The organism is Alcanivorax sp. 97CO-5 (assembly GCF_000524665.1).
Taxonomy (GTDB): domain Bacteria; phylum Pseudomonadota; class Gammaproteobacteria; order Pseudomonadales; family Alcanivoracaceae; genus Alcanivorax; species Alcanivorax borkumensis.
This window is the reverse complement of record NZ_KI965898.1, coordinates 57,672-288,357: the sequence shown is the minus strand read 5'-3', so window position 1 is coordinate 288,357 and position 230,686 is coordinate 57,672. Positions and strand designations below refer to the sequence as shown.

Here is a 230,686-nt window from a genome sequence, read left to right as displayed (position 1 = left end):
GCCCGGCTCAAAAAGCCCAGTCCAGTTCTGGTCCGGCCCTTTACCGTTGATCAGCCCTGTAAAACCCTGCAAGTCCTCGACATCCGCTTTCATCATCCGCATGCCACCCCAGGCCATACGGTCCCGAACGGTGTTCATCAGGCCGTTCTCGGACACGTCAGAGAAAAACTCTCCGACAGTCTGCTGCTCGCGGTTGTAGTAGTCCGGCATCATCTTCAGGTTACGCATGATGCGATCACCGGAGTGCGGGTGCTTATCGGTTAGCTGAACTACGTATTCGCGATCGTAGCGGAACGGTTCACGTCCCTCGGGTTCGATAACGATGGAACCGTAGGCGCCATCCGGCTCCTGAAAACCGGAGTGGCTGTGAAACCAATAAGTACCAGCCTGCTGGATGGGAAATTCGTAGGTGAAGGTTTCACCCGGCTTGATGCCTGGAAAACTGATACCAGGCACACCGTCCTGATCAAAAGGAAGGATCAGGCCGTGCCAGTGAATGGAAGTCATCTCATCAAGGTTGTTGGTCACGTTGATCTTGACGTTTTCGCCTTCCTTGAAGCGCATCACCGGCCCGGGAGATGCACCGTTATAACCGATGCCGTTTTTCACGAAATCGCCGGTGTCAATTTCGACCCGATCAACCGTGAGATTATATTCGCCAGCCATGACCGATGCAGACATCAGCAGGCTTAACAACACTGAACCTAATCGGCTGTTCATACTTTTTGCTCCAAATCGCTCTTCACTAAGAACCCTCAAAATAAATACCTACAAGCCCACTGGATCAACGCCCCATTAGTGAACTCAGTTACTGGACCTTGACGTCACCGTACATCCCTGCCTGGTAATGACCCGGCACGTTGCAGGCGAACTCGATATTGCTGTTATCGGAAAACTTCCAAATAACTTCCTGCCTCTGGCCCGGTTCCAGCAGGACGCTGTTAGGGTCGTCGTGTTTCATGGACTGGCCGTTCCCCATGTCCATTTCCATCATGTCGTGGTTGAGCTTTCCGCCCTGGATGACGCCATGTTCGACCATCATCATCATTTCCTCCTGATGCCCCTCATGCATCTCAGGTGTGCCGATGTTGAACTCGTGAACGAGGTTCCCCTTGTTCTCCACCACGAACCGCACCGTTTCCCCGGGGCTTACGATGATTGATTCCGGTTCATAGTAATTGTCGTACATTTCGACTGTTATGGTTCGGCTGGCCTCTGAGGCTTTGCCGGGCTCACCACTCGCAGCGCCGTGATCATGTCCTCCACCATGGGTTCCAGCGGCAAAGGTGGTCGCCGACAATAAGATAGTTGCGGCAGCAACGAGGAATTTTGATACGGTCATATATCTTCTCCTTTGAACAGCTTTGGCCCTGAGGGCCGGGTTGGCCCTGAGGGCCGGGTTGTCTCACTCAAAACTTGAGCAATATCCAGAAGCGGTTGCTACCATCGCTCAGCAACCTGAATCCAGGCTGAAAATCGGAATTATTTTTTGTTCTGGCACAATTCAGCTTGGGCAGCGACACTGACGGACTCTGATGCTCAATTTAGAAAGGCAGTTCAGGAATGAGATTACTTCTGGTGGAAGATGACTACCTGCTGACAAATGGGCTAAGCGCCCAACTGGAAAAGGCCGGTTTCAGCGTGGATACCGCCCGTACAGCGCGGGAAGCCCGGCACCTCGGGCAGCAGGAAAGTTACCGCGCCGGTATTCTTGACCTGGGCCTGCCCGACGGCAACGGCCTGGACGTACTGAAACAGTGGCGGACGCATAAGGTCAGTTTCCCGGTGTTGATCCTGACCGCCAGGGGAGACTGGCAGGACAAGGTCAATGGCTTGAAGGCCGGCGCCGATGATTACCTCGCGAAGCCTTTCCAGACCGAAGAGCTGATTGCCCGACTTCACGCCATCGTCCGGCGAAGCGAAGGCAGAATAATGGATACCCTGACAGCGGGCCGGTTCGAGCTGGACGAAAATCGCCAGACGTTAAGGGCCGGTGACGAGACCGAACATAGCCTGACCGGTACGGAGTTCCGTTTGCTCCGATGTCTGATGAGTCGTCCCGGGCAGGTTTTCTCGAAAGAACAGCTTCTCGACCAGCTATACAGCATCGACGACATACCCAGCGAGAACGTGATCGAAGCGTATGTGCGGCGGCTCAGGAAGCTGGTGGGACCGGACACCATCAAGACTCGACGTGGTCAAGGGTACCTGTTCGATGCCGATAGCCGCTAGACCTCGCTCAGTCAGGGGGATGCTCCTGATTCTGCTACTTCCGGCCGGTATTGGTCTGATGGCACTGGCTTGGATCATCCATGGGGCCTTGCTGGAGAGGATGACCATGGACTTAGTAGAACGCCGCTTGAAAGATGAGGTAGCTTTTCTGGAACACCAGATCCGCCAATCCGGTGGCCAGATTGATACACTCCAGACCGGCGACTATTTTCAGGAAGTGCTCCTCCACGCCTTCGCCATCGCCATCGCTTCTCCGTCTGGGCAGTCCATCTCACCGGAGACCTGGACTCCGATTCTGAGACCGTTGCTCACCTCCGGGCAGGAGGGAGCCGTGAGAGCCAGGGATGCTGAGGTACCATCTGCGCCTTCCCAAATGCTTGGGTATCGCCGTGCCTTCACGGTCGACGGAAACCCCTTCGTGATCATTGTTGCCGAGGATATGGAGGCGCTTCATCGGAGCCAGGCCAAACTCCATATCTGGACTGCCGTCGTCTCGGTTTTACTGGTCATTCTGATGATCGGGAGCATATGGCTGGGAATCACTCTGGCCCTGCGGTCAATAGCGGGCCTTCAGATGAACCTGAAAAAACTTCAGTCAGGCGAGCTCTCCCGTATTAACGCAGACGGCCCGGAGGAGTTCCGGCCCCTCGTCCGGCAACTCAATCGACTGCTGGATTCACTGGATGACCGGCTGGAACGCTCCCGTGACGCACTTGCCAACCTTTCCCACAGCGTGAAAACCCCCATAGCGGCTGTCAGACAGATCCTGGAAGACACCAGTCGCCCGCTCGATGAGAAGCTGAGATGGGAAATGGCGGCGCGCCTCGACGACATAGATGCTCAGCTTGAGGCCGAAATGCGGCGAAGCCGGTTTGCGGGTCCACAGGTCGGCCAAAGTGTATGTCCGATCAAACAGGCCCGGGATCTGCTGTGGATGCTTGGCCGCCTCTACCCCGATAAATCTTTTGAATTGTCAACGGATCTGCCTGAAAACCATCGCTGGCCTGTCGAGGAGCATGATCTGAACGAAATCCTTGGCAACTTGCTGGATAACGCAGGCAAATGGTCATCCCGCTGGGTGGAGCTCACGCTGAGTGAAGATCAAGAGCAGTTAAAAATTATCATCAGCGACGACGGAGCGGGCGTATCAGAAACAGCCCACTCACAATTGGGCAAGCGAGGATTGAGGCTGGACGAGCAAACACCCGGTCATGGATTGGGGCTGGCTATTGTCCACGCAATAGTTGAGCGTTATCAGGGACAGGTTCATTACACGTCCAGTAAGGTAGGAGGCCTTACTGCAGTTGTTGTAATCCCTGGTTCTGATCGATTCGGCGACCGGTCAGACAACTGACACCTTCACCCTCCATTCTCTATGCTTCAAGTCAAATTCATCAATAGTTGGGATGATGATTTGGAGTCTCGTCCAGCCTGTTCAATCTCGACCGCTCTATAATGAGCTTTTCCTGAAGGATACTGAATCTACACCCACTAACACTACTTGCTCTACTTGCAACCCAAAACAGCAAACCGATGCTTTTGATCATGAATTTTACACTCCCCCCCCCCTTTCACTGCATGCCAGAGCCCGCCTTGTGCGGGCTTTTTCATGCCGTTTTGGAGTTTCTATGGATATTCGAGCGAGCTGGGCCTGTACCACGTACAGGGCTACGTTAAGCCTGAGGAGATTATCAGTACGGCGGCCACCATTTTGTATGGCTGAAAGGTGTCTAGCAAACCGGTGGCGATTCAGTTGATCTTACCTTTGCATGAGAGTGAGACAGACCGGCATCTCATCGGATTATCTGGTTGATGCTTCACCTACTGCTGGTGCATGTTTCCTTCGCTAATTCCAGCAAGAACCCCACACGCCTCAACTTCCCGGTCATCGTTGCAACTCGCTCTCAGTGAAACGAGTTGTTTCTCAAGCGCTTGCAGAGCGGTTATCTGCGACCGCACATGAGAGATGTGATCATCGAGCAAGGCGTTGACGGCGGTACAAGGCTGATGAGGGTCGTCCTGATAGCTCTGTAGTTCGTGAATCTCAGCCAGTGACAGGCCCAGGATTCTGCAGCGACGGATGAAGGCCAGCCCCTCACCATGCTTCTCGGTATAGACACGGTAACCGTTGTCCTGCCGATCAGGCGGCGGCAACAAGCCCTGCTGTTCATAGAAGCGGATCGTCTGTGTTTCGACCCCTACCAACTGCGCCAACTGACCAATGCGCATCAGCCTCCTCCCCAACGGATTCTTTACTCTATTGACCTTATAGTAGCTTTATAGTTTTAAATGGTACCACAACATTGTTCAAGTGGAGTCGTATCATGAGCAAATCCTGTGGTGGCGCCTGTGGCGGTGATGCAACGTCCGCAGCGGATACCGATATACAGGCCTCCTCCGAGGCGCCAGGGAGATGGGTCAGTGTTTATGCCGTGCCGAAGATGGACTGTCCATCAGAAGAACGAATGATTCGCCTAGCCCTGAACGGCTTTGAGGAGATTCGGGCGCTGTCCTTCGACTTGTCGAACCGCCGGCTGAAGGTCGTGCATGACGGCGAGGTCGAGCCCGTCACCTCGAAACTGAAGACCTTGGGGCTAGGCGCCTCGCTTCAGGAAACCGTCGCTGCAAATCCGGAGACCATCAAGGCCGCCGAGTTTTCGGCAGCTTCTGCTAAGCAAGAATCCGGGACCCTGCGCTGGTTGCTCGGCATCAATGCACTTCTGTTCGTGGTGGAAATGACTGCCGGTCTGATCGCCCAGTCCACCGGCCTGATTGGAGAATCCCTGGACAATTTTGCCGATGCGGCGGTGTACGGGCTTGCCCTTTATGCGGTTGGACATAGCGTGAAAATGCAGGTACGTGCCGCGCATCTTGCTGGTGTACTGCAACTGATCTTGGCTGTGGGCGTGCTCGTAGAGGTGGTGAGACGCTTTGTATTCGGTAGTGAGCCTGAATCGCTGGTGATGATGGCTATCGCATTCGTCGCATTGATTGCCAATACCAGTTGTCTGCTGCTCATATCCAAACATCGGGAAGGCGGGGCGCACATGAAGGCAAGCTGGATATTCTCGGCCAACGACGTGGTGATCAACCTGGGGGTCATCACCGCCGGCGCCCTGGTCGCGTGGACCGGGTCCAATTATCCGGATCTGATTATCGGCACCATATCGGGAGTCATTGTACTTAACGGGGCCAGGCGTATTCTGGCGTTGAAGGGTTAAATAATTGCTCATTATTGGCAACAAGCACTCGTCGTATGCCCTGTTTTCCATATCGAGCCTGCTGGCAGCGTCAGATCAGGCTGCAAAGTGGCTGGTGCAGCAATCAATGGCCTATGGCGAGTCTATTTCAGTGACCCCGTTCTTTAACTGGGTGCACGTATGGAACACCGGTGCCGCATTCAGTCTTTTTGCGAATGGCGGAGGCTGGCAGCGCTATTTTTTAATCGGAATCGCGGTGGTGGTCTCGATTTTCCTGATCAAGCTGATTCTTGAAAATCGTCATAAAGGAGAAGCCTTCGCTTACAGTCTTATCCTCGGTGGCGCCATGGGCAACCTGATTGACCGAATATTTCGCGGCTACGTTGTGGATTCCTTTGATTTCTATTGGCGGGACTGGCACTGGCCGGCCTTTAATCTGGCTGATATTGCTATTGTCACCGGTGCCTTGCTTTTCGTTTCCGGCAGTTTGTTGGGCGAAAAAACAAACACCAATACAAACCCAGATAGGCAAGGCTGACGTTACAGCTATGAACGCCATTGGGAAGAATGTGCGGTTCGCTAAGCGTGGGCTTCTTATCGTGTTTTGCTCAGACCCGGCAAGCGGGTCATCCTGTAGATAGTCCATCGCAAGTTCATTTGCCAGGTCTAAAACCTTGAAGGCAAGCGATCGGAGAATGCGGAGGCCTTCCGTATCGCGCAGCGGCTAGATGAGTTCTTGGAGAATGAATTCAACCTCCCCTCCCCCCTACAACTTCCTGACGACACAAAACCGCTTGAACGAAAATAGTGAATTAAAGCCTGATACCGGTTCTACATGATAGGAATATCATTCATCGGTTAGAAAAATAGCAGCAGGAAGCGAGAGAGCGTCGCTAATCTGGTAGATTTTGAGCAGAGTAATGTTCTTTTCGCCACGCTCAATGTGACCCATATAGCTGCGGTCCAAGCCTGCTAAACTTGCAAGCTCCTCTTGGGATAGGCCTTTCTGCTTTCGCATTGCTCTAACCTTTGCGCCAAATGCCTGAAGACGAGCATTGCTCATGGAAGTCTCACCTAAAAGTGAGAACTATCATTTTTTGATGCCTGAGCATCCACGGACTATAATACCCATTTTCCGTTTGGGTGGAGAATGTCTCACCTGCAAAGAAATGCGCCATGCCCATGTGGTAGCGGGGTTAAATACAAGAAGTGCTGCTTGCCAAGGCAGGAAGCAGAGCTGCACGCCACGAACCAAGGGCAGGTATATGCGTTATTGAACCAGATTATTCCAGACACAATTGGCTCGCCCGACGAAAACAGCAAGGAGTTCCAGCGACTTGAGGAGTGGGCTAATCGCTATTTATCAGGGATTGATCGCCGGCACCCTCTATTTGAGCCTCTGTCCGATCATTTGTGCACACACAGTGAAATCATTGCAATCGCCAAACAACAGAAGATCCATAGTTATTTGTCCGTGGCCGAACCTCTATATATTGCATGGCTAAATTCTTGACCATCACTACCACATGGTTGTTACGGGTGATTTATCTATTTAAATTGAGGTTACACCCAATGTGTGAGGTGCTTATGAAATTGAAAGTGCAGAAAATTAGTAATGGCGCAGGACTTCGAGTCCCTAAAACTGTCTTGCAGCATCTTGGTCTTGATGTGGGAAGTATCGTTGATATGGAACTGACTGATGAGCAGTTGATCATTCGCCCAAAGCCCATGCCGACCTTGGAAGAGATGTTGGCAGCTTGTACACCAGAGAATACCGCACTGAGCGAGGAAGACCGCGAGTGGCTTAGCGATGGTCCGGTCGGTAAAGAGATTTTGTGATCCCCTGCCCGGCGCCACCAATAATGTAACAGGGATGCAGCGGTTGCGTCGCGCACAGTTGACACGGCATTCGTGCTACCCGATTGATTATCATAATAAAATACACCACTTGGTGTGCATACATGTTAAATATGGTAATTATTAGAACGCAGCTTGGAAAGATCTAGTGCATGTGGTCGTAAAGGCCCTGTAATGGACGAAAGACCAGAGCGTGTGTTTCTTGCAGTAGATCAAGAAACCTCAATTTCTGTCCCTACTGACGTATTTGATAGGGCTGCTGTAGCTTGGGTCAATCAAAGCAAGAAAGCTTTAGGGGAAGATTTGCGCGGGGTATAAGATCACCACCACATCTGCTTCTAGCCCTTTTAAAAGAAGCGTGCGGCCAACTGCCTTATCCACAAGACCTTCCAAGTCCACTTTTTCTACCGCTGTTGCGTCTCGCTTGTTAGCTTGTAACGACTATTCGCATTTATATAGGGTCACCAATTATTAAAACCGCCCCACCCCGCTCTGGTGGTTGAGTTCTCGCGGCAAACAACTGCTACTTTACGGCAGCACTAGCGTTGATTTTGATCCATTCAACTTGGGAAGGGGCTGTTCGCAAATCGACTGCTTTATTTGCTTTTAGCCTGTTCTTAGATGCAAGGAGCCAGGTCCCAAGAGACTGACATCCTGCCCGATTCCATCGCCAAGACGTTTTTAACGAGGCGACTTCTGGGAAGTGAGTTAAAACATCGGAACTCCAATCGACCAAGATATTTCCACGAAAATTAAATATGGCCGCATTAGGTCCCCTAGCACGCTCACAGGAATGACTTGGGAAATGGGAACCACAATTTGATGTTGGGCAATATTACAATCTTGGTACTCATTGACCAACTAATTTGCATAAAAAAACGTAGTAGCACGGTTTCTTATTTCAGGGTAGTCACTGCCGCAATGCTGCTAATCCTGCATTTTGGGTGCGTTAGAATGAGAACTGGTTTGTCGCCGCCATGTGAGGCCAAGGTTGTCGCTATTAGCTGGAGCGCTGAAGGAGCCTCCTCTTCTAACATCTAAAAGCTTTAACTCAGGAGCCATGCATCCATTTTCGCAGCTCTGTAACTTTTTCTTGGAATTCTTTATCTGCGCTGGAAATATTGGCCCTACCATTCCATATGCTATTTCTTCGTACCAAGTTTGAGATTTAAACCACTCATTATTTCATGTTCGAGATGCCGCAGCTAAAGTTTCCCTGTCATCCTCGCGGGGCAAACATGATAATACCCATACCCGCGAGTGCTACCGCCACGCCCACAAAATCCCATGGATGAGGACGAACCCCCTCCACACCCCAGAGCCACAGCAAGGCAACGAACACATAGACCCCGCCGTAGGCCGCATAGACTCGTCCGGCATCGGTCGGATGCAAAGATAGTAACCAGGCGAACATGGCGAGGCTTGCGGCGGCTGGTAGCAACACCCATCCGGGAGCGGATTTTTTTAGCCACAAATACGGCAGGTAACAACCGACGATTTCGGTCACAGCTGTGAGGATGAATAATCCCAGGGTGTAGAGAGCCAACATGATTTCGCTCTTCTAGTGATGATCGCCAGCAGATAAACGCTGGTCAGAGGAATCTCGACAGAATTCTGCCGGCAGTTCAATTTCGATGGTCGTGTGAGCCAGTTGGTATGGCTCAAGTGCATCGGCCACCGCTATCTTGGTGGCGAGGTATTGCTCCAACGGGAAAGAATCCCTCATCACCAAATGCACCGTTAAAACATGGTGCTCTCCATCTAGGGACCAGAGGTGTTGATGGTGAACCTCGCTTATATGTTCAATGCCGAGCAGCGTTCGCCGAATCTCATCATGCAGCGCCGGGTCTGGTACCGCCTGGATAAAAAGTTTGCCGGTGGCCCAGAGGTTGCGGATTACATTTACCAGAATAAACAGGGTAAAACCGATGGACAGCAATGGATCAAGGATGGGCCAGTCCACGAATTGCAAAATGATCGAGACGATCAGCACCGCGACCCAGCCCAGGACATCTTCTAGTAAGTGCCAATTGAGCACTTTTTCGTTCAGTGACTTCCCTTTGCTCAGACGGTAGGCGGCGAACCCATTGACTGTAACCCCTAACAGGGCCAACGCGAGCATTCCTTCGGTAACTGGCATGACCGGGTCGGCCAGACGAGGGATCGCTTCACTGAGCACCCACAGCGACCCGCCCACCAAGACCAATCCGTTGATCAAGGCACCGAACAACGATAGCCTGCGATAGCCATAGGTAAATTCCCGGGTAGCCGCTTTACGTCCCTGCCGGTTCAGGAACCAGGCACTGCCTATGGCCAGGCTATCGCCCAGGTCATGCACTGCATCGGCCAGGATGGCCGTGCTGTTAGTCAACAACCCCCCAACAAACTCGATGAGGGTAAACCCCACATTGAGAAAGAATACCAGGCCAAGACGTCTGGAACTGGTGTCGTCTGAATGATTGTGCGCGTGATCATGGTGCCGCATTCATCTTACCTCGTTATAATGGTTCAACGGTTAAACGTGCATAGACGTATCTGGGTGGTCTGTCATATCAAGGCCACAAATTAATGCCAAATTGGCGCAGCAGTAGCGCGAAGATGCCGAAGCAAATAGCGGTAACCGCGCAGCTGACAAGTAGCGTTGGCCAGAAGCCCAATCGGCCCAACAGTAATGGGAAACTTAAAAACATGGGCAATGTCGGCAGCACATACCAGAGGGTATACCAGGCATGCCGGGCGATTTTCTCGTGAGGCTGATTTTCCACGTGCAGCCAAATCAGCACCAGAATGGTCACCAAAGGCAGTGCCGCCACCAGGGCGCCTAACTTGTCACTGCGCCTTGCAACCTCCGACACCACCACCACGATGGTTGCGGTAATCAGGTATTTGGTGATAAGCCATTGCCATGTCATAAATGTCGCTACTCCAAACCGTCAAACTCACCCGTAAAATTCACATCGTAAACTTTCCCGTCGCTGGATATGAGCACGTAAAGTGTTTTTGCCTCAGTCGCATTGGCCACCGAGATGATGAAATAACCACTACCTTTCTTATGGATCTTCATAGCGGTAGCTGACGTTGTCTTCCAGTTTTCAGGCAGTTTTCCAAAGCCCAGTCCGACATCCTTGTCTGCCAACTGGAAGGTCGTGTCTTTGGCGAGCTGAAGCGCCGACGCTTCCGAAATCGGCTCGTGAGTGTGATCACTGTGTGCAAAAGCCTGCTGAAAACCGGCCAATAGAATAAGCGTAAAAATGGCAGCGAAAAATTTCATGATGGTATTCCCACAAAAGTTAACAAGATTAATGCGCGTGTGGCTCGCCACCCTCGTGGCGATGGACTTCGGGTGCTTCGGGCTGCGGGTCAGCGGACGGGGCTCCGAGCTCAAGGTTTCTCGGGTAGTTCGACAGAGGTGCTTTGTTATCTTCCATGTCCTCGTGGACATGCTGGTGGTCGTCCCGGTTGAGGGGGAAATCATCCGGATACTGCGTGTGCTGGAATCCATGTAACTGCATCAGCAGCAACAGGCCACCGGTAAGCATTATCGCCACGTTCGAGGCTTTGCTGAAGCGCCCAAATGACGGGGTTTTTCGCCACACCATGAGCAGGGCCAGCATAATGCTCAAGGCCACAATCTGGCCTAACTCGACGCCGACATTGAACGACAATATCTTGAGTACCAGGCCATCGTGCCCCAGCGGCAACTGCTGAAGCCGAGTGGACAGGCCAAACCCGTGAATCAAACCAAAGGCAAACACCATCCAGGTTAGGTTCGGGGATTTCATTTGCAAGTGCTTCTGAAAGCCGCCGAGGTTGTCGAAGGCTTTGTAACAGACCGTTAGCGCAATCACCGCATCGATCAGGTAGTAATTGGCGGTAATGCCAAACAGTGTGGCGAACACCAGGGTAATGGAATGGCCGACGGTGAAGGCGGTAATGAACTTGATGATTTCGCCAAAGCGCGTCAAAAAAAACATAACGCCGAACAGAAACAGCAAATGATCATAGCCACTCAGCATATGGGTGGCGCCCAACCGGATGTACTCCAGATAGCCCGCATTGAGTATCCGGGCCTGGTCTTCCGCCGACATGCCATGTGCCCAGGCCGAGGCACTAGCAAAAGACGCAATGGCGACAAATAAGAATTTAATCATAATGTATTCAACCTTGGTGATGATCGAGTCGATCACACCTGATTATGGAATTGAGTGACGGTCGCACCCACAGTTGCACTTCGCCCGCCAGGGTTTCGCTGCGGAAACAGGCTCCGGGCGTGCCCGAAGCCTGTTCAAGCCTGCTATGTTTTCGCTTTCTTGCGATGCAACAGCGCGTACAGCACCGGGAGCACAAACAGCGTCAACAAAGTCGAGGAGATGATTCCCCCGATCACCACGGTCGCCAACGGTCGCTGTACTTCCGCGCCAGTACCGGTGTTGAGCGCCATGGGCACAAAGCCGAGGCTCGCCACCAGGGCCGTCATCAAAACTGGCCGCAGGCGAACCAGCGCTCCTTCCACAATCGCCGTGATGAGATCCCCTTGTTCCCGCCACAAGTCGCGAATGAAGGCGACCATCACTAAACCATTGAGCACCGCCACGCCAGAGAGCGCGATAAAGCCCACGCCTGCCGAGATCGACAGCGGCATGTCCCGCAACCACAGCGACAATACCCCGCCAGTCAGCGCAAGCGGTACGCCGGTGAAAATAATTAACGCGTCTTTCACCGAACCAAACGCCATAATCAGCAGGCCAATGATGATCGCCAGGGTAATGGGTACAACAAGGGCGAGACGCGCACTGGCCGATTGCAGTTGCTCAAAGGTTCCGCCGTAATCCAGCCAATACCCATCTGGCAAATCCACCTGCTGTGCGATCCGCCCCTGTGCTTCCTCGACAAATCCGCCTAGGTCGCGGTCCCGCACGTTGGCAGTGACCACCACCCGGCGCTTGCCATTTTCCCGGCTGATCTGGTTGGGCGCCGGTGCCAGCTCCAGCTCCGCCACTTCCGATAACGGCACATAGCCTCCGTCCGGCAAGGGAATGGGTAAAAAGGCCAGGCGATCAATATCGCGCCTTACTGTTTCCGGCAGGCGTACCACCAACTCAAAGCGACGGTCGCCCTCGTAAATCAACCCGGCGTTTTCACCACCGATTCCGGTCGCCACCAGTGTTTGCAAGTCTTCGACATTCAGGCCATAGCGCGACAGCATCATGCGCTTGGGATGGACCGACAACATGGGCAACCCTGTGACCTGCTCGACCTGGATATCGGCCGCACCATCAATGGTTTCTAACACCGCCTGAACGGCTTGCGCCGATGCCAGCAGCTGATCCATATCATCGCCAAACACCTTGATCCCAAGATCGGCCCGCACCCCGGAAATCAGCTCGTTAAAGCGCATCTCAATGGGCTGGGTGAACTCGTATTTGTTGCCAGGCAGTTTGGTCACAGCGTCCTCCATTTCAGCCACCAGCATATCCTTCGTCTTGTTGGGATTGGGCCACTGGTCGCGAGGCTTGAGGACGACAAAGTTATCCGCCACGCTGGGGGGCATGGGGTCGGTGGCCACTTCCGGCGTGCCGATCTTGGCGAACACCTTGTCCACTTCCGGGAACGCCTTCAGCCGTTCTTCCAGCTGCGCCTGCATCTCGATGGATTGCTCCAGTCCTGTGCCTGGAATACGCAGGGCGTGCAACGCAATATCCCCTTCGTCGAGCTGCGGAATAAATTCCGAACCCAGGGTGGTTGCCAGCCAGACACAGACCACCACCAGTGAGCTCGCCGATCCCAACACCAGCCAACGAAACTTCATGGCAGCCAGCAAAGCCGGCTTGTACAGCGATTTGGCGCTGCTGATCACCGGGCTTTCTTTTTCGCTGATCTTGCCCCCCATAAATACCGCTACAGCAGCCGGCACCACGGTCAACGACAGCGCCATGGCGGACAGCAGCGCCATTACCACAGTGGCAGCCATGGGGTGGAACATCTTGCCCTCAACACCGGTGAGCGAAAAGATTGGCAAATACACCACGGTAATGATGGCGACGCCGAACAAGCTTGGACGAATGACTTCGTTGGTAGCCTCATATACTAACTGAAGCCGTTCCCGCAATGGCAGCTGACCATTGTCCTGAGATTGTGAGTGTTGGGCCTGGGATAACCGCCGAATACAGTTCTCGACAATGATCACGGCGCCGTCGACGATCAGGCCAAAATCCAAGGCGCCGAGGCTCATCAGATTGGCCGACACGCCCGATTTCACCATGCCAGTTATGGTGGCGAGCATGGACAAGGGAATGACTGCCGCGGTAATCAAGGCCGCGCGCAGGTTGCCCAATAACAGAAACAGTACCACGATCACCAGCAGCGCCCCTTCGAGCAGGTTCTTCTCCACCGTGGCGATGGCTTTGTCCACAAGGGTTGTGCGATCGTAAACCGCCTCCACCTTGACCCCTGCGGGGAGCGAGGGCTGAACGGCCTCTAGTTTTTCGGCCACGGCCTTCGCGACGGAGCGGGAATTTTCTCCCACCAGCATCATGGCCGTGCCCATCACTGTTTCCTTGCCGTCGCGGGTGGCGGCTCCCGTGCGCAGCTGCTTGCCAATGGCCACTTCGGCCACATCACTGACTTTCACCGGTGCTTTGTGGCGGTTGGTAATGACCACCTGCTCAATCTCGGCAATGGACGCTAGTTGCCCAGGTGAGCGCACCAATAGCTGTTGTCCGTTTCGCTCGATATAGCCGGCGCCACGATTGACATTGTTGGCCTCGAGGGCTTCCAACAATTCATCCATAGTGACGCCAAATTGCAGTAACTTTTGTGGTGAGGGCGTGACGTGGTACTGCTTGTCGTAGCCACCGATGGTGTTTATCTCGATCACTCCCGGCACCTGCGCCAGTTGCGGCTTAATGATCCAGTCCTGAATTTCTCGCAATGCTGTGGCATCTAAAGGATTACCGTCAGCTTGGGTGGCGCCGGGCAAGGCTTCCACGGTATACATCAAAATTTCGCCCAGGCCAGTCGCGATCGGCCCCATTTCAGGTTCCAGACCAGGTGGCAGGACATTTTTGATGGAGCCGAGGCGCTCATCGATCAGGTTGCGAGCGAAATAGATGTCCGTACCTTCCTTGAACACCACCGTCACTTGGGATAAGCCATAACGGGATATTGAGCGGGTATAGGACAAATTAGGCAAGCCGTAAAGGGCCGTTTCCACCGGGAAGGTGATGCGCTGTTCTGCCTCCAAGGGCGAATATCCTGACGCCTCGGTATTGATCTGCACCTGGACGTTGGTAATGTCCGGCACCGCATCGATGGGCAGGCGCTGAAAGCTCCACAAGCCCACACCAATGAGCACTAGAATAAAGGATAAGGTTAAAAACCGCCGCTCTACCGAGAAGCGTAAGATGGCATTGATCATCATAGTCTCCTGGGTTAGTGGTCGTGGGATGCGCCAGATTTTTCGATATCGGCCTTGATTAAATAGCTGTTATCCACCACATAACGATCACCCACCTGCAGTCCATCCAACACTTCGGTCAAGGTGCCGTCACTGCGGCCAAGTTCCAGAGGGCGAATCTCATAGGTGTCGTCCACCTGAATAAACACCACGCTCCAGTCACGAAAGGACTGCAGTGCACGGTTTTCCACGGCCAGTGGCACCTCAGAGGTCTCTACCACTATGTCCCCCGCCACCAGCAAACCGGGGCTCAGCGTGCCAGCGGGGTTATCCACTTCCACACGGGCCAGGGTATAGGGAGCATTGCCCGGCGAAGGCAGTAAGTGACTGATGCTAGCCCGTTGATCAAAGCCCTCGGCTTGCAGGCGAACTTTCTGACCGACCGCCACCTCGGTGCGCTGACCCGGAAACACCCGAAGCTCTGCCCACAAGGTCGTTAAATCGGCAATCGCAAACAATGGTTGCTCACCGGCGACTTCGCCCACACTAATTTGGCGCTCGGTCACCACGCCATCTATGGGTGAGCGCAGGTCATAGGTTTTGAGACTTTCGTTGGACTCCACTTTTGCCAGCCGATCACCTTTGGCGACACGGTCCCCCAAACGAACGTTGACTTTGGTGATGACGCCGGGAAAGCGAGCGCGCACCCGCGCGATCTGTTCCGGTGCGATGGTCAGTTGCCCGTAGGTGGTCAGCGTTCGCTCAATTGAGCCCGGACCGGCCTCAGTAGCTTGAATTCCGGCCTTTTCAGCAATGTCGGCCGCAATGCGAGTACGACCTTCGTGGGACTCCCACTGCCACTGGTATTGTTTACCGTTCAATGCAAGCGTGACGTCCACATCAAAAGAATGGGGTTCGGTCACCACCCCGTCACCCAGCCAATAGTCTCCCTGGAAGACAAAATCGAAGGTATCCACTTGCCCACCCAAGCGGGTGAGTTGGACGTTGAGGTCAACACCGTCGGTAATGGGCTTACCGCCCTTCGTTACCCAGGCACGGTATTCCGGGGGAACACCTTGCTCGAAAATCTGCAGCTCAACGAGAGTGTCGTCCTGCGTCAATAACAACCCGCCATGGGGCCCCTTGGTCTCGGGCGCGGTTGATTGCGCTTCTTTGTCGTTATTGTACGTATCTTCGGCGGCGTGGAGAGGCGTGATGGCCAGACAGGTGGCCACCAGTATCCAGTAGAGTGGTTTTATCAATTGCATGGTTCAATCATCCTGTGTTTGGTTAGCAGGCGTGGCCTGGCCTTGGGTCATGGGCTGCGCCGTAAGCTGTTCGATAAGCGCCTGGTTGAGCAGCGCCGTGGTGGCTGCTTCAACGAGTGCCTCGCGGGCCGAGAGCAGTTCGCGCTGTGCGGCGGTCCACTCCACGTAACTGTAGCGGCCGCGTTCATAGGCTTGTTGGGTAAGCTCGAGCGCCCGGGTTAAATCGGGCAGCACCGCATCACGTAGCTGCTCAACGGCGGCAATGTTTTGTTGGCGGGTGTGGTAAGCCTCGAACAACAGGGAGTGCAGTTGCAGCAGCGCACTCTGTTGGCGGTATTCGACCTCGTCACGCGCCGCCGTGGCGGCCTGCACTTCTCCGCGGTTCCGGCGACCGGCAAACAGTGGCATTGACACCCCGGCCACCAGCGCGGTATCGCCTGTTTCCTCAAAACGGCGGGCGCCGACCTGCCAGCGAATATCACTTTCCGATTGGCTTTTTACTAACTGGATCTCGGCATCGCGCATTCGCCGCTCGCTGGCGTAAACCCGGATCATTGGACTTTCACTGGCCAACTGGTACAGCACCTCGAAAGGTTCGCCAGCCTCGAATCGGAACAGGTCTCCCTGCAACCGCTGAAAATTCACGCGCGTTTCGCCCCATAGTGAGGCCAGCGCCATCTTCCGCTTCTCGTACTCCGTTTGTAGCGTAGAGTGAACAATGCGGTTCTGGGTAAGCGCGGCTTTGGCGCGCAGGACTTCAGCGTCGGGCGCGGCGCCCCGTTTGGCGCGGCCAGTGACCGTGTTGAGAGTCGCCTCGCTCAACTCCACAGCCTGAGCGGCCAATGCGAGCTTTTCCTGCAGGGCCAAGGTGGCGACATAGCGCTGCGTCACCTGACCCAACAAATCCAGAGTCTCAGCTTCACGTTCGGCCTCCATCAGATCATAGCGGGAGCTCACGGCGCCTGTGCGAGCCCGGCGTTTGCCTCCCAGCTCAATGACCGAGGATAGCGACAGCGTGTAATCAGCTCTGTCGACTCCCTGCAGAGCACCGCTACCGAGTATATTTTCCACCTCCAGGCCCGCTTCATAGGCCGGTGCCTGATCGGCCGTAAGGCTTTTTCCCTCAAGCCCCTGCAGGCGAAAGTCGAATACCCGCAGACTGGGGTTTTGCGCCACCGTCCGGGACAGGGCGTCGGTAAGGGTGAGTGGTGTCTCTTCGGCGTGGGCAACGGAAACGTTGAGCGCCAGCACGAGTAGATACAAAGAATGGATATAAATCTGGCGCGGCGTTATACGCCGCCCAATGCTCATGGGCTTGCAAATAAGCATGCAACCTCTCCTACGAAGGTCTAATAAATAAAAGATGTTTCCTGAACGGAATGAATCGTAGGATTAGGCTATGGGAGGGCGGAACAAGGAGGGTGGAATGACTGAAGTATGACTGGCTTGATAGTCGGACAAGCCCTGACCTGCGGACAAAATGGAAATATTTGATGCGGCGCTCACCAGCACCATATGACAGTGGGAATGGTTTTGATGGCAATGATCGGACACGTGATCCCGCGAAGGGTCGGATGAGGAAGACTCCTCCATTCCCAGAGTGACCGAGTTAAGGACGAGGTCTTCATGAGCGTGATCAAGCGTAGCAGGATAATGAGGTCGACTGGTATCGCCAATAGCTGCCAGTGACTGCAGAGCAATCACCAATGCTAACAAGACTGTTAACCAACGATTCATTATCAAAACAGACCGACTCATAGAACGAGTGCTGGATACTAACAATAAAGCGCGAGAATCAAAAGCACATTATCCCATTCAAATTTAAATTGCGATTACAAGCCTATGGAGGATCCGTTAGGGGGATAAGATGGGGAGAGATACTATCTTTTCCATCAATTTCACCGTCTCGGTGTTGGATAATTGCTGACCTTCTTCAAGGTATTTCCCTACCTTGGTGTCACTCTGCCAGCTTTCCTGATTAAAATTTATCCGTTTCCGTGCTGCCACTTGTGGCTGCTCCGCTCCGGCGAAAAGTCGAACTAGCAGGCCTTATTCAGGAGCAGCTTAAGAACTCCAGGGCTCGCTGTAATCAAGGGGCAAACAGTTGGCTAGAACAGGGGGGTGTCACTTGAAGTCATGGAAATAGCGAATAAAAAAGATTTTTTATAACCATGAATCGCCACCAGTTCATTAGACACTTCCCAGCCGTTCTTGGTGACGCTTTTCATACTCTACCGGTGACAGCTTTTCATTAGAACCATGGCGCCGCCGGTTGTTATAGAACATCTCGATATAATCAAAAATATCTGCCCGAGCGGCGTCACGGCTGCTGTAAATCTTTCGCTTTATTCTTTCCCGCTTCAACAGCTGGAAGAAGCTCTCAGCAACAGCATTGTCGTGGCAGTTACCGCGCCGACTCATACTCCCCTCCAGGTCATGCGCCCTCAGAAACGAATCCCAGTCGTGGCTGGTGTATTGACTGCCTTGGTCGGAGTGAACAACCACCTTGCCTTCAGGCTTGCGGCGCCAGACCGCCATCAGCAGCGCATCCAGCGCCAGCTCCTTGGTTATCCGGGATTGCATTGACCAACCGATCACCCGTCTTGAGAACAGATCCAGAACAACCGCCAGATACAACCAGCCTTCATGTGTGCGGATATAGGTAATATCCGTTACCCAGCTCTCGTTCGGTGCTTGCGGATTGAACTGCCGCCGCAGGATATTTGGTGTCACTTTGTGCAGCTCCCCAGTCCTATGGTGTGGCTTACGATAACCCACCTGCGCGCGTATTCCTGCGTGGCGCATCAGGCGATGGACTCGATTGGGCCCGCATCGCTCGCCATATTCGCGCAGATCCGTATGGATCACGGCTCCGGATTCCAGCCAGAATTGCTTTATCAGCCCGGACAGGCGCTCGTCCTCGATTGCTCGAGCTGAACGAGGCTGTTTCTGCCAGGCATAAAAGCCACTGGGGTGAACGTCCAACAGGGAACACAGTGAGCGAATTGCCCACCGCTCGCTGTGCTCCTGAATGAAGGCGTACCTCAATCGGACTGACTGGCGAAGTACGCCGCGGCTTTTTTTAGGATGTCTTGCTCTTCGGTAACGCGCTTGAGCTCTTTCTGGAGTCGGCGAATCTCGACTTGATCATCTGCATTGGCCTGATGCTGCTCGGAATCCGGGCCAAACTTCCTGATCCAGGCGTACAGACTGTGAGTGGTGATGTAATCCCCGCATTTTTAATCACCCGAATGAGTAGAGGGTTAACCTGCTTTGATCAGATCCAGAGCCCGTATCACCCGTGCTGACGTTAGCGACAAGTCAACCTCGATACCCAATCCTTCGCTGTTGTAGTCATCGATCGCGTTGAACGTTCGCAACGATTTGCCACTGACAAGCTGGTCGCTCATGAAGTCCATTGACCAGACTTGGTTCATTGGTGTCGGCGACTGAGCAGAACCTGACGGCTTCGGATCCGCTATTGCATGGCAAAGAAAAATGGGGCTGGGGGATGCCGGTTACCGCGGCATCCAGAAACGAGACAAACATAAGAACCGAAAGGTACAATGGTTTATAGCTAAGCGCCCCTTCCGGGTGATCAAAAGGATGTTCGGCTACAACCAGGTTCGCTATCGGAGCTTGGCCAAGAATACCAATCGGCTGTATGTCTTGGTGGGGTTGCACAACCTGTTGTTGAGGGTAAAACGTGTGCTGCTGCCCTAGGGGCAATGCGCCTGATTGCCATGGCTGATGCTTACCCTTACCAAACGCTGTGAAAGTAAAAAAACGAGTTATTCAAACCCTCCTTAACCTCCGCGCCGCTGGCGAATCTGATCAACCGGCTGTTCGCCGAGGCGCCCGCCACCAGCAGCCTGGCGCTGCAATCCTTCACCGATGAAGAGCGCGCCACCCTCAACAGCAGCAAGACGTAATACCGCGAACCATATGGCCGGCTGAAGGATTTCTGGTTGCCGGTGTCGCCGGATACCGGGCGCCTACTCTACATGCTCGCCCGCTCTTTGCATGCCCGCCATATCGTCGAGTTCGGCATGTCATTCGAGCTGTCCACCTGCAGCTGGGCGCCGCCTTGCACGGCGCCGGGCCGGGTTTTATTCCGCGTTGCTCTCCGACGGTACTTCCACCAGTACCGCTAGGCCCAGTTCGTTGGGATCACCGTGGTTCGGCTCGAAGCGCAGGGTGAACAGGCCCAAGCTGGCGTCCTGATTGAAGAAGCCCTTTAACACATTGCTGCCATCATCGTCCTCCAGCGTTAGGGTGGTAGCGCCGTTGGCGGCGACGTCCACGGCAATGATCCCTTCCACCTGATCCACTTCGGTTTCCAGGTTGGCGGCTAGGTTGTTCTTCGTGACTTCATTGACACTGCCGGACAGGGTGGCCTGGGTGGCGTTGTCCAGGGTCAGGAAAGTGTTGAACTGGCTGGCGAACAGCCCCATGCTGCCGCCGACAGGATTGCCCTCCAGACGCACGGACAGCAGCATCAGGCGGTAGCGCTTACCTGAGATAGCGGGGGTGCTTTCCGGAAGCTTCACCATTAGGGTGGTGTCGAACCAGGCGAAGGAGGTGTCGGTGGCGCTTTCCGCATTCATCAGGCTGATGAAGTCGTAGCTGTCGTTGATAAAGCCGTTCTCCGGCTCCCCATCAATGGTGAGCACGTCGCCGTTCGCGTCGATGTCCACCGTAAGGTCGGTGGCGGTTTCGGTGGCCCCGGATTCGTATTCGTTGGTGCCCGAACCGACCAGAGCTACCCTGTGGAAATCGCCGGCGACGATGTCCAGGAAACCGTCTCCGCCGAAGCTCACGACGTTGTTTTCAACTTCCACAGCCAGGTAACCCTGCACACTGAGTTCGCTCCCCAGGTAGACTCTGCCGAAGTCGCCGCTCAGGTCGCCATCGGTGAAGTCCGTGGGCGTGCGGGCGAACACTTCCAAGGCTCGAAAGGCTTCATCGCCGCGCCGGTCCTCTGGATTGAGCGCACCGCTCGGTGTCACGCCATAACGTACAGCGGCGTCCTTGGAGAGCAGGAAGAACAAACCACGATCCGCCACCCGTTGCAGGTTGTAGACCGCTGGCGGATAACGGAAGGCATTCTCCTCGTTCACCTCTTCCTCGAGTTCACTCTCGATGGAGAGAATACCGGAATCAGTGAGCGTGGCCGAGAAATCCTGCTCCAGTTCCTTGGTGCTAGTTTCGTAGTGAAGGTCGGCGGAGTACAGCGTGGTACCGTCCATCATCGCCTCGGCGCTTTCTTCTCCGCCGAGGTTGACATTAACGGTCCCGTCGCCGCCGTCGCTGAAGGTGAATCCGCTGGAGTAGAGGGTGGTGGCGAAGGTACCGCCGCTTTCATTGTCGCTGTCATGCAGTTCCAGAGAGAAGGCGTTGGCGCGATACTCACCGGCCACGGCCGCCGCGTTGCCGGTACCATCGTTGATCGCCGCCACCTGATTTTCCACCAGATCGCCCACTGCCGCCTCTAACTGCTCAAGCATATCGGTGAGGTCGGCGCCGGCGGTAAGGTCGAAGTCGTCCACCAGGCCCTTGAGCTTGACCACGTCGTTGACCTTTAGCTCCCCCAGCTCAGTGCCCTGAGCGATGAATTCGCGCAGCAGGAATTCCGAGGCCGGGTCGATGTTTACCGCCTGCTCCACCACCTGGGCGCGCATTTCAGCGTTGGGCCCGCTGATGCGCACCACCAGGTTGCCGGCCAAGTTCACGCCCTGGGGCAGGGGCAGGCTGTAGTGGCCGGTGGTAGACGTGGTGGTGGTGGCGAGCACCTCGCCCACCGGGTTGCCGTCGTTGTCCACGCGGATCAGTTCCACGGCAGCGCCGTTGACCGGCTGCAGGCCGGTGATCGCCGCCGCCGCCGGCTCGATCAGGAAATTCAATACCACCCGCAGCGGCTCCGGGTCACGCAGCGAGGCCACCATGCCTGAGGGGGCGGAGGCGGTACCGGTGACGGTCATCCCTTGACCCTCGTTGGAGGAACCGGAGGACGATGAGGAGGAGTCGCCGCCGCAGGCAGTCAGCATCGCCAGCACGGCCATTAAAGCCAATGAATGAATCAATTTTGTCGTCATTTGAGCATCTCCATTGCAACATGATTAAAAAAATTCTAGCGAAATCCGCTGCGGCTCGACAACCCCCATATGGGGTATACGCCAGCTGAACAGAGACGGTGTCCATGTCGCCCGTTAGCCTGATCCGTGATGAAAGATCACCTTAAAATCCCGTCCTGGGCTATCTCAGGTAGGCTGCATCGGCAAGCATCGAGCCTGACTTAAACCAAACAGCTTCCGCGAAACTGAACTGCCCCCAAAAAAAGTTGGATAGTTGGAAATTTGTTCATCATAGGATGTTCTTGAGCCGGCACTCCACCGGAAACTGATCAAAATCCGTTCAATTCATGGTGGCTGTCGGCGCTCAGTTCAACAACTCCTATGGTAAATAGGATAATTGTTAGAACTACGCACGCTCGGTTGCCGCTGGCTGAGTAACTAAGATCCAAACTATTCACAGTGGTCGTTCTCCTGCATTTTCTACACAACTCTGCACCTGCGATCTGAATTCAAACGGAGAAAGATGGATCAGTATCGACCGTTGATGAACTACCGCACACAGCGGTAGTTCGAGGTAAGCAAGGATACTGGCGCGGAGCGCCACTCCCGCTCATTCCGTTAGGCGACAAACTGGATGCTCCAAGGCATGTTACGGCAACGCAGAAAGGAACGCGGACACTGCTTCCAACACTCCCTGCTCCTGCTCGCGATGCGGCACATGCCCGCATTGCTCAAGCATCACGACCTCCGCCGGTCCTGCTGACATGCGTTCCAACCGAGCAGGATGTGCCATGGAGCCGAACTCATCGTTATCGCCATGCAAGCAAAGCAGTGGGCAGGTAACACGCTCCAGCTCCGCATCCAGATTCCACTCGGCGAAGGCCGGTGACAACCAGGTATCAATCCAGGCATGCAGAACCCAGTCAGCTTTTTCGCCATGGTACTTCTGCAACCGCGCCCGCTGAGTGGCATCCTCAAATGCCACTTGTGCATCGCGGATCCCCGCTAGGGTTTGCGCCTCCACCATGGCCTGGGCTGACTCGGTAATGACAGCCACACACCGCTGCCCCAGCGAAGCTGCCGCCGCCACGGCCATACCGCCGCCAACGCTGTGACCGAGTAACACCACCTGTGGCAATGCCAGTGCTGACATAAGGGAGTCAATCACCACGGCTTCGTCTTCCACAAAACTGAGGGGTAGAGACCCCTCACGCTTTGGCGATGCGCCAAAACCTACTCTGTCATAGGCTATCACCGTGCGGCCACAGGCCTGCGCCAGCGCCGCAGGGAACTCCCGCCATAAAGCAACACAGCCTAAAGAGTCGTGTAGCAATACGACAGGCGCCCTGTCACCCTCCACTGGCCATATCTTTACATTCAATGGCCCTACGGAGGTGGCAATCTGGTTATCAATCATTATTTTTCCCTAACTAAATAGCCTCTTGAGGCCATAACGCTGAAATGACTGGCGCAGTATTCACGAAATACCTGAAGTTTCAACCATCACCAAATAGGCAAATCCTTAGTCTATTTAGGCTCTCTTTATTTGCTTAGTCACGCTGCTCGCCACAGAAGGTGAATCCAAGCAAACGTGGATTCCATCTTGCTGCGCAAAACCTGTGCATAGAAGGGTTGTCGATGAGAATCAGATTGACGCACCAAGGCGGCTTGCTAGAGTATGCATCTTGATTCTTTTCGCACTCCCGACTGGCATAACATGAATTTCAGCAAGTCCAGACATTCCTTCACCGCTTTGTTGCTCGGCTTGCTGATGCTGTGCAGCGCCGTAGCGGGTGCAACCGAGTCAATCCCGCACTCGGTGAATGTGGAGGCGTCTTGCCAAGTTCATGTCTCTGAGGGCAAATCCGATGGCGCACCCGAAGAACGCCACAGTAGTGAATGTGAGCAACACCAGTGCTGCCTTCCGCACAGTTCATGCGCTACCCTCGCCCATCAGCCCATAACGCTCAGGCCTGTGCCCGCCAATGAATGGCACAAGCCCTCCCCTGCTCACGCGCGCTCTCTTGTCACGCAGCCTCCTGTGCCACCTCCCAATCGCAACGGATTGATCTGATTTTCGCCGGCGATCTTCGCCGCAATCCGTTATCGGGAGATTTTCATGAAATGCCGAACCTCCGGCTGGCGCCTTGTTGCGTCGTCCTTGCTGTGCCTGTTCGCGCCAGGCCATCTCATCGCGGGTAATACATCGGTGCCGATGGGCACCGAGATTACCCTGCAAGACGTGCTCAGCCGCACCGTAGAGCAGAACCCAGCGCTTGGCGTTTACCCCTATCGGCTCAGGGCAGCGGATGCGGCGGTGCTCCAGTCCAGCCTTGGGCCGCAGCCAGAACTGTCCGTTGAGGTGGAAAATATTGCCGGAGACGCACCATTGAATGGCGTTGAAGGTGCACAAATCACTGTTGCCTTGAGCCAGCTGATCGAGCTTGGCAACAAGCGAGATTCACGTAATGAGGTGGCGACTCGCGCTCTCAATACGGAACAACAGGGCTACGCTATCGCACGGCTCGATGTGCTGGGTGAAGCCGTGACTCGTTACATTGCATTGGCGCGTTTTGAAGAAGAATTGGCACTGGCTGAACGCACATTGGCTTTAGCGGAAAAAGCAAAACAGGCGGCACGCCGTCGTGTTAATGCCGGTGCGGCCTCGAAGGCGGATTTAACCCGAATGACCCTCGCCAGCCGGCATGCGGATATTGCCCGCCGGCGCGCTGATATGGAGCGTGGCCGAGCCAGCCAGCAACTGGCTGCGCTTTGGGGCCAGCAAGGCGCAGATCAACTGCACCCCGCAACCTCGTTGCGGCCGCTTCCCAAGCTTCCACCGCGCGAGCAAATTCTGGACCAGCTGGAGCAGGCTCCGCAATTGCTGCAGCTGGCGAGCGAAACGCGCCTGCATGCGGCCCAGAGCCGCCTGGCCAATGCCCGTGGCAGCCGCGATGTCACCGTCTCTGTTGGCGCGCGCCATGATCGAGTGGACAACAACAATACCCTGGTGCTGGGGTTCTCTGTTCCGCTTAATCTGAAGAATCCTAACCGCGGCAATATAGCCCGAGCCGAATCACAACTGGCTGCCAGTGAAGCACAGCTACAGGCCCGTCGGATTGAACTGGTGGCAACGCTGGACACCCTCTACCGCTCACTGAATCTGTTACGTGAAGAGCTCGCGCTCATTGATGAGCGCGCGTTGCCCTTGGCCAGACAACTGTATGCAGACATCGAAAAGGGCTATCGCTCCGGTCGCTACAGCCTGCTTGAGCTGATCGATGCCCAGCAAGAGCAACTTAATCTGGAATACCGGGCCATTAACCTCGCCGCGCAGTTTCACCTGCAACGAAACGAACTGGAACGCCTCACTGGCCTGCCTTTTTCCCAGGCTGACGAGCAGGAGATTTCCCAATGAAAATGCTAGTAACGCTTTCCACGCTTTATCTCCTGACACTTTCCTCTCTGGTAACCGCCAGTGGTGGCCATGGGCACGGTGAAGACGATCATGACGCACACAAACAAGAAACCACAGGCCCAACGGCGGGCATTTACTGAAAGAGCGGGACATTACTTTAGAAGTTCTCAAAACCGAAAGTGGCGGCCTGGCCTCGTTGCAGGCCTGGGTCACCCGTGACAATAAGCCAGTGGATGACTTAATCCTTTCTGCCACCCTCACCCGCCTGGACGGAGTACAGAAAACAGTTACCTTCCAGCAAGACGACCATCACTGGAAGGGAAAGCAAAAGATACAACCGCCCCATTCCTTTGATGTCAGCTTTGATCTGAAACTGGGTGGCGAGCACCATCAATGGCAATGGCCCTCCTACGAGGGCCGCGTGGCCATTTCGGCGGAAGCCGCAGAAAAAGCAGGTATCACCACCAAGAAAGCCAGTGGCGGCGTTATTGCCACGCAAACCCATGCATACGGGCGCTTGGTGATCGCCCCTGAGCATCAGGCTGATTTGCGTGCCCGTTTTCCCGGGCTAATCACGTCGATAACCGCTTCTGTTGGTGATGCCGTGAGCAAGGGTGAGACACTCGCCGTGATCGAATCCAATGACAGCCTGCGAGGCTACCGCCTGCGGGCCCCGTTCAGCGGTGTTATTCATCAGCGTCATGCTAATGCTGGTGAAGTCGCAGGCCAACAGCCCCTACTGACACTTATCAACAGTGAATCGCTATGGGCGGAACTGACGCTGTTTCCTCAGCAGCGGGCTGCGGTAAAAAAAGGACAAGCCGTCACCCTGCACCTTGGCGAACGTCAGTGGCAAAGCCAGATCAAAAGCCTGGTGCCGGCACCCGATACCGGATCCGTGCCGGCCATGATTGCCCGAGTGTCGCTGGACAATAGCGATGGCCGTTTAGCCCCGGGGGACTTCGTTGAGGCTGTCATCACCACCGGCAACCACTCAGTTCCTCTGCGAGTGGATAACCGTGCCCTGCAGGAAATGGAGGGTAAAACTGTTGTGTTCCTCAATGACGCAGAGGCGTATGAAAGCCGTGCACTCACTTTAGGCCAGCGGGATAACCGCTACAGCGAAGTGCTCGATGGCCTTAACCCCGGGGATCAGTACGTGGTGGAAAACAGTTACCTGATTAAAGCTGACATTCTTAAAGCCGGCGCGGCTCACCACCACTAAGGAGAATCCGAATGATAGATGCCATCGTTCGCTTCTCCATCGAGAGGCGCATTCTGGTGCTCACACTGATCCTCGGATTAGTGGGCTTGGGCGCCTGGAGTTATCAGCGACTGCCCATTGATGCGGTCCCAGACATCACCAATGTACAGGTGCAGATCAATACCGAAGCACCGGGATATTCCCCCCTTGAGGCCGAGCAACGGGTCACCTTTCCGGTGGAAACCGCGCTGTACGGTTTGCCGAAACTGGATTACACCCGCTCCATTTCCCGTTATGGCTTGTCGCAGGTCACGGTGGTGTTCAAGGAAGGCACGGATATCTACTTCGCCCGCAACCTTGTCAATGAAAGGCTAAGCGCGATCAAGGAGGCGCTTCCTGTGCAGCTGGAACCGAGAATGGGGCCAATGGCTACCGGGCTCGGCGAAATATACCTGTACACCGTGGAAGCCGAAGCCGGCGCTCGCCAGGCCGATGGCAGTGAGTACGATGCGGTTGCGCTGCGGGAAATCCAGGACTGGATTATCAAGCCGCAACTGGCCCAGGTGCCTGGGGTGGCGGAAGTAAACGGCATTGGCGGTTACGACAAGCAATACCATGTGCTGCCCTCCCCCAAGCTCCTGTTGCAATTCGGCATTACTCTCGACCAGCTCTCAACCGCCTTAAAACGCAATAACAGTAATCGCGGAGCGAGTTACATTGAACGCAATGGCCAGCAATTACTGGTGAGGACGCCGGGGCAGCTGAAAACCCTCCACGAGATAGAAAATGTGGTCGTCACTGTTCATGACGGCACCCCAGTAAAAGTGAAGGACGTGGCCTCCGTGGCCATCGGGAAAGAACTGCGCACTGGGGCATCGACCCGTGATGGCCGTGAAACCGTACTGGGCACCGTGATGATGCTGATGGGGGAAAACTCCAATCAGGTGGACCGAGACGTGGCCAAACGGCTGGAGGCGGTTAAACCCTCCCTGCCCGACGGCATCAAGCTAGAAGCGGTTTATGACCGCACCACCCTGGTGGAAAAAACCATTGCCACCGTTCGCACTAACTTGATTGAAGGGGCTTTGCTGGTTATTGCCGTGCTGTTTTTGCTGTTGGGCAATTTACGAGCCGCCCTGATTACCGCGGCGGTAATCCCCCTCTCCATGCTCGCGACGATCAGTGGCATGGTGAAAACCGGGGTGTCTGCCAACTTGATGAGTCTAGGCGCGTTGGATTTTGGTTTAATTGTAGATGGCGCGGTGATCATCGTCGAAAACTGTATTCGCCGGCTGGCCGAAGCTCAGGGTAAAAACAACGGTGTATTGCCATTAAGGGAACGGATTCAATTGGTCTATGAGGCCACCACTGAGGTTATTCGTCCCAGTCTATTCGGCGTGGCCATCATTACCATGGTGTATATCCCTATCTTCAGCCTCACTGGCGTGGAAGGGAAAATGTTTCACCCCATGGCAGCCACGGTGATGATGGCGCTGCTTGCCGCCATGTTGTTTTCGCTTACCGTCGTACCCGCTGCGGTGGCGGTTTTCATGGGCGGCAAGATCAGCGAGAAAGAAAGCCCGATTATACGTTCCGCCAAGTCCGTGTATCGGCCACTGCTGGAAAAAGCCCTGGTGTTGCGCAAGCTATTAGTCGCTTTTGCGCTGTTGCTGGTGCTGTTCTGTGGCTGGTTGATGACCACCCTTGGCTCAGAATTCATTCCGCAACTGGACGAAGGCGACATTGCCATGCACGCCCTTCGCATACCCGGCACCGGTATCGAGCAATCTGTAGATATGCAGATCATGCTCGATGAGCGCTTAAAGCATATTGAAGAAATCGACAAACTGGTTTCACGGATCGGCACACCGGAAGTGGCCAACGACCCGATGCCGCCCAATGTGTCGGATAACTTCCTGATCCTGAAACCCAAAGACCAATGGCCGGATCCAGGAAAAAGCAAAGAGGCGTTGATTCAGGAACTGTCCAGCGCAGTCCTGGACGTACCCGGCAATAACTTCGAGTTTACCCAACCCATTGAAATGCGCTTTAATGAGCTTATTTCCGGTGTGCGAGCCGATCTTGGCATCAAGGTTTTTGGTGATGATCTGGATACCTTGCGCGAAACCGCCAATGCCATCATGCAGCAGGTACAGTCGATACCTGGTGCCGCCGATGTACGGGTTGAACAGGTGACCGGTCAACCCATGCTCACCGTTGTTCCCGATCGAGAAGCCCTTGGCCGCTATGGTATTACCGTGGATGAGGTGCAACATCTGGTCGCCGCCGGTATTGGTGGCGAACAGATAGGACTGATTTACGAAGGAGATCGGCGCTTCAAACTGATGGTGCGGCTGCCAGAATCACTGCGCTAGGACGTGAACCGTCTACAGCGGCTCCCTGTGTCGCTGCCAGATGGCGGCTACATTCCGCTAAACGAAGTCGCATGGCTGGAAATAAAACCGGCTCCGGCACAAATCAGTCGGGAAAACGGTAAACGCCGAGTGGTGGTCACCGCCAATGTTCGCGACCAGGATCTGGGCAGTTTTGTGCAAGCGGTCCAGCAACGCATTAGTGAGCGGGTAGATCTTCCCAGCGGCTACTGGCTGGACTTTGGCGGCACCTTTGAGCAACTGGAATCTGCCAGCCAACGCCTGTCGCTGGTGGTGCCGGTGACGCTAGCGATCATTATCGGCTTGTTGATTATGGCGGTTGGCTCGGTTCGCGATTCACTGATTATTTTCACAGGGGTGCCGTTGACCCTGACCGGGGGCGTCCTTGCGCTATGGCTGCGAGGGATGCCGCTATCGATCTCAGCCGGAGTGGGCTTTATTGCCCTGTCGGGTGTGGCCGTACTTAATGGCTTGGTGATGGTGGCTTTTATTCGTGATCTCTGGCAGCAAGGCAATGACCTGCGCCATGCGGTGATCGAAGGTGCGCTGATCCGGTTGCGCCCGGTGTTGATGACCGCCCTGGTGGCCGGCCTCGGCTTTGTGCCCATGGCGCTCAATACCGGCACCGGCGCAGAAGTGCAGCGGCCACTGGCAACGGTGGTTATCGGAGGGATTATTTCTTCAACGCTGCTGACCCTGCTGCTGCTCCCGGTGCTCTATCAGTGGCTGCATAGCAAACAGATAAAGATTGAGCAGTGACAGTAACGCGGTGGGGCTCAACTCAAGCGCATTGAGCCCCAGTTTACCGATGAGAGGCTGAGCGAAATCCACTCCACATCAACATAACCATCCAACCCCTTCTATTCCTACAACCGGATAGAACATTGGAATGTGACATGCCTTCGCCGTAGCGCCAAAGGCTTCTCCAGGCGAGGGCAAAGGGTTATTTGCTCAGCTGCCGCATGGCTCTCTCAAGCCCTTCTATGGTGAGGGGGAACATGTTGTGCTCACAGAGTTGCTTGATCCACTGAGTAGAGGTGGTCATCTGCCAAGCACGCTCGGGCTCCGGGTTTAGCCACACCACTTTTTCGTAGGTCTCCATTACTCGTTGAAACCAGACTGCGCCGGCCTCTTCGTTCCAGTGCTCCACGCTGCCGCCTACAGAATTCACTTCATAGGGACTCATGGCCGCGTCACCTACGAAAATCACTTTGTAGTCGCTGCCGTACTTATGCAGCACATCCCAAGTGGAGATTTTCTCATCCCAACGACGGCGATTGTCTTTCCATGCGTACTCATAGAGGAAGTTATGGAAATAGAAATATTCCATGTGCTTAAACTCTGCCCGAGCAGCAGAAAATAGCTCTTCACACAGCTTCACGTAAGGGTCCATGGAGCCGCCTACATCAAAGAAAATCAGCACTTTAACGCGATTTTCTTTCTCCGGTCGCATTTTGATATCAAGCAATCCCGCATTACGGGCAGTGGACGAAATGGTATCGTCCATGTCTAGCTCTTCATCGCGGCCGGTGCGGGCAAATTTTCGCAGCCGGCGCATGGCCAGCTTGATGTTACGGGTGCCCAGCTCCACCGAGTCGTCCAAGTTACGGAATTCCCGTTTCTCCCAGACTTTCACGGCTTTCTTGTTCCGCGAAGGGCCAGTCATGCGGACCCCTTCCGGGTTTTCGCCGTAACCACCAAACGGGCTGGTGCCTCCGGTCCCAACCCATTTGTTACCGCCTTGGTGACGTTTCTCTTGTTCTTCCAGCCGCTTGCGCAGCTCGTCCATGATTTTTTCTAAACTCCCAAGCCCTTTGAGTTTTTCGAATTCCTCCGGGCTCAGGTTTTTTTCCAGCTCCTTGCGCAGCCACTCGTCCGGGATCACCTTGCTGAGCCAGTCCGGCTCCAGGTTTTCTAAACCTTCAAAGTAATTGGCAAACGCTTGGTCGAAGCGGTCATAATATTTTTCGTCTTTCACCATGACCGCCCGGCTCAATAGGTAAAAATCCTCAATGGAGCCAAACGCAACATGCGCATGCAACGCATCAAATAAATCCAACAGTTCGCGCAGGGTGACGGGCACCCGGTAGCGACGCAGATTTTCGAAAAAACCAATAAGCATAGTCTGCCCGTGGATCGGTTAGCTTTCGCGGCGATTCATGAACGCCAGACGCTCTAAGAGCTGCACATCCGCTTCGTTCTTCAGCAATGCACCGTACAGAGGCGGCACCGCGCTTCGGGTATCACGGCTATGTAGAATGTCATCCGGAATATCATCAGCCATCAACAGCTTCAGCCAGTCAATCAGCTCGCTGGTGGATGGCTTCTTCTTCAAGCCCGGCACTTTGCGAAGATCAAAGAAGATTTCTAGCGCTTCGCTAACCAAGTTCTTTTTGATCTCAGGGAAATGCACATCCACGATGGCCTGCATGGTGGCCGCATCAGGGAAATTGATGTAATGGAAAAAGCAACGGCGTAGAAAAGCGTCTGGCAGCTCTTTCTCATTGTTGGAGGTAATAATCACAATTGGCCGCTGTTTAGCCTTGATCAGTTCGCCGGTTTCATAGACAAAAAACTCCATGCGATCCAGCTCCTGGAGCAGATCGTTGGGGAACTCGATATCCGCCTTGTCGACCTCGTCGATCAACAGCACCACTTGGCCTTCGTGGGTAAAGGCTTCCCAGAGCTTGCCCTTCTTCAGGTAATTTGCCACATCCTCGACACCTTCGGCACCGAGCTGGGAATCACGTAGACGTGATACCGCATCGTATTCATACAGGCCTTGCTGTGCTTTGGTGGTGGACTTTACGTTCCACGACAGCAGTGGCAACCCCAGAGATTCTGCAACCTGTTCGGCCAGCAGTGTTTTGCCAGTACCAGGTTCACCCTTAATGAGCAGTGGGCGCTTGAGGGCAATGGCTGCGTTCACGGCCATTTTCAGGTCATCGGTGGCCACATATTGGTCAGTACCCTGAAACTGCATGAAATTCTCCAACTGAACAGTTAATCGAACGGGTGATCAGGCGGCACACTCTAGCAATCCGATTGCTCCGAGCAAAGGGCCATAATAGCCAAGCAGACAGTGATTTGCGTCATGCCACGATTCTTCATGCCAGGATAATAGCGAGCCCAGTAAAACGTTTGTTCAGCCGCTTTATCCCGTATGCCATAATCCGCGCCATGAACTTGCTGCTGCTGCACCCCGACCAATACTTACACGGCAATCGCTGGCGTCTCAATACGCGACAACGTAACCATGTATGCACCGTGCTTAAGCTGGCCGAAGGGCAGCAGTGCCGCGCTGGTGTGCTGGCCGGCAGCACAGGAATAGCCACTATACACGTTATTAAAAACAATGAGATAGAGGTTGAGTTTAAACCAGAATCTAATTCGATTCAGGCGCTACCTCTTTCCTTGCTGATGGCACTACCGCGGCCCAAGATGCTCAAACGCATCCTTATCGACGCGACCAGCCTGGGCATCAAGCGCATCGTGCTGATCAACAGCTGGAAGGTAGACAAAAGTTACTGGCAGACCCCCAATCTGAAAGCCGACTTGCTTCGCGAGAAAATGATTCTGGGGTTAGAGCAGGCGCGCGACACCCACTTACCTGAATTAACACTGGCCCCCCGTTTTAAGCCTTTTGTGGAAGATTCACTGAACGATTGGGCAGGGACAGGCCAGCGTATTCTCGCTCATCCAGGCGATCACCCCGCCCTCCCCTGCAATCTTGCTGAGCCAGTGACGTTGGCGATAGGCCCAGAAGGGGGCTGGACCGACTACGAGGTAGAGATGCTGCAGCAGCAGGGATTCGCTTGCCGCAGCTTTGGGGCGCGAATTCTCAGAGTAGAGACAGCGTTGCCGGCCCTGGTCGGCCGGCTGATGAGGCTGCCCTAGCAACTTACTCGCAAACGAACCTCGGTGTTTATCGGCAACAATTCGGGTTAGGCTGCAGGCAGTCTCCTACCAAACCAAACCAAATCAAACAGTGCGAAAACCCCTAGCGACGATATGGCCCACGGCGAGCCTTGCGAGGCGGCTTGTTACCACCACGCTGGTGTCGTAGCCGCGCACGGCCATAAAGGCCGGTATATTTCTTGCCCTTGAGGTCCACCTTCTCGATCAGGGCTTTCATTTGTTCTGGTTCCAGCTCCATCCAGCGGCCCTGGCGCAATTGCGGCGGCAATGTCAGATCGCCAAAACGAATTCGCATCAAGCGAGCCACTTCCAAGTCTTGAGACTGGAAAAGCCGACGGACTTCCCGGTATTTACCCCCAGTAAGAGTGGCTTTGTACCAGTGGTTAGCACCTTCCTCAGCGCCACCAGCGTCCTCGATACTATCAAATTTAGAAACGCCATCCTCCAGTAAAACGCCATCAAGCATGGCTTGACGTTTTTCCGGAGTCATAACACCGCGGACCCGCACTGCGTATTCGCGTACGAAACCGTTGGAGGGGTGCATCAGACGGTGGGCAAGTTCGCCATCGGTAGTGAACAGCATCATACCGGTAGTATTGATGTCCAGCCGCCCCACCTGCACCCAGCGCATACCTTGAAGTCGCGGTAGGTTATCGAACACCGTTGGGCGCCCTTCAGGATCATTGCGCGAACATACCTCTCCCGGTGGCTTGTGATACATGATTACGCGCTGAACGGTGTCTTCTTCGGTCTTCACTTTAATAATCCTGCCATCTACACGTAGGGTATCTTCACTGCCAACCCGGTCACCCAAGGTCGCAACAGTCCCATTGACCGAGACGCGACCGTCACTTATCCAGGTTTCTAGCTCCCGGCGAGAACCCAGCCCGGCGCGAGCCAGGACTTTCTGTAATTTTTCACTCATGCGGCGTTCGGCTTCCCTCTGCGCTGTCGTTCGATGTTTGCTGCTGATCTGAAGCGCCCTCGCCCTCTAGCGAGACATCATCATTATTGTGTGCAGCGTTGGCCGATTCTTTGGGATCAGTATTCACGGCAGCACGGTTATCATTATCGGCAGAAGCTGGGTCATTCTGCTCGCCTTGCTTACGACGGAACTCTTGCTCGAAACTAGCGAGTACCGAGTCAACTTTGTCCATGCTCATCTGTGTGGAATCATCGATTTCCGGTTCAGGCTCGAAGCCGGGAATATTCCTCTGATCACCAGGGATCGGTGCTTCGCACTCGAGGAAATCATCGTCATCAATGTCGCCTTCCGAGGCTTCGTCAGCATCGCCTTCGCCCGCCTTGCTGGGGGGCACATCAGTCAGGGGTAGCTCTTCATTAAGCTTATCCAAATCACGGATTTCCGCGAGGGACGGCAAATCCTCAAGGCTCTTGAGATCGAAATAGTCTAAAAATTGTTTGGTGGTGGCAAACATGGCCGGACGCCCGGGTACATCACGATGACCGACCACACGCACCCAATTTCGCTCCAGCAGACTCTTAACGATATGGGAGCTTACCGAAACGCCTCGAATTTCTTCAATTTCGCCACGGGTAATCGGCTGGCGATAGGCAATCAGGGCCAGAGTTTCTAGAATCGCCCGACTGTAGCGTGGAGGTTTTTCCTGCCACAGGCGGCTTACCCAAGAGCCCAGCTCAGAACGGGCCTGGAAACGGAAACCAGAGGCCACTTCCTTGAGGAAAATGCCCCGCCCTTCATATTCTTCGCCTAGCTGCTCAAGGTACTTAGACAATTCAGCTTTGCTTGGCCGATCGTCTTCATCGAACAATGCCAGCATACCATCACGGTCCAGCGGCCCTTCGGCCACAAGGATAGCAGCTTCAACAATTCTTTTTATTTGCTCAGCGTCCACGCTTACCCCTTGGTTCCATCATGCGTATCGTCATTCGCGTCATCAAGGGACCCTATATGACGTTCGTGGGCATCGGGTTCATCCTCAAGTTCAAGGCCGGCCAGCAAGTCGGATTCTTCCAATACGAGGGTTTTCGCCTTTACATGAATCGGCGCAAACGACTCCGTCTGAACAAGCTCTATCAACGCCCCTTTAACCAGTTCCAAGGTGGCAAGAAAAGTGACCACAACACCAAGCTTGCCCTCTTCCGGGTTAAAAAGCTCAATAAAGGGCACAAATTCCCGCCCTTTTAGCTTGTCCAGTACATTGGCCATGCGCTCGCGGGTGGATAGCTTCTCCCGGGAAATCTGGTGGCTCTCAAACATGTCAGCCCGGTGCATCACTTCCTTCAGCGCCAGCAGTAACTCGCGCATGTCCACATCCGGCTGCGCTTTTTCGCGAGTGTATTCCGGGCGTTTGGCCTCGGCAGGAAACACATCCCGCTCTAGGCGCGGTAATTGATCAATGTCTTCTGCGGCTTTCTTGAAACGCTCGTATTCCTGCAAGCGGCGAATCAGCTCTGCGCGCGGGTCTTCACCTTCCTCTTCTTCTTCGGCCTTAGGGCGCGGCAGCAGCATTCGCGATTTGATTTCGCTGAGCATGGCGGCCATGACCAGATACTCTGCGGCCAGCTCGAAGTTCATGGCCTTCATGAGCTCCACGTACTCCATGTACTGGGCGGTAATGGTGGCCACGGGAATATCAAGAATATCGAGATTCTGACGTTTGATAAGATAGAGCAATAAATCCAAGGGGCCTTCAAAGGCCTCAAGAAATACCTCCAGAGCATCGGGCGGAATGTAGAGGTCATCAGGCAGTTTGGTAATGGCCTTGCCGTATACTAGGCCAAAGGGCATTTCCGCCTGACTGGGGTGTAAAGGGCCAAGCAAACCCGCAGGCTGATCTGATACCTGATTGTCTTCTGCCGTTTGTTCGACCGCTTCCGTCATGCTTAGCTCCGCCTAGCGGTAATTCAGCCCCATGACTGATCGCACTTCTTCGAGGGTTGCTCGAGCGGCTTCGCGGGCTTCCTCGCAGCCTTCTGCCACGATGGTGCGCACCAAGTCTGGATTACGTAGATGCTCTTCCGCGCGCTTACGAATAGGCTCCAATTCTTCCTGAACCGCTTCAATAATTGGTTTTTTGCAATCTAGGCAGCCAATGCCTGCACTGGTGCAACCCTCACGCACCCACTGGCGTGTGGTGTCGTCTGAGTACACCATGTGGAACTGCCATACCGGACAATTATCTGGGTTGCCAGGGTCGGTACGCCGCACTCTCGCGGGGTCCGTTGGCATGCGTCGAATCTTGCTGTCTACATCAGCAGGCTCTTCTCGCATGCTGATGAAATTACCGTAGGATTTGGACATTTTTTGCCCATCCAGGCCGGGCATTTTAGATGCCTGCGTTAACAATGCCTGGGGTTCTGGCAGGATCACCTTGCCGCCACCTTCAAGGTCGCCAAACAAACGTTCTTTATCACCGAGAGTAATATTCTGTTGACTGTCCACCAGAGCTCGAGCGGTTTCCAACGCGGCTTCGTCGCCCTTCTCCTGATACTGGCGGCGATGATTCAAGTAAATCTTCGACTGTTTCTTGCCCATTTTCTTGATGGCGGCATCCACAGCTTCTTCGAAGCCCGGCTCCCGACCATAAAGATGGTTAAATCGTCGAGCCACCTCCCGGGTTAACTCCACGTGCGCCACCTGATCCGCGCCCACCGGCACTTGGCCAGCGCGGTACGCTAAGATGTCCGCAGATTGCAGTAAAGGATAGCCAAGAAAACCATACGTGCTGAGATCTTTCTCTCGTAACTTTTCTTGCTGGTCTTTATAAGTCGGTACCCGTTCTAGCCAGGACAACGGTGTCATCATCGACAGCAACAAATGCAGTTCGGCATGCTCAGGCACTTGGCTCTGAATAAACAGCGTGGCTGACCCCGGGTTAACACCGGCGGCGAGCCAGTCAATCACTAGGTCCCAGACATGCTGTTCGATCTGGTGCGGGTTTTCATACTCGGTGGTGAGTCCGTGCCAGTCTGCTACAAAGAAGAAACACTCAAACTCATGCTGCAGACGTGCCCAGTTTTTCAACACGCCATGGTAGTGCCCCAGATGCAAGCGGCCTGTAGCGCGCATGCCCGAAACAACTCGCTGGGAGGGAACCACGGAACTCAAAGCCAACTCCTTATACCCAATAGGTGGCATTCCATTGGGAATGCTGCGGGGAAAGCCCACGATTATACGGTGAACCTCGCCGTGAGGGACAGCGACTTGTCAATGACTGCTCAAACCATGAGCAAATCACAACTATTTTCGCTAATAGATGGCGTCGATTGGCCCCGCCCCTTCACGCACGACCTCTGGTCCCTCACCTTGGGACAAGGAAATCACCGTGGTCTCCACCGTGCCACAAAAACCACCATCGATAACCAGATCCACATGGTGGTCTAGGAAATCACGGACATCCTGGGGGTCGGTGAGCGGGAACTCATCGTTTGGCAGGTGGCATGTTGAAGTCATGATCGGCTCACCATGCTCAGCCAGCAAAGCTTGGCAAATAGCATGATCAGGGACACGGATGCCAATGGTGCGTTTCTTGGGATGCATCAGACGTCGAGGAACTTCCGTCGTTCCCTGCAAGATGAAAGTATAAGGTCCTGGGGTGTGCGCTTTGAGCAGACGATAATCAGGGTTATCTACCTTGGCATAGATTGCCAGGGCTGAAAGGTCATGGCACAACAAGGTAAATTCGTGCTTTTTGTCCAGCTGACGAAGCCGAATCAGGCGATCAAGAGCGTTTTTTTCGCCAATGCCACAACCTAGCGCATAGGTTGTATCGGTGGGGTAGGCAATTAGCCCGCCACCGCGGATAACCTCAACAGCTTGGCGAATCAGGCGTGGTTGAGGTGTTTCAGGATGGATATATAGCGTTTCAGTCATGGTGACAATTCTGAGGGCCACAGCAGAGAGGCGCAAGCCGCATTGGAGATAAATCTGCTGAGCTGAATCTTATCTCATCCATCCAAAGGGGCGGCGTACTCCAGTGAATACGGCTCAGTAACGGCCCTCCCAGACCGGAGTGGCACCCGCAGGGACCGGCGGCAGCCTGCCCAGAGCCAACCAGCGCTGCTCTGGCGAATGAAAATCAGAGCCTGCAGACACCTTTAGGTCGAAATGCTGCCAACACTCATCGAGCAATGCCTGCTGGTGGGGCGTCAATCCTGGCATGGCCACTTCCAAGCCATCACCGCCGCCAGCTTTGAACTGGCCGAGAAAGTGCCTTAACCGCTTGCGGGTCATATTGTAGGCATGGGGGTGGGCGAGCACTGCCGTTCCGCCTGCAGCATGAATCGCGTCAATACCCTCTTCCAGAGTGCACCAAGGCGTGGCCACAAAGGCCGACTGCCCCTGTTTGAGGAAGCGATTAAAAGCATGACGGTGGTTTCGAACCCGTCCGGTCTGCTCAAGTAATTTGGCAAACCAAGGGCGACCAGGGGCATCACTACTTGCCAATTCGCAGGCGCGCTCATAGCTGTTAGCCAATCCGGCAGCCTTATCCAGCCGGCGACCAATTTCACGGGCTCGATTGATGCGGGCTTCATTTTGGGCGCTGACCCGCGCCTGTAAAGCAGCACTAGCCACATCGACCCACAAACCTAGAATATGGAATTCCCGGTTGTCATGGCGAACGGACAATTCGATACCATTAATCAAGGTTAGCCCCCGCGCCTGCGCTGCCTGGTGGGCTTCTTCCAAGCCGCGAAGCGTATCGTGATCGGTCAGGGCCAGGTGCGTCACCCCATAGTCTGCAGCCCTCGCCACTAGGTCAGTGGGCGACAAGGTCCCATCGGAGGCTAGGCTGTGGCAGTGCAGATCAAAACACGCGGTCATAAGGACTGTTTATCAGGTTGTTTTGCGGATTGTGTGGCGGATACCGGAACCGCCGTGGAAAGATCGGGTCGATTACGCTACCACAGTAAGACGAAAAATAATGCAGGGCGGCAGGGTGAATTGCCTGCCTGATGCCGTTACCATCGTTGCCCTGTGAATGGCTGGTCGTGCCACCATATCATTCGCATTCTGCTACCGCACGGCACAGGATAAGGCGCTGTTAATGAAGCAACTACTTGATTACCTTCCGGTAATTGTCTTTTTCGGGCTCTACTTTCTCAGCGGCCGGGATATCATGCTCGCCACTTGGGGCATCCTGATTGCCACGACACTTCAGGTCACTTTAGGTTGGCTGATCTGGCGCAAAGTGCAAAAAATGCATTTGATCGTCTTCGTCATCACCTTGATCTTCGGCTCAATGACCCTGTTTTTTAATAATGATGTCTTTATCAAATGGCGTCCTTCCATCATCAGTTTCACACTGGGTGGCGTGCTGCTCTTGGGCCATTTCCTGCGTGAGCGCAATCTACTCCAGCGTTTATGTGAGTCGTTAATGGTGTCTGGCCTTGGCTTTGTGGTGGCGCTATCGCGCAAAGACTGGTCTTTTCTCAATATCGCGTTCGTACTTTACTTTGTTTTTATCGGTGCACTTAATCTGTACATCGCCTTCAACTTCAGCACCGACTTCTGGGTTAACTTCAAATTATTTGGCTTTACTGCCTTGCAAATAATCTTCTATATCAGCATGTTCGCCTATGTATTTAAGAAAATGCCTGAAGAAGATCGCAAACGAATAATGAAACAGGAAAAACCAGCTGGCCGGAACAATCAGCCGCCCTCCTCCGACAACGACAAAAAGGAAGACCATGCTGTACGCGATCATCAGTGAAGATAGCCCGAACTCCTTGCCGTTACGGCAACAGGCCCGCCCTGCTCACCTAGCAAGATTGGAATCCTTACGTGATCAAGGTCGACTGGAACTGGCTGGGCCTCACCCAGCCATCGATAGCAACGAGCCCGGAGAAGCAGGCTTTTGCGGATCACTGGTTGTTGCAGAATTTGAGTCGCTGGCCGATGCCCAAGCCTGGGCGGATGCAGATCCATATATCGATGCTGGCGTCTATGCCAACGTTGTTGTGAAGCCCTTCAAGCGCGTTCTGCCCTGAATCGACGGCACACAGCAGGCTGACAGATCCTGGCAATTTGCCTTTTTTTACAAAGACACCACGGTCAGCGCGGCGAAATGTGATTATGGTAGCGCCGCTACCCCAATGACTTCTTTAGACTGCGCGGCCTGACTTCAAGGAGTGACCGATGCTCGCTAGATTATTCTGTGTACTGGCTCTGCTGGGCGCATCCAGCTCTGCCCTCGCCTCTGCGGCTTGGGTAGATGACAGTATTTATGTGCCCATTCGAGCCGCTGCAAACCCCAGTGGCCGTATCCTCCACCGCGGCATCAAAAGTGGTACCCGTATTGAATTTCTCGGATTCGAAGGTGACTGGGCAAAAATTCGCTATGGCGACACCGAGGGATATATCGGTAAACAGTATCTGAGCCAGAGCCCCACTGCCGCGATTCGTCTCGAACGCGCCACCCAGGCCAGCGAGCAAGCCAAGGCCGAAGTGGCGAAATTGCGCACCCAGCTGGCCCAAATCAAGGGCGAGCGAGATGCCCTGTCTGAGCAATCCAGCGAGCTGAAGAATGCTCTGAGCTCACGCAGTAATGAGCTGGAACAGCTACAGGAAGTAGCCTCTGATCCAATTCGCCTAGATCAAGCCAACCGCCGCCTGAACGAAGAACTCAGCCTACTTCGCTCCGAGCTTGACCAAGTTAAGGGTGAGAACGTAATGCTGCGAAATAATAACACTTCGCAACAGTGGATCACCGGTGTGGGCATTCTGATTGCCGGTTTGATCGCCGGTGTACTAATGCGCTCACGTTCTGGCCGTCGCCAGCGAAGCGGCTGGGCAAATTAATCCAATGCGGCCCGGGCAATCCGGGCCGCATATCCCTTCTTCCACCAGCAAGACCGCTTATTTCGGATTTTCCCAAACCGGCAGTCCGGCCTGAATCTCTACTCTCAGAACAATACCCGCAATGCCTTCATAGCCTAGTGAACGCGGCCAAAATACATACGGCTCTATTTCATAGAAAAACCAAGGGCGCCAGATACTCGTTCGAAAACGTACGCTGGTTCGCCAAGTTTCAACGGCCGCAATGGGGTCAGTAAACCCGTCAAAGCCCACGGAATAACCAATTCCCGATTGCTTACCCAGGCGCGTATAAAGGCTCACGGCCTGATTGAAATACCAGTCACGATTCAGCGCGTTATTTTCTTCTGTCAGCTCATATTCACTACTGAAGCGAATGGTAGACAGTTGCGTCAGTGGCCGATCCAGCTCAAACAGAGAATTAATCCCAAAGCCTTCTGGGTCTTCCCAGTAACCTTTCTGGGTAAAATGGAAATACATGTTGTTGCCAGGCAAAGGGGTGCGCCAGCGATACCGGGCCCGCACGAAAGCGGTGATTTCAGAACGCAACCCTGCATCCAAATCTAGATTCATGCGATCGGGCATCTTGGTGACCCAGCGCAACGCCGCGCGGAAGCCACCGGAATCATTGCCTACATCTTCTGGTCGGCTGTCTAGATCATTGCTTAGGTCGTTACCGGCATCATCGTCATTCTGGAAGAGCAGACTTAACCGCTCTTGAGCATTGGGCAGTTCCACTCTGGCGCGAATTTTTATTTCGCGCCCATCATCATCGTTGTCCTGCCAACGGCTGGCACCAATGATTCTGAGCTGGGTGCCGGGCTGCTCCTCATCAATTTCATTCGACCCAATAAAGAAACCATCCACCCAGCGAGTCGGCCCACACACCGTGCGCGACATCCAGTCATGGGTTCTATCCACCCAACCGGTTTCACCGGAAAGATGGCCGCACGGGTTTGACTCCAACGGCCTCGGGGGCGACTCGGAAACGGGTTCGGTCAGACTTTCTTCGGGCAAGCCCCCAGCGCCCTGCACGGCAACAGTTTGCTCAGGATTGCCGTGCTCTGTTTTCTGGGCGTAGCTCGGCAACGAGGCTGCGGATACCCAAAGCAGAAGCAAAAAAGCCAATAAACGTCGTGCCATTATCCCCATGAGCGCAGCATAGCTGCGTGAAGTCATATGCGAAATCCTACAGTGACAAATGGGCATTTGAGCGAAACAGACACGAGACAAGGCGTTTACCATTGGGTAGCATGCCCATTCACGTTGACTGAACGAAACGCGCTATGACCATTTGGCACAAAATCCGGGGTATCCTTGCCCTTATCGGCATCCTGATCAACACCTTTTTACTCTGTCTACCATTGTATGCTTTCGCTTTATTGAGGTTAGTGCTTCGCTTCGAAAAGGCACAGATTCTCTTGTCCCGAATCCTCGTGGTCATTGCAGAAACCTGGATTGCCAACAATAACGCCATTATTGCATTGACCAGCCAGATAAAGTGGCGGATCAGCGGCATGGATGCGCCAAGCAAAGATCAGTGGTACCTGGTGACCTGTAACCATCAGTCCTGGGCGGACATTCTCGTGCTGCAACGCATATCCAATCGCCAGATACCCTTTCTAAAATTCTTTTTGAAACAGGAATTAATCAAGGTCCCCCTACTTGGTTTAGCCTGGTGGGCGCTAGACTTCCCTTTTATGAAACGCTACAGCAAAGCTGAGCTGGAAAAGAACCCATCACTAAAAGGCAAAGACCTTGAAACCACACGCAAGGCCTGCGAAAAATTTGCGTATTTCCCTACATCAGTGATGAATTTCTTTGAAGGCACCCGCTTTGATACAGAAAAGCAGGTAAAGCAAGGCTCACCATATCGCCACCTACTGAAACCCAAGGCCGGCGGTGCTGCCTTTACTCTCAATGCCATGTCCGGGCATTTGCGAAATCTGCTTGATGTGACCATTATCTACCCCCCGGGCACACCTCGCTCGTTGCTAGCCTTCCTTGGCGGCGCAATGGACGAGGTTGAAATCGTTGTGCAGCAACGCGTTATTCCCGCCTGGGCCTCAGAGGGCAACTATGAAGACGACGCGGCATTCCGCGCACGTTTTCAACAATGGATTGGCGAACTCTGGGCCGAAAAAGACGCATTATTGGAAAGCAAAACGCCGCACGCTTGAGAAATCTAGCGTCGGGCATCTGGCGCATTTTGAGACTTTATATGTTTGGCCGATTCCTAAAACCCCGCTGGCAACACGCCAAGCCCGAGATTCGACTCAAAGCCATTGAGCAGCTTGACCACAGCAACGATGCCGACCTGCTTCATCAACTGGCACGAGGCGATGCCAGTGCGTTAGTACGCGCTGCAGCCACCGCTAAGCTCACTGATTTTGCCGCGCTAGACGAAGTCCATCAGCGTGATGAAACACCATCCGTTCGTGAAGCGGCCTCCATGCGCATTATGTCGTTGCTAGCAGGCACCACGGATGACTCACCCAACAGCGACACTCGCCTTCGCCTGATTCGCCTTACCGATAATCAGGACGTGCTTGCCCATGTTGCGGCTCATAGCCCGGACATGCACAGCCGCATGGCGGCCCTTGAACGGCTCAGCGACGAAGCCGTACTCTACCAGTTGGCCCTGGATGCCCCCACGCAAGCCCTGCGTGTTGCTTGCGTGCAGAACATCAGCTCTCTCTCCCTGCTCAAACGCCTAGCTAAACACGGTCGCGACAAGCGGGTTACTCGTTTGGCTCGGGATCAAGCCCGTGAGCTCCAACAACAACAGCAAACTGAGAGGGAAACCGTTAAGGTCTATCACCTTGCAGACCGCCTGGAGCAGCATGCCCGACGGCGCGTGGATGCCCTTTACGGACCCCAGCTGGAGCAGCTAGAACAGCAATGGCGACAGCTTTCACCCCAAGCCTCAGCGGATATTGCCTCACGGATCCAACAAGCGCTGCATCAATGTCGTAACCAGCTGACCGAATCGCAAGAGCAGACACGCCAACAGGCTCTTGCTGAAACCGCTAAAGCAGAGCGTGAAGCTGCCGCCCATACGCTATTTCAATTATTGAGCCAAGCTACGCCGGAAACCTGGGATCATCACTTAGGCGAAATGCGCTCAGCATTGGCGACTCAGCGTCGCCGCTGGAATAGTGCGGACGAACACGCTCAGGCGCTCGATCAAGACCGCATGGCGTTCAACGATTTGGTGACCGCGTTCGAGCAACTGCTCACACTGGCCACCGACATCAATGCCGCAGACTCACAAGAAACATTGACGGAGCTAGCAACACGCTGGCCGAAAGAGTACCAGCCGCCATCCGCATTACTCGCACTGCGCACCCGTAAAAAAGACGATACTGCTGAAACAGCCGAGCCCGAGCGGGCCAAGCCTGCACAGCCACACAGAGGTCTATTAGTAGCTCTCAAACGAGAGCTTCGCCAGGGTAACCTGCGCCATGCGAACCGCCTTTGGCATAGGGCTCAGACGATTATCGACACCCACAATGACGATGCTCTTAGTGCCGAATTAAGCAAATTAGCCGCGCGCCGGGCGGAATTGCAAGACTGGCACCGCTTTGCCGCCGAACCGAAAAAAGTGGCGCTGTGTGAGCAAATGGAAGCCCTTGATGGCACCACCATGGATGCCCCCGAGCTTGCCACTGCCATTCAGGCTCTCCACGACGAGTGGCGCTCGCTGATGAGTTCGGACCAAGATGAGGACCAGTCTCTCTGGGCCCGATTCAAAGAAGCATCCGATAAGGCCTACCAGCCTTGTCGTGCACATTTTGCTGAGCTGGATGCTATCAAGGCCAGCAATCTGGAAAAGCGTCAGACACTTTGCCAACAACTGGATAACTTTATTACCGTGCAGAACTGGGAAAAAGCGGATTGGCACGGCGTCTGGCAAATTCGTCAGCAGGCTCCCAAAGACTGGAAGGCCCTGCACCCCATTCGCTTTACCGATGCACGGGATATTCAGAAACGCTTTTCCGCTCTGCTGGCCCAGCTCGACGAACAGTTAAATGGCTATATTGAGAAAGCGGAGAACGAACGTAAACAGTTGCTTGATCAGGCTCGTGCTCTAATGGAGCTTGATGATCCCCAACAGGCAACCCGCGAAGCACAAGCCATCCAGAAACGCTGGCGACAATCAGCCTGGCTACCTCCCGCACAGCACAGGGCTTTGCAAAAGCAGTTTCGTAAAACCATGGACGCGCTTTTCGATGCTCGCAATCGGGATATGGCCGCCCACCGAAAACGGCAGGAACAAGCGGGACAAACACTGGCCACACATATCAGCGCGCTTGAAGACTGCCTGGCTCAACCTTTCACGGACGACAGCGCAGACAATTTGAGCCGCGCATCGGCCGCAGTGGATGAACATCTTGGTGGCGAGCTCCCGCAACCCTTGGTTCGCAAAGCTCAACAGCTCAAACGCCGCGCCAGTGAACGCCTCCAGCAACTCAGCCGCTGGCAACAGTGGCAGCAATTGCGCAATGCCGTCGCGGGCTTGCCGGAAACTGCCGGAAACGAGGAAAGTGACGATGCCCTCACCTTAGCGGTGGCCTTTGAAGCCTTGGCCGGCGTGCCTAGCCCAGAACTAGAGCGCCAGCGTCGCTTGCAATGGCAACTAGAGCAGCTACCCGGAGCGATGAAACGACAGCAGTTTGACGCCCGAGAAGAGATGCAGCGATTGCTAGCAGACCACGCGTTGCCGGTGTCTACTGCGATCAAGGCACGGCTACATCATGCCATCGCAGTGCTGGAGCCGGGCAATGCGTAATCGGTTACCTCGACCTAACCGCCCTTTTAAGGACTGAAAAGACAGCAATGGTTCCGCCCCTAACTCGCAGGCGTTCCCATGGGTTGTTTCGCGAATGATGTTCGTAAGCTGAAAGGTCCATGGGGCTACATTGTTATGATCGCCATTATTCATAGGCCATCATTTCAGTAGCAGCCACCAGCCCTGTTGGCCATTGTAGATGCCAATGGTCGTGACCACGCTGAGTCGAAACGATGAGGTGTGGGGCAGACAAGGTGGCAGAAATCGAGTTTGCGCGTTCAAAAAAAGACAGGGCTGCGCTTACAGATACCATCATCGACGATATTCGTGCGCAACCTGACAAGGGTAAGCACCTGCCCACCTAGCCGGTGGAGATGGTTGATACAGCAAGAGCCGTCTTGAAGAGGCGATAGAGTCGATACAATTCTGCGAAACCCGGTCGCCCCTACTGCCCAAAACCTGAGCTAGTTTCCAAGAAACGCAGCTCTTGTACTGTACTGTCCCGGCCAAGCGCCCGGTTTCGGTGCGGGAAACGCCCAAACGTCTGTATTATCTGCAAGTGCTGTCGGGCTGACTTCAATGAGCCGTCCACATGATGTGCCAATGGCTGGGGGGCATGTGCTTGGATCACTTCCAATGATGTGAGGCATTGCTCTTGCAAACCTTCATCTTCGGCATGCATCAGCGGCATAACAAAAAACACCTGCCCACACAGTGGTAGCTTGCTGTGCATCTGGCGCGACAGCCCTTCGATGGCCAAGGTGGCCGCCCGATGATCGCCACTAAAAGCCTCAGCCTGCCCTCGATAAATATTGCGCGTAAACTGATCCAGCAAAATGATTAGCGCCAACCGACCAGCAGGATTGCGCTCCCAGTCAACCAGCTCTTGGCGTAGCGCAGCTTCCACCAAAGCCCCAAAGTGATACTCAATTTCTGCGTCATCGCCTGCGGTCGCCGCGAACCACTGCCTTGTCACCTTGCCTGATGGCCAGCCTAGCTCCATGCCATCCTGAAACCAGTAGTCCAGTATTCCCTGCCATGAGGTCCCCAGATTCAACATGTTTTTCACTCGGTTTCGGTACTGATATGGCTACGGCACCGTGACGGTAATTGCGGCTCAATAACCGACAGCGCGGTTTCCAATAGTAATGGCTGTGCTTCAATCGTTGGGTGAATGCCATCGCCCTGCATCCATCCCTGCTCGATCACACCCTCCAGAAAAAAAGGTACCCAAGGTACCGAGGTGGACTGCGCAACGTCACGGTATTGCCGTTCAAACAAGGCCGTATATTGCTGCCCATAGTTGGGGGGGATGCGCATGCCCAACAACACCACGTCGGCCTCTGCCTGCCGCGAGAGTGAGATCATCTGCTTAAGGTTGCTGGCCATGACCATGGGAGACAGGCCACGCAGACCATCGTTACCTCCTAGTTCCACCACCACCAGATCCGGCTTGTGGCGAGCCAGAAGCGTCGGCAACCGTGCTTTACCGCCAGCAGTAGTTTCCCCGCTTACCGATGCATTAATCACTGGAAAATCCGGGCACCTTTCCTTCAGCTGTCGGTCCATAAGGGCAACCCAGCCAGATGATTTTTCAATCCCGTAGGCAGCACTGATACTATCGCCCAGTATCAGCACGCCATTGGCATGAACGGATGCCGCCAGGCACAACAACTGAACCAGCAGAAGATATCTTGCCATGAATACAACGTCTCCCGTTTTGCTTGCCCACAATCTTTGTAAGCGTGTTCAAGGCCCAGAGGGCGGGCTCGATTTGTTGCAGGGTATCACGCTTGAAGTCAATGCCGGTGACAGCCTTGCAATTACCGGCCCTTCCGGTTCCGGCAAGTCCACTCTACTGTCATTACTCGCTGGTCTCGATGTACCCACCAGCGGTGACGTGCAACTGGGCGGTGCCTCATTCAGCCAGGCCAATGAAGATGAGCGGGCACGATTGCGCGGCGAGCAATGCGGTTTTGTCTTCCAGCATTTTCAGCTAATCAATGATTTAACTGCGCTAGAGAATGTGATGTTACCGTTGGAAATACTCAACCGTGACCATCGCCGGGAACAGGCTATGCACTGGTTGGAACAGGTGGGGCTGGGGCGTCGTCAGCACCACTTCCCGGCACAACTTTCTGGCGGCGAACAACAGCGCGTCGCCCTGGCCCGGGCTTTTGTGGTCTCCCCGGCGCTACTGTTTGCCGACGAACCCACCGGCAGCCTGGATTTCGCCAACGGCGAGCATGTGGCCGATTTATTGTTTTCTCTGAATGCAGAACAGAAAACCGCGTTAGTGCTGGTCACCCACGACCCACAACTGGCGGCACGCTGTGAGCGCTCGGTTTGCCTGGCGGAGGGCCGGCTCAGTGTTTAAACCCTGGCGTTCTCCTGCTTTTCGAGTGCAAGCGATTGCCTTACTGGTAGCCGCTTTCGCCATGACCGCCATGCTGATTCTACGCGACAGCGTGGACCAGCGTTTTAACCAGCGCACGGCGGTTGCATTAGGCGCTGACTGGATACTGGAAGGGACCCGCTTTCCAGAGCCCTCCCAACAACAGGCGGTAGCTGACCTTCGCCATGCTCAGGCAGTAAGTTTTTCCAGCGTACTGATCAACAACGATCAATTCCTGCTCGCCAGCATTCGGGCTTTATCCGAGGATTTCCCGCTCTATGGCGAACTATCCGTCAGCGATAGTCGATTCAGCGAACCTTACCCAATAGGACATGGCCCGAAGTCCGGTACCGTCTGGCTGGCAGGTCAGGCGCTGGACCGGCTGGGTTTAAAAACCGGCGAGTTTATTACCCTTGGTGAACGCAGTTTTCTCATCACCAAAGTGCTAGTGCAGGAGCCGGACCAGCAGGCGGGCTTTTATAGCATGAACCCCCGCGCGCTGATTCACCTGGCGGACCTTGAAAGCACCGCAGTGCTTGGCCCGGGCAGCCGCTATCGTCACCACCTACTGGTGGCAGCGGATGATGCCCAGCGAACCGTGCTAGATAAACAACTCAGCGACACCCTACGTTCGGACCAATCCATTGAAACCGTGGGCACCACAGAACTGCGCAGCCAAGGCCCGGTTGAGCAGATGTTCCTCTGGTCACAATTGGCGGTGATGTTAGTGGTGCTGTTGTGCGCTGCGGCCATTTATCTCACCGCCAGCCACCGCGCACGGCAACAACAGACACTGTGTGCCGTCATGAAAACAGTGGGCGCCCGACAACAGCAAATCGTCCGGCGATTATTGGGCGGCGATGTGCTGGCTCTGCTACTGCCGATTCTTGCCGGGGTCGGGTTGGCGGTGCTGTTAGGCTGGCAACTCGCAGCCTTACTAGGAGCAGATGGTCTGTTTGTCACCCCCGTAGTCTGGGGGCTGGTGGGGCCTGTGCTGCTCTGGCTTGGCTTCGCCGCCCCGACCCTGTGGGTCAGCCTGTCGTTGCCGGCTACGGCTTTGCTCAGCGGCCGCGAGGCACCCGCCAGGCTGGGGCGACGTGTGCTGCTTATCGCTATCCTCACCCCGATTCCACTGGCCGCCATCATGACCGGCTCCCTGGCCGCACTCTGGCCACTGCTGCTACTTACCCTTGCGGTATCACTCGGCTTGCCGATGATTCTGTGGCCGCTGGTAATGCTGATGGACCGCTTCAGTGCCCGGCTTGGTCTCGCTGGCCGGCTGGCTTTGCGCAGGCTCAGCCGCCGCAAAGCGGCTACCCTACCCTTGTTGGCCGCGCTGATTATTTCCCTCTCCGTGTTATCCCTGTCGGTTCAGACTGGGCGCGAGCTGCTCGGTGACTGGCGGGCAACATTGCCTGAGCAAGCCCCCAATTATTTCGTCATCAACTTGTTTGATCAGGATATTGACGATTTCAAGAACTGGCTTACGGACCATAACAGTGAAGCCCAGCCACTCTATCCAGTCGTTCGGGCACGCCTTACCGGGATAAACGATCAGCCGGTGCGCGACGCCGTTACCAAAGAACAAGACCGTGCCGAGCGGGCCCTAAACCGGGATCTGTCGCTTACCCAAGCTGCACGCCTGCCCGAGAGCAACAAGCTTACCGACGGCCGGTGGGCAACCGGGCCAGACGAAGTTACGGTGGAAACCAAATTGGCTGAATCACTGGGCCTTGAGTTGGGCGATTCACTCACCTTCACTGGCCCCGGGCCAGCCATTAACGCCACGCTGGTAGGCCTGCGAGAGGTGGATTGGGAAAGCTTTGCGCCCAATTTCTATTTCATCTTCTCTCCGGACACGTTGAAAGCCCAGAGCCGCACCTGGATTACCAGTTTTTTTCTGCCCCAAGTGCAGCAAGCGGAGCTGGGAGGGCTGGTGCAGAAATTTCCACAGATCAGCCTGCTGGACGTGAATGCCATCCTCGCCACGCTCCAAGACATCATTGGCCAAGCTAGCCGCGCCGCTTTTGTGGTGGGTGTGTTGCTGTTACTGGCCGCATTGCTGGTGCTTATGGCCGCACTGTTGGCGATGACCGATACCTTGCGGCGCGATAATCACTTGCTGGTGGTTATTGGCGGGCGCCGTGCCTTACTGCGTAAGACCGCCGCACTACAGGCGTTCTATCTGTTCGGTGGTTCGGCGCTATTAGCCAATTTGATTCATCTGGCCGCATTAATTCCATTGGGCATGCGCCTGTTCGACAGCCAGCTACCGCTAAGCCCCTGGCTACTACTGCCCTGGAGTATCGCCGCTCTAGTCACACTGGCCGCTTTGCTAGCACCACCGCTGATGCCCAAAGCATCAGCGACGAGCCACTAACGAAAAGGCAGCCCAAGCGGCCACGCTACTGGTGGCCATCAAAGCGGTCATGGGCAGCGTACTGCCGTCGTGGAGTATGCCGAGCACGATGCCAATAAGGCCCGCGAGCAAAAATTGCAAAGCGCCGTTCAAGCCAGTGGCAGCTCCACTATCGTGGTCAAACAAGTCTAGGAAGCTGGCGATGCCGTTGGGCATGATCAGTGCCACCATGCCGGCCGCCACCATAATTAACGGCACCACCAACCACAAGGTCAGCAAGCCTGCTAACGTTAACACCAGCAGCGTCACACACGCGGTCATTTGTAGCGCCAGCGCCACGCGCATAATTGAGGCGCTGGTATAGCGGCGCAGCAACAAGACATTCAACCGGTTCATGCCCAGCATGGTTACTACGTTGGCCCCGAAATACAGTGGAAACGCTTCCGGGCTAATGCGGAAATACTCCATGTAAAGAAACGCCGCATCGGTAATGAAGGTAAATAAGGCTGCAAACGCTAGGCCATTGGCCAAAATAAAACCCATGGCCGGGCGATTGCGCAATACCCGGCCATAAGCCAGGAACATGCGTTGGCGCAGGGGCTCACCACTGGGCTTCACCGCCACACTGGGCAGCATAAATCGCACAATACCGAACAGCATCAACCCGTAGAGGGCCAGCATGTAGAAAATGCTCTGCCAGCCAAAAAGCTTAAGCAGCAGCGCCCCCAGTGCTGGAGCAAGTAGCGGCGCCATCAGCATAACCAGGCCAATAGTGGTCATGACCTTAGCTGCCTCCTTACCTGTGAAGTGGTCTCGCACCGAGGCGGCGGCGATCACCACGGTGGCGCCGCCGCCCAGGGCTTGTAAAAAACGCAGCACATAAAGCATGTCGATACTGGATGACAGCGGGATACTTAAGCAGCCGAGAATGAACAGACACAGCCCCACATAGGCTACCGGCTTGCGGCCAAACTGATCAGAAAGCGGCCCACCCAACCACTGGCCTGCCGCCACACCCAACACATAGACACTCACCGAGACTTCGACAGCGTGGATTTCCACCGCAAAATGCCCGGACATGGCCAGTAATGCAGGTAAATAGGTATCAATGGCCAATGGCCCCAGCGCCACCAACGAGGCAAGCAGAAATGCCAAGCGGCCGGGAGAAAGAGTTTGCATGGGTACATCCTGATACAGTTTCGAGGTCCGGCGATGCGTCATGCATCAAGACTGATGGAAGGCCTATTCTCAAAGCCTGAGTGAACACATAATCCGGCAGGATGGTAACGTAATCGCTGTGGGCTTTCAGTTACTCAATGAATCTAATTCAGTTTTATTATTAATAACCTATTATGCATCAGTAGCTATCATTGCACTCAATAGGGCAAGCCACGGTACACTAAGCCGCTGCTTCAGCCAGAATACGCATTTACCGGCCCGAACAATCAGGCATAATGCGCCAACGCTCGGCAAGGAAATCATCTCCAACCCCACTTTGCCATGAGCTACGTTAGCATGCCTGCCCGATGCTTAGTGGCGTGCACGAGGGTTGCGGAACCGTCTAATCACCTAGGAACTTCATGGATTTAAGTGTCCCTTTCCAGCTAGCCATTATCACTGTGGTCGCTTTTCTCTGCCAATGGCTGTCTTGGAGAATCAAACTCCCTGCCATTTTGCCATTGCTGCTTACCGGTTTGGCGCTTGGCCCGCTTTGGGGTGTACTACAACCCAAAGAACTGTTCGGTGATTTGCTACTTCCCGGTGTATCCCTGGCGGTCTCTATCATTCTGTTCGAAGGCGCCATGACACTGCGCTTCGATGAAATTCGCGGCTTGGAAAAAACCGTTCGCCGGCTTGTTACTTGGGGTGCCTTAGTCACCTGGAGCATTGTTACCGTCTCTGCTTGGTGGGTGCTAAAACTCCCCTTGGGTCTAGCTTTACTTTTTGGTGCGCTGGTCGTGGTGACAGGCCCAACCGTTATTGTTCCTCTGCTACGCAGTGTCCGCCCAGTAAGCAGCGTATCTCGATTGCTGCGTTGGGAAGGCATCGTTATCGATCCCTTGGGCGCTATTTTTGCTGTATTGGCCTACGAGTTGGTGGTGGCCAGCGGCCAAGATGGGGCCATACTGCACACGCTGTGGCTGTTCTTCCAGACAATCGGCGTGGGAGCAGCCATCGGTTGTGCTGTGGCTTTCGGCTTGGCCGAGTTGTTGCGTCGGCATCTAATCCCTGAATACTTGCGCAGCTTTCTGGTGCTGTCGTCCATCATTGGTGAGTTTGTTTTAGCCAATGGCCTGAGTGAGGAATCCGGACTGGTTGCGGTTACCGTAACCGGGATCGTGTTGGCTAACCGCAAAGGCGTGCGCACCGACGACATTCTCCACTTCAAAGAAAACCTATCAGTGATGCTGATTTCCGGTCTCTTTATCGTGCTTGCCGCACGATTGGAAATGAGCGAACTCAGTCAACTCGGTGCTACCGCTCTGGCGGTTTTAGTGATTATTCAGTTCGTTGCTCGGCCATTGTCAGTATGGTTATCTACTCTTGGCTCCTCACTGAATTGGCGTGAAAAATCACTGCTCGCCTGGATTGCACCACGGGGCATTGTCGCCGCGGCGATCTCGGCCCTGTTCGCCGAACGGTTACAGCAAAACGGTGTTCCCGGTGCCGAGAAACTGGTGCCACTTACCTTCATGGTGATTATCGGCACGGTGGCATTACAGAGTCTCACCGCCCGTCCACTGGCTCGCCTGCTGAAAGTAGCAGAGCCGGCGCCACGCGGTTTCCTGATTATCGGTGCTAACCCGGTGGCCCGTGCCATTGGCGCTGCCTTGCAGAAGAACCAATACCCGGTCGTGGTCACGGATTCCAGTTGGGAATCCATCCGTTCTGCCCGTATGGAAGGACTAGGAACCTTTTATGGAAACCCGGTCTCACAGCACGCTGACCAATATTTGGATCTCGTTGGTTACGGAAAACTGCTGGGGTTAAGCCCTCGGCGAGAGCTCAACACTATGGCGACCATGCGCTACCGGCTGGAATTCGGAGAGCAAAACATCTTTAGCCTGCCCACGCAAAAAACGGAAAAGGAAGTGAAGCATGAGGTCGCCCCGGAGCACCGTGGTGCCACCCTCTTCGCTCCCGACATGACCTATGCCCGCCTAGCCAGCCTGCTCAGCCAAGGCGCAGAAATTCGTAAAACGCGGCTGACTGAAGAATTTAGTTTTCAGGCTTACAACGAAACACCAGGACGCCAAGTTTGGCCATTATTTGCCATTGATCCCCGCGAACATATTGTTGTGTTCTCTGCGGAAGAAAGCCCCGAGCCCAAAGCCGGCTGGTACATTCTCGGGTTAGTAAAAGAAGATGCTGCCAAGGAAGAAAAAAAGGCTGAAGCTCGTGCAGAGGCGGCCGCCGAAAAGGTAGCCACTGCAAATAAATCAGAGGACAAAAACGAGTCAAAAACCCATAAACGTGACGAAAAGACGGACACCAATAAGGGTTCAAAACAAACGGCAGGCAAAACACAGCAAAATTGACCTGTTGCCTCACTGCTAACTAAAGAGCCTGCCCAACTTTACTACGGGGCAGGCTTTTTAGTTGCTATCAGGGCTCGGCTCTGAATCCTCATCCCCCACAAATGAGTCAATCAACCCGCACACTCGACCATCATCCAGCCGACAATCCGGTGCCCCCTGCCATTGCTCCATAGCATCACGCATGCGGTCACTAAGCGCCTGCAGCTCAGTGATTCGGGTTTCTACCTGATTTAGCCGGTCTTCAATTAAAGTGCGAACCTGACCGCAAGGGGTCTCCCCTTCACGGGATGCGTGGATCAGGGACTGAATATCGCTGAGGGTAAAACCTAGAGAACGAGCTTTTAGTGCAAAGCGTAACAACCGCAAGTCCTCAGCGCGGTAATAACGATAGCCGTTATGGCTGTCACGACTGGGCGATAACAAACCAATATTCGTATAGTGGCGAACCGTTTCAGCCGTGGTTTTAGCCTGTTTCGCCAGTTCCGATACGCGCATAAATGCTACTCCTGATGAGAAGACAGGGAAGCTTCAGAATGTGACTGAGCCCACTGCCTCCAGGCTTTTGGTAACGGGCGGTTGTGCGCCGCAAAAAATGCATTCACTGAACCCATAATCGTTTCGATGCTCAACTGCTGAGTTAATGCGGTCCCGAAATTTGTCGCTTTTGGGGTTTCAGTCAAGGTGCACTGCAATGCCACATCAGCCAGCGGCACCACCTCCTGATGGCGCTGCCAGGCCGTCCGCAACGGGCCGGCGAGCCAGCCACATTGCTGGTAGCTCAATGCATACTGACCTTCAAGCCACCATAAATAGGCATCATCACCCAAGGCATTAATCAGAACGTTATGCTGTTGCTGGTATTGCCCCATATCGCCGCTGGCAATCCCCCTGCGAAGTAACCAAATCATCGGTTGTTCCGATTCAAGCTGGTGGGCAGCAGCAACACGCTCACAAGGTTTACCCAGGCATTGGGTCAGCCACAGTTTCAGCGCTGCTGGGCGCCCTTCGGCCAAATTAGCTAGGTCGGGTAAGCCCGGTGCTGCCCCCAATTGAGCAAGAAATGCCTTGCCACGTTCGCTCTGCAACCAGCGGCGCTTTTCCAACAATGCCGTTAGTTGCAAACCGGAACTGTAGTCATACCAGTCAGTCAAGGTGTAGGGATTTGCGGCCATGCCTTCAAGGCGTAAAAAACTGATATCGCCGTCAGGAAAATGCAACCGCACTCGGGCGGCAAAACGGCGGTCGTTTTCATTGAAGCCGGTAATGGCAAACCGGTCGATGGACTGCGCCTTAACCCACGGCTTAATGGCCACTGTAGGCAACCGCACGATATCCTGGCGCAGCAATAATACGTTCAGTTGCCCCTGCGCCAGATCGGCACGCAATTGCCGTAATACCTCGCTCGCCTGCACAGGAAAATAAACCAATAAGAAAAGGAAAAGGCACGCGATTTGTGACCAGCGAGACATCAAAATAGACCCGGAAATAATAATAGGACGACCCTACCACAGGGCGCAGCTCGATCGGCACTAAAGCCGTGCTGGGTAACCGGTAATACGCCGAATAGAGCGATATAACGGCGCCAGCCGGGGATAAAGCTTCAGGTACACGCCACGGTAAAGGTCGTCGTAATGGTGCGCGATTGCTGCATCAGGCAAAAAGGTATCACCGGGACGGGTCATCGCGGCCACCGCCGAGGGATAATCCGGATGCAGGCCCAGAGCCACCGCCGCATTGATGGCCGCCCCCAGCCCGGAGGTTTCCGTGGTGTGAGGTCGAATCGCCGGTAAATTAAAGATGTTTGCAGTGATCTGCATGATTGCATCGCTTTGCGAACCTCCCCCAGAAACACGCAGGGAGGTCACCGCAATGCGGTTGCGCTTCTCCAGTCGATCTTTGCCCTCGCGCAGCGCATAGGCAATACCTTCAATAATTGCGCGGTACAAGTGGGCACGGGTATGCACATCGCCAAACCCTATAATCGCTCCTTTCGCTTCCGGGCCAGGAATCCGCACACCAGGGTTCCAAAATGGTTGCAGCATCAAGCCCATGGCACCCGGTGACGTTTGTTCCAACAAGGCTTCAAAAAGCGTTTCAGCAGCCACGCCAAGCGTTTCAGCCTGTTGTACTTCCTGTTGCCCAAACTCTCGCTTGAACCAGTTCACCATCCAGTAGCCGCGCTGAACAATGATCTCGGAATTATAGCGATCAGGCACAGCCGCCCCGTAGGCCGGGACAAAAGTAATAGGCTCCACATAGCGCTCATTACACGTATTGAAGGTCGCTGTGGTGCCGTAGCTGAGGTTGCCGATTTCCGGTGTAAACGCCCCGGCACCAAGCACTTCGCAGGCCTTGTCTGCGCCGCAAGCAATCAATGGCAAGCCTTCGGGGATGCCGGTGGCTTGGCAGGCTTGCTCTGTGATGGTTCCCAGCGTTTTGCCAGGCTCGACCAGTTCGGGGAGCTGTTCGCGGTGTACCCGCAACGCCTTCCACTTAAGGTCATGGGGCGGCGCCCAACAGCGCCCTTTGTAATCAAAGGGAATGTAGCCGACTTGGGACGCGGTGCAATCGCGCAATTGCCCGGTAAGCCGGTAATTCAAATAGCCGGAAAGCAGTAAAAAGTGTCGGGTTTGCTGCCAAATTGCCGGCTCATCCACGGCCAGCCAATTGCATTCGGCTTTGGCCTGGAACTGCCGGAGTGTTTCACTCTGGCCCATCATCGTTACTGGCGCAGCCAGCCACCAGGGTAGCCGAGGAATGGAATCTGTTCGGCGTTGATCCAGCCATATAATCGCCGGGCGCAGCGGCTGCTTATTATCATCAAGGCACACCACCGAGGCCCGCTGGGTGGTCAACGCCACCGCTATAACACGGTGTTTCAGTGGCTCGTGCTGTTGCCATAAACCCTGACACGCCAGCCCAAGCTGCTCCCAAAAATAATCGGCGTGCTGTTCTGCTTGGCCAGGTTTATCAGAAAAGTAGGGTTCAATATGCTGCTGATAGCGGGCAACCAGTTCACCTTTACGGTTAAACAACATGGCCCGGGCACTCTGTGTACCCTGATCCAGTGCCAATACCAGCGGGTCGTCCATTACCTTGCCTGCTGCCCAGGAGCGCCATCAGCCTCAACGGCCTCTGTGGCATCGCCCTTACTGGCTGGGGCGGGTACGCTATAGAATCGTTGATGGATACCCTTATAGCGAACAAGCTCCTTATCCCACTGCGCATCATCCCAGCCCAGGGTTTGCTGGATTTGCGGGCGTAACCCGTTCAGCGCGGCTATACCTGCTGTAGGCTTTATCAGCCCTAATCTCGTGCGGCGCAGCATTAGGTCGTCTAGGTGCACAACGGATTCATGGTCCAAAACCCACTGGATAAATGCCGGGTCCGACTGATCTGCATGCAAGAAGGCCTCCACCGCGTGGGGCGCATTTTCCAGTGGATCAAAGCTTGAGACTTTGCTTTTCTGGCTGCGGCGATGTTCGCTATCATCGATTAATCCGGTAGCCAACAAGGCATCCAGTGCAATCAAACGGAACGTCGTCAGCTTGCCGCCACTCACCGTGACAATGCCGTTGTCGCCCCAAACCGCATGGTCCCTGCGCTCTTTGGACGGATCTACACCTTTACCAGAGGCAATCACCGGGCGTACCCCGGCAATGGTGGAATAGATATTCTCGCGGGTCACATTGCAGCCTGGAAACTGGGTATTAATGAGTTTGAGAAGATATACCACCTCGCGGTCACTGGCTGCCGCCTCAATATCCATGTCCTCAGGATGATCCAGATCCGTCGTGCCCACACAAGTGACGCCTTCCCAAGGGAATACGAACACCGGCCGGCCGTCATCGGGATGCATCACTGTAAGGCAGTCGTTCACCGACAATACGGCGGGGTCGATAAACAGGTGGCTGCCGCGTAATGGCCGCACCCGAGCCTCAGCACCAGAAAAACGATCGGCCCAGGCCCCCGTAGCGCTCACCACTGCCGATGCATTTAGGGTTACCCGTTCGCCACTAACACGGTCTTCCACGGCAACGGCAAAGCCTTGCTCTTTCCGCTCGGCTTGAACAACGCGAGCGTAATTGTGTGCCAATCCGCCATGCCGGGCGCCTTCCAACAAAGTACGCATCACTAAACGACAATCATCGGTCAGGGCATCGGTGTAACACATGGCACCGGTGAGATCTTGATTCCGCAAAGCGGGTACTCGTTCCAGTAGCTGCTTGCGGTTCAGGTAACGATGATCGCGAATACCTGCCAGAAAATCATATAGCCACAGCACCATCTTCATGGGCCAACGCCCGGGGAAGACCCCTTTGCGTAACGGGAACAGGTAGATGGCCCGCTCTACCAGGCCCGGCAGCTCATTCAGCAGCCGTTCGCGCTCAAGCAGTGAATGCCGCGTCAGGGTGATGTCACCCTGGGCAATGTAGCGCAGACCACCGTGCACCATCTTCGAAGAACGGCTGGAGGTGCCCCAAGAAAAATCAGTCTGCTCCAATAACAGCACGCGGTGGCCGCGTCGGGCCGCTTCCAGCATGACGCCCGCGCCAGTAATGCCGCCTCCAATGACGATCAGGTCCCAGTGTGGGGCTTGTGGCGCTGTCGGTGTGGCTAATTCTGTCAGCGTGCGGCGCTGGCCGAGCATAAGATTACCCCTGTGTAGCCGTTATCGAATCGTGCGCGGAGCGTTCTCGATCAGGCAACCTGGATTAAGACGGTGCTGAGGGTCGAAGTGATTCACCAGCCGATCCAATACCGCCATGCCCAGCTCGCCTTTCTCGTGGTGTAGCCAGCGAGCATGATCCCGCCCCACGCCATGCTGATGGCTGATGGTGCCGCCGCTCGCCACAATGGCATTACTGGCAGCTTCTTTGAGCACACGCCAGCGAGCCAAGGTTTTTTCATAACTGTCGGAACAGCGGAAAACATAGGTGGTGTAGATACTTGAACCCTGCGAGTACAGATGTGACAGGTGGGTAAACACGTGCACCTGCTCGCCATCACCGGCGTTATCACGCACCGCCTTCTCCATGGTCTCCACCGCAGAGGTGACCCGATTCCAGTCCACCGCCGTTTCAAACGTATCCACCACGTACCCGTGCTCCCACAAGCCGTGACGCAAATACGGGGAACGGAAACGGGACTCTTCCCACTTTTTACCCAGCAACCTACCCACCATCACGCCACCGGCTTGGCGAATGTGTTTGCGTGTTTGGCTCAGCACATAACGTGCCTGGGATTTATCGCCCGTCACCCCGAAGGTGATCATGCATTTACTGTCGCCACAACCGCGTACGCCAAGATACCTATGCAAAATACCGACCAGTTTTTCGTGGCCAGCGAGCATCAGGTGGGTGCGCGTTTCCTCAGCATTGGACAGGCGCAACATCGACAGAGGAATTTTCGCCTGAGTCATCTTGCGCACCAGCTCTTTGCCAGTCTCCCAATCAGGGGCAAACGCAACCTGAAAACTTTCCGTTTCTGGCAACGGTGTTACTCGCACTTTGACCTCAGTAATTACCCCCATTCGCCCTTCCGAGCCGAGGATAATTTCGCGCAAATCCGGCCCTGCTGAGGAAGCAGGCATGGTTGGAATGATCAGGGTACCCTTTGGGGTTTCCACTCTGCCGCCTGCGAACATCTGCTCGATACGGCCGTAGCGCATGGACTGTTGGCCGCTGGATCGACTGGCAACCCAACCGCCAATGGTGGAGAGCTCCCAGGATTGGGGGAAATGCCCCAGCATGTATCCTCTTTCACGAAGTTGCTGTTCCACCATTGGCCCCGGCGTTCCGGCGCCGAAGGTAGCAATTTGGCTTTCGGTATCCAAATCCATGAGCTGATCCATGCCTGCTAGGCTTAGGGTCAAAACCGGCGCATCACTTTCAGGGGGATTAATGTGGCCAGCAACGGAGGTGCCGCCGCCATAGGGAATTACGGTAATTCCCTGCTCCAGAGCCCAGTCCAGTAGTTCACGTACAGCCCCACTGCTAGCAGGGGTAGCCACCCCATCAGGAAAACGCTCAAACTCACCGGAGCGCATGGCTAGCCAATCGGGCAGGCTTTGCCCTCGCGCATGACGAAGCCGGGTTTCCGGCCGAGTGTCTACACTAGGATGCTCAGGTAAACGGGAGGCAGGCACCTTCGCGACAACCGCCGTCATCTCCGCATCGGGTAACGGTTCTGCACGCCCCAGCCGTTGTTGGACAAACGCCAGCCCAGACGGTTTTAACGGATAGTGGTTATTGCTGTCACCCCAGCCATTCCAGCGTCGCATGCATGCACTCCTTATTTTCATTCAATAGTAGCCCTGACACGCTTCGCTTTCACTGGCGTAGCAGGACATTGAATGGACTATTTATGACAAAGAAGTGACTTGCGTATAGTAAGGAAGGGGAATAATAGCTTCAGGGCTTTAGCAACCAACGGCGCCAGCCTTGTTGGCGAGCCTCAGAGCGTTCCTGATTCAGTGAGAGCAGCATGGATTCAATGGATTCAGCCACAATTTCCCGCACTGCCCAGCGGGCGTCAGCGTCACCCTGCTTGCCAGCCCAGGGCGCGGTGGAAATCGGTGCACCGAGCTGGAACCAGAGCGGCTCCGGCCGCGGCACCAGAGTGGGGCCCACGCCACGGCTTAATGGCATAAACATATCACCACCACGCAGTAACTTGTCCACGCGGGGCGATTTCAGCAGGGTGCGACCAAGCCTTGATTGCTGGAAGTCACTGCCATCGACTAAAACACGATAGGCTTGATCACAACCCGCCGAGGCAAACGGGATAATGTCGTAGCCGTGCTCAATCGCCAAACGGGCAAAACCGGTCCGATTCTTCCATACTAGCTTGTGTACTTCATCCTTACGCATGGCCACTTCCCGTGCCCCACCGGGGAATACCAGCACGGGCTGCCCGGACTGCATTAGCGCGGTACAATTGTCTGGGTTGCCTTCCACCGCCCCCCAACGTTTAACCAATGCCCCCCAACCTGGCACCCGAAAATGCAGACGATCCCCCAGCGCCCGGGGAAACACCCCCGTTTCCCGATACAGCTCGAGCAAAAAAAGCGGCGAATCGATCAGCCCATACAGGCCATGATTACCCACAAACAACGCTGGCCGCTGTAAGCTCACATGCTCAGCCCCAAATAACCGAGGCGCGAAATAACGCCGTGGCAGGGCAAGTAACCGGTCCATTGTTGCCAGTGACGGCGGAGAAAAACTCTTAATACTCAAACGATGTCCTGTACTGTAATAGTGTGGTCAAATTTAAGGCGCTAATGACGCCAGTCACTTTACCAGCTTTTACACTACCGCTATGGTTCATTCAGCCCTAAAGCAGTAAAAAAAACCAATATGTTATCGAATCTCAAGGAGCTTTCATGAAACGATTTGCCGGGTCTATTGCGCTGGCCAGTGCCATTGCCGTTACGGGGTGCAGCACGATTAACCCTTACACAGGAGAAAAACAAACCTCGAAGGCAACCTCTGGTGCGGCCATTGGTGCGGTAGCGGGCGCCCTGATCGGTATCGCCACTTCCGATAGCGCCAAGGAACGCAAAGAGCGCGCCCTCGCAGGTGCTGGCATCGGCGCAGTCACCGGCGGCGGCGTGGGTTACTACATGGATGTCCAGGAAGCCAAACTGCGCCAGAAGCTCGAAGGGGCCGGGGTATCCGTTACCCGTGATGGCGAAAATATTATCCTGAACATGCCGGGCAACCTGACCTTCGCTACCGACAGCACCGACGTGAAGCCTTCTTTCGATCCGGTGCTGGAGGCTGTGGCGGAAGTCCTCAAAGAGTACAAATCGACCATGATCCAAGTGGCCGGGCACACCGACAGTACCGGTGGCGACCGCTACAACCTACTGCTTTCCCAACAACGAGCTCAGGCGGTCTCTAACAAGCTCTCCGCCTTCGGAGTGGAGCAGGTTCGCCTGGACCCAGTTGGCTTCGGTGAAACCCAACCGATTGCCAGTAACAGCAGCGCTAGTGGTCGAGAGCAAAACCGTCGCGTTGAACTCACATTGCTGCCTTACACCAAGTAATATCAGCAGGCTGATGGCGGTGGGTTCGCACCCACCGCCATTGCACTTACTCACATCTTTACTCGCCCCTTTCCTCCTCTACCTCTGCATCGTTTTACCAATATAATCGCAACTTTTTGGATGCTCACTCACCCTGGTTTCCGCGATGCTCCCAGTCAGTCTCATTTCCCTTCATACTGCGGGTAGCACATATGGAAACAGGTCTGAATACAACCATGAGCACCGAGCAACAACGGCGACAAGCCATCAAAGACCACTCCCCCTTGCCGGGAGATAACTTTGTTTATGGTGTGCTGACGACGGGAATTTTCTGCTTGCCTATCTGTCCATCGCGACGTCCTCGCGATGAAAATGTTCGTCTCTTCGACACCCCCGTACAGGCTATTCAGAATGGCTACCGACCCTGTCGGCGCTGCCATCCACTTGGAGATATCGCCGCACCATCAACAGCCACAGTGATTGCGCTATGTCGATTGATTGAAGCGGCCGAACGAAAACCCACGCTCACGGAGTTATCGGCGCAATCGGGCTGGAGCGCTCATCATCTGCAACGCCAATTCAAAGCGGTTGCCGGCATTTCACCGCACCAGTACGGTGTCGCCATTCGCCGCCGGCGAGCGCAACAGCAGCTCCGCTATAAACAGTCATTGACCCTCTCGGCTCACTTGGCCGGATTTGACTCGACTAGCCACCTACATGCCGTCGCTGGCAACACCCTTGGCATGAAACCAGGCCAATATCGACAAGCAGGTAAAGATATGGCACTTCGATTTGCCATCGCCGAAAGCTCACTCGGCTCTGTGCTGGTGGCAGAAAGCGAGCGTGGCATCTGTGCCGTCACCATAGGGGATGATCCCAGCGTGTTACTGCAGGATTTCGAACAGGAATTCAGTGGCGCCACCCTGCTGCCGGGTAATAGTGAGTTTGATCAGCGCGTTGCCATGGTCATTACCCTAATCGACGACCCGCATCAGATTACTCAAGCACCTACTGATCTGCTGCCTTTAGATATTCGAGGGACCGCCTTCCAGCAACAAGTCTGGGCGGCACTACAGACGATTCCCACAGGCCAGACCCTGTCTTATCAGGCACTGGCAGTAAAGCTTGGCAAGCCTACAGCCGCCCGAGCTGTTGCCCAGGCCTGCGCCAGTAACCGGCTGGCTGTTTTGGTTCCCTGTCATCGTATTGTGCGCACTGATGGCGGGCTGTCTGGCTACCGCTGGGGTGTTGACCGCAAAGCCGCTTTACTTGACCGCGAACGGGAGCCCAGCGACAAATGACAACGGTAAAGCTGCCACTACCCGCCCACTTTAGCGCTTCCGCCTTTCTTCATTTTCATGGTCGAGACAGTCATGCCGTTTCCGAACGGGTAGATGCCCTTACGCTGCACAAAGCCATTATCTTTAACCTCCGGCCCTGTATCCTGAAAATTGACTTCAACCAAGTCGGGCACGTGATTACTAACGCCACAGACACCACCGCCCCGGCCTTGACCCGCCAAGCCAGCGCCATGCTGGGCCTGAATCAACCTGTGGGGGTATTCGAAACGGCGATAGCCACAAAGCCCCCTTTGAATACTTTGGTGCAACGACAAAGAGGGCTGCGGGTGCCGCAATCGGCAACGCCGTTCGAGGCGCTTAGCTGGGCCATTATTGGCCAACAGATTAGCGTGAGTGCGGCCACCGCTATTCGCCGCCGTTTTATCCAGCTGGCGAGCCCGGTTCGACACGATGGCCTTCACTGCTACCCGGATGCCGCCACAGTCTGCTTGCTGACGCCAGAAGCTCTTCGCAGCGTGGGATTTTCCGCCACCAAAGCTGACACTTTACTGGCCGTGTCCCGGCTCTGTCGCGACCAGCAACTTTTGCCAGAAACATTGCATCTCGACGCTGACGCGGAGCAACTGGAGCGCAACCTGCTTGAGATTCGTGGCCTGGGACCCTGGAGCGTGAATTACACCCTGCTAAGAGGCTACGGTTTCCTGGACGGAAGCCTGCATGCCGACGTGGCGGTACAAAAGGCGCTACAAATGTTGCTTGGGCAACCGGAACGTCCCACGGCCAGAGTAACCCGGGATTGGTTGGCAGACTTCACGCCCTGGCGGGCACTGGTGGCCGCACACCTGTGGCAATCCTTATCGACACAAGCGTGAAGGCACTTTCTAGTGTCCCGGATTAGACCTTGCGAGCCAGCCGCCATGCCAGAATCGACATGGGCGCCAGTAGCGTAATCACTAACAGGTACGGCCAACGCTGGTCCAGCGTGTATAGCCCCGTGCCCACCAGAGGCCCAACGATAAAGCCCAGTGCCGGGCAGGCACTGGCCAGACCCGCCACCCGCCCCTGCTCTTCCGTCGGCACTCGCAGGCTGGCCAGCGACATAATTGCCGGCATGCCGAAGCCAAGGCCCAGCCCCACCAACATCACCGCGCCACTCATCAAAGCCTCGGCCTCCGCCAGCCAAAGAATGATCGCCCCGGCGCCGATGCTGGGCACCGCGAGGGCGACCAACAGTGTCGCAGGGGCCTTTAACCACTGCACTACGATCAGTTGCCCCGACAATGACGTTAGTGCCGCCATCATCATGGTCAAACCCAAGGCTCTGGCCGCTTCCGCCGGGCTCATCTGAAACTGGTCCTGAAACAGGAAACCCAGGGTTTGCTGAATTAGCGCGAAACTCATAAACAGCATGACCCCCACCAATAGCAGGTCCCGCAAACGCGGATCCGCATAGGCTGCCAGCCCGTGGCGTAACACCGAACGTAACGGCACGGTTCTGGTTGTTGGCCGATGCGGTGATGGCGGCAGCCAAAGTGCCACGCTAATCGCCATAAGCGCCGTTAACGCAGCCACTCCATAGAGTGGAAACACCAGTGCAACCGTGGCCAGTATGCCGCCGGATACCGGGCCGACGACGGTGCCAACATTATTCGCCGCACCGATCCGGCCCATGCCCTGAGTGCGCTGGGCTGGAGTGGTAATGTCAGCGGTATACGCAGCCGCCGCCGCCGGAGTAGCCGCCATTATGGCGGCCTGTAGCATACGGCTGAGCACCAGCGCGGCCACCAGCCCGATACCCACCAGCCCCCCTCGTAACCCGAGATCAAAAACAACAGCAAACGACAAGGTTCCTAGCGAGTAGCCTGACAAACCGATCACCATTACCCGCTTGCGCCCTAGGGATTCACTCAAAGTACCCCAGACCGGGCTGGCTAAGGCGAACACTAACGCGGAGCAACTGATGATTAGCCCTACCTGCATTTCCGTCATACCGGTAGCACGTCCCAGTGAGGGCAGCAATGTAAACACCAGCGTCTGCCCTAGCGCGGTAACCGCTACGGCGGTCAATAACATTGTATGACTGAAGGTGTGCGAGGTAGGCTTGCCAGCGATTTCAGAGGAAGGGCTAAGCTGTGACATTAAAAATTCCGATTCAAGGGGTGGCGGAGCACACGCCACGGCAGGGTGGCCATCATCACGAGTTGCTGGCGGACTGGTTGGCAAAAGCACCGTTCACTTTGGCCATGTCATCCGGTTTTTTCGGCTTCTTTGCCCATTTTGGCACCGTGCGCGCTCTGCTCGACCATGGCCTGCAACCTGCCCGTTTTTGTGGCTCAAGTGCCGGAGCGCTGGTGGGCGGCTGCATGGCGTCCGGTGCCAGCGTCAACGCCATCGAAGATACCCTGCTTGGCTTGGATCGCGCACAATTCTGGGATCCTTCCCCAGGTCTGGGACTGTTATCTGGGCAATCCTTTCGCACAATGCTAGCAGCTCTGCTGCCCATCCAGCGCATGGAACATACCCTAGCCCCACTAGCGGTCTCTGCCTGGCATGGCAGAAGCCGGCGTACGCACGTTTTACGGAGCGGCAATTTGGTCGAGTCTGTATACGCGTCCTGCGCAGTTCCTCTGCTGTTTCAGCCCGCTCGCATTGGCAAGAACTACTACTGGGATGGCGGCATCGCCGATCGGCATGGATTAGCTGCCACCTACCTCGCAGAGCGCGTACTTTATCACCATTTGCAGTCCCTCTCCCCCTGGCGTGCCCGTAACAGCTCAGCATTACACCACCCAAGGCGACCCAATTTGGTGACTATTGCCATTGACGGCCTCGCCCGCAGTGGCCCCAATAAGCTGGAAAAGGGCAGGCAAGCCATGCTGCAAGCCTATAACGCCACCGGCCGGGCATTGGCCCGGCCGGTGGGTAACTCGCTCATTCTTGAGTCAGTTCAAGAGGCTTCATCATAAAGCGGCTTGGACAATTCTGCCCAGTCTATCTGGCCATCATCCACCAGATTTTCAAACTGCAAAATCCCGAGCTCCTCAAAACGGGGACGCACGGATTCGGTCAGTAAGCCAATGCGCTTCAAGTTCGGCATAATCCGGGTGAACAGCAAGTTGCGGAACTGCGCCATGATGTTAGACGACAACACTTGTTCACGGGCTTCGTCTACATCCCAACCAAACTCCTCGAACACCTCGGTGCTGATCAGTCGTTCTCGCATCACCACGCAGGCCTCAAAGGCAAAGTGCGCACGCTCCTCTTTTTCCTCTTCAGTTAAAGTCTCAACAAAGCTCTCTAAGTAATTGACACCAAAGGTAACGTGCCGTGCCTCGTCGCGAATCACCAGATGGATAATCTGCTTTAACTGTGGGTCCTGTGCGGTCATCTTCAGGGTATTGAACGCAGCCAGTGCCAGCCCTTCGATAATGATCTGCATACCAATAAATTTCAGATCCCAGCGAGGGTCAGAAAGAATCTTGTCGAGTAACGACTTTAGGTTGGGGTTCACCGGATAGAAAATGCCGACCTTTTCCTGCAGGTAACGGGTAAACACTTCCACATGCCGAGCTTCATCAAATGTTTGGCTGGCCGCATACAATTTTGCATCGTAGGAGGGGGCGCAACTGGCTAGCTGGGAAGCCACCAGCAAAGCCCCCTGCTCGCCGTGAACAAATTGCGCCAGTGTCCAGGCCAGATTGTGCCAGCCGAAACGCAGCTTTTCCTCATCGCTAAGCGACTCAAAAACGGACCAACCATTAAAAGGGTTAAACGACTGATCAAGGGGGGCTTCGGATTTGGGAAAAGTCTGGGACCAATCCACATCCATGTCCGCATTCCAATTGAGCTCTTTGCCCAGCCGGTATAATTTGCGAATTCGGCCGTCAGCGGATGAATAGTCCCAGTTGTAGTGTCCCGTAAGGGGGGTTTGGAAGATTTCCACCACATCTTCAATGTGCTGGGGGGTCAGCTTGTCTTCAATGTCTTCGTGACCCGGGCCGTCCCAATTTTGATAGATCCTGACATCACTAGGCGGCGTGCTAACTTTGGTTATTTTCATAAGGCATCCTTGGTAACGCTTAGTCAATTAACGCTAGGCGGATGCCGTGAAAGGAACAATGTCGTGGAATGACAATCAGCGCCATCCATGGCGCGTAAACACAATTGCAGCCCCTAAGCGGGGCTGTGATCAACCGGTTATTTCTGGGCTGGCATCATCAGACAGCAGGAAATGGGCGCGGGCAATGGTGATCGGTTCTTGACGGTTTTTCTGCCACGCACTGATATGCACATTGGCAATGCGCCGGCCCAGTCGCGTCACACTGCATTCCGCGTAGGTATCACGAAACAATCCGGCGCGCAGGTAATCAATGGTGAAGTCGATGGTTTTTGGCACCTTCGGCTCCCCCATTTGTAGCAGGATGAAGATAATGGCGGCCTGCTCCATGAACCCGGCCACGGCCCCACCGTGCAATGCGGGTAACGTCGGGTTGCCAATCAGATTATCGTGCTTGGGCAGCACAAACGTCAGTTCGTCCCCTTGGGCCAGCACCTGAATCCCCAAGAACCGCGCGTACGGTACTCGATCGATCAAGGCCTGATAGTCTGCTTTGCCACTGCGGCACTCATCGATCAATGTTTTCAATGCTTTCATCGGCCCACCATCGTGCCTGCCTTATTAATTTTCAATCGTGTATACGTGGCCAGCCCGGTGGCGATAGGCTCATCGTCCCCGCCTTCTTCCCAGGTCGTTACACTAACAAAGGCCACATGGGTGGTAAGCCGGTAGCAGGTGGCTTCACACACCACCGCCTTGCCTTTTTCCGGGCTGCGCAGGTGATCCACCCGAAAGTCGATTGTCGGAGTAATCTCAAACGTGGGGAAATTACGGCAAGTGATCGCCATGCCGCCAGCCTGATCCATCATTGCAAAAATGGCCCCGCCGTGCATAACCCCAGTATCCGGGTTACCGACCAGGTCATCCCGCCAGGGCATCCTTAGCCGGACACTCTCCGGCGTTGCGCTAATGACTTCGAGTCCCAGAACAGCAGAGTGACGAACAGATTCCAAGAAACGATTACATAAATCCTTGGGTGTATACGGAAGCGTTTTTTCTGTCACGACGGCCAATGTCTCCAGCAAGTTTCGGGGCCAAGATTAACGACTGCCAGCTAATCTGCAAGTATTACTTATTTTACCATAAAAACGGCCTTGCCCTCTGTTAGGCTTACCGCCCATTTCCAGGAGTCGTTGTGGATGGCTAAATCACGATTAAAAAATAGTCTGCGTGCCGTTGGCCATATTGTTGAGCGCAGGCGCCACCCGCAACGCTTTATCCACGTGGATAAATGCCCGTGGGAGGAAGTGTATCGTGACGGCATTATGGCGGTACGCCATTACAGCCTACCCTCTACGGCTACGGCTAAAATCTCGATTAACGATGATTTCCTGCCTGTTTCCCCTGTAAAACACCGCATCCCCCTTTTGTTGGTTCCGGCGTTGGGTATTCATTGCTGGACCTACGATTTGATGCCAAACCGATCCATGGTCCGTTATCTTATGGCTCATGGTTATGAGGTTTATCTGGTTGACTGGGGAAAGCCTTCAGATACCGACTGCAGCCTAAATTTGGACACCTACGTCAATCGCTGGTTGCCCTCTGCAGTTGAAACAGTGCGAAAACATGCGCAGACCGAAACCATCAACATGATGGGCTACTGCATGGGCGGACTGCTGTGCCTAATGTATCTAGGCGGCCACAGTGATGCGCCGGTGCGTAGCCTGATTACCATTGCCAGCCCTGTGAATTTTCACAAAAGCGGCCTTTTCGGCAAGGCCTTAGGGCTGGCGGCTATCCCTGCCATGCAGCTCCATGACCGGTTTAAGATTCGTCTTGAACCGCTCAGTGATAAGCTATTCCATATCCCTGCCAGCCTCCTGGCACTTGGATTCAAGATGACCAACCCACCAGGAGTGGTGCAGGCCTACATGGATCTGATCCGCAATATCGGTGACCGAGAATACGTCACCGAGTACATGACCATGGGGCAGTGGTTTAACGACATGGTCGATTATCCTGGTGCGGTGGTGCGTGAGGTTATCGAGAAAATGCTTCTTGCCAATAGTCTGGCCAAAGGCAAAATCCACATCGGCGGCCGCAGCGTGGATTTCTCATCCATTCAGCAGGATTTGCTCGCTTTTGCAGGCATTACCGACAACATTGTCAGTCTTCGAGCCGCACGGGATATCATCCAACTTGTCGGCAGCAAAGAAAAACGCTTCGAGGAAGTACCTGGCGGACACGCAGGCGCTTTTTGCGGTTCGAAAGCACCTTCCCATGCCTGGCGCATCAGCGCTGACTGGTTGGCGGCGCGCTCAGCATAGCGGCGCCGCCAGGTGATAAATCACAGCAGCGGTTATGGCTGAGCCAGCAGTTCGCTCACGTGTTCAGCCATTTGTGTCGCGTAGCGATAAAAAAGGTAAGGAATTTTCTGCGTATTCGGGTCATCCATACCGGGAATGGATTTACGCACAAAGGCCCAACGCTGATCGATAAATGCTAGCACTTCACGGGCCTTTTCATCGCCAGCATATTTGCCTTGCAACTCATCCAAGATCTCATCAATAGCGAGAGCTTGCGCAGCAAAATCCATAGACGGCAACCCTGTGCCCGTTTTCAGGCCCGCTGAGGGAAATGCTGCCAGCGCAGCATATTCACTAGCCAAGCGCTGCATGGCCACAGATAGCTCGCTGATATCCTGATAACGATCGTCCCCTGTCGGCTCTGCGTTGTTCACCAATGAGTCCACCGCCAAGGTGGTCGTATTGATTTCGCTCATGGCACGGTAATCTGCGTATCCCAGTGAGGCCAACGGATTATCCAATGCTCGTTTGCTAAGCGCTGTCCAGGATGCCTGGAGCTGTGCCACGGTTTCCTTTTGTTCAGGCGTCGCTTGCAACGCAAGCGCGTCCAGATGCTGCCGGCCATCCGCTAACAGCGCCTTGAGTGCTTCGCGATCCTCTGGGTTATCTCCACGTATGGAAAGCATATGAAACCCCATACGAACCCGCCAAGCATCCGCCTGAACCTGCGCCAACTCTGTGGCGGACATTGCTGCCTGGGTTCCCGCTGACACCAGAAACAATGCCGCGACTAGGCTATGCCGAATTTTTTTCTTCACTCCGTACTCCCCCGTCAGATTGTGAAGCGCCATTCTTAAAACAAAACCCCCGCATAAATGCGAGGGTTTACAACACTGCCGCACTTAGCACCTTATTCAACAGGCCCAAAACTGGGCTTTTCTATTTCTACATCGGTTGACGCCAGATTGATCGCTTGGCTCATGGTCTCGACCATTTGATTCGTGTAACGGTAAATGAGATAAGGCACCGCGTTCTCATAAAACTTGACCATAGATTCGCGAATAAACATCCATTTCACGCCAGTCTGATTAAGAGCACGACTAAGAGCTTCATCGTCTGCATGATTTTTTTTGGCTGCTGCCAACATACCTTCGAAATTAGGAACCGCATCCTTGAATTCGATACGATTGACATCAGCACCAGAGGCCATGCCCCCGCCCGGATCCGCTGCCACATTCAGATATTCTGAGGTCATCCTCTGCAGGTAAGCCGAAAGTGCACGAACATCATCGTATTCGCCTTCTGTCGCCCCGCTGAATGACTCAATGCGTTGGCTCATTTCTGCCGCCGTTTCGTTCACATCTTGAATCGTGTAAGTACGGGTAAACCCTTGCTCAGCCATGGTGTTGCCCTGAGCTGCAGGTTTGAAAATATCCCAGTGGCGCGTAAGGTCAGCAACCAATTTGCGCTCTTCGCTACCTTCCGCGTCCCTGCGCAGGGTATCCATTCCCGATTGAGCTCGGGTAATGGCACCGTCAAGATTTGAAATATAGGTTTTGCTGCCCGCCATCACGGTCAACATGTGAAAATCGGAACGTACTTTCCACAGCGCCAACTCAAAATCCTCGAGTGTCGCATTGCTAATGGCTGCAAGCCCTTGCATTGGCAGCAATACCATCGCAATGAGAGACCCCAGAAGACGCTTTCTCATAGCTGCTCCCTAATAATCACTATTGTTGTTAGTCAGTTATTATGACGTTATTCAGTTAGCAGACCAGCCCATCTCCTGACCTACACCACAAAACAATAGCATATAAAGTAGCAAAAAATAGGCGCCCGCGACTAATAGCCACAACGGGTTGAACGGTTGAGCAAGTGATAGCCCCCACGGCTATGGAAGCTCAATTAGGTGAGGCAACAGCCGTTCAGTAAGGAATAGGGTGCATCCATTGAAAAATACAGAACCGCGGCGCCGCGCCAGTCCGGAAGATCCGCAGGGCACGGCCTAAAGCACCCGCAATGCGCATCGCCTATGGAAAGTAATATGGAAAGTGATTTTGATTGCCAATAACGACAATCCTGCCACGTACCCCTCTATAGAAACGCGGCGTCTGAGAAAAGGCGCTAACGTTCTTGCTCATTGCGCCATTGCTGATAACGCTCTAGATCACTACGAGTGAGCGTCAACGCTCGCGATATCACCGCGACGTCATCCATTAGCCCCAGCGCAACAACCAGATCGGGAATTGCATCCAACGGCATCAAGAAATAAACCAGCGCCGCAGCAATCGTCAGCAAGCTGCCCCAGGGAACATTCTTGTACCGGCCTGTCACCCAGTCACGCAGTAAGGAGGCCAACAAAATCAGGTCACTGAAGGTCTCTCCCAGTCGCCCCTTAAGCCGATCTGAGCGATTAAATACCGCCTGAACGAGCCAGCGGGTCGCCGTGGCAGAACGAAGAATCCGCCCGGCCCTACGCCGGGCCTCCAGTCGAAAGGGGTTAACTGGCACTGATTTCCCGGAATAACGCCCGATATTCTTCGGTAAGCTTATGGCGCGGCTGCATGTTCACTAATGGCGTAGCTTGCTCGTGGGATTCGCGCATCACCACACTACTCGATAGCTTGTTAGTGAGGATCGGCAAGCCTTCTTCTTCAAGTGATGCGACCAACTCTTGGGGCAAGCGAGCGCGGGGCTGATATTGATTGACCACGATTCCCTCTACCTGAAGTTCGTCATTATGGTCTTCACGCGCTTCCTGAATATTTTCCAGCAAGGTGTACAGGGCTTTACGAGAAAAAGCATCGCAATCGAACGGAATCAACACCCTGTCCACAGCAATCAGCGAGGAAAGGGTATAGAAGTTATAGGCTGGCGGCGTATCGACAAAAATCTCGTCATAATCTTTTGACAAGGTCTTCAGCAAGCCGCGCAATTTATAGATTTTGTGCTTGGATTCGAGCATGTGCTCGATTTCTCCCAGCTCACCATCCGAGGGCAGCACAAACAGATTCTCGAACGGGGTAGCGTGTACGTAATCGCGAGGATCTTTTTCTTTTAGGCGAAACGACAGGGTTTGCGCAAAGAAGGTGCCGATATTGGGTTTCGGACCATGACCATCGCTGTACGCTTCCATGCCCAATAAATATTGGCTGGCGTTGCACTGTGGATCCAGATCGACAACTAGGGTGCGCTTGCCTTCCGACGCGCTGATGGCGGCAAGGTTGACGGTAATGCTGGATTTCCCCACGCCCCCTTTCTGATTGAACACCACTCTACGCATTCCTTGTTCTCCTTAAACAGCAGGTATCGGCGTTGTCGAATCATACACAGCCTGCAAAGCCACTCACAGTACCAAAGTGACCGCTTTACACTGCGGCGAAGACTGTCCACAGAAACTGTGGATAACTTGGTTAATAACCATGGGGCGGAACTCGCAAACCGTTATCACCCACGCGCAAGTTACAGTTCGATTAAAAAACACTCAAAACAAACGTGACTACGCCCCACACGACAAATGTATTTGCTTTGCCTCACCGGGTGCCATGAATATCGTTAACAGTAAACACGATATTCCACCTCGATGCTCTCGTTGCTTTAAAGGCTGAAGGCTCGCTCTCATTTCAGTCAGAACGATTCAGCCTCGAACGTCACAGACACAAGGCGCCCCCTATATCCGACTCCCCTATGGGGCGAAATGCATAAATACATCGGTCTGAACTTTTTACTGACATGCGACTAAAAGCCGGTATTGCTTAGCTATCGCTATTCGATACCGGATGGCCATCAGCGGCCGGGGAAACCAGCAACGTGCCAGTAGCCACCGACGGCATTCCAATAGCGCTGGCACGCCGTTGAATAATCACCCTGGGTTTTCGTGGATTGAGCTAGCGGCGTCACTAGTCAGGCCGTAATACGCACGCCCTGGCGTAAAGTCACCAACTCCTCAGCGGCAGTGGGGTGAATTCCCACGGTGGCATCAAAATCCGCCTTAGTGGCTCCCATCTTAATGGCCACAGCAAAGCCCTGGGTAATTTCTGCAGAGTCTTCGCCGGCCATATGCAGGCCAAGTACCTTGTCGGTCGTATCGTCCACAATCAACTTGATCAGTGAGCGTGCGTGTTTGTCACCCAGCGTGTACCGCATGGGCCGGAACGCACTCTTGTAGACGCGCACCGCAGGCACCTGGGCCAACGCTTGCTCCTGCGTCATGCCCACCGTACCGATATTCGGGTGACTGAACACGGCGGTGGCAATATTATGGTAATCCATGGTCGCTTCCGGCTTTTGTTGCCCATAAAGTTGAGCGGCCAGCCACATGCCTTCCGCCAATGCCACCGGCGTCAACTGCACTCGATCAATGACATCACCAAGCGCATACAAGCCTGGCACACTGGTAGCAAAACCCTCATCTACCTTGATGGCCCCGGCGTCAGTCATTGCCGGAGCAGCACCTTCGGCAAACAGATCATCCAGCTTGGGTATACGACCGGTGGCATAGAACACTTCATCAAACACCCCACGCTCACCATTTTTATAGGTAACGCACTTCTCTCCCTCGCTGTTCTCAATGCTGGCGATGTCTGCATTGAATTTCAGCGTGACGCCCTGCTCTTCCATCTGCTCGGCAATAAAGCCGCGAATATCGTCATCAAAACCGCGCAGGAACAGATCGCCACGGTAGACTTGAGTGACCTTACAGCCCAAGCCATGCAAGATGCCGGCAAATTCAGTGGCGATATAGCCCCCGCCCACCACGGCAACATGCTTGGGAAGTGTGTCGAGATAGAACAGATCATCGGAAATACGCACATGCTCACGGCCGGGAAAATCTGGAACGAAAGGCTTGCCACCCACGGCCACAACGATATGGCGAGCCGATAGCGTTATCTCACCGACTGAGACCTTGCCCTCACCCAGCACTTGCCCGTGGCCTTCAAAAATCGTCACCCCAGCCTGGTTCAGAATGCGCTGATAAATACTGTTTAACCGGCTAATTTCCCGGCTTTTGTTGTCGCGTAATGTGGCCCAGTCAAAATCCCACCCTTTTACGCTATAGCCATAATCTTCCGCCAAGGCAAACTCCTGCGGAAAATGGCTACCGTAAGAGAACAATTTTTTAGGGACGCATCCCACATTTACACAGGTCCCACCAAAGAAGCGTTCCTCAATAATAGCCACGTTAGCGCCATGGGATGCTGCCATCCGCGCTGCACGCACGCCGCCTGAACCGGCACCAATTACAACAAGATCAAATTCTGTGGTCACTAAATACTCCTTCGTGTTTTATTCATTGTGACAGCTGTCGCAATCAGCACCAACGCAACCGCTTGATCTCTCTTATAGCCACGGGCAATTACGGGCCGGTGCCGATGCCCTGCCAACGCATAAAAGGCTGCTTTTCACTGGGCCGCCCTTCACGCAGATAAATGCCAGGTTCGACCGGCGGCCACAAACGGTCCAACGGGATGGATTCACCGTTACTGCTGAGCATACGCGCATGATAGCGGCGTAACTCGCGTGGTTCGGTGACGCCACAGGAGTGAGCAATGGTTTCCACTTCCTTAACCAGATTGTTATGGAAATGCGCCACGCGCAGGGATTTCTCTGCTGGTATCAGACCTCTCTGTAGCCGTGGATTATGCGTTGTGACACCGGTGGGGCAAGTATTACGGTTGCACTGGAGCGCTTGAACACAGCCCAGCGCGAACATGTAACCCCGAGCAGACACACAGAAATCCGCCCCTACGGCTATCGCCCAGGCCACCATGCTGGGAGTAATCAGTTTGCCTGAAGCAATAATACGAATACGATCTGTTAGCCCATAACCATCGCGCAAATCTACCAGCAACGGTAAGGATTCAGCTAAGTACAACCCTACGTCATCCATCAAGGACATAGGTGCCGCGCCAGTGCCGCCATCGCCACTATCAATGGTGATAAAATCAGGGGCAGATTCCATCCCCCGCTCATGAATGGCCAGAAACAAGTCTTCCACCCATGACCAGGCGCCAAGCACACACTTTATACCCGTAGGCTTGCCGCTGACTTTGCGCACATGGGCAATCAAATCCAGCAAATCATCCGCGCTGTTCACCCCCGGCTGACCATTGGGGCTGATAGAAGCCTGCCCGGCAGGAATGCCACGGATAGCGGCAATCTCTTGGGTCACTTTATCGGCGGGCAAAATGCCCCCCTTACCGGGCTTGGCACCTTGGCTGAGTTTGATCTCAATCATTTTCACCTGTTGCCGAGCGGCAATGGCAGCTAAGCGCTCGTCATCCAGCTTTCCGTCAGCATCTCGTACACCATAACGGGCGGTGCCAACCTGAAAAACCACATCACAACCGCCTTCTAGATGATAGGGGGATAATCCGCCCTCCCCTGTATTCATCCAGCAATGAGCAATGGCGGCCCCATGAGACAATGCCTGCACCGCTGGGCGCGACAAGGCACCAAAGCTCATCCCTGACACATTAAAGAAACTGGGCGCCGCATAGGGTTGGTCGCAGTGGGGGCCAATCATCAGCGGCAGGGTTTTAGCGGCGTTTTTTTCCAACGTCGGATATGGACAATTCATAAAAATGACTCGCCCAGCACCAATTTGCTTAGTAGAGCCAAACGCCATGGTATTACTCAAGTCTTTTGAGGCCCGATATACCCAGGTACGTTGCGCCCGGTTGAAAGGTAGCTCCTCGCGATCCATCGCGAAAAAGTACTGACGGAAAAATTCGCCAAGAGTCTCAAAAAAATAGCGAAAACGCCCTATGAGCGGATAATTTCTGCGAATGGCGTGACGTTTTTGAAAGAACCGGTCCTGCAACCAAAACCCTGCTGCAACCAATATAACCAACAAGGTGAGGAGCAAAAAAATCAGCTCCAGCCAGGCGATGGCGTTGTTCATCCACGGTTCCAGATACTCAGGAAACATTTGCTCTCCTTGTCAGCAAGACGGCGCCGGCACAGAACTGTGCGTTGACGCACTTGGGACACAACCAGCCAATAGTATGATGCCCGCCCAGAATTTTGCTACGTTTAGCGGCCAGTGCGGTCAATTCGTCTGATGCTGGCCAGAAAGAAAAAAGAATGACGTTATCATGGGGTAACGTTAAGACGGATAGATAGAAAACAAAAAATAACGGTGTTCGTGGTGCCCTTCAAGCATTCCGACGCACCTGAAAAGGGGGACAGGCTTCAATGCGGGTTTTATCCATTAAATCTTGGCTGCCTGGGGCCCTATTGGCAGGCGGCATAATCGCCAGCGACGGTGCGCTTGCCGACAGTATCTATAAATACCGCGCCGCGGATGGCACGATTCTGTTCACTGACCAGGCTCAGGGACAGGTCGGCCCGCAATACACCTTCCTATCGGTGCGTAAAGGCTGGAGCGATATCCCGGGTGTACTCTCCAATGCCCAGCGTGACCAGTACGACACCCTGATCACCCAAGCAGCCACTCGCTTTCGCGTAGAACCAGCACTGGTCAAGGCGGTTATCCATGCAGAGTCACTATTCAACCGCAATGCCATTTCTCGGGTTGGCGCTCAAGGCCTTATGCAACTGATGCCAGAAACCGCCGCTTATTTGAAGGTCAACAACCCCTTTGACCCCAGGGCTAATATTGCCGGCGGCACCCAATTCATTGCTTACCTAAAAGGCAAGTTTTCCGAGCTCGATCACATCCTGGCCGCCTACAACGCCGGTGAAGGCAATGTGCGACGCTATGGTGGCATTCCGCCGTTCAAGGAAACCCAAGCCTACGTGAAGAAAGTGAAGCAGTTGCGCCTGCGCTATGCCCACCAGTTCGTGGCCCAGCAGGGGGACGAAACGGTGTTTGCATCTCGATAGGCGGCCTGGCCATCGCAATGTCTCAAGCACGATTTTTGGCTAACAGCCCCCCCTTGCTCGATTACGCCTTTCAGGCTAATCCGACCATACAAAATGCAACAGACCTGAGTTTAATTATTACGACGTAGGCCTGATTAATCTAAAAATCGACAAATCATACAGCCACGGGAACGCCACTTAGACCTCTACCCCTAACCACTGCCCATCGTAATCAATTCGAAATGATTCCAGTTGATAGGCCGCCGTCTCACACTTGCCACTGCGCAGAGAAAACGTCAGCCCGTGTCCTGGGCAACGCAACTGTTCATTTATCACCGTACAACGATCCAGAGGAAAATCCGCGTGGGGGCAACGTCGCTGCATTAACCAGGTTCGCCCGTCCTCATGAATCAACAGCAGCTCTTTACGGCCCAGCTTCACTGGCATTCGCAAACCATCATAAAGATCTATTATTTTGATCAATCGATGAAACATCGGCCCCTCTCAACACACAGAATTAAACCCCTACGCGGTGTCAGCGTGGCTGCGGCAAAACACCCAACGCTCAGCAACCCACAACGTAAAAAGCCCGCTTTCGCGGGCTTTTTACTGTGCTGCGTCATGGCCAGCCGGTCAAGCAGGCATTAGTTACCGTGCTTCTCGGCCAAATAGAACCAAGTATCCAGTACCGAATCCGGGTTAAGGGATACAGACGAGATGCCCTGCTCCATCAACCATTTGGCCAGATCCGGATGATCTGACGGCCCCTGGCCGCAAATACCAATGTACTTGCCCTGCTCATTACAGGCATCAATGGCCATCTTCAGCAGCTTCTTGACCGCCGGATCGCGCTCATCAAACAAATGGCTAACAATGCCGGAGTCACGATCCAGCCCCAGAGTTAGCTGCGTGAGATCGTTTGAACCTATGGAGAAGCCATCGAAGTGCTGGAGGAACTCATCAGCCAACAAGGCGTTGGTCGGCAACTCGCACATCATAATGACGCGCAAGCCATTTTCACCGCGCTTAAGGCCATTTTGACCAAGCAAGTCGATAACCTGCTCCGCTTCGCCCACTGTACGCACGAATGGCACCATGAGTTCCACATTGGTAAAGCCCATTTCATCACGGACTTTCTTCATGGCCCGGCATTCAAGCTCGAAACAATCGCGGAAGTTTTCGCTGATGTAACGGCTAGCGCCGCGGAAGCCTAGCATCGGGTTCTCTTCTTCAGGCTCGTACAGCTTGCCGCCGATCAGGTTCGCGTATTCATTGGACTTGAAGTCCGACAGACGCACGATCACCTTCTCCGGGTGGAAAGCCGCTGCCAGCGTAGACACGCCCTCAACCAATTTTTCCACATAGAAATCTACCGGATCACCGTAACCCGCAGTGCGTTTGTCGACGTTTTGCTTAACATCGTTGGGCATGGAATCGTAATTCAGCAACGCTTTCGGGTGCACACCGATCATGCGGTTGATAATGAATTCAAGACGAGCAAGGCCCACACCCTGGTTCGGTAAACCAGCGAAATCAAAGGCACGATCCGGATTGCCCACGTTCATCATGATCTTGAACGGTAATGAGGGCATAGATTCGATGGAGTTTCGCTGAATATCAAACGCCAGCTGGCCTTCATAAATCTTGCCGGTATCCCCTTCTGCACAGGAGGCTGTTACTTCCTGGCCATCTTTTAGAAGCTCGGTAGCATCGCCACAACCCACGATGGCCGGCACACCCAGTTCACGGGCGATAATCGCCGCGTGGCAAGTACGCCCACCACGGTTGGTAATAATAGCCGCAGCGCGCTTCATCACCGGTTCCCAATCCGGGTCGGTCATATCGGTTACCAGCACATCGCCAGGCTGGACCTTATCCATTTCCTTGATGCTGGTAACAATGCGCACTTTACCCGCGCCGATGCGCTGGCCAATGGAGCGCCCTTCAACCAGCACTTTACCGGTCTGCTTAAGCAGGTAGCGTTCCATAACGTTCACATCGGAACGGCTTTTCACGGTTTCCGGACGCGCCTGAACGATATACAGCTTGCCATCGTCGCCATCCAGCGCCCATTCGATATCCATGGGCATGCCGTAGTGTTTTTCGATTTCGATCGCCTGGCGGGACAAATCCTCGATTTGTTCATCAGTCAGGCAATAGCGGATGCGATCGTCTTTGTCCACATCCACGATTTTAACGGACTTGCCCGCGCTGCCTTCGGCACCGTAAATCATTTTCTGCATCTTGCTGCCCAAATTGCGGCGTAGCACAGCAGGTTTTTTGTTCAGCAAGGTTTTCTTGTGAACGTAGAATTCGTCCGGGTTAACCGCACCCTGCACGACCATTTCACCTAAGCCGTAGGACGCGGTAATGAACACTACATCCTTGAAGCCGGATTCGGTGTCCATGGAGAACATCACACCCGCAGCGCCCGTTTCGGAACGCACCATGCGCTGCACACCGGCAGACAGAGCAACGAGCTTATGATCAAAACCCTGGTGAACGCGGTAGCTGATGGCGCGGTCGTTAAACAATGAGGCGAAAACCTCTTTAACCGCAATCATGACGCTGTCTACGCCACGAATATTCAAGAAGGTTTCCTGCTGGCCGGCAAAAGACGCATCGGGCAGATCTTCCGCGGTCGCTGAAGAGCGCACGGCCACTGGCAGGTCTGCGTTGCCTTCGCCAATCTGGGCGTACGCATCACGAATCGCCTTGTCCAGCTCAGGCTGGAACGGAGCATCAACTACCCACTGGCGGATCTCTTCACCCGTCTTTGCCAGTGCGACCACGTCTTCAACGTCCAGCGCAGACAACGCTTCGTTGATTTTCTGGGTCAGGTTGTTGTGCTCAAGAAACTCACGGAAGGCTTCAGCGGTAGTGGCAAAGCCGCCTGGAACGGAGACACCCGCTGCCGACAGATTGCTGATCATTTCACCTAAGGATGCGTTCTTGCCACCTACGTGCTCAACGTCATCTTTTCCCAGGTCCTGAAACCAGACTACATATTCCGCCAAGGTCGTCTCCTTTTACGTATTACCGGTTGGTTTGTTAGCCAAAGCAGGTCGGCACACCTTGTGCCGATAACGCCTGAATGCAGGCGCAGCACAAGGTGCCGGCTCAAATCGAGCGGACATTCTACTCAAAACCACGGCAGTTTGCCTGCCCCCTCTTTCAGATTTACACGGTATTTGGGTAGGAGTTGGGTCAATACTCTGTCCAGACCATTGGCACACACCGTTACGGAGCGCTATCTCTTTGAAAATAAAGAAAACTATTGCTCTGCTAGAATTGTCAGGCAGCGAGTATGACTCGCGCCCTATCCAGACGACCCATGGCGACTTAGACGTCTGTCAAATCAGCCAACACTGTCAGATAGCACTGGCCGCACGCCAACTCAGCGTCTAGACTGGATCCATTCAAAACAAAGACTTACCCTCTGCAGGAGCGGCGCTTAAGTCATGAACATCACACTTTCCACGACCAGCCCCTAACCGGGCAGAGGCGCTCCGCTCCTACGGTAAAAGAAACGGCAAACACAATGAAACGAACCGCTTTTTACCTTTCCGATGGTACCGGTATCACCGCAGAAACCTTGGGTCACAGCATGCTTAGCCAATTCGGCAGCATCGAATTTATTCAGGTGACTCTGCCTTTCGTCCAATCCGATGAGCAAACTCGTGAAGCGGTGGCTCGTATCAACAAAGCCGCAAAAGAAGATGGCGCTAAGCCAGTAGTGTTTTCCACGCTGGTAAACACTGATCACCGCGCCATACTGCACGGCTGTGACGCCCTGATTCTCGACTTGTTTGGCGCCTTCCTACGGCCCCTTGAAGACGAACTTGGGGTGCGCTCCAGTCACAAAATCAACCAAAGCCACGCCATTCGCGATGCCGAGTCTTATCGCATCCGCATTAACGCGGTGCATTTCGCCCTGGATAATGACGACGGCGCACGCACTCGGCATTATGACCAGGCCGACATCATCCTCATCGGCGTTTCGCGCTCCGGCAAAACCCCGACATGCCTTTACCTAGCGTTGCAATTCGGCCTGTTCACCGCCAACTACCCGCTCACCGAAGATGATTTCGACGACCTGCGCCTCCCCAAAGCTCTGATGGAGCACAAGCATAAACTGTTCGGCCTCACCATCGATGCCGACCGCCTGAGCGCCATCCGTAGCGAGCGCAAAGCCGGTAGCAAATATGCCTCTCCGCGTCAGTGTGATATGGAATTACGAGCACTGGAAGCCATGTACAACAAGCATAATATTCCCTATTTGGATGCAACGGAGCTTTCGATCGAGGAAATTAGTACGCGGGTATTGGCGATGAAGGGGCTGAAGCGGCGGCTGCAGTAGTCAGTCCCGCCGTGGGCAGCGGGCCTGCAAGCGATACATTACGATGATAGCCCTCATAAACTGCTAGCATAATAGTGGCGGCAGCCCCTCTGCGCCGACACCAGATTTTCATTACCCATGGGGTGGTGAGCTCTTCTAGGCGTCAGCCATACTATGATCTCGCCCTAACAAATATCGGTTGCCGAACTCCACAGTGCTGTTTCACCCGCTGAGTGAGCCTCTCTGAATGCAGATATACCCGTATGCTTATGTTTCAAGGGGCGGGTCATACTTTATTGAGATGCCTCCCTTCTGCAAAGCGCCCCTGCCACCCAATAAATTTTTCTTACACGCAAGCCGCTGTAATAGCGGCGTTGTAGCGCGGTAAAAGGGGGCACGCCGCGAGCGGCACAGCTACTCGGCGGTTATAACGCTAAGATGTTCATGAATTCATGCACCGATTTTGTTGTCAGCCGCTCACGGCTCTTACAGGTATCCAGAATGCGGTTCGCTCGTGTTGGCGGGAAGCAGGTCAAAACATTCTGGTGAAACTTGCTCATTAAGTCAGGGATACTCTCCTCCCTGCGGCGGCGGTGACCGATAGGATATTCTATGGAAACTACTTCTGTTTGGGTTCCGTCCTTGAAAAAAATCTGAATGGCATTGGCAATGGAGCGTTTAGCCGGGTTCAGGTAATCGCGAGTGTAATCAGCACTTTCAATGATCTGCATTTTGTCCCGAAGCGTATCGATCATCGGGTTATTGGCATGAAAAACGTCTTCGTAGTACTCAGCGCTGAGATCGCCCATGATCAACGCAACGGCGATCATGTATTGTAAGCAATGGTCCCGGTCCGCGGGATTCGCTAATGGCCCTTGTTTGGAAATGATTCGAATTGCAGATTCATGGGTAGTCACCTCAATTCGCTCAATATCATTCAAGCGCTCTTTTACCTTCGGATGAAGCAATACCGCCGCTTCGCAGGCTGTTTGGGCGTGGAATTCCGCCGGAAAGCGAACCTTGAAAAGAATATTTTCCATTACGTAGCAACCGTAATCACGCTGCAAACGGAACTGGCGCGTCTCGCGTGGTTTGATTGCCTGATCTTTGTTGCTCTTGCTGAACAACACATCATAAAAACCCCACTGGGGGGCGGTTAGGGCGCCGGGTATGCCCATTTCATCACGTAAGGCGATATCAGCAAGGCGCACAGCTCGGCTAGTGGCGTCCCCAGCAGCCCATGATTTGCGTGATCCCGCATTCGGAGCATGGCGATACGTTCGCAGCGCCTGGCCATCGACCCAAGCATGGGAGACAGCAGAAAGCATTTGCTCTCGGTTAGCGCCCATCAGGTATGACACCACCGCCGTGGACGCAACCTTCACCAACAATACATGATCCAGCCCAACGCGATTGAACGAATTCTCAAGTGCCAACACCCCTTGAATCTCATGGGCCTTGATCATAGATTCAAGCACCACGCCCATGGTTAAAGGCGGTCGGCCCTCAGCAACCCGTTTTTGGGATAGATAGTCCGCCACAGCGAGAATTGCGCCAATATTGTCCGAAGGGTGCCCCCACTCAGCGGCAAGCCAAGTGTCGTTGTAATCCAGCCAGCGCACCATGCAACCTATGTCCCAGGCGGCTTTAACCGGATCCAAGCGGTAAGGTGTACCAGGCACACGCGCACCATGAGGCACTATTGTGCCCTGCACTATCGGCCCAAGGTGTTTGGTACATTCTGGAAAACGCAAGGCCAGCAACCCACAGCCAAGGGTATCTAGCAAACAGATATGAGCAGTTTGCCAAGCTTCGGCGGAGACCACCTGATAATCACGGACATAGTCCACAATAGCCTGAATTTCCTGATCGTAATCGGGTCGTAGATTCTGGTCGGTATTGCTGGGCATGTAGAAGCCTCCCCTCAATGGGTTGGCGTTTAGAGTCGCCCTACAGGTGGCACAGGGTCAAGGGTTGGTTGGCATGAAAAGGGCGCTATACGATTAAACAGGCGAATATGAATAGGCATCCATATCCGCCATGCCGTCAATGCTACCTAGATACTGTCACCGGGAATTCGGACATTGCCTTCCATCAGCACACGCGCACTACGGCTCATGCTGGCTTTAGTGGCGGTCCACTGACCATTCACTTGTTTAGCCCCTGCCCCAACCCGCAATGTACCGGAGGGGTGGCCGAAGGTAACGCTATCGCGCTCACCGCCGCCGGCTGCCAGGTTCACCAATGTACCGGGTACTGCGGAGGCACAGGCGATGGCCACGGCTGCGGTACCCATCATGGCATGATGCAACTTGCCCATGGACAAGGCTCTAACCAGCAGATCGATATCCCCTTCTTCAATTTGCTTGCCGCTGGAGGAGGAGTAGCTCTTGGGCTTGGAGACAAACGCTATTTTCGGGGTATGCTGGCGTGCCTCGGCTTCTTCTATATTGTCGATGAGGCCCATACGTTTAGCGCCGTAGGCGCGAATGGTCTCAAAGGTTTGCAGCGCTTCCCTATTTTCGTTGATGTCACCCTGCAGCTCGGTACCGTTGTACCCGATATCTTCGGCGTTAACGAAAACCGTCGGGATACCGGCGTTGATCATGGTCGCCGCAAAGGTTCCTACACCTGGAACTTCAAGCTCATCAACCACATTACCGGTGGGGAACATGGCGCCCTCCCCGTCTGCCGGATCCATGAAGTCCACTTTTACTTCAGCCGCGGGGAAAGTCACACCGTCCAGCTCAAAATCACCGGTTTCCTGTACTTCGCCATTGGTAACGGGAACATGGGCAACAATCGTTTTCTGAATGTTAACCTGCCAAATACGCACTTCGGCAATACCGTTTTCCGGTATCCGATCCGCTGCAACCAAGCCGTTGCTAATGGCAAAAGACCCCACTGCCGCGGTCAGGTTGCCACAGTTGCCACTCCAATCCACAAAGGGCTTATCGATGGAAACCTGACCAAACAGGTAATCCACGTCGTGGTCCGCTTTTTCGCTTTTGGCCAGAATCACCGATTTACTGGTGCTGGAGGTCGCGCCCCCCATACCATCGGTGTGCTTGCCATAAGGATCGGGACTACCGATCACCCGTAACAGGATTTTGTCGCGCACATCTCCAGCAACCTGTGCCGCTTCGGGCAGGTCTTTCAGGCTGAAAAAAACACCTTTACTGGTGCCCCCGCGCATGTAGGTGGCGGGGATTTTTATCTGTGGTGCGTGAGGCATAGTTTTGCTCCTTCAAAAAACCCCGGAGCTAAACAGCCGGGGTTTGAGAATTTATCGGCCGTTAGGGCGCTTACTATGGCCAACCTGGCCCTTGCTTAAGGGGCTGGTTGGCTGACAGACAAACGTCTACTGGCAAGGGCGGCGAATCAGCCTGCTTCTTCCATAAATTCATTTGCGAATTTCTGTAGGATGCCACCCGCGCAATACACGGACACTTCTTCTGCCGTATCCAAACGGCAGAGCACAGGGATACGCTCAACGTCACCGTTGGCGCGGTGCATGATCAGCGTCAACTTGGCGCGGGGCGCCGGCGTGCCTTCCACATCAAAGGTTTCGGTGCCGTCAATGTTAAGGGTGTTGCGAGTAGTACCTTCTTCAAACTGCAAAGGCATCACCCCCATACCGATCAAGTTAGTGCGGTGAATACGCTCGAAGCCTTCGGCAACGATGGCTTCCACCCCGGCTAACGCCACCCCTTTAGCCGCCCAATCACGGGACGAGCCCTGACCGTAATCGGCGCCTGCGATGATGATCAGCGGCTGCTTACGCGCCATGTAGGTTTCAATGGCTTCCCACATGCGTTTCACTTCCCCTTCTGGCTCAACCCGAGCCAGGGAGCCCTGAATCACATTGCCATCTTCATCCTTGACCATTTCATTGAACAATTTCGGGTTAGCCAGCGTGGCCCGTTGTGCCGTTAGGTGATCACCACGGTGAGTCGCGTAGGAATTGAAGTCCTCTTCCGGCAAGCCCATTTTGTCTAGGTAAGCACCGGCTGCGCTGTCCAGCAGGATCGCGTTGGATGGCGACAGGTGGTCCGTAGTGATGTTGTCCGGCAACACAGCCAATGGACGCATGCCTTTCAGCGCACGGGCCTCAGCCATGGTGCCTTCCCAGTAAGGAGGGCGACGAATGTAAGTGGACTGCGGACGCCAATCGTACAGCGGGCTCGCCGCACGTACACCATCGTCCTTCTTCTCAAACATGGGGATGTATGTCTTGCGGAACTGCTCAGGCTTAACCGCCGACTTCACGATGGCATCAATCTCTTCATCCGACGGCCAAATATCCTTAAGCATAATCGGGTTGCCGTCCTGGTCATGGCCCAACACATCCTTCTCAATATCAAAACGGATGGTACCGGCAATGGCATAAGCTACCACTAGCGGCGGTGATGCCAAGAAGGCCTGCTTGGCGTAAGGGTGAATCCGGCCATCAAAGTTACGGTTCCCAGACAACACCGCGGTGGAGTAAAGGTCACGCTCAATCACTTCTTTCTGGATTTTCGGATCCAATGCACCAGACATACCGTTACAGGTGGTACAGGCAAATGCGACAACATCAAAACCTTGTTGCTGCAGCTCAGGCAGCAAACCGGATTCTTCTAGGTACATTTTTACCGTTTTAGAACCGGGGGCCAAGGAGCTTTTCACCCAGGGCTTACGCATCAGACCCAGCCTGTTAGCATTACGTGCCAACAAACCAGCACCAATAATATTGCGCGGGTTGGAGGTGTTAGTGCAGCTAGTGATAGCCGCGATGATCACCGCACCATCAGGCATCAAACCCTCTTCCTGCTTCCACTCCTTGGCGATGCCACGGCTACTCAATTCAGAGACAGGCAGCAGGGAGTGCGGGTTGGACGGGCCAGCCAGGTTACGCCCAACTGAAGCGAGATCGAACGACAGCACGCGCTCGTATTCCACCTCTTTCAGACTGTCGGCCCACAGGCCCGTTTCTTTGGCGAATTTTTCAACCAAGGCAACCTGATCATCTTCACGACCGGTAAGGCGCAAGTAATCGATGGTCTGATCATCGATAAAGAACATGCCGGCAGTGGCGCCGTACTCCGGCGTCATGTTGGCAATGGTGGCACGGTCGCCAACAGACAGGCTGTCCGCACCTTCACCGAAGAATTCAAGATAGGCGCCGACCACGCGCTCTTTACGAAGGAATTCGGTAAGGGCTAACACCAAGTCAGTACCGGTGATACCTGGGTGCAACTTGCCGGTCATTTCCACGCCGACGATATCCGGCAGACGCATCATGGACGGGTTACCCAACATCACATTTTCCGCTTCCAGACCACCCACGCCCACGGAAATCACACCCAGTGCATCCACCATGGGGGTGTGGCTATCGGTGCCCACACAGGTGTCCGGGAAAGCCACACCATCGCGCACTTGCACCACCGGAGACATTTTCTCCAGGTTAATCTGATGCATGATGCCGTTACCCGGCGGAATCACGTCCACGTTATCGAAGGCGGTTTTAGTCCAGTTGATAAAATGGAAACGGTCTTCGTTACGACGCTCTTCCACCGCGCGGTTTTTCTCAAATGCACCTTCTTCAAAACCGGGATGCTCAACGGCCAAGGAGTGATCCACAATAAGCTGAGTCGGCACCACCGGGTTCACCTGGGACGGATCGCCACCTTTCTCGGCGATGGCATCACGCAGGCCGGCCAGGTCTACCAATGCGGTTTGGCCGAGAATGTCGTGGCAGACAACCCGAGCTGGGTACCAAGGAAAATCCAGATCGCGCTTGCGCTCAATTAGTTGCGTCAACGCATCGTTCAGATCAACCGGTGCACAACGGCGCACCAGCTGCTCTGCCAAAATTCGTGAGGTATAGGGAAGTTTTGCATAGGCCCCAGGCTGGATCGCATCGACCGCCGCACGGGTGTCGAAATAGTCCAGCTCTGTGCCGGGAAGGGATTTGCGGTATTCGGTGTTCATAGCCTGGGGATCTCTTGTCTAGGTAAATCTTGGGTAAAACATTCGGCACTCGCGATGCGAGCATGACTTCCCGCAGGAGCCTACTCCTATCGCGGGAAGTCATGCTCGCAAAATGAAGCGCTTAATCTCGCTCTGCGATTGGCGTTACCGGGCGTAGTTCTTCACCGGTATAATCCGCGCTTGGGCGAATGATGCGGTTATCCGCACGCTGCTCCATCACATGGCCAGCCCAACCGGTCAGGCGGCTCATCACGAAGATCGGCGTGAACAGTTTGGTGGGAATGCCCATGAAGAAATAAGCGGAGGCATGGAAGAAATCTGCGTTACAGAACAGTTTTTTCTCGCGCCACATCACCTCTTCACAACGCACCGAGACAGGATAGAGCACAGTGTCGCCCACGTCCTGACTCAACTTTTCCGCCCACTCTTTGATGATGGCGTTACGCGGATCAGATTCAGTGTAGATCGCATGACCAAAGCCCATGATTTTCTCTTTGCGCTTAAGCATGCCCATCATTTCCTGCTCGGCATGATCTGCATCAGAGAACTTTTCAATCATGTCCATGGCCGCTTCGTTAGCGCCGCCATGCAACGGCCCACGCAATGTACCAATGGCACCGGTAATACAGCTGTGGATGTCAGACAAGGTTGACGCACACACACGGGCGGTAAAGGTGGAGGCGTTAAACTCGTGCTCTGCATACAGGATCAAGGACACGTTCATTACGCGCTCATGCAACTCATTGGGCTTCTCACCGCGCAGCATGTGCAGGAAGTGTGCACCAATTGAAGAATCACCGGTGTTTTCGTCGATACGCACACCGTCATGGCTAAAACGGTACCAATAACAAATGATGGACGGGAAACACGCCAGCATACGATCGACGCAAGCTTCCTGGGTCGGGAATACGCCCATCACTGAAGTATCTTCTTGCTCAAGGTTACCCAACATGGAACAACCGGTACGGATAACGTCCATTGGGTGTGCATCTTTCGGAATTTGCTCCAGAACCGTTTTCAGTTCTGCAGGCAGGCTACGCAGACCTTGAAGCTTGGTTTTGTAAGCATCCAGCTCCGCTTGATTTGGCAATTTGCCTTTAAGGATCAGGTACGCCACTTCTTCAAATTCGCAGTTTTCTGCTAAATCCTTAACGTCGTAACCGCGGTAGGTCAGGCCGGAGCCAGAAACGCCCACAGTGGAAAGTGCAGTTTTACCAGCGACCTGACCGCGCAAACCTGCGCCGCCGAGTTTTTTTGCTTCAGCCATGATTTGTCTCCTTGTAAATCTATTTTCAACCGCCTTGGCGGAATCTATGTACTGCAAGAGCCGCATTTGAGCGACTCCTGCAGCAGGTCTTTACGGTGGTTGTTAACCCTTACCCTTGGCAAAGAGTGCGTCCAGTTTCTGCTCGTAATCGTGGTAATTGAGGAAATCGTACAACTCCATACGTGTCTGCATGATGTCCACCACGTCTTTTTGATGGCCTTGTTCGCGGATGCTCTGATACACCTGCAATGCAGCCTTGTTCATGGCACGGAAGGCACTCAGCGGATACAGCACCATATCCGCGCCTGCCTCGGCCAGCTCTTCACGGCTGAACAGTGGAGTGGCCCCAAATTCAGTAATGTTAGCCAACAACGGCGCATCACCTAGACCTTTCTTGAACGCTTTGTAGTCTTCCAAGGTGTGTACGGCTTCCGCGAAAATACCATCAGCTCCTGCGTCAATACAGGCGCGTGCACGCTCGATCGCCGCTTCCAAACCATCTTTTTGGAAAGCATCAGTTCGGGCAATGATGAAGAAATCATCATCAGTCTTACCATCGACAGCAGCTTTAACCCGGTCGACCATCTCTTCCTGGGAAACAATTTCCTTATTCGGGCGGTGACCGCAGCGTTTCTGGGCGACCTGATCTTCCAAGTGCACAGCGCCAGCACCCGCTTTGATCATTTCTTTCACGGTACGAGAGATATTGAACGCCCCACCCCAACCGGTATCAATGTCTACCAGCAGAGGGGTTTGCACGGCACTGGAGATACGGCGCACGTCTTCCAGCACGTCGTTCATGCTGGTCATGCCCAGATCAGGCATGCCGTAGCTGGCATTGGCCACACCACCACCGGACAGGTAGATAGCGCGATAACCAACCTGTTCCGCCATCATTGCCGCATAGGCATTGATGGTTCCCATAATTTGAAGGGGCTTTTCTTCCGCGAGCGCTTTGCGGAAGCGGCCGCCGGCGGTCAGGTTTGCTGACATGGCGTTCTCCTAGTTATCCGATTTCAAGGTTTCCGCCTTGTGGGCGGCATATTGGTTTTCAATGTTTTTGCGGGCACTGCTGATATGGCGGCGCATCAATAGCTCCGCCATCTCGCCATCGCGGGCCTCAATAGCCTCCACGATACGGCGGTGTTCATTAAGGGCTTTCTGCGGGCGATTCGCTACGGAACTGAATTGGTACCGGTACATGCGCACCAAGTGGTAGAGCTCGCCGATCAGCATCTGGCTGAGGGTGCCATTGTGGCTGCCCTGAATAATGCGGTAGTGGAAGTCCAGGTCGCCTTCACGCTGAAAATAGGCGGTATCTTGCTGCAAGTCTTGCTGCTGCTCATGTTGAGCCAGCACATCGTATAACCCCGCAACTTCTTGCGTTGACATTTGCTCGGCCGCCAAGCGCGCAGCCATGCCTTCCAGAGCTTCACGGACATGGTAGATTTCAATCAGGTCGTCAAAGCTCAGAGACGCGACACGAGTACCCACATGGACAACGCGTTCGAGTAACTTGCGGGATTCAAGACGGCGGATAGCTTCACGGAGCGGGCCACGGCTGACGCCATAACGGCCTGCCAACTCGGTCTCGCTGACCTTGGAACCGGGCGGGATCTCGCCACGCACAATATCATCCTGCAACAGGGAAAAAACCCGGTCAGCCAAGGTGCGTGAGGATTCTGGTACAGCAACAGACATAAAATAGCCCGATTGTTGACAATTTCAACGACCGAGCTGGACTTTACGCCCTCAAAGTAATGACTTCAAGGGCAATTGTTGACAATCGTCTCACCTAAGGCACCACAGTGTAAAAGGATCGTACCACCAGCGATATCATCGACACAGCATTGAACTAGGCCCTACGAAAGGGACACCAATATTCCTTGTTAATCTTCAGTCAGATCACGATTGCTATTATCGAGCGCACCCGCCGCTAGCCTCAGCAACAAAACGGTAGTGGCACACTTCGTATTGGCAAAGTGCAGATAATAAAACCCGCGGGCTGGCTATTTTGCGCATTGCTCTTGCCGGCGATGAACACACCACGACCTGCCTTGAAGAGGCCGGTAATCACGACACCAAAACGAGGCGACCATGGCGGCCTGTGTTCTGCGGTATAACCGTTACTCATCAGCAACAAGAATGGGCATCGTTGCATTACGCGGGTAGACTAGCGCCTCATTTTACTCTGGCAGCTCATGACTTACCCTTGCGTTTTTCAATCTGAAGGTAGCTTACGCTGGCTCGGTGAGCCGGATGCGGTATTGAGCGCCCAGTCATTGTCACAATTGCATGAGCTACGAGCCAACATAGAATACGCGCTAGCAAACGAATACTGTTTCGTTGCAGGCATACTGCCCTATGAAGTAGGGTCCGCATTACACGGATTACCTTGCGCCCCCTTTACTGCCTGGGCATACCTGTATAAAGACGCTCCCAGCCAGAACACACCTAACGCCGCTCTCGTCAGCACACCGACCGGCGCAGAAAACTTTGCCCTGGAGTCGGCATTTAAGCCGGAACAAACGCAACAAGCCTATTTGGCCAGCCTGTCACGGATCCAAGCCTATCTGCGCGCTGGCGACTGCTACCAGGTCAACTTAGCCCAGCGTTTTTCTACCCATTTCAGCGGCTCCACTCTCAGCGCTTGGCTTGGCTTACAACAGGCCCACCCCGCCCCACATAGCTGCTATTTCCAAACGGATGACGGCAACAGTGTATTCGGGGTTTCACCGGAGCGTTTTCTTTCCATCAGGAATCGACAGGTAGTGGCGGAGCCTATCAAGGGCTCTCGCCCGCGAGGCGCTAACCCTGAAGAAGATGGTCGGCTGGCGGCTGAGTTAAGAGCCAACCCCAAAGACCTGGCCGAGAATCTGATGATAGTGGATCTGCTACGCAATGATCTGGGGCTCAGCTGTGAATCGGGCAGCATCCAGGCTTCGCCACTATTTGAATTACGCCAGTTCAGCAATGTACAACACCTTGTCAGCACCATCACCGGCACCCTGAAAGCCGACATCACGCCGCTGGAGGCTCTATTCCGTGCCTTTCCTGGGGGGTCGATTACCGGGGCTCCCAAGCAACGAGCCATGGAAATCATCACCGAACTTGAGCCTGTCGCCCGTGGAGCCTATTGCGGTAGTTTCTTCTGGATGGACGATCAAGAGAACCTGGACAGCAACATCCTGATTCGCACTATGCAAACTGACGGAGATCGGATCTACTGCCATGGCGGCGGCGGAATCGTATTTGATTCAGACCCCTTAGCAGAATACGAGGAAAGTCTGTTCAAGGTGGAAAAGCTGATGCGGGCTCTTGAGGAAAGATTTCTTTAAGTGCCACTTTGTGCAGCGCGTGCTACGCAACACGCCAAATTTATTGGCCTGTTGCGTACAGCCTGCCACAACGTTACAGCGAAATATCGCGTTCGCTGGCCTTAATGATCTCTTTCTTCAAGTCTTCGTAGCTATGCACTGCAGGGAACTGCGGAAATTCGGCGATCACGTTATCCGGCGCATGGAACAAGATGCCCTGCTCAGCTTCCCCTAACATGGTGGTGTCGTTATAGGAGTCGCCGGCTGAAATTACCCGGTAATTCAGGCTGTGCAAGGCGATCACGGACGCTCGCTTCGGGTCTTTCTGGCGCAGTTTATAATCGGTAATGCGACCTTTTTCGTCCACTTCCAGACGATGGCAGAACAATGTCGGCCAGCCCAATTTCTTCATTAACGGCTTGGCAAACTCGTAGAAAGTGTCCGACAAGATGATCAGCTGGAAATTCTCACGGGCCCACTCAACAAACTCTTTAGCCCCGTCCATCGGGTCCAAGGTATCGATCACCGCCTGAATGTCGGGCAGGCCATAGCCATGCTCGTCCAGAATTTTCAGGCGCATACGCATGAGTTCGTCATAGTCCGGGATATCCCGGGTGGTGGCACGCAGCTCATCGATGCCGGTTTTTTCAGCGAAGTTAATCCAGATTTCAGGGATCAACACCCCTTCAAGGTCCAGGCACAACAATTCCACGGTGTTTCCCCTTTGGATAAGTTAAGGCGCGCACAATGTAGCGGCGCCCCCGCCGCTTTGCAACGGGGAAGCAGGTTTGGGTGTCATGCCCGTTGTGCTGGTGAGAAACCAATGCTTTGTCAATACAATCGCTTGCCACTGGGAGGAAAACCAGACGGCGCCATTAGGCCGCTAGCGAATAGGTAGCTCTATACTTTCAAATAACATTTCCCGCTCTTCCCGATTAGGAGCCTTGATAGCCGCATCCACTCGCTCCCGGGTCAAATGAGGAGCGAAGGCTTCTAAAAAGTCGTACATAAAACCGCGCAGAAATGTGCCTTTACGAAAGCCGATTCGGGTGGTGCTAGGCTCAAACAGGTGACTAGCATCCAGTGCGATCAACCCTTTGTCTTCCACTGGGTCGACTGCCATGTGCGCAATAATCCCCACCCCCATTCCCAGGCGAACATAGGTCTTTATCACATCAGCATCAGCGGCAGTGAAAACCACTTTGGGATCCAGCCCTTTATCAACAAAAGCGTCATCAAGCTTACTGCGACCGGTGAAACCAAATACATAGGTCACAAGGGGATAATCAGCTAGCGCCTCTAGCGTTAAAGGCTTTGTTGCTTCTGCCAGAGGGTGCCCTTGCGGCACTACTACGGTCCGGTTCCAGCGGTAACAGGGCATCATGATCAGGTCAGAGAACAAATCCAAGGCTTCCGTAGCAATGGCGAAATCCACACTACCGTTAGCGGCCATTTCGGAAATCTGCATGGGAGTGCCCTGATGCATGTGTAGCGATACATCAGGGAAAAGGCCAGTAAAATGACGAATAACGGGCGGCAAAGCATAGCGAGCCTGAGTATGTGTCGTGGCAATACTTAGCTCACCCCGGGATTCATCACGAAACTCCTGAGATACCCGGCGAATAGACTCCGTCTGCTGCAGGATTTCACCGGCAATCTGAAGAATAGCCTGCCCGGCGGGAGTAATATGGGTAAGGTGTTTCCCGCTACGAGCAAAAACCTCCACACCCAGTTCATCTTCCAACATACGGATTTGTTTACTGATACCGGGCTGCGAAGTATAAAGCGCCGCTGCGGTGGCTGACACATTCAGGTCATGGCGGGCCACTTCCCAGATGTAGCGTAGTTGTTGCAGTTTCATCCCTGTCTCCGCATTAAATCCGCAATTAGTTATAAAAATATAATCTATTATTCATTCAGCGCATAGCCAACCGTGTTTGGTAAGGCCATCTCGCACTGTGCCTGAGGCCAAGGCTAAACAGAAAATGATCACCCTGCTCAAGCTGCCACTCCTGCTTATTGTTAACGCTGTCGACTTCAAACGACCTATACAACGGTAATTCTCGTTCAATCCTGCGACGGCCCCTTCTTTGTATTGGAGATGCCATGGGGCACGTGACCTGCGGCCACATGTTCAGAAGCAGATTCACAATGCCCCTGCTGATCATCAAAAAACACGTCGGCACCGAAAGCCCGCAGGAATTCACCTTTAGATAATCCGCCCAAGAACAGACTTTCATCCAAGCGTATATCCCAATCGCGCAAGGTGCGCACCACACGTTCATGGGCAGGCGCACCACGAGCCGTAACCAAAGCCGTGCGAATGGGACACCCCGCCACCGGGAAGCTGTTCTGTAACTGATGTAGCGCCGCCAGAAACGGCTTAAAAGGCCCTCCATTCATAGGTTTTCTAGCCGCTTGCCGTTCATTCTCTGTAAATGCCGCTAGCCCGTCGCTCTGAAAAATTTGCTCCGACTCATCAGAAAACAACACCGCATCGCCGTCGAAGGCGATGCGCAAAATGCCATCCGGGCGCTGACACTGCCCCCCCGACAGAATCGTCGCCGCCGCATAACCGGCTTCCAGCACCTGTTGCACATCTCCCGGGTCCGTCGACAAAAACAAATGAGCACCAAATGCAGAGACATAACGATGAGGGCTTTCACCACTAGCAAATGCCGCACGGGTAATTGGTAGGCCATAGTGGGCAATGGAGTTAAACACCCGCAGCCCCGTATCCGAGCTATTACGCGATAACAAGATTACCTCGACCCGCCCTTTACCCTGCTCCAGCTCATTGATCGCCAACAATTTTTTTACCAACGGAAAGGCATCACCAGGCTCCAGCAAGTCGTCTTCATGCTGAACCTGGTAGTCCTGAAAGGCTTCTAGGCCTTCTTCAAGGTAAACCCGGTGGCTGTCTGAAAGATTGAACAAGGCCCGTGAGCTAATCGCGATGACCAATTTGCCATCGAACGTTACTGGCATAATTCCTGTCTCGGTCGTTGTTATAGGCTTCAGTATCCAGCCCTGCCAAACAAACCGCAACGCCAAGAGCCGACACTGCCTCGGCAAGTACGACATTCACCTAACAATGAAGGTAAAGGTAAAGGTAAAGGTAACGGATCAAGATAAAATAAATCCCCAGCTACCGGCACCCGTTTGTTCCTCAGGCATCCTCTAATTGATCAATGGTTGTTCAACGTTCATATGTGGCATAAAGTTGCAACAGCAAGTGCGTTGATCTGAGCCAGCGCTCATTAAGAGCCCGTTGGTCATTAACGAAACAATCCGTAGTGGAAAAAGGGAGTCATCCATGGCTGCTAGCAAGGTGAAAGATACTGTCGAGGAACTTCAGGCTCAGATTCGCAAGCTGGCTGAGCGCTTCGACAAGGAACGCGAAAAACAGATCGCACAACTGGAAAAGCAACTAGAGAAAGTGCGTGAAAGCCTCAATCAGCAACTGAAGCGCCAGCGCGAGTATTTCGCCAAGCTGGAAAAACTCCAAGCTGAGTACAGAGAAAAAGCCACTACCACCATAAAACGTCAGCTTGATCGCGCCCGCAAGACCGCTGACGACACGCGCAAACAGGTGGACGATTCCGAAGCTCGCAAACGGGTGCTGGAAACGGAAGTTAAAGTTCTCAAGGCCACAGCCAAGCAAGCGCACAGCCTAGCTCGCGTGATCGGCCAGTATGAAAAAGATTTGGAAAAACGCGCCAAAGAGATCCAACGCAAGGTAGCTCCCAAGAAAGCCACAGCAAAAAAAGCCCCGGCCAAGAAAGCTCCGGCCAAGAAAAAGGCCGCTGCCAAGAAAGCACCCGCTAAAAAGGCCGCAACCAAAAAAGCTCCAGCCAAAAAGAAAGCGGCAGCCAAAAAAGCCCCTACAAAGAAAGCCGCAGCCAAGAAAGCTCCGGCCAAAAAAGACGTTTAAATAGGCTTTGAACCGACCATGAAAAAACTGCCCTTGGGCGGTTTTTTCATGCTTGCTAGAAGTCGATAAGGACGCTCCCTTAGCATAAGGCCGACAAGCCTCATCAACACTCAACCCGTAAATACGCTAGACGGCACCATACGAGCCAGAGAGCAAATTTATGTCAGTCAGCATCTCCATTCCGCGTCCGCAAGCGCCAACAAATGCTCAAGCCCATGAGATGGGTCTGCTCTACCCTCTGGCCGCTAGCTCAGCAATAGCGTCTCGCTAGTAAACTCTTGGCTGGTGAATACAACCCCCGCAGAGCAATCGGGCCATTACTGAATCGAACCGGCGAGAGCAGGCCAATTGTCTCACTGCAATAATCCACCGCCTTGGTCTAGGTGTCACGCCCGCTCGCTTGTCTGCGCCCCCCGTAGACGCATCATGCAGTGAAAGAGTTGTTAGGTTAAGGGGCTTGTGTATTTGCCCAGCGACTAGCGGTTCGCTGCAAAGAGATAACGAAAGGGCCCATAACCTTGACCAGTATCACCGGATGTTGAAAAGCGCCCTGGGAATTGCCTATGATGACGAGCTTTTAGAACTTAAGGCAATATGCGGAAAACCCGTGATCAGTGCGTTCAGTTCTGCTTCATGGGATGATCCACTTCGTCTGAAGACCCAGCCAACTATATCGGTGCTCTGCCGCAAGAGACCATGAGTCCGAAAGACGACGTGCAACGTTTTTTCATCCATACTTGTACAACCGCGCTAACAATACGCTCTAAAAAATAATGCCTCCTTAACGGGTGCGTCCCCGAGCTGACTGCCACGCAGTACATTGAAATTTCCCAAAGCTTTTGCAGAACAGGAACACAGGACAAGTGACTAATAATACTGGAATATTTACGCTGGGACGGCTGCCGTTATCTCTAGCCATCGTGGCGTGTCAGTCCTTGTATTCACTGGCATACGCACAGGACCCCGTTACTTTTCCTGACCAGCTGCGCCCCGCCGAAGGCACTTACCGAGTTGTGGTCAGCGGCATTCCTGTAGGGCTCAGCGCCACTATCCGTCTGGAAAAGGCAAACCCTGGATATCGTCTTCATTTCAACGTCCAGAACCGGTTGTTTAGCCATCAAGAAAGTGCTCATTTTAACTGGCAGAACTGCACTGCTACGCCTTATTACTATCAACACGCCAGTGCCGGCTTCGGCATTGAAAGGGGCGGCGAAATTCGCTTTGACTGGAGCACAGGGCAAGCACTGGGAAGTAAAGCCACCTATCGCTTGGCTGAGGCCACCCTGGATGCCCTTAGCGTAGCCATGGTAGCCCGCTGTCACATGGCAAACGGCGATGATTCATTTAGCTACGCCGTCGCAGAACCCGATGGCATGGCTGAATATCACTACGTTTCATTGGGCAACGACTCGCTTAAAACCCCTGCTGGCACCTGGAAAGTCACAGGCCTAGAGCGAGAATATGCTGAACGAGGCCGTCATTCCGAATTCTGGGCTGCGAAGAAACTGGATTACTTTATGGTTCGAATGGATCACCGAGAAAACCCATTCATTCGCGGCCGAATTGAACTTACCGATTTTCGCTATTTAGATGAGCCTGACAACAACAGTACACGCCATGATGGGAGCACCGTAACCAGCCGCTGAACCGCATCACCTACCACCACCTCCTGCTCTTCTTCCAACTGCCAACGATAATTGTCTTGGTTATGTCGGGCACGGGCGGTCAAGCCTTGTCGCGTATCTCCACGATCGAACTGCTGACAGATCTGAGCAAATTGATGGATATCTGACACATCCACTTTAGGTGAGATATCGGCAGGCAGGCTGTCCAACAAAGCGCTGATCCGAATCGCTGCCTCACTTAGCTCTACCTGCTTTTGATTAACTACTCGGCAGAGCACTTCCAGGCTATCGAGTATTTGCAAATACTGCGCTTCGCTACGGGCCATTTCTGCCTGTTTTTCAATGCGGCGGTGACGCACCATCCAAATCTTCCAGATCAACACCCCCAACAATCCGCCAATCATCAACCCAATAACAATTGCCAGAATTACTTGCCCGGCCATGGCCATACCTGGTCCTCCCGGAAGACACAATCCACCCGATGAGGGCTTCGCGCTTCCATCAATAATTTACGTTGGCGCCAAGCCGGCAGCTGCCACTGCTGGTCGTCGACGCGCTCATAACCCTGGGCTAACAGAGCCTCTGTGATCTTCTTTAGCTGACCCAGAGCTAAATCTCGGCTGCTCAGTGGGCCCTGACGATGAATCCGATCGATGCTTAATGTTCCGGCAAGGCAAACCAGATACCAGCTGTTCTCTCCCACCGAAAGCAGGTGAAATTCGATGCGACGAGGTTCTAAACACCGGTCGCACCCCGCCGCTGAAGGTCGATACAGCCATGATTGAAAATTGCCTACCATAACGCCATTGTACGTTGCACAGAGCATACGTTCACACTATTCCCCGGAGGCCTATTGAACGCTGACTTGCCTGGCTGGCTGGCGCCACTTGCGCAACAACTTGAACCCTGGTTGCCTGCGCTGACCATTACCGGAGCCATCATGGCCGTAGCCTCGCTGGTTGCGCTACCTTGGTTTTTGGTGCGCATACCCGAAAATTACTTTACCCAGGCGTATTCTCCCCACCAGAACCGAGGCGTTATTGCATGGCTGTTCTGGCTGTTACGTAACATGTTAGCGCTACTATTACTCATTGCAGGCATCATCATGCTGGTGCTCCCAGGCCAAGGTTTACTCACCATTCTGATAGCCATAATGAGCAGCACATTCCCAGGGAAATACCGTTTGGAAAGCGCTATTATGCGCCGCCCCGGGGTTTTCCGGGCCGCCAACTGGATCCGGGCCAAATACCACCACCGCCCGCTGGAACACCCTGATGCCTATAACAAGGAGCCTACCCATGGCCGTTAACAGCGCCGCAATCCGCTGGCTTGGTGATCACCTGCAATTGCTAGATCAACGTTGTCTGCCCACCGAAACGCTGTGGTTGGACATCCGCGATAGCCAACAAGCAGCCGACGCCATCCGTAACATGGTCGTGCGTGGCGCCCCCGCCATTGGCATCACTGCAGCCTATGGCCTAGCCCTAGAAGCTCAAAGCATGGGCAATGACGCATCCTGGGTTACACTGCAAAATGCGGTTACCACCCTAGCAGACAGCCGGCCAACGGCGGTGAACCTTTTCTGGGCACTTGAACGCCTGCAGCGCTATGCGGGGGACTTACAAGGTAAGGCGCTGGCACAGGCTCTGGCCGAGGACGCTGAAGCGATTCATCGCGAAGACCTCGCCGCTAACCAGGCCATGGGCGAATTCGGTGCCGACCTGTTGCCCAGCGGCGCCACCGTCTACACCCACTGCAATACCGGTGCTCTAGCGACCGGCGGGCATGGCACCGCTCTGGGCATCATTCGCAGTGCCTGGGCGCGAAATCAACTCACTGGCGTGTTTGCCGGCGAAACCCGCCCTTGGTTACAGGGCAGCCGGCTGACCAGCTGGGAGCTGCTAAACGATGGCATTCCAGTGACGCTGGTGGCGGACAGCTGTGCCGGCCAACTGATGCAGCAGGGGAAAATCCAAGCCGTTATCGTAGGCGCAGACCGTATCACCGCCAATGGTGATACTGCCAACAAAATCGGCACCTACAATCTGGCCGTTTTGGCCCAACATCACAATATTCCCTTCATCGTGGCTGCTCCCGTCTCAACGCTGGACCCGGCCCTGCCCAATGGCAGCCATATTGTGATTGAAGAACGGGACGCTAACGAAGTGCGCAACGTGCAAGGCAAGTCATTAGCCCCTGAACATTGCCCGGTATATAACCCAGCCTTTGATATCACCCCCGCGCAATTGATCACCGCCATCGTTACCGAGCGAGGCGTTGTCCACTGCCCGGATACGGCCAAAATTAACAGCCATCTGGCTCAGACCAAGGAAAGCTAGCATGCCTGAGCGCCCCTACTCTACCACTGTCTTCCGCGACGCTGCCCGAGCACTGGCGGCCACCGGACAACGGATTTACGCTAATGGCTGGTCGCCTGCCACCAGCAGTAATTACTCTCAGCGGCTCAATACCGACTTTGCCGCCATTACTCAATCTGGCAAAGACAAAGGCCTGCTGCGAGAAACGGATATCATGGCTGTGAACATGGACGGCCAGCCGGCTTCCAGCGGCAAGCCCTCTGCAGAAACCTTGCTGCATACCCAACTTTACCGCTTCGATGGCAACATTCAGGCGGTACTTCACACCCATAGCCATGCCTCCACCGTGCTGACCATGCACTGGCCCGCTAACAGCATTACTTTAGAAGGTTATGAGCTACTCAAAGCCCTGCAAGGGATTACCAGCCATAACAGCCGGTTAACTATTCCTGTATTTGAAAATACCCAGGATATCGCTGCCTTGGCAGCCAAAGTCGATCAGCAAATGCGCACCGGCCACATCAGCCACGCCTATCTTATTCGCGGCCACGGCTTGTATACCTGGGCTAACGATCTGCCAACCTGTTACCGGCAGCTGGAAGCATTGGAAACCCTGCTGGCCATTGAATTGGAATGCCGAAGGCTGCATGGCAGCTAAATCAGCATTGTCTCAATGTGCTAATGAATATTGCAGATATGGAGAACCGGCTATGCATAGCGAACTGAAAGTCTTTTCTGATCAGGCCCCCGGGCGAGTGGAGCAACACCTCACCGACAAGGCCGCCATGGCGCGGGTACTGGCCAGCGCTGGGATACGCTACGAACAATGGCAAGCGAACCAAGCTCTATCCGATGACCCTCAGCAAGATGAAGTCATCCAAGCTTACCAGGCCGATATTGATCGGCTGATTGCCGATGAAGGTTACCAAACCGTAGATGTGGTCAGCATGGTGCCTGATCATCCGGAAAAGACTGCCTTCCGACAAAAGTTTCTGCACGAGCATCGTCACAGTGAAGATGAAGTACGTTTTTTTGTAGAAGGCCAGGGCCTCTTCACCCTGCATATCAACGGTAAGGTTTACGAAGTGTTGTGCAGTAAGGGCGATTTAATAAGCGTACCGGCCAACACGCCGCACTGGTTTGATATGGGTCCAGAACCACGCTTCGTCGCCATTCGCCTGTTCAACAACCCGGATGGCTGGGTGGCTAACTTTACCGGAAGTGAAATTGCTCAACAGTTTAACCGGCTCGCTTAAACCCGATACTTGCTAAGGCGTTTAGCCTAGCCGTTCTTGTGCAGCCACACACTCACGTCATCGGTCCCGACACTCAAGCATGGAAGGAAACGGCATGATCAACGCCATCATCACAGATATCGAAGGCACCACCAGCAGCATTGCATTTGTGAAGGAGGTGCTGTTCCCCTATGCCGCCAAGCGGTTTCCCGATTTTCTCGCGGATCACTGGGATCATCCTTGCGTTCAAGAGCAAATAAAAGCCGCCGAAAAGGAAAGTGGAGAAACGCTGGGCTCCGCTAATAAAGCCGCCGCGCTTTTCCTGCGCTGGATAGAGGAAGACCGCAAGGCTACCCCGCTGAAAACCCTGCAAGGCATGATCTGGAAAGCCGGTTACGAAAATGGCGACTATACCGCCCATATGTATCCGGACACTGCGCCGGCTCTGAAAAAATGGCATCAGAAAGGCATCGCTCTGTACGTGTATTCCTCCGGGTCCATCACCGCACAGAAGTTATTCTTTGGCTACAGCGATGCCGGTGATCTCACCGGGCTGTTATCTGGTTATTTCGATACCACCACTGGCCCCAAACAGGAGACAGACAGCTATCGGAAGATCCAGCAGGCGATTGATAAACCCGCCAATACCTTACTGTTTCTGTCCGATATCGAAGCGGAATTGGATGCTGCTGCTGAAGCAGGGTTTAACACCTGCCTACTGGACCGGCAACAGGCAGGGTTGGAAAGCCGTCACCCGGTGGCCAGCAATTTTAACCACATCAATCTAGCGGATTAGACGCCGACGGGGTCGGGCCCTGGCAGCGCCACACCACAAACTTGGCATTACTGGCCAACACGGTCACCGACGTAAAACGACGTGCCAACACCTTGTGGTAGCCAAGATGGCGGTTACCGATGACTCGCAACTCCCCCCCCGGCACCAGTGCTGTGGCCGCCTGATTGAATAATCGCCGTGCCACATGGTCACCGACCACGTACCCATCATGAAACGGAGGGTTGAGCAAAATACAGTCGAAGCGTTGCTCCAGGCCAGCCAAACCATCGCCAAGATGGAAATGACTCTCCGCATCAGAAAAATAACGCGACACATTATCGCGGGCGCTCTCCAGCGCCAGCCAGGACTCATCACAAAAGGTGACCCTGGCCGCGGGATTGGCTTTCAGCACGGCCATGCCTATCACCCCGTTTCCGCAACCCAAATCGGCCACTTTAGCCCCCGTATGCAAAGCCTCAGGCAGGTGGTCTAGGAAAAATCGTGCGCCAATATCCAGTTGCTGCTGAGCAAACACGCCCGCGTGCACGGTCAAGCGCCACTGCAGTGCGTCTACCCGGCAAGGGTAGTCGGTATCGGCCAATACCCGCCCCGGCGCCTGGGCACTGAACAAGCGGGCTTTTTTCCATCCATATTCCGCCCGACCATTACCTAGATACCGTTGCATCAATGGCACTAGCTGCCGTGGCAAATGCTTATCCATGCCCGCCAACCATATCGGCACACCCTTTGGAAGATGCCCGCTTAACCATTGCAACTGCCATTGCAGAAGCGCAATGGACTTAGGGACACGCATAATGACCTGATCCGGGCTCTGCTTGGGCGCATCAAGCGGCCAGCAAAAGAGGAAATCGGGATCGAGTCCATTGTCTACGGCATTCGCCCGAGCAGCCGCTGCCGCGGTATACGAATCGCCACTACTCTCAACGTCAAGGGCGCTCGCTGCCGCCTGTTGCAGAGCTAAGCAAAGCGCTCCTTGCTGATCATTAAGCACCAGGGTTTTGGGCGCATTATCCCCATTCCCCAGAGCCTGCCCTCGTTCAGCTAACGTATTGAGCAGATACAGATCGGCGTTATCCCAGGCTTGCAGAGTCTCGTTGCGCCGACGCGGCCAGCGCTGCAAGCAAAGCTCGCCCCAAGGGTGGTGAAAAGGCGTCATCGTTGTCCTGTATTCATAGCAAAAGCAAGCGGGGCGCATTTTGCCCGTTACCTGCAGGATTGGCCAGAAACTGCGCAACCGGGCTTTGCCACGGGATTTAAGTATGGCATTTTTTAGATTGGCTGCTAGAATGCGCAGCCATCGGAGTATAGCTCAGCTTGGTAGAGTACTACGTTCGGGACGTAGGGGTCGCAGGTTCGAATCCTGCTACTCCGACCAATTTAAAAAGGCCGCTAATCAGCGGCCTTTTTTGTGGGCTTATCGGTGATGAGAACAGAGGTTTCGTAACTTAATAACTAAGCCTTAATAACAACGCCATAGCCGTAAGCCGACACCCTACGCAAAGTCAGAGCCGCTATTGTCCCAGCCGTCGTTTGGTAAGACCGGTAGCCTGAGCATCCAGCGGATTCTCCGGCCACGGGTGTTTGGGGTAACGTCCGCGCAGATCCTTGCGCACCGCTGCGTAGTTTTCTGCCCAGAACCGGGCCAGATTATCGGTGATGGCTGCCGGGCGGCCCGCCGGCGTAAGCAGATGCACCGTAATCGACAGGGCACCACCAGCCAGTGCCGGTAGCGTTTTCAAGCCGAACAACTCCTGCAGTTTGGCGGCCAGCACCACCTGCTCACCGGTATAATCTAGCCGCACACTGCGCCCGGTGGGAATCACCACACTCTCTGGCATGTCCTGTTTCAGTTGGCGCTGCTGCTCCAGAGTTAAAAGGCTCGACAGTGCCACTCCCAGCGGCAGTTTTTTCAGATCTGCCACACTGCGCATTCCTGCTAGATACGGTGCTAACCACTGTTCTAGATCAGACAACAATCCTGCCTCACTCACATCCGGCCAGTGCCCATCTGGCTGCACGCAAGCCAAACGAACAACCCGTGCCTGCCATTGCCGCCAGGACTCATCCCAGGGCAGCACAGCCAGTCCCAACTGACGAATACCGGCTAACAGCCCGGTTATCCGTTGCTCGCTATCCAGCGACGTCAACGTCTGGCTTTGCAGCACCAGATTGCCCAGCATCCGCTCACGGCGACCACTCACACGCTGCCTCTCTGCATCCCAGCCGACCTGTTCTCGCCACACCCCATGCTGCTCCTGGGCAGCCTCGACTTCGGCTTCTGTCAGTGGCCAAGCGAGCCGAATACGCGCGTCTTTAGGCTGACCATCGGTATCCATCACCAGCAGCCATTCCGTGCCCTGCAAACTGTCACTATCGTGTAGAAACAGGCCGGGGCCATCGGCCATTTGATAACGCCCTCGACCACCGCTACGCCGGCGACTGATCTGTAACGGATACACTGAGGCCAACAACGTCCCCATCGCATCACGCCAGCGCTGTTCGGAATGGCCGTTATTGGTTTTCAGGCGCCGCGCCTCGGCCAGCACTGCCCCAAAACGCTGAGGTTGATTCTCCAGCGCTTCCAGCCGTCGCCTCAGGTCCACTCCCTCGCCAGGGAGAATATCCCGCTCGGACAGCAGCGCAACCAGCTGAGCTGCGGGCTCCGCCAATCCGGCTTCGCCTGCAACAATCAATAGTGACGCCAGTGACGGGTCCACGGGCAGCTGCGCGATGGCCTCTCCTCGTGAGGTCAGCGAGCCATTTTCGTCTAAAGCACCCGCGCTTTGCAGCCGCTGCACCGCACTGTTCCAGGCCGCTTGAGGGGGCACATCCAACCATGGCATTTGTTGCGGTTCACGACAGCCCCAGCGGGCCAAATCTAGCACCAGACGATCAAGCCCCACGCGCTGAATTTCCGGCAACTGATAACGTGCCAATACCTCCGACTTCCCCCACAAGCGGACACTGTGACCTGGGCCCAACCGCCCGGCCCGACCACTGCGCTGACGGGCATTGGCCTCACTGATACGGCGGGTCACCAGCCGACTGCGATGCCTTGCCGGATCATAAACCGGCTCACGGGCAAACCCGCTGTCAATCACATGGGTCACTCCCTCAATGGTCAGGCTGGTTTCCGCCACATTGGTGGTCAGCACGATTAATCGCGGTTCAGTGGCCGCAAGCGCCAACACCTGCTGTTGCTTATCCAGCGGCAACCCCCCGTGGAGTGAGGTGACCGGTGTAGTACAACCACACTGATTTAACTGACTGGCAACCCTGCGTATATCCCCCTGACCCGGCAGAAAGACTAGCATCACGCCAGCGGTGTCAACCAACGCCATGACTTGCTCGGCACAATGATCCCGCCAATCCTCGCGCGCAGAAACGGGCACATAGGACACCGTTACCGGGTAGCTCTGCCCTTCGCTGCGTATCACCGGCGCTCCAAGCAAATGTTCCAGCGGCCCGCAGTCCAAAGTGGCAGACATCACCAGCAAGCCCAAGTCCAAACGAAATGCCTCACAGGTCTCCAACATTAACGCCAGACCAAGATCCGCATTCAGTGACCGTTCATGAAATTCATCAAAGATAACCAGGCTGACACCGGGTAGTTCCGGGTCATTGAGTAACATGCGCGTGAGTACGCCTTCAGTCACCACTTCCAAGCGAGTGTGTGCACTTACCTGGGTGTCAGTACGGGTGCGATAGCCCACGGATCGCCCCACCGGCTCCCCCCGCTGGGAGGCCATAAAAGTGGCCACGGAGCGTGCGGCCACCCGGCGTGGTTCCAGCATCAATATTTTGCCGTTGGCACCCCACTCACTGTCCAGTAGAGCCAGCGGTACACGAGTGGATTTCCCGGCGCCAGGTGGCGCTTCAAGAATGGTACGATTGTACCTTTTTAACGCTTTTAAAAGCGGCTCAATCGCGTTATCTACCGGAAAAACTCTCGCCATTCGTTACGTCCGCCCTCGTTTCTCAGTGACCGCCGTCACGCTGACACTTTTCGCCACACGCTGATACGTGTAACAAGCAAAACCTATGCTATATTCTGTGCACAAACCTAATAATTAATAACTAACACATATAGTGATTTATGCTGAATGATTTGGGGATTCCTGAGCATCTAATCTGGAAACTGAACCATTTTGACAACCATAAACGGGCGGTCAATTTTATCAAACAGTTCCAAGACACGCTGTGTGTCTACAGTGCACCGGTACAGCAGCTTTATACTAACTACGACATTTCACTGCCGGATGGCGATGATCGTTCGATGATTATTCTGCCCAACCCCTACGCATACCATGACACCTTCAACAGTATTAGTGACACCAGTGTGCATGCCAGCGGCATGTATATTGTCCCAGGGGATTTGTTTGGCAAGGAGGGGTTATACCTGACCCTGCGACTACTTAAGTACGGCAAACGTGTTATCAGGCCGGTACCGCTGAAAGTTGGATTGTGGGCGCTAATGAAAAAAGGAACCAACGAGATTCCTTTCCTCCCGGTAATTACTAAAGGCGATTTACGCGCGTTTCGTAAGGACTCCCCCTGCTTACATCTCCACCGCATTCAACCGTCGAAGCTGGGGCATCGCTCTCCCATGGAGGTAAAAGCCATCCAGCAAGTGATTCGCGATAGGCTTAAAGTGTATATGTAACAATACCCGAGGCCTGACGCGCATCAGCTAGCGGCTTTTATGTTTCCTGGGGTTGATCACAATAATAATGCAACAGCTGAATCTAACACTGCAAACCGCTGCAGGCTCGGCCTCAAGCCACGATCCCGGTTTTCCTGGATCACGCAGATGAGTTGATCCGTTCCATGAATCCACGATCCAACCCTGCTCTCGAGCGGTGCCAATTCATCCCAGAACAATTGAACTCAAGGGGCTTACTCTGCCCGCTCCAACGTTTTCTTGTACCTTACCGTGCGCATTTTTCGTTTCCTGCAACACCCCCGAAGTAACCGTTAAACGAACACCAACGTACCCGTCTGTGGCTAGCCGGCTAATCCAATAATTTGCACAAGCGATTACGTAAGCCACGTAAATGGCGCATTTGCTGTTTGCCGGGTTTTTGCTGCGGATCGTACAGCGACCGTTGATAGTAGCGGGCCCAGTCATGGGCCGGGCTTGCGGCCCGAGGCCAGCGTTCAGCAATGGCTTCAGCCAATAATGAAGGGGTTAACCCAGGTGACAGCCTCAACCCTCGGCTCTGAACATGTTGATATAGATGCCAGAATTCCTTTTCCATTGAGGATTGACGATGCGCCGGGGTATGCCAAAACAGATACAGGCCATACAACCCCAACAACAACGCAATAGACACTATCAACGTTACGGCCAACCGTAGGGGGGTGACCTGCCCAAGCAACTTGCCGAGTACGGACAGTTGTAACTGGCTGTCATAGCCAAGCACCCAGGTCTGCCAGCGAAAATCCACATAATCTGCCCACTCACGCATGGCCCCCAGCAAACCACTGCCAGCAAAAGCATCCAACTCAATCCCGCTTAGCCCCGTCCCGGATTGTTCATCTTCAAGAGCCGCCCTCAACCCGTGTTCCACCCGCTCCGGGGCCACCGCTCCGGTTGGGTCTACCCGCACCCATCCTTGCCCCTCCAGCCAGACCTCACTCCAAGCATGGGCGTCATACTGGCGAACCAGTAAGTGAGACCCCAGGCTATTCTGTTCCCCGCCTTGGTAGCCCACCACCACCCGAGCAGGAATGCCCGCAGCCCGCATAAGAAAAGTAAAGCTGGAAGCATAGTGCTCACAGAAGCCCTTGCGCGAACGGAACAAGAAATCGTCGATGGGATCGGCCACCAGTTTTGGCGGCCGCAGTGTGTAGTGGAAAGGTTGCTGACGAAAATAGGCAAGAGCCTGCTGCACCACTGCCGTATCTGCGTCGCTATCTAGGCGCCACCGCTGAGCCAGCCCTCGAGCCCGGCGACCGCTGTCATCCGGAATCGACAGCATCAACGCTTCTTCCTGGGGCGCCAATGGCAGCCGACGGGTCGCCGCTGGCACACTGACCACCCGGTAGCTCTGTCGCTGACTGACCGGATTATTTGACACAAGTCGCATATCCCGGGCCAAACTAACCCCCTCGCCACTCACGAAAGGTACCGGCATGGCAAACAGCCAACGGCGCTGGGTGGGCTCGACAATCACTTGGTAGGCGTAACTATTGCCGTCGCTACGTCCAGCGGTAAGCGCCGTCATCCAGTCCGGCGCGTTCCCGCCGCCACGATACAGATAGCTCTCTTTGTCCATGCCTTTGGGAATAGCCTGCTGCCAGGCGCGGCCATCGAAATAACTCAGAGTGAGCCCCCGCCAGTAGCGTTGCGCCGGGGGCGGCATCTCGCCCTCAAAGGCAACCCGGAACGCTAGGGCGGACGACTCTGATAGCTCACTAATCTGTCCCGGTGCCATGCTGTCTGTCATCCCGGTGCGCGCTTTACCGCTGCCCACCTGCATATTCCATAATGGGGCGACCCTGGGCACCAGCACAAACAGAATCAGCATCAACGGTATCGCCTGGGCCATAATCACCGCGGCACGTTTAAGATGCTGCCCCCCGCTGGCGCGGGTATCGCTGTGATTAATCCCCGCCAAGCACGCGGTGAGCAGCACCATGCACAACAACACGTAGAGGAACATCAGCGGGCTTTGCGAAAATAGCAACGACGTGGCGCAGACAAAGAAACCCAACACTAACAACACATAGGCATCGCGCTGGCTCACTACCTCTAGGTATTTGAGCCCAAACAGCGAAACCAGCAAGGCGACCCCGGCTTCCGGCCCATAAAGGCGGCCAAAACTATAAAAGGTGAGCGCCACCACAGCCATTAATAGCAGGCTGCGAATAATACGACCGGGGAGCGCCATTCGTTGCCGGTTCACCAGTGCGCGGATCACCACCACCAGCGCAAATAAACCGGTCTGCCAAAGCGGACCTTTGAGCAGCTGGGGTATCGCACAGAACGTCACCGCAAGCGTCAGCCAGAGCTGAGTGTGGGAAGGGACCTGGTAAATGCGCGCCATCAGAACTCCGGGTAACAGGCCAACGCATCCAGCAAGCGCCAGCGGTGCACATCACCGGTGTCCGGTGCTAATGTCAGCCCCGGTAGCACCAATCCATAGGGCTGATGTTCCCGGTCTAGCTCAAGCACCCAATGACACAGAATAGAAAGCCGCTGCTCATCTGCTAGACCTTCCAGCTTGTCCCAACGCAACCAGAGCCGACCGCCCACAGGTTCTTCGAACAACTTGGTGTTTAGGCCTCTGCCTCGAGCATAGCCTTTCCAGTCGATCTTGCGCAGCGAGTCGCCGGGAACGTAACGGCGCAGCCCCTGAAATTCTTCGTTACCGGACTGGCCACTGCTGAAGGCCCTCTGATTATTTTTGCCGCCATCTGCCGGGCAGTTTTCATTTTCCTGGGGGCTAGGCCAGGCAAGGCAATAATGATCCAGTGTCACATAAGACCAGCTGCGTAGCAGGCCAAGAGGAAACCGGCTTTCCACTTTTAACCGCGGCGCGGTTATTTTTCCCCGCCGTGGCAGAAACAAATTCAACCACAGGCTTTCCTCCTCCCCTGCCATAACGCTGACCTGCTGAGCGGCCTGCCCCGGCCAGTACAACCAGACACAATGATGGGCTCGCTGCTCGGCGAATAACACCACTTCCAGCGCCCCTTCTTCGCCACTGAAACCGGACTCTGCCGTGCCATTGCGCAAGCCAAGAGCCGATAAATTGCGAAAGGTATGGAGGATGGTAACCAGAAATAAACTCGCCATTAGAAACGACAGAGCCAAGATCAAATTATTTTCATAGTTAATGCCGCCAATGAACAGCAGCCCGGCCACTAACAGATAGAAAAAACCGTAACCGGTAGGAAAAATAAAAATGCGTTTCTGATTCAGCACTATCTGGCGGGCAGCGGGTAAACGGCGCGTCAACCACCGTTCATAGAGTCCACGCACCCCAAGGGGAAATTTCACCGCGGCACCTTAACGCCGTACCACAGGCACGGACTGCAGCAAGGACTGGCTGATGGCCGCCACACTGCCTCCCTGCCGGACACTCAACCGGTGCTCTGCCACAGAGGCCCAAACAGCCTGAACATCTTCCGGCAATACGTAGTCACGACCGGTTATCAGCGCCCAGGCGCGTGCGGCTCTCAACAGGCCCAGCCCTGCACGGGGTGACAGCCCCGCAACAAAGCGATCATCCGAGCGGGTGGCGTCCAGCAACCGCTGTACATAATCGAGAAGTTCACGTGTTACCCGAATCTTGCCCACGACCTGGGCCAGCTTCATCAAACCTTCACCATTGATTACCGCTTTCAACTCACGGACCTGCTGACGCAAATCACCGCCGGCGAGCAGTTCCAGCTCCACATCGGGGGCGGGATAACCCAAGGAAATACGCATCAGGAAGCGGTCAAGCTGGGACTCTGGCAACACAAAGGTGCCAGCCTGATCTATCGGGTTCTGGGTCGCGACCACAAAAAAAGGCGCCGGCAAAGGGCGAGTGACACCATCCAAAGTCACCTGCCGCTCTTCCATGGCCTCCAGTAAAGCGCTTTGGGTTTTCGGCGTGGCCCGGTTGATTTCATCGGCCAACAGCAGCTGAGTAAATACCGGGCCTTCGCGGAGAGAGAATTGCTGGGTGGTAGGGTCAAAAACGGAAACGCCGAGAATATCCGCTGGCAGCATATCGCTGGTGAACTGTACTCGGCGGTAATCCAGCTGGAACACTCGAGCCAACGCATGAGCTAAGGTAGTCTTGCCCATGCCCGGCAGGTCTTCGATCAGCAGGTGGCCACTGGCCAGCATGCAGGTCAGTGCCAGTTTCAGTTGCTCTTCTTTGCCCAGCACAACGCGGCCCACCTGGGCCAAGGCTTTATCCAATGCCTGCATTATGTCCCCTTAACCCCGATTTCTTACCAAAACACTCCAAGGTTGCAAGCTGCAACGCAAGCTAACGCTGTGCAAAAGAGTGTGGTTTAGCTCGCGGGATTCAGTAGAGCCTTCAAACGTGGAAAGTTGAAAAAAGCAAAGCGTGGAAACTTTATCGCACCTCCCAAGGTTGTACCTTGGCTATGCGCTGGCTAACGCCTTGAGGCCGCGGCTCAGGTCTGCCTTCAGATCGTCTATTCCTTCTAAGCCAATGGCCAGACGAATGAGATTCTCGGTTACTCCAGCTCGCTGCTTTTCTTCTTTGTTGACCCGCCCATGCGTTGTTGTCGCCGGGTGAGTCACTGTTGTTTTAACATCACCCAGGTTAGCGGTAATAGAAATCAGGCGAGTGGCATCAATAAAGCGCCAGGCGGCCTGACGATCACGATTGCCGGCGGCGTCTTCCACCTCAATGGACATCACTGCACCATAGGCCGACTGTTGGCTGCCGGCTAGGTCATGCTGCGGGTGACTTTTCAACCCTGCGTAATGCACCCGGGCAACCCCCGGCTGTACTTCAAGCCATTCGGCCAGTGCCATGGCCCGCTCACTCTGTGCCTGCATGCGCAAACTTAGCGTTTCCAGGCCCTTGATAAAGACCCAGGCATTAAACGGGCTCATGCAGGAGCCAGCAGAACGCACGAAACCCAGAATCTCGTTCATGGGCTCTTTTGGTCCGACTACGGCACCTCCGAGGCAACGCCCCTGCCCGTCCAGATATTTGGTGGCGCTATGAATGATCAGGTCAGCGCCCAACTCGATGGGTTTTTGCAGTGCCGGGGTACAAAAACAGTTATCCACCACCAACAGTGCCCCATTGTCATGGGCCAGCTTAGCCAGGGCGGCAATGTCACCCACTTCCGCCAGTGGATTGGACGGTGTTTCCAGAAACAATATTTTCGTTTCCGGGCGGATCGCGGCTTCCCACTGGGACAAGTCGCTCATGTCCACCAAGGTGGTGTCGATGCCGAACTTTTTCAGGTAACGGTCGTAGATCACATTGGTGGTGCCGAACACGCTACGAGAACTAACAAGGTGATCACCCGGCGCCAGCAAGGAGAAAAAGGTGCCGCTGATTGCCGCCATGCCAGATGCAAAGGCGACACAGGCCTCCCCGCCTTCCAACGCGGCCAAGCGTTGCTCGAATGCCCGCACGGTTGGGTTGGTGAAACGGGAATAAATATTGCCCGGCTCTTCACCACTAAACCGTGCCGCCGCTTGCGCCGCGCTTTCATACACGAAGCTGGAGGTCATGAAGATTGGATCGGAATGTGCCATTTCATCCGTGCGCAGTTGCGCAGTACGAATGGCCAAGGTTTCAACATTCAGGGTTGTCGGATCCAGATCATCACTCATCAGAAAATTCTACTCCGCGTTACGGGCGACTTAGCCGATGGTGGCCCATGCCGCCTCCGGGGGTGGTTTCATCACTTTATCAGTGATTATGCAGATCGATAATTTCGTTATCCGCTAAGGCCTGGGTCTTTTCACTATCGCCTTTGGCCGCATCGCTACGGCGGGCCTCCAAGTTGGCCAGGTAATCCGGTGTAATGTTACCCGCAAGGTATTCACCATTGAACACGGAGCAATCGAAGGACACCACCTGCGGATTACCTTCCTTGCACGTTTCCACCAGATCGTCCAAGTCTTGGTAGATTAATCGATCAGCGCCGATCAGTTCACCAATTTCATCCGTGGTTCGACCATGAGCAATCAGTTCTTGAGCCACGGGCATATCGATGCCGTATACATTTGGGTATTTCACCGCCGGCGCAGCAGAAGCGAAATAGACCTTGCGAGCCCCGGCTTCGCGAGCCATCTGAATGATTTCATTACAGGTGGTACCCCGCACGATGGAGTCATCCACCAGCAGCACGTTTTTGCCCTGGAATTCGAGCTCGATTGCGTTGAGCTTCTGGCGCACGGATTTTTTGCGTTGTTGCTGGCCGGGCATGATGAAGGTTCGGCCGATATAACGATTCTTGATAAAACCTTCACGGTATTTCACCCCCAGATGATTGGCCATCTGCAAAGCGGAGGTGCGGCTAGTATCGGGAATCGGGATGACCACATCAATGTCGTGATCAGGCCATTCACGCTCTACTTTTTCGGCCAGTTTTTCGCCCATGCGCAAGCGTGCCTTGTACACAGAAATGCCATCAATAATGGAGTCCGGCCGCGCCAGGTAAACCTGCTCGAAAATACAGGGGTGCAAACTTGCATTTTCGGCACACTGGCGGGTGTGCATTTCACCCTCAGCGGTAATGTAAATAGCTTCACCCGGAGCCAAGTCACGCACTACATTAAAGCCCAGTGAAGACAGCGCCACGGATTCAGAAGCCACCATGTACTCTGGGCCGTTGGGGGTATCTTTGCGGCCAAAACACACAGGACGAATGCCGTGAGGGTCACGGAAGGCCAGGATGCCGTAACCGGTTATCATGGCAACTACCGCATAAGCGCCTTGCACACGATCATGAACCGCTGCAACGGCATCGAAAATATCATTCGGTTCCGGTTTCAGCTTGCCCCGGCTTTGCAGCTCGTGAGCAAAAACATTCAGCAAAACCTCAGAATCCGAAGTGGTGTTGATATGGCGCAGATCAGCACGGAAGATATGTTCGGCTAGGGCTTCGGCATTGGTTAAGTTGCCATTATGGGCCAACGTAATGCCATAAGGAGAATTTACATAGAACGGCTGAGCTTCTGCCGAACTGGAGCTGCCTGCAGTGGGATAACGCACATGGCCAATCCCCATGTTGCCTACAAGGCGGCGCATATGGCGAGTGCGGAAAACGTCGCGCACCATGCCATTATCTTTGCGCAGGTAGAGACGGTCGCCGTCACAGGTCACTATACCAGCCGCATCCTGGCCACGATGCTGGAGAACGGTCAGGGCATCATAAATCCCCTGGTTCACATAGCTATGACCGACAATGCCCACAATGCCGCACATGGTACTTACCTCTAGCTGCCACTTACATTCATGATAAAGGCGAGAAGGCTCTCGCCCACGTCCCGGGTCCACGCTTCCATCATCACCAGATGCGGAACCAGGGTGGATTCGTGCCACCAGGGGTCAGAAGCAAACAAATGCTGACCCAGGGCGACGAGTACGACCATTAGCAACACCCCACGCAGGGCGCCAAACACCATACCCATTAATCTGTCAGTACTACTCAAACCGGTGACGCGGATCAGTTCACCGAGCAAATGATTAATGAGAGCCCCTACAGCCAAAGTCAGAGCAAACAGGCTACCAAAGGCGACAGCGGCACGCAGGCTGGGGGTGGTGATCTGTTCCTGGAGCAGAAGGTCCAGGGCCGGGCTGAACAGGCGGGCGATAATAAAGGCCGCAACCCATGTGAGCAACGAAAAGGCTTCGCGGGTAAACCCCCGGCGAACACTCAAAAGGGCAGAAACTGCGATAACAAACAGGATGATGCCGTCTGCCAGATTCATTTAAAGCGTGCTCTCGCCGGCGGGTGAAGGCTGAAAAAATGGACAATGCCAAACCCAGAAAAAGGCTGGCAGGATGTCCTGTAAATACAGACGGCGCAGTTTATCAGAGCCAAACCCGCTTGCCCATGCATCCCGGCCTTTGCCTCCATCTTCTTAGGCAATCTGAAATAATACTTAGCTAGGCCACGGGAAAGTAAAGCCGAGCTCACTGATACAGATCAGGGCACGTAAATGCGTACCAATCCCTTGAGCTTAAAACGATCGTCATTGGCCAATCGCAATCGCGTTGCTTCGGCATCTTCCTTGCGAATCTCTGGCCCAACCATGACCCGATGAAGCACTTTCCCATCATGGCTATCCGTTTGCGTATAGGCCCGGTACCCTGCCGCTTTAAGCTTGTCGACCATACCCTTAGCGTTATCGGCATTGGAATAACTGCCCGTCTGCACCACAAATCCAGCCAGTACAGGCCCGCCGCTTGGGCCCAACTGAGGCGCGCTCACAGGGTCTTCCGGCGGAGGCACTGCCGCATCCTCCTTAATAGGGATAACGGGCTCTGGCTGATCCGGAACGACGCTGGCATTATCTTCATTTAATTGTTGTTCAGCCGCCTCCTGTACCGCTTCATGGTCGGCGACAATGCGCTCATCCGCTACCTCACGAAGTTCCTGCTCAACAACCGGCTCAACCAAAACTGTTTTGTGCTCCGGCGGTTCAGGAATATGCATCTCCAACGCACCACGTACTTGCTCAGGGGTACGAAACAGAAACGGCGCCAGCGTCGCCGCCAGAACCAATAACAATATAATGCCTACAAGGCGCTGACGCGTTCGATTATCCACCCGTTTCTCCATTCAGCATTCATTGGAGGGCGTTGAGACATAACGGCCTAGCCCTACGATTGCGGTTCCCGAGCTTCTGCCACCGTATAAAAGGAGCCGAAAACAATCACCTGATCATCCGCCGATGCCGCCGCCAACGCTGCATGAGTAGCAGCCGCCACACTCGCGTACTCATTGTACTGGGCTGTAGCCGGTAAAGCGCTTTGTAACACCCTAGTGGATGCTGCGCGGGGAATCCGTGGTGCGGCCAGATACCAGTGTGCAGCCATCCCTTCGAATAATGCCATCACCCCATCAAAGGGCTTATCTGCCATCATGCCAAACACCAGATGTCGGGTTCCGGCACAATCAGGCAGCTGTCGAAGAAAACGTTGCACCGCCGGAAGATTGTGACCCACATCGAACCAACAGGACACACCAGCAATGAGTTGATGTTCGCAACGCCCAAACAAGCCCAACGTAGCAACCGCCGCTAAATCCCCCTGCTGACAGTTTACGCCGGCCAGGCTCAGCGCCTGACAGGCCGTAGCCAGATTATCAGCACCTAGGCGCACGACTTCCGGTAAGTTCACCGACTCGCCATCAATCAACCACAGTGTAGCGCCATCAATGTGAAAATCACGGCCGGCGAACACTGGAATAGCGCCTAATGTTGAAACCAGGGGCACAAGGTTATCCGGCCAGAGCGCTTCACCATACACCAGCGGCTTACCGGGCCGCGCGATACCGCATTTCTCTGCCGCAATGGCTTCACGGGTGTTGCCAAGCCAGTCCTGATGGTCAAGCCCCACGGAGGTCACCACAGACACATCGGGTTCGACAATATTGACCGCATCCAACCGCCCCCCCAAGCCGACCTCCAGCAAGATCAGGTCGGCATTACTATCCTTGAATAACCAGAGAGCAGCCAGGGTGGTGAATTCAAAATAGGTAAGTGGCACGCCTGCCCTTGCGAGCTCCACTTGTGCGAATGCTGCACACAACTGCGTATCACTCGCCAGACCATCTGGCAACCGTATCCGTTCGTTGAACACATGAAGGTGAGGAGAGGTGTAGAGGCAAACCTTGCGGCCTTGCTGTTCTGCCAAGGCGGTCATCAAACGCAGCGTTGAGCCTTTGCCGTTGGTGCCGGCAACGGTAATCACTGGAACAGAAAAGCGGGCCACCTCCAAGCGGGTGGCCACGTCACGAAGCCGATCCAAGCCCAGCTCAATATCGGCCGGGTGCATGGCTTCAATGCGACGCAGCCACTCGGGCAAAGAGCTTGGCAGTGGGCTGTCAGTCATCCAGAGCTAGTGGCGGCCAGCCCATCATGTTAGCCAGTAAGCGATAAAGGGTCTCGCGCATATCGTGGCGGGAGACGATCATGTCGATGGCACCGTGCTCGAGTAGAAATTCACTGCGTTGAAACCCTTCGGGCAGTTTCTGGCGCACAGTCTGTTCAATTACCCGCGGGCCGGCAAAGCCGATCAACGCATTAGGCTCAGCCACATTCACGTCTCCCAGCATGGCCAGGGACGCCGACACCCCGCCGTAAACAGGATCGGTAAGCACAGAAATAAACGGCAAACCTGCTTGGCGCATCTTCTCCAGCGCGGCGCTAGTTTTCGCCATTTGCATCAGTGAGAACAACGCTTCTTGCATGCGCGCCCCGCCACTGGCTGCAAAACAAACTAATGGCAACTTCTGCTCAAGACACACATTCACCGCACGCACAAAGCGCTCACCCACCACGGAGCCCATGGAACCGCCCATAAAACTGAACTCAAAGGCACAGGCAACCAGCGGTTCACCATGCAAAGCGCCCTTCAAAACGACCAGTGCATCTTTCTCATCGGTGGCCTTCTGTGCCGCTACAAGGCGATCCTTATACTTCTTGGAATCCTTGAATTTGAGACGATCCACAGGGGACAGTTCCGTACCGATTTCCGTCTGCACACCTTCATCAAGAAACAGCTTAAGGCGACGGCGGGCACTAATACGCAAATGGTGATCGCACTTTGGACATACATCCATGTTGCGATCGAGTTCCGGCCGGTAGACTACCCCTTCGCATCGCGGGCACTTTCGCCACAGCCCTTCAGGAATGTTGTTGCGGCGACTTTCCTGGGGTCGACGTACGGCAGGGAGGATTTTCTCCAGCCAGTTGCTATTGCTCATGCAAGGGTCCCGTTATTGATCCATGGCTTTACGCATAGCGCTGAGAATACCCCCAACCGCGTCATTAATCGCGTCGGGAGTATTCTTATTTTCAGCAATTTGATTAACCAGAGCACTACCAACGACCACACCATCGGCTACCCGGCTCACCGCCTGCGCAGATTCAGCGTCTTTGATACCAAAGCCGACACCAATGGGCAATTGGGCAAGGTTGCGAATTGTTTCAACGCGGCTGGCCACCTCTTCCACATTCAGGGTTGCAGAGCCAGTAACACCCTTCAAAGAGACATAATACAGATAGCCGGAACCGGCTTCGCCAATCAGCTTTATGCGAGTATCAGAGGTAGTCGGTGCCACCAGAAAGATCATGTCTAGGCCATGGGCATCCATAACCGGCTTTACTTCCAAGGCCTCTTCTGGCGGCAAATCCACCAACAACACCCCATCCACACCCGCATCTTCTGCGGCCTTAGCGAAAGATTCATAGCCCATTACTTCAACCGGGTTCAAATACCCCATCAGCACCACAGGGGTCTGCGTGTTGGTTTCACGGAAGATCTTCACCATGGCCAGTACATCACGGGTGGACGTGTTGTGCTGCAAAGCCCGCTCACAGGCCAACTGGATTACCGGCCCATCGGCCATGGGATCGGAAAACGGCACCCCCAGCTCAATAATATCTGCCCCGGCATCCACCATGGCGTGCATCAACGGCACGGTTACATCCTTAACCGGATCACCCGCCGTTACAAAAGGAATCAGCGCTTTACGGTTCTCACCGTCTAGGCGCTGGAAGCAACGTTCAATACGACGCATTTCTGCTCCTTAAAAATCGGGTAAAGGAAAGGCCCCATGGGTCTTTCCAAGCCGACACTTTCCTACGCGGGAAAGCATCGCCTTAACAAGCAAACGACCTAAACAGAATTAAAAATCGATTCCATCAATGGCGGCCACGGTCAGGATATCCTTGTCACCCCGACCAGATAGATTCACCACAATGTTCTGTTCCGCAGACATGGTGGGGGCCAGCTTGCGAGCGTAGGCCAGCGCATGGGCAGACTCTAAAGCTGGCATAATGCCTTCTACCTGAGTCAATTCGCGGAACGCCGACAGGGCTTCTTGGTCGTCAGCAGCCACATAATTAACCCGGCCAATATCCTTAAGCCAGGAATGTTCAGGCCCGACACCCGGGTAATCCAAACCCGCCGACACGGAATGTGTTTCGATGATCTGGCCGTTATCGTCTTCCATCAGGTAAGTACGATTGCCGTGCAAAACACCCGGGCGGCCCGCGTTTAAAGGCGCAGCATGACGACCGGTTTCAATACCATCCCCCGCCGCTTCTACACCATACATGAGCACATCCTCATCGTTGAGGAAGGGATGGAACAGACCAATAGCATTGGAGCCACCGCCGACACAGGCTACTAGCGCATCGGGAAGCTGCCCCGCCTGTTTCAGACTTTGTTCACGGGCCTCACGCCCAATAATGCACTGGAAATCGCGCACCAGCTGCGGATAAGGGTGAGGACCGGCCACGGTGCCGATAATGTAGAAAGTGTTGTCAACGTTGGTCACCCAGTCACGCATGGCCTCATTCATAGCGTCTTTTAAGGTACGAGACCCTGAGGTAACCGGAATCACTTCCGCGCCCAGCAACTTCATTCGATAGACGTTGAGTTTCTGACGCTCCACATCTTCCGCGCCCATATACACTTGGCATTCTAGACCCAACCGTGCGGCCACTGTCGCCGTGGCCACACCGTGCTGGCCCGCACCGGTTTCTGCAATCACACGGGGCTTGCCCATATGCTTGGCTAGCAGAGCTTGGCCAATGGTGTTATTCACCTTGTGAGCGCCGGTGTGATTGAGATCTTCGCGCTTGAGCCAGATCTTCGCCCCACCGAGCTGCTTCGACCATCGCTCCGCCAGATAAAGCGGAGATGGGCGGCCCACATAATGAGCCAAATCATAGTCGAAATCCGCGCGGAACTGCGGATCGTCCTTAAGACGCTCATACATGGCCGTCAGTTCGTCCAGTGCCCCCATCAGGGTCTCCGAAACAAAGCTGCCACCAAACCGGCCAAAGTGGCCACGCGCATCAGGAAAAGCAGAAAAATCAGGGCGTTCAGACACCAGCTACTCCTCGTGTTTTGACACTATTAATAAAGACACGGATGGCAGAGGCATCTTTGATGCCACCGCTGCGGCCACCCTGAACATTCTTCTGTTCAACACCACCACTCACATCCACTGCCCATGGCTGAACCTGTGTCACAGCTGCAGCCACATTCCCTGGGTGCAGGCCACCGGCCAGCACTACAGGCAGAGGCAAGGTTTTAGGTACCCTGCCCCAGTTAAACGTCTCCCCAGTCCCGCCCGGCACGCCAGCAACATAACTGTCGATCAGCAAACCTGCCGCATTACGGTAAATCTGAGCATAATGGTGGAGATCCACATCATCCTTCATTCGAACTGCCTTGATCCATGGTCGGTTAAAACTGTCGCAAAACTGCGGATTTTCATTTCCATGGAACTGCAATAAGTCTACCGGCACTCTGGCCAGCACCCCTTCAATCTCAGCACGAGACGCATCAACAAAGAGCGCCACCGTGGTAACAAACGGCGGCAAGCTGGCACAGATTTCTGCTGCTTGTCGAGCAGTAACAGCACGAGGGCTGGGCCCATAAAACACTAGGCCAATGGCATCGGCACCGGCGTTCGCCGCCGCTAAACCATCTTCAATTCGAGTAATGCCGCAGATTTTGACCCGGGGTACGGTCATGGGTTCTCCAGTGTAACAAAGGCAGGCCGATAAGGGTTAATTATGCCTCAAGACGGTCCGGCAGCCACAGGGGCCCCAGGGGCTCATCAGGTAACGCGAAGAGCTCAGGGTACTCAATTTCCACCAGATATAGTCCAAAGGGCGGAGCTGTCGCAGCACCCAGCCGCCGATCTCGGCATTCCAGAACGTCTTTGGCCCAAACAGGCGGTTTCTTACCTGCACCCACCTTCATCAGGACCCCAGCTATATTACGCACCATGTGCATCAAGAACGCGTTAGCATGTGCCTCAAGCACCAGCACTTTGCCCTGCTCATATAGTTCAAGGCTATGCAGAGTCTTTAACGGTGACTTGGCCTGGCAATGCACGCTGCGGTAGGCAGTGAAGTCATGATGACCCACCAAATACGATGCAGCCTCGCGCATGGCGGCAACATCCAGAGGACGGTGATTCCAGGTTACCTGGCTGCGGTAGAGCGCCGGGGGGCGAGCATGGTTATAAATTACGTAGCGATAACGGCGACTCACCGCAGAAAAACGCGCGTGAAAATCATCGCTCACTGGCACCGCCCACCGTATGGTCACATCTCTTGGCAGATTGGTATTGCCCCCCATAATCCAGCTCTTCATCTCACGGGGCGCATCGGAATCGAAGTGCACCACCTGCCCAGTGCCATGTACCCCTGCATCAGTACGACCGGCGCACACTACGGTCACCGAATGGTTGGCCACTTTAGACAGTGCCGCTTCCAGGCACTCCTGAACTGTGCGCACTCCTGATTGTTGCATCTGCCAACCACGAAAATCAGTGCCATCGTACTCAATACCCAGCGCAATGCGTGTCATCGTTCACCGTCTCGTTGCCGTTTACGCAAAACTGCTACCCATAAAAAAGGGGGGCGATACCATAAGGCATCGCCCCCCTTTTTCCTAGCCAGAGTGGCGGGTTAACCCACCTGCCCAAGCAGCTCTCTTGCTTCGTTCTGTTGCTGAGCGCTACCTTCGGAGATCACTTCGCTGAGAATATCCTTCGCCCCTTCGCTATCGCCCATGTCGATATAGGCTTTGGCTAAATCTAGCTTAGTGGCATTTTCGTCAGTTTCACCCAAGAAGTCGAAGTCATCTTCATCTGCCAACACATCCGCACTGGACGAGTCCGACGCATCATCCTCCGAGGTGTCGGGCACCGACGCCAGATCAATGTTCAACGACGCGTCCTCGCGTTTCTGCTCATCCGTCGCTTCAACAGCGGAAGACTCATCTAGTGATGGGGACTGATCATCCTCTAGATCCAATGAAGTGATTGGATCTAGAGAATCGTCTGCCTCAACGGCGTCAACCAGCGATTGCTCCGCTTCATCCAGATCCAGATCAATCTCGAGATCCGCCAGAACATCATCCACTTCATGCTGTGGAGCACTGCCCGTTGCATCAGATAAATCCAGATCGTCCAGTGACAAATCCAGCTCTTCATCATTAACTGGATCGGTAGAAAGATCGTCAAACTCAGCATTCATCTCATCTAGGTTGAGATCACCAAATACCGTGTCGTCATTCTGGGTAGAGGTGCCGATGTCATCCAGCTCAAGCACAGAATCGGCTGACAGCGACTGCTTGTCCGCATCAGACATTTCAGGGGCTTGCGAAGTCTCGCCTTCACTATCGAAATCCAGGCTAAATCCTTCGTCAATGCTAGCATCGGAAGAAGCTGAGTCACGGTCAGCTCCCAGCATGACAGTGGCGTCTGCGTTGTCAGCCTCAATAGCATCTAACTCGAAATCAAAATCAGCCAGCTCATCGGAGATTTCCTCCGGCTCAGGGCTTGGCGCTTCTGCCTGGATGGTCGGAGCAGAAAAGGCCTCGTCATTCAAACCCGAGGACAAGCCCATTTCCAGATCATCCAGAGACAGCTCTTCATCGTCTTGGGCAACTGGGGCAACACTACCCAAGCGAGCGATAGCCGCATCCATATCGGCACCAGTACCAGCATAGGCGGTTGCCTGCTGCTGGAAGGCTGCGTCATCGCCCATTTCCTTGAGCAACTCCAGCAGGCGGACTTTCAGATCTGACCTTTCGGGCGACTTGTTAATTTCATTGCGCAGAAAATCTACCGCTTGCGGGTAACGGCCATAGGCCACATAGACTTCCACATCTTCCAGCGGGTCCTGGCTACCACCTTGCTCTTGTCCTGGTGGTGACACCACATCATCATCTTCAACCGTCGCGGCAGTAGACCCGTCATCATCCAGATTCAGGTCAAATTCACTGTCCTGCTGGTCGTCAGCAGCATCAAAAAATGGGCCATCCAGCACTTCGTTATCGTCTTTTTTCTTGCCGCGCAGAAGCAGAAAAATCAACAGCACAATAACGAGAACACCCAGAAGGATGTACAGCAGGTTGGCCATGATCAGATCGACAATGCCCCCTAAAGCAACCGGCGATTGCGCCGGGGCAACCGGCTCCGGTTTGCCCACTGGCGCTACCGGCTCGACCACACTATCCGTAGCCGTCGCTTCACCTTCCGCTCTCTGCGCATTATCAGCTATCGCATTGGCTTGTTTCGAGCTACCTGTGGCGCTGGACTTAGCGGCCTCCTTTGCTAACTCTTCGTCAGAACCTTCTAGCGCAACCACACCACTTTCAGTGGATGGCTCGTTGCTGTTATTACTGAAATTAGCGGCTTCTTCCGTTGCCGTATCGTCCGCCATGCCTCCATCTGCGGAGGAAAGTTCCGGTGCGACCGGCTCTTCCATCAACGGATCACTGTTCGGCGCAGCCACGCCCTGCTCTTCGCGTAATTGACGCAACTCTTGCTGCAATTGAGTAATCTGATCGTTACGCAGCTTAAGTAGTTCCGAGCTGGTAGCGCTCTGCTCTTCAAGAGCATTCAGTCGAGATCTCAGTTCGGCGTTTTCACGATCTAGGCGATCCAGGCTTTCATCGCGAATCGCCAGTTCATTCTCTAGCGTAGCGGTATTAGCGTTACCCTGCCTAGCATCACCAGTGCTGTTACCATCATCTACACCCGCGGTGGATTCCGGAGCGATCAATTTCATTTCACCACGGGCTGGCGAATCTACACCCTCTTCATCAGCATCAACCACCTGACGCGAACCATCGATCTGTGCGCGCTGGGGCGCTTGAATGCCACGCTGCTCCAACATATCACGCCATTGACGGTTCTGGTCAGCCACTTCCGCGATCGCAGAACGAGTAGAAATGGTACGCACTTCCTGCTCGCTGGGAATACGCAGCACGACGCCTTCGCGGACCAAATTGACATTGTTGTTAATAAACGCATCCGGGTTGATTTGCTGAATGGCCACTAACATCTGTTGTACCGACACGCTGTTAGAAGGCCGGTTATTCAGCGCGATTTGCCACATGGTATCGCTAGAACGCACGGTATAACGATTACGCGCGCCACTGTCAGCCTCAGCAGGAGTAGATTCCGCCTGCCAAGGCTCGGATGCAATTTCGGATTCAAGCGTTTTCTCAGACGGGGACTGTGTTGCAGTTGACGGCTGACTGCGAGTGGCTGGCTGCGGCACACGATTGATGACCGGGGCCGCGGTCACCGCACTATCCGCAAAGCTGGGCGGGTCCAGCAGTACGGTATATTCACGCATCAATCGGCCCGTGGGCCAAAGGAATTCAACCAGGAAGTTCAGATAGGGTTCGCGTACCGGCTGATCCGTAGAAATATGCAACTGAGCTTTATCGCCATCCTGAAACTCTACAGAAAACTCCAAGCGATTGAGAAAATAGCTGCGGTCAACACCAGCGGCATCGAATTCCGACTGAGGGGCAAGGTTAACCAGAATTTCTTCTGCTGAAAGGTCACCAACTTCATGCAGTGAAACATCCATATCCAAAGGCTGGTTCAAATAAGAATGAAGCTGATAATCGCCTACCCCCAGTGCCGCTGCTACCCCAGGGGCCATCATCGCCACAGCCGTTAAGCCAAACCCAAGTTTTCGAAGCATGGTCGAACCCTTTATTTATTATGTTTCCCGTGCTCAGCCCAATCCCGCGGGCGCTGCGAACGTACCCAAGTCGGCAAGCTGCCTACATCATCATTACGCATTCTGCCTTAGGCTAGAAGAAAAACCTAGAAACCGCGTCACATAATGTCAGTAACTATCCATCACAGATAATCTTTTAGCAACTTCTCCACTATTTTCACTGCGTTGAGAGCGGCCCCCCAACGAACATTATCGGCAACACTAAAATAGCTCAACCCACCCCCCGCTTCCATCTCCTCGCGGACACGAGAAATGCGCATTGCGGGCGGCCCTTCAACCATTGCTACCGGGGACACGGCCTGGGGATCGTCACTGTCCTCAACTGACATATCCTCATCGCCATCCCATAACGTATAACACTGCGCCGCAGACAGCCCCTGAATGCTGCGCAGGCTAACGCTTTGCCCATAACCATAGAAAACGGGCACCCGCACCATCGTTACCTGCACTGACAACGGCTGATCTGCAAGGACCCGGCGAGTTTCCAAAATCAGCTTCAGCTCTTCACTGGTAAAACCGTTTTCCTGCATCTGGCCACTTACAGGCAACACATTGAACGCGATCTGAGCTTGAGCGGCCTCACTGGGCGCCAGGCCGTTCAGCAGACGCACACTTTGCTGGGCCAGTTGGTCCACTCCTGCCTTACCAGTGGCTGATGCCGCCTGAAACTGGGTAACCACCACCTCCTGTAACGGCCCCTGTTCAGTTAACGGCTTCAGGGCGCGCACCAACTGCACGGTTGACGCATCCGCACAGGCCACCAGATTTTGCTCCCTGGCTTGGGCCAGCATCTCGTCATTAACGCCCGCCACAACCAGTGGAATATCCGCTTCGTAGCGGAAAGCTGGAGATAGGTCGACCACCACCACCCCGCACTCTGCGGCGTGCGGAGCCAGCGCCTGGCTGACTGATGCCCCAGCTGCAAATAAGGCAATTTCCACTTGGGAAAAGTCGAAATCATCGGCCTTACCCACCGTCAGAGACTTGCCCGCAAACGAAACCTTGCTGCCTGCACCATTTTCGGAAGCCAAAACAAAAAGCTCGCCGACCGGAAATTTCCGATCCGCGAGCAATTTGATGATGGCCTCACCGACCAAGCCGGTAGCTCCGACAATGGCCAGATTGATTGACCGATCCATTACTTACCTCTGGTTTGTCGCCTTTAGTGTTCGAGAAGAATGCGCAGCATGCGACGCAATGGTTCGGCTGCGCCCCACAAGAGCTGATCACCTACGGTAAAGGCATTCAGGAATTCGCCGCCCATATTGAGCTTGCGTAAACGGCCCACGGGAATACCCAAGGTGCCGGTGACCGCTGTAGGCGTCAGATCGCGCAAGGTATCTTCCTTGGTATTGGGCACCACTTTGACCCAATCGTTGGACTTGGCAATGATGTCGTTAACTTCATCCATAGGCACATCGCTATTGAGCTTTACGGTCAGTGCTTGGGCATGACAACGCATGGCACCAATACGAACACAGGTACCATCCAAGGCAATCGGGTCGCTGCTACGGCCGAGAATCTTGTTGGTTTCCGCCTGCGCCTTCCATTCTTCCTTGCTCTGCCCGTTCTCCATTTCCTTATCAATCCAAGGCAACAGAGAGCCCGCCAGCGGGAAGCCAAAGTGCTCACGGGGCATGGCATCGCTACGCATGCTCGCCGCTACTTGACGATCAATATCCAGAATCGCACTAGCAGGATCTGCCAGCTTGTCGGAAACATCACCGTGAATCTTACCCATCTGGGCAATCAACTCACGCATGTTCTGGGCACCAGAACCGGACGCCGCCTGATAGGTCTGGGCACTGGCCCATTGCACCAACCCTTCGTTGAACAAGCCGCCCAGGCCCATCAACATCAGGCTCACAGTACAATTACCGCCGACAAAATCCTTGGTGCCATTGTGTAGCGCAGAATCAATCACCGAACGGTTTACCGGATCGAGCACGATGACGCTATCGTCTTTCATTCGCAAAGTGGATGCCGCATCAATCCAGTAACCATCCCAGCCGGCTTCACGCAGCTTCGCGTACACCTCGTTAGTGTAATCCCCACCCTGGCAGGTCACGATCACATCCAGCGCTTTCAATTCATCAATACTTTTGGCATCGCCCAGGGCCGGAATATCCTTGCCCACGTCCGGGCCAGCCTGTCCGACCTGAGAGGTCGAGAAAAAGACCGGTTCGATATCTGCAAAATCATTTTCGGCAGTCATGCGCTCCATCAGTACGGAACCCACCATGCCACGCCAGCCGACAAAACCGACTTTTTTCATTAGAAACTGTCTCCTGAAAGGATTGCCCTTTCTATCAGTGAATAAATGCGCGTGTGACGCCTGGCCCTGTGCCTCTGTTATGCCTTTAACAGTGCATCGGCAACGGCGCTGCCCATTTCTTCGGTGCCCACTTTGCGAGTGCCCTCGGTATAGATATCCGCTGTACGAAGCCCCTGATCAAGAACGCTCTCCACCGCTGCCTCGATGGCATCGGCCACATCGCCACGCTCAAGGCTGTAACGCATCAGCATGGCCAGCGACATAATGGTCGCCAGCGGGTTGGCGATGCCCTGGCCGGCAATATCCGGTGCCGAGCCGTGGCAGGGTTCATACAAGCCCTTGCGGTTTTCATCCAGTGACGCGGAGGGCAACATTCCGATGGAACCGGTGAGCATGGCGGCTTCATCGGAGAGAATGTCACCAAACAGGTTGCCGGTGACAATCACATCAAACTGTTTCGGCGCACGCACCAGTTGCATGGCCGCGTTGTCCACATACATATGCGACAACTCGATCTCCGGGTAGGCTTTTGCTTCCTCGGTGACCACTTCTTTCCAAAGCTCGGTGACTTCCAGCACGTTAGCTTTATCCACCGATAACACACGCTTATCGCGTTTCATGGCCAGTTCAAAGGCCACTTTAGCGATACGGCGCATTTCCGACTCGGTATAGACATAGGTGTTGAAGCCTACACGTTCGCCATTTTCTTCCTTGATGCCGCGGGGCTGACCGAAGTAAATACCACCGGTTAACTCACGCACGATCAGGATATCCAGCCCGGACACTACTTCCGGTTTCAGGCTGGAGGCATCTGCCAATTGCGGAAACAAAATAGCCGGGCGCAGATTCGCAAACAAACCCAGCGACGAGCGCAAGCGCAGCAGACCGCGCTCCGGACGCTTGTCCCGTTCTATGGCATCCCATTTTGGACCACCAATAGAACCGAAAAGAATGGCGTCGGCGGCGCGCGCTTTTTCCAATGTGGTTTGCGGCAATGGATCATTTTCCGCATCCACCGCAGCCCCACCCACCAAGGCTTCATCCAGCTCCACATCCAAAGCAAATTTCTGCTTGGCTACGTCCAGCACTTTAACCGCCTCACGGACGATTTCAGGACCAATTCCGTCGCCCGCTAACACCAATACTTTGCTCATTACTGCTTCCTGTCTACTGCAGCCCTATCGGGCATTAAAAGTTTTTCGCTACCAGCACATCATCTGGGGCAGAGGCCTTTACCAACTCAAGAGAATATTCTTTGCTGCCCTCTGCTGCTCGGATGCGAACCTGATAGATTCCACCTTCTAAGAAGGTATAACGGAATTTGCCAAAACGAAGGATGCCGCCCTGATCAGCGAAAACTTCTACCGAGTGTTTGCCCGCTTCAAGCTGTACGCTCTGAGAACCCGCTTGCTCGGTAATCCGATCACCATCCACTTTGAACAGTGAGGCCTTAGCCTCACTGCTGGTGGGCATTTTCCAGCCCGCCCCTTGGTCTTGCTGCACCGGCGATTCGAGTTGATTGTCCACCGTTAATGTAGCGGCTTGCTCCCCGGTAGGGGCATGGTACATACCCGTAGAGGCACAGCCTGCTAACATCAGAACCGACATCAACGACAGAGACAGTAAACGCAACATACAACCTCCTTGGCTATTCTTTTAATGGTCGGCAAAAACCCAAGGTTCACGCTCTATTCGGCTTCTTTCATAGGCCCGGATCGCATCCGCCTCGTTCAGGGTTAAACCAATCTCATCCAAACCGTTGAGCAAGCAATGTTTGCGAAATTCATCAATTTCGAATGGTAGCGGTTCTCCGCTTTCGGGAATCACCTGCTGGCCCTCCAGATCGATCGTAATCCGGTATCCGCCCTTGCTGCTAACCACTTGAAACAGGGCTTCCACGTTATCTTCGGATAACACAATGGGCAACAAACCATTTTTGAAGCAGTTGTTGTAGAAGATATCCGCAAAACTCGGCGCGATGATTGCCTTAAAGCCAAAATCCATTAGCGCCCAGGGCGCATGCTCACGACTGGAACCACAACCGAAGTTGCGACGCGTCAACAGAATGCTGGCGCCCTGATAGTCTGGTTGATTCAATACAAAATCGTTGTTTACCAGGCGCGCAGCGTTGTCCTGTCCCGGAAAACCTTCGTCCAAATAACGCCATTCATCAAACAAGTTAGGACCAAAACCGGTCCGTTTAATGGACTTGAGGAACTGCTTGGGGATGATCTGATCGGTATCCACATTGGCACGATCAAGCGGAGCCACCAGACCATCGTGACGTACGAATTTTTCCATGGTGTTACTCCTTATGCCTGATCTAGCTCGCGAATATCCACAAAATGGCCCGCCACCGCAGCGGCGGCTGCCATGGCAGGGCTAACCAGATGCGTACGCCCGCCATTGCCTTGACGCCCCTCGAAATTGCGGTTCGAGGTAGAGGCACAATGCTCTCCGGCTTCCAGACGGTCCGGATTCATCGCCAGACACATGGAACAACCAGGCTCACGCCATTCAAAACCAGCCTCAACAAATATCTTGTCTAATCCCTCTTTCTCTGCCTGTTGCTTGACCAACCCGGATCCTGGCACCACTAGCACCTGTTTAACGCTACCGGCTTTCTGGCGGCCTTTAGCCACCTCTGCCGCCGCGCGTAAATCCTCGATACGGGAGTTTGTGCACGAGCCGATAAAGACGCGATCCACCTTGATCTCGGTAACAGGCATCCCAGGGGTCAGGCCCATGTATTCATAAGCACGGGTCATACCCGAGCGTTTAACCTCATCCGTCTCTGCAGCCGGATCGGGAAGGTGGGCATCCACAGGCACCACCATTTCCGGGCTGGTCCCCCAGGACACCTGCGGTTTGATATCCGCTGCATCAATGTCCACCTGCTGATCGAATTGTGCATCAGCGTCGGACACCAGCGTGCGCCAGTAGGCTTCAGCCTTATCCCAATCCGCACCCTTGGGAGCAAAGGGGCGCCCTTTAACGTAATCGATGGTGACGTCGTCTACCGCCACCATGCCAGCGCGGGCACCGGCTTCAATGGCCATATTGCAGACCGTCATACGGCCTTCCATGCTCAGGCTGCGCATGGCACTGCCGGCAAACTCAAGCGCATAGCCGGTGCCACCTGCGGTGCCGATAACACCGATAATGTGCAACACCACATCTTTCGCGGTAACACCTGGGCCAAGCTCACCTTCAACAGACACCCGCATGTTGTTCATTTTTTTGGCTACCAGAGTTTGGGTCGCCAAAACGTGCTCAACCTCACTGGTGCCAATACCGTGGGCCAGGCAGGCCAACGCGCCATTAGTGGAGGTGTGGGAATCGCCGCAGACCACGGTCATGCCCGGCACTACCGCACCCTGCTCCGGGGCCATCACATGAACAATACCCTGGCGCACATCACCAATACCGAATTCGGTAATGCCGAATTCGCGCGTGTTGTTTTCCAGTGTCTGCACCTGAATACGGGACGTCTCATCAGTAATATCAGCGGCACTGTTAAACGGTGTCGTCGGAACATTGTGATCAATGGTTGCCACGCTGGCACTGGTCCGCCAAGGTTGGCGCCCCGCCAGGCGCAGCCCCTCAAACGCCTGAGGCGATGTGACCTCATGAATAATTTGGCGATCGATGTAGATTAATGCGGAACCGTCCTCGCGTTCAGCGACGAGATGAGCGTCCCACAATTTGTCGTAGAGGGTCTTGCCGGCCATGTCTATCTCCCTGAGCCGCCTGAGGTCACTGACTGAGACCATAAATTCGGCTGGTTTATCACTGTTAATTAATGTAGAACTACGCCATCAATAAATCCAATTCATATTTTTCATTTTTAAGATAACCAATTATTATCCCCGTACTGACACTGTGGATGCCCCGGGAATGATCGATACCCCAACGCTAACCGCCTTTATGGCCGTCGCCGAAACAGGCTCATTTTCTGCTGCCGCAGAACGCCTGTACATCACGCAACCGGCCATTAGCAAGCGCATTGCGCTACTGGAACAACAGCTTGAAGCCCGTTTGTTTGACCGCGTAGGACGCCAGATTCAACTGACAGAAGCTGGGCGCTCATTGCTGCCTCGCGCCCGCCAGGTACTGATGGACGTGGAAGATATCGCCCGTGCAATACACGACCTGTCCGGTGAAGTCACTGGCAAGTTGCGCATCGGCACCAGCCATCATATTGGACTGCATAGATTGCCACCGGTTCTGCGCCAGTTCTCCCGAGATTACCCGCAGGTAAAACTGGATATTCACTTCATTGATTCGGAAGAAGCCTGGGAAGGTGTGCTGCACGGCGAGCTAGAGATGGGGGTTGTCACCTTACCGCCGCAACCGGATGAACGCCTGAATAGCGAGGTCATTTGGAACGACCCACTCGTATTCATGTGTGCACCGGAGCATCCTTTAGCGAAACAGGACAACCTGACGCTGGAATCCTTTACCGGTCACAGTGCCATTCTGCCCTCACCGGTCACCTTTACGCGCGGCATCGTGGAGCGACTGTTCGACGAGCATAACCTGAAGCTGGATATCGCCATGTCCACCAACTATCTGGAAACCATCCATATGATGGCGTCCATTGGCCTGGGCTGGAGTGTTCTTCCCGCCACCATGGTCGACAGAGGCATGATTCAGCTGCCGGTGAATGTGCCACTACCCGAACGTCAGCTCGGCGTAGTGACTCACCCGGCACGAAGCCAATCCAACGCGGCCCAGGCATTCCTGCGCGCTCTGCGTGGGCAGATCACCTGATCTGTCCACGGTGCGCTGAGCGAGTCACCCCGCCCACCACCAACAACCCCGCAGCCAGCACCGCGACAAGCGTCGCGGCGAAAAACAAATTTACGCCCCATTGCTGCCACAGCACACCGGACAAGCCGGCTCCGGCCGCCCACCCAGCACCAAAGCCCAGACTGGAATACAGTGCTTGCCCCTGGCCACCCAGTGCCTCACCGAACTGACGGTGCACCCAGGCAATGCTGGCGGCATGGAAGCTGCCAAAGCTAGCCGCATGGAGCAGCTGAGCCAATGCCAACAACCATAGCGAATCCCCCGCCATAGCAATCATCAACCAACGCAACGCGGCTAACAGCAGGCTCGCCACCAGAATCCAGGGGATATAAAAGCGCGATAGCAGCCGGTGCATCACCACAAACAAGCCCACCTCGGCCAGCACGCCCAAAGACCACAACAAACCAACAACGAATTTGCTGAAACCCAGCTCTTCCAAATAAATGCTATAGAAGGTGTAATACGGGCCGTGGGACATCTGCATCAGAAACGAGGCGATTAAAAAAAGGCTGACTGCCGGGCGCCGTAACACCTGCCAAGCCGACACCCCTGCCCCGGAAGCCCGACTCCGCGGTGCGTTGCCCGCCGGCAGCGTCAGCGTGCCTAACCACAGCAACCAGAGCAGACCACTGAGCACCCAGGGCAACACAGCCGTCCCGGCCCGATCGAGCACCTCCCCCAGCACCAAAACGGCGAGAATAAACCCCACCGAGCCCCACAGCCGAACGTGACTGTAACGATGTGATTGGCTGCCCAGTGACTGCAGGGTAAGCACCTCGAACTGGGCCAGCACCGCATTCCAGAAGAAACTGAAGGACACCAGTAAAGCTGCCATGCCCCAAAAGGTGTCTACCCAGAACACTGGCAGAAATACGATGGCAGCCAGCAGGTTACCGGCACGAATAATGCGCAGCCGTTGCCCGCTGCGATCTGCCAGCCAACCCCACAGGTTCGGGGCGCCAATTTTGGTCAGTTGAGGAATGGCCATCAGGCCGCCAATGGCGACGGCACTGAAGCCAAGATCTTTCAGATACAGGGACCAGTACGGCACCAGCGTGCCGAGCAGCCCGAAATAGAAAAAATAGAAGCCTGACAGTCGCCAGTAATAGGGCATGAACGATAAACCTTGTCTTGCAGAAAGCGCCCAATGCCGGTGCAGTGTAAACAGCGTTCTACCTCAGGCGCTTTTGCTGATTTTCCTTGTCTGGCGTCTGGCCTCCGTTAAACGTTCTTCACCCTGGAATCGGAGGGAAAGGGGGCACTACATCGGCATTCTGGCCACGGTGGCGCAGGTAATGGTCCAACAGCACGATGGCCAGCATGGCCTCAGCAATGGGCGTTGCTCGCACACCCACACAAGGATCATGGCGCCCTTTGGTTACCACCTCGGCCGCTTCACCATTCAAACCGATACTCTTGCCCGCAATTAGAATACTGGAGGTCGGTTTGAGAGCCATAGCGACACGCATCGTCTGCCCGGAGCTAATCCCGCCCAGCACGCCACCGGAATGATTACTTAGAAAGCCTTGCGGTGTCATCTCATCACGGTGCTGCTCGCCGCGCTGGTTCACAACAGCAAAGCCATCACCGATTTCCACGCCTTTCACCGCGTTAATGGACATCATCGCCTTGGCCAGATCCGCATCAATACGGTCGAACACCGGCTCACCCCAGCCTGGGGGAACGCCGTCGGCAAACACTTCCACCCGCGCACCAATGGAAGAGCCGTCCTTGCGCAGGGCATTAATCAGATCTTCCAGCGCCGGCACCTTGCTTTCATCCGGAAAAAAGAACGGATTATTATTTACCGTCGACCAGTCAAGAGACTCCGCTTTCACATCACCGATCTGGGTGCAGCCGCCATAAATCCGAATTCCCAGCCTCTGTTCCAGAAACTTTCGTGCAATAGCGCCGCCCGCCACACGCATGGCGGTTTCCCGAGCAGAAGAGCGCCCACCACCTCGGTAATCACGGAAACCGTATTTCTGGGTGTAGGTGTAATCCGCATGCCCGGGGCGGAAAGTGCCAGCAATATTGGAGTAATCCTTGGACTTCTGGTCGGTATTCTCAATCAGCAGGCCGATAGTGGTGCCGGTGGTTTTGCCTTCAAATACCCCGGAGAGAATCTTCACCTGATCCGGCTCACGGCGCTGGGTGGTATAGCGGCTGGTACCGGGTTTGCGCCGATCCAGCTCCACCTGCAAGTCTTCCTCACTAATTTCCAGGCCGGGGGGGCAGCCGTCCACGATGGCACCCAGGGCCGGGCCATGACTTTCACCAAAGGTGGTGATTTTGAAACGCTCGCCGAAACTATTGCCTGCCATGGGCTCCTCAAATGCTCTGCTGTAGGGCGGAAATATCGGTATCTCCGCTGTGACTCTGCGCCCTAACGTCCCGACAATACCCAACTGTGATCATCGCGGGGGGCAAGGGTTCTTAAAAATGTTCGCGGTATTCTAGCAGCTGTTGGCGGCTAAGCATGAATACCCCGTGCCCGCCCCGCTCAAACTCGAACCAGAAAAACGGCACCTGAGGCCATTCCTGCAACATGGCCTCCCAGCTATTGCCCACTTCCACAATCAGCACGCCCTCTTCGCTGAGCTGATCAGGCGCATCCAGCAACAGCCGGCGAGTGAAGTCGAGCCCATCATTGCCCGAGGCCAGTGCCAGCTCCGGCTCATGGCGGTACTCGTCCGGCAGGCTCGCCATATCCTGTGCGTCCACGTAGGGTGGGTTAGAAACGATCAAGTCATAAGGCCCATCAACGGCGGCCAGGCCATCGGACTGTAGTGCCCTGACCTGCTCACCGAGACCATGACGCTCGATGTTCTCTTTGCAGACAGCTAGCGCATCCGCACAGATATCACTGCCATCCACCCGTGCATGCTCAAAGGCGTAAGCACAGGCAATGGCAATGCAACCACTGCCGGTGCACAAATCCAACACCCGATGCACCTGCTCCGGATCCACCCAAGGAGCAAAGGACTGCTCGATCAGCTCGGCCAGGGGCGAGCGCGGAATCAGCACACGCTCATCCACATAAAACGGCAGGCCACAGAACCAAGCTTCGTGGGTCAGATATGGCACAGGAACCCGATGATTGACACGCTGCACCAACTGGCTCACATAGCCACTGACTTCTAAGGGCAATAAACGGGCATCAAGCACCCGAGGGTCACTGTTCAGCGGTAGCGCCAGCTGGTGCATCAACAAGGCGAGCGCCTCATCCCAAGGATCATCATTACCGTGACCGAAGAACACCTCCCCGCTGCGCAACATGCTTTCCCCGAAACGCAGGCAATCGCGCACGGTTTGCAGGGTGGCAATCGCTTCATTCTGTTGCTGCGAACTGATCACGCATCCATCTCCACCGGCAGGCCAGCCGATTATCTGGTTAATGCTTATCGGCCGCCAATAAAAAGAAGCGCTGAAGATTAGCACAGAATCACTTATAAAAGCCTGCCACGCTTACAGCAAAAAGACCGCCACCAGCGTGACTACGATAATGTTGTATGCCCCCCTTTACTTCGTCCTGCCGTGAAGGTTTCGCCCAAATCACTCAAATCAAAGCCATTGTGCTGGAAGCACACTCAACCGAACCTTTCACAATATGGCTACTAAAGCTTAACAAACCGACCTTCTCGGTTTACATTTGCGACACCATAGCCCAGGCCAAGGAGTGCCTGCTTAAACAGCACCTACAGGAGTGAGCCCCATCTGGCTATTAAAAACAGAACCTGACGCGTTCAGCATCGATGATCTGCGCGACAGCAAAAACGCCACTAGCGGCTGGGACGGGGTACGCAACTATCAGGCCCGTAACCGCCTACGCGATGAGATGAAGGCCGGCGATACCGTGCTGATCTATCACTCCAGTTGCGCAGTCCCGGCCATTGTTGGTGAAGCCGTCGTTACCAGCGACCCTTACCCAGATCCAACCCAATTTGACCCTGCTAGCGATGGCTATGATGCACGTAGCCGCCAGGATCATCCCCGCTGGTACCAGGCTGACGTACAGTATGTCTGCCACTACCCGCACCCCCTGACACTCAAACAGATACAGCACCATCCAGAGTTTGCGGACATGGAACTGGTTGTGCGGCCTCGCCTATCGGTGCAAAAAGTCTCCGAACGCCAGCTCCAGTTGATTCGACAGATGTGCCAGCTCGTTAGCGCCACCGCATAGAACGCGGAGCGCACCACCTCCATTTGCGCGCACCAAAATGGCGCACAAACTAATGATAAAGAAGTAGAAGAGCCACCCCCAACCGCCCGACATTCTGGCGCAGAGATTGCATACCTGCTTCATTAACCAATAATGAATAGGGTTCATAACCATGCCTCTGCGACGCCACCACTGGGCTTCTCTGCTGTTTATTCCCCAGTTTGCCAATGCGGACACTCTCACCGCTACTGATACTGTGTGGATTGCCATCGCCGCGGCGCTGGTTTTTTTCATGCAGGCGGGGTTTGCACTGCTCGAAAGCGGCTTGAGCCGAGCGAAAAACTCCCTGAATGTAGTGATGAAAAACTATATGGATCTGTGCGTCGGCACTCTGGTTTTCTGGGCCGTCGGTTTTGGGTTGATGTTCGGCACCAGCAGCAATGGCTGGTTCGGACAGGATCAGTTCATGCTGAACCACGCAGATAGCAGCACCTGGGCTATGCTCCTGTTCCAGATTATGTTTGCGGCCACGGCCGCTACTATCGCCTCCGGCGCAATGGCAGAACGAACACGCTACGCAGGTTACCTGTGTGGCGCGGTGTTCATTACTGGGGTTATCTATCCATTGTTTGGCAACTGGGCATGGAACGATAATGGCTGGTTGGCACAAATGGGCTTTATTGATTTCGCTGGCTCTACTGTGGTTCATAGTATTGGCGGCTGGTGCGCCTTGGCCGGCATCATGGTAGTCGGCCCCCGCCTGGGCCGTTTCGATAGCCAAGGTACCCCACGCAGCATCCCTGGACACAACCTTTCCTACGTAGCACTGGGTGGCTTCATTCTTTGGTTCGGCTGGTTTGGCTTTAATGGCGGCTCAACCCTGTCGGCCAGCGTGGACATTGCCAAAGTGAACCTGAACACCCAACTTGCCGCGGCCGCCGGAGCCGTCGGCAGTGTTATCTTCCGTATGGCCAAGCGTCACCCGATCTTGCTCACGGAAACAGTGAATGGCAGCTTGGCCGGACTGGTCGCCGTCACCGCCGGCTGTGCCGTCATGACCCCTAGCTTTGCCATTGTCACCGGCGTGGTTGCCGGCGCACTAGCCGCCTTCGGGGCTCGCATTCTGCTCGCCTTTCGACTGGATGATGTAGTGGGCGCGGTACCCGTTCACGCCTTTGCCGGTGCGTGGGGCACCCTGGCCGCCGGACTGTTTTACGACGGCGATCTGTTCAATAGCCAGCGTGTGATGGTGCAACTACTGGGAGTGGTCGTGGCATTTGGCTGGGCATTCTTTACCGCATTAATCATGTACATGCTGGTGTCTATTTTAGCCGGGCTGAGGGCGCCCGCACTGCACGAACAGCGAGGGCTAGATCTCAGCGAACATGCTGAAATCGGCTATCCTGAATTCCCCCAAAACACCCTATACAGCAGCGAAAATTATAGCGCAGAGAGGGCAAGCCGTCAGGAGCCGCAGCCATGAACTTCGTGCCCATAGACCAAAGTGTTCAGCGTCGACGGCGAGCCGTCATTACTGGCCTAACACCATATATGAATGAACCCGTGTTACGGGAAGCGATTAGCCACTGGCAACAGCATTATTCACAGCGCCCAAGTTTTTCACTGCAAGGGTTTGTGAGTGATCTATGCCGCCTGTTCGATCTCAATGAGCGTAGGCATCACATTCATATGAGTTTGGTACAAGCCATGACGCTTTCCGACAGTGAACTGGCCGCTGACCCTCTGGCCATTAGTGACAAGAATCTCACCGACACTCACCCTTATACTTATGCCTTCCAGCTTCTGCTTCAAGCGCTTTGGCTGAGACTTGGCAAACCGACAGCCCGCCAATTGAAGGTGGATCAAGGGACGCAATTGCGACAGGCCAGTGTTAGCACAGAAACTCGGCTCACTATGGAATACTGGCTACAAGCACCGGACAAACCGCTAAGCACCCTGCCACTGCCCAGCCTGCGCGATCAATTGAATCGTACCTACGTACTGCTATGCCAGCGGCTGGGGCCAGTAGAGGCTGACCGTCAGCTCAAGGGCGCCTACCAGACAACCTTGCTCCAGCTTGATAACCCCGAAGGGCTGCAGGCACTGATGTAGACTTACTCTCTGTTACACAACACAGGATCAGGTACTCTCAGAAGTTGAAGAGACCGCGGTTCGCACCACAGGGGAAATGATGAAATTACATCACCAGATATTATTTGCCATGCTGGCCGGCACACTGGCCGGCAGTTTTACTGCGGAATCCAGCACCCTCTTGGGAATGCCGATTATCAGCGGTTACGATCTGGTGGGCAGCCTGTTCATCAATGCACTGAAGATGGTCGTCATTCCGTTAATCGTTACCGCCATTATCAACGGCATGGTGGGCGTTGGCGATGACGAAAACCTGGGACGAATGGTTTTGAAAACCGTCGTCCTATACATGAGCACAACCCTGGTGGCGGTGCTAATCGGGCTGGTCGCAGTGAATCTATTCACTCCCGGAATCATCAATGGTCAGCCCGCCCGAGATCTACTGGGCTTGGCCACAGAAACCCAGGACGCCCTAGCTAAAATCGACGGACGAGGCGTCGGTGATTTCACCGAGATCCTACTCCAGATGCTTCCCCCCAATCTGATCGCCGCTGCCGCCAACGGGCAAATGCTCGGGCTGATCGTCTTTTCGCTGCTGTTTGGGTTTTTTCTGCGCACCGAGCGCTCATCGTCTGGCCAGAGTCTGCGCAATATCATCGACGGGATCTACCAGGTGGTCATGAAAATCACCATGCTGGTGATCCGTTTTACCCCGCTAGGAGTATTCGCTCTTATTGCCGCCACCGTGACTCGCACTGGCATGGATGCCATCGAACCGCTTGCCTGGTTCTTTCTTACGGTACTGGTAGCCCTGGCTCTGCATGCTTTCGTGTTCATGCCGCTACTGATCGTGCTAGCCGCGAAACGCTCCCCTCTTCGCCATATTCAAGCCATGACGCCAGCGCTGCTCACGGCATTCTCCTCGGCCAGTTCAGCAGCAACGTTGCCGCTGTCTATGGAATGTGTACAGAAACGCTCCGGCGTATCAACCCGCACCAGCAGCTTCGTGCTGCCTCTGGGGGCCACCGTCAATATGGATGGCACCGCCCTATATGAATGTGTAGCAGCCATGTTTATTGCCCAGGCTTACGGTATGGATCTGTCTCTGGCCACCCAGTTCATGATCGTGATTACCGCCCTGCTTACATCAATCGGCGTAGCCAGTATTCCAGCTGCCTCCTTAGTGGCCATCACCGTGATCCTTGGCGCTATCGGCCTGCCAGCCGAAGCCATCGGACTGATTCTGGTAACGGATCGTGTGCTGGATATGTGCCGCACCGCCGTCAACGTCTGGGGAGATAGTGTGGTAACCGTGGTGCTCGCCCGTAGCGAGGGGGAAGAAACGGTGTTGTCGCTACCGGTTTCCAAGATGGAGAAGGTAACGACAACAGACGTACATTGAACTGGTGATGCAACTGTTAACGAACACTCTTAGAATGCGTCGGGAGCGCCGCTACTCTTCTCCCAATCGCGCTTAATGGTAACGGCTGCGCTGGCGATAACAGGCACCATGCAGACAAACGCCAACAAAGCCCAGAATAGGTTGTCGCCATTATTTTCCACGGCCACCACGATGAGAATCGTTACCGCTACAGCAACAATCAAAGCCAGGATATCCTTAAACAAACGCGAGAATAAAGTCATAACAATTGCTCCCTCAAATTCCTTTAGTGAACACATGTTAACTTTTCATTCCTGAAAGTCAACACTTGTTCACAAGGATATTTTTTCTACCGTTATTACATTTGGAGTCACGTTGAAACAATCCCCAACCCTGCTGATTACCCGAGGCTGCACACCGTTAGGTCTGGCTCTAGCACAGGCTGCTGCCGGACACTATCGGATTGCGATCGCCAGCGACGATACCCATACCGGTAACGCACTGTGCCGCCGCTTGCATGAAGACGGTCATGAAGCTCTATTTATCGAGACAATAGCGGGTGAAGTGAGGGACATTCAGCGAGCCGTCAACCGGGTTCTACGTCGCTGGCAGCAGCTGGATGTGGTGGTTAATTTACCCGGAAATATGCTGGTGGGGCCTTTTGAAGCGGCGCAGACTCAGCAATGGCAAACGCTGGCCAGCCAACAGTTGATGCAAGTAGTAAACAGCAGTCAGAGCGCGCTAACTGCTATGAAAAAACAAGGATATGGGAGCATTATTAATGTGGTGCCCGATTGCGGCCTACTCCCCGGGCCACTCACCTCCGCAAGCAGTGCGACCTATGCGGCCATCATCGCCCTGACCGAAAGCCTAAATAGCGAGCTGGCCAACAGCCCAGTGAACGCCTGGGCAGTTGCCCTACCACTCTACCAGGAACAAGCTGAACAATTGGATGCTACCGATCCGCTCAGCCAAGCCCGCTTCAAACGTAAAACCCGTGACAGTTTAAATACTGCGGCTTCACTGAGCGGTGATATTCTGGCTATGCTAAAAACACCTGAGGCCACCGCCCTGCATACGCCCTGCGCATCCACACGGGCACAATGGAGATTGAAGCGTTGGTTCACAAAGCGATGGGACAAAAAAATGCAGCAACGAGGACGTCGCTACCGCCGTAAGGGAACCGCGGAGTCTTCTTAGCAGACCGTTGGAAGCCTGCTAAGCCGCTAAGGTAACTATCGCTTAAAATTACAACACTCAGCAGAACGTTTCTACATAGCGTAGTGTATCGCGGTAATCACTCGCCAGAGCATTATCAATTTTGGGTGCCACCAATGACACTAATTTTTTTCCAACCAACGGCACGGAACTGCTGATCTCCACCTCCGTGTGTTGAATCGCTTCGTTTTCATCTCCGGTCAGCACCATAACACCGCCAATTTTTATGGGCACATTGCCTAACTCAAACCGGTATTGGGCCTGATATCGCCCTGCTATGGGAGGGGGCGTCCACAAAAATTCCGTCAGCAAATCAGCGCTTTCTGGTAAGAAACGACGGGCCATGGATGGCACTTTGTCAGTGCTGATAGCAATTGGCTGTATTAATTGAATCAACATTCCCCGTGATGTGTCTTCAAAGGCGCCAAAACGATAATTATCCACCTTGCTCCATTCATAGCGGGTTTCGTAGAACGCCTTGCTTGTCAGTACTTCATAAAGCCGATTCACACTGATGGGATACTGGCGATCAACCATAACTTTCATACTGCCTCCTGATCTGACGCTGAGCGCTTCATCAGTTCTAGTAACGGTGCCAACTGACGTTCCAAGTCCGGCAATGCGCTAACCACTGCCCGAGGTTTCCCGGCACGTAGCAGCACCAGTGCCTGCTCAATCGTTAATATGGGTGCAGATTCATCTACCGACAAGGTAGTATCTGCATCATCACTTAATACGGTACCTGGCCCCAACTTTCTAGCCTGCTTTAACTGCTCCTCCAACGCCAGTTGTACCTGACGCGGCGTCAATCCCGCATGCACAGCCGGGGTATGGATAATGACCGTCAGCGGCAACCGCTGCACCTTGCCCCGAAACTGGAAGGCCAGCCTCTCGCTGACTTTCAATGCTCGCTCCACAAATCGCTTGGCGCCATTTGGCCCAGCGCTGGGTAACAACACGGTAAATTGCGCCACGCTGCTACGTGCCAGAGAGTCTTCCTTACGAATCACCCCACGCAGGGACTGAGCCAGCTTCAAAAGCACCATATCCGTGCGCTTTTTACCCAGCTGAACGAAAAGTTGATTGAATTGGTAAATCTCCAGCTGCACGACCGACAGCCTGTACTGCTGGCGGGCAGCCAATGCCAGCTCCTGGCGCAGTCGATGTACTAGGTAACGGCGATTGCCCAACCGGGTTAGCGGGTCAATCATCGCCTGTTTGGCGAATTCCTTGCGCTCATTTTGGTAGTTGGCGTGGGCTCTGGCACGAGCTAACAAGTCAGTGGAATTAAACGGTTTACTGATGAAGTCCGTGCCGCCCAGTCGTAGGGCTTCAGCCCGAGCTTCATCATCATTCTCTGCACCGGTAACAATAATAACCGGCAATCCAGCAACGCCTTCATCCTCGCTGGTGCGGATTTTTTTCAGCAACGCGAAACCATCCATTTCCGGCATGGCCAGATCAGAAAAAACCACGCTGATGGACGGGTTGTGACATACCATGGTCCAAGCTTGGAGACCATTTTCTGCCACCTCGACTCGAAACTCTCTACCGAGCATCTTGTCAGCCGCAAGGCGCATTACCTTAGAATCATCCACAAACAACAGTGAGGGTTTGGACGCCTTATCCATTATGACCTATTCCTTTCCCAGAAGCCCCAGCGCACCTGTGCTCAGGGCACGTCCAAGCATTTAGGCACAAAGCCAAGACCGACGCTGGCAAAACCCACGCGCATAATGGTAGGTAAATAGTGTTTTTTCAGTAAGTGCTTAGGTCGAACCGCCATGCAAAACGCCCTGTCATTAATACCAAAACAGCGGCAATAGCTTTCCCGAACAGCACATAATCTAAGGCTCATTAGCATGCGACGGCTGATGAATTTACGGGTCATCAGCCTTGCTAGTTTGCAGCAACAATAGCAGGAAAATATCAAAGGCACGTTATTGAGGCGACACACTCACAAAAAGAAGTGTTGCGGTCAGGCGTAAACCAGACCGCAAGAGATTTGAAATCAAGTAACCCAAAGCGAATACCATGACAACTAGACTAGACGAAATACATCAGCAACCACTCTGCGGCCAGCGCTGGTTTTTCTTCGCCTTCAATTTCAACGGTAAACGCAAACTTGAGCAACCACTGCCCTTCGCGTTTCTCAGAGACGTCCAGCAAGGTTGCCAAGGCACGAATCCGCTTACCCTCTTTCACGGGCGCCATAAAGCGTAGCTTGTCGAAGCCATAATTCATGCCCATTTTCATGCCCTTGGGCATTAGAAAATCGTCAATGGACGCTTGCAAGTAGGGCAATAAAGACAGAGTCAGGTAGCCATGAGCAATAGTGGTACCGAAGGGAGTATTCTTGGCCTGCTCCGCATCAACATGAATGAACTGATGATCTAAAGTCGCATCCGCGAATGCATTAATCCGCTCCTGATCGATCTGAAACCAATCCGACGCACCCAATTCCTTGCCGACATAATCCACTAATGATGTAGCTTCGATCACTTTCATGGCACCGCTCTCCTGGGGCTGTCACCGTTTTCTTTTGAGGATAACGACACAGCCCCCCAGCACCATGACCGATTAAAACCATATGCATACATGTACTGGTGGTTTTGGTCAGTCATCGCCAGCCCGTGAAAGAAGGTCATCGGTCTCACATAGAAACGTATTTATGCTGGCTGCAACACTTTGCGGCTCCTCCATGTGCAAATGATGGCGCCCAGGCAAACGTATAATGGTGGCGCCACTCAGCCAGCCCAGTCGATGGTCGAACATACCGTTACCGCCCATGCCCTGCTCACCAATAATAAGGCATACCGGAGCCTTTATCGCACGGACAAAGCCTTCCACCTGTTCTTCAGTAAGGCGTAGAAACGAGGTCAGCCGTAAGCGGCTGTCTGCGCGCCAGGTCCAGCCACCTTCCACGGGCATTAAGCCTCGATCGCTCAAAAGCGCGGAGGCTTTATGGTTCAACCCACCAAACCCTTTTGTACGGGCTTCAATCGCATCCTCTACATGGGCGTAAACCGGTTTACGCTTCCCAGCCAAGGATGCAGAATCATCCAGGGCTTTGCGAAGATTGCTGGCCACATCCTTGCCATCAGTACTCGGTGGCCCCAATCCTTCTATCAACACTACCCGTGATACTCGCTCAGGGCAGGCAGCGGCGAACAGACAGGCAATCCCTGCGCCCATGGAGTGTCCCATCAAGGTAAAACGCGTCCACCCTAATTGGTCGACCACCGCCAGTACATCCCGCACATGATCCACCAGATGGGTAACCACGCCACAAGGGCGATGGTCGGAATGGCCGTGGCCGGAAAAATCCATGGCCAGCAACGGTCTTTGAATAAAGCGGGACAACGGCGCAAATGACGCGGCATTATCCAACCAGCCATGCAAGGCCAAGATAGGTTCTGCGTCATTTCTATCAACCTCTCCAGGCCATTGCAGCGCGCTAATCGTCTGCCCGTAGACACTGAATTTTCTTTCTATCGCATCCATGATTCAGCGTTTTTTAGATTGCAATTCATTCAGTAACTCACGGAACAACTCCAGCGTTTTTTCTGGCTTTTCCAGTGGGTACATGTGCGAGCCTTCTGCAATACGATGAAGCATGCCGTGACGCTTCGCATGGCGTTTTCCGCAGTCATGAAAAGGAGAAGGAGAATCTTTACCCGTGACGATAGCCCCTGGGACTTGTAACCGAGGCATGCGAGTAACATTGGTGGGGGTATGACGGAAAATATCCACTTCAACTTGCGGCCGAAACCGCAATCGCCATCCCCCTTCCCATGGCTCAACACCCGCGTTCAAATAATCAGACAAGCAGCGAGGATCAAATGTCTTGAACAAGCCTCGTGAAGAAAAATAGCTAACCACAGAATCCCAATCCGGCCAGTAATCAAGACGCCCAAGGCTTTTCCCTGCCGGGGTGACTTTATCAATCTGCCTAGTGAGTTTCGCTGCGTGAATCAGTAATCCGGGCAGTCCATTCATCACTGGTGGATCCAGCATAATCAAACTTGAAAACCAGTCTGGGCGACGTTGTGCCACCAGATACATCAACACCGACCCCAATGAATGCCCAGCCCCCACAATAGGCTTAGGCAATGGTGCCAGTTGCGCTTCCAACTCTAGGCTAAGACTGTGCCAGCCACTATCCACAGGAAAAGCTGGATCATGCCCGGCACGGTCCAGTATTACCAATTCATATTCAGCAGCCAGCGGTGCAAGAAAGGTGTCGTAACTATGGCCAGGTATGCCATTGGCATGTGCGAAGGCAAGGACCTGACGACCTGATTGTTCAGGCATGAAATCTCCAAATGGGCCAAGGCATCCGGCCCAAGCAAAAGGCACATCTTAACGGCACTAACAACAAACACACCATGGCCGATAACGCCATACGTGACAGCACAGATGCATGCAGGCGTTACAGGATGCCCGTTTAAAGCTTTCGACTGTCTTGGCATGGTTTGGCATAGAGAGTAATAGCAACCGAATGCAGAAACCTTGAACGCCAGGACTTTGTCAGAATCAGACTCTCTGGACAAAAGCCTAAGGGGCTGGCTGGCACGCCATTCGTATCATTCTATCAAATCCGCGATGAACGACTTTTAAGGTAGTGTACAATGCGGGCACCAAGGAGGCGCTATGACCCTGATTTCATTCAACATCAATGGTATTCGTGCCCGTCTACATCAGCTCCAGGCGGTGATCGACAAATACCAACCCGCATTAATCGGCTTGCAGGAAACCAAGGTTCACGACCCGGAGTTTCCAGAGCAGGCGGTTCGAGATATGGGCTACCATCCCTATTATTTTGGCCAGAAAGGCCACTATGGGGTGGCCCTGATTACCCGCGAACCTCTGGAATCAGTGCAGTATGGTTTCCCCACCGACGACGAAGACGCGCAGCGGCGCATGATTATCGGCACACTGAAACATAATGATGGTAGCCTAATCACAGTACTCAACGGCTACTTCCCTCAAGGGGAAAACCGCGACCACCCGTTAAAGTTTCCTGCCAAGAAAAAATTCTACGAAGATCTGCAGCATTACCTGATCACCCACCATCAGCCCAGCGATCAAGTGGCGGTAATGGGGGACTTCAATATTTCATCTACAGATCTGGATATCGGCATTGGCGAGCCGAACCGCAAGCGCTGGCTGCGCGAAGGCAAAACCAGCTTCCTGCCTGAAGAAAGGGAATGGTGGGACCGCCTAGTAGGCTGGGGCCTGACTGACACCTTCCGACACCAGAATCCCACTACCGACGACGTATTCTCCTGGTTTGACTATCGCTCCAAGGGCTTTGATCGTGAGCCACGCCGAGGCCTGCGCATTGATACCGTATTGGCTACTGAACCACTGATGGCCAAGCTGGACACCACCGGTGTGGATTATGAGATGCGCGCAATGGAAAAGCCCTCGGATCATTGTCCGGTCTGGGCACGTTTTAACGGCTGAGCAGGTTATTCCATGAAAGTCAGGCTGCACCCGGAAAAGTTAAAAGCGAACCTGGATACCATCGGTCTCATTATCGACCTGGCCATGATTGTGCTGGTGATCGCCAATTTGAGCCTAATCCTGTTTGACTGGCTGTTTCAGGTGCCACCTGTTCAGGATTTTCTTGCTTCGCTGGTGCCAGCTTTCCACAACTTTTATCGCGACACCATTCATAGTGATTTTCTGTTCTACGACCTCTGCTTTGTGGCGGTCTACCTAACGGAATTCACCATTCGCTGGATTGTTGCTATTGCCCGACACACATACCATCGCTGGTTTTTCTATCCGTTTGCCCATTGGTATGACCTGCTCGGCTGTATTCCCGTGGGTAGCTTCCGCTGGCTGCGGATTCTGCGCGTTATCAGCCTATTAATACGTCTACAACGTATGGGCATCGTGGATCTATCTCAGACCTGGTTGGGGCAAACTATTCTCAAATACTACGGCATTGTTGTGGAGGAAATATCCGACCGTGTCGTCATCAACGTGCTGAGTGGCGCGCAGCGTGAAATCGGCGGTGGCAGCCCCCTGCTTCACCGTATTGAGTCCCAGGTCCTAGTACCCCGCAAAGAACAACTGGTTAGTTTTGTCGCCGCGCGCATTGCCAACGCAACCCAAAAAAGTCATGGCCAATACCGCGATCAATTAGCCGAATACTTCTCGCACCTGACAGACGAATCCCTAGTGCGCACCCAAGCCGGCCGACGTCTTGCCAGCATTCCCGTTGCGGGCCCCCGCGCCATCGCGCTACTTGGCGAGGCAGTACGCGAAACGGGTAGCGCCTTCGTGGATCAGCTGGTGGATGACCTGGCCTCCTCTGCCAACCGCCCCCAACTGGAGCAGTTATTACATGACTTGATTGACGCTGCGGGCGGCGAGGGCGAACAGCTGGATGCGTTGATTCGCGACACTTTGCTAGACGTTCTTGAGCAAGTTAAAAATCAGGTCGCTGTTCAGCAGTGGAAACTGGAAGAGCAAGACCCATCACTCAAAAGTTTATAACCCGTATAACATAGAGAAAGCGAGCAACACTAACCCCAACAGGAACAGCACCTACACCACCGGCAATGATGGCTCGAGCTTTCCCATTCCTAGGTTCTTCAGATAGGTTTCCCAAAAGCGGATTGCTCTTGACGTGGCACTAAATGCACATCGATTACCCAGTCGTGAGCGCATCCAGAGCCAAGCATTCTGCGGCCATAGAACGAACATAAAAAAAAGCACCAACCAGTAGTTGGTGCTCAATTCGGCCTAAGCCGCACGGTGCAAGGAGACACCGTGCATCCCCCCTCAGGCGTCGTTCCGATGGCACTATTTACTTACTGTTGAGGAGCCTGTCATGCGTTCTGTGTGCCACCGAATTCAGGCTACGATAGTAAGCCCGGTCTGCAAAGCAAGCATCGGCGAACGGTACAGAACGGGCTACCAAGGGTGCTGAAGGGCGGATTAACGGTTGGCGATCTCTTCGCCTGGGCTGCATAACCAAAGCAATTGCGCGCCGTCAGCGGCAGTAACATCCACATCAAAACAAGCCACGGTTCCCACATTGAAGCCCACCCGTTCCGACACGCCCGTCCAGCTTGCCGTCAATTGCGACACCAGCGGCATATGGCTAACCAGCACCGAGTCAGCCGCTGGCGGGTTGGCTAGCAACCAGTCAAACAGCGCTTTGGGGGGGCTATCCGGTGTTAGATAGGGGCACTCCTGCCGGGGCAAACCAGGGTATACCTGCGCAATACAATCCGCTGTCTGCTGAGCGCGCAGATACGGACTCACAATCAATCCGCTAATCTGAACACCCCGTTCCTGAAGCGATTGCCAGTGAGAAAGCAGTGCTGCCTGTCCAGCTTCTGTCAATGGTCTCAGGGCATCGGTCTCCGCCTGGGCAACCGCCTGACCATGCCGACTAAGATAGAGCTTCATGACGTAAACGCGCCCAACTGAAACTCCACATCATGTTTGTATTCGCCGCTCATCAGATTCTGGATCATCAGTTCCAGCGGTTGACCGTGATAGACGATTTTGTACAGTGCTGTGGCAAGCGGCATATACACATCCAACTCTGCCGCTTTATCCGCCACGAGCTTGATGGTGTTGATGCCCTCGGCTGTCTGGCCTAGGCATTCTATGGCTTGTTCCAAGGTTTTACCTTCACCAAGCTGAAAACCTACTTGGTAATTGCGTGACAGCGAAGACGTACAGGTGGCAATTAGGTCACCCACCCCGGACAAGCCTAAGAACGTCATGGGATTAGCGCCCAGCTTCACGGCAAAACGGCTCATTTCAGCCAACGCTCGAGTGATCAAAAAACTGCGGCTGTTTTCACCAACACCAATCGCCGCGGCCATGCCGGAAGCCACCGCATAAATATTCTTCAGGGCCCCGCCCAGTTCAACGCCATAGATATCCGGATTGTCATATACACGGAAATAATCGCAGCTCAAGGCGTTTTGCACAGTCTGCCGTAACGTCTCATCCGGGCTGGCAATTACTGTACCAGTGAACTTCTGTTCAACCACTTCCTTGGCCAGGTTGGGCCCGCTTAACACGCCGATACGAGTATGCGGCCAATACTGATGCAATAGCTCGCTCATCAACAAGAAGCCATCCGCATAAATGCCCTTGGTACAACTGATCACCACGGCCTCATCAGGCACCCACTGACGAGCCTGTTCCAGTACCTCGGCAAAAGCCTTGCTCGGAATCGCCACAAATACCATGGAAGCACCGCCAAGCGCTTCTTCCAGGCTATCCGTGGCAGTCACCTCTTTCGGTAATTCTGCACCGGGGAGGTAGCGAGTGTTTTCGCGATCAATATTGATTGCAGCGGCGGTTTCCGGGTCACGTACCCACAAGTTTACGTTGTGCCCATTGGCCGCCAGAATGCTGGCCATGGCGGTACCAAAACTGCCCCCACCCAGAATGGCGGCATTATGCTTTTCTTGCGTCATAGGAACGCCTTGTTTACGGCTTTCCGGCATCATAGGCGCCCTTGGAAGTCGAGACAACGGGAGCGTGAAGAACGCCGCAACAGGTAACGCGAGAAATGAAGGGAATGGGCTTGCACCCAAACCCGCCTAACGCAGCCAAAGCGGCCCGGAAAGTAATCAAGCTGACACCAGCCGCTCTACGTGACCTCGTAAAGTCCCGTAGAGCGGACGGTCGAAAGCAGTCAGTGCTACGACTTTTAGACTGACTGAGAGAACAACGCTTGCATCCGGCGCGCGGTCGCCGCCGGGTCTTTCGGTAATTGCCCCTCCGCCAGCATTGCTTGATCTAACAGCAAGGCAGCGAAATCATTGAATTTTTCATCTTCTTCAATGCGGGTCAGCGCTTGCAGCAAGGTATGATCGAGATTCACCTCCAGTACCGGCTTATTTTCCGGCACCGGTTGCCCGGCAGCTTCCAACATACGTCGCATTTGAGGCCCCAGCTGATCTTCTGCTAGCACCAGGCACGCAGGGGAATCCACCAGCCGTGTAGTGGCCCGGACTGCTTCAACCTGCTCGGTTAAGCTAGCGGCAAGGCGCTGGATCAAGGGATCATCATTATTAGCCTGTTCACTCTCATCCCCAAGGTCCAGTTCTCCGCGAGCCGCATTGACCAGTTTCACCTCTTTGTAGCTCTCCAGATACCCCACCATCCACTCATCCACAGGATCGCTGAGCAGTAGTACCTCAATGCCTTTCTTGCGGAATACCTCCAGATGGGGACTCTGGCGTGCAGCCGACGGAGTGTCGGCAAGCAGATAATAGATGCAATCCTGATCGGCAGGCTTGCTCTCCAGATACTGATCCAAAGATGTACTCACTGAATCTGGTGTTTTGCTGGTGGCAAAACGTAGCAAGGCGGCAATGCTTTGCTGATTATCCCGGTCTTCTGCGACACCTTCCTTGATTACAGAACCAAACTGCGCCCAGAATTTGGCGTACTGCTTGTCATCGTTGCTGAGTTTTTTCAGCATTTGCAGCACACGTTTTGTCAAAGCGGACCGAATTTTCTGAACCGGACCGTAGTCCTGCAACAACTCGCGGCTTACGTTCAGGGGCAGATCCGGTGCATCAATCACCCCCTTAATGAAGCGCAGATATTGGGGCAGAAACTGTTCTGCATCGTCCATAATGAAAACGCGCTGAACATATAGCTTTAGGCCACGATTAGCTTCACGTTGATACAAATCGAAGGGGGCTTGAGCCGGGACATACAGCAGACTGGTGTACTCCAGCTTGCCTTCCACCTTGTTATGGCTCCAGGTCAGAGCATCCTGAAAATCATGACTGATGTGTTTGTAGAAGCTCTGGTATTCCTCGTCAGTCACCTCACTTCGCGGCCGCTGCCACAGAGCCGTAGCGGAATTAAGGGTTTCGGTTTTAGTGTCTTTGTCACCCTCTTGCGGCGTTTCCAGAACAATAGGGAAAGCCACATGATCAGAGTACTGGCCGATCACCTGACGAATTTTGAAATCATCCAGAAAATCCTTGGCATCATCACGCAGGTGCAAAATCACCGCTGTGCCCTGCTCATCACGGGGAACGGTTTCTACAGTGAATTCGCCCTTGCCATCACTTTCCCAGCGCACGCCGTTATTAACGGCTTCGCCCGCCTTGCGAGTTTCTACCGTAACGGTTTCGGCGACGATAAACGCAGAGTAAAATCCCACCCCGAATTGGCCAATTAACTGGGCGTCTTTTTTCTGGTCACCGCTAAGATTTGCCAGGAATTTTTCCGTGCCAGACCGAGCGATGGTGCCCAAATTATCTACCACTTCGTTCTCACTCATGCCGATACCATTATCGGCAATCGTCAGGGTACCCGCGTCTTTATCCACGCGCAGGGTAATCTGGGGCTCACCACCCTGCTCCAACAAAGCCGGGTTATCCAGTGCCTCAAAGCGTAGCTTGTCGCATGCATCAGAGGCATTAGAAATCAATTCACGTAAAAAAATTTCACGATTGCTGTAAAGCGAATGAATCATCAAATGCAGAAGACGGGATACCTCTGCCTGGAAACCATGAGTTTGTTTTTCGGCTGACACAGCTGACTCCTGAACCTACGAGTAATGTTGATCCAACAAATGTGGGCAAATCGATAGTTTTCAAGGGGGGGCTGACCAGGTAACCGGTAACGGAGCGTCCCTTTTGGTCTGGTGCGACAAACGTAGAATTCACGTAAGGAAAGAAAAAATGCAGGCCTGCCGTTCCATACCCGACCAAAGCCCCCTCTTCCCTCTGTAGTAAATACCTTTAACGCGCAGCCTCAATATGGCGAATACTGTCAAAATCGTAGAAAAATTCCATACTGCCCGCGCCTACCGGCACACTCAAGGTCAGCTGATTATCGACCAGAGACTGCAGAACTCCGGTACGTTTCGATCCGTCACTGGCTTCAATAACCACTTTTTTTCCTATTAGCGTTTTAAGTTCACTGTGCCTTTCTGATGCTGGTTCAGTTGTTTCCGGTGACTCTGGACGCTGTTGCACACTTGTCACCGACGCAGACTCAACCTTGGGCTGTTGCTGCGCACTAATCGGCAATTTACTTCCCGTGGATTCCAGCAAGACTTGCTTACCCGATGACAGCGTCATGGATTTCAATTCCGACGCCCCAACGCTACGCTCCACATTACCGCTACCCACGCTCATCACTAGCCAGAGGCGGTCGCCACTAATCTTGCGCAGTACACCTTCCAGTTTTTGGCCACCGATAGTTTCCAGCAACACAAATTGGTTCACGTACGCCACCAGCTCGGGGAAGGTCAGAGTGACCGGCTCGGGTGCTGTTGAATGTGTCTCCCCTGGCGTCTCAATGTTAGGTTCTACTAATTTAATGCCTTGATCCTGGGGAGCAACAGTTACCCGAGTGTCCATTGACCCAGGCACCACAGCCCAGCCCACATCGGCTTTTTCAAGACGAATCTTGCGCTCTTGAACTTCTCCATTACTTAATTCCACCGTTGCTATTACAAGGCCCACCTTCTCGGCCCGGTGCAAGGTCGCATGCTTAGTCTGAACATGGAGCAACGCCCCCTGTGGGAACTGGGTTTTCAGAAACTCCTCCGCTACATAAGCGAGGGTGTCTTCATGATCGAAGTACAGATCAACCTCACCGTTGCGATAACGTAGGTGATTAGTGTGGGCGGTAAAATTCCCGCTTAGATAACTTTTAAAACTGTCCGGCATAACCAGCACAATCGAACCGGAGAGCTGACCTGTATCCAGTGGCGCCAGCGCCAACTCCATGCGGTAGCCACCTTCGAAAATTCGGGTTTCAGGGTAATCCTTGCCTTGCGGTTTCCAAGACAAATGGGCCACCGGAGCGCCCTCATCAGATGGACCAACGATCAGTGTCTTGCGTTCGGTAATATCTTCTGGATTCCAGCCTAGAAGAACACGCACTTCCAAATCCGCAAGAAATCCTTCGCCCTGACTAAGCGTCAACACCCCATCAATGAGAGCGACGCGATCGTAGCGAAAAGGTTCGCCATGCAGGCGGCCTGTGAGGCGCTTGCCCTGGCCCTCAACAACCAGTAACGCCGCCTCTTCCGAGGAAACAAAAGCGGTACTGCTTGCCTTCTTCTCGCCACGCAAGACCTGGCCACTCTGGCTCGACATCGGCTGGACTGCGATATCTCCCGCTAGGCCACCAGTCATCACTAACAAGCCAACACCCACTGCCGTGGTTAGCACCGCACCCACACGAGCCAGCGCCCACCATCGGTAATATTCCCAGTGACTTTGCACCTGCCCAAAGCTGACCATAGGCAGCAGAAAAAAAAGCGGGCTGTGGCCCCTGCTACCAGCTTCATGCATCAAACCTAGCGTAGCGATAATAAGTGCGCTTACCCCAACAATAATCAGCAGTTCTGCCATATTATTATTTTCTCCATGAGCCCACACGCTATCGATAGGCGGCGAACATCTTCTCACTCTACAAAGCCTTCTGCAGGCATTCCAGCACTTAAGTTATTGTTTTTTCTATCAGGTTCAGGGCTATGACATGCATCACATTTAGCCTTCCGAAACGACCCGCTGCAAGTACTTATTCACCCACAAACAGACCTTCCGCTCATCCTTTCAGCGCCACTCATCATTGAAAAAGAAAAAAAACTTGTAAGCCCCAAAATCACGAGATATACAAGCGCTGAGGACATTGGGAAACCGAAGACCCGGACCCGATTGATTCGCATAACAGGTTGTTTGAGGAGGTCAGGAAGGAGGCCACCATGAGTAACCATCGTGGTAATGAGCAAGACCTTGATTCGGAAGATCTGCTGATGAACGAAGATTTCGATATCCTTGATGACAACATTGAAGAGGATGAGCAGGAAGAGCGCAGCGCTCGCAGCCGCTCTGTCAACATGGACATGCGCCACCGCATTGAAGAACGGCTGGAAGAGCGACGCCTGAAGAAGGAACTCAATGAGTACGAGTCCTTTGAGCTGGACGACGATCGTCTCCACTAAAGCCCATAAAAAAAGCCGGCTATAGGCCGGCTTTTTTTAAAACGCTTGCGACGAACTTACCAGCCAGTCGCTTCTTTCACAGCCTTGCCAATCTCTGCCGGGTTACGCACAGTCTTCACTCCTGCCGCCTCCAGCACTGCGAATTTTTCGTCAGCGGTACCTTTACCACCGGCAATAATCGCCCCAGCATGCCCCATACGCTTACCCGCCGGAGCGGTAACACCCGCAATGTAGCTCACCACAGGCTTGGTCACATGCTCTTTAATATAGGCCGCCGCTTCATCTTCTGCGGTACCGCCAATTTCACCCACCATAACAATGGCTTCGGTCTGCGGATCATTCTGGAACAACTCCAGCGCATCAATGAATGTCATCCCCGGAATCGGGTCACCGCCAATACCAATACAAGAAGATTGACCAAAGCCCAACTTGGTAGTTTGGTTGACTGCTTCATAGGTCAGGGTGCCGGAACGGGACACAATGCCGACCTTACCAGGCGTATGAATATGGCCCGGCATAATCCCGATTTTGCACTCACCAGGAGTAATGACCCCTGGGCAATTCGGCCCGATCAGACGAATGCCATCTTTGCGGGAGATATACTCTTTGACGAAAAGCATATCCAGAGCAGGAACCCCTTCGGTAATGCAGACGATCAGCTCGATGCCGGCGTCTGCGGCTTCCAGAATGGAGTCCTTGCAGAACGGTGCAGGCACGTAAATTACGCTGGCAGTGGCCCCGGTTTCGGCAACGGCTTCTGCCACAGTGTTAAACACCGGCAAACCCAAATGCGTTTGACCGCCTTTACCCGGCGTTACACCACCCACCATCTGGGTGCCGTATTCAATGGCCTGTTCAGAGTGAAGCGTGCCCTGGCTACCAGTGAAACCCTGGCAGATAACCTTGGTGTTTTTGTCGATCAATACGCTCATGCGGCACCTCCCACTGCTTTCACTACCTGCTCGGCAGCATCATCAAAACTTTGTGCGGCAATGATGTTCATGCCACTTTCTGCCAGCTTCTGGGAACCCAGCTCCGCATTGTTGCCCTCCAAGCGCACCACAACAGGAACCGTTACGCCCACTTCTTCCACGGCGCCGATAATACCTTCAGCGATCAAATCGCAACGAACGATACCACCAAAAATGTTCACCAGAACGCCCTTTACTTGATCATCGGAGAGAATGATCTTAAACGCTTCGGTAACACGCTCTTTGGTGGCGCCACCGCCCACGTCTAGGAAGTTGGCCGGCGCACCGCCCTTCAACTTCACCAAATCCATGGTGCCCATGGCTAGACCTGCACCGTTCACCATACAACCGATGTTGCCCTCTAGAGCGACGTAGTTCAGATCCCATTCTGCAGCGCGACGCTCGCGCTCATCTTCCTGGCTGGGATCGTCTAGGGCTTTGATGTCCGGATGGCGATATAACGCCGAGCCATCGACGTTGATTTTGGCATCCAAGCAGTGCAGGTCACCGGTGTCAGTGATCACCAGCGGGTTCACTTCGATCAGCGCCAGATCTTTGTCAACAAACAGCTTTGCCAGACCCACGAAGATCTTGGCGAACTGATTGACCTGTTTGCCTTCTAGACCCAACTTAAATGCGATCTCACGGGCCTGATAGGGCTGTGCACCTACCAGCGGATCAATCTCTGCCTTGAGGATTTTTTCCGGGGTTTCTTCTGCAACCGTTTCGATATCCACGCCACCTTCGGTGGAAGCCATGAACACAACACGACGGCTAGCACGGTCCAGCACTGCGCTCAGATACAGTTCTTTAGCAATATCCGTGCAGGTTTCTACCAGAATCTTTGATACCGGCTGACCATGTTCGTCGGTCTGAAAGGTCACTAACTGCTTGCCCAGCCACTTCTTTGCAAAGGCAGCGGCGTCTTCCGGTGTATCCACCAGCTTTACACCGCCAGCTTTACCTCGGCCCCCAGCGTGCACTTGCGCTTTTACGACCCACTTGTCACCGCCGATCTCTTTCGCCTTTGCTGCAACCTCTTCCGGGGTATCACAGGCAAAGCCGGTAGAGACTGGCAACCCATAATCAGCAAAAAGCTGTTTTGACTGATATTCATGGAGATTCATGCCAATACTTCCATCATCAATGAATTAGTGGCGCCCTGTTCAAGCGCCGTTATCGCGGCCATTCAAATATCGTTACTTTTTGCGACGACGCTGCGCCACATGGATTGCTTTAAAGTCTGTGGCCAAGGCTGCTTCATGAACGGTTTCTGACAGGCTTGGATGACCAAACACCATCAGCTGCAAGTCCTCTACGGTAGCCCCAAACTCCATGGCTATAACGCCTTGCTGAATCAGTTCGGACGCCTGAGGGCCTACCACGTGCATCCCCAGAATGCGGTCGGTTTTTTCATCCGCCACAAACTTCACCATGCCACCGGTTTCGCCGGCAGCCATGGCGCGCCCATTGGCGGCAAAAGGTACCGCTCCGGTCTTGTAAGCGTCGCCAGAATCCTTTGCTTCCTCTTCGGTCTTACCAACCCAGGCCAGTTCCGGGTGGGTATAAATCACACCGGGGACAGCGTCATAGTTCACTTGGGTACTTTCTCCCATGATCACTTCAGCCACCATCACGCCTTCTTCAATGGCCTTGTGAGCCAAGGCAGGGCCTCGCACCAGATCACCGATGGCGTAAACCCCGGGAACGTCGGTACGACACTGGTTATCGACATAAATATAGTTGCGCTCGTCCAAGGTCACCCCGGCGTCCTGACTGAGCAGGCCTTCGGTATAGGGGCGGCGACCCACAGCAACAATCAACCGGTCGAAGGTTTCTTCGTTCTCTCCGTCCTTGTCGCTATAACGGACCACTACCTGATCCTTTTTCACCTCAGAACCAGTGACACGGGCCCCCAGACGAATATCTAGACCCTGCTTGGCAAACTGCTTTTGGGCATCTTTGGCAATTTGTTTATCCACAGCCGGCAGGAAGGCATCTACAGCCTCCAGCACGACGACTTCACTGCCAAGTCGAGCCCAAACGCTTCCCAGCTCAAGACCAATCACGCCCGCGCCAATCACACCAAGGCGTTTCGGTACAGCATCAAATTCCAGCGCACCAGTGGAATCAACAATGATTTCTTGATCAACAGGAGCCACAGGAATATCTACCGGCACTGAGCCTGCCGCCAGAATTACATGCTCTGCCTGTAGTGTTTGGACATCGCCATCCAACGGTTGAAACTCAACCTGCTTTCCACTTTTCAGCTGGCCTGTGCCCTGTAACCAGGTCACCTTGTTGGCCTTGAACAATTGCGCGATACCGCCAGTGAGGTTTCTCACAATGGTATCTTTGCGCTTAAGCATGGTATCCAGGTCCAGCTCTGCACCCTTGATGTTAATACCGTGATCAGCCAGTGAGGACTCGGTTTCGTGGTACTTCCAAGAAGAATCCAGCAACGCCTTAGAGGGGATACAGCCTACATTCAAACAGGTCCCCCCCAAAGCCGGCTCATCTTGCTTATTAATGCGCTTTTCAATGCAGGCAGTATTCAGGCCCAGTTGCGCACACCGGATCGCAGCCACATAGCCACCCGGACCACCACCAATGATGATGACGTCATAGTTGTCAGCCATAATCTAATTCCTTCTATCGCGGTCAAGCTTCATACCGCAGCCACCACGCTTTAGGGGTGTGCTGCAGCATGAAGTACGCAGGCATACATTCAGATATCCAGCAACAGCCGCGCCGGGTCCTCGATAAAGTTCTTCACGGCAACCAAGAATTGCACCGCTTCCTTACCATCGATGAGGCGGTGATCGTAGGATAAGGCCAAATACATCATCGGCAGGATTTCCACTTTACCGTCCACTGCCATAGGCCTTTCCTGGATCTTGTGCATCCCCAGAATGGCCGTCTGCGGCGGGTTAAGAATCGGTGTGGAAATCAACGAACCAAACACCCCACCGTTGGAAATGGTAAACGTGCCACCAGTCATCTCTTCAATGGATAGCTTGCCCTTTTGGGCCTTCTGACCATATTCGATGATCTGTGACTCCACTTCCGCCAGACCTTTCTGGTCTGCGTCACGTAGCACCGGCACAACCAAGCCTCGCTCAGTAGAAACCGCCACGCCCACGTCGTAGTAGCCGTGATAAACGATATCTTCACCGTCAATAGACGCATTAACTGCTGGGAAACGTTTCAGCGCTTCCACGCAAGCCCGGGTAAAGAAGCCCATGAAGCCAAGGCGCACGTTATGGGCTTTCTCGAATTCCGGCTGGTAATGCTTACGCATATCCATGATCGGTTTCATGTTGACCTCGTTAAAGGTGGTCAACATTGCGGAGTCCTGTTGAGCCGATACCAAACGCTCAGCAATACGCTTACGCAAGCGAGTCATTGGAACTCTGCGCTCTTCACGCTCGCCTGGAGCGCCTGGCACATCAAGGGTGGCCGGTTGTTGCGGGGCGGGCTGATTGGCACGTTTTTGCGCCTTGTCGGTGATGACTTTTTCAACATCCCCTTTGGTGATGCGACCACCACGACCGGTGCCTTTAACTTGGTCTGCAGCAATACCATGCTCGCTCATCAGCTTACGAGCGGCAGGCCCCGCCTGATCACCGGAACTATCATCGTCATCGGCAGAATTGTCTGCACTCTCTGACTTTGCATCCTCTTTATGATCCGCTGATGCTTCTTTAGTATCCGTTTCTGCGGGCTTGTCATTACTACTGCCGGCACTGCCGCTGGCGCCTTCATCGAAGGTACCCAGCACTTGCTGGCTTTCCACGGTCTCACCCTCTGCCGCCATGATCTTACTGACCACGCCGTCAGCGGGTGCGACTACTTCCAGCACAACTTTGTCGGTTTCAATATCTACCAGCAGCTCGTCACGCTTCACCGCTTCGCCTTCCTGCTTGTGCCAGGTGGCCACGGTGCCGTCTGCTACTGATTCGGGAAACTGTGGAGCTTTGATATCAGTCGCCATGCCTAATCCTTACTGTTACTTAATCTCGAAGGCGTCCTGAACCAGACGCTGCTGTTGTTCCACGTGCAGTGACATTGAACCCGCCGCTGGGGCGGCCGCCATATCGCGGCCAGCATAATGCACAGGCCCCACGCCCGCTTTCTGCGCTACACGGTACATATGGTGCTGGGAGCAATACCAGGCGCCCTGATTCTTGGGCTCTTCCTGACACCAAACCAGATGTTCCAGGTTAGGGTACCCCTCAAGGATTTCCTGCAAGCGCTGTTCCGGGAACGGATACAGCTGCTCGATACGCACCAGTGCCGTGTCAATCAGATCATCACTATCACGTTTTTCCAACAAGTCGTAATAAACCTTGCCGGAGCACATCACCACTCGTTTAATTTTTTTGCTATCCAGATCCGCCAGATCATCCAACACCGAATGGAAGGTGCCGTGGGCCAGATCTTCCAGGGAGGACGTCGCCTTCTTGTGACGCAGCAAACTCTTCGGACTCATCACCACTAACGGCTTGCGCAGAGGGCGTACTGCCTGACGACGCAATAGGTGGTAAATTTGGCCGGGAGTACTCGGCACGCACACTTGCATGTTGTGCTCAGCGCACAGTTGCAGAAAACGCTCCAGGCGTGCGGAGGAATGCTCCGGCCCTTGGCCCTCATAGCCGTGAGGAAGCAGCATGGTTAAGCCACACAAACGCCCCCACTTGGCTTCACCAGAAGAAATGAACTGGTCAATCACCACCTGGGCACCGTTGGCGAAATCACCAAACTGGGCTTCCCAAATCACCAATGACTTAGGCGTAGTCGTAGCGTAACCGTACTCATAACCCAGCACCGCTTCTTCAGATAGCAGCGAATCGTAAATGTCGAAACGCGGTTGCCCGTCGTAAAGATGCTGTAGTGGTACATACTGCTCACCGTTTTTCTGGTTATGCAGCACCGCATGGCGGTGGGAAAAAGTGCCACGGCCACTATCCTGACCCGTTAGGCGAATAGCAAAACCCTGATCAAGCAACGTCGCATAGGCCATGGTTTCGCCGTAGCCCCAGTTCAGCGGCAAGGCACCTGCTGTCATTTTGCGGCGATCTTCGAGGATTTTTTTCACCTGACGCTGAACCACAACGCCTTCAGGCGGTGTTTCCAGGCGTGTAGCCAAATCCTGCAGCTTCTTCAATGAATAGGTCGTGTCCCAGTCATCCTCAACCTGGTGGCCAATATATGGAGACCAATCCACAAATAAAGCCTTGTTCGGCTCTCTTACTAGGGATTTGACCACATGATTACCGGCATCAAGCATATCCCGGTAATCATCCACCGTTTTCTGAGCTTCCTGCTCACTGATCACTTTTTCGTTGATCAGCTTCTCTGCATACAGAGTTCGAGTGGTCGGATGGCTTTTGATTTTCTTGTACATCATCGGCTGAGTAGAGGACGGTTCATCCGCCTCGTTATGCCCCGACCGGCGATAGCAGAACAAATCAATCACCACATCCTTCTTAAACTGCATGCGGTAATCCACCGCTAGCTGAGTGACGAAGTAGACCGCTTCTGGATCATCTGCATTTACATGGAAAATGGGTGCCTGCACCATTTTTGCTACATCGGTGCAATACTCGGTAGAACGGGCATCATCACGACGACTGGTGGTGAAGCCCACCTGGTTGTTGATGATCACGTGCAAAGTACCGCCAGTATGAAAACCGCGGGTCTGAGACATCTGGAATGTCTCCATAACCACACCCTGGCCTGCAAATGCCGCATCGCCATGCAACAGAATCGGCACCACCTGTTCTCCACCCTCATCTTCACGACGATCCTGACGAGCCCGTACCGAGCCTTCTACAACAGGCGCCACAATTTCCAGATGAGAGGGATTGAAGGCCATGGCCAAGTGCACTTCACCGCCAGACGTCTGTACGTTGGACGAGAAGCCCTGATGGTATTTCACATCACCGGAGCCATTTTCGTTAAAGCTCTTGCCATCAAACTCTTCGAACAAATCTTTCGGGCTTTTGCCCAGGGTATTCACCAGCACGTTCAAACGGCCCCGGTGGGCCATGCCAATGACCAGCTCTTTGGCGCCGTAACTACCCACTCGCTGGATAATTTCATCCATCAGAGGAATTAGAGATTCACCACCTTCAAGACCGAAACGTTTGGTGCCTGGATATTTACTGCCCAAATATTTTTCCAGGCCCTCAGCGGCAGACAATCGCTCGAGGATATGTTTCTTAATATCAGCGCCATATTCTGGATGACAACGCACCCCTTCCATTCGTTGCTGCAGCCAGCGCTTTTCAGCGGTGTTGACCATGTGCATGTACTCAGCACCCACGCTGGAGCAGTAAGTACTGGTCAGGCAGTCGACAATATCGCGGAGGGTGGTTTCGGGTTTACCGATAAAAAGGTTACCCGTTTGAAATACCGTATCCAGATCAGCCGTGCTGAGGCCATGATGCGCCAACTCCAAATCTGGAACGGACTCGCGCTCCATAATGCCCAGCGGATCCAGCTTGGCCACTTGGTGGCCTCGATTTCGGTAGGCTGCAATCAAATGCAGCACGCGGACCTGACGACGCTCGTGCTCCGTACTGACAGCACCGGCACCAAACTTCTGCACACGCGACCGGTTCTTCGCCTGCAGCAAGAAGTATTCACGCACGGCGGCGTGGGGCACGTCTGATTCGACGGCGGCATCAACACTGGGGAGTTTTTCGAAATAAACGCGCCAGTCTTCCGGCACGGAATTAGGATCGGTCAGGTAGGATTCGTACAGTTCATCGACATAGGCAGCGTTGGCTCCCCCAATATGGGAGGACTGCCATTGGCGCTGCATGGAACTGTCTTGCATGTTAGCTCGTTCCTTCGGCGGGAGGTTGTCACACTCTGTGGCATGAGTAACTGCGACCACAGGGGGGCGACCCTGTTCCCGTACGCTCGTATTTCGGAACAACGCCTTTTAAGCCCTGTTCCACCCATAAGATGCAGCACTCTATCTCACCCATACCGAGTCGGGTCTGGGTAGAAGCCTGCTACCTCTCGTCGAGGGATTACCCCGAACTGCTAGCTAGTGTATCCCTTTTAATTCGGTTTTGTTAGGCACCGAATTCATAAATTAACTTATGACTCTTTCCGAATGTTTCTGCAATTGGCGAAAAGTCGAATAGACAAAAAAAACGACATTTCAAATGCTCCAGATACAAAAAAGGCGACCAGTAAGGTCGCCTTCTTCGTTCGGATCAGATGCCCCGCTCCAACAACATTGAGCGGATATGGCCAATGGCCCGGGTCGGGTTCAATCCTTTCGGACAAACGCTGACGCAGTTCATGATGCCGTGGCAGCGGAACAGACTAAAGGGGTCGTCCAGTTTAGACAGACGCTCTTCGGTCACCGTGTCGCGACTATCCGCCAAGAAGCGATAGCTTTGCAACAAGGCAGCCGGCCCCAGGAACTTATCCGGGTTCCACCAGAAGCTCGGACAGCTGGTTGAACAGCACGCACAGAGAATACACTCGTACAGACCATCCAGCTTTTCACGCTCTTCCGGGCTCTGCAGGCGCTCAATGGCCGGAGCCGGCGAGCTATTCTGCAGGTACGGCTGCACTTTTTCGTACTGGCTATAGAACATGCCCATGTCTACGACCAAGTCGCGAATCACCGGCAGGCCCGGCAACGGGCGCAAGATCAATGGCTTCTTACCTTCCAGAACACCTGGCGCCACCTGAGACAGCGGAGTGATACACGCCAAACCGTTCTTGCCGTTCATGTTCATGCCGTCGGAACCGCATACCCCTTCACGACAGGAGCGACGGTAAGACATGGACTCATCCTGCTCTTTTACCAAAGCAAGGATATCCAGAACCATGAGGTCTTTACCTTGGGTATCGACCTCGTATTCCTTCATACTCGGTTCGCGATCCGTTTCCGGATTGTAGCGATAGATACTGACTTTCATCGTTAGCTCCCCTTAGTAGGTCCGCGCCTTGGGCTGGAAAGTATCAACGGTCTTCGGTTTGAAGTTCACGTCGCGCTTGCCCAGCTTTTTGGCTGTGGGGTCGAAGATGGAGTGGCAAAGCCAGTTCTCATCATCGCGATCCGGGTAATCGTAGCGAGAATGCGCACCACGACTTTCGGTGCGGCCTTCCGCGGCGATGGCAGTCGCTTCCGCCACTTCCAGCAAGTTATCCAGCTCCAGCGCTTCAATGCGCGCGGTGTTGAATGGCTTGCTCTTGTCATCCAAGTGCGCGTTGGCAATCCGCTCACGCAGATCGGCCAGCTTAGCTACACCTTCGGCCATCAGGTCGCCCTTGCGGAACACACCAAAGTGATTCTGCATCACACTCTGCAGCTCTTTGCGCAGTGCGGAGACAGACTCGCCACCTTTGGAGTCATCCCAACGACGAACCCGGGAAAGGGCCTCATCAATGTCTGCATCACGCGGCTCGTATTGCGTCATGCCCTGACGCAGAGCATCTTCAATGTACAGACCCGCCGCACGACCAAAGACCACCAGATCCAGCAACGAGTTACCACCTAAGCGGTTGGCGCCATGTACGGATACACAGGCCACTTCACCCACTGCGAACAAACCGTTCACGAACTGTTCTTCGCCTTCATGGCCACCGGTCAGCTTGAGCGCCTGGCCGTGAACATTGGTGGGAATGCCGCCCATCATGTAATGACAGGTAGGTACAACCGGGATCGGCTCTTTCACCGGATCAGTTTGCGCGAAGGTAATAGCAAGCTCACAGATACCCGGCAGGCGGCTATGCAGCACTTCTTCGCCAAGATGATCAAGCTTCAGGTAAACGTGATCACCATCCGGGCCATCGCCACGGCCGTCCAAGATTTCCATCATCATGGAACGCGCAACAACGTCACGGGACGCCAGATCTTTGGCGTTTGGAGCATAACGCTCCATGAAACGTTCGCCATCCTTGTTGATCAGGTAACCCCCCTCGCCCCGGCAACCTTCGGTTACCAGCACACCAGCACCAGCGATGCCGGTGGGGTGGAACTGCCACATTTCGATGTCCTGCACCGGCAAGCCCGCACGTAGGGCCATGCCCACACCGTCACCAGTGTTAATCAAGGCATTGGTGGTAGAGGCATAGATACGGCCAGAACCACCGGTGGCAAATACCGTTGCCTTGGCTTTGAAGAACACGGTCTCGCCGGACTCGATGTCGATGGCAATCACGCCACAAACATTGCCGTCAGCGTCTTTTACCAGCTCAGCCGCATACCACTCATTGTAGAACTGGGTGCCGTTCTTCAGGTTCTGCTGGTAGAGCGTGTGCAGCAGCGCATGGCCGGTACGGTCAGCGGCCGCACAGGTACGGGCTGCCTGGCCACCTTCACCAAAGTTCTTCGACTGGCCGCCGAAAGGACGCTGATAAATACGGCCTTCTTCGGTACGGGAAAATGGCAGACCCATGTGGTCCAGCTCATACACCGCTTCCGGACCCACATTACACATGTACTCGATCGCGTCTTGGTCACCGATATAGTCGGAACCTTTCACGGTGTCGTACATGTGCCAGCGCCAATCGTCATTAGGATCGGAGGAGGCAATTGCACAGGTAATACCACCCTGGGCGGATACCGTGTGAGAACGCGTTGGAAAAACCTTAGAAATCAGCGCAGTCTTAAAACCGGACTGAGCCATTTGCAGTGAGGCGCGCATACCTGCACCACCACCACCTACGACGATAGCGTCAAACGTAATAGTGCGAATAGACATGGCTTACGCCCCTCCCCAGATCAAAACAAGACCCCACAGCAGGTAAACAACCAGCGCCAATGCAATTGCCACCTGGGCAATCAAGCGAACACCGGTAGCCGCTTTACCAAAGGTCAGGCTAGTCAGGTAGTCAGTGGTTACGCCCCACACACCAACCCAGGTATGTGCAACGACAGAAATTACCAGCAAGGTATTGGCTATCTGCATGCAGATAGATCCCATGAAGGCTTTCCAGCTGCTGTAGTCAAGGTCACCCACTGTGATCAGGTAGCCCAGCATGCCGATCATATAGACACCGATGATGACAGCGGAAACTCGCTGAATCAGCCAGTCATACAGGCCATTACGCCCCAGGCTCGTTACACTGGTTACCATATCCAGCCTCCTACCAGCAAAATCAATACCACAGAAATGAGGAAAGTCAGTTTGGCGCCACGACGGCCGCCTTCTAAGCTTTCACCAACTCCGGCATCCATAATCAGGTGACGAATACCCGCCACTAGGTGATACAGCAATACAGACAGAATGGCCCATACCACCAGTTTCACCAGCAGTGAGGTCATCATCAGTTCTTTCAGGTCCGCAAAGCTCTCGGGAGACGTCAGGGAGCGATCCAACATCCACAGCAGAATGGGTAGTGCCAAGAAAATGGCAACACCCGTTACGCGGTGAGTGATAGATGCTATAGCCGTGACCGGGAACTTGATCGTGCTCAGATCGAGGTTTACGGGTCGCTTATCGTTCACGGTAGCCTACTTATAGCCGGGCCTCAGTTAAGAGGCGGTTGTCGGGAACTTAGCAGAGTCATTGAGATCAGAACGTGAAGCCTGATCTTAATAATCTGCCCGGGCCGGGGTGGGCCCGTGTGAAACCCCCAGCAGGAGGTTTCTGCCGGGCGGCAGTATATCGCCGCGACTTGCGCAAAACAAACGCTGCGGGTGACAATTATTGTGCAAGCACCGGCTAACGCCTTGATTTACAATGATGCACCCGATGTGAACGTCATTAAATTCTGTTGCACCATGCTAAAGCAAAAACGCCACTGCGGCGTAACAAGCTGTTTACCTTACAAAAGTCTGAGCCACTGGTTCGCCCTTGCGCGTTGACAAAGGTGTGTCAAAACCTTACCTTCCCCCGCGTTTTGGAGGACCTTCCTTACCTTGAGGAACGTTTCCTCGTCCGCCAATGGAGAGATTCCCATGACCGAGAAGAAAGCCACTCTCAAGGTAGAGGGTCAGGACCTGGACCTGCCGATCTACACCCCTACTCTGGGCCGCGACGTTATCGACGTGTCCAAACTGGTAGCCAACGGCGTCTTTACTTTCGACCCGGGTTTCACCTCTACCGCTTCCTGTGAATCCAAAATCACCTTTATCGATGGTGAGGTGGGTAAACTTCTGCACCGCGGCTACTCTATCGAGGAGCTAGCAGGTCAGTCTGAATATCTGGAAGTGTGCTACACCCTGCTGTACGGCGAACTGCCCACCGCAGAACAGAAAGAAAAGTTTGTCAGCACGGTGAAAAACCACACCATGGTGCACGAGCAGATTCGTAATTTCTTCAACGGTTTCCGCCGTGATGCGCACCCCATGGCCATCATGTGTGGCGTAGTGGGCGCCCTGTCCGCCTTCTACCACGACTCTCTGGACATCAACAATCCTGAGCACCGTGAAATCACTGCGTACCGTCTGATCGCCAAGATGCCTACCATCGCGGCCATGTGCTATAAGTACGCTTTGGGCCAGCCTTTCATGTACCCACGCAACGACTTGGGTTATGCGGAAAACTTTCTGCATATGATGTTCGGCAACCCCTGTGAAGAATCCAAGATCAGCCCGACCCTGGCCAAGGCCATGGACCGTATTTTTATCCTGCACGCTGATCACGAGCAGAACGCCTCCACCTCCACCGTACGCTTGGCTGGCTCTTCTGGCGCCAACCCCTTCGCCTGTATTGCTGCGGGCATTTCTGCCCTGTGGGGCCCTGCACACGGCGGCGCTAACGAAGCCGTACTGAACATGCTTGATGAAATCGGCTCACTGGATAACATCGACGCCTACATCGCCAAAGCAAAAGACAAGAACGACCCGTTCAAGCTGATGGGCTTCGGCCATCGCGTTTACAAAAATTATGACCCCCGTGCCACCGTGATGCGCGAATCTTGCCACGAAGTATTGGCCGAACTGGGCGTAAATGATCCGCAGCTGGCGCTGGCCATGAAGCTGGAAGAGATCGCCCTAAATGACCCCTACTTTAAAGAGAAAAAGTTGTTCCCCAACGTGGACTTCTACTCCGGCATCATCTTGAAAGCGATTGGAATTCCCACTTCCATGTTCACCGTAATCTTTGCCCTGTCTCGCACCGTTGGCTGGATTGCACACTGGAACGAAATGATCTCCAACCCGTACAAGATTGGTCGTCCGCGTCAGCTGTACACCGGCGAAGCCGAACGTTCATTCGTTCCGGTCAACGAGCGCAAATAAGCGCTTCGTTATCGCCCGACAAAAAAACCGCCTTCCGGCGGTTTTTTTGTGCCTGCAGATACATCAACGTGAAAAATATTCTTCCAAAATTCACTAAAAAAACGCGCCTACAAACATAGAAATTACATAATTTGCGCTGCCGCTAATCGACCTTGCACCCCATCATTAACATCCATTCGCCACTGAACATGAAACCCAATACTCACGGTGCCCGGAGCGTCCTTTAGCGAAACAGATTTTTCCCACTATCCTAGCCACGTTTATTGCCAATGATTAACATCTTGCATTTGCGTGGCCGCGCCGTGCATGCAAGCATCAGGGCCTCGCTCGCTAACCAATGCAGACCTAATAATGAAAAAAATCATCGCCCTTGCCGTTATTGTTACCCTGGCCGCCTACCTTTTATTCTGGCCCGTCAGCATAGAGCCTGTTGCTTGGCAGGCGCCGAAAGCCCCAGCTCTGGATGGTCCCTTCGCCACTAACACCGCCCTTCGCAACAGCAAAATCATCGGCGAAGATCAGGGCACTGGTCCGGAGGACGTGGCTATCAATGATGATGGTTACCTATACGTGGGGTATGACGATGGCCGCATCGTTCGTTTCGACCCAAACGGCCAAAACCCTGACTTGATTGCCAATACTGAAGGGCGCCCTCTTGGATTGGATTTTTCCCCCTCCGGAGACCTAATCGTTGCCGATGGTTACAAAGGGCTCTTGAGTGTCAGTGCTAGTGGCGCCATCACCATATTGAGTACCAGCGCCAATGGTCTGGACTACCGCTTCACCGATGATGTGGACGTGGATAGCAACGGTATCGCCTATTTCTCCGATGCCTCCAGCAAATTTGGCCCCGCCATGCACGCCCGCGACGACATCATGGAGCACGGCGGCCACGGGCGGCTGTTGCGTTATGACCCGAATACAGAACAGGCCGAAGTGTTACTTGACGGCCTGCAGTTCGCCAACGGCATCGCCCTTTCCCAGAATGAAGACTTCGTACTGGTTACCGAAACAGGCAACTACCGCATCGTTCGCTACTGGCTCAAAGGGGAGAAAGCCGGCAGCCACGATATCTTTATGGACAACCTGCCCGGCATCCCTGATGGCATTTCGGCGAACGGCGAAGGCACTTTCTGGCTTGCCCTATTCAGCCCCCGCAATGCCATTCTCGACAGCCTCTCCGACAAGCCTCTGCTTCGCAAAGTCGCCTTGCGCATGCCCAGCTTTCTGCAACCCCAAACAGTAGCCCACGGCTTTGTACTCGGCCTTGATGAGCAAGGACAAGTCACTCACAACCTGCAAGATAACAGCGACGGCGCTTTCGCTCCCATCACCAGCGCCGAGCAACACGGTAACACCCTGTACCTGGGCAGCCTCACCGAACCTCGCTTCGCCGCTTTCACCCTGCCCGGCACAGCAACAGCAACAGCAACAGTCCACGATGGAGCCAACAAACAATGAGCACACTAAACGCGGCTTTTATCGGCCTTGGCACCATGGGCTACCCCATGGCTGGCCACCTGGCCGAAGCAGGCATTGCCATGACCGTTTACAACCGCACGGCCCAACGAGCGCAACAGTGGACGCGCGATTACCCAGGCAGTCACGCGCCCTCCCCCGCAGACGCCGCACGGCATGCGGATCTGGTCTTTATTTGCGTCGGAGACGATAACGATCTACGCCAAGTCACCCTTGGTGATGACGGGGTTATGCAAACTCTCGCCAAGGGCGCTGTTCTTGTGGATCACACCACCGCCAGTGCAGAAGTGGCCCGCGAACTTGATGCCGCCAGTCGCAAACAAGGCAGTTATTTTCTCGATGCCCCGGTGTCTGGGGGCCAACAGGGTGCACAGAACGGCCAATTATCGATCATGTGTGGCGGAGACGAAGCCACCTATCAGCGGGTACTGCCAACGCTGCAACATTACGGCAAAGCCATCAATCTGATGGGCCCGGCAGGCAGTGGCCAGCTAACCAAGATGGTCAACCAAATTTGCGTGGCCGGGCTAGTAGAAGGGCTCGCTGAAGGACTCGCTTTCGCTCTTAATGCGGGCCTTGATGCCAACAAAGTCTTCGAAACCATCAGCCAGGGGGCCGCCGGCTCCTGGCAAATGGTGAACCGCCACCAGACCATGATCGACGACCAGTATGAGCACGGTTTTGCGGTGGATTGGATGCGAAAAGACTTGGATATCTGTCTGCGCGAAGCGGTTCGAAACGGCACACCCTTGCCCATCACTGAACAAATAAACGACTTTTACCGTGAGATTCAGTCCATGGGCGGCGGCCGCTGGGACACCTCTTCGCTACTCCGTCGACTGCAAAAAATCCCCACTTAATAGCAAATATTGCCCTCTTACGGTTTTCGAACCGCTAACGTCTTCACCATGGGAGTCTAATTTTCCACACATTAAGAGCCTGAGAACGAGGAAACGATATTTTTACATCGCGAAGAAGCCATCCATTAAGGGGCGGATTTTGTTGCCCCTTTTGGGGGCACAAGACCATCTGCGGTGCCGTGAGAAAGCTGCTGCGCCACTTTTTTGGGCAGCGCATCAAGCAATGGATCGTATTCTTCCATCACCTTTCCCATGCTATCAAAGTGGCCCACCAGATCCGTTCCCAGGGTAAAGCGGTTCGGAAATTCACGAATGAGCGTTAGCCATTCCTCATTGGGCTCACCGTCATCGATCAAATAGTGGTCTTTAACGCTCCAAGATAAATCAATAAACAGATTGTCATAACGGCTTAGCAGTGCTCGAAGAATAGGCGGCAAGGTACCCAGCGGCCCCTGCCGCTCTTCAATCCCACCACTGGTTCCGGCGTGGGCCAGCAAGAAACGTGTCCCAGGGTGCGCGTCTAACGCTTCTTCCAACTCGCCGAGGTAGATCGGTGTCTCTTCGCGCAATGACGTCAGGTTGCTGTGTAGCAATACGGGCAGGTCGTAACGACCCGCCATCGCATACACCTTCATTAGCGCGGGATGATTCGCTCGAGGCGTCTCGCCTTCGGTCCAGGCGGTAAGCTGATCGTGACGGGTCAGAATTTCCCCCACCCCCTGCCAGAACCCAGGATAACGTTCGATTAAGCGCTCTATCTGCTCGGCGGCGTGCATGTCCGTGGGGTTGAAACCACTGATAAACGGCTGCAGCCGAGCCTGCTGATCTTTCGGCAATGAAAGCACCGCCTGGGCCACAATGTCGTCGGTAGCACTGTAGTAATATAGCGGAGCCTCATCGCCCAGGTAGTATCGCGGGCGACGCGGTGCCTCTGCCTGCCACTTCTTCATCACTGGCAAGCCGAACACCCAGGCGCGCTCCACACCCGCATCATCCATGGCCGCCATCATCGCCTGCGGTCCCTCACTCTCCTGCATGAAATCCACATAATGCAGGTGCGCATCCGTCCACTGCCGCTGGCCGGCAGTGGACGCACTGGCACACCCTCCCGCCACAAGAGCCAACAGCACACTCGCACCTAACACCTTGACTCTATTTACCATCCGGCACTCCCTATCCATTTCTCAACCAACCGCACTTTACCGTTGGGTGTCGCAAATGCCACGACTCCCGACAGTGACTCCTGTGGCCGCCGTACGTTCAGAAATATGACACTTTCTTACCTTTGCGCTGAAGCTGACGCCTAGCTGCGACCCTGTATCATTAGGCCTTCACTATGTCTATATATAGACAATTATTAACACATGGTTCACTATTAATCCTAATAGGAGACAATCATGGAACCCGCAACAGCCTATATCCCACAAGCTCTGGACGACGGCGCACGCCACGCAGCTCTACGTGCTGTGCTTAGACTACTGGAACACTGGCAGTGCAGTGAAAAGGAAAAAATGGCGCTATTGGGTGTGGGGCGCTCCACCCTACACAAGTACCAGAACCAACCAGAAAGCGCCCGGGTCGGGCAGGATCTATTGGAACGCCTCAGCTATCTGCTGAACATCCACCAAGCGCTACGGACCTTGTTTGGCAATAAAGAGAATGTGTATGGCTTTATCCGCATGGCAAACCATAACCCCTTTTTCAATGGCCTCACCCCTATGGACATCATGAGCAACGGCCGGGTTGCCAGCCTTTATGAAGTGCACCGCCAGCTCGATACCCTTCGAGGCGGTCAATGGGGTTAAAAACACAGGGGGCGGATACACTGCCGCACACATCCTTATCCGAGCAAACGGCTTACCGCTTGGTCAACGGAAAATATCCCCCTATCGCGATCTTCGATGACGTGGCCGACCAGGCGGATTTTGATGCACTGTACGCCGTGCAGGCGCTGACCAACCCGCGCCTACAAAATGATATCGGCGATCTGAATCGGGTCCCCCCGGAGCAGCGCCCATGGGGCATTCCCGGCTGCAACTACGCCTTGGGGCCCTTTGTGCATGTCAATCCAGCAGGGTCGCGCTTTTCTGATGGCCATTTCGGGGTATTCTATTGCGCCGACCGCATGGCAACCGCCATTGCAGAGACCCGCTATCACCAACAGCGTTATTTTCAGCAAGTCGATGGGCTCAAGTATGACCGCATTGTGATGCGCGGCCTGAAGGTACACTTCACCGCCACCCTCGTAGACATCACCCCGGCTGATCACCACCCTCAGTGGCACGCAGCCGATGACTACACCGCCGCGCATCAGCTTGGTCGGCAATTACGCGAACAACAGCGCAACGGCATCCATTACGAATCTGTCCGCGCCGTCGGGCGTTATTGTTATGCCCTGCTAACCCCTCAAGTCATCGCCAGTATTACTCCCTGTGCTCACTACGAATATATTTGGGACGGCGAAACAATCGCCCACACGCTTACCATTCGCGGCTTTAACTGAAACACTGCCGTCGCGCACCTTCTGCGGCAATATGCCGCATCCCTCTTCCCTGACACATGTCTATGCTGCGAGCCTAATTGAATTCGGTTCGGGAAAATCATGTTTAGATCCCCTCTCACGTCCAGCATCACACTCAGCTCTGCGTTTTTTACGCCCCCTGAGGCTAGGACTCGCCTGTAGCGCAACCTCCCTTGCTATAGCCGACGAAAGCAACCAACTGGACACTGTTTCCGTGAATGCCTCCGTCCCTGACCAAAACACTGACCCACTTCCAGAAGCCGCCACCGCCAGCCGACTGGGGCTGAGCATGCGTGAAACCCCCGCCACAGTGGATATCATTGGCCGTGATGAAATTGAACAGGAAGGGCTGCGAAACCTGATTGAGCTATACCGCAATGCTCCCGGCGTCAGTGCGGGCAACATCCCTGGCTCACCAGCCTCTGTCAGCATGCGCGGCTTCACCGATGTGGGTTATTTGTTTAACGGTACCCGCGCCGTGGATCCAGGCCTGATGTCACGCAACATGAATACCTGGAACCTGGAGCGAGTAGAAATTCTCAAAGGCCCGGCCTCCGTATTGAACGGTACCGGAGCCTTAGCAGGCAGTATCAATCTGATCACCAAGCGCCCAGATGTTAGCGCCGACGCCTACGATGGCATGCTCAGCTATGGCAGCAACGATACGGTTAATCTAGGTCTAGGCATCAATAAAGTACTCACTGACACCGCTGCCCTGCGTGCGGACTTCAGCCACGATGAAAGCGACGGTTTCGTGGATGACACCAATAGTCGCACAGATGCTTTTACCACCAGCCTGTTGTTGACCCCCACAGACAAACTTACCCTGTCGTTTGATCTTGATTTATACAGTGACAAATACAGCACCCCCTACCAAGGCGCTCCATTACTCCCCGCCTCCGTCGCCCATGACCCAAGTGATGTGGTTTCTGGTGGCCTAGTGCTGGACGAATCCATCCGCGACAACAATTACAATGTAGAAAACGGCATCATGGAATCGGACAGCCAGTGGTTCCGAGCTCGCGTGGATTATCAGCTCAATGAGAACTGGAAGTTAGCCAATGAATTGGGCTTCTACAACGCTGACCGCAATTGGGCCAACTCCGAAGATTTCACCTATAACACCGGCACCGGCCAACTGGATCGCCTGACCACCATTATCACTCATCGCCAGAAGTCTGCTTCCGAGCGTTTTTTCGCCGTCTATGATGGCAAACTTGGCGAGCGGCGCCACCGCTTCACTGCCGGTGTCGATTTCCGCTATACCGATTTCTTTTCCGAACGGCGCTTCGGCACTACTACCTCCGTGGATCCGTTTAATCCAAACCGTGGTGAACTGCCAAGCGATAATGCCAGCAATTATCCCTACCGCGTAAATTACGACAGCACAGTTACCACCCAAGGTGTTTTTTTAGAAGACGCACTTAATCTGACCCCCAACTGGTTGCTGGTAGGTGGAGCTCGGTATGACTATTCAGACTTGGATCGCCGCATTGATGACCTGATCACCAATACCCGCACCGATTTTGGCCAGACCTACGAGTCATTTTCCTGGCGCCTGGGCACCATTTACGACCTGAACAACAACACTCAACTGTTCGCTCAATATAACCGTGCTGCCACTCCCATCACCTCATTGGTATTGAGCAGTCAATCCCGTGCGGGTTTTGATCTGTCTGAAGGACGCTCCATGGAAGCCGGGGTGAGGACAAATTTCTGGGATCGCCGTGCCACCCTCACCGCCGCCGTTTACCGTATTGATCAGGATGACATACTCACACGCGACCCAAGCAACCCAGCCCTAACCGTTCAGGGCGGCAGCCAACGCTCAGAGGGGGGCGAGCTGGACCTCACCTTGCAATTATTGCCCCAGTGGTGGTTACGCCTGAGCGCCGCCCATGTAGACGCAAAATACACCGACCTCACCGACGGTAGCGGCAACGATCTCACCGGCAATCGCCCTACCAATGTGCCCGATGACACCTATGCCGCCACCAGCGCCTACACATTTAGCCCTGTATCACTCACCGTTGGCGGAGCCATCCGCCACACGGGGGATTTCTATACCAGCAGCAGTAACGACTACAAAGTCGCTAGCCGCACCCTGCTCGACGCTTGGGTCAGCCACCCATTAGGCAAAGGCACTCTGACCCTGCGAGGCCGAAACCTGACCGATGAATTTTACGCAGACTGGTCCGGCTACAGTGCCACCCAGGTTTATGTCGGTGCTCCTCGCACGGTTGAATTGGGCTGGACTGGACACTTTTGATGTCGCCCTCCCATTCGCAAACCTCACAAACGCCACGGGACAATCGCCTGTATGCAGCCGTTTGGCGCTGGCATTTTTACGCGGGGCTGATCACCGCCCCGTTTTTGTTAATTCTCGCCATTACCGGGGCTATTTACCTGTTTAATGACGAAATTAACGACCTACTACACCCGGACCTTCGCTTCGCTCCCACCGGCAACCAGGTTCAAGCACCTGGTGCACTGCTGGAGGCCGTTCAACACGCCTATCCAGCGGCAACGCTCAACCGCATCGACATGCCCACCGAACCCGGGCGTACCGCCCAGATATACATCAGCCCGGCCCAAGGCCCAGATCGCCGTGTTTTCGTCGACCCGGGCAATGCCGCTGTGCTAGGTAGCTACGTCTACACCAGTACTCTTGTCGGCTTCTCCGATGTAGCTCACGGCTCATTGCTGCTAGGTAATACCGGTGATGCCATTGTTGAACTCGTCGCTTGCTGGGCATTCGTACTGGTCATTACCGGCTTGTACCTGTGGTGGCCTCGAAAACGGACAGACCAACGGCATCGATTCAGCCCAAACCTCCAACAACGTGGACGTAAACTGTGGCGGGAACTGCACCGCCTCACCGGCCTGTATTCTGCGGTCCTGATCCTGTTTCTGATCATCACCGGCTTACCCTGGGCCAACCTCTGGGGCGGTCAATTTCTCACCCCCGTGAGTAATGCACTGGGAATGGGCTATCCCACTTTTCTTCGCCACCATGGCAGCGACGACAGTAAAACTCTTGTCGACACCCACGGAGAGGCCCCCTGGACACTCAACGCAGCCCCAGTCCCTCACGGCCACCATGGCGCTTCCAATATCAGCGTAAACCAGGTCCATCAAATCCTGGTTGAGCAAGGCGTTGCTCTGGGCTACAGACTCTCCTTGCCCCAAGAACCCGGAGACATCTACAGCGCTTACACTTATCCCGCGCAGCCAGAGGGCCAGCAAACCTTTCATATTGATGCCCATAACGGAACACTTATTGGCAAAGCCGGTTTCGATGACTACGGCGCCATCGCCAAAATCGTGGAATGGGGAGTGGCATTGCACATGGGTAATTATTTTGGCCGGGCCAACCAATTGCTCATGTTGTTCCCCTGCCTGGCCATCATTATCTTGGTTGTTAGCGGGCTAAAGCTGTGGTGGAAACGACGGCCGCAAGGGAGCCTGGGAGCCCCCAAGAAACTGGCAGCAGGAAAGAAACGAAACCTGGCAATGATTACCGCCATCCTGATGCTGTTATTTCCTTTAGCCGGGATCAGTTTCATCATCGTTCTAACCGTGGATATGAGCTGGCAGGCAATACGCTCCCAATGAAGATAACGACGCTTTACGGCAGGTAATAAGCTAAATAGGGCATTCACTGCGACTTCGGATCCGAAATGACCGCAGCAGCCCTTAACTCGCCACTAACCTGGGGAGACAGGCAATAAAAAAGCCCCACTCTTTCGAGTGAGGCTTTTCTATTTGGCGTCCCCTAGGGGAGTCGAACCCCTGTTACCGCCGTGAAAGGGCGGTGTCCTGGGCCACTAGACGAAGGGGACGTGTTTGGTGGAGCTAAGCGGGATCGAACCGCTGACCTCAACACTGCCAGTGTTGCGCTCTCCCAGCTGAGCTATAGCCCCAGTACACAAACGAGACAAAGTGCATCCCGGTTGGTGCGGCGTATTCTACCGGCCACCCCTACCCTGTCAAGCGCCAGCCGGCGGTTTTTTTCAGAATGAAGTCAATTTGGCTACATCGTGAACAAGTTGCTGAAAAACTGGGCGAAACCAGTTACAGGTTCTACCTTTACACGCGGCGATCACAATGAAAAACCATAGCGTTGTCGCCGCGATTCACGCCAAAACACAAGCAAGGCTTGCCAAGTTACAGAACGCCCGGCCTGTGTTTTTCAAATCAACCCACCGGCAAATCGCGGTATGCCTTCTCCAGTTTCTTCATCTGCTTCTTGGACACGCCCCCCAGCACCTCAATGGCATGGCGAATTCGTGCACGGCTGATATCCGAGCCGATGATTTCCATAGAGTCCACCACCGAAAAGCTGGCACTGGTGCCGGCAATGGCAATAAACACCGGGAACAAGAAATCCTTTATCTTCACTTCCAGCGCATCGGCAATCGCCTTGGCATCGGCAAACAAACCCTCTCGATTCCAGTCGTTACGCGCTTCGTAAGTCCACAGCAAATACTGGAGCCATACCTTGATGTCATCCGCACTGTACTGCTTGTGCTCGAAGCTGGCCTCAGAGATAGCAGGCATGCCGTTAAAGCAGAACGCCGCCTTGTCCGCCACTTCCGACAACGTCTCCACTCGCTGGCGCAAGTGAGGAATTATCTTCATGGCGTAATCGCGGTTGAAAGCCCAATCGAGCAGCGAGTCCAGGAACTGCTCATCACTCTGTTCACGCAACCACTGACCGTTCAACCAGCTCAGTTTCTCCACATCGAAAACCGGCCCACCGAGGGACACACGCTGAATGTCGAAGGCCTCCTGCATCTGAGTCAGGGAGAACTTTTCGCTCTCGTCCGGCATGGACCAGCCCATGCGCCCCAGGTAATTCACCAACGCTTCTGGCAAGTAACCCATACGCTGATAGAACAAGATACTGGTGGGGTTTTTGCGTTTGCTGAGCTTGGATTTATCCGGATTACGCAGCAGCGGCATATGGCACAGCACCGGCATTTCCCAACCAAAATATTCATATAGCAGCTTGTGCTTGGGTGCGGAGTTGAGCCACTCCTCACCACGGATAACGTGGGTGATCTCCATCAGGTGATCATCCACGATATTGGCCAGGTGGTAAGTGGGCATGCCATCGGATTTTAACAAAATCTGTGCATCCACTAATGCCCAGTCAAGCTCTACTGGTCCGCGCAACATGTCATGAATTTCACAGCGACCCTCCGTAGGCACACGCATACGGATCACGTACGGTGCGCCATCAGCCTCGCGCTTGGCCTGCTCATCCGCAGGTAGTTCCAGATCGGAAGGTTTAAGCGCACGATTTTCGCCGCTTTCTTTCAATCCGGCACGCAATGCATCCAGCTCTTCGCTGGTGCGGTAGCACTTGAACGCATGGCCTTTTTCAATTAACTGTTCCGCGTACTGGCGGTAAATGCCCTTGCGCTCACTTTGGCGGTAAGGCCCGTGGGGTCCGCCCACGTCCGGGCCCTCATCCCAGGTCAACCCCAGCCACTTCAGTGAATCGAGGATCATCTGTTCGGACTGATCAGTGGAACGGGTCTGATCCGTGTCTTCGATGCGCAGAATGAACTGGCCACCGTGTTGTTGCGCAAAGCAACGGTTGAACAAAGCGATATAAGCCGTGCCGACGTGGGGATCGCCGGTGGGCGACGGGGCAACGCGAGTACGAACAGTCATACTGACTCCAGTAGTGCAAACTGGCGCGGATTATACCTGTCAAAGCCGCTGCCATGTAGCAGACTGTCAAAAAGCCCATTGCGTACTTTTGCTTTCAGCCCGGTTCGCAATCTATACCCTATTCGGGGGTCAGAGGGCGCTCTTTTGAAGGCCCATGTCCAGCCATCAAAAAGGGCAATAATGAACCTGTAAACTTGGAGGGCTTTTCAACAAGCCGCTAGACATCAAGCCAAGGGTTTCTGCTATGGTTATAATGACCACATGACTCCGGTTCACTCTGCTGCAACATTCTCAGACACGGCAGCAGGTCTTCATTGGATTCAACTGATCAAGGAAAAGACCATGCGTATTCCGTTCCAACGCTCCCTACTCGTCGCGGTGATTGCTAGCACAGGCTTGCTACAGGCATGCTCCGACAACAGCGACGGCAAAGAGGCCGCAGCGCCTGCTGCAGACGCTCCTGCCGCCGCCGATCACAGCAATCACATGAACACCGATGACAGCGCCACCAAGCCCGCCGCCACCGGCATCGTACGCAGCCCGGCCCCGGAAGGCGCCGCTGCTGAAATTGTCAGTCCCACCAATGGCGCGACGGTCAGCAGCCCCGTGAAGGTTGTCTTTGGCTTGGAAGGCATGGAGGTGGCACCGGCTGGCAACGAGCAAAAGAACAGTGGCCACCACCACCTACTCATCGACTTGGATACCATGCCGAACATGGACATGCCGCTGCCCGCCAACGACCAGGTAGTGCATTTTGGCAAGGGCCAAACTGAAACTGAGCTGGAACTGGAACCGGGCACCCATACCCTGCAGCTACTACTCGGCGATTACCGCCACGTTCCCCACCAGCCACCGGTCACATCAGAAAAAATCACCATTACAGTGGAATAAAAAGCGCAGTAAAACATACGCTTCGCACTATTCCACACAACACCCCACCCAGAAACGCGGGCCTGTCTTTGCCGATTGGCAAAGACAGGCCCGCGTTTTTTATGGCGCATTGATAGGTCGTAGAGAACATCAGGTCATTGCGCTGTGATGCGCAAAAGGCGGAAATACCACTAAGCATCTCCGCCTTATTTTTGGCGTGCAGCGTGCTGCGTGCTGCGGGGTTTACCTCTTAGCGCAGCAACAAGTGCGGCACTTTAGCCTCACGAATCATCTTGTTGGTGGTGCTGCCCACAAAAAATTCACGGATGCGGGAATGGCCGTAGGCCCCCATCACCACCAGATCCACGCTATGGCTTTGCTGGTACTGGTGCAGAGCCGGCTCCACCTCACCCTCAAGGATAGCCGTGTGCACGTTGTGTCCGGACTGCTCAAGCTGTCGCGCCGCTGCATCCAAGCCTTCATTGTTGTTGCCAACGGTCACCAAATGGCAATCCAGCCCTTGAAATAAAGGGCTACCGGCCAAAATGCCTACGCCCTTACGTGAGGTGGCACTACCATCGAATGCCAGCATGATGGTTTTCGGCGCACGAAACTCACCGGCGGTCACGAGAATAGGGCGCTGCAGAGCGCGAATAACACGCTCCACGTTGTCACCCACCTGAGCGCCGATACCGTCGTGTTCTTCGCCCTGCTTACCAATAACCAGCAAACGCATATCGCCTTCAAGCTCAGCCAAGGTATCCACCAGATCACCGTGACGCTGACGTTGCTGAGGCTCAGTGACGCCATTTGCGATGGCCCGTTGGCAGGCCGCGTCCAGCATTATCTTCCCTTGCTCCAACGCCAAACGATTACGCTTGGCATCCAGGTCCGCCAACTCTTCCATCAAATGTTCGCGACCACCCAAGGCAAGATTGCCACTGAAATCAGCACTCACCGGGTAGCGGGAATGGTCCAGCACGTGCAGCAAGGTCAGCGGCGCACCCAAGCGCTGTGAGGCCCAGGCAGCATAATCACAAACCACCGAGGCAGCGTTAGAGCCGTCGATACAGGCGATGACGTTAGTCATTGTTGTTCTCCTATGTCGCTTAATGCGGCAATTGTTTGCGACGCTTAGTGGCCACCCATCATTTTTTCAACAGCAGCGGGCTTGTCATGCACACCGAACTTGTCCACCAGAGTCGCGCTGGCTTCATTAAGTCCAACAAGATCCACTTCTGTACCTTCGCGGCGGAACTTAATCACCACCTTATCCAGGGCGCCAATGGCGGTAATGTCCCAGAAGTGCGCACGGTGAACATCAATAGTGACTTTATCGATGGCTTCCTTGAAGTCAAACGCAGCGATGAACTGATCTGCTGAGGTGAAAAATACCTGCCCCACTACATCGTAAACTCGATGCCCATCTTCAGGGCTTTGCGTGGCTTTCACGTAGAAGATACGACCCACTTTATTGGCATAGAACAGCGCGCTCAGCACCACCCCGACCCCTACACCAATGGCCAAATTATGCGTCGCCACGGTAGTAATCACTGTGGCCAGCATAACCACCGAACTACTGGCAGGGTGTTTTGCCATATTAGTGATGGACTCCCAGCTGAATGTACCAATAGATACCATGATCATCACCGCCACCAGCGCGGCCATGGGAATCTGAGACACCCACTTACCCAGGAACACCACCAACACCAGCAAGAAGCAACCGGCAAACAAAGTAGACAGGCGCTTGCGACCACCAGATTTCACGTTAATCACAGACTGGCCAATCATGGCGCAACCGGCCATGCCGCCAAGAAAACCGGAAGCGATATTAGCCACGCCCTGTCCTTTGCACTCACGGTTCTTGTCGCTATCCGTGTCGGTCAGATCATCGACAATAGTGGCGGTCATCATCGATTCCAGCAGCCCCACCACCGCCAATGCCAGCGAGTACGGTAGAATAATTTTCAAGGTGTCCAGATTCAGCGGAATATCCGGCAGCAGGAACATGGGCAAGCTATCGGGCAAGTCGCCCTTGTCACCCACAGTGGGCACGTCCATCCCCAGCCACATGGCCACACCGGTAATCACAACGATACAAACCAACGGTGAGGGCACCGCAGTGGTCAGCAACGGCAGTAAATAAATGATACCCAGCCCCGCAGCCACCATGGCATAAACGTGCCAAGTCACATCGACCAGCTCTGGCAGTTGCGCCATGAAGATCAAGATGGCCAGCGCATTCACAAAACCGGTCACCACTGAACGCGAGACAAACCGCATCAGGTTCCCCAGTTTCAGAAAACCGGCAATGATCTGCAGCCCCCCGGTCAGTACCGTAGCCGCCAACAGGTATTGCAGCCCGTGGTCTTTGACCAATGTCACCATTACCAGCGCCATGGCACCGGTGGCCGCAGAGATCATCCCTGGGCGGCCACCAACGAAGGCGATCACCACTGCGATACAAAAAGAGGCATACAAGCCCACTTTCGGATCCACGCCGGCTATGATGGAGAAGGCAATCGCCTCCGGAATCAACGCAAGCGCCACAACCGCCCCTGCCAGCAAGTCACCACGGACGTTACTGAACCAGTCCTGCTGAATCGTTCGAAGCATGGATTCAATCCTGTGTTTGGAGATAACAAACCATCGCTGCGCAGCGGCAGCAGTAAAAAACGGAGAACGGCACCGACAGGCACCGTACGGCAAAGCCATGGGAGGGATCGACAGCCTGCTAGGGCGGACTCAGCCGTGTTTGGGTCATCATAGACACCGGTATAATAAATAAAGGCGCGGATTCTAACAGAACGGCTACCGTAATTACAGGCAGCGGCTATTCGGTTGCCGCGCAACAGCGCTGCCACTCTTCCCCCTACGCGCCACCCGCGCAACATGCGACAATAGGGACTCTCGTTTGCCCCCGCACGCCGCAAACCCCAATCACCCGTTCGACACCGTGTTAATGAGCAACCCACTCTCCACTCAGCTACCGCACCAGCCATTGGACCGCCGCCTCAGCGTCGCCCCGATGATGGACTGGACAACCCGCGACTACCGCTTTCTGGCCCGACTGATCACTCGCCATACGTTGCTCTACACCGAAATGGTGGTGGCCCAAGCTATTTTACACGGTGACCGTGACCGGTTTTTAGATTTCAACGACGAAGAGCACCCCGTCGCCCTGCAACTAGGAGGCAGCGACCCACAACAATTAGCCCAAGCCACGCGCATTGCCGGGGATTACGGCTATGACGAGATCAATCTGAATGTGGGGTGTCCGTCAGACCGGGTTCAGCAAGGCAAGATCGGGGCCATTCTTATGGCAGAACCTGAGCTGGTAGCACGCTGTGTAGAGGCCATGCAGGCGGAGGTTACTGTGCCGGTTACGGTGAAGACCCGTATCGGTATCGATGACCAGGATGATTATGATTTTCTCTACCGCTTTGTTGATCGCATGGAAGCCTCAGGCTGCACTAGCCTGACTATCCATGCCCGCAAAGCAATTCTTAGCGGCCTCTCGCCCAAAGAAAACAGAGATATTCCGCCGTTAATCTACCAACGTGCCTATGCCATCAAACACGCTTTCCCACATATCGAAATCATACTCAACGGTGGCGTAAAGACCCTGAATGAAGTACACGAACACATGGGTGAAGTGGATGGCGTGATGATTGGTCGCGAGGCCTACCAAAACCCCTATTTTCTAGCCGAGGCCGACCGGGTTGTGTTTGGCGACGATCACGCCATCCCCAGCCGCCAGACTATTGCTGAGCAGTTTCTACCTTATGTGGAGCGGCGCTATGCGCTTGGCCATGCGCCCAAGCACTCACTGCGGCATATCCTCAATCTGTTTCAGGGCCAACCCGGCGCGCGCCGTTTCCGCCGTCATCTCAGCGAAAACATGCACAAGCCAGGCACAACCCCGCAAGTGCTCATGGACGCCTTGTCGCAACTGCCTTAGCCTGTCAGTACGCTTTATCCCCGTAGAACAGCATTTAAGCACGAACGGACTGCGAACACTTTTCTAGAACGGTTCCCGGCTCAAACGCTGCCCGCTACGGCACAGAAAACTCCCTGTCATCATTGGCCTCTACCCTGTCGCCCGTCATGACACTGAAAGGAACGAAACCGTGAACAAACGCGAACAACTCGCTCAATGGACCTCGTTAGTTGCTGACACCGGCGATTTGGAAATGATCGCCCAACTACAGCCCGAAGACGCCACCACCAACCCTTCCCTGCTACTCGCTGCCGCCCGTGACGAACGTTACCGTGACCTGTTGCAGCAGGCCGCCGACCTCAGCCGCGCCTTGGGCCATCAAGGTGAAATGGACTGGCTCACCGATACTTATGCCTGCTTGGCCGGTCAGGCCATTTTGGAACGCGTGCCGGGTCTTGTCTCCAGTGAAGTGGACGCTCGCCTTTCTTTTGATACCCGCGCCACCGTGGAAAAAGGGCGTCGTTTGATCGCGATTTACCGCGAGCTCAACGTGGACCCAAGTCGCATCCTGATCAAGGTCGCCGCCAGCTGGGAAGGGGTTCGTGCCGTTGAGATTCTGGAAGAAGAAGGCATCCGCTGTAATGTGACACTGGTCTTCAACCAAACCCAGGCACTGGCAGCAGCCGAAGCTGGCGCCACACTAATCTCTCCTTTCGTGGGCCGCATTTTCGACTGGCACCGCAAAAACGGCATGGTCATCGACACCCCTGAACAAGATCCCGGCGTGCTCTCGGTGCGAGATATTTTCTCAACCTTCAAGGCACGTGGCCTGGATACTATTGTTATGGGCGCTAGCTTTCGCAACGCTGGGCAAATCGAAGCCTTGGCCGGCTGCGACAAGCTTACACTCAGCCCTTCCCTACTTGAGGAACTAGCAGCGGATAACGGCGGTCTCAAACGCATACTGGACTCCGAACTGGTAGCCCCACAGGACGACTGGGTACCGGTGAACGAAGCCGCATTTCGCTGGCAGCTCAACGACGATGCCATGGCCAGCGACTTGCTCGCCGACGGAATCCGCCGTTTTGCTAAAGACCAGCACGCGCTGGAAACCTTACTCATTGAAGAGGGGGTCATTTGAACTGGCTGAACCGATTGTTTCGCCCCGAAAGCGACACACCAAAGTATTCCGAACACGACTTGCACCGCGCTGCTGCCGCCTTGCTATTGGAGGTAGCGCGCACCGATGGCACCGTGGACCAGGCAGAAACCCAACGTCTGGTCATCGCGGTCAAACAACGCTGGCAGCTGGATAGCCAAGAAATGCAGGATATCGTCTCTGAGCTGGAAAACCGGGTAGATCAAGCCACCGATCTATTTGAGTTCACTCTGCCGCTACGTGAACACTGGGGGCCAGAACAACGAGTAGCGCTGATCGATGAAATGTGGGCCATGGCCGCTGCCGACGGCAAGGCCGATGTTCACGAGGAGCACTTGATCCGCCGGGTTAGCGATCTGCTCTATGTCTCCCACGGAGATTATATTCGCGCAAAATTCAAAGCCACCCGTATCGAGGCTTGATCTGCACAGGCGGCTGGCAAGCCTCTACCAGCCGTCCTCCTCATACTCATCATTGAGTTCTGAATCACGGGTCTCAATCTCAGGGAATCGTAATGACGGCCGATCACCGCTTTCGAAGCGCCGACGTTGCAGGTACGCATTGCGCAAAAAGGTATAACGATCGCCAACAATATTGCGTTCCAGATCCAGCAAATCCGCTCTTAAATCCACCACATATGCCGCGGTGAAACTGTAGCGTGTGCGATCGTGGGAAATGTAGTGTCGCAAGCGCATGTAATCTTCCGGCAAGATGGCCGCAGTGTCCCGCCCTGTGGACGGCCCAAAGAACGGTAACACCATATAAGGGCCTTCTGGCACTCCCCAGTGTGCTAACGTCAGCCCCAAGTCGCTATTGTGCTTCTCCAAATCGACCTTGCTGGCCACATCAAACAAACCACCAATACCCAGCGTAGTATTAACCGCAAACCGCCCCCAGTTCTGTCCCACGTGCCCCCAGCGCCACTGCAACACATTATTCAAGCCGCTACGGAAATCACGAAGATTCTCATAGAAGCGGGTAATAGTGTCGTTCATCCACTGTGGCGTGACCCTCTTATAACCTTTGGCGACGGGTTTCAGGCCATATTTATCCAAGGCTTCATTGAAGGCAAAAATCTTGCGATTGATGTCTTCCCAAGGGTCTTCATAATTGGGCTTGCTATCCGGCGAGTCGAATGCGGTGGAGCCATCTCCCCAGTCTTCTTCCGCCTGAACAGCCAATGGCAGACACAGCAGCAGGCTCAGCAATAGATAACGCACAAACACCCCAAAAAGTAGTGGACTACCGTAGTATAGCCGTGCCCTGCAGCTCAAAACAGAGGCCCTGAAAAAGGGTTACTGAACATCGACAGATTTTACACACTTATCCTTGCTCAGCCCTGTAATGCCGGCTGATTCAGCACCGTAAAAGCCGCCATCAGCGGCCCCTTTACTGGCGACTCGATGAAGCTCCTATAAGGATATCCCTCTCGCACATTTGTTGCAGAATATCACGGGCAAACACCTCCAAGGCCGCCACATCCGCAAACTGCATTTCTTCGGCAAGGCGCGCCACTGCCACTTTACCGGTATCCTCAGGATACTCATTAATCAACTGCAAGAGTCTCGCCGTTGGCGCGTTGATTTCCATAAAGCGAACGTCATCTTTCCGGTCACGATAAACCAATAGCCAGACCGGCTGTTCAAGCGCGTGCTGTGGCTGAAAATCAGCGCAGATTTGGTGTACAGGGAACGGGTAACTCAATATCTCATGTAAGGGACTAAGCTGCAGGATCGCTTGGAGGAGATCTCCCTCGGGGTAAAATTCGGTGTCTGGGAATGTCTCGGTGGAAGCATCAAGCACCAGCTCCATCCACTCGTAGTGGGCTAGCTCCAACATAAAAACGGGGTCACCGGGCTCGCTGCCCTGCCCGCTCGCCAGAAAACTGACAAACTCTTGAGGAATCTGCAGGAAATACGGGGTCTTGCTGGTGTGATTTTCAAAAAAAGACCGAGCCAACCGCAGCCAACGCTCGTCATCTAGCAAACTGTGTAATACCGGGAACCCTTGGCGCAGAAAGCCATTCACATTATTGAAAAATAGGTTGCGGTAAATATCCAAACGTCGATCTTCAATACCCGCAGGCGCAGGGTGCCTGTTCGGGTTACGTAAGTGCGCGGCCAATTCACGCTGTAGTCTCTGGAAATTTTTGTCTTTCATGGTTGCGCAGGCTTTTGCCAATCCACTGACTTGATCGCTGCGCTGGGATAAAGCTGCTGGTAACCACCGATCTTGCGAAGCTCAGCAAACAAGGTCGCATTGTCCGGAATATTAAAGTCTCTCTCCAACAATGTAGGGAGCGAGCCAAATGTCTGGTAAGCATGATCAAGAAGCGCCCAAACAGGATCAATCACATCACTACCATGAGTATCCACTTTCAAGTCTTCTGCTTCATCAAAATGACCGGCGATGTGCAGATAACAAATCCGTTCACCCGGCAAGGCGGAAATGAAATCAAGAGGATCGTAGCCATGATTAATACCATTCACATAGGCATTATTCACATCCAACAGCAGTTCACAGTTTGCTTCTTTCAATACCGCATTCACAAAATCGATTTCAGACATCTGTGCGCCCAGAGCCGCATTTCCTAACTGGGCATAATAACTGACATGTTCAATACCAATAGGTTGTTCAAGGAAGTCTTGAACCTGACGAATACGATCCGCCACGTAATACACCGCCTCCTGCGTAAAGGGGATAGGCATCAAATCATAGAGATGACCGTGGTCACTGCAGTAACTCAAGTGTTCTGTATAGCGGCGAATGTTGTGTTGTTTAAGAAACGACTTCACCGATTTCAATAATTCAAAATCCAGGGGCTCTGGCCCACCCAGTGACAGACTCAGCCCGTGAGCAACAAAAGGATAGCGCTCGGTAAAAGCACGGAACTCTTTACCCAGTCGACCGCCCATGGGGATCCAGTTCTCTGGGGCCACTTCCATAAAATCGAACGGAATGCTCTCTGGTGCGTAATCATGAGCCTGTGAAAGCGGGCCCATAAGGGCCCGCCGAAGACCCAGGCCCACACCGGACACTGGTGTCTCAACTTTCATAGTCGGGTGCCTTTATGCATCACCGCCGCATTTACCCTCACCACATTTTCCTTCGCCTTTCTTATCTTCGCCCTTTTTATCTTCGCCACATTTACCTTCAGCCCCCTTCTCACCGCAGTTTCCTTCAGCTTTCTTGTCTTCACCGCACTTACCCTCACCACACTTACCTTCAGCGTGATGGGCCGCTAGCTGATAACCGGCACTCAGGTCAGCAGCCGCAAACGGGTTTTCCGCTGCGTGGGCAACGGGTGCAGACAATGCAGACGCAACAACAGCAGCACCAACGGTAGCAGCAAGGGGGTTTAATTTTCTCAACTTAGCCATGTTCATTCTCCGTATTTATTCATTAAGGAATCAAAAACGCCCTGACCCAGACACTATAGGGATGCTGACGTGAGGTAAACGTTACGGCTGCAGGACTAAAAAACAAAAGGCCACAAAATGCGGCCTTTTTGAGGAAAAAGTAAATCGCGTAACGCTTATTTAATACGATTCACAATCACACTGCCTATAGAGTAACCGGCCCCGAAAGAACAGATCACCCCTTTGGTGTCCACCGGCAAATCTTCATTGTGCTTGTGGAAAGCGATAATAGAACCTGCCGAACTGGTATTGGCATAAGCATCCAAAATCACCGGTGCTTCTTCGCGAGTGGCTGGACGCCCCAGCACACGCTTAGAAATCAACTCGTTCATTGCCAAGTTGGCCTGGTGTAGCCACATTCGGTTAACAGACTCTACCGGAATTTGGGTATCTTTCAGGTGAGAACTGATCTGTTCCGCAACCATCGGGCAGACCTCCCTGAACACCTTTCGCCCTTCTTGGCGGAACAGTTTGTCACGGGCACCGACGCCGCGTTCATCGGTTCGATTCAAAAAACCAAAATTATTACGAATGTTGCTGGAAAATTTGGTCTGCAGGCGGGTACCCAAAATTTCCCATTGATTACTGGATACAGCATCTTCCTTGCGCTCAAGAATCACCGCAGTGGCCACATCTCCAAAAATGAAGTGGCAGTCACGGTCTTCCCAGGCCAAGTGAGCAGAACAGATTTCCGGGTTCACCATAAGTACCCGCCGGGCGCTACCATTACGGATGGCATCTACCCCCGCCTGAATACCGAAAGTGGCACTGGAACACGCCACGTTCATATCGTAGCCCCAACCGTGATCCATGCCCAAAGCCGCCTGCACCTCCACGGCCATGGCTGGGTAGGGACGCTGCATGTTAGAACAAGCAACCAGCACCGCATCTAAATCGTTGGCTTTTAGGCCCGCATTGTCTAGCGCCTGCTTGGCGGCGGTAACAGCGATTTCAGCCTGAATAGACACCTCATCATCGGTGCGCTCGTCTATTCGGGGAGCGAGGCGATCAGGGTCGAGGACACCCGTTTTGTCAATCACATAGCGTTGTTTAATCCCGGAGGCTTTTTCAATGAAAGCACTATTGGATGGGCCCAAAGCTTCCAATTCACCCGCTTCGATAGCTTGTGCGTTGCGGGCATTATAGCGCTTCACATATTCGTTGAAGGATTCCACCAACTCATCGTTAGTGATGGTCTGGTCCGGCGTCCACAGGCCGGTACCACTGATTACCACGGAATAGCTCACAAGCAAGTCCTCACACTAATTGCAGGGCCAGCTGCCCTGCTACAGCACATTAAATAATGGATCGATTATCCGGGTTCAACGGGCGCGGCGCAAAGGCAGTAGGGCCCATTTTATTGGTTGTTACGGTCGTTACGCGGCGCGTAGCGCCTTCCTTTACAGCATAAGAACGCCACCGTGGATCACGTTCAGCGCATATTAACCCCGTTCAGCATAGCTCCCACTGTTTATTCAGCCGCTTCGCCGACACTGATAGCTTGGTGCCCAGCTGTTGCGCAAAGAGGCTGACCCGGTATTCCTGTAACATCCAGAAATACTGTTGAAGAGGCTCAGACTGCTTCCAGAGCGGAACGCCAGCGGCACGGGTCTCGTGTTGTTTACTATACGCCTCCAGTTCAGCACTGAGGGTGCGATCCTTGCCTATTTGCCCCCCCAGTTTTTCCAGGCGGTGATCAATCGCCGCCAGTAACCGGGGGTATTCCTGCAGCCACTCCCACGGCATTTGCAGCAATACATCATCGGGAAACAGGCAGGCCAGTTGCTGTTTAATATCCCGATGAGCATGGGCCCAGGCCAATGGAAAATTCTTTTCTAACTTGCCCATCAGCTGCCGGTAATGGGCGAAGAGTTTACCCATAATGCTCAATTGTTGCTGCGCCCAAGGCACAAAGTCACCACGATGGTCGTTGAGCCGATCCCGGAACGCGGCCTCACTGCGCACCGGCTCGTGTAGCTGAAAATGCTCAGCCAACACGCGTAGCAAGGCGTGATCCAGTGCCTGACGCGCCATGACTCCCTTCTCGGTTTTCAGCTTTTGAAACCCCGCCATTTGCGCAGCCTGCTTACGCAGGTCTCGTAGCTGCACGGTCAATTTGAACCCCAGGAGGCGAGCTGTGCCCCAACGATGCGCCCACGCTGCATCGGCTTCGTCATCAAGAAACTGCTGCTCCACGTCATTGCCGGTATCGACAAGGGCCGGGAAACGTCGCACCGTCATGCCGCCCAAATCCTGCTCCTGACTCTCTGGAATATCCCCAAACAACCATTCCTGGCCACGCACTGCCGGTGTCTCTTGTTTGGGTTTGGGCAAGTCTCGGGTGACACTGACCAGGCGATCTTTCACCTCCCCCAGGTTACGCCCTTGAGCCAGCACCTTGCGGTGACCATCTACACGGTCCACCACCTGAATAAACATACGCAGATGGTCGGCCAGGTTAGCGGTCTGCCACTCCTCTTGTTCGATGCGCAGACCGCTCATGCGTTGCAGCTCGCGGGTCATGGCCGGAAGCAACGGCTCATCCGGCGACAGAGTTTCCATCAAGGCACTGACATAATCCGGTACTGGGACAAAATGCCGGCGCCGTGCTTTTGGCAAGGCACGAATCAAGGCCTCCAGCTTTTCACGCAGCAAACCAGGCACCAACCAATCCAGGCGAGATTCTGATATCTGATTCAACGCCGCCAGCGGCACAATCAGAGTGACCCCATCCCGCTCGCCGGTCGGGTCGAAACTGTATTCCAACGGCAGACGAAGTCCATCGAGCTTGAGTTGATCAGGGAACTGATCATTGCCCAAATCCGGGCTACGGGAGAGCAGAAAACCATCGTCCATGAACAAGGCCTCTTTCTGCTCTGCAGTCGCACGCTTGTTATACCAATTCATCAGCCCGGCCACGGTATGAATATCGCCGGGCAAGCGCGCATCGTAGAACGCCACCCTTGCCTCTTCATCCACGAGAATGTCCCTGCGACGAAGTTTATGCTCCATGTCTTCCAGGGTTTCAAAGCGCTCTCGGTTTGCTTTCACAAACGGTGGCTCACGATGCAGGTGCCCCATGACCAGGCCTTCACGAATCATCAGCTCCCGGGATTCCACCGGCTGAATCGGCCCGTAATTTACGCCCCGCCCACTGGCCAAAATCAGACCGAAAAGATTGACCTGCTCCTTGGCCATGGCGCAGCCGCGCTTTTTCGACCAATGCGGTTCGAAATAGTGACGTTTGAGCAAATGCCCGGCGGCCTCCTCAACCCACAGCGGATCGATTTTTGCTACCGTCCGCGCAAATAAGCGGCTGGTTTCCACCTGCTCTGCAGCCATCAGCCAGCGTGCCTTGGTTCTCGATAACGCCGACCCCGGCCACACCAACGGTTTACGGTTACGGGTTGAAAGCCACTCGCCCTCTTCGGTGCGCTGCATAACATTGGCCAACAAGCCAGTCAGCAACGCCTTGTGCAACGGCGCATATAGCGGTGACGGAGATGCTTTGGCCGCGCTTTTATTGTTTGCATTATCCGGCTCGGTTAACGATAAACCTGAATCAATCGGCACATTAAGCGTCCAGCCTTGCTCTTTGGCCAGCAACAAAAGTTGGCGATGGGTATCACGCCATTCGCGCATACGCGTGGGAGACAGGAAGGTTTTCTTGAGCAGCTTTTCGTATTGGTTACGGCTCAGGGCTTCTCGCTGTGCATCCGCCCACTGCCACAGCTTCACGAAGAACAGAAAATCCGATTCCTTCTCGGTAAATGGCTGGTGGGCTTGATCCGCCTGCTGCTGTTTATCGTGAGGCCGCTCGCGGGGGTCTTGAGTCGCCAGTGCTGAAACTACAATCAGAGCTTCACGCAGCACGTTCTTCTCTGCTGCCGCCACCAGCATTCGGCCCAGTGTCGGGTCCAGTGGGAAGCGGGCCAGTTGTCGGCCCAGGGCGGTCAACGTCTGCTTTTCCGTTAGCGCACCGAGTTCATCCAGCAACCGATAACCGTCCCGAACCAAACGACCGTCCGGTGGCTCAATAAAGGGAAAGTCTTCCACCTTGCCCAATCGAAGATCTGACATTTGCAGAATGACAGCACCGAGATTGGTACGCTGAATTTCCGGGTCGGTGAACGCCGGGCGATTAAGAAAATCGTCCTCATCATACAAACGGAAACAAATGCCGGGCATCACCCGCCCACTTCGCCCTGCCCGCTGGTTGGCACTGGCCTGGCTCACCGGCTCCACAGGCAAACGCTGCACCTTAGAATGCACGCTATAGCGGCTGATACGGGCGGTGCCTGCATCAATCACATAGCGAATGCCCGGTACCGTTAACGACGTTTCTGCCACATTGGTACTGAGTACCACGCGGCGACCACGATGTGCTGAGAATATGCGGTGCTGCTCAGCCTGGCTAAGACGAGCATAGAGCGGCAAAATTTCCATATCACGCAAGCTGGAGCCATGGGTGGCGCAGCGTTTCAGGTGATGATGGACATCACGAATGTCCCGTTCGCCGGCCAGAAACACCAGCACGTCCCGAGCCATCGGCAAACCTTCACTGCGCTCTTCTCGTTGAATTTCCAACAGAACGTCTTCAATCTGGCGAGACAGCTCCTGCCCTTCCGCTGGTGGCCGATAGCGCATTTCCACCGGAAAGGTTCGACCGGACACTTCCAGCACCGGGGCGCCCCCAAAGTGTTCAGCAAAGCGCTGATGGTCGATGGTGGCCGAGGTAATAATGACTTTCAGATCAGGCCGGCGCGGTAGTAACTGCTTGAGGTAACCCAACAAGAAGTCGATATTCAGGCTACGTTCATGGGCTTCATCAATAATCAGCGTATCGTACTGATTCAAAAACCGATCTTGCTGAATTTCATTGAGCAGCATGCCATCGGTTAGCACCTTGATTAACGAATGCTCGCCCACCTGTTCAGAAAAGCGCACCTTGAAACCCACCGTGCTACCCAGTGGGCTATGCAATTCTTCAGCCACCCGGCTGGCCACCGCCCTCGCGGCCAGTCGACGAGGCTGGGTATGCCCAATGGTGCCTTCGATACCCCGGCCCAGCTCCAAACAAATCTTGGGAAGCTGGGTGGTTTTACCGGACCCGGTTTCCCCGGCAATTACCACCACTTGATGATCGTTAATCGCTTGCTTTATCTCATCGCGGCTGGCCACCACCGGCAAATCCGGCCACTCAAGAGCGGGCACCGAGGCCAACCGTTGTTCGCGGCCAGCCACAGAACTGGCGATAGCCGTGGCGACTTTATCCACCGCCTTGTCATTGCGTTTCTTGGCAGGCAGGCGTGCCAGGCCATCAAGGCGTTTTTTAAGACGAAAACGGTCAGCCCGGCGTACTTTGTCGAGTTGCTCGTAAAGCGATTTCAGGGTGTCGGTCATTTAAATACCGCTGTGCGAGAGCGCTTCTGGAGCGACAAACCAGAGGAGAAAACTTTCTCCTGACAACGTTCGCGCCTCGAGAGCCGCGCTCCTACAGATAAAAAATGGATGTTCATGCTGCTATTGTGCGTGAAGCCACCTACGACCTTTCTCAGTCAACCCGCCTTTAGCAATGGCCAAAAAGGCCGTACTGGGCTCGGAGGTTTCCACCTGAACCTTAAATCGCATTAACTCGTCACGGCGGAAAGCATGAATTTCCAAAGATTCTCCAGGCAGGAAACATGACAGTAAATCATCGATATTTTGAGTGGTCGCCTGCAGACCATCCACGGCAATAATCACATCACCGGCAGATAACCCGGCTGCCATGGCAGCACCTTGTTCAAAAGCCACCGCAATCTTCGCGCCCATCACATCGGGCACCAGCCGAACGCCCAGATGAGGGACCCCCTCTTTACCCGGCTTGCCACCGTTATCAGCATGCCCCGCGGCACTGCGCCAGTGTAGCTCCACGCCACGCTCGGCCAACAGTTCAGCTAACGGCAGGTCCTCAGTGCTGTACAGCGCCAGATCGAAAAAATCGCTCATGTCGGTGCCGGCGATTTCTTCAGCAAGTGGCTGGATTCCCTGCTCAGGGACGCCTTCACCGGTCTGACCGTAGCGCTGCCACAACACGCGCATCAGGTCGTCCAACGATGTCTGCTCGCCGGTCAGATTACGCAGGGTCAAATCCAGCGCCAGCGCCACCAATGAGCCCTTGGTGTAATAGCTGACAATGGCGTTCGGGGCGTTTTCGTCCTGTTTGTAGAAGCGAGTCCAGGCATCAAAACTGGACTCGGTCACCGTTTGTCTGTGACGCCCCTGACCGCGGTAAACCCGAGTCAGTGTCTGCCCTAACAGCTCCAGGTAGCTTTGTGGCGAGACCAGCCCAGTTCGCGTCAAAGACAGATCATCGTAGTAACTGGTAATCCCTTCAAAGGCCCACAGTAATTCTGTGTGCACTTCCTGTGACAAATCAAAGGGAGTAAACGCCGCAGGTTTTATCCGTTTTATGTTCCAGGTATGAAAATACTCATGGCTGCACAACCCTAAATACGAGCGATAACCATCGCGGACTTTGCCCGGTTCATCACTACGGCGAGGTAAATCATCACGGGGGCACATCAGGCTAGTGGAGTTACGGTGCTCCAGCCCACCATAGCCATTGCCGGTAACCAGCGTCATAAAGACGTAGCGATCCATCGGCGCCGGCTCACCGAACATGCGAATGTGGTGCTCGCAAATCGGTTTCAGATCGCGACACAAGCGTGCTGTGTCTGTCTTGTGTCGGCCTGCCAACACTACCCAATGAGGCACTCCGCAAGCCTCAAACTGGGCGTATTCGAACGGCCCCATTTCTACTGGGTAATCGATCAAGGCATCGTAGTTTTCGGCCTCAAACAGGCCGAAAGCCAGCTCGGAACCGGACTGACGCGGCAGCCCGGTGGCCACCTGCCAACCAGTATAGGCATGCCCTTGCGGGGCTTCGATCTCTACCTGGCAAGGTTGATCTTCATGGCCCATGGCCGCGAGAAAAACACAGCTACCATTGAAATAGCCGTGGGTGGTATCCAGGTGCGCGCCGCGTACCGACAGATCCCACGCATATACTTGATATTGCAGTTGCACCGGCCCGTCGCAGGGAGGCAGCTGCCAGGTCTGTTTGTCTCGCTTGGCCACTGGCAGGCTTTCGCCATGACAGCGGGCTTGCACATGAACAATGTGACGGGCGAAATCGCGAATCATATAGCTGCCAGGAATCCAAGCGGGCAGGCTAAAGGCCTGCCCTTCTGGCATCGGCTCCGCCACCGTCAGGGTAACTTCGAACAAATGCGCCTCTGGGCGCAAGGGGCGAATCCGATATTCAATCATGAAAACTCCTGACAATAATTCCTGAAACAGCACCGGGGGCCTCTGGCCCCCGGTCGATGATGAAAGAGAAACACACTCAATTCATCTCATGCTTAACCATACGTACCACAACGTCATTGGCAACACCCATTGTAATGGCTTACAGATCACCAAGATTAATCGTGATGGATTTCGCTCACCATAATAGCCCTTCCAGCGAGAGGCGGTACAGATTGAAAACGAGAAGACGGTTAAAAATCAGGCTCATAGATGAGATTCTAAGCCACCAAAGTAAGCGTGCGCCCATGACCCCAGCGAATCACGGAGCTGATTATCATTGACCTGTGCGCGACCCGTGCCTGGTCAACAGACATCGCCTGCCCAATGATCTTTGGCACGAGCGCAATGATTAATCATAACGTTATGCGTTGAACAGGCAATTAACCCCGTTACGCCAACCACGAAAACCATCAGGAGATTTTTTATTCTTGCTATCATGATTCTTCATCGCTGAGATGTCTTGACCTTGCCTCGGCAATAGCGCAGGTTTTGCTCAGCCGGAGAACATTATGAGCGAACAAATGATCTATCACACTACGGATGACAACCATGTCATCGCCATCCATTATTGGCCCTGCAAAGCTCAAGCGAGCAAGGGAACAGTAATTTGGCTACACGGCATGTCGGAACATGGCGCTCGCTACCAAAACCTTGCCAGCATATTGAATGCGGCCGGCTGGCATCTCTATTGCCCTGATCATCGTGGCCATGGCGCCAGCATCAGTGATACCTGCCCCGCCGGACACATTGGTGACCAGCACGGTTGGCAGCACCTGATGAACGATGTTGCCAGCGTGATTCATCTTGCTAAAGAAAAGCACCCACAGTTGCCCGTAGTACTGGGCGGACACAGTATGGGCTCATTTGTTGCGTTGGGCGCGGCAGAGCAGCTTGGGGATACCTTAGCCGGCCTAGTCTTGTGTGCTAGTGATTATCATCCTGGCGCTTACTATCGCCTGATGGGCCTACCCGTACGATTCGAACGTATGCGTCAGGGTAAACGTCATCCCAGCCCGGTGATACGCAAGCTCACCTTCGGCACCTGGGCCACCCGGATACCAGAAGCCACTACCGAGTTCGACTGGCTGAGCGGGAACCCCGAAGAAGTGAAACGCTATATCGACGACCCACTCTGTGGATTCGATTGCAGTACGGAGACATGGATGCAACTGGTTACCGCCATGCGCCGCATTCAAAGTATTGCCGGCTTGTCCGAGCTACCAGAAACGCTGCCGGTCTTATTACTCGGCGGCGAGCAAGATCCGATGAGCGATAATGGCAAGGGCATGATGGCGCTAGAGAAAGTACTGCATGCTATGAAACAGCCGCTCCAGACCCATTTCTGGCCTGAAGGCCGGCATGAGATTCTTAACGATCATTGTCGTGCTGAAGTGGAGCAAGCAATTATCGACTGGCTAGCAGAATGCACTGAGTAATCTGATACAAGTAGTATTCACCCTACTAAGCTACAGACAGACATAAAAAAACCGGGCATTAAGCCCGGTTTTTTATAAAACACTGACGTTACTTGAATAAGCTGTTCTTAATGTCTTTCAGACCATCCAAGGTGCTATCCCAAGTTTTTTCCACACTATCTTTCACGTCTTCCCAACGGGTATTGCTGTCGTTGCGCACCTCTTCCAGCCGCGCAGCCAGCTCCTCACGTTTTTCCTTTAATTCCAGCTTGCGAGTTTCCCACTTGTGGCGGACATCTTCACCTGCTTTGTCCGCTTTGACTTGCAGTTGATCAAATTCATTGTCCAACTCGTCCAGCTTGCCTTTTACCTTTTCGATGAAAGTGTTGCGGTCCATCACAATCTCCTTCAATGAGTGGTACCACATACAATGGGGCTCTCCTCCAGCTTTTCCATGGCCCCGTTGTAAAATCAACGTTAAAGCTCGGGCTGCTTCTGTTCCCCCAACGCTGACACATAACCCAAGTATCGAGTCTTAATTTCTCGCACGTATTTCACTGGCTCCCTGCCTCGCACATAGCCATAACGAGCCTGCTGGGCATATTGAGGCTTGGATAACAGCAGCATGGCCTCTTCTACATGACCGAACCACTTGTCAGGATTCTTACCCAGCCGTTGCGCCAGGCGACGTGCATCTTCCACATGGCCATGGCCTGCATTGTACGCAGCCAAGGTAAAGTAGAGTTTTTCCGCCAGGTCTAACCGCGCAGGAAAACGCTGCTCAAGCCAATCTATATACGCTAGGCCTGCAGACACTCCATTCTCCGGATCGGTCAAATTGCTGTACCCAAATTGCCTACCTGTGCGTGGCATTACCTGCAACAATCCTTGGGCGCCGGCGAAAGAACGAGCGTTTGGGTTAAACCGACTTTCTTGGTACATCTGCGAGGTGATTAAACGCCAGTCCAAGCCATATTCAAGCGATTTCTCCCGCACTAAATCATCATACGGGGAGATATTACGGCCTGGCTCCACCCGGTAGGCCTCATGGGCGGCGATGGTTTTCTTTTCTACGAAGTAACGATTATACGTCACGTTATAAAACAAGCCCCGGTAATTCCGCTTTATGTAATTATTCAGCTGCTTGCGCAAAATTTTCTGAGGCTCACGGGTAACCCAGGCAATCTCTTTGGCTGGTTCGAACTGGAACAAAACGGCGATATCATCTCGGTAGGTGGATTCCATGGCCGCCAGATGGCTATCGGCCATGGTCAGGTCGTACTCACCATTAGCCACACCCTCAATCAGCATTTCCGTGCTTGCCTGAAAAACTTCCTGGATATCAAACTGCAGTCCAGTCGCCTGTAGATCTTTTAGTGTGTCGTAATAAGCCGTTTCCGGATTAACTGCTACGGTACGACCAGCCAGCGCCTGCACCGATCCCAATGGCACATCGCCAGCCTCACCGATCAATTGCTCATTCACTTCTAAGTAACGCTTGCTAAACGCCCAACCAGCTAGCTGCCGATCAGAGGTAATCGTCATCGACGCAGCGATAACATCGCCCTCCCCCGCCTCCAGCGCGCTAAACATGGCAGACGGACTATCCCGGACCACTACCCGAACTCTCAAACGATGCTGCTTGGCGAAATCTTTAATCAGATCATAATCAAAGCCCATCAACTCACCACGCCACATAAAATAGCTGGCCGGGTTATTGGAAGTAATTACTCGCAATACGCCATGCTCGGCAATCATCTCCCAATCACGAGCTTCTGCACTCCCATCAGAAGCAATGATCCGCTCACTAGTAATATACTGATTGATCTGATTAAGTAACTCCGTACTACTGGGGCGAACCGCCCAAGCAATGCGGCGCTTACGATTCAACACCGGCCCCGCAACCGCTTCACCGTCCTCATCCAACAAGATGTCCAGCATATTACTGTCTACGATAGAGGCCGCAAATTCACCATTAGCCACACCATTAACCAACGCTTCATCTGATATGGAGCTATCCAGGACCTCTACGCTTATGCTTTGATGCCGTTTGGCCAGCTTAGTGGCCGTTTCCTGATAAGCGGACCCGTCCGGCACTGACACAATAAGGCTACCCATCTCAGTCAACGCCAAGTCCGCCAATGCCCGTGGCACCACCAAACGTTCTTGCACCGCATTAACAGGGGTAGAAAAAGCAAGCGTCTTCTTGCGGGCCTTGGTCACCGAATAATTGGTGATGATGATATCCGCCACTCCTTGATTGATAAGGGTGCCCAACTCAGAGAAGTTATCGGCATACACCCAGCGCGGCTCAAGTCCAAGGTATTCCACAAACGCTTCGGCCTGATGCTGATATTCACTAGCAGGAATACCGTCGCGAGGGAGACCGGACGGTTCATCAAAGCGAGGGGCCAGAAGCCGGATAAAACCACGCTCTTTCATGGCGGGCAAATCACCGGTTTCCAGGTAGTTGTCAAAGGTGCTAACAACCTCACCCACCTCTGGCTCCTTGTCACAACCGGCTAGCAGCATGAAACCGAGGCATATAAGCATAAATATGCCTAAACGCATGAGCACCCCCTTCCTTTTCTAGGGTTTATTACTTAGTTCAGAGTACCAGCCTATGAATATAGGGCAATACTCTTTAGGAAGAACTGCCGACTCAAGATCTCGAAAAACCTATCAAGTGGCATTTTCTGGCAGCAAAGGCAAACATCTAGCACTAGGGCGAAAGCCCAGCCACAGAAGGGGCGGGTAATTAACAGGAAGGGAAAAGACGCTATTTCAATAGAAATGTGGAGCAAAAAAAAAGCCCGAATCACTTGGGTTGCAACGCATTCATTTCAGAAGCATTGCAACCCGCTTGATTCAGGCTTTTTCTCTGCGCCTCATTTCTAAGGCGCAGAGACGAGCTTTTACTTAAATCGAACTATATCTCACTTACGTCCAGACTAGAATGAAGGCGAACCAACACACACGTCATGAACACGCAAGGTTTTATTGAGATTCAAAACACCACCATAGTTCAACTGGATGGAGTCAAAAGACACGTCGCTAGGCGCTAGTGCAGCAATAAAGCGCTGATCTGTGTTAGCACCCAAGCCTAGCAAGCTTAGACCCAGCAAATGCGCTTCAATTCTTTTAACTTCATGCACGATTTCGCCGTCATTAATAAACAGAATGGAAACGAAGTCGCCTAGCAGTTCCAAGCTCACCAATGAAGCAGCCGGATCGCTAACTACAAACCCAACAATGGTTTCTGAAATGTCGTTAGCTGGATCCTTGGCATCAACCGCTACATACGCGCCACTGTGTCTGGTGTTGCTAAGCAATCCACCTAATGCCAGGCCCAAGTTAACCTGTGCATAAGAGGCATTACTTCCATCAATCACAGAGTCGGCATTTTCCACAGAACAGCCCAAGCAAACACCAAACTCAAACAAACCGCCCAAGGAGTCGCCTTCTGCCGTGTAATCAGCGCTGGTCAACTGCTTAAAAGTGCTGTCAGCTGAACAGGTGAAGCCGTTGTCGTCACAAACATTACCGATGCCATCGCCATCGTCGTCTGCTTGATCTTCGTTAGCAATTTCTGGGCAGTTGTCTTCGCTGTCAATGACGCCATCACCATCGGTGTCGGTCAGATCGACTTCACCATCAAAGTCATCGTCACAAACATTACCAATACCGTCGCCATCTAGGTCAAGCTGGTCGTTATTGGCAGTATCAGGACAGTTATCGCTGCTATCGGTGCCATCGTTATCGACGCCATCACCATCACGATCTTCATCGCATACATCGCCAACAGTATCCAGGTCAATATCAGACTGGTCAGTGTTAGGCAGGCTCAAGCAGTTATCGACATCATCTAACACGGTGTCGCCATCACGATCGTCTTCGCACACATCGCCAACACCATCTGTATCTGTATCAGCTTGGTCGTTGTTAGCGGTGAATGCACAGTTGTCGTTGGCATCATCAACGCCATCGCCATCTGAGTCGTCGTCACAAACGTCGCCTTTGCCGTCGCCATCCACATCACCCTGTTCTGGGTTGAAGGTCGCTGGGCAATTATCTACGCCGTCATCGGTGCCGTCTTTGTCCTGATCGTTATCCATATCACAGGCGTCACCAACACCATCACCATCAGCGTCTTCCTGAGAATCATTCGCTAGCAGCGGGCAGTTGTCGGCATCATTATCTACGCCATCACCGTCACGATCATCGTCGCAAACATCGCCGATGCCATCGCCATCGAGATCTTCCTGCATGGCATTTGAGTTTGCGGGGCAATTATCCACGCTATCAGGCACGCCATCAGCATCTTGGTCCGCAATATTACCTACTGCGTTACCACCTCCGCCACTGCTATCGCTATCGCCATCGGCTTCACAACCAGCCAACCCCATCCCAAGAGTGGCCGCTATCATAATGCTTAATAAAACTTTCATTAAAGAGTTCATAGTATCCCTATCCCCTATTGTTCACTAACACGAAATTCAACACGACGGTTCATCGCACGCCCAGATGCAGTTTCATTACTGGCAACCGGAACCACTTCACCATACCCACGAGCGGTAAGGCGTTCTGAACTAATACCCTGATCGATCAAGTACTGGCGTACAGCCTTAGCACGACGATCAGATAAACCTTCATTGTACTCGGCACTACCGCTAGAGTCGGTATGGCCTGCGATTTCAACATCAAAGTTGGTCTGTGACTTAAGCGCTTTTACAAGACGATCCAAAATCGGACGGGAGCTCGCTGTAATATTGGCAGAATCCAGTTCAAAACCGATGTTATTGAAGGTAATGGTCTGGTTGGTTAGCAAACAGCCTTCGCCATCAACCTTGCCACCCTGAATCGTATTCGGGCACTGATCGCGATCGTCAGGGATTCCGTCCCCATCGCTATCTGGCGCACTAACTTCAACGATTTTTTCTACTTCACGGGTTTCATAGACGATTTTTTCTACTTCTACGGTCTTAGTGCGACCGAGGGGCATTTCCAAGCCAAGAGAGAAGCGCCAGTCGTTAAAACCGCCCTCATCTTCTGAGATAGTGCCCGTAATACCGTCGAAATCGTCATACATGTACCGAGCTTCAGCACGCATTTTCAAGCCGTTATCAAACATCGGACCGGTGACAGCACCCAGCCCCACATTGGCATGAAAATCAACGCCGTCATCGTCGTCTGGCACCACATCATTATAGATGCCACCGACCTGAGCCAGTACGAACGGGGTAAACTCTTCTTCGCGATCGCCAAAAGCGTAGGCTAAGCCGGTGCTTACTGTGTACTGATAGTAATCAGCAGCGCCTGCCACCCCTGAATCCAAGCCGTAGCCCGCGCCCTCAGTTTCCCACCACCAGTGGTCGGACAGCTGACGGCCATAAATCAAGCCCGCTCCCAACCCCTTGCTGGACAAATCCCTGTCTTCATCAAGCTCAAGGTAATGCACCATCGGCGCAAGATATTGCTTTGTCGCCGTTTCGTCTGCTGCATAACCTTGCGTCGCTAATGCGACACCTGCCACTAATAGTGAAGTATGTAGGCTTCCTTTCACGACACCCCCCTTGGGTATGTAAACTAGGTCACATTATTATACTGGCTATTATGCAAATAGGAAGAAAGCTATAGTACCATTTTGCCTGCATGCAAATCATTTTTTCGGCGTATCATAAAAGCCGGCAGATACTCTTATTCCTTGATACATCCAGCGCCTCACGCGCACCCAGCGTCACCCCTTATCCACTTTAACCAACACTCTAAAGCCTAGCCACTATTAGCTACGCTCGGCACGCATGCCCGCAGCTGGACTAGCCAGCAGCCATTATATGTCACGCGTCATAGTGGCATGCCTGACTGACCAGCAGATATCTGAACTAGCACATCCAACCGCCGGAAACCTTTGACGACACGCCCTATAGCCCAGCGTGCTCTCACTATTTTTGCATCAGCATTTTCATAAAGGAACCAGGAAAGCCCAACGCATACAGCTTTTCTGTCATTGTTCAGTGGGCTCATCATGGCCACCGCAAATGACAAAATAGAGAAAGTCAGAGCAGAACAAGATGAATACACACCAGGCTCGCACTAAGACACTCAGAAAAAATCACCAGAGCACCTGTTTGGCGTCGTTCCAAACGCCCCCCCTGCGGCCCCGAAGCAATGGAAGATGGCGCCTTATAGCAGCAAACACACCACTCCAACATGGCAAGAGATTGTGCACCAATTGATGTGCCGGCCCCTTGGCGCTGCTACACTGGAGCCAAGCCATTGAAGGCACCGTATTCGCCGCCGGAGATTTTCATGCGACCGCTTTTCCGATACCTCCTACCCGCTTTACCTGCCCTACTCGTTGCCGGTTGTGCCAGCACCACTGAGGTAGAAACCCGCTACACCGACGGCGGCAGCCACCCACCGCAAGACTCTTTGCTATTGGTTGCCCACACGCCAGAAGGCAACATCCGTGAAACTTGGGAATTGACCTGCAAGGATATATTTTCAAGTGATTCATTGACCGTTTTGCTCAGCCACCAAGAATTACCGTTATGGTATGAAGGCGGAAAAGAAAGCATCCTCGACTGGGCGCAAGAAAACGATGTCGACCGAATTCTTGTGGTTGAGCTTACCCACATGCTGATTGATGCCGCAGCACCGCCGACAGTCGGCAACCAGCTCAATCCCATGGGACAATTTGCCGGTGACGTGAAGCCAACTTGGCAAGTCGGCATTGGCGGTGAACTGGCCGAAGACGAGGAGCCCACAGCCCTGCGGCAACATGGCGCTGAGCTGATTAACGCCGACGGCAAGCCTCTGTGGACAGGTATCGCCACCACCCACGAAGCCAGCAACGCCGTTGCCATTGCCAAAAGCCAATGCTCGGCCCTGCGTCGCACCTTGCGCGAACAAGCTCTTGTTCCCTGATTGACCCACGTCTGTCAGGGAACGGTAAAACGGACTCTGACAACGGAAATGAACATTATGACAGGCCCTCTCCACGGACTGACTTTCATCGAACTGGCCGGCATTGGCCCCGGCCCCTTCTGCGGCATGATGCTGGCCGACATGGGCGCCACCGTCATCCGCATCGACCGTCCCGGCGGCAATCCTCACTCCGCTATTGGCCACACCGTCCTTTTTCGTAATCGCCAAAATCTAGCCGTAGACTTGAAAAGCCCCGAAGGCATCGAAACCGTACTCAAACTATGTGAGACCGCCGATGGCCTGTTCGAAGGCTTCCGTCCCGGTGTCACTGAGCGCCTGGGAGTAGGCCCGGAACAATGCCTAGCGCGCAACCCGAAGCTGGTCTACGGCCGCATGACTGGCTGGGGCCAAACCGGCCCCCTGGCCCAGGCCGCCGGCCACGACATGAACTACATCTCCCTGTCCGGCGCCCTGCATGCCATGGGCCGTGAAGGCGAAAAACCCGCCATCCCGCTCAACTTGGTAGGCGATTTTGGCGGCGGCGGTATGATGCTAGCCTTCGGCATGGTCTGCGCTGTACTGGAAGCACAGCGTAGCGGTAAAGGTCAGGTAGTGGATTCATCCATGGTGGAAGGCTCTGCCGCCCTCATGGCCATGTTCTATGGACTCAAATCCCAGGGCATGTTTACCGACAATCGCGGCACCCACATGCTCGATTCTGGCGCCCATTTCTATGAAGTGTATGAAACCGCCGACGGTAAGTATGTTTCCATCGGCAGTATCGAGCCGCAGTTCTATGCGCAACTATGCCAGCTTGCTGAGCTGCCCCCCGAAGATTTTGGCCACCAGATCAATCCGCCCAAGTGGCCAGAAATGAAACAAAAGCTCGCCGCTATCATCAAGCAAAAGACCCGAGACGAATGGTCCGCCCTCATGGAAGGCACCGATGTGTGTTTTGCGCCGGTACTCAGCCTTGAAGAAGCGCCCTCGCATCCGCATAACGTGGCTAGAGAATCGTTTGTTACCGTCAACGGCGCCGCACAACCGGCACCGACCCCGCGCTTCTCACGCACCGCTGCTGGCAAGGTCAAACCAGCCTCCACCGCTGGGGCCGACAGCCGCGCGGTATTGAGCCAAGCCGGTTTCAGTGACAGTGACATTGACCGCTTGATTGCTAGTGGTGCGGTTAAGCAGGACTGATCCCTGTCGCCGCTCCTCTAGTTGCACTGATAGTCGCACTGATAGCATGCCAGCCGGTCCACAAGCCCGGCTGGCGTGACACTCCCTACTGGAGGGACCATGAACGCAGTAATTCCCGGCACATCCCTGGCCATTCGCCCTGAAAACTTCCCTGACCCTATCGAAGATCTGCCCGTCAATGGCACCGCCAAAGCGGTACTCGCTGGCGGCTGCTTCTGGTGTGTTGAAGCGGTCTATCTAAATCTGGAAGGAGTCAATGCGGTGGTATCTGGTTATGCAGGAGGCCATGCGGCTCAGGCCAATTACGAAGCCGTTTGCACCGGTACCACCGGCCATGCGGAAGTCATTGAAGTGGAATACAACAGCGCCATCATAAGCTTTGGCGAGTTACTGAAAGTGTTTTTTTCTGTGGCCCACGATCCTACCCACAAAGACCGCCAGGGCAACGATCGAGGCACCCAGTATCGCTCCGCGGTTTTTTATCATGATAACGCCGAGAAAACCGTAGCCACGGCCTATATCGAACAGCTAAACAATGCCGGCGCTTTTATTGCGCCCATCGCCACCACCGTGGAGCCTCTGGAAACATTCTTTCCCGCCGAGGACTACCATCAGAATTTCGCCCGCCGAAACCCAACCCAAGGCTACGTTACGCATGTAGCCAAACCCAAAGTAGAAAAGCTGATTCATGCTTTCCCCGACAAACTGAAAACACGAACACCTTAACGAGACCAATCTAAGGGAGTGCCTGATGACCCAAGCACTGTCCGCCAGCGGCTTTGATCTGACGCCCCTGAGCGAAGAAGAGAAGCAGGCCCGCGCACAAACGCTGACCGAAGAAGAACGCCATATCTTGCTCAATCAGGGCACGGAACCGCCATTTTGTGGCGGGCTACTGGACAATAAAGACGCCGGCACTTATCACTGCAAGTTGTGTGACCTGCCGCTATTCGCTTCCGATGCTAAATTCGAATCTGGTACCGGCTGGCCCAGCTTTTACCAACCCTACGATCCAGAACACATCCGTGAACTGAGTGATCGCAGCCACGGCATGCTCCGCGTGGAAATCCGCTGCGCCCGCTGCGACAGCCACCAGGGTCACGTCTTTCCTGACGGCCCACCACCTACTGGCCAGCGCTACTGTCTGAATTCTGCTTCCCTAACATTCAAGGCGTAACGTCTCGTTAAAGGAGCGCTACTCTTTGCGGCGCGGTCGGCCAACTCACCGCGCCGCAAAGGCGCCTTTGAAGGTGTACACCTAAGCCTCACCAAAAGAGGCTTTTCAGGATACAAGAGTACTGAAAACTGGGCAGCTCGCACCTCGTACCTCATAGAAACGGCGGCATCGCTCGGAGCAGCGGGCCTCAGGCTCAAAGCGCATCCAGATTTGCCGTGGCATGGAGGTGCGAATGCAAAAGTGGCACCCCCGCAAACTGGCCGACATCAAACAGTAAAACGTGATTCCTTCTTGCCTGCAGCGGGCGGCCTGATAAACTAGCGCCCGCCTGCAAAATGGGCACGCCGGGATAGCTCAGTTGGTAGAGCAACTGATTCGTAATCAGTAGGTCCGCGGTTCGATTCCGCGTTCCGGCACCATTTCAGATACAAAAAAGCCGCTCCCAATCAGGAGCGGCTTTTTTAGTTTACAAGCGTGGGCCTTCACCCATTTTTACTCTCTTCTCTTAGCCGTACAAGGGCTACTTCCCCCCGAAGGCTTTTTGCCAGCCCACCGTGAAAGTGTAATCCGTTTCCATCTGGGGGCCATGCAGAGATTCCTGCACTGGAGTTTTGTACTCCATGGCTAAGCGGTGGCCTTTCAAGGCGCCGTTTTTACCCAACAGATTCAAGCCCACACCGATTTCCAGGCGCTGGCCACCTTTGACATCCGGGTCTGCGGCTGGGTTCATCATCGGCGAAATGGTCAAGTCCTTAGCGGCACCATGAATGCCGGTCCACCAACTTTTATACGCAGCCAGTGACACCGACGCCCATGGAGAAAGAGGCTTTGCAGCCCAGGCAGTCAAGTACTTACGCGATCCCAGCTTATAGTCCTGATCATTCTCGTCCAAGGCAATTTTAGCGCTTACCTGCGCACCCCAGCTCCAACTATCGTATTGCTTGTTTAGGGTAAGGCCTGGGCGAATCTCATAGCTACCAGACCCCAGTTGCATGGGGTAAGGCAGCTGCAAATCCTGACCCGCCATTGGGATGTAATCTTCTTCCTCAATAGAACCCGTGGGCAGGCCCAGCATCAAGTTCAGGTGCAGGCGATAACCGTTTTCGTCATAGAATTTATAAAGGCCACCAATGCTGGCATCACCAATTCCGGAAGTTTCAGTATCAAATTCGTCCTGGGTGGTGGTGCCCATCATGGTCATGCGGGTCTTGGTGGTCATCTCGTTGGTGCTATAAGGCAGCATCGCCATGAGTGTCAGGTTATCAGTAGGCGCGTACATGGCACCAAGCATGTGCATATGCATCGTCATGTCATAAGGCAACGCCTTCATGTTCATCGCGCCCATGCCCGGGATTTCCCCGAATGCCTCATCGGTGCTGAGAGAGTCGCTACCGGATTTGGCGCCACTCATTCCCATGCCCATATATCGGTACGAAAGCATCCACTCGCCCTTACTATGCGTATGGTCACCCATGACTGAAATCGGCGCATGGCTGTCAGGCCGGGCACCCTCATAATGAGCAAACGCTACGGGGCTGGCAGCAAGAAACGAAAGCGCAACAGCGGAATAGGCAAAACGAGACATGGTCTTTCCCCAGTATTGAATCAACCGCGCAAGGATACGAGCTAAGCCATAAATGCCAATGCGGCAAAATGCCACACCCATTTCAAGGAAAGGCTTAACCTTAAAGGGAATCATCTGTTTGCGCTTTTTGGGCTTCTTTACCGCTGTCGTTACTGTATCTCTTACGGTATTGGCCTGGCGCACAGCCCTGCCAGCGCTTAAAAGCATGGTAAAAATTGGCGGTATCGGAAAACCCCAGCTCAATGGCCAGGCTCTGCATATTACAGCGTGGTTGGCGCAGGGCTTTACAGGCGTGTTGGTGACGGACCTGATCACGCAATTGCGCAAACCGTGTACCCTCTTCCTGAAGACGGCGCTGAAGCGTCCTTGGTGTCACGGCCAACGCATCAGCTACCGCTTCCATACTCACCGCATGCTCGGAAAGTAGCCGTTCCAATTGTTTCACCACCCGCCCAGTCATGCCCGCCGCACGAGACAAGCCGGCTAACACCTGATCCGCAGAGCGGCGTAAGCGTTCATTGTATTTCGGGTAGGCACGAGGCAACGGCGAGCCAAGCAATTCGGCGCTAAACTGGATGGCATTCTGCCCGGCAGAAAACAGCAGCGGACACTGGAAAAAAGCACCATAACGTTCCAGCTCTTCGGGCAAGGGCTGGCCATGCAAGAAACTGGCACTCGTTAGCGGCATATCGGCGCCCAGCAGTGAGCGCCCTATAGACAACATGGTTGCCACAACCACTTCGTTATGGGCCCGCGTGGCGGTAAAACGCAGGGTGGGATCTTTGCTTATCGCCGACACCCGGACACTCTTGCCCTCTAAATAGAGTGCAAAATCCAGATAGGGAACCACCAAATCTTTGTAGCGAAATAGCATGCCAATGCCCTGCTCCAGGGTATTGGCAGTCGCCATTAGGTTGCCTAACAGGTCTAAGTTGCCATAGTGGTTATCCGCCCCCACATGCAAACCGAACAGAGGATCATCACTTTCCGTGAAAGCGGCATAGAGCAGCGCATCAAGCTGACTCAAGCTGATGAATCGGTCGCTGCGGCCGACAATATCGGCATCAATGCCCACCTGTTCAAACAGGGCCTGCACATCCAGCTGGTTACGTAACGAGACTTCAAGAAGCCCCGGCAGAATCGACGCCGGTAACAATGTTGTTATCATGCTGACTCCTAGCGATCATCCGAAACTAGGTAACCGCCCCCGGCAGGTCAACACTCCCTCACTGAATTGACCCATTTTACCGACTGGAGGTTGATGCCTACTGTGCGTAATCTAGTGCCTTTGAAACAATCGGATTTCGCACGCGTACGCAGCAGCGTGTGTCTCGCGCTTCACCAAGACGCGCCTTAACCCAATAAAAACACGGATAGAACATGCTAAAACGTTATCTGGTCGACGAAGTCACCGACACCCGCGCTTCGCGCAAACAGGCTTTCAAACTATTTGCTGATGCTGAAAACTGGTCAAGCTGGTGCTCGGTTGTCCGCCACGCTCGGTTACTCAACGGCGGCTGGCGCCCCGGCGCCCTGTTGCTGTTTGTGGCCGACTTGCCTCGCCTGCCCCCCGCGCCTGTGGTAGTGAAGGTGCTGGAGTACAAAGAGAACGAACGCATCACTTGGGGCCTGCAGCTACCTTTTGCCCGCGTCATCCACCGCTTCACTTTTATCGACGACGAACAAGGCGGGTGTCGGGTACACCAGGAAGAATGGAGCGAAGGCCTAATGACCTTGCTGACCTGGCCCGCCGGCAAACTGATTCATCGTTTCGATACGCGCTTCGCAGCAGAATACGCGGCTATGTTCTGATTTTCCCCGCCGTACGATATTTGAATACCGATACTTGAGCATCAGGCCTGCGCTTTTGCCAACCTCTTGAACGTTGACCGGACACACCATGACCCATCGATTGTTTAATGCCTATTGCCGGGCTGTACTGGCACACCCTGTTTTCTGGCTAGTGCTACTGGTGCTCATATGCGGCATTGCCGGAACCCAAGCCCGCAATTTCAAGATCGACGCGTCAGCGGATTCCATGGTGTTGGAAAATGACTCGGCACTGCAGTATTACCGCAAAATCGCCAAACAATATGGCGGCAGTGATTTCCTCGTCATTACCTATAGCCCTAAAGACAAACCGTTATTCGAGCAGAGCAGCTTGGAACACCTGCAATCCTTACAGCAGGCTCTCAAAAAGGTAAACCGCGTCAGTTCGGTCTACAGCATGTTGGATGTGCCCTTGCTGTTCAGCCCTCAGGTGGAATTCAGTGACCTAGCCAATGAATATCGCACCCTCACTAGCGAAGGCGTAGACCTATCGTTGGCTGAGAAAGAGTTCACCGATAAAAACCCGCTCTACGAAGACCTGCTGGTCAGCGATGACGGCAACACCACCGCCCTGCTGGTGAGCTTCGAACGGGATCAGAAATATTTCGACCTGCTTTACAAGCGCAACGATCTGCGTGACCTGGAAGACAACGGCGCACTGGATGAACAAGGCCAGCAAGAGCTAGCAGCTGCCAGCCGTGCCTTCAGCGACTACAGCAGCCAGATTCAGCAACGCACTGCCGGTGAAATCGACCAGGTACGCAACATCATGGATGGCTACCGGAACGAGGCCAACCTGTTCCTCGGTGGCGTCCCCATGATTACCACCGACTTAGTGCGCTTTATTCGTTCAGATTTAAAAGTGTTCGGCGTTGGTGTACTGGTTTTCCTCATCCTTACCCTATTCCTGATCTTCCGCCGCCCCCGTTGGGTGATCGTGCCGCTGGCCTGCTGTGGCGTCACCGTACTAACCGTTACTGGCTGGCTGGGCTGGGTGGACTGGAAAGTGTCCGTCATCAGTAGCAACTATATTTCCTTGCTGCTGATCATCACCATGTCCATCACCATTCACCTCACCGTGCGCTTTCGTGAGCTGCACGAAGAAAATCCGCAGGCTAGCCAAAAATGGCTGATTCGCGAAACCGCCGCTCACATGATGCGCCCCAGCATTTATATGATCTTAACCACCATGGTGGGCTTCTCCTCACTGGTGATCAGCGGCATTCGCCCGGTGATTGACTTCGGCTGGATGATGACCCTGGGGCTGGGCATATCGCTAATCGTCTGCTTTCTTGTATTCCCAGCTCTGCTGGCACCGCTGGCAGCCGGCACCCCTCGACAAGGCCGTGACATCAGCCGCGAGCTAACCCTAGCCTTTGCCGGCTTTACCGAACGCCACCGCCCGCTGTTGCTATTGCTTGCCTTGGGTGTAATCGCCACTTCCCTGTGGGGAATAAGCCGCCTCACCGTGGAAAACCGGTTTATTGATTACTTCCAGAAAGACACGGAAATTTACCAGGGCATGCTGCAGATTGATCGCAAGCTAGGCGGCACCACTCCGCTGGATATCGTTATCGATGCGCCCAAAACCACAGCGGCGCAGAACGCCGCACTGGGGCAACCCGCCACCGGTTGGGATGGCGCCAGCGTAGACGACGAGATCAGCGACCCGTTTGCATCTGATAGCGCTAACGAGGTGGATAACACAGCCCCCTTCGCAGACAGCGACCCGTTCGCCACAGACAGTGCCGATCCGTTTGCCGACAGCGATCCTTTTGTCACCGAATCCGGCGCAGACCCCTTCGCCTCTACACCAGAGAAAGCCAAACCTAACCCGCTCAAAGGAGCCTACTGGTTTACCCCTGCCCGGCTGGGCCAGCTAGTAGATATTCAGAATTATCTAGAGTCTCTACCAGAAACCGGCAAAGTGCTCTCCATTGCTACTACCTACGAGGTAGCAGAAAAACTCAATGGGCGCCCACTCAGCTATGTGCAGCTAATGCTGCTAGCCAGTTTTATTCCGGAGGACTTACGCAGCCAGCTAGTTAAACCCTACCTGTCCGACGACGGTAACCAGGTACGCATTAGCATACGGGTGATCGATTCCGACAAGAATCTGAACCGCAACCAATTGTTGGCGAAAATCCGCTCCGATCTGGAAAACAACTTCGGCTTGCAGCCGGAACAGGTACACCTCACAGGCGCCATGGTGCTCTACAACAATATGCTGCAAAGCCTGTTCGACTCACAGATTAAAACGTTGGGTTACGTTTTTGCGGCTATCCTGTTCATGCTATTACTCCTGTTCCGCAGCCTCCCCGTGGCTCTGATCAGCATGGTTCCCAGCCTGATCTCCGCCTCCCTGGTGCTAGGTTTGATGGGCTGGATCGGCCTGCCGCTGGATTTAATGACCATTACCATTACCGCCATCTCCATTGGCATCGCCGTGGATGACACCATTCACTACATTCATCGCTTCCATGAAGAGCTGCCAAAAGACCACGACTACGTGGCCACCATGAAGCGCTGTCATGGCTCCATTGGCAAAGCCATGTACTACACTTCGCTTACCATCATTGCCGGCTTCTCCATCCTGGCCCTATCCAGCTTCAACCCCACCGTTTACTTCGGCCTGCTCACCGGCCTGGCGATGCTGGTCGCCCTGCTTAGCAACCTGACCCTGCTACCCGCTTTGCTGATTACAGTAAAACCGAAACTGAAAGCTGGCTAAAACCCCGGCGCCCATCACGGGAGCTTGCCTGCAAGCGATTACCACCATCGGTGATCGCTGACAGGCAAGCCTCTCTACCCTTCATATCCTTTTATATCCCTGCACACCCCACGGTGAGGAGCAAATGGCACATGGCCATCACCTCCAAGGCGGCAACATTATTATCCTATATTTTTCGCCTACAAATGGCAGAATGCCATTGGTAGGCACCGGGCGGGGGCCCGGCACACAACTGAGGGAAAGGGGATATCAGAATGTTTTATATTTCAGGCGCCAGAGTAGCACTCTGGTCGGCCGCATTGCTTTGCGTACAACTCATCGGCTGCACCGGCACCCACTACATACCGGACCAAGGACAACTCGCCAGCCCAGCACCGGCACCTGAGGCACTGAACAGCTTCTCCGGCCAAGCAGATATCCATCTAAACTTGCCCGGAGGCTATGCCTCACCCAGCGTTCGCCAATACCCTAGCGAGGTTGCCACCGCGGAAGTGAATCGTTGGTTTGCTAAATCAGGGCAAGACCTCACCGTTAGCATCCGTAACGACAACAACAAAGATAGCGGCTCAGTAACTCTCCTCGCCTACCTTCTAACGCTTGGCATCCTACCTTCCTGGGTTAACACCAAAGGTGAAACCGTTATGGAAGTGAAAGCCGGAAACCAGGTGCTATTTGAAAATCGAGAGCCTGTTGCGTATCGGTCATCCCTCGCCATGCTACCCACCGCCTATATATTCGGCAGCCCGGGTAAAACACAATACAAAGTCATGGCCGATGACCAGCTCAATCGCCACAAGCAAGCCCTGCAGCAATATATCCAAATACAGCAGGCAGACTATGAAAACGTAGTCTCTGCGGGCAGCGTAGACGCCTACCGCCAATATTTAAAAAATAACCCGGACTCCTTCTTCCGTATGGAAACCCTGCGTCGTCTGGCAGAATTGGCGCCCAGCAGCCATGCTCTCTCCTACCATCGCGACAATATTGCTTTAGACAACGCTTACATCGTTTATCTGCCCGATGAATACGACATCTGGTTCCTCGGCCCGCAAGACATGAAGGTCTACGACGTGTTGCGACTATCCCATGACGAAGACAACCCCTTGCTGGCCTCACGCATCCGCGCTGCCAACCAGCCCTACAAAGTATTCAACAGTGACGAAATCGCCTTGCTCAAGGAAGGCGGCCTGCCCTCTAGCCTTATCGCTGCCATGATTGATGCCAGCGCCAGTGCCCAAGCCGGCTCGGCCCGGCCCGCGGTTGCCAGTACCAACGCGGCCGCAGCCAATACACCAGCAGGCCCCGCGGGCCAGAACGGCATGAATGATATTGTCGCCCAATGCGCCAAGCGTTACGCCGCGTTTAAAGCCTGCGATCAGATACCCTCTTTCGGCGCCAACGTGTGTCGTAGCCAGGTGAAAAAGAAATACTCCCACATGGCCTGCGAACTGGTTCAGTAAGCAAAACCTCGTAAGAGCAGGCCCAGCAACCGCCTACATCTCTTTCGTTAACCACTGCACGGATGAACAGTATATTGAGCGTCCGGGTAGCCCACAGGCCTTCATTACTGTGACCCCAGGAAAGCCTGCCGATTGATCTCCGCGCCCCAAGGACGGGGCGGGGCTCCCCGGACCCCTTTCTTAAAAGCAGGCACGCGCATGTGTGTGCTTTGCAGGAGCAGTGGCTCCACCGCGAATACGAGCTACCCCTTCTCCAAGCAAAGAAAAACCCAGCCGAGCCCCTCTACAACAAAGGCCCGAACCGGGGTTTCTGATGGACTAGCCGCCAGCGGCATACTGCCGCCGGCCTGGCTTATTTGGCATTCATAATATCGGCCAACTCACTAAGATCCTTGATCACGTAATCCGGCTTCTTGGCTAATGGATACAGCGCTTTACCCGGCCGATCCACAAAAGCCGTTTGCAAGCCTGCCTCTTTTGCGCCAGCCACGTCCCAGCCATGGGCCGCCACCATCAAGGCTTCTTCTGGCTTCACACCCAACTGTTCAAGTACCCACTCATAAGCGCGCAAGTCCGGCTTGTACACCTTGATGTCCTCGATGCTATAGCGGGCATCAAAGAAGTCCGTCAGCCCCGCATTCTCAAACTGAGTCTTCACCCCGTTGTTAGACGAGTTGGTGAGGCTAACGATCTTGAAGCCTTGCTCGTTCAATGCCGTCAGCCCCGGCTTCACATCAGGATGCGGCGGCAGGCTGAGAATGGTGGACACAATGGCGTCCTCCGCCTTTTCTTCACTCAAGGTAATATCGTTGTTCTCTGCCACCATCAGCAGCGAGGCAACGCCGATCTGGCCAAAGTCGTGGTATTGCCCGGTTACCGTGGTAACCAGGGAGTTGTGCAACATGGTCGAAAACCACAACGGCAACAGCTCTTCATTGCCACCCAGCGCGTCACCCACCGAAGACCGCATGGACTCCAAATCCAGTAGGGTTTCGTTCACATCAAAAATGATGACCTTGGGCTTAGGCGGTTCACCGCCTACCGTAGCGCCTTGCGGGGTCGTGTCAGCCATGGCGTTGCCTCCAAGAAAGAAAAGGACCACAAAAAGGGGGAATGTCTTTAACCGGCATCGGGGCATAAAAGGTACCTCAGGGGGGAGTCAATGCATGTGCTGCCAAGCCAGCAAATTTAAGGCCAGCCTGTGTTGTGGGAGGGGCCTTCGCAAGGAAAGTTCCCGAGATTGGCTGATACCTCCCTAACCCACAGCAAAGCTGACCGTCGTAACGAAGGCACTGCCGCAATCGCCCTACACTTCTGGCGTCTCCAGCTCCTGCATCACATAACCCACCTCATCCATCTTCTCGGTCAGCACCTGCTGGGCATCAAAAAGGCCACGGTTATAGAAATGCGGCCCCAGCTCCGTGGCAAAAAAATCAATCAAGAACTCCGCCTCGAACCCGCCGATTTCCTGCTGGAGTTCGTCTTCAAAGTACGCTTTTATCTTGCTGACCATGCGGGCTTTTTGGTCTTGGCTGAAGGTGATTTCTGTCATGCTTTACTCATTGCCGAAGAGGCTTTCGATGCACGGGCAAGAGCAGCCGTTAGCTCCTCACTCATCACTCGTGGCTTTCCAACGCCCTGAGTCCACTTTACCGACTAAACACTAGGGCGCATTTCGCTCGGAAGGCGTTGTTTTGAAATCCCGAACCATCTTGTGCGGATCGACCTCATCAGCATACGCTTTCGCGGCTTGAGCCCACCAGATTAGTTGATTGAACGTTCTACCCAAATAATCGAACCAGGATTCCTTATCCTCACCCGCCTGTAGCGCGCCATTTTCGGCGAAGACGTCTTGTGCTTTCGGCACATGAATCATCGCAGAAACAGGAAGGCAGCCCAGTTCCGAGAGAAATGTACGCATACCGACAGCCGCACGCATTCCGCCCCACTGGCCGGCTGAATAGGTAACGATTGCACTGGGCTTATAGGAAAAGAGCGAACTGCCAAAGTGGTTGAGCAAATTCGCTAACGCTGGACTCATGGAGTGGTTATATTCCGGGCTGACCATGATATAACCATCGGCAGAGGCTATTTTTTCGGCCAGCGTATTGAGTGCCGGCGGCGCCTTGCTCTTCAGGTAAGAAAAATGCGGCTTAAACACCGCCTCCATGGGGTAATCCAGCGCATCAATCAACTCCACCTCATGCCCCGCACATCGCTCATTCAGGCACTCAAGGCAGGCCTTCGCCACCCTCTCTCCCAAGCGAGCAGGCTTAGGCGGACTACTATCACGAACCGTGCCCAAAAAAATCAGGAATTTCATTGATACGACTCCCTCTATTGAATCATCGGGGCCAACTCTTACCATCGCCCCCCTAAAGCACGGGGTAAGGCCTGACCCATTGATCTCTTGCATCGTCTAATTTATGCGCACCCTGTTGTTGCAAAGAGGAGTGCCCAAGAGCTGAAACGGGGTTCTCTTTTCCCGAAGAACGACCTGCTACTGTACGCCATTTACCTTTAGTGTCAGTAGTCTGACGTTCTCCCCCCTATACAGTTACGCAGAAGAGATAAAGGCCTTCGTTTTCTAGAAGGGCTAGGGGGGGGGGAAATAGATACTGGTTGATCTAGAAAATCCCTAGATGTGCCGTAAGAGGTGAGATTTACATTTTCAACTGTTATGACTTTACTAGAGCTGTTCGTGAAATAGATTTCCTCGACCTCTTCAATTTGGTCATTAAACTTCCTGTCTTTCCATGAAATCTTTACTTTCTTACCTTAATGGACACGCCAGCTTAATGTATCATTATTCAAATTCGCATATTGAAAGATAAAAACCAATAAATCAGCTAGTTACAAGCTTCCCCGCTAGCGCATTACTCAATATTTTGCCTTCTTCTTTTGCCTGAACCAATACAACGGTACAGAAAGCTCGCCCACAAAAAAACCGCGCAGTTGCGCGGCTTTTTTGTGTCGAGAGTGTAGTACGTACTACGCGCTCTTTTCAGCGATCTTCTGTTTCCAGATGACCGGACCGGTTTTGTGTACCGATTCGCCGGTGGAATCTACCGCCACGGTGACGGGCATGTCTTCCACTTCGAATTCGTAGATGGCTTCCATACCCAGATCTTCAAACGCCGCTACGCGGGATTTGCGGATGGCTTTGGAGACCAAGTAGGCAGCGCCGCCCACCGCCATGAGGTATACGGCCTTGTTGTCCTTGATGGCTTCGATAGCGGTGTCGCCACGTTCGGCTTTACCCACCATGCCGATCAGGCCGGTTTCTTCCAGCATGGTGCGGGTGAACTTGTCCATGCGAGTGGCGGTGGTAGGGCCTGCTGGCCCGACCACTTCATCACCCACCGGATCCACCGGACCTACGTAGTAAATAAAGCGGTTAGTGAAGTCCACGGGCAGCTTTTCGCCTTTGGAAATCATGTCCACCATACGCTTGTGGGCGGCATCTCGGCCGGTGAGCAGCTTGCCAGACAGCAGCAAGGTGTCGCCCGGTTCCCAGGTCTGCACTTCTTCCGGGGTCACCGTGTCCAGGTTCACGCGCTTGGCGCCTTCGTCATTACCCCAGGCGATGTCCGGCCATTCTTCCAGATCCGGGGCTTTCAGGTCTGCCGGGCCGGAGCCATCGAGAATGAAGTGGGCGTGGCGGGTCGCCGCACAGTTGGGGATCAGCGCCACAGGCTTGTTGGCCGCATGGGTGGGGTAATCCACCACTTTCACGTCCAGTACGGTGGTCAAGCCACCTAGGCCCTGGGCGCCCACACCGAGGGCATTCACTTTTTCGAACAGTTCCAGGCGCAGCTCTTCAGAGCGGGTTTGGGCACCACGGGCCTGTAGCTCGTGGATGTCGATGGGGTCCATGAGGGATTCTTTGGCGATCAGCATGGCTTTCTCGGCAGTGCCGCCGATACCAATACCGAGCATGCCCGGCGGGCACCAACCGGCGCCCATCTTGGGAATCTGTTCCAGCACCCAGTCCACCACGGAATCAGACGGGTTGAGCATGGCGAATTTGGATTTGGCTTCGGAACCACCACCTTTGGCCGCCACGTCGATTTCCAGAGTGTCGCCGGGAACGATGGAATAGTTAATCACCGCAGGGGTGTTGTCCTTGGTGTTGGCGCGTTTGCCGTCCGGGTCCGCCAGCACCGAGGCACGCAGGACATTATCCGGATGGTTGTAGGCGCGGCGCACCCCTTCGTTAATCATGTCATCCAGGCTCATGTCGCCTTCGATAGTGACATTCATGCCCACTTTGGCGAACACGGTTACGATACCGGTGTCTTGGCAGATGGGCCGGCGGCCCATGGCCGCCATGCGGGAGTTAACCAGGATCTGCGCCATGGCGTCCTTGGCTGCCTTGCTCTCTTCCTTTTCATAGGCTTCTTTCACCGCGCGGATGAAATCCACCGGGTGGTAGTAAGAGATGTACTGCAAGGCATCTGCCACGCTCTGAATCAGGTCATCCTGGCGAATCACCGTCATGGGATTACTCCTGCTGGGAAAATAGGGGCGCGTAGTATAGCGCAGAGTATGAAGGGGGCGAAAATCAACGGTGGGAACGCCAGGATTAGCCGCCCCCCTGCCACTCGCCTCATTAACGCAGTGTCTTCATTCGCACTGGGTATTATTAAGCAACCGAATCAGATGGTGATTGACCGCTTCTGGCTGCTCCAGGTGCAGAAAATGCCCGGCATTGGGCAGTACCTGAAGCTCCACGCCGCCACTGAAGTCACTTTCAACAAGGGTATGTTCCAGCAGCTTGGGGCTCATGCAACCATCGTTTTCGCCGATTAAAATTTGGGTAGGCGTAGCGATATTCAAGCCTAACCAACCCCTAACCTGACGGTGTTCTTTTTTCCACACTTTGAATAATGACCGATACCAAGACAACGCAGCGGGAATTACCCCCGGTTCAGCCAAGGTGTGCTTGGCATTGTCCAGATAAAGCCCCGGCTCCCAATCCGGCGACCAGCGTTGCCATAACGTTGTCACGCCATCCAGATCACCTCGCTGGAGCCAGGCCTCCGGTGCCAGCGGCAGCTGGAAAAACTGCATGTAGCCGCTCAATAACACCTGTTCCGGTACCTTTAGCAGGGCTTGGGGAATGCGACGGACCGGCGGAATAGCCAAGGCACTGAACGAACAGAAAGTCTCCGGAGATTGAGCACAGGCCAGATAACCCACCACGGCGCCCCAGTCATGGCCGATTAAATGCACACGCCCCCCTAACTGGGCGGCAAACACCATCAGGTCATCCACAGCGGCATACAGGGAACAGTCGCCATTGCCCGGCTGGCAGCCGGGGGAGTAACCGCGCAGAGCCGGTGCGATAGCCGTATACCCCGCATCCGCCAAGGCATTAATCTGCACCGCCCAGTTTTCGTAGGTATCGGGAAAACCGTGTAGCAAAATAACCGGCTCGCCATTACCGGCCATCAAGGCAGGAAAACGCAGATCACCATTGACCAGCTCAACCTGTTTCATCACGTTACCTCAAAGTGCGTGGAACGGGGGCCATCGTCATCATTATTGCCCTCTTCCACCAGAATTCTGTCCACCTGTGCCAAGGCCGGGCCTTGATGCATGGCATTGAGCATGTCGTCCACTGCATCGGCTTCGCCCTCTAGCAGAGCCTCCACCCGGCCATCAGCACAGTTACGAACCCAACCCGTGAGGTTGCGACGGGTGGCTTCCTGCCGGGCCCAGGCCCGGTAGCCTACACCCTGCACAATGCCACTCACCAGTACATGCTTCGTCGTCATGGTTCTCCCCGTGGTCAATCGTTGCGGCCCTGTTGCTCAGGGTGCCGCTCTTTCTCTGCGGATGGAGCACTGAACAATGCATCCAGACTAATATCCAAGGGCGCCATCATGCCTTCGCGGGCCTCATCCATGCGTGACTTTAATGCTTGCTCCCATGGTAATGACTCGGGCTGTTGCCTAACCCTTAGCTGGGTATGCGCTGGCCAAGGCAGCATGGCTACCAATTGGCCCAGCGATATATTACGCAGATCGCGGCTGAGGATGTAGCCGCCCTCGTCAGTGCGTCGGATTAAATTTGCGTTCACTAATAGATTGCGAAATTCATCCCATTGGCTGATACCCGATTCCTGCATCACTTGACGAACTTCTTTGCTGCGCAGCACCTTGCCGCTCTGTTGACGCTGCCAGAAAACATTAAGCAAACGCACCAGGGCATGCATGCGTGGCACCTGGCGCTGGTGCTCCTGAAACACCACTAATGCCCGCACCAGTTCCGCACCACCGAGCACAATGGTCCAGGAAATATAAATCCACAGCAGAAATACCGGCACGGCAGCGAAGGCGCCATACACCACCTGGTAACTGGGAGCCTGTTTGATAAAAAAGGTAAAGGCCCCTTTCGCCAATTCGAACAATAGCGCCGCCATCGCCGCCCCTAACACGCCTTGGCGAAACGGAACCGTGGTGTTGGGCACCACCGTGTACATAAGTGTCAGCATGGCGGTGGTGAACAGGAACGGCAGCACAGCCAGCCACAATCGCACCCCGCCCAGATAACTGACCGTGTCACTGAAAATAGCCTGCGAGGTGAGATAGGAAGTGATCGCCAGACCCAGACCCAGGCAAATCGGGCCCAGTGACAACAGAGCCCAATACATCAACAAGCTGACCAACCCTTTACGCGGCGTCTGCACTTTCCATATACGGTTCAGGGTTTGCTCGACGGTACTTAGCATTAAAACTGACGTCACTACCAAGAACACAATGCCCAGCACGGTGAGGTTGGTGGCCTGTTTGGCGAAGGACTGCAGGTGATCGAGCAGCATGTTGCCCGCCGAGGGAACAAAATACTCAAACGCCCACTCTTGGAGTTGGGCGCTCTTGCCTTGCAGCGCGGGCACGGAGGAAAGCACCACAAAACTCACCGTCATCACGGGAACGATGGCAAACAATGTGGTGTAGGTTAGCGCCGCAGCACTCTGCCGGCAGCCATCTTCATTAAACTGGCGCACCAGCAGCACAAAAAATGCCTTAATGGAATTGAATCGGGCCTGCACTGGAATTACCGGCTGTTCATTCTCCATACACTTCGCATCCTTTCTCATTGACCCTACCCTTGCCACCACCCCTGTGCAGCTTACAATGACAGCGTTACGACACAGGATATGCAATCTCATGAGCGACTACACTATCTTCCACAATCCACGCTGCTCCAAATCGCGGCAGACTCTGGCGTTACTGGAAGAAAGGGGTATTACCCCCATCATCGTAAAGTATCTGGACGATATTCCCGATGCCGCCACCCTGAAGAGTCTCATCACCAAGCTGGGATTCACCCGTGCCCATGACCTGGTACGCAACAAGGAGGCGGATTACAAAACCGCAGGACTCACCGCGCAGAGCAACGATGACGATGTGATTACCGCCATGACTCAGTACCCAAAACTGATTGAGCGCCCCATCGTCGTTAAAGGGGATCAGGCCGTTCTCGGCCGCCCACCGGAAAACGCCCTGACGTTATTGGACTAAATCGCCCATGACCGATTATGTACTGGTGCTTTATTACAGCCGCAACGGCAGCGTTGCCAACCTGGCACAACAGGTGGCTCGCGGTATTGAAAGCACCGCAATGGAAGCCCGCCTGCGCACCGTTCCCGCGGTATCTGCTAACTGCAAAGCCAGTGAACCGGCAATCCCGGATCAGGGTGCGCCCTACGCCACACTGGATGATCTGGCCGGGTGTCAGGGTCTGGCTCTGGGCTCCCCCACCCGTTTTGGCAATATGGCCGCGCCGCTGAAATATTTCATTGATCAGACCAGCGAGCTGTGGATGAACGGCTCCCTGATCGGCAAGCCTGCGGGCGTCTTTAGTGCCACCGGCAGCTTGCACGGCGGTCAGGAAAGCACGCTGCTTTCCATGATGACGCCTTTATTGCACCACGGTATGGTGCTGGCCGGTGTTCCTTACTCCGAAGCCGCCTTGCTGGATACCCAAAGCGGTGGCACACCCTACGGTCCCACCCATGTTTCCGGCAGCCAGGGCGACCCGGCACTGACCGAACACGAAATCACCCTGGCACGTGCACTGGGCAAACGCCTGGCGTTATTGGCCCGCCAACTGAAGGCTTGATGATGAACCTCGTTTTACTTCGTATTAGCTACGCCCTGCTTTTGCTTGTCGGCATCAGTGGCCTGTTCACTCTGGCGCCGCCAGATGCCCATATCGCTTCCAGTGTGATCATTGCACTAGTGTTGTACCTGCCGCTGTTCCTCATGATTCCTGCAGTGATTAGCGGGAACCGTCGCCAAGCCACTTGGCTGTGCTTCCTAATACTGTTTTATTTCTGTGGTTATGCGATCCAGCTTCTGGATCCACCCCCGGTCCGTACCCTAGCCATAGTCAAAACTACACTCACCGTCATGGTCTTTGTGTTTGCCGCGCTGCAAATTCGTCAGGGCCAGAATGCTGATTGATGAACGTCTGGAAGTAGAAACACCAGAAGGTGCCATGCTCAGCCTGTCGCTGGCCGGGCCGGTGCCTCGGGCACTGGCCTACGCCATCGACTTGGCCATTCGGCTGGTGATCTACGGAGCGCTTGCCGCTATATTGGCAGCCCTGGGCAAGGCCGGCATGGGGCTGCTGCTGATTCTGGCCTTCGTGCTGGAATGGTTTTACCCCACCCTGTTTGAGGCCTTTCGTCACGGACAAACTCCCGGTAAAAAAGCCATGGGCATTGTGGTGGTCCACGCTAACGGCAGCCCCTTGAGCTTCAACGGCAGCCTGATTCGCAACCTGTTGCGCACCGCCGACGCCTTTCCCCTGTTCTACCTACTCGGGTTTGTCTGCACCCTGATGAGCCCTCGTTATCAGCGGCTTGGTGACATGGCCGCCAATACATTGGTTATCCACGTGGAAGAGACGCCCGCAATCAGCGAGCATCGCCGTGGCGAAAGCCAGGCCCCGGACTGGCCGTTGAATCGTGATGATCAGCTAGCCTTGCTGGCATTCTATGAGCGCCATGAACAATTTTCTGACGCTCGCCAGCAAGAGCTGGCATTGCTGGTTTACCCTGAATTGACACCGGCCCAAGCATTACAACGCCTAAAGGCCGTCAGCCGCTATCTGGTGGAGGGCCCAGCATGAAACAGGCCCGCTTTGAACAACAATATCGTTCGCAATGGCAGGCACTGGAGAACCAGCTGGAGCAGCTTGAATCACTGCACGTAAGCAAGAAGAACACGCTGCCCCTGAATACCTTCGTTACCGACTACCGCAAGCTTTGCCATCAACTGGCCCTAGCCCGCGAAAGGGGCTACAGCGTTCAGCTGCAACAGTTCCTCAACAACCTGATGCTCCGCGCCCATCGTCAACTGTATCGCTACAACCCCTCACTAGCGGATCGTATCGGTACCTTCATCGCCAGCGACTTCCCCCAAGCAGTCCGCCGCCAGTGGCGCTGGCATCTGGTCAGCGCCCTGACCTTCGTGCTGTCTATGGCGTTGGTATGGGCACTGGTGCATCAACAACCCGAAATGATCTACTCCGTGGTGGACGAAGCCAGCATTACCAGCCTGGAAAGCATGTACCAGCCGGATAACCAGGCGGGCATGAAGAGCGAGCGCAGCGGCGATGACGATGTAATGATGTTCGGCCATTATATCCAGAACAATATCGGCATCGCCTTCCGTACCTTCGCCAGCGGCTTGCTGTTAGGCGTAGGCGCGCTGGTGGTGATGCTGTTCAACGGCAGCTTCTTTGGCGCCGCCGCCGGGCACTTAATCAACGTGGGTGCCCAAGAACCCTTCTTCACCTTTGTGATTGCCCACGGCGCCCCAGAGCTTACCGCCATTGTGCTAGCCGGTGGCGCGGGGCTACGGCTTGGCTGGGCCATTATTGCTCCCGGCCCCTGGTCGCGGTTGGACGCCCTGCGCCTGGCGGCCCGGGATGCGCTGCCCACCATGTACGGAGTGTTTGCTCTGTTACTGCTGGCGGCCTTTATTGAAGCGTTCTGGTCACCACGGGACCTGGCGGCGGCTATCAAATACAGCGTGGGCGCAGCCTGCTGGGTCCTTTTGTATCTGTATCTTTTCTTCGGGGGGCGGGATGGAACTCGAGAAGGCTAGCGCTCGTCTAGCGCCGCGCACCCCCTGGCAGGCAACAGATCTGGGCACGCAGTTCTACCGCCATTGGGCCGGGCCCATTACCGCTGTGTGGCTGCTATTTACCGCGGTGCCGTATGCCCTACTGCTAACACTGGCCGCGGTGGACAACAGCCTCTGGCCGCTCTTCGTATTCTGGTGGCTCAAGCCCCTGTGGGAGCGGCCTCTGTTGGCCTTTTACAGCCATGCCCTGTTTGGAGAAACCCTCACCCTAAAAGCCTTGCTTAAACGCTGGCCCAGTTACGCCCTGCCCGGACTGGCCGGCCAGCTCACTTGGCGACGCCTGAGCCCCCTGCGCAGTTTCAATGCCTGCGTGTGGCAACTTGAACAAGTGAAAGGAGACACCGCCAGCCAGCGACTCAAAGTACTCAACAGCTACCCGTCCAATCGGGGCGGCATGCTGACCCTGCTGATACTGCACCTGGAACAGTTCATGACCTTCGGGCTAATGGCGTTGCTGTACATGCTGGTGCCCTGGCAATTCAACCTGGAGTTTAGTGATTGGTTCTATGAACAAAGCGCATTACAACTGGCTATCTCCGGGCTGTGTTTCTATCTGGTGCTGTGTGTCACCGAGCCCCTCTATGTAGCCTGTGGCTTTGCCCTCTACTTGAACAAGCGCACCTGGCTGGAGGGCTGGGACCTGCAACTCGGACTCTCCCGGCTGGGAGAACGCCGCCGCGCGGCCAAAAATATCATCGCCACCCTGCTGGTATTGATGTTGGCGGCACCGTTTATGGAACCCGCTCAGGCGCAAACAGCCGCCTCAAGCACCACAACCAGCGAACAACAACAAGTGATCGAACTGCTGGCCAGTCCAGACTTCATGCCCCTGGAAGAGCACACCGAACGGCAGTGGATAAACCGGGATAACAGTGACTCCGAAAGCTGGATGGAAAAACTCTGGGAGTTTCTGTTCGATATCCTGGACGGTGATAAAGTCGATACGTCCAGCGCCCCCGTGAATATTCCTGATGCCCTGTTATGGGCGATTTTCTGGACACTGTTTGTGGCACTGGCGCTGTGGTTGATCGTCAAGGTTGCCAACCAGTTCGGCCTGCGCAAGCATCACTCAGACAAACGCCCGGTCATTCCCACCCACGTGGCCGGGCTGGATATTCGTAACCGCAGCCTGCCTAAAAACCTGAACCGGGCCGTAGAAGAGGCACTCAAGGCTGGAGATACCCGCGCCGCTCTCGCCGTACTGATGCGTGCCACCCTGGCCGGTGTTCTGGCACGCTACCCGGTGCCACTGGCAGCAGGCAGCACCGAGCAGCAATGCCTGCGCACCCTGCAACAGCAGCACGGCAACCCACTACCCATTGACTACCTGCAACGCCTTACCCAGGCTTGGATCAGCACCGCCTGGGCCCACCGTCCGGTCAGTGACGAACAGGTCCGCACGCTGGCACAGCACTGGCAGCAAATGGATCCGCTGGAGGCAGACCATGGGTAAAACCGCCCGGCTGCGCCGCGCTTTTCCCTGGCTACTGGCTGCCCTGTTGCTTGCCATGGTCTCTGGCTACTACGCCCTCACTGAGCCAGTCACCTACATGAAACGGGTGGCGCCGGACAGCAGCATTACCCGCAACCCCTATAGCGCCGCCCAGCAATGGCTGGCACAACGGGGCCAGCCCTCTAAACGCATTCTCAGTGCCGCCGCCCTATTCCCATTGCCAGACACCCGCACCACCCTCGTGATCGATAAACACCGCGGCATGCTCACCTCTAACCAAGTTAACGCTCTGCTTGAGTGGGTGCAGGACGGCGGCAAGCTGGTAGTGGAGGCGCGCCCTCTTCCCGGCATACTCGAGGCATCTGACGCTAGCGCCAGCGACTGGCAAGATAACGATCCGTTGTTATTCGCGCTAGGCATCACCGTGTGGGACTCTCCGGTGCCCAGTGACGCTGGGCAAGAAGATGCAATACGCGATCTGCTCATGGCCCTGCCGACTTTTGTCGACAGCCCACTGCAATATTGTCTGCATAGCGACAACGAAGCACTCCGCGAAGATTGCGCACGGCTAGCCTGTGATGCCCCACCAGAACCCACACCGCTGACCTTGCATGTGAGTGACAACGAGCCAGATCGCCGGGTGCAATTATTCAGTGACTATGTGATTTGGCACGACAGCTGGGACGAGGAAGAAGGCAACGCCCCGCACCTGGAATGGCCGGTGGAAATCACCGGCTACGCAGATAATGATTACGGCAGCCAGCTGGTACAACTGAGCCTTGGCAGTGGGCAAATTTCCGTGCTAACCGATTTGAGCCTGTGGTCCAGCGAGCGGCTGCTCTACTTCGATCATGCCTGGCTGCTGGCCTGGCTTACCGGCGCAGAACCCGTGTGGTTTGTCCGCTCGGTGGCCATGCCGCCCCTGGCCCAGTGGCTGTGGCTAAAAGCCCCTGCGCTGGCGTTTGCCCTGCTAATCTTGCTGGTTCTGTGGCTATGGCATCGCATTCCTCGCCAGGGGCCACGGCAGCAAGCCCGCGAAGAAAGCCGCCGTGATTACCTGAAACACCTGCACGCCAGCGGTTACTTTCAGTGGCGCACCAACCAACAAATGGCCCTGCTGGCAGAGCTGCGCAAACAAGCAGAACAACAGCTGCTCCGTTTCCATCACCAACGCAATAAGGCTCTGGCGCTGGCGGCAAAAGCGCTGTCGGTGCCAGTAAAAGAACTGGACGCGGCACTACAGAGCCAAGCAGACACCCGAGACCGGTTCACGCAGCAGGTCTCATTATTACAATCGCTGAAAAATTGCCGTCACTGATGCCGGTTCCAGCGGTACAGTGGCGCGGACAACCACGCCAACGTCAGTTAAAACGTAAAAGGACAACAATATGAGCCAACCCGCCACCCTCGCCGATGCGGCCGCCTTGGCCCACGACATTGAAAGCCGGCTCAATCAGGTGCTGATTGGCCAACAACAGGTTGTCCGTGAAGTGCTCATCGCACTTATTTCCGGCGGCCACGTGCTTATCGAGGGCGTGCCCGGCTTAGGCAAAACCCTATTGGTACGCAGCCTGGGGCGGGTACTGGAGCTAGACTTTAACCGCATCCAGTTCACCCCGGACCTGATGCCCACCGACGTGACCGGCCACGCCATGTACGACCAAAAGACCGAGCAATTTCGCATCCGTCGCGGCCCGGCCTTTACCCAGCTACTGTTGGCGGATGAGATCAACCGGGCACCGGCAAAAACCCAAGCAGCCCTGTTGGAAGTGATGCAGGAGAGGCAAATCACCATCGAAGGCAAGGCCTTCACCCTCAGCGAACCCTACATGGTGCTCGCCACCCAGAACCCGCTAGACCAGGAGGGCACCTACCCGCTGCCAGAAGCGGAGCTGGACCGTTTTCTGTTCAAAGTGTTGATTGATTATCCGGCCCACGATGATGAAACCCGGCTGGTGAACATGGTGCTCGACGGCACCATCCGCGCCAGCCTGGATGTGGAAAGCCTAAGCCCGGCCACCGATGCGGTCGGCTTGCAGGCCATGAAAGCGCTCAGCAACGACGTACTGATCGACGCGCAAGTGCTGGACTATGCCCTGCGCATCGTCCGCGCTACTCGCGACTTCAACGGACTGACCCATGGCGCTAGCCCCCGGGCCAGTATTGCGCTGGCCCGGGCGGCCCGCGTTCATGCCATGTTCGAAGGCCGTGACTTCGTCACCCCAGACGACATCCAGCAGGTCGCTCGCCCCGTACTGCGCCATCGCATCCAACTCAGCGCCGACGCAGAAATCGAAGGGCAGACCCCGGAGACGGCACTGGCCCGCCTGCTGGACCAAGTGGAAGCACCGCGGCAATGAAGCCAGCCCCACGCCTGCTCCTCGCCGTGGCCCTCTGGGCCTTGAGCGCGATCTCGCTGCTGTTTTTTAGTAGCAACATCGCCAGCCTGCTGTGGTGGGCAGCCGGTGCTGTACTGGCGGCGTTCGCCCTGCTCGACTTGCTGCATGGCTGGCGCCGCCCGCCGCCAGCAGCACAGCGCATCGTCCCCAATGCCCTATCCGTTCAGCAGCCGCATCCCATCAAGGTACGCATCACCTCCGCCGATCTGCCCGCAACCGTCACCCTGGCAGACCATCACCCCGGCGACGACATGCTAACCGGTCTGCCCTGTCAGCTTGCCCGGGCCGAGAATGAGCTCACCGAATTCACCTACCATTACCGCCCCAGCCGACGTGGCCCGGTAAATTTCGGTGATCTGGAATTCTGGTTTCCCAGCCAGCTGGGCTTCTGGTCACTACGCAAAATTTGCCCGGCCCGTTGCACGGTGCCGGTCTACCCGGATTTTTCCCGCCTCAGCCAAACCCAGCTGGATGCCAACCATTCCTTTCTGCTCACCGGCACGCGGCTCAAACCTCGCCGTGGCGAAGGCATGGAGTTTCACCAATTACGCGAGTACCACCCTGGCGACAGCCTGCGGCAGATCGATTGGAAAGCCACTGCGCGCCGCCGCAGCTTGATCAGCCGGGAGTATCAGGATGAGCAAAATCAGCAAGTACTAATCATGCTCGATGGTGGCCGTCGGCTGGGCATGCCGGTGGGCAAACTCACCGGCTTCGACCATGCGCTGAATGCGTCACTGCTGCTAGCCTGGAGTGCGCTCAAACAAAAAGACAAAGCTGGCGCCATGTTGTTCTCCGGCGATCAACCTCGCTGGCTACCACCGGTACAGGGGCAAAATGGCATCAACCATTTGCTCAACGGGCTGTACGATTTGCATCCCAGCCGGCATGCCAGCGACTTCAGCCTGGCAGCGCGTCAGCTGGTGCGTCATAGCCGGCGAAGGGCGCTAGTGGTGCTGGTAACACGGCTGCAGCACGAAGACCGGGATGATCTGCTCAGCGCGGTTGGTTTAATGCGCCGCCATCATCTGGTGTTGATCGCCGATATGCTGCTGCCAGAGCAGGAAGCCCTCGCGCGCCAGCCGGTGGAAGATTTTGATCAGGCGTTAACCCTGTGTGCCGATGCCCAGGAACAAAAGCAACGCCAGCAGCTGCACACCCGCCTGCGCCACGCGGGCGCCTTGGTCACCAGCGCCACGCCCCAGAACATGCCCCAGCAGTTGAATCATTTATATCTGGCACTGAAACGCAGTGGCCGGCTTTAGTCGGATTACCGCCTACGAAAACAAGCACTGCAGCGCTTGCTGCAAAGATATGCCCTCGCGCCCATACGCCTGCGCCAGCACATCACACCAGCGGGCCGGCCGCTCAGGAAGACCTTCAGCCAACAAGCGCTCTGCTTTTGCTTTTACCTTCACCGCAAACGCCGTTTCATCGCCGCCCTCACCATTCAGGTTATCCAGAGATACTCGGAAGGTGTGCCCACAGGCAGCACAGAACAAGGCTTCAAGCGCCTGGGGGTAAACCTCTACCTGCACAAACTGCGCCTGTTGATCCGCGCTGCGGCCATCCGGTGCATACCAATAACCGTAGTCTTGTTGCTGACGGCGTACCGGGCCCGCCACGCACCAGTGGGCGATTTCGTGTAAGGCACTGCGGAAGTAATCGTGGGTATAGCAAATGCGATGAGGGGAACCGGGCAGGTACACAGGCTCAGCCGCGCCCCCTACTAACAGCGTGTCGTGGGAATGAAAAAAAGTCGCCCGGAACAGGGTTTCCAGATCACCACTGGCGTACACCTGCAAGGCAGTTTGCGGTATGGTAGCCGCCGTCTTGCGAACCTGATTCTGTTCTATTTCGTTCACCACACCCGTTCCGCTTACAACAGTGGCACCTGCCTATGTTATCCCGCCGTCAAGAGCTTGCCGCCCAACTCACCCTCGCATTGCCAATTCTGGGTGGGCAACTGGCACAAACGGCCAACGGCTTTGTGGACACCATGATGGCCGGCCGTGTTGGCGCCAATGATTTGGCGGCGGTGGCCGTGGGCGCCAGCATTTGGGTGCCCCTGTTCCTGTTCATGACCGGCGTACTGATGAGCGCCACCCCAATACTGTCGCGCCATCTCGGCGGCAAAGCTTATCACCGCATTAACCCCCTCGCCCAGCAGGGCCTCTGGTTGGCTCTTGTGCTAGGGGTTCTTTGCGCACTTATTCTACGCAGCATTGCTCCGTTATTGGTATGGATGGACGTGGATCCGGCGATCCGACCCATGGTCAGCGGCTACCTGGATGCGCTTAGCTGGGGCATGCCTGGCGCCGCCATTATGCTGGCGTTGCGCAGTTATACCGAGGCCATGAACCATACCCGGCCGGTGCTGCTAATCAGCGTAATCGGCCTAATGATCAACATCCCTAGTAACTATGTGCTGATCTACGGAAAACTGGGCTTCCCAGCCATGGGGGGAGTCGGCTGCGGTTGGGCCACCTCACTGGTAATGTGGTCCATGGCAATAATGATGATGGTCTATACCCATCGCCACCCGGTGTATCAGCATGCACCATTGAATCTGCGACAGCGGCATTTCGAGCGCGCCAATCTAGCCTACATGCTGCGGCTGGGCTTACCCGTAGGCCTGTCAATTTTCTTTGAGGTAAGTATCTTTGCGGTCATTGCCCTTCTCATCGGCAGCCTGGGGGCCCAGGTCGTCGCCAGCCACCAGATCGCGCTCAACTTCACCTCCCTGATTTTTATGGTGCCGCTGAGTTTCGCCCTGGCCGCCACCGTTCGGGTGGGTCACGCCCGAGGACGCAGCGATCAAAACGGTATTCGCGTGGCCGTGCAGGTGGCCATGGCAATCACCCTGGTGGTGGGCATCACCGCCGCCTCCAGTCTGGTGCTGGCCCGGCACTGGATTCCCCGTATTTATACCGACAACGGCTCGGTGATTGCACTCGCCAGCTACCTGTTGTTGTTCGCGGCCCTGTACCAGATCTCGGATGCATTGCAGGTTTGCGCCAACGGGTGCCTGCGCGGTTTCGAAGATACCGGCTGGCCCATGGTAATGACATTGCTGGCCTACTGGGGCATCGGCCTGCCCATCGGGTACGGCCTGGCATTAACTGATTGGTGGGTCGAGCCCATGGGCCCTGCCGGATTCTGGATCGGTCTGGTAGCGGGCTTGACCAGTGCCGCCGTCTTCCTTGGCTGGCGCTTGCGTTGGCGGCTCAAGCAACCGCTATCAGAGCCGGAAGTGTCAGCCTCTACCCCCTTCGCGTCCTGATCGAAAAGTTCGCTGTTCTTACAGTCTTTACACTCGAATGTCGCTGCGGCGCCACATTTACATTTCCTTTGCAGTTTGTTTGTAGATAATAACAATTCTCATTATTGTTGGCTTGTTTCTACATACTTATGACACCTTTCTCAATTACTTCACGCATTCTGGCTGCAGCTTTGGGTGGTTATGGCCTTGCGTCCCTGGCAGCCATGGCGCTGGCCGTGATATTACCAATGGCCCGCGATCAGGCCGTGATTATTGGCATCATGCTATCGCTCCTACTTTACTCTGCAGCAGCTATTTGGGCGTTTTGCGCACGTTCCAGCTGGCTGGCATGGGCCGGCATTCTCCTTCCTGGCCTGCTCTTTGGCGCCTTGTATTTATGGGGCACTGCCGTATGAATAAGTCATTCCGACAATCCATGGCCTGGCTACACACCTGGGCCGGCTTGTTACTTGGCTGGTTACTGGTGGCCATTTTTATTACTGGCACCAGCGCCTATTTCCGGGAAGAAATTACGCTGTGGATGCAGCCGGAAGTACATGATTCCACCCTGCAACCGGGTACGGTCGAGCTGGCGATGGCAGCCCTGAATGCCAAGGCGCCGGATGCCAAATCCTGGGACATCAACTTGCCGGGCCCCCGTCAGGCCGCCGTCGAGTTGCGCTGGCAACCCGCCAAACAGCCGAAAAACGGAGGCCGTCAGCGTGGCGAACAGATGCTCATGGATGCGGATAGCGGCGAGGTCGTTGCACCACGCGCCACCCGCGGCGGCAACTTTCTTTACCGTTTCCATTTTGAGCTGTACGGCATCGACCGCCTGTGGGCCCGATTGCTGGTCTGCCTGGCCACTATGTTCATGCTGATTGCCATTATCAGCGGGGTGATTACCCACAAGAAAATCTTCAAGGATTTCTTTACCTTCCGGCCGGGCAAGGGGCAGCGCTCCTGGCTGGACGCCCACAACGCTACCGCGGTACTCGCACTGCCCTACCATTTCATGATCACCTATTCCGGCCTGCTGCTGTTTATGACCCTGATCATGCCCTGGGGCATCGACGCTGCATACGAGGGAGATCGGCGTGCCTTCTTTTCTGAGGTGTTTTCCCGGGGAGAAACCCCGGCGGGTCCTGGTGCGCCGGAAGAAATGCTGGCAATCGGACCATTGATCGAACAAACCGAAGCCCGTTTCGGCAAACCGGTAGAACGCATCCAGATCACCAACCCCAATCGGGACAACGCGCAAATTACCTTGCAGGTAGACAGGGACCCGGCG

The 230,686-nt window shown here is 54.4% G+C and carries 197 protein-coding genes, 4 tRNA genes and 3 pseudogenes (2 of these 204 only partly in view); 77 read left to right on the top strand and 127 right to left on the bottom strand.

All coding sequences use genetic code 11. The features are described from left to right. Positions 1–720 carry the 5' end (the start) of a copper resistance system multicopper oxidase gene (locus tag Y017_RS09345; RefSeq protein ID WP_035460406.1) on the bottom strand. Its footprint begins 1,038 nt before the window's first position, so the window shows 720 of its 1,758 coding nt (coding positions 1–720); its start codon is at positions 718–720; the stop codon falls past the left edge of the window. A gap of 88 nt (positions 721–808) precedes the next feature. Continuing rightward, entirely contained in the window at positions 809–1,342 is a 534-nt protein-coding gene (locus Y017_RS09340; protein WP_011588646.1) for a plastocyanin/azurin family copper-binding protein, read from the bottom strand. 221 nt (positions 1,343–1,563) lie between these two features. On the opposite strand from Y017_RS09340, the gene Y017_RS09335 reads away from it, so the two are divergent. After that, complete coding sequence (locus Y017_RS09335) at positions 1,564–2,232, top strand: response regulator transcription factor (protein WP_007151491.1); 669 nt, start codon at positions 1,564–1,566, stop codon at positions 2,230–2,232. Positions 2,233–2,338: 106 nt separating this feature from the next. Further along, positions 2,339–3,586: an ATP-binding protein gene (locus tag Y017_RS09330; protein ID WP_231483467.1), complete on the top strand. Its 1,248-nt coding sequence runs from the start codon at positions 2,339–2,341 to the stop codon at positions 3,584–3,586. A gap of 467 nt (positions 3,587–4,053) precedes the next feature. On the opposite strand, the gene cadR is transcribed toward Y017_RS09330, so the two are convergent. After that, positions 4,054–4,461 (bottom strand): Cd(II)/Pb(II)-responsive transcriptional regulator, encoded by a 408-nt coding sequence (gene cadR / locus Y017_RS09325; protein WP_004364961.1) that lies wholly within the window; start codon positions 4,459–4,461, stop codon positions 4,054–4,056. 95 nt (positions 4,462–4,556) lie between these two features. On the opposite strand from cadR, the gene Y017_RS09320 reads away from it, so the two are divergent. Both Y017_RS09320 and lspA read left to right on the top strand, forming a co-directional pair. Next, entirely contained in the window at positions 4,557–5,453 is an 897-nt protein-coding gene (locus Y017_RS09320; RefSeq protein WP_011588649.1) for a cation transporter, read from the top strand. 4 nt (positions 5,454–5,457) lie between these two features. Next, entirely contained in the window at positions 5,458–5,970 is a 513-nt protein-coding gene (lspA, locus tag Y017_RS09315) for a signal peptidase II (RefSeq protein WP_022986212.1), read from the top strand. Positions 5,971–6,279: 309 nt separating this feature from the next. Here the strand turns inward: lspA and Y017_RS09310 are convergent, their stop codons facing one another. Then, positions 6,280–6,495 (bottom strand): helix-turn-helix domain-containing protein, encoded by a 216-nt coding sequence (locus Y017_RS09310; protein ID WP_011588651.1) that lies wholly within the window; start codon positions 6,493–6,495, stop codon positions 6,280–6,282. An 87-nt stretch (positions 6,496–6,582) separates the two neighbouring features. Between Y017_RS09310 and Y017_RS15570 the strand changes: the two genes are divergently transcribed. After that, on the top strand, positions 6,583–6,945 hold the full coding sequence (locus tag Y017_RS15570) for an SEC-C metal-binding domain-containing protein (protein ID WP_011588652.1): 363 nt from the start codon (positions 6,583–6,585) through the stop codon (positions 6,943–6,945). Positions 6,946–7,019: 74 nt separating this feature from the next. Next, the gene (locus Y017_RS09300; protein ID WP_031226830.1) at positions 7,020–7,271 is read left to right on the top strand and encodes an AbrB/MazE/SpoVT family DNA-binding domain-containing protein; all 252 of its coding nucleotides are present in this window, start codon (positions 7,020–7,022) and stop codon (positions 7,269–7,271) included. A gap of 1,237 nt (positions 7,272–8,508) precedes the next feature. Here Y017_RS09300 and Y017_RS09295 read toward each other — a convergent pair. From Y017_RS09295 to Y017_RS09240, 12 genes and pseudogenes are all read right to left on the bottom strand, one after another. Then, positions 8,509–8,838, bottom strand: a complete 330-nt coding sequence (locus Y017_RS09295; protein WP_011588654.1) for a YnfA family protein — start codon at positions 8,836–8,838, stop codon at positions 8,509–8,511. A gap of 12 nt (positions 8,839–8,850) precedes the next feature. Further along, on the bottom strand, positions 8,851–9,774 hold the full coding sequence (locus tag Y017_RS09290; RefSeq protein WP_011588655.1) for a cation diffusion facilitator family transporter: 924 nt from the start codon (positions 9,772–9,774) through the stop codon (positions 8,851–8,853). Positions 9,775–9,841: 67 nt separating this feature from the next. Then, on the bottom strand, positions 9,842–10,201 hold the full coding sequence (locus tag Y017_RS09285) for a DUF3147 family protein (protein WP_011588656.1): 360 nt from the start codon (positions 10,199–10,201) through the stop codon (positions 9,842–9,844). A gap of 8 nt (positions 10,202–10,209) precedes the next feature. Further along, the gene (locus Y017_RS09280) at positions 10,210–10,560 is read right to left on the bottom strand and encodes a DUF6488 family protein (RefSeq protein WP_035460405.1); all 351 of its coding nucleotides are present in this window, start codon (positions 10,558–10,560) and stop codon (positions 10,210–10,212) included. Between the two features lie 28 nt (positions 10,561–10,588). Further along, on the bottom strand, positions 10,589–11,440 hold the full coding sequence (locus Y017_RS09275; protein WP_051428739.1) for a HupE/UreJ family protein: 852 nt from the start codon (positions 11,438–11,440) through the stop codon (positions 10,589–10,591). A gap of 143 nt (positions 11,441–11,583) precedes the next feature. After that, entirely contained in the window at positions 11,584–14,706 is a 3,123-nt protein-coding gene (locus tag Y017_RS09270; protein ID WP_035460403.1) for an efflux RND transporter permease subunit, read from the bottom strand. A gap of 14 nt (positions 14,707–14,720) precedes the next feature. Then, complete coding sequence (locus Y017_RS09265; RefSeq protein WP_035460402.1) at positions 14,721–15,953, bottom strand: efflux RND transporter periplasmic adaptor subunit; 1,233 nt, start codon at positions 15,951–15,953, stop codon at positions 14,721–14,723. A gap of 3 nt (positions 15,954–15,956) precedes the next feature. Beyond that, on the bottom strand, positions 15,957–17,282 hold the full coding sequence (locus Y017_RS09260; RefSeq protein ID WP_035460401.1) for a TolC family protein: 1,326 nt from the start codon (positions 17,280–17,282) through the stop codon (positions 15,957–15,959). Positions 17,283–18,143: 861 nt separating this feature from the next. Then, positions 18,144–19,177, bottom strand: a pseudogene (locus Y017_RS09255) (IS3 family transposase); the annotation flags it as partial. A 51-nt stretch (positions 19,178–19,228) separates the two neighbouring features. Then, a pseudogene (locus Y017_RS15065) lies at positions 19,229–19,399 on the bottom strand (IS3 family transposase); the annotation flags it as partial. A 663-nt stretch (positions 19,400–20,062) separates the two neighbouring features. Continuing rightward, entirely contained in the window at positions 20,063–22,048 is a 1,986-nt protein-coding gene (locus Y017_RS09245) for a hypothetical protein (RefSeq protein ID WP_035460398.1), read from the bottom strand. A 628-nt stretch (positions 22,049–22,676) separates the two neighbouring features. Continuing rightward, positions 22,677–23,444 (bottom strand): alpha/beta fold hydrolase, encoded by a 768-nt coding sequence (locus Y017_RS09240; RefSeq protein WP_035460396.1) that lies wholly within the window; start codon positions 23,442–23,444, stop codon positions 22,677–22,679. A 702-nt stretch (positions 23,445–24,146) separates the two neighbouring features. Between Y017_RS09240 and Y017_RS09235 the strand changes: the two genes are divergently transcribed. The 4 genes and pseudogenes from Y017_RS09235 (at position 24,147) to Y017_RS09225 (ending at position 29,801) form a co-directional block, all read left to right on the top strand. Next, complete coding sequence (locus Y017_RS09235; RefSeq protein ID WP_035460395.1) at positions 24,147–25,445, top strand: TolC family protein; 1,299 nt, start codon at positions 24,147–24,149, stop codon at positions 25,443–25,445. After that, positions 25,442–25,585, top strand: coding sequence for a hypothetical protein (locus tag Y017_RS15215; protein WP_155849253.1), 144 nt, complete (start codon positions 25,442–25,444; stop codon positions 25,583–25,585). Before Y017_RS09235 ends, Y017_RS15215 begins: the two co-directional genes overlap by 4 nt. Positions 25,586–25,641: 56 nt before the next feature. Continuing rightward, on the top strand, positions 25,642–26,670 hold the full coding sequence (locus Y017_RS09230) for an efflux RND transporter periplasmic adaptor subunit (protein WP_051428733.1): 1,029 nt from the start codon (positions 25,642–25,644) through the stop codon (positions 26,668–26,670). A gap of 11 nt (positions 26,671–26,681) precedes the next feature. After that, positions 26,682–29,801, top strand: a pseudogene (locus Y017_RS09225) (efflux RND transporter permease subunit). 184 nt (positions 29,802–29,985) lie between these two features. Here Y017_RS09225 and Y017_RS09220 read toward each other — a convergent pair. Both Y017_RS09220 and Y017_RS09215 read right to left on the bottom strand, forming a co-directional pair. Continuing rightward, on the bottom strand, positions 29,986–31,164 hold the full coding sequence (locus Y017_RS09220; protein ID WP_035460394.1) for a VWA domain-containing protein: 1,179 nt from the start codon (positions 31,162–31,164) through the stop codon (positions 29,986–29,988). 18 nt (positions 31,165–31,182) lie between these two features. Next, positions 31,183–32,025 (bottom strand): MoxR family ATPase, encoded by an 843-nt coding sequence (locus Y017_RS09215; RefSeq protein WP_011588666.1) that lies wholly within the window; start codon positions 32,023–32,025, stop codon positions 31,183–31,185. Between the two features lie 62 nt (positions 32,026–32,087). Here Y017_RS09215 and Y017_RS09210 point away from each other — a divergent pair, with 62 nt between their 5' ends. Then, on the top strand, positions 32,088–32,939 hold the full coding sequence (locus tag Y017_RS09210; protein WP_231483466.1) for a 16S rRNA (uracil(1498)-N(3))-methyltransferase: 852 nt from the start codon (positions 32,088–32,090) through the stop codon (positions 32,937–32,939). Positions 32,940–33,042: 103 nt separating this feature from the next. Here the strand turns inward: Y017_RS09210 and rluB are convergent, their stop codons facing one another. From rluB to Y017_RS09180, 6 genes are all read right to left on the bottom strand, one after another. Next, on the bottom strand, positions 33,043–33,885 hold the full coding sequence (gene rluB / locus Y017_RS09205) for a 23S rRNA pseudouridine(2605) synthase RluB (RefSeq protein ID WP_011588668.1): 843 nt from the start codon (positions 33,883–33,885) through the stop codon (positions 33,043–33,045). Then, positions 33,878–34,837, bottom strand: a complete 960-nt coding sequence (gene scpB / locus Y017_RS09200) for an SMC-Scp complex subunit ScpB (RefSeq protein WP_011588669.1) — start codon at positions 34,835–34,837, stop codon at positions 33,878–33,880. The genes rluB and scpB overlap by 8 nt, the downstream gene beginning before the upstream one ends. Positions 34,838–34,839: 2 nt before the next feature. Further along, positions 34,840–35,826, bottom strand: a complete 987-nt coding sequence (locus Y017_RS09195; RefSeq protein WP_011588670.1) for a ScpA family protein — start codon at positions 35,824–35,826, stop codon at positions 34,840–34,842. Positions 35,827–35,838: 12 nt separating this feature from the next. Beyond that, positions 35,839–37,053, bottom strand: a complete 1,215-nt coding sequence (locus tag Y017_RS09190) for a tryptophan--tRNA ligase (protein ID WP_197017555.1) — start codon at positions 37,051–37,053, stop codon at positions 35,839–35,841. A 141-nt stretch (positions 37,054–37,194) separates the two neighbouring features. After that, a complete protein-coding gene (locus tag Y017_RS09185) occupies positions 37,195–37,818 on the bottom strand; it encodes an L-threonylcarbamoyladenylate synthase (protein WP_011588672.1) in 624 nt (207 codons plus the stop codon). 114 nt (positions 37,819–37,932) lie between these two features. After that, positions 37,933–38,769 (bottom strand): PHP domain-containing protein, encoded by an 837-nt coding sequence (locus Y017_RS09180; protein ID WP_011588673.1) that lies wholly within the window; start codon positions 38,767–38,769, stop codon positions 37,933–37,935. 223 nt (positions 38,770–38,992) lie between these two features. On the opposite strand from Y017_RS09180, the gene Y017_RS09175 reads away from it, so the two are divergent. The 3 genes from Y017_RS09175 to Y017_RS09165 all read left to right on the top strand — a co-directional run bounded on the left by Y017_RS09175 (position 38,993) and on the right by Y017_RS09165 (position 40,746). Then, positions 38,993–39,658, top strand: coding sequence for an inner membrane-spanning protein YciB (locus Y017_RS09175; RefSeq protein WP_035460393.1), 666 nt, complete (start codon positions 38,993–38,995; stop codon positions 39,656–39,658). Then, positions 39,636–39,935: a YciI family protein gene (locus Y017_RS09170; RefSeq protein WP_011588675.1), complete on the top strand. Its 300-nt coding sequence runs from the start codon at positions 39,636–39,638 to the stop codon at positions 39,933–39,935. The genes Y017_RS09175 and Y017_RS09170 overlap by 23 nt, the downstream gene beginning before the upstream one ends. A gap of 148 nt (positions 39,936–40,083) precedes the next feature. Continuing rightward, on the top strand, positions 40,084–40,746 hold the full coding sequence (locus tag Y017_RS09165) for a TIGR04211 family SH3 domain-containing protein (protein ID WP_011588676.1): 663 nt from the start codon (positions 40,084–40,086) through the stop codon (positions 40,744–40,746). Positions 40,747–40,803: 57 nt separating this feature from the next. Here the strand turns inward: Y017_RS09165 and Y017_RS09160 are convergent, their stop codons facing one another. Beyond that, positions 40,804–41,940, bottom strand: coding sequence for a hypothetical protein (locus Y017_RS09160; protein ID WP_231483465.1), 1,137 nt, complete (start codon positions 41,938–41,940; stop codon positions 40,804–40,806). A 107-nt stretch (positions 41,941–42,047) separates the two neighbouring features. Here Y017_RS09160 and Y017_RS09155 point away from each other — a divergent pair, with 107 nt between their 5' ends. Beyond that, positions 42,048–42,941: an acyltransferase gene (locus tag Y017_RS09155; RefSeq protein WP_011588678.1), complete on the top strand. Its 894-nt coding sequence runs from the start codon at positions 42,048–42,050 to the stop codon at positions 42,939–42,941. 41 nt (positions 42,942–42,982) lie between these two features. Further along, positions 42,983–45,553 carry a DUF349 domain-containing protein gene (locus tag Y017_RS09150; RefSeq protein WP_035460391.1) on the top strand — a complete coding sequence of 857 codons (2,571 nt, stop codon included), beginning with the start codon at positions 42,983–42,985 and terminating at the stop codon, positions 45,551–45,553. A 445-nt stretch (positions 45,554–45,998) separates the two neighbouring features. Here the strand turns inward: Y017_RS09150 and Y017_RS09145 are convergent, their stop codons facing one another. Both Y017_RS09145 and Y017_RS09140 read right to left on the bottom strand, forming a co-directional pair. After that, positions 45,999–46,613 carry a DUF924 family protein gene (locus Y017_RS09145; protein WP_035460389.1) on the bottom strand — a complete coding sequence of 205 codons (615 nt, stop codon included), beginning with the start codon at positions 46,611–46,613 and terminating at the stop codon, positions 45,999–46,001. A 5-nt stretch (positions 46,614–46,618) separates the two neighbouring features. Further along, positions 46,619–47,254: an arylesterase gene (locus tag Y017_RS09140; protein ID WP_035460388.1), complete on the bottom strand. Its 636-nt coding sequence runs from the start codon at positions 47,252–47,254 to the stop codon at positions 46,619–46,621. Between Y017_RS09140 and Y017_RS09135 the strand changes: the two genes are divergently transcribed. Both Y017_RS09135 and Y017_RS09130 read left to right on the top strand, forming a co-directional pair. Beyond that, the gene (locus tag Y017_RS09135; protein ID WP_035460387.1) at positions 47,253–47,930 is read left to right on the top strand and encodes an ABC transporter ATP-binding protein; all 678 of its coding nucleotides are present in this window, start codon (positions 47,253–47,255) and stop codon (positions 47,928–47,930) included. The genes Y017_RS09140 and Y017_RS09135 overlap by 2 nt on opposite strands. Then, the gene (locus Y017_RS09130; protein WP_035460386.1) at positions 47,923–50,328 is read left to right on the top strand and encodes an ABC transporter permease; all 2,406 of its coding nucleotides are present in this window, start codon (positions 47,923–47,925) and stop codon (positions 50,326–50,328) included. The genes Y017_RS09135 and Y017_RS09130 overlap by 8 nt, the downstream gene beginning before the upstream one ends. Here the strand turns inward: Y017_RS09130 and Y017_RS09125 are convergent. Then, positions 50,311–51,486 carry a multidrug effflux MFS transporter gene (locus tag Y017_RS09125; protein WP_035460384.1) on the bottom strand — a complete coding sequence of 392 codons (1,176 nt, stop codon included), beginning with the start codon at positions 51,484–51,486 and terminating at the stop codon, positions 50,311–50,313. The two genes, Y017_RS09130 and Y017_RS09125, sit on opposite strands and share 18 nt — an antisense overlap. Positions 51,487–51,887: 401 nt before the next feature. On the opposite strand from Y017_RS09125, the gene Y017_RS09120 reads away from it, so the two are divergent. Beyond that, on the top strand, positions 51,888–53,846 hold the full coding sequence (locus Y017_RS09120; RefSeq protein WP_011588685.1) for a sodium:proton antiporter: 1,959 nt from the start codon (positions 51,888–51,890) through the stop codon (positions 53,844–53,846). Positions 53,847–53,903: 57 nt separating this feature from the next. On the opposite strand, the gene Y017_RS09115 is transcribed toward Y017_RS09120, so the two are convergent. The 6 genes from Y017_RS09115 to Y017_RS09090 all read right to left on the bottom strand — a co-directional run bounded on the left by Y017_RS09115 (position 53,904) and on the right by Y017_RS09090 (position 61,084). After that, positions 53,904–54,341 carry a MerR family transcriptional regulator gene (locus tag Y017_RS09115; RefSeq protein ID WP_011588686.1) on the bottom strand — a complete coding sequence of 146 codons (438 nt, stop codon included), beginning with the start codon at positions 54,339–54,341 and terminating at the stop codon, positions 53,904–53,906. Between the two features lie 5 nt (positions 54,342–54,346). Continuing rightward, positions 54,347–55,315 (bottom strand): hypothetical protein, encoded by a 969-nt coding sequence (locus Y017_RS09110; RefSeq protein ID WP_197540927.1) that lies wholly within the window; start codon positions 55,313–55,315, stop codon positions 54,347–54,349. 60 nt (positions 55,316–55,375) lie between these two features. Then, positions 55,376–56,938, bottom strand: a complete 1,563-nt coding sequence (locus Y017_RS09105; RefSeq protein WP_035460383.1) for an FGGY-family carbohydrate kinase — start codon at positions 56,936–56,938, stop codon at positions 55,376–55,378. Beyond that, complete coding sequence (locus tag Y017_RS09100; RefSeq protein ID WP_011588689.1) at positions 56,938–58,497, bottom strand: glycerol-3-phosphate dehydrogenase/oxidase; 1,560 nt, start codon at positions 58,495–58,497, stop codon at positions 56,938–56,940. Before Y017_RS09100 ends, Y017_RS09105 begins: the two co-directional genes overlap by 1 nt. A gap of 21 nt (positions 58,498–58,518) precedes the next feature. Then, complete coding sequence (locus Y017_RS09095) at positions 58,519–60,129, bottom strand: FAD-binding oxidoreductase (RefSeq protein WP_035460382.1); 1,611 nt, start codon at positions 60,127–60,129, stop codon at positions 58,519–58,521. A gap of 130 nt (positions 60,130–60,259) precedes the next feature. Further along, positions 60,260–61,084, bottom strand: a complete 825-nt coding sequence (locus Y017_RS09090) for a lysophospholipid acyltransferase family protein (protein ID WP_011588691.1) — start codon at positions 61,082–61,084, stop codon at positions 60,260–60,262. Positions 61,085–61,230: 146 nt separating this feature from the next. Here Y017_RS09090 and Y017_RS09085 point away from each other — a divergent pair, with 146 nt between their 5' ends. From Y017_RS09085 to Y017_RS09075, 3 genes are all read left to right on the top strand, one after another. Continuing rightward, positions 61,231–61,896 (top strand): OmpA family protein, encoded by a 666-nt coding sequence (locus Y017_RS09085; RefSeq protein WP_011588692.1) that lies wholly within the window; start codon positions 61,231–61,233, stop codon positions 61,894–61,896. Positions 61,897–62,087: 191 nt separating this feature from the next. Next, a complete protein-coding gene (ada, locus tag Y017_RS09080; RefSeq protein ID WP_231483464.1) occupies positions 62,088–63,176 on the top strand; it encodes a bifunctional DNA-binding transcriptional regulator/O6-methylguanine-DNA methyltransferase Ada in 1,089 nt (362 codons plus the stop codon). Then, positions 63,173–64,048: a DNA-3-methyladenine glycosylase 2 gene (locus Y017_RS09075; protein ID WP_035460378.1), complete on the top strand. Its 876-nt coding sequence runs from the start codon at positions 63,173–63,175 to the stop codon at positions 64,046–64,048. Before ada ends, Y017_RS09075 begins: the two co-directional genes overlap by 4 nt. Positions 64,049–64,070: 22 nt before the next feature. On the opposite strand, the gene Y017_RS09070 is transcribed toward Y017_RS09075, so the two are convergent. Then, entirely contained in the window at positions 64,071–65,315 is a 1,245-nt protein-coding gene (locus Y017_RS09070; protein WP_011588695.1) for an MFS transporter, read from the bottom strand. Here Y017_RS09070 and Y017_RS09065 point away from each other — a divergent pair. Then, a complete protein-coding gene (locus Y017_RS09065; protein WP_081737599.1) occupies positions 65,309–66,142 on the top strand; it encodes a patatin-like phospholipase family protein in 834 nt (277 codons plus the stop codon). The two genes, Y017_RS09070 and Y017_RS09065, sit on opposite strands and share 7 nt — an antisense overlap. Here Y017_RS09065 and Y017_RS09060 read toward each other — a convergent pair. From Y017_RS09060 to Y017_RS09050, 3 genes are all read right to left on the bottom strand, one after another. Beyond that, on the bottom strand, positions 66,124–67,236 hold the full coding sequence (locus Y017_RS09060; RefSeq protein WP_035460377.1) for a ferritin-like domain-containing protein: 1,113 nt from the start codon (positions 67,234–67,236) through the stop codon (positions 66,124–66,126). The two genes, Y017_RS09065 and Y017_RS09060, sit on opposite strands and share 19 nt — an antisense overlap. Positions 67,237–67,365: 129 nt before the next feature. Beyond that, positions 67,366–67,830: a PaaI family thioesterase gene (locus Y017_RS09055; protein ID WP_035460375.1), complete on the bottom strand. Its 465-nt coding sequence runs from the start codon at positions 67,828–67,830 to the stop codon at positions 67,366–67,368. After that, entirely contained in the window at positions 67,827–68,297 is a 471-nt protein-coding gene (locus tag Y017_RS09050; RefSeq protein WP_231483462.1) for a PaaI family thioesterase, read from the bottom strand. The genes Y017_RS09055 and Y017_RS09050 overlap by 4 nt, the downstream gene beginning before the upstream one ends. A 135-nt stretch (positions 68,298–68,432) precedes the next feature. Here Y017_RS09050 and Y017_RS09045 point away from each other — a divergent pair, with 135 nt between their 5' ends. After that, positions 68,433–69,560 carry an alpha/beta fold hydrolase gene (locus tag Y017_RS09045; protein ID WP_035460373.1) on the top strand — a complete coding sequence of 376 codons (1,128 nt, stop codon included), beginning with the start codon at positions 68,433–68,435 and terminating at the stop codon, positions 69,558–69,560. Positions 69,561–69,592: 32 nt separating this feature from the next. Here Y017_RS09045 and Y017_RS09040 read toward each other — a convergent pair whose 3' ends face one another. The 6 genes from Y017_RS09040 to Y017_RS09015 form a co-directional block, all read right to left on the bottom strand. Beyond that, entirely contained in the window at positions 69,593–70,357 is a 765-nt protein-coding gene (locus tag Y017_RS09040; protein WP_041704951.1) for a hypothetical protein, read from the bottom strand. A gap of 92 nt (positions 70,358–70,449) precedes the next feature. Next, positions 70,450–71,250, bottom strand: coding sequence for a hypothetical protein (locus Y017_RS09035; protein WP_011588701.1), 801 nt, complete (start codon positions 71,248–71,250; stop codon positions 70,450–70,452). 413 nt (positions 71,251–71,663) lie between these two features. After that, on the bottom strand, positions 71,664–72,050 hold the full coding sequence (locus tag Y017_RS09030; protein ID WP_011588702.1) for a YkvA family protein: 387 nt from the start codon (positions 72,048–72,050) through the stop codon (positions 71,664–71,666). Then, positions 72,040–72,822, bottom strand: coding sequence for a ParA family protein (locus Y017_RS09025; protein ID WP_011588703.1), 783 nt, complete (start codon positions 72,820–72,822; stop codon positions 72,040–72,042). Before Y017_RS09025 ends, Y017_RS09030 begins: the two co-directional genes overlap by 11 nt. Positions 72,823–73,442: 620 nt before the next feature. Continuing rightward, on the bottom strand, positions 73,443–74,807 hold the full coding sequence (gene gorA / locus Y017_RS09020; protein WP_035460369.1) for a glutathione-disulfide reductase: 1,365 nt from the start codon (positions 74,805–74,807) through the stop codon (positions 73,443–73,445). An 88-nt stretch (positions 74,808–74,895) separates the two neighbouring features. Further along, entirely contained in the window at positions 74,896–76,470 is a 1,575-nt protein-coding gene (locus Y017_RS09015; RefSeq protein WP_011588705.1) for an FMN-binding glutamate synthase family protein, read from the bottom strand. 266 nt (positions 76,471–76,736) lie between these two features. Here Y017_RS09015 and Y017_RS15525 point away from each other — a divergent pair, with 266 nt between their 5' ends. Further along, the gene (locus Y017_RS15525; RefSeq protein WP_035460368.1) at positions 76,737–77,387 is read left to right on the top strand and encodes a lytic transglycosylase domain-containing protein; all 651 of its coding nucleotides are present in this window, start codon (positions 76,737–76,739) and stop codon (positions 77,385–77,387) included. Positions 77,388–77,564: 177 nt separating this feature from the next. Here the strand turns inward: Y017_RS15525 and Y017_RS09005 are convergent, their stop codons facing one another. Together Y017_RS09005 and ppsA are read right to left on the bottom strand one after the other, a co-directional pair. Continuing rightward, on the bottom strand, positions 77,565–77,861 hold the full coding sequence (locus Y017_RS09005; protein WP_011588707.1) for a Rieske 2Fe-2S domain-containing protein: 297 nt from the start codon (positions 77,859–77,861) through the stop codon (positions 77,565–77,567). Positions 77,862–78,010: 149 nt separating this feature from the next. After that, positions 78,011–80,383, bottom strand: coding sequence for a phosphoenolpyruvate synthase (gene ppsA, locus Y017_RS09000; RefSeq protein ID WP_011588708.1), 2,373 nt, complete (start codon positions 80,381–80,383; stop codon positions 78,011–78,013). Between the two features lie 524 nt (positions 80,384–80,907). Between ppsA and Y017_RS08995 the strand changes: the two genes are divergently transcribed. Then, the gene (locus tag Y017_RS08995; protein WP_011588709.1) at positions 80,908–81,726 is read left to right on the top strand and encodes a pyruvate, water dikinase regulatory protein; all 819 of its coding nucleotides are present in this window, start codon (positions 80,908–80,910) and stop codon (positions 81,724–81,726) included. Positions 81,727–82,130: 404 nt separating this feature from the next. On the opposite strand, the gene Y017_RS08990 is transcribed toward Y017_RS08995, so the two are convergent. The 6 genes from Y017_RS08990 to Y017_RS08965 form a co-directional block, all read right to left on the bottom strand. Further along, on the bottom strand, positions 82,131–83,615 hold the full coding sequence (locus Y017_RS08990) for a bifunctional 2-methylcitrate dehydratase/aconitate hydratase (protein ID WP_035460366.1): 1,485 nt from the start codon (positions 83,613–83,615) through the stop codon (positions 82,131–82,133). 146 nt (positions 83,616–83,761) lie between these two features. Continuing rightward, entirely contained in the window at positions 83,762–84,940 is a 1,179-nt protein-coding gene (gene prpF / locus Y017_RS08985; protein WP_011588711.1) for a 2-methylaconitate cis-trans isomerase PrpF, read from the bottom strand. 146 nt (positions 84,941–85,086) lie between these two features. Then, positions 85,087–87,678, bottom strand: coding sequence for a Fe/S-dependent 2-methylisocitrate dehydratase AcnD (gene acnD, locus Y017_RS08980; RefSeq protein WP_011588712.1), 2,592 nt, complete (start codon positions 87,676–87,678; stop codon positions 85,087–85,089). Positions 87,679–87,799: 121 nt separating this feature from the next. Beyond that, a complete protein-coding gene (gene prpC, locus Y017_RS08975) occupies positions 87,800–88,945 on the bottom strand; it encodes a 2-methylcitrate synthase (RefSeq protein WP_035460365.1) in 1,146 nt (381 codons plus the stop codon). A gap of 102 nt (positions 88,946–89,047) precedes the next feature. Next, positions 89,048–89,938 (bottom strand): methylisocitrate lyase, encoded by an 891-nt coding sequence (gene prpB, locus Y017_RS08970; RefSeq protein WP_011588714.1) that lies wholly within the window; start codon positions 89,936–89,938, stop codon positions 89,048–89,050. A gap of 9 nt (positions 89,939–89,947) precedes the next feature. Then, the gene (locus tag Y017_RS08965) at positions 89,948–90,646 is read right to left on the bottom strand and encodes a GntR family transcriptional regulator (protein ID WP_011588715.1); all 699 of its coding nucleotides are present in this window, start codon (positions 90,644–90,646) and stop codon (positions 89,948–89,950) included. 500 nt (positions 90,647–91,146) lie between these two features. Between Y017_RS08965 and Y017_RS08960 the strand changes: the two genes are divergently transcribed. Beyond that, positions 91,147–92,283 (top strand): anthranilate synthase component I family protein, encoded by a 1,137-nt coding sequence (locus Y017_RS08960; RefSeq protein WP_011588716.1) that lies wholly within the window; start codon positions 91,147–91,149, stop codon positions 92,281–92,283. Positions 92,284–92,356: 73 nt separating this feature from the next. On the opposite strand, the gene thrH is transcribed toward Y017_RS08960, so the two are convergent. The 3 genes from thrH to Y017_RS08945 all read right to left on the bottom strand — a co-directional run bounded on the left by thrH (position 92,357) and on the right by Y017_RS08945 (position 95,250). Continuing rightward, positions 92,357–92,974, bottom strand: coding sequence for a bifunctional phosphoserine phosphatase/homoserine phosphotransferase ThrH (gene thrH / locus Y017_RS08955; protein WP_011588717.1), 618 nt, complete (start codon positions 92,972–92,974; stop codon positions 92,357–92,359). Between the two features lie 171 nt (positions 92,975–93,145). Then, positions 93,146–94,123, bottom strand: a complete 978-nt coding sequence (gene cysB, locus Y017_RS08950; protein WP_011588718.1) for an HTH-type transcriptional regulator CysB — start codon at positions 94,121–94,123, stop codon at positions 93,146–93,148. Between the two features lie 206 nt (positions 94,124–94,329). Next, complete coding sequence (locus tag Y017_RS08945; RefSeq protein ID WP_011588719.1) at positions 94,330–95,250, bottom strand: 5'-nucleotidase; 921 nt, start codon at positions 95,248–95,250, stop codon at positions 94,330–94,332. 328 nt (positions 95,251–95,578) lie between these two features. Between Y017_RS08945 and Y017_RS08940 the strand changes: the two genes are divergently transcribed. Together Y017_RS08940 and Y017_RS08935 are read left to right on the top strand one after the other, a co-directional pair. Further along, a complete protein-coding gene (locus Y017_RS08940; protein WP_011588720.1) occupies positions 95,579–96,196 on the top strand; it encodes a hypothetical protein in 618 nt (205 codons plus the stop codon). A gap of 863 nt (positions 96,197–97,059) precedes the next feature. Beyond that, positions 97,060–97,842, top strand: coding sequence for a DUF3108 domain-containing protein (locus Y017_RS08935; RefSeq protein WP_035460363.1), 783 nt, complete (start codon positions 97,060–97,062; stop codon positions 97,840–97,842). Here Y017_RS08935 and Y017_RS08930 read toward each other — a convergent pair. Beyond that, complete coding sequence (locus Y017_RS08930) at positions 97,779–98,270, bottom strand: DUF2489 domain-containing protein (RefSeq protein WP_011588722.1); 492 nt, start codon at positions 98,268–98,270, stop codon at positions 97,779–97,781. The genes Y017_RS08935 and Y017_RS08930 overlap by 64 nt on opposite strands. Before the next feature lie 404 nt (positions 98,271–98,674). Between Y017_RS08930 and Y017_RS08920 the strand changes: the two genes are divergently transcribed. The 5 genes from Y017_RS08920 to mtnC all read left to right on the top strand — a co-directional run bounded on the left by Y017_RS08920 (position 98,675) and on the right by mtnC (position 102,170). After that, on the top strand, positions 98,675–99,130 hold the full coding sequence (locus Y017_RS08920; RefSeq protein WP_035460361.1) for a PGPGW domain-containing protein: 456 nt from the start codon (positions 98,675–98,677) through the stop codon (positions 99,128–99,130). Beyond that, the gene (gene mtnA / locus Y017_RS08915) at positions 99,120–100,160 is read left to right on the top strand and encodes an S-methyl-5-thioribose-1-phosphate isomerase (RefSeq protein WP_035460360.1); all 1,041 of its coding nucleotides are present in this window, start codon (positions 99,120–99,122) and stop codon (positions 100,158–100,160) included. The genes Y017_RS08920 and mtnA overlap by 11 nt, the downstream gene beginning before the upstream one ends. Before the next feature lies 1 nt (position 100,161). Continuing rightward, positions 100,162–100,797, top strand: coding sequence for a methylthioribulose 1-phosphate dehydratase (locus tag Y017_RS08910; RefSeq protein ID WP_035460358.1), 636 nt, complete (start codon positions 100,162–100,164; stop codon positions 100,795–100,797). 52 nt (positions 100,798–100,849) lie between these two features. Continuing rightward, positions 100,850–101,395 carry an acireductone dioxygenase gene (locus Y017_RS08905; protein ID WP_035460356.1) on the top strand — a complete coding sequence of 182 codons (546 nt, stop codon included), beginning with the start codon at positions 100,850–100,852 and terminating at the stop codon, positions 101,393–101,395. A gap of 94 nt (positions 101,396–101,489) precedes the next feature. Beyond that, positions 101,490–102,170, top strand: coding sequence for an acireductone synthase (gene mtnC / locus Y017_RS08900; RefSeq protein ID WP_035460355.1), 681 nt, complete (start codon positions 101,490–101,492; stop codon positions 102,168–102,170). Here the strand turns inward: mtnC and Y017_RS08895 are convergent. After that, a complete protein-coding gene (locus Y017_RS08895; RefSeq protein WP_035460431.1) occupies positions 102,154–103,326 on the bottom strand; it encodes a class I SAM-dependent methyltransferase in 1,173 nt (390 codons plus the stop codon). The genes mtnC and Y017_RS08895 overlap by 17 nt on opposite strands. A gap of 142 nt (positions 103,327–103,468) precedes the next feature. On the opposite strand from Y017_RS08895, the gene Y017_RS08890 reads away from it, so the two are divergent. Next, positions 103,469–103,545 (top strand) — tRNA-Pro (locus tag Y017_RS08890). A 136-nt stretch (positions 103,546–103,681) separates the two neighbouring features. Here the strand turns inward: Y017_RS08890 and hrpB are convergent. Then, positions 103,682–106,126 carry an ATP-dependent helicase HrpB gene (gene hrpB, locus Y017_RS08885; protein ID WP_035460354.1) on the bottom strand — a complete coding sequence of 815 codons (2,445 nt, stop codon included), beginning with the start codon at positions 106,124–106,126 and terminating at the stop codon, positions 103,682–103,684. Positions 106,127–106,266: 140 nt separating this feature from the next. Here hrpB and Y017_RS08880 point away from each other — a divergent pair, with 140 nt between their 5' ends. Next, entirely contained in the window at positions 106,267–106,833 is a 567-nt protein-coding gene (locus Y017_RS08880) for a hypothetical protein (RefSeq protein ID WP_011588731.1), read from the top strand. A gap of 349 nt (positions 106,834–107,182) precedes the next feature. On the opposite strand, the gene Y017_RS08875 is transcribed toward Y017_RS08880, so the two are convergent. The 20 genes from Y017_RS08875 to leuC form a co-directional block, all read right to left on the bottom strand. Next, complete coding sequence (locus Y017_RS08875; RefSeq protein ID WP_035460353.1) at positions 107,183–109,219, bottom strand: DUF3488 and transglutaminase-like domain-containing protein; 2,037 nt, start codon at positions 109,217–109,219, stop codon at positions 107,183–107,185. Continuing rightward, positions 109,219–110,175 carry a DUF58 domain-containing protein gene (locus Y017_RS08870; protein ID WP_011588733.1) on the bottom strand — a complete coding sequence of 319 codons (957 nt, stop codon included), beginning with the start codon at positions 110,173–110,175 and terminating at the stop codon, positions 109,219–109,221. Before Y017_RS08870 ends, Y017_RS08875 begins: the two co-directional genes overlap by 1 nt. Before the next feature lie 9 nt (positions 110,176–110,184). Continuing rightward, the gene (locus Y017_RS08865) at positions 110,185–111,096 is read right to left on the bottom strand and encodes a MoxR family ATPase (protein ID WP_035460352.1); all 912 of its coding nucleotides are present in this window, start codon (positions 111,094–111,096) and stop codon (positions 110,185–110,187) included. Between the two features lie 180 nt (positions 111,097–111,276). Further along, positions 111,277–112,491, bottom strand: a complete 1,215-nt coding sequence (locus Y017_RS08860; protein ID WP_035460351.1) for an O-succinylhomoserine sulfhydrylase — start codon at positions 112,489–112,491, stop codon at positions 111,277–111,279. 79 nt (positions 112,492–112,570) lie between these two features. After that, entirely contained in the window at positions 112,571–114,091 is a 1,521-nt protein-coding gene (purF, locus tag Y017_RS08855) for an amidophosphoribosyltransferase (RefSeq protein WP_011588736.1), read from the bottom strand. 11 nt (positions 114,092–114,102) lie between these two features. Then, on the bottom strand, positions 114,103–114,597 hold the full coding sequence (locus Y017_RS08850) for a CvpA family protein (protein ID WP_035460350.1): 495 nt from the start codon (positions 114,595–114,597) through the stop codon (positions 114,103–114,105). Between the two features lie 218 nt (positions 114,598–114,815). Further along, positions 114,816–115,439 carry an SPOR domain-containing protein gene (locus tag Y017_RS08845; RefSeq protein ID WP_231483461.1) on the bottom strand — a complete coding sequence of 208 codons (624 nt, stop codon included), beginning with the start codon at positions 115,437–115,439 and terminating at the stop codon, positions 114,816–114,818. A gap of 53 nt (positions 115,440–115,492) precedes the next feature. Then, complete coding sequence (locus tag Y017_RS08840) at positions 115,493–116,725, bottom strand: folylpolyglutamate synthase/dihydrofolate synthase family protein (RefSeq protein WP_035460349.1); 1,233 nt, start codon at positions 116,723–116,725, stop codon at positions 115,493–115,495. After that, positions 116,718–117,599, bottom strand: a complete 882-nt coding sequence (accD, locus tag Y017_RS08835) for an acetyl-CoA carboxylase, carboxyltransferase subunit beta (RefSeq protein ID WP_011588740.1) — start codon at positions 117,597–117,599, stop codon at positions 116,718–116,720. Before accD ends, Y017_RS08840 begins: the two co-directional genes overlap by 8 nt. A 12-nt stretch (positions 117,600–117,611) precedes the next feature. Continuing rightward, entirely contained in the window at positions 117,612–118,415 is an 804-nt protein-coding gene (trpA, locus tag Y017_RS08830) for a tryptophan synthase subunit alpha (protein ID WP_035460348.1), read from the bottom strand. 108 nt (positions 118,416–118,523) lie between these two features. Next, positions 118,524–119,735, bottom strand: coding sequence for a tryptophan synthase subunit beta (gene trpB / locus Y017_RS08825; RefSeq protein WP_035460347.1), 1,212 nt, complete (start codon positions 119,733–119,735; stop codon positions 118,524–118,526). Next, a complete protein-coding gene (locus Y017_RS08820) occupies positions 119,728–120,384 on the bottom strand; it encodes a phosphoribosylanthranilate isomerase (protein ID WP_011588743.1) in 657 nt (218 codons plus the stop codon). The genes trpB and Y017_RS08820 overlap by 8 nt, the downstream gene beginning before the upstream one ends. Positions 120,385–120,424: 40 nt before the next feature. Beyond that, complete coding sequence (gene truA / locus Y017_RS08815) at positions 120,425–121,228, bottom strand: tRNA pseudouridine(38-40) synthase TruA (protein WP_011588744.1); 804 nt, start codon at positions 121,226–121,228, stop codon at positions 120,425–120,427. 101 nt (positions 121,229–121,329) lie between these two features. Further along, entirely contained in the window at positions 121,330–124,368 is a 3,039-nt protein-coding gene (locus tag Y017_RS08810) for a FimV/HubP family polar landmark protein (protein ID WP_035460346.1), read from the bottom strand. Between the two features lie 161 nt (positions 124,369–124,529). After that, positions 124,530–125,546 (bottom strand): aspartate-semialdehyde dehydrogenase, encoded by a 1,017-nt coding sequence (locus Y017_RS08805; protein ID WP_011588746.1) that lies wholly within the window; start codon positions 125,544–125,546, stop codon positions 124,530–124,532. 23 nt (positions 125,547–125,569) lie between these two features. Then, positions 125,570–126,682, bottom strand: a complete 1,113-nt coding sequence (asd, locus tag Y017_RS08800) for an aspartate-semialdehyde dehydrogenase (RefSeq protein ID WP_011588747.1) — start codon at positions 126,680–126,682, stop codon at positions 125,570–125,572. 77 nt (positions 126,683–126,759) lie between these two features. Beyond that, entirely contained in the window at positions 126,760–127,836 is a 1,077-nt protein-coding gene (gene leuB / locus Y017_RS08795; protein ID WP_035460344.1) for a 3-isopropylmalate dehydrogenase, read from the bottom strand. Positions 127,837–127,870: 34 nt separating this feature from the next. Next, positions 127,871–128,317, bottom strand: coding sequence for a hypothetical protein (locus tag Y017_RS08790; protein ID WP_011588749.1), 447 nt, complete (start codon positions 128,315–128,317; stop codon positions 127,871–127,873). A 21-nt stretch (positions 128,318–128,338) separates the two neighbouring features. Continuing rightward, positions 128,339–128,983 carry a 3-isopropylmalate dehydratase small subunit gene (leuD, locus tag Y017_RS08785; RefSeq protein WP_011588750.1) on the bottom strand — a complete coding sequence of 215 codons (645 nt, stop codon included), beginning with the start codon at positions 128,981–128,983 and terminating at the stop codon, positions 128,339–128,341. Between the two features lie 11 nt (positions 128,984–128,994). Next, complete coding sequence (leuC, locus tag Y017_RS08780) at positions 128,995–130,413, bottom strand: 3-isopropylmalate dehydratase large subunit (RefSeq protein ID WP_035460343.1); 1,419 nt, start codon at positions 130,411–130,413, stop codon at positions 128,995–128,997. A gap of 166 nt (positions 130,414–130,579) precedes the next feature. Here leuC and Y017_RS08775 point away from each other — a divergent pair, with 166 nt between their 5' ends. Next, the gene (locus tag Y017_RS08775) at positions 130,580–131,455 is read left to right on the top strand and encodes a LysR family transcriptional regulator (RefSeq protein WP_081424059.1); all 876 of its coding nucleotides are present in this window, start codon (positions 130,580–130,582) and stop codon (positions 131,453–131,455) included. Here Y017_RS08775 and Y017_RS08770 read toward each other — a convergent pair. From Y017_RS08770 to prmB, 3 genes are all read right to left on the bottom strand, one after another. Beyond that, the gene (locus tag Y017_RS08770; RefSeq protein WP_035460342.1) at positions 131,448–132,608 is read right to left on the bottom strand and encodes an MFS transporter; all 1,161 of its coding nucleotides are present in this window, start codon (positions 132,606–132,608) and stop codon (positions 131,448–131,450) included. The genes Y017_RS08775 and Y017_RS08770 overlap by 8 nt on opposite strands. 118 nt (positions 132,609–132,726) lie before the next feature. After that, positions 132,727–133,818: a chorismate synthase gene (aroC, locus tag Y017_RS08765; protein ID WP_011588754.1), complete on the bottom strand. Its 1,092-nt coding sequence runs from the start codon at positions 133,816–133,818 to the stop codon at positions 132,727–132,729. A 112-nt stretch (positions 133,819–133,930) separates the two neighbouring features. Further along, positions 133,931–134,851, bottom strand: coding sequence for a 50S ribosomal protein L3 N(5)-glutamine methyltransferase (prmB, locus tag Y017_RS08760; RefSeq protein WP_011588755.1), 921 nt, complete (start codon positions 134,849–134,851; stop codon positions 133,931–133,933). A 349-nt stretch (positions 134,852–135,200) separates the two neighbouring features. Between prmB and Y017_RS08750 the strand changes: the two genes are divergently transcribed. The 4 genes from Y017_RS08750 to Y017_RS08735 all read left to right on the top strand — a co-directional run bounded on the left by Y017_RS08750 (position 135,201) and on the right by Y017_RS08735 (position 139,152). Next, entirely contained in the window at positions 135,201–135,680 is a 480-nt protein-coding gene (locus tag Y017_RS08750) for an EVE domain-containing protein (protein WP_011588756.1), read from the top strand. A 151-nt stretch (positions 135,681–135,831) separates the two neighbouring features. Next, the gene (locus Y017_RS08745) at positions 135,832–137,142 is read left to right on the top strand and encodes an ammonium transporter (RefSeq protein WP_035460341.1); all 1,311 of its coding nucleotides are present in this window, start codon (positions 135,832–135,834) and stop codon (positions 137,140–137,142) included. Further along, a complete protein-coding gene (locus Y017_RS08740; RefSeq protein WP_035460340.1) occupies positions 137,139–137,771 on the top strand; it encodes a hypothetical protein in 633 nt (210 codons plus the stop codon). Before Y017_RS08745 ends, Y017_RS08740 begins: the two co-directional genes overlap by 4 nt. Positions 137,772–137,850: 79 nt before the next feature. Continuing rightward, positions 137,851–139,152 carry a dicarboxylate/amino acid:cation symporter gene (locus Y017_RS08735; RefSeq protein WP_035460339.1) on the top strand — a complete coding sequence of 434 codons (1,302 nt, stop codon included), beginning with the start codon at positions 137,851–137,853 and terminating at the stop codon, positions 139,150–139,152. 29 nt (positions 139,153–139,181) lie between these two features. On the opposite strand, the gene Y017_RS08730 is transcribed toward Y017_RS08735, so the two are convergent. Continuing rightward, positions 139,182–139,394, bottom strand: coding sequence for a hypothetical protein (locus tag Y017_RS08730; protein WP_035460338.1), 213 nt, complete (start codon positions 139,392–139,394; stop codon positions 139,182–139,184). A gap of 112 nt (positions 139,395–139,506) precedes the next feature. Between Y017_RS08730 and Y017_RS08725 the strand changes: the two genes are divergently transcribed. Beyond that, entirely contained in the window at positions 139,507–140,331 is an 825-nt protein-coding gene (locus tag Y017_RS08725; RefSeq protein ID WP_035460337.1) for an SDR family NAD(P)-dependent oxidoreductase, read from the top strand. Positions 140,332–140,388: 57 nt separating this feature from the next. Here Y017_RS08725 and Y017_RS08720 read toward each other — a convergent pair whose 3' ends face one another. The 5 genes from Y017_RS08720 to Y017_RS08700 all read right to left on the bottom strand — a co-directional run bounded on the left by Y017_RS08720 (position 140,389) and on the right by Y017_RS08700 (position 144,663). Further along, positions 140,389–140,895 (bottom strand): DUF2505 domain-containing protein, encoded by a 507-nt coding sequence (locus tag Y017_RS08720; protein WP_011588761.1) that lies wholly within the window; start codon positions 140,893–140,895, stop codon positions 140,389–140,391. After that, positions 140,892–141,980 (bottom strand): diguanylate cyclase domain-containing protein, encoded by a 1,089-nt coding sequence (locus tag Y017_RS08715; protein ID WP_035460335.1) that lies wholly within the window; start codon positions 141,978–141,980, stop codon positions 140,892–140,894. Before Y017_RS08715 ends, Y017_RS08720 begins: the two co-directional genes overlap by 4 nt. 415 nt (positions 141,981–142,395) lie before the next feature. Next, positions 142,396–142,857, bottom strand: coding sequence for a MaoC family dehydratase (locus Y017_RS08710; RefSeq protein ID WP_011588763.1), 462 nt, complete (start codon positions 142,855–142,857; stop codon positions 142,396–142,398). 108 nt (positions 142,858–142,965) lie between these two features. Further along, on the bottom strand, positions 142,966–143,853 hold the full coding sequence (locus tag Y017_RS08705; protein ID WP_035460334.1) for an alpha/beta fold hydrolase: 888 nt from the start codon (positions 143,851–143,853) through the stop codon (positions 142,966–142,968). Between the two features lie 3 nt (positions 143,854–143,856). Further along, a complete protein-coding gene (locus Y017_RS08700) occupies positions 143,857–144,663 on the bottom strand; it encodes an alpha/beta fold hydrolase (protein ID WP_035460332.1) in 807 nt (268 codons plus the stop codon). A gap of 339 nt (positions 144,664–145,002) precedes the next feature. On the opposite strand from Y017_RS08700, the gene xthA reads away from it, so the two are divergent. Both xthA and Y017_RS08690 read left to right on the top strand, forming a co-directional pair. After that, complete coding sequence (gene xthA, locus Y017_RS08695) at positions 145,003–145,818, top strand: exodeoxyribonuclease III (RefSeq protein ID WP_035460331.1); 816 nt, start codon at positions 145,003–145,005, stop codon at positions 145,816–145,818. 12 nt (positions 145,819–145,830) lie between these two features. Further along, positions 145,831–146,859 (top strand): ion transporter, encoded by a 1,029-nt coding sequence (locus Y017_RS08690; protein ID WP_035460330.1) that lies wholly within the window; start codon positions 145,831–145,833, stop codon positions 146,857–146,859. Positions 146,860–147,303: 444 nt separating this feature from the next. Here Y017_RS08690 and Y017_RS08685 read toward each other — a convergent pair whose 3' ends face one another. The 4 genes from Y017_RS08685 to Y017_RS08670 form a co-directional block, all read right to left on the bottom strand. Next, the gene (locus Y017_RS08685) at positions 147,304–147,780 is read right to left on the bottom strand and encodes a histidine phosphatase family protein (RefSeq protein WP_011588768.1); all 477 of its coding nucleotides are present in this window, start codon (positions 147,778–147,780) and stop codon (positions 147,304–147,306) included. After that, a complete protein-coding gene (locus tag Y017_RS08680) occupies positions 147,777–148,808 on the bottom strand; it encodes an NAD(P)H-dependent glycerol-3-phosphate dehydrogenase (protein ID WP_011588769.1) in 1,032 nt (343 codons plus the stop codon). Before Y017_RS08680 ends, Y017_RS08685 begins: the two co-directional genes overlap by 4 nt. Positions 148,809–149,044: 236 nt before the next feature. Beyond that, on the bottom strand, positions 149,045–150,892 hold the full coding sequence (htpG, locus tag Y017_RS08675; protein ID WP_035460329.1) for a molecular chaperone HtpG: 1,848 nt from the start codon (positions 150,890–150,892) through the stop codon (positions 149,045–149,047). 208 nt (positions 150,893–151,100) lie between these two features. Further along, positions 151,101–152,726, bottom strand: coding sequence for a hypothetical protein (locus tag Y017_RS08670; RefSeq protein WP_035460327.1), 1,626 nt, complete (start codon positions 152,724–152,726; stop codon positions 151,101–151,103). A 353-nt stretch (positions 152,727–153,079) separates the two neighbouring features. Here Y017_RS08670 and Y017_RS08665 point away from each other — a divergent pair, with 353 nt between their 5' ends. Then, entirely contained in the window at positions 153,080–153,319 is a 240-nt protein-coding gene (locus Y017_RS08665; RefSeq protein WP_011588772.1) for a PA3496 family putative envelope integrity protein, read from the top strand. Between the two features lie 56 nt (positions 153,320–153,375). Here the strand turns inward: Y017_RS08665 and sucD are convergent, their stop codons facing one another. The 9 genes from sucD to sdhC all read right to left on the bottom strand — a co-directional run bounded on the left by sucD (position 153,376) and on the right by sdhC (position 164,773). Beyond that, positions 153,376–154,251, bottom strand: a complete 876-nt coding sequence (gene sucD, locus Y017_RS08660; RefSeq protein ID WP_011588773.1) for a succinate--CoA ligase subunit alpha — start codon at positions 154,249–154,251, stop codon at positions 153,376–153,378. Continuing rightward, on the bottom strand, positions 154,248–155,417 hold the full coding sequence (sucC, locus tag Y017_RS08655; RefSeq protein WP_011588774.1) for an ADP-forming succinate--CoA ligase subunit beta: 1,170 nt from the start codon (positions 155,415–155,417) through the stop codon (positions 154,248–154,250). Before sucC ends, sucD begins: the two co-directional genes overlap by 4 nt. A 72-nt stretch (positions 155,418–155,489) precedes the next feature. Beyond that, the gene (gene lpdA / locus Y017_RS08650; RefSeq protein ID WP_011588775.1) at positions 155,490–156,929 is read right to left on the bottom strand and encodes a dihydrolipoyl dehydrogenase; all 1,440 of its coding nucleotides are present in this window, start codon (positions 156,927–156,929) and stop codon (positions 155,490–155,492) included. An 89-nt stretch (positions 156,930–157,018) separates the two neighbouring features. Next, positions 157,019–158,284, bottom strand: coding sequence for a 2-oxoglutarate dehydrogenase complex dihydrolipoyllysine-residue succinyltransferase (gene odhB, locus Y017_RS08645; protein ID WP_011588776.1), 1,266 nt, complete (start codon positions 158,282–158,284; stop codon positions 157,019–157,021). A 15-nt stretch (positions 158,285–158,299) separates the two neighbouring features. Beyond that, positions 158,300–161,134, bottom strand: a complete 2,835-nt coding sequence (locus Y017_RS08640; RefSeq protein ID WP_011588777.1) for a 2-oxoglutarate dehydrogenase E1 component — start codon at positions 161,132–161,134, stop codon at positions 158,300–158,302. A gap of 388 nt (positions 161,135–161,522) precedes the next feature. After that, positions 161,523–162,239 (bottom strand): succinate dehydrogenase iron-sulfur subunit, encoded by a 717-nt coding sequence (locus Y017_RS08635; protein WP_011588778.1) that lies wholly within the window; start codon positions 162,237–162,239, stop codon positions 161,523–161,525. Positions 162,240–162,251: 12 nt separating this feature from the next. Next, a complete protein-coding gene (gene sdhA / locus Y017_RS08630; protein WP_035460325.1) occupies positions 162,252–164,027 on the bottom strand; it encodes a succinate dehydrogenase flavoprotein subunit in 1,776 nt (591 codons plus the stop codon). 3 nt (positions 164,028–164,030) lie between these two features. After that, positions 164,031–164,402 (bottom strand): succinate dehydrogenase, hydrophobic membrane anchor protein, encoded by a 372-nt coding sequence (gene sdhD, locus Y017_RS08625; protein WP_011588780.1) that lies wholly within the window; start codon positions 164,400–164,402, stop codon positions 164,031–164,033. Then, on the bottom strand, positions 164,396–164,773 hold the full coding sequence (sdhC, locus tag Y017_RS08620; protein WP_011588781.1) for a succinate dehydrogenase, cytochrome b556 subunit: 378 nt from the start codon (positions 164,771–164,773) through the stop codon (positions 164,396–164,398). The genes sdhD and sdhC overlap by 7 nt, the downstream gene beginning before the upstream one ends. A gap of 453 nt (positions 164,774–165,226) precedes the next feature. Between sdhC and gltA the strand changes: the two genes are divergently transcribed. The 3 genes from gltA (at position 165,227) to Y017_RS08605 (ending at position 168,849) form a co-directional block, all read left to right on the top strand. After that, positions 165,227–166,510: a citrate synthase gene (gene gltA / locus Y017_RS08615; protein ID WP_011588782.1), complete on the top strand. Its 1,284-nt coding sequence runs from the start codon at positions 165,227–165,229 to the stop codon at positions 166,508–166,510. Positions 166,511–166,861: 351 nt separating this feature from the next. Next, complete coding sequence (locus Y017_RS08610; RefSeq protein WP_035460323.1) at positions 166,862–167,971, top strand: SMP-30/gluconolactonase/LRE family protein; 1,110 nt, start codon at positions 166,862–166,864, stop codon at positions 167,969–167,971. Next, positions 167,968–168,849 (top strand): NAD(P)-dependent oxidoreductase, encoded by an 882-nt coding sequence (locus tag Y017_RS08605; protein WP_035460321.1) that lies wholly within the window; start codon positions 167,968–167,970, stop codon positions 168,847–168,849. Before Y017_RS08610 ends, Y017_RS08605 begins: the two co-directional genes overlap by 4 nt. A 125-nt stretch (positions 168,850–168,974) precedes the next feature. Here the strand turns inward: Y017_RS08605 and Y017_RS08600 are convergent, their stop codons facing one another. After that, a complete protein-coding gene (locus Y017_RS08600) occupies positions 168,975–170,012 on the bottom strand; it encodes an amidohydrolase family protein (protein ID WP_231483460.1) in 1,038 nt (345 codons plus the stop codon). 234 nt (positions 170,013–170,246) lie between these two features. Here Y017_RS08600 and Y017_RS08595 point away from each other — a divergent pair, with 234 nt between their 5' ends. From Y017_RS08595 to Y017_RS08580, 4 genes are all read left to right on the top strand, one after another. Continuing rightward, positions 170,247–170,654, top strand: coding sequence for an MbcA/ParS/Xre antitoxin family protein (locus tag Y017_RS08595; protein ID WP_035460320.1), 408 nt, complete (start codon positions 170,247–170,249; stop codon positions 170,652–170,654). Then, entirely contained in the window at positions 170,645–171,352 is a 708-nt protein-coding gene (locus Y017_RS08590; protein ID WP_011588787.1) for an RES family NAD+ phosphorylase, read from the top strand. Before Y017_RS08595 ends, Y017_RS08590 begins: the two co-directional genes overlap by 10 nt. Positions 171,353–171,659: 307 nt before the next feature. Then, the gene (locus Y017_RS08585) at positions 171,660–173,639 is read left to right on the top strand and encodes a TonB-dependent siderophore receptor (protein ID WP_231483459.1); all 1,980 of its coding nucleotides are present in this window, start codon (positions 171,660–171,662) and stop codon (positions 173,637–173,639) included. Beyond that, positions 173,639–174,985: a PepSY domain-containing protein gene (locus tag Y017_RS08580; RefSeq protein WP_051428731.1), complete on the top strand. Its 1,347-nt coding sequence runs from the start codon at positions 173,639–173,641 to the stop codon at positions 174,983–174,985. Before Y017_RS08585 ends, Y017_RS08580 begins: the two co-directional genes overlap by 1 nt. 151 nt (positions 174,986–175,136) lie before the next feature. Here the strand turns inward: Y017_RS08580 and Y017_RS08575 are convergent. The 3 genes from Y017_RS08575 to gltX form a co-directional block, all read right to left on the bottom strand. Then, positions 175,137–175,212 (bottom strand) — tRNA-Glu (locus Y017_RS08575). A gap of 5 nt (positions 175,213–175,217) precedes the next feature. After that, positions 175,218–175,293: transfer RNA gene (locus Y017_RS08570), tRNA-Ala, on the bottom strand. A 274-nt stretch (positions 175,294–175,567) separates the two neighbouring features. Then, positions 175,568–177,052, bottom strand: coding sequence for a glutamate--tRNA ligase (gene gltX / locus Y017_RS08565; protein ID WP_011588790.1), 1,485 nt, complete (start codon positions 177,050–177,052; stop codon positions 175,568–175,570). A gap of 342 nt (positions 177,053–177,394) precedes the next feature. Here gltX and Y017_RS08560 point away from each other — a divergent pair, with 342 nt between their 5' ends. After that, positions 177,395–177,943 (top strand): DUF4399 domain-containing protein, encoded by a 549-nt coding sequence (locus Y017_RS08560; RefSeq protein ID WP_035460319.1) that lies wholly within the window; start codon positions 177,395–177,397, stop codon positions 177,941–177,943. A 229-nt stretch (positions 177,944–178,172) separates the two neighbouring features. On the opposite strand, the gene Y017_RS08555 is transcribed toward Y017_RS08560, so the two are convergent. Both Y017_RS08555 and Y017_RS08550 read right to left on the bottom strand, forming a co-directional pair. Next, entirely contained in the window at positions 178,173–179,012 is an 840-nt protein-coding gene (locus Y017_RS08555; RefSeq protein WP_035460318.1) for a universal stress protein, read from the bottom strand. A 44-nt stretch (positions 179,013–179,056) separates the two neighbouring features. Further along, the gene (locus Y017_RS08550) at positions 179,057–180,538 is read right to left on the bottom strand and encodes a SulP family inorganic anion transporter (protein WP_011588793.1); all 1,482 of its coding nucleotides are present in this window, start codon (positions 180,536–180,538) and stop codon (positions 179,057–179,059) included. 298 nt (positions 180,539–180,836) lie between these two features. Between Y017_RS08550 and dusA the strand changes: the two genes are divergently transcribed. The 3 genes from dusA (at position 180,837) to Y017_RS08535 (ending at position 183,443) form a co-directional block, all read left to right on the top strand. Further along, complete coding sequence (gene dusA / locus Y017_RS08545; protein WP_011588794.1) at positions 180,837–181,883, top strand: tRNA dihydrouridine(20/20a) synthase DusA; 1,047 nt, start codon at positions 180,837–180,839, stop codon at positions 181,881–181,883. Positions 181,884–182,052: 169 nt separating this feature from the next. Next, complete coding sequence (locus tag Y017_RS08540; protein WP_011588795.1) at positions 182,053–183,003, top strand: transaldolase; 951 nt, start codon at positions 182,053–182,055, stop codon at positions 183,001–183,003. After that, positions 183,000–183,443 (top strand): TerB family tellurite resistance protein, encoded by a 444-nt coding sequence (locus Y017_RS08535; protein ID WP_035460317.1) that lies wholly within the window; start codon positions 183,000–183,002, stop codon positions 183,441–183,443. The genes Y017_RS08540 and Y017_RS08535 overlap by 4 nt, the downstream gene beginning before the upstream one ends. A 24-nt stretch (positions 183,444–183,467) precedes the next feature. Here Y017_RS08535 and Y017_RS08530 read toward each other — a convergent pair whose 3' ends face one another. The 7 genes from Y017_RS08530 to Y017_RS08500 form a co-directional block, all read right to left on the bottom strand. Beyond that, positions 183,468–184,241, bottom strand: a complete 774-nt coding sequence (locus tag Y017_RS08530; RefSeq protein ID WP_101235010.1) for a VacJ family lipoprotein — start codon at positions 184,239–184,241, stop codon at positions 183,468–183,470. A gap of 169 nt (positions 184,242–184,410) precedes the next feature. Next, on the bottom strand, positions 184,411–185,181 hold the full coding sequence (locus Y017_RS08525; protein WP_011588798.1) for a DUF2063 domain-containing protein: 771 nt from the start codon (positions 185,179–185,181) through the stop codon (positions 184,411–184,413). Next, positions 185,178–186,077: a DUF692 domain-containing protein gene (locus Y017_RS08520; protein ID WP_035460316.1), complete on the bottom strand. Its 900-nt coding sequence runs from the start codon at positions 186,075–186,077 to the stop codon at positions 185,178–185,180. The genes Y017_RS08525 and Y017_RS08520 overlap by 4 nt, the downstream gene beginning before the upstream one ends. A gap of 12 nt (positions 186,078–186,089) precedes the next feature. After that, the gene (locus tag Y017_RS08515) at positions 186,090–186,401 is read right to left on the bottom strand and encodes a hypothetical protein (RefSeq protein ID WP_035460315.1); all 312 of its coding nucleotides are present in this window, start codon (positions 186,399–186,401) and stop codon (positions 186,090–186,092) included. A gap of 155 nt (positions 186,402–186,556) precedes the next feature. Then, positions 186,557–187,687 (bottom strand): beta-ketoacyl-ACP synthase III, encoded by a 1,131-nt coding sequence (locus Y017_RS08510; RefSeq protein ID WP_011588801.1) that lies wholly within the window; start codon positions 187,685–187,687, stop codon positions 186,557–186,559. A 205-nt stretch (positions 187,688–187,892) separates the two neighbouring features. Next, positions 187,893–191,843 carry an ATP-dependent RNA helicase HrpA gene (gene hrpA, locus Y017_RS08505; RefSeq protein WP_035460314.1) on the bottom strand — a complete coding sequence of 1,317 codons (3,951 nt, stop codon included), beginning with the start codon at positions 191,841–191,843 and terminating at the stop codon, positions 187,893–187,895. Between the two features lie 120 nt (positions 191,844–191,963). Next, a complete protein-coding gene (locus tag Y017_RS08500; RefSeq protein ID WP_035460313.1) occupies positions 191,964–193,754 on the bottom strand; it encodes a M61 family metallopeptidase in 1,791 nt (596 codons plus the stop codon). Positions 193,755–194,302: 548 nt separating this feature from the next. Between Y017_RS08500 and Y017_RS08495 the strand changes: the two genes are divergently transcribed. After that, on the top strand, positions 194,303–195,229 hold the full coding sequence (locus tag Y017_RS08495; protein ID WP_035460312.1) for an alpha/beta hydrolase: 927 nt from the start codon (positions 194,303–194,305) through the stop codon (positions 195,227–195,229). 88 nt (positions 195,230–195,317) lie between these two features. Here Y017_RS08495 and Y017_RS08490 read toward each other — a convergent pair whose 3' ends face one another. The 4 genes from Y017_RS08490 to Y017_RS08475 all read right to left on the bottom strand — a co-directional run bounded on the left by Y017_RS08490 (position 195,318) and on the right by Y017_RS08475 (position 200,771). After that, a complete protein-coding gene (locus Y017_RS08490; protein ID WP_035460311.1) occupies positions 195,318–195,605 on the bottom strand; it encodes a hypothetical protein in 288 nt (95 codons plus the stop codon). Between the two features lie 80 nt (positions 195,606–195,685). After that, positions 195,686–197,779 carry a transporter substrate-binding domain-containing protein gene (locus Y017_RS08485; protein WP_035460309.1) on the bottom strand — a complete coding sequence of 698 codons (2,094 nt, stop codon included), beginning with the start codon at positions 197,777–197,779 and terminating at the stop codon, positions 195,686–195,688. A 380-nt stretch (positions 197,780–198,159) separates the two neighbouring features. Then, positions 198,160–199,656: a thrombospondin type 3 repeat-containing protein gene (locus Y017_RS08480; RefSeq protein WP_231483458.1), complete on the bottom strand. Its 1,497-nt coding sequence runs from the start codon at positions 199,654–199,656 to the stop codon at positions 198,160–198,162. A gap of 26 nt (positions 199,657–199,682) precedes the next feature. Further along, a complete protein-coding gene (locus Y017_RS08475; protein WP_011588808.1) occupies positions 199,683–200,771 on the bottom strand; it encodes an OmpA family protein in 1,089 nt (362 codons plus the stop codon). Positions 200,772–201,517: 746 nt separating this feature from the next. Here Y017_RS08475 and Y017_RS08470 point away from each other — a divergent pair. From Y017_RS08470 to Y017_RS08450, 5 genes are all read left to right on the top strand, one after another. Next, entirely contained in the window at positions 201,518–202,135 is a 618-nt protein-coding gene (locus Y017_RS08470; protein WP_011588809.1) for a hypothetical protein, read from the top strand. Positions 202,136–202,183: 48 nt separating this feature from the next. Beyond that, entirely contained in the window at positions 202,184–203,335 is a 1,152-nt protein-coding gene (locus Y017_RS08465; RefSeq protein WP_011588810.1) for a CaiB/BaiF CoA-transferase family protein, read from the top strand. A gap of 99 nt (positions 203,336–203,434) precedes the next feature. After that, positions 203,435–204,061: a peptide-methionine (S)-S-oxide reductase MsrA gene (msrA, locus tag Y017_RS08460; RefSeq protein WP_035460307.1), complete on the top strand. Its 627-nt coding sequence runs from the start codon at positions 203,435–203,437 to the stop codon at positions 204,059–204,061. 25 nt (positions 204,062–204,086) lie between these two features. After that, complete coding sequence (msrB, locus tag Y017_RS08455; protein ID WP_011588812.1) at positions 204,087–204,512, top strand: peptide-methionine (R)-S-oxide reductase MsrB; 426 nt, start codon at positions 204,087–204,089, stop codon at positions 204,510–204,512. A 343-nt stretch (positions 204,513–204,855) separates the two neighbouring features. Next, a tRNA-Thr gene (locus Y017_RS08450) sits at positions 204,856–204,931 on the top strand. A 101-nt stretch (positions 204,932–205,032) separates the two neighbouring features. Here the strand turns inward: Y017_RS08450 and Y017_RS08445 are convergent. Together Y017_RS08445 and Y017_RS08440 are read right to left on the bottom strand one after the other, a co-directional pair. After that, complete coding sequence (locus Y017_RS08445; protein WP_035460416.1) at positions 205,033–206,097, bottom strand: transporter; 1,065 nt, start codon at positions 206,095–206,097, stop codon at positions 205,033–205,035. A 100-nt stretch (positions 206,098–206,197) separates the two neighbouring features. Next, positions 206,198–207,265, bottom strand: a complete 1,068-nt coding sequence (locus Y017_RS08440; protein ID WP_035460305.1) for an AraC family transcriptional regulator — start codon at positions 207,263–207,265, stop codon at positions 206,198–206,200. 212 nt (positions 207,266–207,477) lie between these two features. Between Y017_RS08440 and Y017_RS08435 the strand changes: the two genes are divergently transcribed. The 3 genes from Y017_RS08435 (at position 207,478) to Y017_RS08425 (ending at position 212,118) form a co-directional block, all read left to right on the top strand. Further along, on the top strand, positions 207,478–207,909 hold the full coding sequence (locus tag Y017_RS08435) for an SRPBCC domain-containing protein (protein WP_011588815.1): 432 nt from the start codon (positions 207,478–207,480) through the stop codon (positions 207,907–207,909). A gap of 88 nt (positions 207,910–207,997) precedes the next feature. Then, the gene (locus Y017_RS08430) at positions 207,998–210,658 is read left to right on the top strand and encodes an RND family transporter (protein ID WP_035460304.1); all 2,661 of its coding nucleotides are present in this window, start codon (positions 207,998–208,000) and stop codon (positions 210,656–210,658) included. 254 nt (positions 210,659–210,912) lie between these two features. After that, entirely contained in the window at positions 210,913–212,118 is a 1,206-nt protein-coding gene (locus tag Y017_RS08425) for a hypothetical protein (protein ID WP_035460303.1), read from the top strand. A 352-nt stretch (positions 212,119–212,470) separates the two neighbouring features. Here the strand turns inward: Y017_RS08425 and Y017_RS08420 are convergent, their stop codons facing one another. The 7 genes from Y017_RS08420 to Y017_RS08390 all read right to left on the bottom strand — a co-directional run bounded on the left by Y017_RS08420 (position 212,471) and on the right by Y017_RS08390 (position 219,202). After that, complete coding sequence (locus Y017_RS08420; protein WP_046961907.1) at positions 212,471–213,190, bottom strand: haloacid dehalogenase type II; 720 nt, start codon at positions 213,188–213,190, stop codon at positions 212,471–212,473. Between the two features lie 234 nt (positions 213,191–213,424). Then, positions 213,425–213,670 (bottom strand): DUF2164 domain-containing protein, encoded by a 246-nt coding sequence (locus tag Y017_RS08415; protein ID WP_035460302.1) that lies wholly within the window; start codon positions 213,668–213,670, stop codon positions 213,425–213,427. Positions 213,671–213,781: 111 nt separating this feature from the next. Continuing rightward, positions 213,782–214,441 (bottom strand): NADPH-dependent FMN reductase, encoded by a 660-nt coding sequence (locus tag Y017_RS08410; RefSeq protein ID WP_035460301.1) that lies wholly within the window; start codon positions 214,439–214,441, stop codon positions 213,782–213,784. Between the two features lie 668 nt (positions 214,442–215,109). Next, complete coding sequence (locus tag Y017_RS08405) at positions 215,110–216,618, bottom strand: fumarate hydratase (RefSeq protein ID WP_011588821.1); 1,509 nt, start codon at positions 216,616–216,618, stop codon at positions 215,110–215,112. A 126-nt stretch (positions 216,619–216,744) separates the two neighbouring features. Next, positions 216,745–217,620, bottom strand: a complete 876-nt coding sequence (locus Y017_RS08400; RefSeq protein WP_035460300.1) for an alpha/beta fold hydrolase — start codon at positions 217,618–217,620, stop codon at positions 216,745–216,747. Further along, entirely contained in the window at positions 217,620–217,898 is a 279-nt protein-coding gene (locus Y017_RS08395; protein WP_011588823.1) for an acylphosphatase, read from the bottom strand. Before Y017_RS08395 ends, Y017_RS08400 begins: the two co-directional genes overlap by 1 nt. Before the next feature lie 14 nt (positions 217,899–217,912). Next, complete coding sequence (locus tag Y017_RS08390; protein WP_035460299.1) at positions 217,913–219,202, bottom strand: YihY family inner membrane protein; 1,290 nt, start codon at positions 219,200–219,202, stop codon at positions 217,913–217,915. Positions 219,203–219,293: 91 nt separating this feature from the next. On the opposite strand from Y017_RS08390, the gene arsC reads away from it, so the two are divergent. The 9 genes from arsC to Y017_RS08345 all read left to right on the top strand — a co-directional run bounded on the left by arsC (position 219,294) and on the right by Y017_RS08345 (position 227,398). Then, the gene (arsC, locus tag Y017_RS08385) at positions 219,294–219,647 is read left to right on the top strand and encodes an arsenate reductase (glutaredoxin) (RefSeq protein ID WP_035460297.1); all 354 of its coding nucleotides are present in this window, start codon (positions 219,294–219,296) and stop codon (positions 219,645–219,647) included. A gap of 7 nt (positions 219,648–219,654) precedes the next feature. Continuing rightward, complete coding sequence (wrbA, locus tag Y017_RS08380) at positions 219,655–220,248, top strand: NAD(P)H:quinone oxidoreductase (RefSeq protein ID WP_011588826.1); 594 nt, start codon at positions 219,655–219,657, stop codon at positions 220,246–220,248. After that, complete coding sequence (locus tag Y017_RS08375) at positions 220,248–220,592, top strand: DUF2069 domain-containing protein (protein WP_011588827.1); 345 nt, start codon at positions 220,248–220,250, stop codon at positions 220,590–220,592. The genes wrbA and Y017_RS08375 overlap by 1 nt, the downstream gene beginning before the upstream one ends. After that, positions 220,582–221,262: an RDD family protein gene (locus tag Y017_RS08370; RefSeq protein WP_051428730.1), complete on the top strand. Its 681-nt coding sequence runs from the start codon at positions 220,582–220,584 to the stop codon at positions 221,260–221,262. The genes Y017_RS08375 and Y017_RS08370 overlap by 11 nt, the downstream gene beginning before the upstream one ends. After that, positions 221,259–222,242 carry a stage II sporulation protein M gene (locus Y017_RS08365; protein WP_035460294.1) on the top strand — a complete coding sequence of 328 codons (984 nt, stop codon included), beginning with the start codon at positions 221,259–221,261 and terminating at the stop codon, positions 222,240–222,242. Before Y017_RS08370 ends, Y017_RS08365 begins: the two co-directional genes overlap by 4 nt. After that, complete coding sequence (locus Y017_RS08360; protein WP_035460293.1) at positions 222,223–223,734, top strand: DUF4129 domain-containing protein; 1,512 nt, start codon at positions 222,223–222,225, stop codon at positions 223,732–223,734. Before Y017_RS08365 ends, Y017_RS08360 begins: the two co-directional genes overlap by 20 nt. Next, on the top strand, positions 223,727–225,052 hold the full coding sequence (locus Y017_RS08355) for a DUF4350 domain-containing protein (protein ID WP_035460292.1): 1,326 nt from the start codon (positions 223,727–223,729) through the stop codon (positions 225,050–225,052). The genes Y017_RS08360 and Y017_RS08355 overlap by 8 nt, the downstream gene beginning before the upstream one ends. Positions 225,053–225,122: 70 nt before the next feature. After that, positions 225,123–226,094 (top strand): MoxR family ATPase, encoded by a 972-nt coding sequence (locus tag Y017_RS08350; protein WP_035460290.1) that lies wholly within the window; start codon positions 225,123–225,125, stop codon positions 226,092–226,094. Continuing rightward, a complete protein-coding gene (locus Y017_RS08345) occupies positions 226,091–227,398 on the top strand; it encodes a DUF58 domain-containing protein (RefSeq protein ID WP_035460289.1) in 1,308 nt (435 codons plus the stop codon). The genes Y017_RS08350 and Y017_RS08345 overlap by 4 nt, the downstream gene beginning before the upstream one ends. A gap of 12 nt (positions 227,399–227,410) precedes the next feature. Here the strand turns inward: Y017_RS08345 and Y017_RS08340 are convergent, their stop codons facing one another. Further along, complete coding sequence (locus tag Y017_RS08340; RefSeq protein ID WP_369751979.1) at positions 227,411–227,989, bottom strand: elongation factor P hydroxylase; 579 nt, start codon at positions 227,987–227,989, stop codon at positions 227,411–227,413. A 44-nt stretch (positions 227,990–228,033) separates the two neighbouring features. Between Y017_RS08340 and Y017_RS08335 the strand changes: the two genes are divergently transcribed. The 3 genes from Y017_RS08335 to Y017_RS08325 form a co-directional block, all read left to right on the top strand. Further along, on the top strand, positions 228,034–229,416 hold the full coding sequence (locus Y017_RS08335; protein ID WP_011588835.1) for an MATE family efflux transporter: 1,383 nt from the start codon (positions 228,034–228,036) through the stop codon (positions 229,414–229,416). Between the two features lie 128 nt (positions 229,417–229,544). Beyond that, positions 229,545–229,811, top strand: a complete 267-nt coding sequence (locus Y017_RS08330) for a DUF3649 domain-containing protein (RefSeq protein WP_035460288.1) — start codon at positions 229,545–229,547, stop codon at positions 229,809–229,811. Further along, positions 229,808–230,686 carry the 5' portion of a PepSY domain-containing protein gene (locus tag Y017_RS08325; RefSeq protein ID WP_035460286.1) on the top strand. The gene runs 744 nt beyond the window's last position, so only the first 879 of its 1,623 coding nucleotides appear in the window; the start codon lies at positions 229,808–229,810; its stop codon lies off the right edge, out of view. Before Y017_RS08330 ends, Y017_RS08325 begins: the two co-directional genes overlap by 4 nt.

What these genes read in the sequence shown, in the direction of transcription:
- asd (WP_011588747.1), bottom strand. Translation starts at nt 126,682, where the DNA reads ATGAAAAAAGTCGGTTTTGTCGGCTGGCGTGGCATGGTGGGTTCCGTA.
- Y017_RS08745 (WP_035460341.1), top strand. Translation starts at nt 135,832, where the DNA reads ATGCCTCTGCGACGCCACCACTGGGCTTCTCTGCTGTTTATTCCCCAG.
- Y017_RS08555 (WP_035460318.1), bottom strand. Translation starts at nt 179,012, where the DNA reads ATGACTAACGTCATCGCCTGTATCGACGGCTCTAACGCTGCCTCGGTG.
- Y017_RS09180 (WP_011588673.1), bottom strand. Translation starts at nt 38,769, where the DNA reads ATGACCGCGTGTTTTGATCTGCACTGCCACAGCCTAGCCTCCGATGGG.
- Y017_RS08585 (WP_231483459.1), top strand. Translation starts at nt 171,660, where the DNA reads ATGCGTGAAACCCCCGCCACAGTGGATATCATTGGCCGTGATGAAATT.
- Y017_RS08790 (WP_011588749.1), bottom strand. Translation starts at nt 128,317, where the DNA reads ATGTTGCGTTTACTGTCTCTGTCGTTGATGTCGGTTCTGATGTTAGCA.
- lpdA (WP_011588775.1), bottom strand. Translation starts at nt 156,929, where the DNA reads ATGGCTGACAACTATGACGTCATCATCATTGGTGGTGGTCCGGGTGGC.
- Y017_RS08580 (WP_051428731.1), top strand. Translation starts at nt 173,639, where the DNA reads ATGTCGCCCTCCCATTCGCAAACCTCACAAACGCCACGGGACAATCGC.
- Y017_RS09295 (WP_011588654.1), bottom strand. Translation starts at nt 8,838, where the DNA reads ATGTTGGCTCTCTACACCCTGGGATTATTCATCCTCACAGCTGTGACC.
- Y017_RS08740 (WP_035460340.1), top strand. Translation starts at nt 137,139, where the DNA reads ATGAACTTCGTGCCCATAGACCAAAGTGTTCAGCGTCGACGGCGAGCC.
- Y017_RS09285 (WP_011588656.1), bottom strand. Translation starts at nt 10,201, where the DNA reads ATGACATGGCAATGGCTTATCACCAAATACCTGATTACCGCAACCATC.
- Y017_RS08895 (WP_035460431.1), bottom strand. Translation starts at nt 103,326, where the DNA reads ATGACGCCTTTTCACCACCCTTGGGGCGAGCTTTGCTTGCAGCGCTGG.
- Y017_RS09185 (WP_011588672.1), bottom strand. Translation starts at nt 37,818, where the DNA reads ATGACTGAAACGCTATATATCCATCCTGAAACACCTCAACCACGCCTG.
- gltX (WP_011588790.1), bottom strand. Translation starts at nt 177,052, where the DNA reads ATGACTGTTCGTACTCGCGTTGCCCCGTCGCCCACCGGCGATCCCCAC.
- ada (WP_231483464.1), top strand. Translation starts at nt 62,088, where the DNA reads ATGGAAACAGGTCTGAATACAACCATGAGCACCGAGCAACAACGGCGA.
- aroC (WP_011588754.1), bottom strand. Translation starts at nt 133,818, where the DNA reads ATGGCAGGCAATAGTTTCGGCGAGCGTTTCAAAATCACCACCTTTGGT.
- Y017_RS08875 (WP_035460353.1), bottom strand. Translation starts at nt 109,219, where the DNA reads ATGGCGCGCATTTACCAGGTCCCTTCCCACACTCAGCTCTGGCTGACG.
- Y017_RS09220 (WP_035460394.1), bottom strand. Translation starts at nt 31,164, where the DNA reads ATGCTTATTGGTTTTTTCGAAAATCTGCGTCGCTACCGGGTGCCCGTC.
- Y017_RS08375 (WP_011588827.1), top strand. Translation starts at nt 220,248, where the DNA reads ATGATGAACCTCGTTTTACTTCGTATTAGCTACGCCCTGCTTTTGCTT.
- leuD (WP_011588750.1), bottom strand. Translation starts at nt 128,983, where the DNA reads ATGGAAAAATTCGTACGTCACGATGGTCTGGTGGCTCCGCTTGATCGT.
- sdhD (WP_011588780.1), bottom strand. Translation starts at nt 164,402, where the DNA reads ATGGTAACCAGTGTAACGAGCCTGGGGCGTAATGGCCTGTATGACTGG.
- Y017_RS08730 (WP_035460338.1), bottom strand. Translation starts at nt 139,394, where the DNA reads ATGACTTTATTCTCGCGTTTGTTTAAGGATATCCTGGCTTTGATTGTT.
- Y017_RS08400 (WP_035460300.1), bottom strand. Translation starts at nt 217,620, where the DNA reads ATGAAACAGGTTGAGCTGGTCAATGGTGATCTGCGTTTTCCTGCCTTG.
- Y017_RS08600 (WP_231483460.1), bottom strand. Translation starts at nt 170,012, where the DNA reads ATGGTAAATAGAGTCAAGGTGTTAGGTGCGAGTGTGCTGTTGGCTCTT.
- mtnA (WP_035460360.1), top strand. Translation starts at nt 99,120, where the DNA reads ATGGCCGTTAACAGCGCCGCAATCCGCTGGCTTGGTGATCACCTGCAA.
- Y017_RS09150 (WP_035460391.1), top strand. Translation starts at nt 42,983, where the DNA reads ATGTTTGGCCGATTCCTAAAACCCCGCTGGCAACACGCCAAGCCCGAG.
- leuB (WP_035460344.1), bottom strand. Translation starts at nt 127,836, where the DNA reads ATGAGCAAAGTATTGGTGTTAGCGGGCGACGGAATTGGTCCTGAAATC.
- sucD (WP_011588773.1), bottom strand. Translation starts at nt 154,251, where the DNA reads ATGAGCGTATTGATCGACAAAAACACCAAGGTTATCTGCCAGGGTTTC.
- accD (WP_011588740.1), bottom strand. Translation starts at nt 117,599, where the DNA reads ATGAGCAATAGCAACTGGCTGGAGAAAATCCTCCCTGCCGTACGTCGA.
- Y017_RS08805 (WP_011588746.1), bottom strand. Translation starts at nt 125,546, where the DNA reads ATGGATCGGTCAATCAATCTGGCCATTGTCGGAGCTACCGGCTTGGTC.
- Y017_RS09160 (WP_231483465.1), bottom strand. Translation starts at nt 41,940, where the DNA reads ATGACTTCACGCAGCTATGCTGCGCTCATGGGGATAATGGCACGACGT.
- Y017_RS09290 (WP_011588655.1), bottom strand. Translation starts at nt 9,774, where the DNA reads ATGCGGCACCATGATCACGCGCACAATCATTCAGACGACACCAGTTCC.
- Y017_RS15525 (WP_035460368.1), top strand. Translation starts at nt 76,737, where the DNA reads ATGCGGGTTTTATCCATTAAATCTTGGCTGCCTGGGGCCCTATTGGCA.
- msrA (WP_035460307.1), top strand. Translation starts at nt 203,435, where the DNA reads ATGAACGCAGTAATTCCCGGCACATCCCTGGCCATTCGCCCTGAAAAC.
- Y017_RS08350 (WP_035460290.1), top strand. Translation starts at nt 225,123, where the DNA reads ATGAGCCAACCCGCCACCCTCGCCGATGCGGCCGCCTTGGCCCACGAC.
- acnD (WP_011588712.1), bottom strand. Translation starts at nt 87,678, where the DNA reads ATGAACACCGAATACCGCAAATCCCTTCCCGGCACAGAGCTGGACTAT.
- Y017_RS08410 (WP_035460301.1), bottom strand. Translation starts at nt 214,441, where the DNA reads ATGAAATTCCTGATTTTTTTGGGCACGGTTCGTGATAGTAGTCCGCCT.
- rluB (WP_011588668.1), bottom strand. Translation starts at nt 33,885, where the DNA reads ATGAGTGAAAAATTACAGAAAGTCCTGGCTCGCGCCGGGCTGGGTTCT.
- Y017_RS08415 (WP_035460302.1), bottom strand. Translation starts at nt 213,670, where the DNA reads ATGACAGAAATCACCTTCAGCCAAGACCAAAAAGCCCGCATGGTCAGC.
- Y017_RS08960 (WP_011588716.1), top strand. Translation starts at nt 91,147, where the DNA reads ATGACTTACCCTTGCGTTTTTCAATCTGAAGGTAGCTTACGCTGGCTC.
- Y017_RS08480 (WP_231483458.1), bottom strand. Translation starts at nt 199,656, where the DNA reads ATGAAAGTTTTATTAAGCATTATGATAGCGGCCACTCTTGGGATGGGG.
- prpF (WP_011588711.1), bottom strand. Translation starts at nt 84,940, where the DNA reads ATGCCTCACGCACCACAGATAAAAATCCCCGCCACCTACATGCGCGGG.
- Y017_RS09280 (WP_035460405.1), bottom strand. Translation starts at nt 10,560, where the DNA reads ATGAAATTTTTCGCTGCCATTTTTACGCTTATTCTATTGGCCGGTTTT.
- prpC (WP_035460365.1), bottom strand. Translation starts at nt 88,945, where the DNA reads ATGGCTGAAGCAAAAAAACTCGGCGGCGCAGGTTTGCGCGGTCAGGTC.
- Y017_RS08635 (WP_011588778.1), bottom strand. Translation starts at nt 162,239, where the DNA reads ATGAAAGTCAGTATCTATCGCTACAATCCGGAAACGGATCGCGAACCG.
- Y017_RS08910 (WP_035460358.1), top strand. Translation starts at nt 100,162, where the DNA reads ATGCCTGAGCGCCCCTACTCTACCACTGTCTTCCGCGACGCTGCCCGA.
- wrbA (WP_011588826.1), top strand. Translation starts at nt 219,655, where the DNA reads ATGACCGATTATGTACTGGTGCTTTATTACAGCCGCAACGGCAGCGTT.
- Y017_RS09270 (WP_035460403.1), bottom strand. Translation starts at nt 14,706, where the DNA reads ATGATCAATGCCATCTTACGCTTCTCGGTAGAGCGGCGGTTTTTAACC.
- Y017_RS09005 (WP_011588707.1), bottom strand. Translation starts at nt 77,861, where the DNA reads ATGTTTCATCGATTGATCAAAATAATAGATCTTTATGATGGTTTGCGA.
- Y017_RS15570 (WP_011588652.1), top strand. Translation starts at nt 6,583, where the DNA reads ATGTCTCACCTGCAAAGAAATGCGCCATGCCCATGTGGTAGCGGGGTT.
- Y017_RS09115 (WP_011588686.1), bottom strand. Translation starts at nt 54,341, where the DNA reads ATGCGCGTATCGGAACTGGCGAAACAGGCTAAAACCACGGCTGAAACG.
- Y017_RS09110 (WP_197540927.1), bottom strand. Translation starts at nt 55,315, where the DNA reads ATGTCTCGCTGGTCACAAATCGCGTGCCTTTTCCTTTTCTTATTGGTT.
- Y017_RS08720 (WP_011588761.1), bottom strand. Translation starts at nt 140,895, where the DNA reads ATGAAAGTTATGGTTGATCGCCAGTATCCCATCAGTGTGAATCGGCTT.
- Y017_RS09155 (WP_011588678.1), top strand. Translation starts at nt 42,048, where the DNA reads ATGACCATTTGGCACAAAATCCGGGGTATCCTTGCCCTTATCGGCATC.
- Y017_RS09035 (WP_011588701.1), bottom strand. Translation starts at nt 71,250, where the DNA reads ATGAGAAAGCGTCTTCTGGGGTCTCTCATTGCGATGGTATTGCTGCCA.
- Y017_RS08715 (WP_035460335.1), bottom strand. Translation starts at nt 141,980, where the DNA reads ATGGATAAGGCGTCCAAACCCTCACTGTTGTTTGTGGATGATTCTAAG.
- arsC (WP_035460297.1), top strand. Translation starts at nt 219,294, where the DNA reads ATGAGCGACTACACTATCTTCCACAATCCACGCTGCTCCAAATCGCGG.
- Y017_RS09240 (WP_035460396.1), bottom strand. Translation starts at nt 23,444, where the DNA reads ATGATTGATAACCAGATTGCCACCTCCGTAGGGCCATTGAATGTAAAG.
- Y017_RS09275 (WP_051428739.1), bottom strand. Translation starts at nt 11,440, where the DNA reads ATGATTAAATTCTTATTTGTCGCCATTGCGTCTTTTGCTAGTGCCTCG.
- Y017_RS09235 (WP_035460395.1), top strand. Translation starts at nt 24,147, where the DNA reads ATGAAATGCCGAACCTCCGGCTGGCGCCTTGTTGCGTCGTCCTTGCTG.
- Y017_RS08525 (WP_011588798.1), bottom strand. Translation starts at nt 185,181, where the DNA reads ATGAAAGACAAAAATTTCCAGAGACTACAGCGTGAATTGGCCGCGCAC.
- Y017_RS08665 (WP_011588772.1), top strand. Translation starts at nt 153,080, where the DNA reads ATGAGTAACCATCGTGGTAATGAGCAAGACCTTGATTCGGAAGATCTG.
- Y017_RS09330 (WP_231483467.1), top strand. Translation starts at nt 2,339, where the DNA reads ATGGACTTAGTAGAACGCCGCTTGAAAGATGAGGTAGCTTTTCTGGAA.
- Y017_RS08775 (WP_081424059.1), top strand. Translation starts at nt 130,580, where the DNA reads ATGATCGATACCCCAACGCTAACCGCCTTTATGGCCGTCGCCGAAACA.
- Y017_RS08485 (WP_035460309.1), bottom strand. Translation starts at nt 197,779, where the DNA reads ATGCGTTTAGGCATATTTATGCTTATATGCCTCGGTTTCATGCTGCTA.
- Y017_RS08670 (WP_035460327.1), bottom strand. Translation starts at nt 152,726, where the DNA reads ATGGCAGAACTGCTGATTATTGTTGGGGTAAGCGCACTTATTATCGCT.
- Y017_RS08435 (WP_011588815.1), top strand. Translation starts at nt 207,478, where the DNA reads ATGCTAAAACGTTATCTGGTCGACGAAGTCACCGACACCCGCGCTTCG.
- Y017_RS09120 (WP_011588685.1), top strand. Translation starts at nt 51,888, where the DNA reads ATGGATTTAAGTGTCCCTTTCCAGCTAGCCATTATCACTGTGGTCGCT.
- Y017_RS08995 (WP_011588709.1), top strand. Translation starts at nt 80,908, where the DNA reads ATGAAACGAACCGCTTTTTACCTTTCCGATGGTACCGGTATCACCGCA.
- Y017_RS08880 (WP_011588731.1), top strand. Translation starts at nt 106,267, where the DNA reads ATGCTGAATGATTTGGGGATTCCTGAGCATCTAATCTGGAAACTGAAC.
- sdhA (WP_035460325.1), bottom strand. Translation starts at nt 164,027, where the DNA reads ATGTCTATTCGCACTATTACGTTTGACGCTATCGTCGTAGGTGGTGGT.
- Y017_RS08440 (WP_035460305.1), bottom strand. Translation starts at nt 207,265, where the DNA reads ATGATAACAACATTGTTACCGGCGTCGATTCTGCCGGGGCTTCTTGAA.
- Y017_RS08595 (WP_035460320.1), top strand. Translation starts at nt 170,247, where the DNA reads ATGGAACCCGCAACAGCCTATATCCCACAAGCTCTGGACGACGGCGCA.
- Y017_RS08850 (WP_035460350.1), bottom strand. Translation starts at nt 114,597, where the DNA reads ATGAATCTGGCAGACGGCATCATCCTGTTTGTTATCGCAGTTTCTGCC.
- Y017_RS08930 (WP_011588722.1), bottom strand. Translation starts at nt 98,270, where the DNA reads ATGGCCATGGCCGGGCAAGTAATTCTGGCAATTGTTATTGGGTTGATG.
- Y017_RS08865 (WP_035460352.1), bottom strand. Translation starts at nt 111,096, where the DNA reads ATGCAGGCATTGGATAAAGCCTTGGCCCAGGTGGGCCGCGTTGTGCTG.
- Y017_RS08860 (WP_035460351.1), bottom strand. Translation starts at nt 112,491, where the DNA reads ATGAGTGATGATCTGGATCCGACAACCCTGAATGTTGAAACCTTGGCC.
- Y017_RS09045 (WP_035460373.1), top strand. Translation starts at nt 68,433, where the DNA reads ATGGCTAAATCACGATTAAAAAATAGTCTGCGTGCCGTTGGCCATATT.
- Y017_RS09060 (WP_035460377.1), bottom strand. Translation starts at nt 67,236, where the DNA reads ATGAAAATAACCAAAGTTAGCACGCCGCCTAGTGATGTCAGGATCTAT.
- Y017_RS08425 (WP_035460303.1), top strand. Translation starts at nt 210,913, where the DNA reads ATGTTTTATATTTCAGGCGCCAGAGTAGCACTCTGGTCGGCCGCATTG.
- leuC (WP_035460343.1), bottom strand. Translation starts at nt 130,413, where the DNA reads ATGGCCGGCAAGACCCTCTACGACAAATTGTGGGACGCTCATCTCGTC.
- Y017_RS08420 (WP_046961907.1), bottom strand. Translation starts at nt 213,190, where the DNA reads ATGGCTGACACGACCCCGCAAGGCGCTACGGTAGGCGGTGAACCGCCT.
- Y017_RS09055 (WP_035460375.1), bottom strand. Translation starts at nt 67,830, where the DNA reads ATGAAAGCATTGAAAACATTGATCGATGAGTGCCGCAGTGGCAAAGCA.
- Y017_RS15215 (WP_155849253.1), top strand. Translation starts at nt 25,442, where the DNA reads ATGAAAATGCTAGTAACGCTTTCCACGCTTTATCTCCTGACACTTTCC.
- Y017_RS09175 (WP_035460393.1), top strand. Translation starts at nt 38,993, where the DNA reads ATGAAGCAACTACTTGATTACCTTCCGGTAATTGTCTTTTTCGGGCTC.
- Y017_RS08365 (WP_035460294.1), top strand. Translation starts at nt 221,259, where the DNA reads ATGAAACAGGCCCGCTTTGAACAACAATATCGTTCGCAATGGCAGGCA.
- Y017_RS09340 (WP_011588646.1), bottom strand. Translation starts at nt 1,342, where the DNA reads ATGACCGTATCAAAATTCCTCGTTGCTGCCGCAACTATCTTATTGTCG.
- truA (WP_011588744.1), bottom strand. Translation starts at nt 121,228, where the DNA reads ATGACACGCATTGCGCTGGGTATTGAGTACGATGGCACTGATTTTCGT.
- Y017_RS08685 (WP_011588768.1), bottom strand. Translation starts at nt 147,780, where the DNA reads ATGAAGCTCTATCTTAGTCGGCATGGTCAGGCGGTTGCCCAGGCGGAG.
- Y017_RS09105 (WP_035460383.1), bottom strand. Translation starts at nt 56,938, where the DNA reads ATGGACGACCCGCTGGTATTGGCACTGGATCAGGGTACACAGAGTGCC.
- Y017_RS08605 (WP_035460321.1), top strand. Translation starts at nt 167,968, where the DNA reads ATGAGCACACTAAACGCGGCTTTTATCGGCCTTGGCACCATGGGCTAC.
- prpB (WP_011588714.1), bottom strand. Translation starts at nt 89,938, where the DNA reads ATGTCAGCAAACCTGACCGCCGGCGGCCGCTTCCGCAAAGCGCTCGCG.
- Y017_RS08735 (WP_035460339.1), top strand. Translation starts at nt 137,851, where the DNA reads ATGAAATTACATCACCAGATATTATTTGCCATGCTGGCCGGCACACTG.
- Y017_RS08330 (WP_035460288.1), top strand. Translation starts at nt 229,545, where the DNA reads ATGACACCTTTCTCAATTACTTCACGCATTCTGGCTGCAGCTTTGGGT.
- hrpA (WP_035460314.1), bottom strand. Translation starts at nt 191,843, where the DNA reads ATGACCGACACCCTGAAATCGCTTTACGAGCAACTCGACAAAGTACGC.
- xthA (WP_035460331.1), top strand. Translation starts at nt 145,003, where the DNA reads ATGACCCTGATTTCATTCAACATCAATGGTATTCGTGCCCGTCTACAT.
- Y017_RS09095 (WP_035460382.1), bottom strand. Translation starts at nt 60,129, where the DNA reads ATGCGACGCTGGAATGGCTGGGGTGACAGCAATAACCACTATCCGTTA.
- Y017_RS08820 (WP_011588743.1), bottom strand. Translation starts at nt 120,384, where the DNA reads ATGACCGTACCCCGGGTCAAAATCTGCGGCATTACTCGAATTGAAGAT.
- Y017_RS09140 (WP_035460388.1), bottom strand. Translation starts at nt 47,254, where the DNA reads ATGGCAAGATATCTTCTGCTGGTTCAGTTGTTGTGCCTGGCGGCATCC.
- Y017_RS09015 (WP_011588705.1), bottom strand. Translation starts at nt 76,470, where the DNA reads ATGTTTCCTGAGTATCTGGAACCGTGGATGAACAACGCCATCGCCTGG.
- Y017_RS08500 (WP_035460313.1), bottom strand. Translation starts at nt 193,754, where the DNA reads ATGATTGAATATCGGATTCGCCCCTTGCGCCCAGAGGCGCATTTGTTC.
- Y017_RS08515 (WP_035460315.1), bottom strand. Translation starts at nt 186,401, where the DNA reads ATGGCTAAGTTGAGAAAATTAAACCCCCTTGCTGCTACCGTTGGTGCT.
- Y017_RS09025 (WP_011588703.1), bottom strand. Translation starts at nt 72,822, where the DNA reads ATGCGTAGAGTGGTGTTCAATCAGAAAGGGGGCGTGGGGAAATCCAGC.
- Y017_RS08430 (WP_035460304.1), top strand. Translation starts at nt 207,998, where the DNA reads ATGACCCATCGATTGTTTAATGCCTATTGCCGGGCTGTACTGGCACAC.
- Y017_RS08965 (WP_011588715.1), bottom strand. Translation starts at nt 90,646, where the DNA reads ATGTCTGTTGCTGTACCAGAATCCTCACGCACCTTGGCTGACCGGGTT.
- Y017_RS08370 (WP_051428730.1), top strand. Translation starts at nt 220,582, where the DNA reads ATGCTGATTGATGAACGTCTGGAAGTAGAAACACCAGAAGGTGCCATG.
- Y017_RS08905 (WP_035460356.1), top strand. Translation starts at nt 100,850, where the DNA reads ATGCATAGCGAACTGAAAGTCTTTTCTGATCAGGCCCCCGGGCGAGTG.
- Y017_RS08705 (WP_035460334.1), bottom strand. Translation starts at nt 143,853, where the DNA reads ATGGATGCGATAGAAAGAAAATTCAGTGTCTACGGGCAGACGATTAGC.
- Y017_RS08590 (WP_011588787.1), top strand. Translation starts at nt 170,645, where the DNA reads ATGGGGTTAAAAACACAGGGGGCGGATACACTGCCGCACACATCCTTA.
- Y017_RS08335 (WP_011588835.1), top strand. Translation starts at nt 228,034, where the DNA reads ATGTTATCCCGCCGTCAAGAGCTTGCCGCCCAACTCACCCTCGCATTG.
- Y017_RS08550 (WP_011588793.1), bottom strand. Translation starts at nt 180,538, where the DNA reads ATGCTTCGAACGATTCAGCAGGACTGGTTCAGTAACGTCCGTGGTGAC.
- Y017_RS08690 (WP_035460330.1), top strand. Translation starts at nt 145,831, where the DNA reads ATGAAAGTCAGGCTGCACCCGGAAAAGTTAAAAGCGAACCTGGATACC.
- Y017_RS08945 (WP_011588719.1), bottom strand. Translation starts at nt 95,250, where the DNA reads ATGCCAGTAACGTTCGATGGCAAATTGGTCATCGCGATTAGCTCACGG.
- mtnC (WP_035460355.1), top strand. Translation starts at nt 101,490, where the DNA reads ATGATCAACGCCATCATCACAGATATCGAAGGCACCACCAGCAGCATT.
- Y017_RS08470 (WP_011588809.1), top strand. Translation starts at nt 201,518, where the DNA reads ATGCGACCGCTTTTCCGATACCTCCTACCCGCTTTACCTGCCCTACTC.
- cysB (WP_011588718.1), bottom strand. Translation starts at nt 94,123, where the DNA reads ATGAAACTGCAACAACTACGCTACATCTGGGAAGTGGCCCGCCATGAC.
- Y017_RS08345 (WP_035460289.1), top strand. Translation starts at nt 226,091, where the DNA reads ATGAAGCCAGCCCCACGCCTGCTCCTCGCCGTGGCCCTCTGGGCCTTG.
- Y017_RS09335 (WP_007151491.1), top strand. Translation starts at nt 1,564, where the DNA reads ATGAGATTACTTCTGGTGGAAGATGACTACCTGCTGACAAATGGGCTA.
- Y017_RS08840 (WP_035460349.1), bottom strand. Translation starts at nt 116,725, where the DNA reads ATGACTGACAGCCCACTGCCAAGCTCTTTGCCCGAGTGGCTGCGTCGC.
- Y017_RS09135 (WP_035460387.1), top strand. Translation starts at nt 47,253, where the DNA reads ATGAATACAACGTCTCCCGTTTTGCTTGCCCACAATCTTTGTAAGCGT.
- Y017_RS08490 (WP_035460311.1), bottom strand. Translation starts at nt 195,605, where the DNA reads ATGGACCGCAACACTTTCATCGAAAAGGTAAAAGGCAAGCTGGACGAG.
- Y017_RS09310 (WP_011588651.1), bottom strand. Translation starts at nt 6,495, where the DNA reads ATGAGCAATGCTCGTCTTCAGGCATTTGGCGCAAAGGTTAGAGCAATG.
- Y017_RS08770 (WP_035460342.1), bottom strand. Translation starts at nt 132,608, where the DNA reads ATGCCCTATTACTGGCGACTGTCAGGCTTCTATTTTTTCTATTTCGGG.
- Y017_RS08395 (WP_011588823.1), bottom strand. Translation starts at nt 217,898, where the DNA reads ATGACGACGAAGCATGTACTGGTGAGTGGCATTGTGCAGGGTGTAGGC.
- purF (WP_011588736.1), bottom strand. Translation starts at nt 114,091, where the DNA reads ATGTGCGGCATTGTGGGCATTGTCGGTCATAGCTATGTGAACCAGGGG.
- Y017_RS09300 (WP_031226830.1), top strand. Translation starts at nt 7,020, where the DNA reads ATGAAATTGAAAGTGCAGAAAATTAGTAATGGCGCAGGACTTCGAGTC.
- Y017_RS08520 (WP_035460316.1), bottom strand. Translation starts at nt 186,077, where the DNA reads ATGAAAGTTGAGACACCAGTGTCCGGTGTGGGCCTGGGTCTTCGGCGG.
- Y017_RS09145 (WP_035460389.1), bottom strand. Translation starts at nt 46,613, where the DNA reads ATGTTGAATCTGGGGACCTCATGGCAGGGAATACTGGACTACTGGTTT.
- Y017_RS08640 (WP_011588777.1), bottom strand. Translation starts at nt 161,134, where the DNA reads ATGCAAGACAGTTCCATGCAGCGCCAATGGCAGTCCTCCCATATTGGG.
- Y017_RS09265 (WP_035460402.1), bottom strand. Translation starts at nt 15,953, where the DNA reads ATGCAATTGATAAAACCACTCTACTGGATACTGGTGGCCACCTGTCTG.
- Y017_RS08465 (WP_011588810.1), top strand. Translation starts at nt 202,184, where the DNA reads ATGAACATTATGACAGGCCCTCTCCACGGACTGACTTTCATCGAACTG.
- Y017_RS08360 (WP_035460293.1), top strand. Translation starts at nt 222,223, where the DNA reads ATGGAACTCGAGAAGGCTAGCGCTCGTCTAGCGCCGCGCACCCCCTGG.
- trpA (WP_035460348.1), bottom strand. Translation starts at nt 118,415, where the DNA reads ATGCGTCGTATTGAACGTTGCTTCCAGCGCCTAGACGGTGAGAACCGT.
- hrpB (WP_035460354.1), bottom strand. Translation starts at nt 106,126, where the DNA reads ATGGCGAGAGTTTTTCCGGTAGATAACGCGATTGAGCCGCTTTTAAAA.
- Y017_RS08495 (WP_035460312.1), top strand. Translation starts at nt 194,303, where the DNA reads ATGAGCGAACAAATGATCTATCACACTACGGATGACAACCATGTCATC.
- Y017_RS08710 (WP_011588763.1), bottom strand. Translation starts at nt 142,857, where the DNA reads ATGAAAGTGATCGAAGCTACATCATTAGTGGATTATGTCGGCAAGGAA.
- msrB (WP_011588812.1), top strand. Translation starts at nt 204,087, where the DNA reads ATGACCCAAGCACTGTCCGCCAGCGGCTTTGATCTGACGCCCCTGAGC.
- Y017_RS08560 (WP_035460319.1), top strand. Translation starts at nt 177,395, where the DNA reads ATGCGTATTCCGTTCCAACGCTCCCTACTCGTCGCGGTGATTGCTAGC.
- Y017_RS09260 (WP_035460401.1), bottom strand. Translation starts at nt 17,282, where the DNA reads ATGCTTATTTGCAAGCCCATGAGCATTGGGCGGCGTATAACGCCGCGC.
- Y017_RS08940 (WP_011588720.1), top strand. Translation starts at nt 95,579, where the DNA reads ATGGCTGCTAGCAAGGTGAAAGATACTGTCGAGGAACTTCAGGCTCAG.
- Y017_RS08990 (WP_035460366.1), bottom strand. Translation starts at nt 83,615, where the DNA reads ATGCCCAGCAATACCGACCAGAATCTACGACCCGATTACGATCAGGAA.
- Y017_RS09170 (WP_011588675.1), top strand. Translation starts at nt 39,636, where the DNA reads ATGCTGTACGCGATCATCAGTGAAGATAGCCCGAACTCCTTGCCGTTA.
- Y017_RS09165 (WP_011588676.1), top strand. Translation starts at nt 40,084, where the DNA reads ATGCTCGCTAGATTATTCTGTGTACTGGCTCTGCTGGGCGCATCCAGC.
- odhB (WP_011588776.1), bottom strand. Translation starts at nt 158,284, where the DNA reads ATGGCGACTGATATCAAAGCTCCACAGTTTCCCGAATCAGTAGCAGAC.
- Y017_RS09195 (WP_011588670.1), bottom strand. Translation starts at nt 35,826, where the DNA reads ATGACGGAAGCGGTCGAACAAACGGCAGAAGACAATCAGGTATCAGAT.
- sucC (WP_011588774.1), bottom strand. Translation starts at nt 155,417, where the DNA reads ATGAATCTCCATGAATATCAGTCAAAACAGCTTTTTGCTGATTATGGG.
- Y017_RS08610 (WP_035460323.1), top strand. Translation starts at nt 166,862, where the DNA reads ATGAAAAAAATCATCGCCCTTGCCGTTATTGTTACCCTGGCCGCCTAC.
- Y017_RS09070 (WP_011588695.1), bottom strand. Translation starts at nt 65,315, where the DNA reads ATGTCACAGCTTAGCCCTTCCTCTGAAATCGCTGGCAAGCCTACCTCG.
- cadR (WP_004364961.1), bottom strand. Translation starts at nt 4,461, where the DNA reads ATGCGCATTGGTCAGTTGGCGCAGTTGGTAGGGGTCGAAACACAGACG.
- Y017_RS09245 (WP_035460398.1), bottom strand. Translation starts at nt 22,048, where the DNA reads ATGACGACAAAATTGATTCATTCATTGGCTTTAATGGCCGTGCTGGCG.
- Y017_RS09075 (WP_035460378.1), top strand. Translation starts at nt 63,173, where the DNA reads ATGACAACGGTAAAGCTGCCACTACCCGCCCACTTTAGCGCTTCCGCC.
- Y017_RS08390 (WP_035460299.1), bottom strand. Translation starts at nt 219,202, where the DNA reads ATGGAGAATGAACAGCCGGTAATTCCAGTGCAGGCCCGATTCAATTCC.
- gltA (WP_011588782.1), top strand. Translation starts at nt 165,227, where the DNA reads ATGACCGAGAAGAAAGCCACTCTCAAGGTAGAGGGTCAGGACCTGGAC.
- Y017_RS08680 (WP_011588769.1), bottom strand. Translation starts at nt 148,808, where the DNA reads ATGACGCAAGAAAAGCATAATGCCGCCATTCTGGGTGGGGGCAGTTTT.
- Y017_RS09100 (WP_011588689.1), bottom strand. Translation starts at nt 58,497, where the DNA reads ATGCTCGGCCAGCGCCGCACGCTGACAGAATTAGCCACACCGACAGCG.
- Y017_RS09125 (WP_035460384.1), bottom strand. Translation starts at nt 51,486, where the DNA reads ATGCAAACTCTTTCTCCCGGCCGCTTGGCATTTCTGCTTGCCTCGTTG.
- Y017_RS08405 (WP_011588821.1), bottom strand. Translation starts at nt 216,618, where the DNA reads ATGACGGTGATTCGCCAGGATGACCTGATTCAGAGCGTGGCAGATGCC.
- Y017_RS09215 (WP_011588666.1), bottom strand. Translation starts at nt 32,025, where the DNA reads ATGCAGTTTCAGGGTACTGACCAATATGTGGCCACCGATGACCTGAAA.
- Y017_RS08445 (WP_035460416.1), bottom strand. Translation starts at nt 206,097, where the DNA reads ATGTCTCGTTTTGCCTATTCCGCTGTTGCGCTTTCGTTTCTTGCTGCC.
- Y017_RS08355 (WP_035460292.1), top strand. Translation starts at nt 223,727, where the DNA reads ATGGGTAAAACCGCCCGGCTGCGCCGCGCTTTTCCCTGGCTACTGGCT.
- Y017_RS09085 (WP_011588692.1), top strand. Translation starts at nt 61,231, where the DNA reads ATGAAACGATTTGCCGGGTCTATTGCGCTGGCCAGTGCCATTGCCGTT.
- Y017_RS08700 (WP_035460332.1), bottom strand. Translation starts at nt 144,663, where the DNA reads ATGCCTGAACAATCAGGTCGTCAGGTCCTTGCCTTCGCACATGCCAAT.
- Y017_RS08810 (WP_035460346.1), bottom strand. Translation starts at nt 124,368, where the DNA reads ATGCTTCGAAAACTTGGGTTTGGCTTAACGGCTGTGGCGATGATGGCC.
- Y017_RS09320 (WP_011588649.1), top strand. Translation starts at nt 4,557, where the DNA reads ATGAGCAAATCCTGTGGTGGCGCCTGTGGCGGTGATGCAACGTCCGCA.